The 223,349-nt window shown below is 63.7% G+C and carries 227 protein-coding genes, 1 tRNA gene and 2 pseudogenes (1 of these 230 running past the window's edge); 116 read left to right on the forward strand and 114 right to left on the reverse strand.

The window, feature by feature from the left end; all coding sequences use genetic code 11:
• Positions 1-304 precede the first annotated feature (304 nt).
• The 10 genes from NP945_RS14785 to arsK all read left to right on the forward strand — a co-directional run bounded on the left by NP945_RS14785 (position 305) and on the right by arsK (position 7,256).
• A complete protein-coding gene (locus NP945_RS14785) occupies positions 305-715 on the forward strand; it encodes an MbcA/ParS/Xre antitoxin family protein (RefSeq protein ID WP_256746756.1) in 411 nt (136 codons plus the stop codon).
• Positions 709-1,407 carry an RES family NAD+ phosphorylase gene (locus NP945_RS14790; RefSeq protein ID WP_256746757.1) on the forward strand — a complete coding sequence of 233 codons (699 nt, stop codon included), beginning with the start codon at positions 709-711 and terminating at the stop codon, positions 1,405-1,407. Before NP945_RS14785 ends, NP945_RS14790 begins: the two co-directional genes overlap by 7 nt.
• Positions 1,408-1,472: 65 nt before the next feature.
• Positions 1,473-1,805, forward strand: a complete 333-nt coding sequence (locus tag NP945_RS14795) for a helix-turn-helix transcriptional regulator (RefSeq protein WP_256746758.1) — start codon at positions 1,473-1,475, stop codon at positions 1,803-1,805.
• Positions 1,806-1,821: 16 nt separating this feature from the next.
• Positions 1,822-2,328, forward strand: a complete 507-nt coding sequence (locus NP945_RS14800; protein ID WP_127270862.1) for an arsenate reductase ArsC — start codon at positions 1,822-1,824, stop codon at positions 2,326-2,328.
• A gap of 5 nt (positions 2,329-2,333) precedes the next feature.
• Positions 2,334-3,023: an MIP/aquaporin family protein gene (locus NP945_RS14805; RefSeq protein ID WP_127322436.1), complete on the forward strand. Its 690-nt coding sequence runs from the start codon at positions 2,334-2,336 to the stop codon at positions 3,021-3,023.
• Entirely contained in the window at positions 3,020-3,442 is a 423-nt protein-coding gene (gene arsC / locus NP945_RS14810) for an arsenate reductase (glutaredoxin) (RefSeq protein ID WP_127322435.1), read from the forward strand. Before NP945_RS14805 ends, arsC begins: the two co-directional genes overlap by 4 nt.
• Positions 3,435-4,169 (forward strand): arsenical resistance protein ArsH, encoded by a 735-nt coding sequence (gene arsH, locus NP945_RS14815; protein ID WP_306283172.1) that lies wholly within the window; start codon positions 3,435-3,437, stop codon positions 4,167-4,169. Before arsC ends, arsH begins: the two co-directional genes overlap by 8 nt.
• A 63-nt stretch (positions 4,170-4,232) precedes the next feature.
• On the forward strand, positions 4,233-4,553 hold the full coding sequence (locus NP945_RS14820) for a helix-turn-helix transcriptional regulator (RefSeq protein ID WP_256746760.1): 321 nt from the start codon (positions 4,233-4,235) through the stop codon (positions 4,551-4,553).
• Between the two features lie 44 nt (positions 4,554-4,597).
• Complete coding sequence (locus tag NP945_RS14825; protein WP_256746761.1) at positions 4,598-6,025, forward strand: NAD(P)-binding domain-containing protein; 1,428 nt, start codon at positions 4,598-4,600, stop codon at positions 6,023-6,025.
• Positions 6,018-7,256, forward strand: coding sequence for an arsenite efflux MFS transporter ArsK (gene arsK / locus NP945_RS14830; protein WP_256746762.1), 1,239 nt, complete (start codon positions 6,018-6,020; stop codon positions 7,254-7,256). Before NP945_RS14825 ends, arsK begins: the two co-directional genes overlap by 8 nt.
• Positions 7,257-7,263: 7 nt before the next feature.
• Here arsK and NP945_RS14835 read toward each other — a convergent pair whose 3' ends face one another.
• From NP945_RS14835 to NP945_RS14865, 7 genes are all read right to left on the reverse strand, one after another.
• Entirely contained in the window at positions 7,264-7,992 is a 729-nt protein-coding gene (locus NP945_RS14835) for an amino acid ABC transporter ATP-binding protein (protein ID WP_027160865.1), read from the reverse strand.
• 56 nt (positions 7,993-8,048) lie between these two features.
• Complete coding sequence (locus tag NP945_RS14840; RefSeq protein WP_127272108.1) at positions 8,049-8,723, reverse strand: amino acid ABC transporter permease; 675 nt, start codon at positions 8,721-8,723, stop codon at positions 8,049-8,051.
• Positions 8,720-9,391, reverse strand: a complete 672-nt coding sequence (locus NP945_RS14845; RefSeq protein WP_127271796.1) for an amino acid ABC transporter permease — start codon at positions 9,389-9,391, stop codon at positions 8,720-8,722. Before NP945_RS14845 ends, NP945_RS14840 begins: the two co-directional genes overlap by 4 nt.
• A 142-nt stretch (positions 9,392-9,533) precedes the next feature.
• Complete coding sequence (locus NP945_RS14850; RefSeq protein WP_127326548.1) at positions 9,534-10,322, reverse strand: ABC transporter substrate-binding protein; 789 nt, start codon at positions 10,320-10,322, stop codon at positions 9,534-9,536.
• 111 nt (positions 10,323-10,433) lie between these two features.
• Positions 10,434-11,597: a saccharopine dehydrogenase family protein gene (locus tag NP945_RS14855; RefSeq protein WP_256746763.1), complete on the reverse strand. Its 1,164-nt coding sequence runs from the start codon at positions 11,595-11,597 to the stop codon at positions 10,434-10,436.
• Positions 11,594-12,094 (reverse strand): Lrp/AsnC family transcriptional regulator, encoded by a 501-nt coding sequence (locus NP945_RS14860; RefSeq protein WP_127271168.1) that lies wholly within the window; start codon positions 12,092-12,094, stop codon positions 11,594-11,596. Before NP945_RS14860 ends, NP945_RS14855 begins: the two co-directional genes overlap by 4 nt.
• Before the next feature lie 132 nt (positions 12,095-12,226).
• On the reverse strand, positions 12,227-13,099 hold the full coding sequence (locus tag NP945_RS14865; protein WP_256746764.1) for a LysR substrate-binding domain-containing protein: 873 nt from the start codon (positions 13,097-13,099) through the stop codon (positions 12,227-12,229).
• Between the two features lie 112 nt (positions 13,100-13,211).
• Here NP945_RS14865 and NP945_RS14870 point away from each other — a divergent pair, with 112 nt between their 5' ends.
• The gene (locus NP945_RS14870; protein WP_127269973.1) at positions 13,212-13,421 is read left to right on the forward strand and encodes a hypothetical protein; all 210 of its coding nucleotides are present in this window, start codon (positions 13,212-13,214) and stop codon (positions 13,419-13,421) included.
• A gap of 27 nt (positions 13,422-13,448) precedes the next feature.
• Positions 13,449-14,213, forward strand: coding sequence for a sulfite exporter TauE/SafE family protein (locus NP945_RS14875; protein WP_256746765.1), 765 nt, complete (start codon positions 13,449-13,451; stop codon positions 14,211-14,213).
• Between the two features lie 39 nt (positions 14,214-14,252).
• Here the strand turns inward: NP945_RS14875 and NP945_RS14880 are convergent, their stop codons facing one another.
• From NP945_RS14880 to NP945_RS14890, 3 genes are all read right to left on the reverse strand, one after another.
• On the reverse strand, positions 14,253-14,438 hold the full coding sequence (locus tag NP945_RS14880; RefSeq protein ID WP_245463733.1) for a DUF1778 domain-containing protein: 186 nt from the start codon (positions 14,436-14,438) through the stop codon (positions 14,253-14,255).
• Positions 14,439-14,528: 90 nt separating this feature from the next.
• On the reverse strand, positions 14,529-15,047 hold the full coding sequence (locus NP945_RS14885) for a sugar O-acetyltransferase (RefSeq protein WP_127408821.1): 519 nt from the start codon (positions 15,045-15,047) through the stop codon (positions 14,529-14,531).
• Positions 15,048-15,203: 156 nt separating this feature from the next.
• The gene (locus tag NP945_RS14890; protein ID WP_127267216.1) at positions 15,204-15,653 is read right to left on the reverse strand and encodes a universal stress protein; all 450 of its coding nucleotides are present in this window, start codon (positions 15,651-15,653) and stop codon (positions 15,204-15,206) included.
• A gap of 207 nt (positions 15,654-15,860) precedes the next feature.
• On the opposite strand from NP945_RS14890, the gene NP945_RS14895 reads away from it, so the two are divergent.
• Positions 15,861-16,442, forward strand: a complete 582-nt coding sequence (locus tag NP945_RS14895; protein ID WP_256746766.1) for a histidine phosphatase family protein — start codon at positions 15,861-15,863, stop codon at positions 16,440-16,442.
• 31 nt (positions 16,443-16,473) lie between these two features.
• Here the strand turns inward: NP945_RS14895 and NP945_RS14900 are convergent, their stop codons facing one another.
• From NP945_RS14900 to NP945_RS14915, 4 genes are all read right to left on the reverse strand, one after another.
• Positions 16,474-16,875 carry a VOC family protein gene (locus NP945_RS14900; RefSeq protein ID WP_256746767.1) on the reverse strand — a complete coding sequence of 134 codons (402 nt, stop codon included), beginning with the start codon at positions 16,873-16,875 and terminating at the stop codon, positions 16,474-16,476.
• Positions 16,876-16,993: 118 nt separating this feature from the next.
• A complete protein-coding gene (locus tag NP945_RS14905) occupies positions 16,994-17,779 on the reverse strand; it encodes a pseudouridine synthase (RefSeq protein WP_256746768.1) in 786 nt (261 codons plus the stop codon).
• 133 nt (positions 17,780-17,912) lie between these two features.
• Complete coding sequence (locus NP945_RS14910) at positions 17,913-18,356, reverse strand: cytidine deaminase (RefSeq protein WP_164748890.1); 444 nt, start codon at positions 18,354-18,356, stop codon at positions 17,913-17,915.
• A gap of 82 nt (positions 18,357-18,438) precedes the next feature.
• Positions 18,439-19,818 carry a sodium:solute symporter gene (locus NP945_RS14915; RefSeq protein ID WP_256746769.1) on the reverse strand — a complete coding sequence of 460 codons (1,380 nt, stop codon included), beginning with the start codon at positions 19,816-19,818 and terminating at the stop codon, positions 18,439-18,441.
• A 166-nt stretch (positions 19,819-19,984) separates the two neighbouring features.
• On the opposite strand from NP945_RS14915, the gene NP945_RS14920 reads away from it, so the two are divergent.
• From NP945_RS14920 to NP945_RS14930, 3 genes are all read left to right on the forward strand, one after another.
• A complete protein-coding gene (locus NP945_RS14920; protein WP_256746770.1) occupies positions 19,985-21,193 on the forward strand; it encodes an adenosylhomocysteinase in 1,209 nt (402 codons plus the stop codon).
• Between the two features lie 103 nt (positions 21,194-21,296).
• Positions 21,297-22,082, forward strand: coding sequence for an IclR family transcriptional regulator (locus NP945_RS14925; RefSeq protein WP_127267210.1), 786 nt, complete (start codon positions 21,297-21,299; stop codon positions 22,080-22,082).
• A complete protein-coding gene (locus NP945_RS14930; RefSeq protein ID WP_256746771.1) occupies positions 22,079-22,525 on the forward strand; it encodes an SRPBCC domain-containing protein in 447 nt (148 codons plus the stop codon). The genes NP945_RS14925 and NP945_RS14930 overlap by 4 nt, the downstream gene beginning before the upstream one ends.
• A 38-nt stretch (positions 22,526-22,563) precedes the next feature.
• On the opposite strand, the gene NP945_RS14935 is transcribed toward NP945_RS14930, so the two are convergent.
• Positions 22,564-23,397, reverse strand: a complete 834-nt coding sequence (locus NP945_RS14935) for a helix-turn-helix transcriptional regulator (RefSeq protein ID WP_256746772.1) — start codon at positions 23,395-23,397, stop codon at positions 22,564-22,566.
• Positions 23,398-23,487: 90 nt separating this feature from the next.
• Between NP945_RS14935 and NP945_RS14940 the strand changes: the two genes are divergently transcribed.
• Positions 23,488-24,378, forward strand: a complete 891-nt coding sequence (locus tag NP945_RS14940) for an SDR family oxidoreductase (protein ID WP_256746773.1) — start codon at positions 23,488-23,490, stop codon at positions 24,376-24,378.
• Between the two features lie 80 nt (positions 24,379-24,458).
• Here the strand turns inward: NP945_RS14940 and NP945_RS14945 are convergent, their stop codons facing one another.
• The 3 genes from NP945_RS14945 to NP945_RS14955 are packed head-to-tail and all read right to left on the reverse strand — an operon-like array spanning position 24,459 to position 25,758.
• On the reverse strand, positions 24,459-25,157 hold the full coding sequence (locus NP945_RS14945) for a RibD family protein (RefSeq protein WP_256747042.1): 699 nt from the start codon (positions 25,155-25,157) through the stop codon (positions 24,459-24,461).
• Positions 25,158-25,162: 5 nt separating this feature from the next.
• The gene (locus tag NP945_RS14950) at positions 25,163-25,564 is read right to left on the reverse strand and encodes a type II toxin-antitoxin system HicB family antitoxin (protein WP_127322197.1); all 402 of its coding nucleotides are present in this window, start codon (positions 25,562-25,564) and stop codon (positions 25,163-25,165) included.
• A 5-nt stretch (positions 25,565-25,569) separates the two neighbouring features.
• Positions 25,570-25,758, reverse strand: coding sequence for a type II toxin-antitoxin system HicA family toxin (locus tag NP945_RS14955; RefSeq protein WP_127326556.1), 189 nt, complete (start codon positions 25,756-25,758; stop codon positions 25,570-25,572).
• A gap of 366 nt (positions 25,759-26,124) precedes the next feature.
• On the opposite strand from NP945_RS14955, the gene NP945_RS14960 reads away from it, so the two are divergent.
• The 4 genes from NP945_RS14960 (at position 26,125) to NP945_RS14975 (ending at position 30,051) form a co-directional block, all read left to right on the forward strand.
• Positions 26,125-27,072 carry a substrate-binding domain-containing protein gene (locus NP945_RS14960; RefSeq protein ID WP_013530574.1) on the forward strand — a complete coding sequence of 316 codons (948 nt, stop codon included), beginning with the start codon at positions 26,125-26,127 and terminating at the stop codon, positions 27,070-27,072.
• Between the two features lie 122 nt (positions 27,073-27,194).
• Positions 27,195-28,763, forward strand: coding sequence for a sugar ABC transporter ATP-binding protein (locus tag NP945_RS14965; protein WP_256746774.1), 1,569 nt, complete (start codon positions 27,195-27,197; stop codon positions 28,761-28,763).
• Positions 28,760-29,776, forward strand: a complete 1,017-nt coding sequence (locus NP945_RS14970; RefSeq protein ID WP_027035281.1) for an ABC transporter permease — start codon at positions 28,760-28,762, stop codon at positions 29,774-29,776. The genes NP945_RS14965 and NP945_RS14970 overlap by 4 nt, the downstream gene beginning before the upstream one ends.
• A gap of 110 nt (positions 29,777-29,886) precedes the next feature.
• Positions 29,887-30,051 carry a hypothetical protein gene (locus NP945_RS14975; protein WP_164748889.1) on the forward strand — a complete coding sequence of 55 codons (165 nt, stop codon included), beginning with the start codon at positions 29,887-29,889 and terminating at the stop codon, positions 30,049-30,051.
• Between the two features lie 276 nt (positions 30,052-30,327).
• Here the strand turns inward: NP945_RS14975 and NP945_RS14980 are convergent, their stop codons facing one another.
• Entirely contained in the window at positions 30,328-30,696 is a 369-nt protein-coding gene (locus NP945_RS14980; protein WP_256746775.1) for a hypothetical protein, read from the reverse strand.
• A 188-nt stretch (positions 30,697-30,884) separates the two neighbouring features.
• On the opposite strand from NP945_RS14980, the gene NP945_RS14985 reads away from it, so the two are divergent.
• A complete protein-coding gene (locus NP945_RS14985; RefSeq protein WP_127383501.1) occupies positions 30,885-31,187 on the forward strand; it encodes a hypothetical protein in 303 nt (100 codons plus the stop codon).
• 71 nt (positions 31,188-31,258) lie between these two features.
• Here the strand turns inward: NP945_RS14985 and NP945_RS14990 are convergent, their stop codons facing one another.
• Positions 31,259-31,963: a helix-turn-helix transcriptional regulator gene (locus tag NP945_RS14990; protein WP_127268739.1), complete on the reverse strand. Its 705-nt coding sequence runs from the start codon at positions 31,961-31,963 to the stop codon at positions 31,259-31,261.
• 203 nt (positions 31,964-32,166) lie between these two features.
• Between NP945_RS14990 and NP945_RS14995 the strand changes: the two genes are divergently transcribed.
• Together NP945_RS14995 and NP945_RS15000 are read left to right on the forward strand one after the other, a co-directional pair.
• The gene (locus tag NP945_RS14995; RefSeq protein WP_256746776.1) at positions 32,167-32,433 is read left to right on the forward strand and encodes a hypothetical protein; all 267 of its coding nucleotides are present in this window, start codon (positions 32,167-32,169) and stop codon (positions 32,431-32,433) included.
• A gap of 113 nt (positions 32,434-32,546) precedes the next feature.
• Entirely contained in the window at positions 32,547-33,197 is a 651-nt protein-coding gene (locus tag NP945_RS15000; RefSeq protein WP_256746777.1) for a GcrA cell cycle regulator, read from the forward strand.
• Between the two features lie 249 nt (positions 33,198-33,446).
• Here the strand turns inward: NP945_RS15000 and NP945_RS15005 are convergent, their stop codons facing one another.
• Together NP945_RS15005 and NP945_RS15010 are read right to left on the reverse strand one after the other, a co-directional pair.
• A complete protein-coding gene (locus tag NP945_RS15005; protein ID WP_256747043.1) occupies positions 33,447-33,755 on the reverse strand; it encodes a DUF982 domain-containing protein in 309 nt (102 codons plus the stop codon).
• A gap of 108 nt (positions 33,756-33,863) precedes the next feature.
• Positions 33,864-34,145, reverse strand: a complete 282-nt coding sequence (locus NP945_RS15010; protein WP_256746778.1) for a DUF982 domain-containing protein — start codon at positions 34,143-34,145, stop codon at positions 33,864-33,866.
• A gap of 245 nt (positions 34,146-34,390) precedes the next feature.
• Between NP945_RS15010 and NP945_RS15015 the strand changes: the two genes are divergently transcribed.
• A complete protein-coding gene (locus tag NP945_RS15015; protein ID WP_127268743.1) occupies positions 34,391-34,984 on the forward strand; it encodes a DUF6456 domain-containing protein in 594 nt (197 codons plus the stop codon).
• A gap of 110 nt (positions 34,985-35,094) precedes the next feature.
• Here NP945_RS15015 and NP945_RS15020 read toward each other — a convergent pair whose 3' ends face one another.
• From NP945_RS15020 to NP945_RS15030, 3 genes are all read right to left on the reverse strand, one after another.
• Positions 35,095-37,119, reverse strand: coding sequence for an acyltransferase family protein (locus tag NP945_RS15020; RefSeq protein WP_256746779.1), 2,025 nt, complete (start codon positions 37,117-37,119; stop codon positions 35,095-35,097).
• A 244-nt stretch (positions 37,120-37,363) separates the two neighbouring features.
• On the reverse strand, positions 37,364-37,669 hold the full coding sequence (locus tag NP945_RS15025; RefSeq protein ID WP_256746780.1) for a hypothetical protein: 306 nt from the start codon (positions 37,667-37,669) through the stop codon (positions 37,364-37,366).
• Between the two features lie 165 nt (positions 37,670-37,834).
• Entirely contained in the window at positions 37,835-38,581 is a 747-nt protein-coding gene (locus tag NP945_RS15030; RefSeq protein WP_127270648.1) for a helix-turn-helix transcriptional regulator, read from the reverse strand.
• Between the two features lie 228 nt (positions 38,582-38,809).
• On the opposite strand from NP945_RS15030, the gene NP945_RS15035 reads away from it, so the two are divergent.
• Positions 38,810-39,112 (forward strand): hypothetical protein, encoded by a 303-nt coding sequence (locus NP945_RS15035; protein WP_256746781.1) that lies wholly within the window; start codon positions 38,810-38,812, stop codon positions 39,110-39,112.
• Here the strand turns inward: NP945_RS15035 and NP945_RS15040 are convergent, their stop codons facing one another.
• The gene (locus tag NP945_RS15040) at positions 39,113-39,787 is read right to left on the reverse strand and encodes a Crp/Fnr family transcriptional regulator (RefSeq protein WP_372337970.1); all 675 of its coding nucleotides are present in this window, start codon (positions 39,785-39,787) and stop codon (positions 39,113-39,115) included.
• Between the two features lie 504 nt (positions 39,788-40,291).
• On the opposite strand from NP945_RS15040, the gene NP945_RS15045 reads away from it, so the two are divergent.
• Entirely contained in the window at positions 40,292-40,507 is a 216-nt protein-coding gene (locus NP945_RS15045) for a hypothetical protein (RefSeq protein WP_256746783.1), read from the forward strand.
• A 283-nt stretch (positions 40,508-40,790) separates the two neighbouring features.
• Here the strand turns inward: NP945_RS15045 and NP945_RS15050 are convergent, their stop codons facing one another.
• The 4 genes from NP945_RS15050 to NP945_RS15065 form a co-directional block, all read right to left on the reverse strand.
• A complete protein-coding gene (locus NP945_RS15050) occupies positions 40,791-40,907 on the reverse strand; it encodes a putative RiPP precursor (RefSeq protein WP_372337971.1) in 117 nt (38 codons plus the stop codon).
• Between the two features lie 103 nt (positions 40,908-41,010).
• On the reverse strand, positions 41,011-42,042 hold the full coding sequence (locus tag NP945_RS15055; RefSeq protein ID WP_256746784.1) for a hydroxyacid dehydrogenase: 1,032 nt from the start codon (positions 42,040-42,042) through the stop codon (positions 41,011-41,013).
• Between the two features lie 428 nt (positions 42,043-42,470).
• Complete coding sequence (locus tag NP945_RS15060) at positions 42,471-43,661, reverse strand: NAD(P)/FAD-dependent oxidoreductase (RefSeq protein WP_256746785.1); 1,191 nt, start codon at positions 43,659-43,661, stop codon at positions 42,471-42,473.
• A gap of 118 nt (positions 43,662-43,779) precedes the next feature.
• Positions 43,780-45,291, reverse strand: a complete 1,512-nt coding sequence (locus NP945_RS15065; RefSeq protein WP_256746786.1) for a formyl transferase — start codon at positions 45,289-45,291, stop codon at positions 43,780-43,782.
• 248 nt (positions 45,292-45,539) lie between these two features.
• Here NP945_RS15065 and NP945_RS15070 point away from each other — a divergent pair, with 248 nt between their 5' ends.
• On the forward strand, positions 45,540-47,642 hold the full coding sequence (locus tag NP945_RS15070; protein ID WP_256746787.1) for an exopolysaccharide transport family protein: 2,103 nt from the start codon (positions 45,540-45,542) through the stop codon (positions 47,640-47,642).
• Position 47,643: 1 nt separating this feature from the next.
• Positions 47,644-48,975: a VpsF family polysaccharide biosynthesis protein gene (locus NP945_RS15075; protein WP_127272565.1), complete on the forward strand. Its 1,332-nt coding sequence runs from the start codon at positions 47,644-47,646 to the stop codon at positions 48,973-48,975.
• Here NP945_RS15075 and NP945_RS15080 read toward each other — a convergent pair.
• On the reverse strand, positions 48,938-50,200 hold the full coding sequence (locus NP945_RS15080) for a glycoside hydrolase family 5 protein (protein WP_256746788.1): 1,263 nt from the start codon (positions 50,198-50,200) through the stop codon (positions 48,938-48,940). The genes NP945_RS15075 and NP945_RS15080 overlap by 38 nt on opposite strands.
• On the reverse strand, positions 50,197-51,366 hold the full coding sequence (locus NP945_RS15085; protein ID WP_256746789.1) for a DUF1972 domain-containing protein: 1,170 nt from the start codon (positions 51,364-51,366) through the stop codon (positions 50,197-50,199). Before NP945_RS15085 ends, NP945_RS15080 begins: the two co-directional genes overlap by 4 nt.
• Before the next feature lie 314 nt (positions 51,367-51,680).
• Here NP945_RS15085 and NP945_RS15090 point away from each other — a divergent pair, with 314 nt between their 5' ends.
• The 12 genes from NP945_RS15090 (at position 51,681) to NP945_RS15145 (ending at position 66,167) form a co-directional block, all read left to right on the forward strand.
• Complete coding sequence (locus NP945_RS15090) at positions 51,681-52,850, forward strand: glycosyltransferase (protein ID WP_256746790.1); 1,170 nt, start codon at positions 51,681-51,683, stop codon at positions 52,848-52,850.
• On the forward strand, positions 52,847-54,154 hold the full coding sequence (locus tag NP945_RS15095; RefSeq protein ID WP_127326578.1) for a hypothetical protein: 1,308 nt from the start codon (positions 52,847-52,849) through the stop codon (positions 54,152-54,154). Before NP945_RS15090 ends, NP945_RS15095 begins: the two co-directional genes overlap by 4 nt.
• A 7-nt stretch (positions 54,155-54,161) precedes the next feature.
• Positions 54,162-55,391, forward strand: coding sequence for a GNAT family N-acetyltransferase (locus NP945_RS15100; RefSeq protein WP_127269108.1), 1,230 nt, complete (start codon positions 54,162-54,164; stop codon positions 55,389-55,391).
• A 12-nt stretch (positions 55,392-55,403) separates the two neighbouring features.
• Positions 55,404-56,627, forward strand: a complete 1,224-nt coding sequence (locus tag NP945_RS15105) for a GNAT family N-acetyltransferase (RefSeq protein ID WP_256746791.1) — start codon at positions 55,404-55,406, stop codon at positions 56,625-56,627.
• Between the two features lie 94 nt (positions 56,628-56,721).
• The gene (locus NP945_RS15110; RefSeq protein WP_306283176.1) at positions 56,722-57,903 is read left to right on the forward strand and encodes a glycosyltransferase family 9 protein; all 1,182 of its coding nucleotides are present in this window, start codon (positions 56,722-56,724) and stop codon (positions 57,901-57,903) included.
• A gap of 217 nt (positions 57,904-58,120) precedes the next feature.
• The gene (locus tag NP945_RS15115; RefSeq protein ID WP_127317999.1) at positions 58,121-58,345 is read left to right on the forward strand and encodes a hypothetical protein; all 225 of its coding nucleotides are present in this window, start codon (positions 58,121-58,123) and stop codon (positions 58,343-58,345) included.
• 43 nt (positions 58,346-58,388) lie between these two features.
• Entirely contained in the window at positions 58,389-60,881 is a 2,493-nt protein-coding gene (gene ligD / locus NP945_RS15120; RefSeq protein ID WP_256746792.1) for a DNA ligase D, read from the forward strand.
• A 227-nt stretch (positions 60,882-61,108) separates the two neighbouring features.
• On the forward strand, positions 61,109-62,014 hold the full coding sequence (locus tag NP945_RS15125) for a Ku protein (RefSeq protein WP_024501732.1): 906 nt from the start codon (positions 61,109-61,111) through the stop codon (positions 62,012-62,014).
• Positions 62,011-63,126 carry a tetratricopeptide repeat protein gene (locus tag NP945_RS15130; RefSeq protein ID WP_256746793.1) on the forward strand — a complete coding sequence of 372 codons (1,116 nt, stop codon included), beginning with the start codon at positions 62,011-62,013 and terminating at the stop codon, positions 63,124-63,126. The genes NP945_RS15125 and NP945_RS15130 overlap by 4 nt, the downstream gene beginning before the upstream one ends.
• Before the next feature lie 232 nt (positions 63,127-63,358).
• Complete coding sequence (locus NP945_RS15135) at positions 63,359-64,003, forward strand: alpha/beta fold hydrolase (RefSeq protein ID WP_256746794.1); 645 nt, start codon at positions 63,359-63,361, stop codon at positions 64,001-64,003.
• A gap of 4 nt (positions 64,004-64,007) precedes the next feature.
• Positions 64,008-64,778 carry an exodeoxyribonuclease III gene (locus NP945_RS15140; RefSeq protein WP_128290287.1) on the forward strand — a complete coding sequence of 257 codons (771 nt, stop codon included), beginning with the start codon at positions 64,008-64,010 and terminating at the stop codon, positions 64,776-64,778.
• Between the two features lie 192 nt (positions 64,779-64,970).
• A complete protein-coding gene (locus NP945_RS15145; protein WP_256746795.1) occupies positions 64,971-66,167 on the forward strand; it encodes a hypothetical protein in 1,197 nt (398 codons plus the stop codon).
• A gap of 61 nt (positions 66,168-66,228) precedes the next feature.
• On the opposite strand, the gene NP945_RS15150 is transcribed toward NP945_RS15145, so the two are convergent.
• Both NP945_RS15150 and NP945_RS15155 read right to left on the reverse strand, forming a co-directional pair.
• Positions 66,229-66,327 carry a putative RiPP precursor gene (locus tag NP945_RS15150; RefSeq protein ID WP_127326585.1) on the reverse strand — a complete coding sequence of 33 codons (99 nt, stop codon included), beginning with the start codon at positions 66,325-66,327 and terminating at the stop codon, positions 66,229-66,231.
• A 214-nt stretch (positions 66,328-66,541) separates the two neighbouring features.
• Entirely contained in the window at positions 66,542-66,631 is a 90-nt protein-coding gene (locus NP945_RS15155; RefSeq protein WP_127271493.1) for a putative RiPP precursor, read from the reverse strand.
• A gap of 171 nt (positions 66,632-66,802) precedes the next feature.
• Here NP945_RS15155 and NP945_RS15160 point away from each other — a divergent pair, with 171 nt between their 5' ends.
• Together NP945_RS15160 and NP945_RS15165 are read left to right on the forward strand one after the other, a co-directional pair.
• The gene (locus NP945_RS15160) at positions 66,803-68,419 is read left to right on the forward strand and encodes a WD40 repeat domain-containing protein (protein WP_256746796.1); all 1,617 of its coding nucleotides are present in this window, start codon (positions 66,803-66,805) and stop codon (positions 68,417-68,419) included.
• Positions 68,420-68,461: 42 nt separating this feature from the next.
• The gene (locus tag NP945_RS15165; RefSeq protein ID WP_256746797.1) at positions 68,462-69,013 is read left to right on the forward strand and encodes an isochorismatase family protein; all 552 of its coding nucleotides are present in this window, start codon (positions 68,462-68,464) and stop codon (positions 69,011-69,013) included.
• 304 nt (positions 69,014-69,317) lie between these two features.
• Here NP945_RS15165 and NP945_RS15170 read toward each other — a convergent pair whose 3' ends face one another.
• The 4 genes from NP945_RS15170 to NP945_RS15185 all read right to left on the reverse strand — a co-directional run bounded on the left by NP945_RS15170 (position 69,318) and on the right by NP945_RS15185 (position 71,957).
• On the reverse strand, positions 69,318-69,530 hold the full coding sequence (locus tag NP945_RS15170) for a hypothetical protein (protein WP_127268529.1): 213 nt from the start codon (positions 69,528-69,530) through the stop codon (positions 69,318-69,320).
• Positions 69,531-69,607: 77 nt separating this feature from the next.
• A complete protein-coding gene (locus tag NP945_RS15175) occupies positions 69,608-69,907 on the reverse strand; it encodes a DUF1236 domain-containing protein (RefSeq protein WP_127326587.1) in 300 nt (99 codons plus the stop codon).
• Positions 69,908-71,132: 1,225 nt separating this feature from the next.
• Positions 71,133-71,333, reverse strand: coding sequence for a hypothetical protein (locus tag NP945_RS15180; RefSeq protein WP_256746798.1), 201 nt, complete (start codon positions 71,331-71,333; stop codon positions 71,133-71,135).
• Positions 71,334-71,669: 336 nt separating this feature from the next.
• A complete protein-coding gene (locus tag NP945_RS15185) occupies positions 71,670-71,957 on the reverse strand; it encodes a hypothetical protein (protein ID WP_256746799.1) in 288 nt (95 codons plus the stop codon).
• Positions 71,958-72,273: 316 nt separating this feature from the next.
• Between NP945_RS15185 and NP945_RS15190 the strand changes: the two genes are divergently transcribed.
• Together NP945_RS15190 and NP945_RS15195 are read left to right on the forward strand one after the other, a co-directional pair.
• Complete coding sequence (locus tag NP945_RS15190; RefSeq protein ID WP_236382731.1) at positions 72,274-72,492, forward strand: exopolysaccharide production repressor protein; 219 nt, start codon at positions 72,274-72,276, stop codon at positions 72,490-72,492.
• 577 nt (positions 72,493-73,069) lie between these two features.
• Entirely contained in the window at positions 73,070-73,372 is a 303-nt protein-coding gene (locus NP945_RS15195; protein ID WP_027035237.1) for a DUF1236 domain-containing protein, read from the forward strand.
• Positions 73,373-73,459: 87 nt separating this feature from the next.
• On the opposite strand, the gene yghU is transcribed toward NP945_RS15195, so the two are convergent.
• Positions 73,460-74,326 (reverse strand): glutathione-dependent disulfide-bond oxidoreductase, encoded by an 867-nt coding sequence (gene yghU, locus NP945_RS15200; protein WP_128309775.1) that lies wholly within the window; start codon positions 74,324-74,326, stop codon positions 73,460-73,462.
• 194 nt (positions 74,327-74,520) lie between these two features.
• Here yghU and NP945_RS15205 point away from each other — a divergent pair, with 194 nt between their 5' ends.
• The gene (locus tag NP945_RS15205; RefSeq protein WP_013530631.1) at positions 74,521-75,426 is read left to right on the forward strand and encodes a S1C family serine protease; all 906 of its coding nucleotides are present in this window, start codon (positions 74,521-74,523) and stop codon (positions 75,424-75,426) included.
• A gap of 350 nt (positions 75,427-75,776) precedes the next feature.
• Here the strand turns inward: NP945_RS15205 and NP945_RS15210 are convergent, their stop codons facing one another.
• Positions 75,777-76,391 (reverse strand): hypothetical protein, encoded by a 615-nt coding sequence (locus NP945_RS15210; protein WP_256746800.1) that lies wholly within the window; start codon positions 76,389-76,391, stop codon positions 75,777-75,779.
• A 246-nt stretch (positions 76,392-76,637) separates the two neighbouring features.
• On the opposite strand from NP945_RS15210, the gene NP945_RS15215 reads away from it, so the two are divergent.
• Positions 76,638-77,237 (forward strand): YdeI family protein, encoded by a 600-nt coding sequence (locus NP945_RS15215; protein WP_256746801.1) that lies wholly within the window; start codon positions 76,638-76,640, stop codon positions 77,235-77,237.
• Positions 77,238-77,526: 289 nt separating this feature from the next.
• On the opposite strand, the gene NP945_RS15220 is transcribed toward NP945_RS15215, so the two are convergent.
• Positions 77,527-77,838 carry a hypothetical protein gene (locus NP945_RS15220; protein ID WP_256746802.1) on the reverse strand — a complete coding sequence of 104 codons (312 nt, stop codon included), beginning with the start codon at positions 77,836-77,838 and terminating at the stop codon, positions 77,527-77,529.
• Positions 77,839-78,227: 389 nt separating this feature from the next.
• Between NP945_RS15220 and abc-f the strand changes: the two genes are divergently transcribed.
• Positions 78,228-79,850: a ribosomal protection-like ABC-F family protein gene (gene abc-f / locus NP945_RS15225; protein ID WP_256746803.1), complete on the forward strand. Its 1,623-nt coding sequence runs from the start codon at positions 78,228-78,230 to the stop codon at positions 79,848-79,850.
• Positions 79,851-79,853: 3 nt separating this feature from the next.
• Here abc-f and NP945_RS15230 read toward each other — a convergent pair whose 3' ends face one another.
• Positions 79,854-80,294: a hypothetical protein gene (locus NP945_RS15230; RefSeq protein WP_256746804.1), complete on the reverse strand. Its 441-nt coding sequence runs from the start codon at positions 80,292-80,294 to the stop codon at positions 79,854-79,856.
• A gap of 253 nt (positions 80,295-80,547) precedes the next feature.
• On the opposite strand from NP945_RS15230, the gene NP945_RS15235 reads away from it, so the two are divergent.
• Positions 80,548-80,904 carry a hypothetical protein gene (locus tag NP945_RS15235; RefSeq protein WP_256746805.1) on the forward strand — a complete coding sequence of 119 codons (357 nt, stop codon included), beginning with the start codon at positions 80,548-80,550 and terminating at the stop codon, positions 80,902-80,904.
• Entirely contained in the window at positions 80,829-81,260 is a 432-nt protein-coding gene (locus tag NP945_RS15240) for a hypothetical protein (protein ID WP_256746806.1), read from the forward strand. The genes NP945_RS15235 and NP945_RS15240 overlap by 76 nt, the downstream gene beginning before the upstream one ends.
• A 71-nt stretch (positions 81,261-81,331) precedes the next feature.
• Here NP945_RS15240 and NP945_RS15245 read toward each other — a convergent pair whose 3' ends face one another.
• The 9 genes from NP945_RS15245 to NP945_RS15280 all read right to left on the reverse strand — a co-directional run bounded on the left by NP945_RS15245 (position 81,332) and on the right by NP945_RS15280 (position 91,583).
• Positions 81,332-82,261, reverse strand: a complete 930-nt coding sequence (locus tag NP945_RS15245; protein ID WP_256746807.1) for a hypothetical protein — start codon at positions 82,259-82,261, stop codon at positions 81,332-81,334.
• Positions 82,258-84,066: a hypothetical protein gene (locus NP945_RS15250; RefSeq protein WP_256746808.1), complete on the reverse strand. Its 1,809-nt coding sequence runs from the start codon at positions 84,064-84,066 to the stop codon at positions 82,258-82,260. The genes NP945_RS15245 and NP945_RS15250 overlap by 4 nt, the downstream gene beginning before the upstream one ends.
• Positions 84,063-85,256 carry a metallophosphoesterase gene (locus NP945_RS31995; RefSeq protein WP_372337972.1) on the reverse strand — a complete coding sequence of 398 codons (1,194 nt, stop codon included), beginning with the start codon at positions 85,254-85,256 and terminating at the stop codon, positions 84,063-84,065. The genes NP945_RS15250 and NP945_RS31995 overlap by 4 nt, the downstream gene beginning before the upstream one ends.
• A gap of 12 nt (positions 85,257-85,268) precedes the next feature.
• Positions 85,269-86,114 carry a Dam family site-specific DNA-(adenine-N6)-methyltransferase gene (locus tag NP945_RS15255; protein ID WP_256746809.1) on the reverse strand — a complete coding sequence of 282 codons (846 nt, stop codon included), beginning with the start codon at positions 86,112-86,114 and terminating at the stop codon, positions 85,269-85,271.
• A 450-nt stretch (positions 86,115-86,564) separates the two neighbouring features.
• Positions 86,565-86,810: a MoaD/ThiS family protein gene (locus tag NP945_RS15260; RefSeq protein ID WP_027035223.1), complete on the reverse strand. Its 246-nt coding sequence runs from the start codon at positions 86,808-86,810 to the stop codon at positions 86,565-86,567.
• Positions 86,798-89,068, reverse strand: coding sequence for a xanthine dehydrogenase family protein molybdopterin-binding subunit (locus NP945_RS15265; RefSeq protein ID WP_256746810.1), 2,271 nt, complete (start codon positions 89,066-89,068; stop codon positions 86,798-86,800). Before NP945_RS15265 ends, NP945_RS15260 begins: the two co-directional genes overlap by 13 nt.
• Position 89,069: 1 nt before the next feature.
• Positions 89,070-89,546, reverse strand: coding sequence for a (2Fe-2S)-binding protein (locus NP945_RS15270; protein ID WP_013530647.1), 477 nt, complete (start codon positions 89,544-89,546; stop codon positions 89,070-89,072).
• Positions 89,546-90,406, reverse strand: a complete 861-nt coding sequence (locus NP945_RS15275) for a xanthine dehydrogenase family protein subunit M (protein ID WP_256746811.1) — start codon at positions 90,404-90,406, stop codon at positions 89,546-89,548. Before NP945_RS15275 ends, NP945_RS15270 begins: the two co-directional genes overlap by 1 nt.
• A gap of 283 nt (positions 90,407-90,689) precedes the next feature.
• A complete protein-coding gene (locus NP945_RS15280) occupies positions 90,690-91,583 on the reverse strand; it encodes a LysR family transcriptional regulator (protein ID WP_127326601.1) in 894 nt (297 codons plus the stop codon).
• A gap of 102 nt (positions 91,584-91,685) precedes the next feature.
• Between NP945_RS15280 and NP945_RS15285 the strand changes: the two genes are divergently transcribed.
• Together NP945_RS15285 and NP945_RS15290 are read left to right on the forward strand one after the other, a co-directional pair.
• Positions 91,686-92,444: an SDR family oxidoreductase gene (locus NP945_RS15285; RefSeq protein ID WP_256746812.1), complete on the forward strand. Its 759-nt coding sequence runs from the start codon at positions 91,686-91,688 to the stop codon at positions 92,442-92,444.
• 54 nt (positions 92,445-92,498) lie between these two features.
• Positions 92,499-92,711: a 4-oxalocrotonate tautomerase family protein gene (locus tag NP945_RS15290; protein WP_256746813.1), complete on the forward strand. Its 213-nt coding sequence runs from the start codon at positions 92,499-92,501 to the stop codon at positions 92,709-92,711.
• A 119-nt stretch (positions 92,712-92,830) separates the two neighbouring features.
• On the opposite strand, the pseudogene NP945_RS15295 reads toward NP945_RS15290, so the two are convergent.
• Positions 92,831-93,119: pseudogene (locus NP945_RS15295) on the reverse strand (AMP-binding protein); the annotation flags it as partial.
• A gap of 103 nt (positions 93,120-93,222) precedes the next feature.
• Between NP945_RS15295 and NP945_RS15300 the strand changes: the two are divergent.
• Positions 93,223-94,779 (forward strand): serine hydrolase, encoded by a 1,557-nt coding sequence (locus NP945_RS15300; protein ID WP_256746814.1) that lies wholly within the window; start codon positions 93,223-93,225, stop codon positions 94,777-94,779.
• A 29-nt stretch (positions 94,780-94,808) separates the two neighbouring features.
• Here the strand turns inward: NP945_RS15300 and NP945_RS15305 are convergent, their stop codons facing one another.
• Positions 94,809-95,744 (reverse strand): hypothetical protein, encoded by a 936-nt coding sequence (locus NP945_RS15305; RefSeq protein ID WP_256746815.1) that lies wholly within the window; start codon positions 95,742-95,744, stop codon positions 94,809-94,811.
• A gap of 159 nt (positions 95,745-95,903) precedes the next feature.
• Between NP945_RS15305 and NP945_RS15310 the strand changes: the two genes are divergently transcribed.
• A complete protein-coding gene (locus NP945_RS15310; protein WP_256746816.1) occupies positions 95,904-97,049 on the forward strand; it encodes a KamA family radical SAM protein in 1,146 nt (381 codons plus the stop codon).
• Positions 97,050-97,296: 247 nt separating this feature from the next.
• Here the strand turns inward: NP945_RS15310 and NP945_RS15315 are convergent, their stop codons facing one another.
• Genes NP945_RS15315 through NP945_RS15325 form a run of 3 tightly spaced genes read right to left on the reverse strand, consistent with a single transcriptional unit; the run spans position 97,297 to position 102,610 of the window.
• Positions 97,297-98,007 carry a 4'-phosphopantetheinyl transferase superfamily protein gene (locus tag NP945_RS15315; protein WP_256746817.1) on the reverse strand — a complete coding sequence of 237 codons (711 nt, stop codon included), beginning with the start codon at positions 98,005-98,007 and terminating at the stop codon, positions 97,297-97,299.
• Positions 98,004-98,489 (reverse strand): GNAT family N-acetyltransferase, encoded by a 486-nt coding sequence (locus tag NP945_RS15320; RefSeq protein ID WP_256746818.1) that lies wholly within the window; start codon positions 98,487-98,489, stop codon positions 98,004-98,006. The genes NP945_RS15315 and NP945_RS15320 overlap by 4 nt, the downstream gene beginning before the upstream one ends.
• Entirely contained in the window at positions 98,486-102,610 is a 4,125-nt protein-coding gene (locus NP945_RS15325; RefSeq protein ID WP_256746819.1) for a Pls/PosA family non-ribosomal peptide synthetase, read from the reverse strand. Before NP945_RS15325 ends, NP945_RS15320 begins: the two co-directional genes overlap by 4 nt.
• A 483-nt stretch (positions 102,611-103,093) precedes the next feature.
• Here NP945_RS15325 and NP945_RS15330 point away from each other — a divergent pair, with 483 nt between their 5' ends.
• Entirely contained in the window at positions 103,094-103,711 is a 618-nt protein-coding gene (locus NP945_RS15330; protein WP_256746820.1) for a BA14K family protein, read from the forward strand.
• A gap of 82 nt (positions 103,712-103,793) precedes the next feature.
• Positions 103,794-104,141, forward strand: coding sequence for a DUF2934 domain-containing protein (locus tag NP945_RS15335; RefSeq protein ID WP_256746821.1), 348 nt, complete (start codon positions 103,794-103,796; stop codon positions 104,139-104,141).
• A 398-nt stretch (positions 104,142-104,539) separates the two neighbouring features.
• On the opposite strand, the gene NP945_RS15340 is transcribed toward NP945_RS15335, so the two are convergent.
• Complete coding sequence (locus NP945_RS15340) at positions 104,540-105,487, reverse strand: DMT family transporter (protein WP_256746822.1); 948 nt, start codon at positions 105,485-105,487, stop codon at positions 104,540-104,542.
• 332 nt (positions 105,488-105,819) lie between these two features.
• Entirely contained in the window at positions 105,820-107,880 is a 2,061-nt protein-coding gene (locus NP945_RS15345) for a hypothetical protein (RefSeq protein ID WP_256746823.1), read from the reverse strand.
• Positions 107,881-108,166: 286 nt separating this feature from the next.
• On the opposite strand from NP945_RS15345, the gene minC reads away from it, so the two are divergent.
• The 5 genes from minC to NP945_RS15370 all read left to right on the forward strand — a co-directional run bounded on the left by minC (position 108,167) and on the right by NP945_RS15370 (position 114,285).
• Positions 108,167-108,961, forward strand: a complete 795-nt coding sequence (gene minC, locus NP945_RS15350; RefSeq protein ID WP_256746824.1) for a septum site-determining protein MinC — start codon at positions 108,167-108,169, stop codon at positions 108,959-108,961.
• A 64-nt stretch (positions 108,962-109,025) separates the two neighbouring features.
• The gene (minD, locus tag NP945_RS15355) at positions 109,026-109,841 is read left to right on the forward strand and encodes a septum site-determining protein MinD (RefSeq protein WP_256746825.1); all 816 of its coding nucleotides are present in this window, start codon (positions 109,026-109,028) and stop codon (positions 109,839-109,841) included.
• Positions 109,838-110,110, forward strand: a complete 273-nt coding sequence (minE, locus tag NP945_RS15360) for a cell division topological specificity factor MinE (protein WP_256746826.1) — start codon at positions 109,838-109,840, stop codon at positions 110,108-110,110. The genes minD and minE overlap by 4 nt, the downstream gene beginning before the upstream one ends.
• A 178-nt stretch (positions 110,111-110,288) precedes the next feature.
• Positions 110,289-112,493: a diguanylate cyclase gene (locus tag NP945_RS15365; RefSeq protein ID WP_256746827.1), complete on the forward strand. Its 2,205-nt coding sequence runs from the start codon at positions 110,289-110,291 to the stop codon at positions 112,491-112,493.
• 325 nt (positions 112,494-112,818) lie between these two features.
• Entirely contained in the window at positions 112,819-114,285 is a 1,467-nt protein-coding gene (locus NP945_RS15370; protein ID WP_256746828.1) for a hypothetical protein, read from the forward strand.
• 279 nt (positions 114,286-114,564) lie between these two features.
• Here NP945_RS15370 and NP945_RS15375 read toward each other — a convergent pair whose 3' ends face one another.
• The 6 genes from NP945_RS15375 to NP945_RS15400 form a co-directional block, all read right to left on the reverse strand.
• Positions 114,565-116,349, reverse strand: a complete 1,785-nt coding sequence (locus NP945_RS15375; protein WP_256746829.1) for an ABC transporter ATP-binding protein — start codon at positions 116,347-116,349, stop codon at positions 114,565-114,567.
• A gap of 9 nt (positions 116,350-116,358) precedes the next feature.
• On the reverse strand, positions 116,359-117,393 hold the full coding sequence (locus NP945_RS15380) for a glycosyltransferase family 2 protein (RefSeq protein ID WP_256746830.1): 1,035 nt from the start codon (positions 117,391-117,393) through the stop codon (positions 116,359-116,361).
• Positions 117,394-117,397: 4 nt separating this feature from the next.
• Positions 117,398-118,504: a glycosyltransferase family A protein gene (locus NP945_RS15385; RefSeq protein ID WP_127809804.1), complete on the reverse strand. Its 1,107-nt coding sequence runs from the start codon at positions 118,502-118,504 to the stop codon at positions 117,398-117,400.
• Positions 118,501-119,667, reverse strand: a complete 1,167-nt coding sequence (locus NP945_RS15390; protein ID WP_127271106.1) for an acyltransferase — start codon at positions 119,665-119,667, stop codon at positions 118,501-118,503. Before NP945_RS15390 ends, NP945_RS15385 begins: the two co-directional genes overlap by 4 nt.
• 610 nt (positions 119,668-120,277) lie before the next feature.
• Positions 120,278-121,519 carry an ATP-binding protein gene (locus NP945_RS15395; RefSeq protein ID WP_127327737.1) on the reverse strand — a complete coding sequence of 414 codons (1,242 nt, stop codon included), beginning with the start codon at positions 121,517-121,519 and terminating at the stop codon, positions 120,278-120,280.
• The gene (locus NP945_RS15400) at positions 121,516-122,244 is read right to left on the reverse strand and encodes a response regulator (RefSeq protein ID WP_256746831.1); all 729 of its coding nucleotides are present in this window, start codon (positions 122,242-122,244) and stop codon (positions 121,516-121,518) included. Before NP945_RS15400 ends, NP945_RS15395 begins: the two co-directional genes overlap by 4 nt.
• 211 nt (positions 122,245-122,455) lie before the next feature.
• On the opposite strand from NP945_RS15400, the gene NP945_RS15405 reads away from it, so the two are divergent.
• The 9 genes from NP945_RS15405 (at position 122,456) to NP945_RS15445 (ending at position 134,093) form a co-directional block, all read left to right on the forward strand.
• On the forward strand, positions 122,456-123,115 hold the full coding sequence (locus tag NP945_RS15405) for a hypothetical protein (RefSeq protein ID WP_256746832.1): 660 nt from the start codon (positions 122,456-122,458) through the stop codon (positions 123,113-123,115).
• Positions 123,116-123,270: 155 nt separating this feature from the next.
• Positions 123,271-123,477: a hypothetical protein gene (locus tag NP945_RS15410; RefSeq protein ID WP_127270464.1), complete on the forward strand. Its 207-nt coding sequence runs from the start codon at positions 123,271-123,273 to the stop codon at positions 123,475-123,477.
• A 243-nt stretch (positions 123,478-123,720) separates the two neighbouring features.
• Positions 123,721-124,992, forward strand: coding sequence for an efflux RND transporter periplasmic adaptor subunit (locus NP945_RS15415; protein WP_372337973.1), 1,272 nt, complete (start codon positions 123,721-123,723; stop codon positions 124,990-124,992).
• 4 nt (positions 124,993-124,996) lie between these two features.
• Positions 124,997-128,140 carry an efflux RND transporter permease subunit gene (locus NP945_RS15420; protein ID WP_256746833.1) on the forward strand — a complete coding sequence of 1,048 codons (3,144 nt, stop codon included), beginning with the start codon at positions 124,997-124,999 and terminating at the stop codon, positions 128,138-128,140.
• Positions 128,141-128,151: 11 nt separating this feature from the next.
• A complete protein-coding gene (locus NP945_RS15425; protein WP_256746834.1) occupies positions 128,152-129,642 on the forward strand; it encodes an efflux transporter outer membrane subunit in 1,491 nt (496 codons plus the stop codon).
• A gap of 166 nt (positions 129,643-129,808) precedes the next feature.
• A complete protein-coding gene (locus NP945_RS15430; protein WP_256746835.1) occupies positions 129,809-130,891 on the forward strand; it encodes a sensor histidine kinase in 1,083 nt (360 codons plus the stop codon).
• Between the two features lie 221 nt (positions 130,892-131,112).
• A complete protein-coding gene (locus NP945_RS15435; RefSeq protein WP_256746836.1) occupies positions 131,113-131,994 on the forward strand; it encodes a DMT family transporter in 882 nt (293 codons plus the stop codon).
• A 207-nt stretch (positions 131,995-132,201) separates the two neighbouring features.
• Entirely contained in the window at positions 132,202-133,161 is a 960-nt protein-coding gene (locus tag NP945_RS15440; protein WP_127271117.1) for an AraC family transcriptional regulator, read from the forward strand.
• A gap of 221 nt (positions 133,162-133,382) precedes the next feature.
• Positions 133,383-134,093, forward strand: a complete 711-nt coding sequence (locus tag NP945_RS15445) for an outer membrane protein (RefSeq protein ID WP_256746837.1) — start codon at positions 133,383-133,385, stop codon at positions 134,091-134,093.
• Positions 134,094-134,497: 404 nt separating this feature from the next.
• Here the strand turns inward: NP945_RS15445 and NP945_RS15450 are convergent, their stop codons facing one another.
• The 4 genes from NP945_RS15450 to NP945_RS15465 are packed head-to-tail and all read right to left on the reverse strand — an operon-like array spanning position 134,498 to position 139,152.
• Positions 134,498-135,421, reverse strand: a complete 924-nt coding sequence (locus tag NP945_RS15450; protein WP_256746838.1) for an ABC transporter permease — start codon at positions 135,419-135,421, stop codon at positions 134,498-134,500.
• Positions 135,422-135,435: 14 nt separating this feature from the next.
• Positions 135,436-136,494, reverse strand: coding sequence for an ABC transporter permease (locus NP945_RS15455; RefSeq protein WP_127270302.1), 1,059 nt, complete (start codon positions 136,492-136,494; stop codon positions 135,436-135,438).
• Positions 136,487-138,037 carry an ABC transporter ATP-binding protein gene (locus tag NP945_RS15460; RefSeq protein WP_256746839.1) on the reverse strand — a complete coding sequence of 517 codons (1,551 nt, stop codon included), beginning with the start codon at positions 138,035-138,037 and terminating at the stop codon, positions 136,487-136,489. Before NP945_RS15460 ends, NP945_RS15455 begins: the two co-directional genes overlap by 8 nt.
• The gene (locus NP945_RS15465; RefSeq protein WP_256746840.1) at positions 138,037-139,152 is read right to left on the reverse strand and encodes a BMP family ABC transporter substrate-binding protein; all 1,116 of its coding nucleotides are present in this window, start codon (positions 139,150-139,152) and stop codon (positions 138,037-138,039) included. The genes NP945_RS15460 and NP945_RS15465 overlap by 1 nt, the downstream gene beginning before the upstream one ends.
• A 220-nt stretch (positions 139,153-139,372) precedes the next feature.
• Here NP945_RS15465 and NP945_RS15470 point away from each other — a divergent pair, with 220 nt between their 5' ends.
• Positions 139,373-140,332 (forward strand): LysR family transcriptional regulator, encoded by a 960-nt coding sequence (locus NP945_RS15470; RefSeq protein WP_127268795.1) that lies wholly within the window; start codon positions 139,373-139,375, stop codon positions 140,330-140,332.
• Positions 140,329-141,390, forward strand: coding sequence for an isopenicillin N synthase family oxygenase (locus NP945_RS15475; protein WP_256746841.1), 1,062 nt, complete (start codon positions 140,329-140,331; stop codon positions 141,388-141,390). Before NP945_RS15470 ends, NP945_RS15475 begins: the two co-directional genes overlap by 4 nt.
• A 527-nt stretch (positions 141,391-141,917) precedes the next feature.
• On the opposite strand, the gene NP945_RS15480 is transcribed toward NP945_RS15475, so the two are convergent.
• From NP945_RS15480 to NP945_RS15505, 6 genes are all read right to left on the reverse strand, one after another.
• Positions 141,918-144,215 carry a xanthine dehydrogenase family protein molybdopterin-binding subunit gene (locus NP945_RS15480; protein WP_256746842.1) on the reverse strand — a complete coding sequence of 766 codons (2,298 nt, stop codon included), beginning with the start codon at positions 144,213-144,215 and terminating at the stop codon, positions 141,918-141,920.
• Entirely contained in the window at positions 144,212-145,195 is a 984-nt protein-coding gene (locus NP945_RS15485; protein WP_256746843.1) for a xanthine dehydrogenase family protein subunit M, read from the reverse strand. The genes NP945_RS15480 and NP945_RS15485 overlap by 4 nt, the downstream gene beginning before the upstream one ends.
• Positions 145,192-145,671, reverse strand: a complete 480-nt coding sequence (locus NP945_RS15490) for a (2Fe-2S)-binding protein (protein ID WP_256746844.1) — start codon at positions 145,669-145,671, stop codon at positions 145,192-145,194. The genes NP945_RS15485 and NP945_RS15490 overlap by 4 nt, the downstream gene beginning before the upstream one ends.
• Before the next feature lie 231 nt (positions 145,672-145,902).
• Entirely contained in the window at positions 145,903-148,161 is a 2,259-nt protein-coding gene (locus NP945_RS15495; RefSeq protein WP_256746845.1) for a xanthine dehydrogenase family protein molybdopterin-binding subunit, read from the reverse strand.
• Positions 148,151-149,209: a xanthine dehydrogenase family protein subunit M gene (locus NP945_RS15500; RefSeq protein ID WP_256746846.1), complete on the reverse strand. Its 1,059-nt coding sequence runs from the start codon at positions 149,207-149,209 to the stop codon at positions 148,151-148,153. The genes NP945_RS15495 and NP945_RS15500 overlap by 11 nt, the downstream gene beginning before the upstream one ends.
• The gene (locus NP945_RS15505) at positions 149,206-149,703 is read right to left on the reverse strand and encodes a (2Fe-2S)-binding protein (protein ID WP_127322359.1); all 498 of its coding nucleotides are present in this window, start codon (positions 149,701-149,703) and stop codon (positions 149,206-149,208) included. Before NP945_RS15505 ends, NP945_RS15500 begins: the two co-directional genes overlap by 4 nt.
• Before the next feature lie 290 nt (positions 149,704-149,993).
• On the opposite strand from NP945_RS15505, the gene NP945_RS15510 reads away from it, so the two are divergent.
• Together NP945_RS15510 and NP945_RS15515 are read left to right on the forward strand one after the other, a co-directional pair.
• Positions 149,994-150,614 carry a TetR/AcrR family transcriptional regulator gene (locus NP945_RS15510; protein ID WP_127327753.1) on the forward strand — a complete coding sequence of 207 codons (621 nt, stop codon included), beginning with the start codon at positions 149,994-149,996 and terminating at the stop codon, positions 150,612-150,614.
• 53 nt (positions 150,615-150,667) lie between these two features.
• Positions 150,668-151,666: a bestrophin family protein gene (locus tag NP945_RS15515; RefSeq protein ID WP_256746847.1), complete on the forward strand. Its 999-nt coding sequence runs from the start codon at positions 150,668-150,670 to the stop codon at positions 151,664-151,666.
• A gap of 63 nt (positions 151,667-151,729) precedes the next feature.
• On the opposite strand, the gene NP945_RS15520 is transcribed toward NP945_RS15515, so the two are convergent.
• The 3 genes from NP945_RS15520 to NP945_RS15530 all read right to left on the reverse strand — a co-directional run bounded on the left by NP945_RS15520 (position 151,730) and on the right by NP945_RS15530 (position 153,880).
• The gene (locus NP945_RS15520) at positions 151,730-152,734 is read right to left on the reverse strand and encodes an NAD(P)-dependent alcohol dehydrogenase (RefSeq protein WP_256746848.1); all 1,005 of its coding nucleotides are present in this window, start codon (positions 152,732-152,734) and stop codon (positions 151,730-151,732) included.
• Positions 152,735-152,783: 49 nt separating this feature from the next.
• Complete coding sequence (locus NP945_RS15525) at positions 152,784-153,044, reverse strand: hypothetical protein (RefSeq protein WP_256746849.1); 261 nt, start codon at positions 153,042-153,044, stop codon at positions 152,784-152,786.
• Between the two features lie 83 nt (positions 153,045-153,127).
• Positions 153,128-153,880 (reverse strand): thioredoxin family protein, encoded by a 753-nt coding sequence (locus NP945_RS15530; protein WP_256746850.1) that lies wholly within the window; start codon positions 153,878-153,880, stop codon positions 153,128-153,130.
• Between the two features lie 306 nt (positions 153,881-154,186).
• On the opposite strand from NP945_RS15530, the gene NP945_RS15535 reads away from it, so the two are divergent.
• From NP945_RS15535 to NP945_RS15545, 3 genes are all read left to right on the forward strand, one after another.
• The gene (locus NP945_RS15535; protein WP_256746851.1) at positions 154,187-155,407 is read left to right on the forward strand and encodes a helix-turn-helix domain-containing protein; all 1,221 of its coding nucleotides are present in this window, start codon (positions 154,187-154,189) and stop codon (positions 155,405-155,407) included.
• Between the two features lie 36 nt (positions 155,408-155,443).
• A complete protein-coding gene (locus NP945_RS15540; protein ID WP_256746852.1) occupies positions 155,444-156,076 on the forward strand; it encodes a PQQ-binding-like beta-propeller repeat protein in 633 nt (210 codons plus the stop codon).
• 146 nt (positions 156,077-156,222) lie between these two features.
• Complete coding sequence (locus NP945_RS15545) at positions 156,223-157,071, forward strand: aldo/keto reductase (protein WP_127320450.1); 849 nt, start codon at positions 156,223-156,225, stop codon at positions 157,069-157,071.
• A gap of 73 nt (positions 157,072-157,144) precedes the next feature.
• Here the strand turns inward: NP945_RS15545 and NP945_RS15550 are convergent, their stop codons facing one another.
• Positions 157,145-157,450: a hypothetical protein gene (locus NP945_RS15550; RefSeq protein WP_013530714.1), complete on the reverse strand. Its 306-nt coding sequence runs from the start codon at positions 157,448-157,450 to the stop codon at positions 157,145-157,147.
• Between the two features lie 208 nt (positions 157,451-157,658).
• Here NP945_RS15550 and NP945_RS15555 point away from each other — a divergent pair, with 208 nt between their 5' ends.
• The gene (locus NP945_RS15555; RefSeq protein WP_256746853.1) at positions 157,659-159,161 is read left to right on the forward strand and encodes an ATP-binding protein; all 1,503 of its coding nucleotides are present in this window, start codon (positions 157,659-157,661) and stop codon (positions 159,159-159,161) included.
• 127 nt (positions 159,162-159,288) lie between these two features.
• On the opposite strand, the gene NP945_RS15560 is transcribed toward NP945_RS15555, so the two are convergent.
• Together NP945_RS15560 and NP945_RS15565 are read right to left on the reverse strand one after the other, a co-directional pair.
• Positions 159,289-160,071 carry an SDR family oxidoreductase gene (locus NP945_RS15560; protein ID WP_127399380.1) on the reverse strand — a complete coding sequence of 261 codons (783 nt, stop codon included), beginning with the start codon at positions 160,069-160,071 and terminating at the stop codon, positions 159,289-159,291.
• A 186-nt stretch (positions 160,072-160,257) separates the two neighbouring features.
• Positions 160,258-160,536 carry an usg protein gene (locus NP945_RS15565; RefSeq protein WP_127320453.1) on the reverse strand — a complete coding sequence of 93 codons (279 nt, stop codon included), beginning with the start codon at positions 160,534-160,536 and terminating at the stop codon, positions 160,258-160,260.
• Positions 160,537-160,867: 331 nt separating this feature from the next.
• Here NP945_RS15565 and NP945_RS15570 point away from each other — a divergent pair, with 331 nt between their 5' ends.
• The 11 genes from NP945_RS15570 to NP945_RS15620 all read left to right on the forward strand — a co-directional run bounded on the left by NP945_RS15570 (position 160,868) and on the right by NP945_RS15620 (position 171,993).
• Entirely contained in the window at positions 160,868-161,182 is a 315-nt protein-coding gene (locus tag NP945_RS15570) for a co-chaperone GroES (RefSeq protein WP_256746854.1), read from the forward strand.
• Between the two features lie 56 nt (positions 161,183-161,238).
• Complete coding sequence (groL, locus tag NP945_RS15575; protein WP_127301758.1) at positions 161,239-162,870, forward strand: chaperonin GroEL; 1,632 nt, start codon at positions 161,239-161,241, stop codon at positions 162,868-162,870.
• A 69-nt stretch (positions 162,871-162,939) separates the two neighbouring features.
• The gene (locus NP945_RS15580) at positions 162,940-163,167 is read left to right on the forward strand and encodes a hypothetical protein (protein ID WP_013530720.1); all 228 of its coding nucleotides are present in this window, start codon (positions 162,940-162,942) and stop codon (positions 163,165-163,167) included.
• Between the two features lie 97 nt (positions 163,168-163,264).
• Positions 163,265-163,558 carry a DUF982 domain-containing protein gene (locus NP945_RS15585; protein WP_127270014.1) on the forward strand — a complete coding sequence of 98 codons (294 nt, stop codon included), beginning with the start codon at positions 163,265-163,267 and terminating at the stop codon, positions 163,556-163,558.
• A gap of 334 nt (positions 163,559-163,892) precedes the next feature.
• Positions 163,893-164,777: an AraC family transcriptional regulator gene (locus NP945_RS15590; RefSeq protein WP_127270012.1), complete on the forward strand. Its 885-nt coding sequence runs from the start codon at positions 163,893-163,895 to the stop codon at positions 164,775-164,777.
• Between the two features lie 247 nt (positions 164,778-165,024).
• The gene (locus NP945_RS15595; RefSeq protein WP_127270010.1) at positions 165,025-166,113 is read left to right on the forward strand and encodes a sugar ABC transporter substrate-binding protein; all 1,089 of its coding nucleotides are present in this window, start codon (positions 165,025-165,027) and stop codon (positions 166,111-166,113) included.
• 95 nt (positions 166,114-166,208) lie between these two features.
• Positions 166,209-167,048 carry an ATP-binding cassette domain-containing protein gene (locus NP945_RS15600; RefSeq protein ID WP_127270008.1) on the forward strand — a complete coding sequence of 280 codons (840 nt, stop codon included), beginning with the start codon at positions 166,209-166,211 and terminating at the stop codon, positions 167,046-167,048.
• Positions 167,045-168,304: a sugar ABC transporter permease gene (locus tag NP945_RS15605; RefSeq protein ID WP_127272382.1), complete on the forward strand. Its 1,260-nt coding sequence runs from the start codon at positions 167,045-167,047 to the stop codon at positions 168,302-168,304. Before NP945_RS15600 ends, NP945_RS15605 begins: the two co-directional genes overlap by 4 nt.
• Positions 168,305-168,326: 22 nt before the next feature.
• Positions 168,327-169,055 carry an SDR family oxidoreductase gene (locus NP945_RS15610; protein WP_127272381.1) on the forward strand — a complete coding sequence of 243 codons (729 nt, stop codon included), beginning with the start codon at positions 168,327-168,329 and terminating at the stop codon, positions 169,053-169,055.
• A gap of 174 nt (positions 169,056-169,229) precedes the next feature.
• Positions 169,230-170,831, forward strand: coding sequence for an FGGY-family carbohydrate kinase (locus NP945_RS15615; protein WP_127272380.1), 1,602 nt, complete (start codon positions 169,230-169,232; stop codon positions 170,829-170,831).
• A gap of 133 nt (positions 170,832-170,964) precedes the next feature.
• Positions 170,965-171,993 carry a cupin domain-containing protein gene (locus tag NP945_RS15620; RefSeq protein WP_127270848.1) on the forward strand — a complete coding sequence of 343 codons (1,029 nt, stop codon included), beginning with the start codon at positions 170,965-170,967 and terminating at the stop codon, positions 171,991-171,993.
• An 18-nt stretch (positions 171,994-172,011) separates the two neighbouring features.
• Here the strand turns inward: NP945_RS15620 and dinB are convergent, their stop codons facing one another.
• Positions 172,012-173,259 carry a DNA polymerase IV gene (gene dinB, locus NP945_RS15625; protein ID WP_127372074.1) on the reverse strand — a complete coding sequence of 416 codons (1,248 nt, stop codon included), beginning with the start codon at positions 173,257-173,259 and terminating at the stop codon, positions 172,012-172,014.
• Positions 173,260-173,376: 117 nt separating this feature from the next.
• Positions 173,377-173,793 (reverse strand): helix-turn-helix domain-containing protein, encoded by a 417-nt coding sequence (locus tag NP945_RS15630; RefSeq protein WP_127271661.1) that lies wholly within the window; start codon positions 173,791-173,793, stop codon positions 173,377-173,379.
• Between the two features lie 103 nt (positions 173,794-173,896).
• Here NP945_RS15630 and NP945_RS15635 point away from each other — a divergent pair, with 103 nt between their 5' ends.
• Entirely contained in the window at positions 173,897-174,496 is a 600-nt protein-coding gene (locus NP945_RS15635; RefSeq protein ID WP_256746855.1) for a dihydrofolate reductase family protein, read from the forward strand.
• 24 nt (positions 174,497-174,520) lie between these two features.
• Here the strand turns inward: NP945_RS15635 and NP945_RS15640 are convergent, their stop codons facing one another.
• From NP945_RS15640 to NP945_RS15660, 5 genes and pseudogenes are all read right to left on the reverse strand, one after another.
• Entirely contained in the window at positions 174,521-175,264 is a 744-nt protein-coding gene (locus NP945_RS15640) for a 2OG-Fe(II) oxygenase (RefSeq protein WP_256746856.1), read from the reverse strand.
• On the reverse strand, positions 175,261-175,815 hold the full coding sequence (locus NP945_RS15645) for a methylated-DNA--[protein]-cysteine S-methyltransferase (protein ID WP_127272377.1): 555 nt from the start codon (positions 175,813-175,815) through the stop codon (positions 175,261-175,263). Before NP945_RS15645 ends, NP945_RS15640 begins: the two co-directional genes overlap by 4 nt.
• A gap of 321 nt (positions 175,816-176,136) precedes the next feature.
• Complete coding sequence (locus NP945_RS15650; protein ID WP_256746857.1) at positions 176,137-176,346, reverse strand: hypothetical protein; 210 nt, start codon at positions 176,344-176,346, stop codon at positions 176,137-176,139.
• Positions 176,347-176,364: 18 nt separating this feature from the next.
• Complete coding sequence (gene ada / locus NP945_RS15655; protein WP_256746858.1) at positions 176,365-177,480, reverse strand: bifunctional DNA-binding transcriptional regulator/O6-methylguanine-DNA methyltransferase Ada; 1,116 nt, start codon at positions 177,478-177,480, stop codon at positions 176,365-176,367.
• Between the two features lie 155 nt (positions 177,481-177,635).
• Positions 177,636-178,083 (reverse strand): annotated as a pseudogene (locus tag NP945_RS15660) (ester cyclase).
• 249 nt (positions 178,084-178,332) lie between these two features.
• On the opposite strand from NP945_RS15660, the gene NP945_RS15665 reads away from it, so the two are divergent.
• Positions 178,333-180,450: an EAL domain-containing protein gene (locus NP945_RS15665; RefSeq protein ID WP_256746859.1), complete on the forward strand. Its 2,118-nt coding sequence runs from the start codon at positions 178,333-178,335 to the stop codon at positions 180,448-180,450.
• A 54-nt stretch (positions 180,451-180,504) separates the two neighbouring features.
• Here NP945_RS15665 and NP945_RS15670 read toward each other — a convergent pair whose 3' ends face one another.
• Complete coding sequence (locus NP945_RS15670) at positions 180,505-180,699, reverse strand: hypothetical protein (protein ID WP_164748793.1); 195 nt, start codon at positions 180,697-180,699, stop codon at positions 180,505-180,507.
• Positions 180,700-180,992: 293 nt separating this feature from the next.
• Here NP945_RS15670 and NP945_RS15675 point away from each other — a divergent pair, with 293 nt between their 5' ends.
• Positions 180,993-181,706 (forward strand): 3-keto-5-aminohexanoate cleavage protein, encoded by a 714-nt coding sequence (locus tag NP945_RS15675; protein WP_127269269.1) that lies wholly within the window; start codon positions 180,993-180,995, stop codon positions 181,704-181,706.
• Here the strand turns inward: NP945_RS15675 and NP945_RS15680 are convergent.
• The 3 genes from NP945_RS15680 to NP945_RS15690 are packed head-to-tail and all read right to left on the reverse strand — an operon-like array spanning position 181,703 to position 185,678.
• Positions 181,703-182,884: a serine hydrolase gene (locus NP945_RS15680; RefSeq protein ID WP_256746860.1), complete on the reverse strand. Its 1,182-nt coding sequence runs from the start codon at positions 182,882-182,884 to the stop codon at positions 181,703-181,705. The genes NP945_RS15675 and NP945_RS15680 overlap by 4 nt on opposite strands.
• Before the next feature lie 3 nt (positions 182,885-182,887).
• A complete protein-coding gene (locus tag NP945_RS15685) occupies positions 182,888-184,489 on the reverse strand; it encodes an ABC transporter substrate-binding protein (protein WP_127269268.1) in 1,602 nt (533 codons plus the stop codon).
• 55 nt (positions 184,490-184,544) lie between these two features.
• Positions 184,545-185,678, reverse strand: coding sequence for an FAD-binding oxidoreductase (locus NP945_RS15690; protein WP_256746861.1), 1,134 nt, complete (start codon positions 185,676-185,678; stop codon positions 184,545-184,547).
• A 135-nt stretch (positions 185,679-185,813) separates the two neighbouring features.
• On the opposite strand from NP945_RS15690, the gene NP945_RS15695 reads away from it, so the two are divergent.
• Positions 185,814-186,431 carry a helix-turn-helix domain-containing protein gene (locus NP945_RS15695; protein WP_256746862.1) on the forward strand — a complete coding sequence of 206 codons (618 nt, stop codon included), beginning with the start codon at positions 185,814-185,816 and terminating at the stop codon, positions 186,429-186,431.
• A gap of 126 nt (positions 186,432-186,557) precedes the next feature.
• Here the strand turns inward: NP945_RS15695 and NP945_RS15700 are convergent, their stop codons facing one another.
• A complete protein-coding gene (locus NP945_RS15700; protein ID WP_256746863.1) occupies positions 186,558-187,553 on the reverse strand; it encodes an ornithine cyclodeaminase family protein in 996 nt (331 codons plus the stop codon).
• Between the two features lie 127 nt (positions 187,554-187,680).
• Between NP945_RS15700 and NP945_RS15705 the strand changes: the two genes are divergently transcribed.
• Positions 187,681-188,142, forward strand: a complete 462-nt coding sequence (locus NP945_RS15705) for an Lrp/AsnC ligand binding domain-containing protein (RefSeq protein WP_023813853.1) — start codon at positions 187,681-187,683, stop codon at positions 188,140-188,142.
• Here NP945_RS15705 and NP945_RS15710 read toward each other — a convergent pair.
• Positions 188,139-189,038: a LysR substrate-binding domain-containing protein gene (locus NP945_RS15710; protein WP_127271872.1), complete on the reverse strand. Its 900-nt coding sequence runs from the start codon at positions 189,036-189,038 to the stop codon at positions 188,139-188,141. The genes NP945_RS15705 and NP945_RS15710 overlap by 4 nt on opposite strands.
• Before the next feature lie 127 nt (positions 189,039-189,165).
• Between NP945_RS15710 and NP945_RS15715 the strand changes: the two genes are divergently transcribed.
• On the forward strand, positions 189,166-189,870 hold the full coding sequence (locus NP945_RS15715; protein WP_023813851.1) for an SDR family oxidoreductase: 705 nt from the start codon (positions 189,166-189,168) through the stop codon (positions 189,868-189,870).
• Between the two features lie 47 nt (positions 189,871-189,917).
• Positions 189,918-190,976 (forward strand): Gfo/Idh/MocA family protein, encoded by a 1,059-nt coding sequence (locus tag NP945_RS15720; RefSeq protein ID WP_256746864.1) that lies wholly within the window; start codon positions 189,918-189,920, stop codon positions 190,974-190,976.
• 71 nt (positions 190,977-191,047) lie between these two features.
• On the opposite strand, the gene NP945_RS15725 is transcribed toward NP945_RS15720, so the two are convergent.
• Positions 191,048-191,647 carry a DUF922 domain-containing Zn-dependent protease gene (locus tag NP945_RS15725; RefSeq protein ID WP_127383395.1) on the reverse strand — a complete coding sequence of 200 codons (600 nt, stop codon included), beginning with the start codon at positions 191,645-191,647 and terminating at the stop codon, positions 191,048-191,050.
• A gap of 118 nt (positions 191,648-191,765) precedes the next feature.
• On the opposite strand from NP945_RS15725, the gene NP945_RS15730 reads away from it, so the two are divergent.
• Positions 191,766-192,260, forward strand: a complete 495-nt coding sequence (locus NP945_RS15730; RefSeq protein WP_245466480.1) for a hypothetical protein — start codon at positions 191,766-191,768, stop codon at positions 192,258-192,260.
• A 51-nt stretch (positions 192,261-192,311) separates the two neighbouring features.
• On the opposite strand, the gene NP945_RS15735 is transcribed toward NP945_RS15730, so the two are convergent.
• Positions 192,312-193,736 (reverse strand): PLP-dependent aminotransferase family protein, encoded by a 1,425-nt coding sequence (locus NP945_RS15735; protein ID WP_256746865.1) that lies wholly within the window; start codon positions 193,734-193,736, stop codon positions 192,312-192,314.
• Positions 193,737-193,771: 35 nt separating this feature from the next.
• Here NP945_RS15735 and NP945_RS15740 point away from each other — a divergent pair, with 35 nt between their 5' ends.
• The 3 genes from NP945_RS15740 (at position 193,772) to NP945_RS15750 (ending at position 196,611) form a co-directional block, all read left to right on the forward strand.
• On the forward strand, positions 193,772-194,524 hold the full coding sequence (locus NP945_RS15740; protein ID WP_256746866.1) for a pyridoxamine 5'-phosphate oxidase family protein: 753 nt from the start codon (positions 193,772-193,774) through the stop codon (positions 194,522-194,524).
• 258 nt (positions 194,525-194,782) lie between these two features.
• Positions 194,783-195,235, forward strand: a complete 453-nt coding sequence (locus tag NP945_RS15745; RefSeq protein WP_256746867.1) for a GNAT family N-acetyltransferase — start codon at positions 194,783-194,785, stop codon at positions 195,233-195,235.
• A gap of 176 nt (positions 195,236-195,411) precedes the next feature.
• Positions 195,412-196,611, forward strand: a complete 1,200-nt coding sequence (locus tag NP945_RS15750) for a PLP-dependent aminotransferase family protein (RefSeq protein WP_256747046.1) — start codon at positions 195,412-195,414, stop codon at positions 196,609-196,611.
• On the opposite strand, the gene NP945_RS15755 is transcribed toward NP945_RS15750, so the two are convergent.
• Entirely contained in the window at positions 196,588-196,890 is a 303-nt protein-coding gene (locus NP945_RS15755; protein WP_256746868.1) for a hypothetical protein, read from the reverse strand. The two genes, NP945_RS15750 and NP945_RS15755, sit on opposite strands and share 24 nt — an antisense overlap.
• A 321-nt stretch (positions 196,891-197,211) precedes the next feature.
• On the opposite strand from NP945_RS15755, the gene NP945_RS15760 reads away from it, so the two are divergent.
• The 6 genes from NP945_RS15760 (at position 197,212) to NP945_RS15785 (ending at position 203,064) form a co-directional block, all read left to right on the forward strand.
• A complete protein-coding gene (locus NP945_RS15760) occupies positions 197,212-197,640 on the forward strand; it encodes a VOC family protein (protein WP_128307668.1) in 429 nt (142 codons plus the stop codon).
• Between the two features lie 187 nt (positions 197,641-197,827).
• Positions 197,828-198,343 (forward strand): hypothetical protein, encoded by a 516-nt coding sequence (locus tag NP945_RS15765; RefSeq protein WP_127319408.1) that lies wholly within the window; start codon positions 197,828-197,830, stop codon positions 198,341-198,343.
• 100 nt (positions 198,344-198,443) lie between these two features.
• Positions 198,444-199,061, forward strand: coding sequence for a C39 family peptidase (locus NP945_RS15770; protein WP_256746869.1), 618 nt, complete (start codon positions 198,444-198,446; stop codon positions 199,059-199,061).
• Positions 199,062-199,087: 26 nt separating this feature from the next.
• On the forward strand, positions 199,088-200,155 hold the full coding sequence (locus NP945_RS15775) for a D-alanine--D-alanine ligase family protein (protein ID WP_127268759.1): 1,068 nt from the start codon (positions 199,088-199,090) through the stop codon (positions 200,153-200,155).
• 92 nt (positions 200,156-200,247) lie between these two features.
• Positions 200,248-202,269 (forward strand): AI-2E family transporter, encoded by a 2,022-nt coding sequence (locus NP945_RS15780; protein ID WP_372337975.1) that lies wholly within the window; start codon positions 200,248-200,250, stop codon positions 202,267-202,269.
• A 147-nt stretch (positions 202,270-202,416) separates the two neighbouring features.
• Entirely contained in the window at positions 202,417-203,064 is a 648-nt protein-coding gene (locus NP945_RS15785) for a glutathione S-transferase family protein (RefSeq protein WP_256746871.1), read from the forward strand.
• 101 nt (positions 203,065-203,165) lie between these two features.
• Here the strand turns inward: NP945_RS15785 and NP945_RS15790 are convergent, their stop codons facing one another.
• From NP945_RS15790 to NP945_RS15800, 3 genes are all read right to left on the reverse strand, one after another.
• On the reverse strand, positions 203,166-204,167 hold the full coding sequence (locus NP945_RS15790; RefSeq protein WP_256746872.1) for an aldo/keto reductase: 1,002 nt from the start codon (positions 204,165-204,167) through the stop codon (positions 203,166-203,168).
• Positions 204,168-204,297: 130 nt separating this feature from the next.
• A complete protein-coding gene (locus NP945_RS15795) occupies positions 204,298-204,492 on the reverse strand; it encodes a hypothetical protein (protein ID WP_256746873.1) in 195 nt (64 codons plus the stop codon).
• 418 nt (positions 204,493-204,910) lie between these two features.
• Positions 204,911-205,795, reverse strand: coding sequence for a LysR family transcriptional regulator (locus NP945_RS15800; RefSeq protein ID WP_127331678.1), 885 nt, complete (start codon positions 205,793-205,795; stop codon positions 204,911-204,913).
• A 103-nt stretch (positions 205,796-205,898) separates the two neighbouring features.
• Here NP945_RS15800 and NP945_RS15805 point away from each other — a divergent pair, with 103 nt between their 5' ends.
• Positions 205,899-206,768 carry an NmrA/HSCARG family protein gene (locus NP945_RS15805; protein ID WP_256746874.1) on the forward strand — a complete coding sequence of 290 codons (870 nt, stop codon included), beginning with the start codon at positions 205,899-205,901 and terminating at the stop codon, positions 206,766-206,768.
• Positions 206,769-206,867: 99 nt separating this feature from the next.
• Here the strand turns inward: NP945_RS15805 and NP945_RS15810 are convergent, their stop codons facing one another.
• Entirely contained in the window at positions 206,868-207,185 is a 318-nt protein-coding gene (locus NP945_RS15810) for a hypothetical protein (protein ID WP_127269194.1), read from the reverse strand.
• Between the two features lie 281 nt (positions 207,186-207,466).
• Between NP945_RS15810 and NP945_RS15815 the strand changes: the two genes are divergently transcribed.
• Positions 207,467-207,709, forward strand: a complete 243-nt coding sequence (locus tag NP945_RS15815) for a hypothetical protein (RefSeq protein ID WP_256746875.1) — start codon at positions 207,467-207,469, stop codon at positions 207,707-207,709.
• A gap of 95 nt (positions 207,710-207,804) precedes the next feature.
• On the opposite strand, the gene NP945_RS15820 is transcribed toward NP945_RS15815, so the two are convergent.
• The 5 genes from NP945_RS15820 to NP945_RS15840 all read right to left on the reverse strand — a co-directional run bounded on the left by NP945_RS15820 (position 207,805) and on the right by NP945_RS15840 (position 210,029).
• A complete protein-coding gene (locus tag NP945_RS15820; protein WP_013530768.1) occupies positions 207,805-208,011 on the reverse strand; it encodes a hypothetical protein in 207 nt (68 codons plus the stop codon).
• A 198-nt stretch (positions 208,012-208,209) separates the two neighbouring features.
• Entirely contained in the window at positions 208,210-208,395 is a 186-nt protein-coding gene (locus NP945_RS15825) for a hypothetical protein (RefSeq protein ID WP_256746876.1), read from the reverse strand.
• A gap of 318 nt (positions 208,396-208,713) precedes the next feature.
• Positions 208,714-208,787: transfer RNA gene (locus NP945_RS15830), tRNA-Gln, on the reverse strand.
• An 84-nt stretch (positions 208,788-208,871) separates the two neighbouring features.
• The gene (locus NP945_RS15835; protein ID WP_256746877.1) at positions 208,872-209,165 is read right to left on the reverse strand and encodes a hypothetical protein; all 294 of its coding nucleotides are present in this window, start codon (positions 209,163-209,165) and stop codon (positions 208,872-208,874) included.
• A gap of 381 nt (positions 209,166-209,546) precedes the next feature.
• Positions 209,547-210,029 (reverse strand): pyridoxamine 5'-phosphate oxidase family protein, encoded by a 483-nt coding sequence (locus tag NP945_RS15840; RefSeq protein WP_127269199.1) that lies wholly within the window; start codon positions 210,027-210,029, stop codon positions 209,547-209,549.
• Between the two features lie 186 nt (positions 210,030-210,215).
• On the opposite strand from NP945_RS15840, the gene NP945_RS15845 reads away from it, so the two are divergent.
• Both NP945_RS15845 and NP945_RS15850 read left to right on the forward strand, forming a co-directional pair.
• Positions 210,216-211,271, forward strand: coding sequence for a PAS domain S-box protein (locus NP945_RS15845; RefSeq protein ID WP_256746878.1), 1,056 nt, complete (start codon positions 210,216-210,218; stop codon positions 211,269-211,271).
• A gap of 141 nt (positions 211,272-211,412) precedes the next feature.
• Positions 211,413-211,961, forward strand: coding sequence for an MgtC/SapB family protein (locus tag NP945_RS15850; protein ID WP_127271137.1), 549 nt, complete (start codon positions 211,413-211,415; stop codon positions 211,959-211,961).
• Here NP945_RS15850 and NP945_RS15855 read toward each other — a convergent pair.
• The gene (locus NP945_RS15855) at positions 211,941-212,879 is read right to left on the reverse strand and encodes an alpha/beta fold hydrolase (RefSeq protein ID WP_256746879.1); all 939 of its coding nucleotides are present in this window, start codon (positions 212,877-212,879) and stop codon (positions 211,941-211,943) included. The two genes, NP945_RS15850 and NP945_RS15855, sit on opposite strands and share 21 nt — an antisense overlap.
• A gap of 146 nt (positions 212,880-213,025) precedes the next feature.
• Here NP945_RS15855 and NP945_RS15860 point away from each other — a divergent pair, with 146 nt between their 5' ends.
• Together NP945_RS15860 and NP945_RS15865 are read left to right on the forward strand one after the other, a co-directional pair.
• The gene (locus NP945_RS15860) at positions 213,026-213,331 is read left to right on the forward strand and encodes a hypothetical protein (RefSeq protein WP_256746880.1); all 306 of its coding nucleotides are present in this window, start codon (positions 213,026-213,028) and stop codon (positions 213,329-213,331) included.
• 90 nt (positions 213,332-213,421) lie between these two features.
• Entirely contained in the window at positions 213,422-213,556 is a 135-nt protein-coding gene (locus NP945_RS15865; RefSeq protein WP_256746881.1) for a hypothetical protein, read from the forward strand.
• 85 nt (positions 213,557-213,641) lie between these two features.
• Here NP945_RS15865 and NP945_RS15870 read toward each other — a convergent pair whose 3' ends face one another.
• The 5 genes from NP945_RS15870 to NP945_RS15890 all read right to left on the reverse strand — a co-directional run bounded on the left by NP945_RS15870 (position 213,642) and on the right by NP945_RS15890 (position 215,711).
• Positions 213,642-213,887, reverse strand: coding sequence for a DUF982 domain-containing protein (locus tag NP945_RS15870; protein ID WP_127331690.1), 246 nt, complete (start codon positions 213,885-213,887; stop codon positions 213,642-213,644).
• 14 nt (positions 213,888-213,901) lie between these two features.
• Complete coding sequence (locus tag NP945_RS15875) at positions 213,902-214,138, reverse strand: DUF982 domain-containing protein (RefSeq protein WP_023813818.1); 237 nt, start codon at positions 214,136-214,138, stop codon at positions 213,902-213,904.
• 95 nt (positions 214,139-214,233) lie between these two features.
• Entirely contained in the window at positions 214,234-214,677 is a 444-nt protein-coding gene (locus tag NP945_RS15880; protein WP_127382568.1) for a GFA family protein, read from the reverse strand.
• A gap of 171 nt (positions 214,678-214,848) precedes the next feature.
• On the reverse strand, positions 214,849-215,028 hold the full coding sequence (locus NP945_RS15885) for a DUF3606 domain-containing protein (RefSeq protein ID WP_023813816.1): 180 nt from the start codon (positions 215,026-215,028) through the stop codon (positions 214,849-214,851).
• 491 nt (positions 215,029-215,519) lie between these two features.
• Positions 215,520-215,711, reverse strand: a complete 192-nt coding sequence (locus NP945_RS15890; RefSeq protein ID WP_256746882.1) for a hypothetical protein — start codon at positions 215,709-215,711, stop codon at positions 215,520-215,522.
• 188 nt (positions 215,712-215,899) lie between these two features.
• Here NP945_RS15890 and NP945_RS15895 point away from each other — a divergent pair, with 188 nt between their 5' ends.
• The gene (locus NP945_RS15895; protein ID WP_256746883.1) at positions 215,900-216,328 is read left to right on the forward strand and encodes a DoxX family protein; all 429 of its coding nucleotides are present in this window, start codon (positions 215,900-215,902) and stop codon (positions 216,326-216,328) included.
• 41 nt (positions 216,329-216,369) lie between these two features.
• On the opposite strand, the gene NP945_RS15900 is transcribed toward NP945_RS15895, so the two are convergent.
• Together NP945_RS15900 and NP945_RS15905 are read right to left on the reverse strand one after the other, a co-directional pair.
• On the reverse strand, positions 216,370-216,675 hold the full coding sequence (locus NP945_RS15900; protein ID WP_127398150.1) for a hypothetical protein: 306 nt from the start codon (positions 216,673-216,675) through the stop codon (positions 216,370-216,372).
• 73 nt (positions 216,676-216,748) lie between these two features.
• Positions 216,749-217,018, reverse strand: a complete 270-nt coding sequence (locus NP945_RS15905) for a hypothetical protein (RefSeq protein ID WP_256746884.1) — start codon at positions 217,016-217,018, stop codon at positions 216,749-216,751.
• Positions 217,019-217,233: 215 nt separating this feature from the next.
• Between NP945_RS15905 and NP945_RS15910 the strand changes: the two genes are divergently transcribed.
• Positions 217,234-219,240, forward strand: a complete 2,007-nt coding sequence (locus NP945_RS15910; protein ID WP_256746885.1) for a hypothetical protein — start codon at positions 217,234-217,236, stop codon at positions 219,238-219,240.
• 131 nt (positions 219,241-219,371) lie between these two features.
• On the forward strand, positions 219,372-222,173 hold the full coding sequence (locus NP945_RS15915) for a hypothetical protein (RefSeq protein WP_256746886.1): 2,802 nt from the start codon (positions 219,372-219,374) through the stop codon (positions 222,171-222,173).
• 4 nt (positions 222,174-222,177) lie between these two features.
• On the opposite strand, the gene NP945_RS15920 is transcribed toward NP945_RS15915, so the two are convergent.
• Positions 222,178-222,342, reverse strand: a complete 165-nt coding sequence (locus NP945_RS15920) for a hypothetical protein (RefSeq protein ID WP_256746887.1) — start codon at positions 222,340-222,342, stop codon at positions 222,178-222,180.
• Between the two features lie 195 nt (positions 222,343-222,537).
• Between NP945_RS15920 and NP945_RS15925 the strand changes: the two genes are divergently transcribed.
• Positions 222,538-223,349, forward strand: partial view of an EpsG family protein gene (locus tag NP945_RS15925; RefSeq protein WP_256746888.1) — the 5' portion only. It continues 193 nt past the right edge of the window; the window shows 812 of its 1,005 coding nt (coding positions 1-812); the start codon lies at positions 222,538-222,540; its stop codon lies beyond the right edge, outside the window.

Here is a 223,349-nt window from a genome sequence, read left to right on the forward strand (position 1 = left end):
TCATCCATGATGCCAGTCTCTCGCCAAACCATCGCCGGTCCTCCCGGCGGACAAGAAAACTGTCACCCATGCTATCGGTCCATTCTGTTACCTATCTATCCGGTTCGGACACATCTCCCTTCTCCCCGTCACTATACGGGGAGAAGGTGCCGGCAGGGGATGAGGGGCGGCGCCGACTTTGGCGATTGGTGGCCTTCACAAGATGGAAGCCGTCATTGGCCTGAAAGCGATTGGCCCTGCCTTGCTGATCTCCTTGCCAATTGGCAAATGCATGCTATATATCTGCCAATAGCGAGGCAACAAAATGCAGCTTCAATCCATAGTCACCACGCCGGCCACGTTCGGAGCCGCTATCTCGGATGAAGAAGCGGGCGCTCTGGCGCGCACCACGGTTAATCTGTTCAAGGCCTGGAACCTCACTGACCTGGAGGCCTGCATCCTGCTCGGCGGCATATCGGCGCGCACCTGGGCGCGCTGGAAGGAAGGCGGCGTCGGCAGGGTCGACCGTGACCTGCGCACCCGCATGGCGCATCTGATGGGCATCCACAAGGGCCTGCGCTATCTGTTCACGGACCCGGCGCGCGGCTATGCCTGGATCCGCAAGCCCAATGCCACCTTCGGCGGCCAGTCGGCCCTCGACCTGATGCTGCGCGGCGAAATCTCCGATCTCTCGGCGATGCGCGAATGGCTCGATGCGGAGCGTGGTGCATGGTGAGTGGACTTGCGGTCAGGCGCCCCGTCGACTGGCACCAGACCTTCCGCATCATCCGCTCCATCCATCCGCCCATCGACCTCTTCGAGGACATTGCCGACCCGCGCGACTGGGAGGCGCTAGCCGCCGTCGAGGCGAAGACCAACCCGCGCATAAGGTTCGAGATCGGCGATCTCGGCAAGGTGTCGGCTGCAAGGCGGGTTTCCGGCCCCGGCGCCAGCTTCGTGATGGCGCCCTTCGTGCACTGTTCGACGCTGCGGCCGGGACGCTTCTCGGATGGCAGCTACGGCATCTACTATGCGGGCGACAGCGAGGACGTCGCGCTGGCCGAGACCATCCACCACCACCAGAAGTTCATGGGTGCCACCAACGAGGGGCCGGGCTGGACGGCGGATTTCCGCGTGCTGATCGGCAGCGTCGACCGCGATCTCGATGACGTCAACGCGGTGCCCGGCGTGCTCGACCCGGATGACTATTCCGCCTCGCAGGCGGAAGGGCGGGCGCTGCGGGCAGCAGGCAGCGACGGACTGGTGTGGAACAGCGTGCGCATGCCGGGCGGCGGCTGCATCGGCATCTTCTGGCCCGATGTCATTACCATTCCAGTGCAGGGTCGCCACTACAGCTACCATTGGGACGGCGCCCGCGTGGACTTCGTGCGCCAGCACGATACGGGAAAGGTGCTTGCCGTCACATGATGGCGGCGGACACGCTTTACAGATCGCTGGGAAGCCGATATCCATAAATCCAAGGATTCGGATATATGGATAAGAAAAGCACTTTGAACGCGCTGGCCGCACTTGGCCAGGAGACGCGGCTGGATGTCTTCCGGCTGCTCGTGCGTGCCGGTCCGGAAGGCATTCCGGCGGGCGAGATCGCAACGAGGCTGGACACGGTCCAGAACACCATGTCGGCGCATCTGAAGGTGCTTGCCCATGCCGGGCTGATCCGTCCCGAACGCAACGGAAGGACCGTGCGCTATGTCGCCGACATGACCGGCTTGCGCGACCTGCTGGCCTATCTGATGGAAGATTGCTGCAATGGCACGCCGGAGCTCTGCCGGCCCGTGATCCAGGCGGTAACCTGCAAATGCTAGAAGGGAGGCATGCACCATGAGCGAACCGTACAACGTTCTTTTCCTCTGCACCGGCAATTCGGCGAGGTCGATCATCGCAGAGGCGATTCTCAATCGTATTGGCGCCGGCAAGTTCAAGGCCTATTCGGCCGGGTCGCATCCCAAAGGGGCGGTGCATCCCTACACGCTCCAGCTTCTGAAGAACCTCAATTACGACACGTCCTTTGCCCGTTCGAAGGACTGGGAAGAATTCGCGGTTCCCGGTGCGCCGGAGATGAATTTCGTTTTCACGGTCTGCGACAACGCCGCCAATGAATCGTGCCCTGTCTGGCCAGGACAGCCGATGACCGCACATTGGGGCGTGCCTGATCCGGCTGACGCGGAGGGCACCGATGCCGAAAAACATCTGGCCTTTGCCGAAGCCTATCGCATGCTCAACAACCGGATTTCGATCTTCATCAGCCTGCCGATGAGCATGGTCGACAAGCTTGCCCTGCAGAAGCGGCTGGATGAAATCGGCCGCAACCTGCCGAAGGCCGGCTGAAGCTCGTGGCGAACGACCTGCCACGCCGCATCGTCGCGGAAGCCTTGGGAACCGCGCTGCTCGTCGCGACCGTGGTCGGCTCCGGCATCATGGCCGCCCGGCTGACACACGACGTCGCCGTTTCGCTGCTCGGCAACACGCTGCCGACCGGGGCGATCCTCGTCGTGCTGATCACGATACTGGGACCGATCTCGGGGGCGCACTTCAATCCGGTCGTCACGCTGGTGTTCGCGCTTCGCCGCGAGATCGAGGCGAACGCGGCGCTTGCCTATGTCACCGCCCAGGTCGTGGGCGGCATTGCCGGGACGTTTCTGGCCCATGCCATGTTCGAACTGCCTATCCTGCAGGCCTCAGCGACGGTGCGGACCGGAACCGGGCAATGGCTCGCGGAGGCAGTCGCCGCCTTCGGCCTTGTGTTCACCATCCTGGCAGGCTTGCGCTTCCGCTCCGACGCGATCCCGTGGCTTGTCGGGCTGTACATCACCGCCGCCTACTGGTTCACGGCCTCGACCTCCTTCGCCAACCCGGCTGTCGCGATCGCCCGCGCCTTTTCCGACACGTTTTCTGGCATCCGTCCGGTCGACCTGCCGGGCTTCATAGCCGCCGAATTGCTGGGGGCGCTGCTGGCCATGGCCCTGGCGGGCTGGCTGCTCGCCGAACCGAAATCAACAAGACAGATGAAGGCTGCCGAATGACCGTCACCATCTACCACAACCCCGATTGCGGCACCTCGCGCAACACGCTGGCCATGATCCGCCAGTCCGGCGAAGAGCCGGAGGTGATCGAATATCTGAAGACGCCACCGTCGCGCGAAAGGCTGGTCGAGTTGATTGCCGCGATGGGCATGATGCCGCGCCAATTGCTGCGCGAGAAGGGCACGCCTTACGCGGAACTCGATCTCGGCAATCCCAAGTGGACCGACGATGAAATTCTGGATTTCATGATGGCGCATCCGATCCTGATCAATCGGCCGATCGTGGTGACGCGTCTCGGCGTCGTTCTCGCGCGACCTTCGGAAGCGGTTCTCGACATCCTGCCCAACCCCGATATCGGGCTGTTCGTTAAAGAGGATGGCGAAGTCGTCGTCGACACCAAGGGCAAGCGCATTGCCTGAGCAGAACCAGGTCGCCGATGACACGCTGCCGAACGTCGACGAAGAGCAGTTTCGACCGCTCGATATGCAGGTTCTGCTGGACGCGGCTAGATCCATTCACAAGCCCCGCGTGCTGATGCTCTACGGATCGCTGCGGGAGCGGTCCTATTCCCGCCTCGTCACCGAGGAGGCCGCGCGAATCCTTCGCCGCCTCGGCGCCGAGGTTCGCATCTTCAATCCTTCGGGCCTGCCGCTGCCGGATTCGACGTCCGCCGACCATCCCAAGGTCAGGGAATTGCGCGACCTGTCCATCTGGTCGGAGGCCCAGGTCTGGTGCTCTCCGGAACGGCACGGTTCCATGACGGGGGTGATGAAGGCGCAGATTGACTGGCTGCCGCTGTCGATGGGCGGAGTACGACCGACGCAGGGCAGGACGCTCGCCGTCATGCAGGTCTCCGGCGGCTCCCAGAGTTTCAACGCCGTCAACCAGCTTCGCATCCTTGGCCGCTGGATGCGAATGGTCACCATCCCCAACCAATCGTCGGTCGCCAAGGCTTTCGCCGAGTTCGACGAAGCCGGCCGCATGAAGCCGTCATCGTATTATAACCGGATCGTCGACGTGATGGAGGAGCTGATGAAGTTCACCCTGCTCCTGCGCGACCGCTCCAACTACCTGACGGACCGCTATTCCGAGCGGGTCGAGAGTGCGGAAGAGGTCGCCAAGCGGGTCAACCAACGGTCGATTTGACGCTATTTCGACAATAGTCGAATTATTGTTGACCTTGGTTCATAGGGCGGGTATGTTTTTTCCATGAAACTCGAAAAAGCAGCCGCTCAGCTTGAAGCACTCGGCAATCCGACGCGGCTTCAGCTCTATCGCATCCTGGTGCGCGCCGGTGACGACGGGCTTGCCGTCGGCAGCGTCCAGGGCAAGCTCGACATTCCGTCCTCGACGCTGTCGCATCACCTCAAGCGGCTGGTCGACACCGGTCTGGTGACGCAGGAGAGGCAAGCGACGACGCTGATCTGCCGCGCCAACTATCCCGGCATGAATGCGCTGATCGGTTATCTCGCCGACGAGTGCTGCGCCGACGCCGCCTGCGCGCCCGCCGCCGGCAAAGCACTGGCTTGATTTTTTTGCGCTTATAATTCGAACATACCGGAAGGATGGAACCTATGGACATGATGGCAAACCTTCCCGTCGCGGTGATCGGCGCCGGCCCAGTCGGGCTTGCAGCCGCGGCGCATCTGGTCGAACGCGGCATCACTCCGCTCGTCCTGGAACGCGGCGAAAGCGTGGGTGCCGCGCTGCTCGATTGGGGACATGTGCGGGTGTTTTCGCCATGGAAGTACAACATCGATGCGGCGGCGCGGGCGCTGCTCGACCGCTCCGGCTGGACAGCGCCGGACAGCCAGTGCCTGCCGACCGGCGGCGAGATCGTGCGCGATTATCTGGCGCCGCTTGGCCGGCTTCCGGCGATCGCCGCCAATTTGAAGCTCGGCGCCGAGGTCACCGCGATCACCCGTCAGGGACACGACAAGGTCGCCAATGATGACCGCAAGGACGCGCCCTTCGTCATCCGCTATCGCGATACCGGCGGCGAACACCGCGTTCTCGCGCGCGCGGTCATCGACGCGTCCGGAACATGGTGGCGGCCAAATCCGATCGGCGTCGACGGGCTGCCGGTTGTCGGCGAAGGCGAGGCGTCGGCACGCATCGCCTATGGCATTCCCGACGTGGTCGGCAAGGCGAGAGAAGACTATGCGGGCAAGCGCGTCCTGGTCATCGGTGGCGGGCACTCGGCCATCAACGTCGCTTTGGCGCTGATGGAGTTGCAGGATGCGGCGCCGGGCACCGAGATCTTCTGGGCGCTGCGCCACGCCAGCGTCGACAGGCTGCTCGGCGGCGGGCTGAACGACCAGTTGCCTGAACGCGGCGCGCTTGGGCTGGCGGCCAGGCAGGCGATGACGGATGGCAGGCTGAACATGCTGACGTCTTTCGCCGTCAACGGCATCGAGACACAGGGCGAGGGACTTGTCGTCGACGCCAACCTGGGTGGCAAGCCGTTCAACCTGGCCATCGACCGCATCGTCGTCACCACCGGCTTCAGGCCAGACCTGTCGTTCCTGAGCGAAATCCGCATCGCGCTCGATCACGCCGTCGAAGCGCCGCCGGCACTGGCGCCACTGATCGATCCAAACTACCACTCATGCGGCACGGTTCCGGCGCATGGCATTGCAGAGCTCGCGCACCCCGAACCGGGCTTCACCATCGTCGGCTCGAAATCCTACGGCCGTGCCCCGACCTTCCTGATGGCGACCGGCTACGAGCAAGTCCGCTCGGTGGTGGCCGATATTGCCGGAGACCATGCCGCGGCCCGCGAGGTCCGGCTGGTGCTGCCGGAGACCGGCGTGTGCAGCGCCGTCGGTGTCGTGACGGTATCGGCAAGCGCCGGCTGCTGTGGCGGGCCCGCGCCCGCCGCTGTCGATGCCTGCTGCGTCAGGGATGCGGACGCCAAGGCAACCGGCGCATCGGGTTGCGGCTGCGCAACCGCGCCAGCCACCGAGACGCGAGAGAATATGGCGGCCGGCGCCGATGCCTGAACGATCCGTCCTGCGCAAGGCAATCTGGGCGCTTGGACTGACCCAGATCATCGGCTACGGCACGCTCTATTACAGCTTCTCGATCCTCGCGCCGGCAATGGCTGGGGAGTTCGGGCTCACGGAAGGCTGGATATTCGGCGCGCTGTCGGCCTCGCTCTTTGCCGGCAGCCTGTTCGCGCCGACTGCCGGGCGGTGGGCCGACCGCTTCGGCGCCGGCCGCATCATGACCGTCGGCTCGGTGGCGGCAGCCGTGGCGCTGGCGCTGTGCGCCGTCGCGCCCGACCGCGTGACCTTCGTCCTGGCATTGCTGGCAATGGAGCTGGCCTCCAGCTTCGTCCTCTACAGCGCCGCCTTCGTGGCGATCGTGCAGATCGGGGTTCCCCGGCCGCAACGCAGCATCACCCACCTGACGCTCATCGCCGGGTTCGCCTCGACCCTGTTCTGGCCGCTGACCTCGGCGCTGCATGCGCATCTCACATGGCGCGAGGTCTATCTCTTGTTCGCGGCCCTCAATCTCGGGCTCTGCCTGCCGATCCACGCCTGGCTGATGCGCCTGTCGCGCCGCCACGCCACGGCCGCGAGCCAAGAGCGCGGGCCAGCCCCGGAAGCGGGCGCGCCGCTCGATCCGCGGCGCGCCCGGGCCGCATTCCTGCTCATGCTGGCGGGGTTCGCCACCGAGGGCTTCGTGCTGTCGGCGATCCTCATCCACATGGTGCCGCTGACGGCGGCGCTGGGGCTCGGAACTGCAGGCCTCTTCGTCTCGACCCTGTTCGGGCCGGCACAGGTCGCCAGCCGGCTGATCAACATGCTGTTTGGCGGCCGCCTGCAGCAAACGCACCTTGCCGTCATCGCCGCGTCGCTGCTCACAGCCGGACTGTGCGCGCTGCTGCTGACCATGCCATGGCTGCCCGGCGCCTTCCTGTTCGTGTTGCTGTTCGGCCTCGGCTCCGGCCTCACCAGCATCGTCGGCGGCACCTTGCCGCTCGAACTCTTCGGCCGCGAAGGCTATGGCGCGCGGCTCGGATGGGCGAGCGCTGCCCGCCAGTTCACCTCGGCCTTCGCGCCGTTCGCGCTCGCCTTCATGATGGCGCGGACATCCGTCGCCAATTCGCTGTGGGTGCTGGTGGTCGTCGCCGCGAGCGGCGTCATCGCCTTCCTCGCCATCGTGTTGCTGAGGCGCCGCGGCCGGGTTGCGTTCGCCATTGGCGGCAATCCGGAAGAGGCGGCCTGACCGCGCCTCAATGTCTGAGAATCTTGCTCAGAAAAGCGCGGCTGCGGTCGGTCTTGGGGTGTGAGAAGAACTCGTCCGGCGTGCCGCTTTCGACGATGGCGCCGGCGTCCATGAACACCACGCGCTGGGCGACCTTGCGGGCGAAGCCCATCTCGTGTGTCACCACCATCATGGTCATGCCTTCCTCGGCGACCGCCACCATGACGTCGAGCACTTCGGAAATCATCTCGGGATCGAGGGCCGAGGTCGGCTCGTCGAACAGCATGATCTTGGGTCGCATGCCAAGGCAACGCGCGATCGCCACGCGCTGCTGCTGGCCGCCGGAGAGCTGTGCGGGATAGGCATTGACCTTATCGGCGAGGCCAACCTTGGCCAGCAATTCGCGGCCTGCTTTTTCAGCCTCGGCGCGCGGGATCTTGCGGACGTGGATGGGGGCGAGCGTGACGTTTTCGAGTGCCGTCTTGTGCGGGTAGAGGTTGAACGACTGGAAGACGAAGCCGATCTCGGTGCGCAGCTGCGTCATGTTGGTGGCGGGGTCGCCCAGGCGTTGGCCGTCGACGACGAGGTCGCCGTCCTTGATCGCCTCCAGGCCGTTGACGCAGCGGATCAGCGTGCTCTTGCCCGAGCCGCTCGGGCCGCAGACGACGACCACTTCGCGCGGCTCGACGCTGAGCGTGATATCCTTGAGCACATTGAGCGTGCCGAACCATTTGTTGACGCCGCGAAAGTCGATCATGCCGGTTTTGGCAAGGCCCGTTTTGGTCATGTTTTCTGGACCTCTGGGGTTGGAAGTCACAACTGCACCTCGCCATGCGCCGCGCCCATGCGCTGCTCCAGCCGGCGGGCCAGCATGATCAGCGGATAGCAGACGATGAAATAGCCGACGCCGACGAGGAAGAAGACCAGCAGGCCGTTGGGCACACGCTGCACCACCAGCCAGCCAACCCGGGTGAGGTCGGTGAGCCCGATCGCCGAGACGACGGAAGAATCCTTGATCAGCAGCACATACTGCCCGACCAGCGGCGGCAGCACGATGCGCATCGCCTGTGGGAGGACCACCTGGCGCATGCGCTGCAAGCGCGACAGGCCGGACGCCAGCGCCGCCTCGACCTGACCTGTCGGCACCGAGCGGATGCCGGCAACGACGATCTCGCAGATGAAGCAGGCGGCGAGGTTGGTCAGCGCGATGATGCCGGCGGTGAAGGCATCGAGTTCGATGCCGAACTCAGGCAGGATGAAGAAGATCAGGAAGATCTGCACCAGGAACGGCGTGCCGCGGATCAGGTCGACCCAGGCCCCGATCAAGCCCGAGATCAGCCGGTTGCCGCCGGTCCGCAGGATGCCGAGGCCGAAGCCAAGCAGGGTGCCGAGCACCAGGCTGATCAGTGACAGCATCACGGTCATGCCGAGGCCGCGCAGGGCCAGCGGATAAGAGCCGGCGAGGCTTTGCAGTTGTTGCCAGATCATGTCCGCGCCCCCGCCGTGCCGAGCCAGCGGCTGGAGACGCCAGCCAGTCCTTTCAGTCCGTAATACAGCAGCAGGTAGAAGGCGGCGATGGTGAGGAAACCTTCGGCCGGCATGAAGCGGTCGGAAGCGAGCAATTGGCCGGCGCGCGTCAGTTCGGAAACCGAGATCAGCGACAGAAGGGCGGAATCCTTGACCAGCACGATCGCCTGGCCAAGCAGCGGCGGGATCGTCACCTTGAAGGCCTGCGGCAGGACGACCAGACGCATGCGCTGGACATAGGTCATGCCCGAAGCGACGCTGGCCTCGACCTGGCCACGTGGGATCGACAGGATGCCGGCGCGAATGATTTCAGCGATATAGGCGCCGCTGTTGAGCGACAGCGCGAGAATGCCGACGACCAGCTCAGGCAGGACGAAGCCGAGCCGGGGCAGGCCGAAATAGAGGAAATAGAGCTGCGCCAGCAAGGGTGTGGCGCGTACGGCGTCGATATAGGCCTTGGCCGGCACGCGAAACAGCCAGCCGCGCTGCAGGTTCATGGCGCACAGCACGATGCCGACGATCAGTGCGCCGACAAAGGACAGCGCCGACAGCCAGACGGTCGTGATCAGGCCCTGCCCGAACAGCGGCAGATATTCGACAATGGTGCGGAAACTGAAATTTTCGAGCATCGTTGGGTGAAATCCCCAGAGTGCAGGAAGGGCGAGTAGCGAATAGCGAATAGCGAGTAGAGAATTAGGGAGCAGCAAAGCATGGCCGGAACGGCCATTCCCTATTCGCTACTCCCTATTCGCTACTCGCTAATTCAATTTCTCAGTGATCCTTCTTCCAGGCGTCGGAATTGACCCAGTAGTCGAGGTTCTTCTGCAGGCGTCCGTCGATGGTGACCTGGTTGAGGAACAGGTTCATCCAGACCAGCAGGTCCGGCTCGTCATAGCGGGTGGCGAAGGCAAGCGGCTCCTTCGACAACAGGTCCGGCATGATGGTGAAGCTGCCGGCCGGATAGGCGGTCGACTGGCCCTTGACCGCCGAGACGTCGTTGACGCCGCAATCGGCCTGGCCGTTGTTGACGGCGTCGAGCAGCAGCGGACCGCCGCCCTTGTAGCTCTTGATGTCGGCGTCGGGGAAGGCTTTCTTGGCTTCCTTCTCGCCGGTGGCGCCGAGCAGCACGGCGATCTTGGTGCCCTTGGCCTTGCAGTCCTCAGTGGTCTTGAACTTGCTGTCGGCCTTGGTGAAGACGGTGCTGCCCGTGTACATGTAAGGCGTGGTGAAGGCGACCTTCATGCCGCGCGCGAGCGTCGGTGTCATGTCGGCGACCAGAAGGTCGGCCTTGCCCGACAGCAGTGCCGGGATCAGGCCGTCCCAGTCGAAGTCGAGGAAGGTGATCTTGACGCCCATTTCCTTGGCCATCATTTCGGCGAGTTCCACCGAACTGCCGGTGCGTTCGCCATTGGCGCCGACCAGCGAGAAGGGAGGCCCTTGAGTCTGCACGGCGACGCGCAACTCGCCGCGCTTGGTGATGTCGTCGAGCGTACCGGCACTGGCAGCGGCAGTGAGCCCTGCGAGTGCAAGCCCGGCGATGAAAAGTCTGGCAATCTTCATTTCGGTATTCCTCCTTGTTTTATTGTTCCACGTTGTTTTTCACCCTTTGGGGTGCTTTTTGAGCGGCAGCGCCGTTGCCGACGGCAGCCACCGTTCGAAAATCTTTTCTCCTCAGTCCCGTGCCACCGTCTCGGAAACCGTGATGCCACGCTTGGCCAGTTCGTCGAAGAACCTGATGTCGGGCACGTCCAGCAGCGGGTTCAAAAGGCCCGGTCTGGTGATCTCACGCCGCGCGAGCATCTGCGCCACGATGCTGGCGGGATAGCCGACGCCGAGGCTCATGCCGAACAGGCCCGAAGCCAGGTCCCGCTCGATGATCAGGTCCGACGTCACCGTCTTGGCGCGGCCGTCTTCGAGGCCGTAAAAGACATTGCGCATCACGCACAGGTCCTTCTCGCCGGGACCATATTGCAGTTGCGGGCCGAGCAGACGGCCAAGGAATTCGCGCGGGCTGTTGCCGGTGCCGGGCACCTTGTCTTCGGAGAGGAAACCAAGCTCCTTCAGCGGCGCCCAGAAGGCCGACCATCCCGGCCAGCGCAGCGTGTAGCGGCCGGAGCGGCGCAATCCCTTGGCGGCGTCCAGCATCTCGACATAATGCAGCGCATCGCCATTGGGGAAGGCTTCGAGCTTGCCCAGACCCGCAACCTCGATTTCATGGATGAACGGATTGTCGTGCTGCTGGCCGGCCGGCACCGCGACGCGTTTTCCGTCCTCGATCATCACGCTGTCGCGGTTCTGGCTGACCAGGACCATGTCGAAATTCCAGCTCACCTTGTAGCACAGCGGCTTGGCCATCGCCTTCGGCTCGGGGATGCCGCCGCAATAGGAATCGATCGAGGAAATCGAATCGAACTGCCTGGCGGCGCGCGCGTACAGCACGAGGTCGATGCCGGGGTCGAGCCCGCATTCGGTCATGATCGAGACGCCGGCCTGTTCGGCGGCTGGCGCCAGGTCGGCGATCGACTTGGCGTAATTGGTGGTGACCAGCGGCGTGCGCGTGGCGATCGCGGCCTGCACCGCCTGGCGCATCAGCGGCTGCGGCAACAGGTCGATGACGGCGTCGACATCATCAAGCACAGTGGCCAGCGCCGGGCCGATCGCGCCTTCAGGCACCACGAAGCGCACGCGGGCAAGATCGGTCAGGCCGGCAAGCCGGGCCGGGCCATCCGCTGCGGTATCGACGCAGACGATTTCCTCGACGCCGACGCTGGCGACGAGGTCGGCGATTGCCGCCCGGCCTTGCAGGCCGAGGCCGCCTAGTACCGCGATCTTCATGCCGGCTCCTTGCGGTCGTCCGACCAGCAGCCTTCCGGCAGGCTGACCCATTTGTTGCAGGACGCCATGACGACGAAGGTTTCGCTGCGCACGACTTCGCCGGGCTCGCCGGCGCCGGGGATCAGTTCGCTGGTGACGCGGTAGAGATCGGCGACGTCACCGGCCACCGTCACGTCGACGATGATGTCGAAGCGCCCGGTGACCACCGAAGCCGAGTTGACGAAGGGCAGTTCGGAAATGCGCTGTGCCAGTTCGCGGGCCCGGCCGCGCCCCTGGGCATTGATGCCGACAATGGCCGAGATCAGCTCGGGGCGCTCGGTCAGGTTCAGCAGGCCGACGATCTTGAGCAGGTTGCGGTCGAGCAGGTTGCGCAGCCGCGTGCGCACCGTCGGCACCGAAATCGCCAACATCTCGGCGATGCGGTTGATGCCCGGCTGTGCATCCTGCGACAGCTGTTTGACCAGCCGCCGATCGGTCAGATCGAGATGTTCCCGCAAAGTCCCCGTCTTTCACAAAAGGAAAAAACTTTGGCTATTTTTTTGCCAATGTGTAAACAAGCTACGTCACGGATATTTGAAAAGCAAGGCAATGATTCAGCGCTGCTGGGGATAGGTAGTCGCTGTCAGGGCTCAGACCAGCGCTGCCGCCAACAGTTTTGCCTGTGGCGTCAACTCATCGAAGCGGCGGGCACAGAGGTTGAGCTGGCGTGTTGCCCAGTCGTCGGTCAACCGTAGGCTGCGCAGCGTGCGGGCGGAGCGGCGCGCGGCACTTTCGGGCACGATGGCGATGCCGGCGCCCTGGGCGACCAGCCGGCAGACATTGTCGAGGCCGGGCACGCGGATGCGGAAGTGCAGATGGCCGCCAAGGCGGGCGGCCTGACGGGTGATGTGCTCCTGCAAGGGATGGCCGGCGCTCAGGCCGACAAAGGCTTCGCCGAGCAGGTCGCCGAGGCTGGCCGTATTGCCTTCGAGGTCGGGCCAGTCTCGCGCGGCGATCACCATGAGCCTGTCGATGAAGAACGGCTTCTGCTCCAGATGCGAAAGGCCGGCCCAGGTCCCGGCGATGCCGAGATCGGCGGCACCGCTTGCCACCGCCTCTGCGATCTCGTGGCTGGGGCGCTCGTCGAGGTCGATGTCGATGCCGGGATGCGCGACGAGGAAGGCCGGCAGCATGTCGCGCAGCAGCGCGCTGGTGGCGGCCGTGTTGGCCATCAGCCGCACGCGGGCGCGCAAGCCCGTGGCATAGGCGCCGAGGTCGCCGGCCATCGCCTCGATCTGGTTCTGCACCGCCCGCGCATGGTGCAGCAGCGCCTGCCCGGCGGCCGTCGGCACCACGCCGCGCCGCCGCCGCTCTAAAAGCGGCGCGCCGAGGCTTTCCTCCATGCCCTTGATGCGGGCGCTGGCGGAGGCGAGCGCCAGCCCCGCAAGTTCGGCACCATGGGTGATGCTGCCGCGCTCGGCGACCAGCAGGAACAGCCGGAGATCGGTAAGATCGAAGCGCATCTTTCTTCTCCTGCAGGGTTTCAGCCTTCGGCGCAGACGAAGGCTGACGGCGTAACTTCCACATTGTGGGCGGCCGGCATGTCAGTCAAATCTTTTGCGATGGAGATGCGCGATGAGCGAAAAGGCGACAGGCCGGCATGGACCCGGCATACTTGAAAGCGCGGCGATCGTGCTTGCGATCGCGGTGGCCTCGCTTGCCATGGCGCGAGCGGAGCCCGGCCAGCGCGGTTGCGTGGCGATGGCTGCCCCTGTCCACCATGAAGCAACGCCTGCAAAACCCGCACCCGACGATGATGCGGCGGACATGCTGTTGCATGACTGATCGAAGCGGCACCCCGAAGGAACGACCGTGCTGAGCGTCGGCGTCATCGCCTGGATCGGCGCGGTCTTCCTTGCCGCGGGCTTCGTCAAGGGTGTCGTCGGCATGGGGCTGCCGACCGTGGCGATGGGGCTGCTGGCGGTAACGATGCCGCCGGCGCAGGCGGCTGCCCTGCTCTTGATCCCGTCGCTGGTCACCAATCTTTGGCAGTTGTTCACCGGCCCATCCTTCGGCGGGCTGTGCAAGCGGTTGTGGACGATGATGGCCGGCGTCGTGCTTGGCACCGTCGCCGGGGCCGGCCTGCTCACCGGCACACACTCTGGCGTTGCCTCGGTCGGGCTCGGTGCGGCGCTGGTGCTTTACGCCATTCTCGGCCTGCTCAAGCTTGGCTTCACCACGCCGGCGCGCCACGAGGCGTTGGTATCACCGCTGGTCGGTGTGGCGACCGGGCTGGTCACCGGCGCCACCGGGGTCTTCGTCATCCCGGCCGTGCCCTATCTGCAATCGCTGCGGCTGGGCCGGGAAGACCTCATCCAAGCGCTCGGCCTGTCCTTCACCGTGTCGACGGCGGCTCTTGCCCTTGGGTTGTTCAAGGCAGGCGCGTTCGCATCGCCGACAATGCAACTGGCGGGATCGGTCCTGGCGCTTGCGCCGGCGCTCGCCGGCATGTTCGCCGGCCAGGCGCTGCGCCAGGCGATGAGCGTCGAGACGTTTCGCACGGTGTTCTTCGCCGGGCTGCTGATGCTGGGCGGGTATCTGGTCTTGGAGGCCGCGCTCTGGTCTTCGGCATCCTAAGCGGCCGGTGGGGATTGGCGCGGAGCGTGATCATCAGCGTCATGCAGCGTCCCATGGAGGCTTTGTCGTCATGGTGCGGCGCAATCGGTGGTTCGGATGCTGCGGCGCGTCGAGACGTTCCAGAAAAGCGGCGTAGACATCCGGCTCGACAGTAAAGATGTCGCGGTTGAGCAACGTGTCTTCAGTGGCACGCTGCAACGCTTCAAGCATGAAGTCCTTGCGCATGAATGGGCTCCTTCCCTGCGTTAACAGCATAGCATAGCGACGATGTCACTACGATCTGTCGGTCCGGCCGCCCGATGAAAAGTCGCGCCCTCATTCGGCAATCGACCTGATGACGTTGGCCGGGTTTCCCCCGACAAGCGTGTTCGGGGGAACGTTCCTAGTGACCACGGAACCCGCCGCGACAACCGAGTTTTCGCCCACCGTCACGCCGCCGATGACCGTCGCGCCGGCCGCGATCCAGACATTGCGTTCGATCACGATCGGCTTTGCGGTCGTGAAGGCGCGACGCCGCGACGGTTCGAGGGGATGGCCCGAGGTGATGAGGCTGACATTCGGCCCGATCATGACATCGTCGGCGATGTCGAGCCCGCCAAGATCATAAAAGGTGCAGTTCTGATTGATGAAGACATTGCGCCCGACGCGGATATCGGATCCGCCGGTCGTGTAGAAGGGCGGGATCAGCAGGAAGCTGTCGTCGACCTTCCTGCCAATGAGTTCGCTGAACAGGGTCCGGACTTCAGCCGCGTCGTTGAAGGTCAAGCGGTTGAGGCTTGCGGTGGTCGCCATCGCCCGTTTGACGTCGGCCAGCATGGCGGCCGACTGCGGCATTCCGCTGGGAATTATCCTGGTGCGACCCTCGTCCGCCATTCGTCAATTTTCTCCGGCGCGGTCGAACAATGTTGGCGCACGACAGCCGCGCCGGGATGGTCTCCGGCTGTTATTTGAGCATGATTCCGAAAGTCAGTTCCAGCCCGGGAAAACGCCCTAGCGGACGACCAGCACCGGGATTTCCGTGTAGGACAGCACTTCCGCCGTCTGGCTGCCGAGAAGCAGCTTGCCCAGTCCGCGGCGGCCGTGCGAAGCCATGACGATCAGGTCGCAGCCCAGGGCCTGCGACAGTTCCAGGATGGCTTCGGCGGGCCGCTTGTCCTCGACATGCACGACCTCCGCGGATACGCCGACGGCGTTCGCCGACGCCTTGCACTTGTCGAGCACTTCCTTAGCGTGTCGTCCCGCCTCTTCCTTGTAGGCAGCCAGTTCGTTGCCGGCGGCATAGCCGGCCATGGCACCGCCCAAGGCGAAGATCGGGAATGGTTCCGAGACGGTGACGAAGGTGACAGCAGCGCCGAGGCCCTTGGCCAACGTTAGGCCGTGAGTAACGCCCTTGTCGGCCAGTTCCGATCCGTCCGTGGCGATGAGCAGATGTTTGTACATGACGATCTCGACTTGTTGTGCAAGGGCCCGTGCCCTTGTGGTGGCGGGAGCCTTGTGGAGGCTGGCCTTGATATAGTTGCGGCCTCGGGCCGATCACAGGGCCGGCCCGCCGCCGATCAAGGCCAGGCGACCACGCAGTTTTGTACCAAGCGGATTCCCCTTTGCCGCATCGTCGCTTAAGGTGCTGGCGACACTGAAAGGCATTCCATGAGCAACGCGTATCCCCAAATCCATCTGGTCCGGCATGGTGAGACGGCATGGAGCCTTTCGGGGCAGCATACCGGCCGCACCGACATGCCGTTGACCCCGGTTGGCGAGGCCGCCGCGCGGGGTGTCGCCGATAGGCTCAAGGGGCTGTCTTTTTCGGCCGTATGGTCGAGCCCGTCGCAGCGCGCCTACAACACCAGTGTACTGGCCGGCTTCGACGCGCAGAGCGTCAAGAAGGACGATCTGCAGGAATGGGACTACGGCGCCTATGAGGGGCTGACGACAAAACAGATCCTGGCCGAGCGCCCCGGCTGGAATGTGTTTCGCGATGGTTGTCCGAAGGGCGAGATGGCGGCCGATGTCGGCGTGCGGGCCGACAGGATTATCGCCGGGCTGCGCGAGGCCAATGCCGGCATATTGGTGTTTTCCAGCGCGCATTTCTTGCGCGTGCTGGCGGCGCGCTGGATCGGCCTGCCGCCCGAAGGCGGCGCGCTGCTTGTGTTCGATACGGCCAGCATCAGCGTGCTCGGCTACGAGCATGATTTGAGCGAGCCGGTCATCCGGAAATGGAACCAGAAGTAGGGCGGCTTTGGCCAGCGGCGCCGCTTCCGCCCTACCTGTCGAATTTCTTGATCGCTTCGGCGGTCACCGGCGTGAAGAAATTCACCAGATTGCCATCGGGGTCGCGAAACAGCAGCGAGCGGTTGCCCCAGGGCATGGTGGTCGGCTTCTGCACAGTGATATTCCTGAGGAGGTCCGAGAGCCTGGCGAATTCAGCATCGACGTCGCCGACGCGGAACTCGAGGATGACGGTGTGGTTGTCGGCGGGGCGGGCGATGTCGCCGCCGAACAGCATCAAGGTGCGCGTGCTGCCAATCGCCAGCGTGCAGGCCGGTGTCGCCAGTTCCGCGAAGTCTTCCGTGTAGACCGTCACGGGCATGCCCGTGATCTCGCCGTAGAAGCGCACGAGGCGCTGAACGTCCGAAGTGATGATGCGGACAGAGACGAAATTCATTGCTTTGGCTCCTGATCGTTGAAGCCGTGGCCGGCTCCCATCCGACCTATAGGCTAGGCCTCCTGACAGCTTTCCGTCAGGACGGATTGCTGTGAGCCTGCACCAGCGCACGCGCTGCTTACCCCGTCAGCAGCGCCAGTTCCTCCGGTGTCAAATGCCGTGCCGTGCCCTTGGCGAGGTCGCCGAGCGGCAGGCGGCCGATGGCGATGCGGATGAGGCGCAGGACCTCGACGCCGTGCGCGGTGAGCAGGCGACGGATGTGGCGGTTGCGGCCTTCGTCGAGCACGATCTCCAGCCAGGCGGTGCGGCCGCCGCTGCGCAAAAGTTCGATCGAATTCGTGGTCAGGATCTCGCCGTCGACGCTCACGCCCGCGCGCAAGGTCTTCAACATCGCCGCGTCCGGCACCGTGCCGATCTGCACGTGATAGGTCTTGGGCAAATGCGAAGCCGGGTCCATCAGCCGGTTGGCAAACCGGGTGTCGTTGGTCATCAGCAGCAGGCCTTCGCTGGCCTTGTCGAGGCGGCCGACCGGGGAGACGAAGGGCAGGTCGAGCCCCTCGATGCAGGCATAGACGGTGTCGCGCTGCTGCGGGTCGTCGCGGGTGGTGACCAGCCCGCGCGGCTTGTTGAGCATGAGATAGACCTTGCGCTCGGCAACCACCGGCCTGTCGTCGACGACGATGCGGTCGCGGTCGAGGTCGACGCGCAGGGCTGCATTGCGCACCACCTTGCCGCCGATGCGCACACGGCCTTCGGCGATCAGCACCTCGGCCTGCGTGCGCGAGCACAGGCCGAGCTTCGACAGCGCCCGGTTGAGACTGACGCCCAATAGCTTGCTGGTGTGTAGTTTGCCGGCGGGTGGCTTGCCGTTAGGCGGTTTTCCGGCGGGTGGTCGTGCTGCCATGCTGCGGATCGTCCGTTGTGACAGACAGATGCCACGGGGGGTGACGGCTTCGCAAGCTGGATGCGGCGAGGGCCGGCAACCCGAGGCCAAGCTCGATCCAGGTCCGCCGCGCATTGGAAGCCGATCGGCGGTTTCAGAATTTGCGCGGGTCGATACCTTTGGTGCCCGGTCCGTAGGGGCTCGGATAGATCTCGCCGATGGTCATCAGTTCGATCTCGCCATCGAGGGTGGAGCCGATGATCTTCACGTCGGGATCATCGCAGCAGAATTCCCAGATCACTTGCCGGCATTCCGCGCACGGCACGCCCGAATAGGGGCCGTGGCAGACGATGGCCTCGATCTGCCGCTCGCCCGCCGCAGCCATCTGCATCACCGCGTTGCGCTCGGCATGCACCGATTGCTGCAAGGTGACGATCTCGACATTGCAGGCGGCGAACAGCCGGCCAGATGAGGTGCGCACGGCCGAGCCGACCTTGTGGTTGGAGTAGGGCGTGTAGGCCTTGTCGCGCGCTTGCGCGGCGGCTGTGACAAGTGCCTGGTCGGCACTCGAAAGCTTGTCGAAGCTGGTCTTCTTCATCGGTCTCTCCACATCCATGCCCCATCCCGCACTGATTCAGGATGGAGCGCTATCTCTTTGCTTTCTTGCGACCTTTCCTGGCTCAAGCGTCCTGCCGCTCCGGCCGTGTAACGAGCCCGGCGGCGAACGGGACGACCGAAAGGAAGAAGCCTACCAGCGAGGCTGGAATGCCGCCGGGTTCGCCCATCAGCACGAGGATGGCGGTCGAGCCGGCGCCCAGCACGATGGTCGCCAACATCGACCAGGAGGGAATGCGCCAGCCGAACGTGGCCGATAGCACGGGCAGCAGCAGGCCCGGCACATAGACGGAGAAGCCGAGCATCAGGATGGTGACGATGCCGGGCACGCTGAGCGCCACCACCAGCGCCACCAGGCCGAGCACGAGCAGCAGGATGCGGCTGGTCCACAGCCTTTCCCTGTCGCTGGCGTCGGGGCGCAGCCGCGAGATCACGTCGCGCTGCAGGGTGGTGGCGGTGATCAGCAATGTCGTGCTGGCCGTCGACATCGCCACCGCCAGGAAGGCGGCCACCAGCACGCCGATGATGCCATGCGGCAAAAGCTGCACCATCAGGTCCGGCATGGCGTTGACCGGGTTGGTGCCGGACGGCAGCAGCGCCTTGGCTGCGACGCCGAGGAAGGTGAGGATGACGCCGAACACGGCCATGATGACGAAGCCGTTGATCAGGCCCTTGCGCGCCGTCTCCGGCGAGTTGGCGGAAAAGACGCGCTGGAAGCCGATCGTGTCGATGAAGCCGGCGGGCAACAGCAGGAACCACACGAATAGCGTCGCAGGCGGCACGTTGGCGAACAGATTGTAAAAGCCGGGAATGTCCCTGGTCGCCTCATAAACATGCGAGACGCCCCGTCCGAAGATGACGAACAACGGCGCCACCACGCCGATGACGACCAGGAAGATGACCGCCTGCAGCACGTCGGTCGCCACCACAGCGAGGAAGCCACCCAGCATGGTATAGACGATGACGACGAGGAAGGCGACGATGGCGCCGGTGGTCGGGTCCATCCCCGAAAACAGCGTGAACACCATCGAGATGCCGAACACCTGCGCGGCCGCCCACGCGAGGTAATTCCAGCTGGTGACCAGCGAGGCGGCGACCCGCACCGAACCCGGGTAGTCCTGCGCGACGATGTCGGGCGTCGTCACATGCATGCGCTGGCGCACGATCTTGGCCAGGAAGATGCCCATCAGCAACAGTCCGATCGGGAAGGTGAACCACCACCATGTGCCCGAAATGCCGTAGCGGACCACCATTTCAGGCGTGCCGAACAGGCCGGCAAGCCCGGTCCACGAGGCGAAGGCCGAAATGGTCAGCCACAGCGGCCCCATGCGCCGGCCGGCGACGATGTAGTCTTCCTCGGTCTTGATCGAGCGGGCGAAGAACAGCCCGATTGCGGTGACCGCCACGAGATATACGGCGACAACCGCGATATCCAGATTTCCCATTTTCTACCCCTTCAGGTGCAAAGCCAAATGCCGCGCCACGCCTTGGTGCGGCGCCGTTCTGTCCGTTGCCCCTTTTCGGTGGGGCTTGACGACCCTCTGCAAGATTTGTCACATGCAAAAAACTTTTTTGCAAGTGCTGAATATGAACCATGATCGGAGACTGCGAATGACCCAGGCGAAGGCAAATCTGGCAAACCCGGAACTGGTCGAACGCGGCCGCGCCCGTATCGCCTGGATCCGTTCGCGCATGGCGATGCTCGCCACCCTGCGCTCGGAGTTCCGCGAAACCCAACCCTTCGCCGGCCGGCGCATCGGCGTGTCGCTGCATGTCGAGCCGAAGACTGCGGTGCTGCTCGAGGTGCTCGCCGAAGGCGGGGCCGAGATCGTCGGCACCGGCAATCATGGCTCGACGCAGGACGATGTCGTCGCCTTCCTGCAAAGCCAGGGCATCGGCGTGTTCGGCAGCCGCGCCGACACGCTGGCCGACCATCACGCCAATCTGGCGCGGGTACTGGATGCCAAGCCCGACATGCTGCTCGACAATGGCGCCGACCTTGCCGCCGGCATCATCGAACGCGGCTGGGCGGCCTCCATTCTCGGCGGCACCGAGGAGACGACGTCCGGCGGCTACCGGCTGCGCGGCGAACTGGCCGGCAAGGTGCCGTTTCCGTCGATCGTCATCAACGACAGCCCACTGAAGGCGATCGGCGAGAACAAGCACGCGGTCGGCCAGTCGGTTGTCGAAAGCTTCATGCGCATCACCAATCTGATGATCCCCGGCCGGCGCTTCTGCGTTATCGGCTATGGCTGGTGCGGGCGCGGCATCGCGCAGTACCTGCGGGCGCTGGGCGGTCGCGTGGCGGTCGTCGAGGTCGACGAGATCAAGGCGCTGGAAGCCGCCCTCGACGGCTACCGGGTGGCGCCGCTGGCGGATCTGGCACCATGGGCGCAGGTGTTCATCACCGCCGCGGGACGCGCCGGCGTGCTGCCGGCCAGCGCGATTGCCGCCATGCAAGATGGTGCGGTGCTTGCCAACTCAGGGCATTTTCCGTGGGAGATCGACACCGAGGGCATGCGTGCCATGACGACCGGTAGCACCGATCTCGACGGCACCTTGCAGCGTCTCGACCTTGCCAATGGCCGGCATGTCATCCTGGTCGCCGACGGGCGCATGTTCAACCTTGCCGGCAGCGAACCGAAGGGCAATTCGATCGAATCCATGGACATCGGCTTCATGCTGCAGGCGCTGTCGCTGGAGCGGGTGGTGAAGGGCGCTACCGGCGAAAGACCGGCGCCAGGCGCGCAGCCGGTGCCCGACGACATCAACCGACGCATCGCCAGGCTGATGATGGCTACGATGGGGGCTGCCTTGTAACTATAATAGCTCCTGATTCTATCTCTCTGTTTTGACGCAATTCCTGCCGGAAACCGTTTCACACTTTTCCTGGAATTGCTTGGTCCGGGAAGGATTGTGGGGCATGGCTGGCAAGACTGCGGAAGCGCCGGACTATTCGGTACCGGCCCTGGAAAAGGCGTTCGACGTCATCGAGCTCTTGGCTGAGCAGAAGGACGGGCTGAACCAGGGCCAGATTGCCGAGGCGGTCGGCCGCTCGATCCACCAGATCTACCGCGTGCTGCAGGCGCTGGAACGGCGCGGCTATATCTTTCGCGATCGCCCGGCCGGGCTCTATTTCCTGTCGACCCGCATGTTCGAGCTGGCGCACCGGCATGAGCCGCTGCGCGGCCTCGTCCAGGCAGCGCTGCCGTCGATGCGGCGGCTGTCCGACTCCATCCAGCAGTCCTGCAATCTCGGCGTCCACAATGCCGGAAGGGTACTGATCCTGGCGCAAGTGGAAAGCCCGGCGGCCTTCGGCTTCCGCGTCCGCGTCGGCGCCGAGTTCCCGCTGTTTGCCACCGCCACGGGCCGCACGCTGATGGCGTTCCAGCCGCAGGATAGAGTCAACCAATGGCTGCAAGTCTCTGGTGTTCTTGACGAAAAGGCCGAGGTGGAGCGTGCGCTTGGCCGCATCCGTACCGCCGGCCATGAAGAGGTGGCGGACGGGCTGCAGCCGGGTGTCATCGATCTTGCCTTTCCGGTCATCGGGCCGTTCGGCCACTCCGTCGCCGCGCTGACCGTGCCCTATGTGGCGACCACCTACAGCATGCTCGACCTTGCCACCGTGCGCCACCATGCCGCGCAGGCGGCGCAGGAGATCCGGCTGGTGCTGGCGCCCGAGCCATTAGGCCAAAGCGAGGCCTCGTGACCGCTTCGTTCGCGCCGATAACCAAGACCGTCGTCATCGGTGCCGAGCCGGCCAAGGTCTGGCGGATACTGACGACGCCAGAAATGATCCCGCAATGGATGTCCGACGAGGAGTTGACCGTCAGCCTGCAAGGACAGGCCGGCGGCGCGATCGTGATGCGCGGATTGCTGCACGGAATGCCGTTCGAGAACCATGGCACCATCCGCGCTTTTGAGCCGGGAAGGAGCTTCGCCTACAGCTACTGGAGCACGTTGTCGGCCCCGCGTCTGGCGGACGTGCCCGAAAACCACACGGTGGTCAGCTTCGATCTGGCGCCAGCGGATGAGGGAACGCTGCTGACGCTGACGCTCAGCGATTTTGCCGAACCGGCGATCCGCCCGCATGCCAATCTCTACTGGGGGCCGACCTTGCAGATTCTGAAAGCGGTCTGCGAGCGCGCTTGAGGGCGGGAGTCATTCCCCGCGGACGGGTTATCAGGCCCTTACTCTTTGGGGTGTTGGGCGAGAGCCAGCGCGCGAATACGGTCGGCGACGGCGCTGTCGACCGGGTTGTAGACGGTCAGGCTCAAATCCGGCCGGCCGTCGACCGCGAAGCCCGAATATTCCAGTTCGATATCGCCGAGTTCCGGATGCTTCAGGCGCTTTGTCCCGTCGCCGTGGCTGAGCACGTCGTTTGCCCGCCACAGGGCGGCAAACTCGGGGCTGGCGCTGCAAAGCTCGTCGACGAGTTCGCGCACCTCGGAGACAGCGCCGGCGCGTGCCGCATCGGCACGGAACGAGCCCACCACGAAACGAGCGAGGTTTTGCCAGTCGTGCTGCCTGGCGCGGATATGGGGACTGAGGAACATGAAGCGCAGGATGTTGCGCTCGCCCTCGGGCAGGGCGCTGTAGTCGGTCAGCACGACCCGCGCGGCGCGGTTCCAGGCAACGACATCCCAGGTGGCGGTCCTGACTATGGCGGGGCTGGCATCGAGCGTGTCGATGAGGCGCTGCAGCCGCGGGCTGACGCCCTCGGCACCGGTGTAGCGGACCTCGGGCGGGCGCCCCAACCCGAGCATGAAAAGATGTTCACGCTCCGCCTCGGTCAGCAGCAGCCCCTTGGCGATGCGATTGAGGACATCGGCCGAGGGCGCACCGCCGCGGCCCTGTTCCAGCCATGTGTACCAGGTCGGGCTGATGTTGGCGCGCTGGGCGACCTCTTCCCGGCGCAGTCCCGGCGTGCGTCGGCGGCCCGAAAAGCCGAAGGACGCCGGATCGAGCCGCGTGCGCCGGTCTTTGAGGAACGCTGCCAGCGAGCCGGCGGAACTGGAGGACATCCTGTTAGCCATTATACCATGATAAGATCACTACTTTAATAGAATAATAGACCAGCAATATTACGCAGGCAACTGTGCAGGAGATTTTGTATGCGTATCTTTCTCACCGGCGCGACCGGTTTCATCGGTTCGGCGATCGTTCCCGAACTCATCAAGGCGGGCCACCAGGTGGTCGGCGTGACCCGCTCCGACGCCGGCGCCGAGGCGCTGGTCGCGGCAGGCGCCGAGGTGCATCGGGGCACCCTCGAAGATCCCGAGGGGCTGCGCGACGGCGCGGCCAAGGCGGATGCTGTGATCCACACGGCGTTCGACCACGATTTTTCGCGGTTTGCCGAAAATTGCGAAAAGGACAAGCGCGTCATCGCCGCACTCGGCGCCGCCCTGGCCGGCTCCGACCGGCCGCTGGTGATCACCTCCGGCGTCGGCATGGGCAGCCCTGGGCATGGCGAACTGGCGATTGAGGACGTCTTCAATGCCAGCCACCCCAATCCGCGCATAGCCTCCGAGCTGGCCGGCAATGCGCTTCTGGAAAACGGCATCAATCTGTCGGTGGTGCGGCTGCCGCAGGTCCACAATCCGGTCAAGCAAGGGCTTATCTCGCCGCTCATCGAGATCGCGCGTGAAAGGGGCGTCTCGGCCTATGTCGGCGAGGGCCGCAACCGCTTCTCCGCGGGCCATCTCCTCGATGCGGCGCGGCTTTACCGGCTGGCCGTGGAAAAGCGGCAACCGGGAGCACGCTATCACGCGGTCGGCGAGGAAGGCGTCGAGGTGCGGGCCATCGCCGAGGCGCTTGGCCGGGGCCTGAAATTGCCGGTCGTCTCCATCGCGCCGGAAAGAGCGGCGGAGCATTTCGGCTGGATGGCAATGTTCGCGCCGATGGATCTGCCGGCCTCCAGCGCGCTGACACAGGCACGGCTGGGCTGGCACCCGACCGGCCCGACGCTGATCGCCGATCTCGATGCCATGCAATACGCCGTTTGACCGGCTGAAGCGTCGGCGCAGAAGCGGGCCGCCAATCCGGGATAGCCGGGTTGGCGGTCATTTCCGTTCAGCGAGCAACGTCAAGCAGGGGTGACGGCGTAGCGCAGATGGACGAGCCCATGCGCCAAGGCCTCGCAGCTCATCAGGGACAACTGCATCTTGCCCGCCAGGCCGCTCTCGCCGAACTCGACGAAGGCCTGGTTTGCTGCGCGTCCATCGATCGCGGGCGCGACGAGAAGGCTCAGCTCATCGACGAGCCCGGCCGCAAGGAACGAACCGTTGATGCCGGCGCCGCCCTCAAGCAGCAGCCGGCTTATGCCGAGTTCGCTTCCGAGCACCTCGAGCACAGCCGCGAGATCGATGTCCGCCGCTTCCGACACGATATAGGACACGCCGTCGGCGGCGAGTTCGGCCAAATGGCTGTCGGCGACGTCGCGCCCAAGCAGCACCACGACGTGGTCGCCACCGATGTCGGGTTTGGAAAAGTGAAGCTTGCCCGAGGCATCGAGCGCCACGGCATAACTGCCCGCATCCCTTTGCGCGAAATGATAGGGCCGGTCGACCTTGCCGACATTGGCTGGTGGGTGCGCGGCGGCCTTGCTCATCTCGGCCATGGTGACGCGGCCGACGATCCAGGCGTCAGCCGCGAGATCACTGTGGATATGCTCGTAGAGGCTCGACCACTCCGCCCGGGTCCCGTCCGGACTTGTCGTGTAGCGGCTTGGATGAAGGCTGCCGTCGAGTGATGCGAGCATATGGCAGATGATTTGCGGCTTCATACGCGTCACGCCGCTTCCAGCGCCATCACTTTTTCAGCGGCCTTTGCGAGAAACCCGGATCGGGTATAGCCATGAGCTTCGGCAAAGGCATCGATCCTTTGGAGAATGTCGTCGGAAAGCGTCACGTTGATACGCACTGTTTTCCTGGTCTGGGTCTGGGCCGAGACCAGGATTGCAACACCGTCGCGATTATCGGCGTCCGCCATCACAGCCTCCAAACTGGAGGGTTCAGGAACAGCCCCGCCATCCTCGACCAACCCTTCGATGTGGAGGGCGAGGGCCTCTTCAGCCATGGACCGGGCGTCATCCAGATCCTTGCCGGCGGTAATCACGCCTGGGAAATCAGGGAAAGACACACCGAAGTCGCTGTCGGCATCCTTATGGATAAGTCCGATATACTGCTTCATGGCCGTCACCTCAGTTTCAGTCCAGATTGTTTTTCGATGCTGCGCAGGGTGCCTATTGGAATATCGCGCTTGGGATGAGGGACGGTGACCCGCCCAAGCCTGTCGCGGTGTTTGAATTGCGCATGACTGCCCCTTCGGGCAACTTCAACCCACCCATCAGCTTCCAACAGGCGGATAATGTCGGCGCTTTTCATGTGTATTTATACACATTTAATGGTGGCCTTTCAATAAGGAATATGGAGTCAGTCAACGCCAAATAGGCCGCAGGAGGCGAAGCGCCGTGTCTATTGTGCTGGGAAGCATGCCCACGATCCAAAAATCCGACAATTCCGATAATTTGCCGAACAGCGCTGTTATATCGAGGTTGCACAAATGGTTGACCCTGGGTTAGCATCCCCAGGCAGGCGTCGGTGGGAGGCTCTTTTTACAGCGGCGGCCAGCTGGAGCGGCATGCGTTTTCGGGCGCAGGGAGGATGCTCCAACACTTTGAACCGATGCATGATCCTTCCTGAAACCGATCCCGGTTTTCGGGGTCGTGCGTTTTTGTGGAGGAGGATCCCATGAACAGACGTGAATTCCTGCTGTCGTCCGCGGCTTTCGGCGCCATGATGGTCGCCGCGCCCTCGGTGTTTGCGCAGGACAAGCTCACCATCCTTGGCTCGGTGCCCAGTCTCGGCTTTCCGTTCTTCGTGCACATGCTGAACGAGATCAAGGCGGAAGCCGCCACGCAAGGCGTCAATTTGACCGAAAGCGACGGCCAGAACTCGGCCACCAAGCAGACCGCCGACATCGAGGCGGCCTTGGTGCAGAAGGTCAACGCCATTGTCATCTCGCCGCTCGACGTCAACGCGCTGGCGCCGGCCATCGAGGAAGCGGTCAAGGCCGGCGTTCCGGTGGTGACGATCGACCGCCGCGTCGACGGCGTCGAGGGCATCCTCGCCCATGTCGGCGCCGATAACGTCAAGGGCGGCGAGGCGGAAGCCAACGCCGTGGTGGCGGCGTTCCCCAACGGCGCCAAGCTGTTCCATCTGCAGGGCCAGCCCGGCGCCGGTCCGGCGATCGACCGCAACAAGGGCGTGCACAATGTGCTCGATCCCTTGAAGGACAAGTATCAGATCGTCTTCGAGCAGACCGCCAACTTCGCCCGCGCCGAGGCGCTGTCGGTGACCGAGGCCGGCCTTGCCGCCAACGGCAAGCCGGACGCCATCGTCTGCGCCAATGACGACATGGCGCTGGGCGCCATGGAGGCTTGTGCCGCGCGCAACTTCACCGACGTCAAGATCTACGGCTTCGATGCACTGCCGGAAGCGCTGGTCGCGGTGCGTGACGGCAAGCTTGCGGGCACCGTCGAGCAGTTTCCCGGCGAGCAGTCGCGCACCGCGGTGCGCATCGCGGTGGCCTTTGCCAAGGACAAGACCGAGCCGAAGGAGAAGCTGGTGCTGCTGACGCCGATCGTCATAGGCAAGGACAATCTCGACAAGGCGGAGCGGATTGGCGAGACGAAGTAGGGGTTTGGCGGGGATCGGCCGATTGGCAAAGCCGGCGGGACAGCGCTCCCCTCTGTCCTGCCGGACAGAGGGGGGCGTTCAAGCGCTGACAGGCGACATCAACTGCATGGAAGGAGCCACCCTTGCCGCCAGCCGCTGAAGCCGCATCGTCCGAACCCATCCTGCTTGCCGTCGAAGGCATCACCAAGCATTTCTCGGGCGTCACCGCGCTCAGCGACGTCTCGCTCGATATCCGCCCCGGCGAGATACTCGGCCTGCTCGGCGAAAACGGGGCCGGCAAGTCGACGCTCTTGAAAATCCTCTCGGGCGTCATGCCGCCGTCGGGCGGCCGCATCACTTTCGACGGTGCCGATTATCATCCATCCAGCCCGCAGGATGCCAAGCGGCTCGGCATCGTCACCATCTACCAGGAGCTCAGCCTGATCCCGACGCTGACGGTGGCGGAAAACATCTTTATCGGCCGCGCGCCGACCGGTCCGCTCGGGCTGGTCAGTTGGAGGCGGATGGAGCAGGACTCCCGCACGATCATCGCCCGCGTCGGTCTCTCCATCGATCCGATGACGCCGGTGTCGGCGCTGTCGGTGGCCGAACAGCAACTGGTCGAGATTGCCCGCGCCCTGTCGCTGAAAAGCCGGCTGATCATCATGGACGAACCGACCTCGGCGCTGACCGAGACCGAGGTGCAGCGGTTGCTCTCGATCATGGACCGGCTGCGCAAGGACAAGGTCGCCATCATGTTCGTCACCCACCGGCTGGAGGAAGCCTCCGCCATCTGCGACCGCATGACGGTGCTGCGCGATGGGCGGCTGGCCGGGCATCTCAACCGTGAGGGTGGACCGATCGCCCTGCCCAAAATCATCGAGAAGATGGTTGGCCGCGCGGCGTCCGAGCTCTATGCCCGGCCGGCGCAACGCGCGGTGGCCGGCGATGTCGTGCTGTCGGTGCGCGGCCTGCGCACCGTGCGCGATCCCGAAGCGCCGCACGCCATCGTGCTCGACGGCGTCGACATCGACCTCAAGGCCGGTGAAATCCTCGGCGTTGCCGGGCTTGTCGGGTCGGGCCGCACCGAGCTGGCGCGCGCCATCTTCGGCGCCGACCGTATCGCGGCCGGCACCATCACGCTCGATGGCAAGCCGATCGCCCCGGCATCGCCCGCAGACGCCATTGCGCTCGGCATCGGCCTGCTGCCGGAGGACCGCAAGCACCAGGCGATCTTTGCCGCGCTGGGCATCCTGCCGAATTTCTCCATCGCTTCGCTGGGCAGCTTCAGCAACGGTTTCGGCTTCATGGCCGAGCGGCGCGAGCGCGATGCGCTGTCCGGGTTTCGCAAAATGCTGTCGATCCGCATGGCTTCGGCCGAGCAGGCTATCGAAGGCCTGTCGGGCGGCAACCAGCAGAAGGTGATCCTGGCGCGCTGGCTGGCGCGCGATCCGAAAGTGCTGATCGTCGACGAGCCGACGCGCGGCGTCGATGTCGGCGCCAAGACCGAGGTGCACCAGATCCTGGTGCAGCTTGCGGCGCGCGGCATTGCGGTGATGATGATTTCGTCCGAGCTGCCCGAGGTGCTTGCAGTGTCGGACCGCATCGTCACCATGCGCCGGGGCCGCATCACCGGCCAGATGCCGGGCGTCGAGGCAAACGAGGAAAGACTGATGGAACTGATGGCACTCGACCGCAAGGAGACACTATGAGCGTGGCGGGGGAACAGGATCAGCGCGGCGGCATCAACTTCGCGCGGCTTTTGATGAGCTTCGGGCCGCTGCTGTTCCTGGTGGCGCTGATCATCGTCTTCACCGTGCTGAAGCCGAGCTTCATGGACCCGATCAACCTGTTCAACATCACAAGGCAGATCTCGATCACCGGGCTGATCGCGCTCGGCATGACCTTCGTCATCCTCACCGCCGGCATCGACCTGTCGGTCGGTTCGCTGCTCGCCTTCTGCGGTATGGTCGCCGCCGTGGTCGCCAAGGGTGGCTCCGCCAACACGCTGTCGCTGTCGACGAGCGGCACGCAAGGATTCGGCTGGTTCGCAGCACTCTTGGCCGCCGTCGTTGTGGGCGCTGCTGCCGGCGGGGTGCAAGGGCTTGTCATCACCCGGCTGAAAGTGCCGCCCTTCGTCGTTACGCTGGGCGGGCTGACGGTGTTTCGCGGGCTGACGCTGACCATCTCAAACGGCGGCCCGATCTCGGGCTTCGACGCCTCGATGCGCTGGTTCGGCACCGGGCTGATCGGCCCCGTGCCGGTGCCGGCGCTGATCTTCGCCGCGGCCGCCATCCTGTGCCATATCGTGCTGCGCTACACGCGCTACGGGCGCGCTGTCTACGCCGTCGGCGGCAATGCCGAGGCGGCAAGGCTGTCGGGCCTGCGCGTCGACCGTATTCTGGTCTCGGTTTATGTCATCGTCGGCTTCTTCGCCGGCCTCGCGGCCTTCGTGCTGTCGGCGCGGCTGAATTCCTCGGAAGCGGTCGCCGGTATCGGCTACGAGCTGACGGTCATTTCGGCCGTCGTCATCGGCGGCACCTCGCTGTTCGGCGGCATCGGCTCGGTCGGCGGTACGGTGGTCGGCGCGGCGCTCATCGGCGTGCTGCAGAACGGGCTGCAGTTCAACAACGTCTCGTCCTATACGCAAAGCATCGTCATCGGGCTCATCCTGATCCTGGCGGTGGCGTTCGACCGGTGGCTGAAATCGCGGGTGAGAAGGTGAGGGGGACGGTTGTCCCTTCTCCCACAAGGGGAGAAGGGGAGCCCCCTTTCTTGCAAAACAGCCGTCCTTTGCTAGAAAGGTTTTGGCGGGTGGCATCGTGAGAGAACCTCATGTTTGCCGATATCATCAGACCGATCACCTTAGGTTTTTCGCTGCTGCGGCGGTTCTGGCCGCAACTCATGGCACTCGTGCTGGCCGGCGTGCTGGTCGGCGATCTCCTCATGCAACTGGCGGCGAAGGTGGCGCTGGCCAATCACTTCGCCGGGCGCGGCTGACATAGGCGCGCGCCGGCTGGACCCGCCAGCGCCCGGCATTGATGACGGCATCGGACGGCAATTGCGGCGGGGCGTGGGCGGGCAGGGCGCCGAACGCACCCATCAGGCCGGCGACGAGCAGGGCGGCGGTGGTTCCCGCGCCGGCCGTTATCCAGGTTTGAAATTTTGGGCGGGCAGTCTTGAACATTCCAAACTATGCACGTCGACGATCAGCCACCCCTGCGCAGTCCAGAAAGAAAAAATTGCTGATGGAACCGCAAATGGCTGGGTCCAGCCTCACGCTGCTTCGCGCGCCCATAGAAGATGGCCATGGCGACGAAAATACCGTGCCACCAGCCGTTGTTGCTTGGCCCTGACCAGGTCGGGCAGGCGCCGCTCCTGGCGCCAGCGCGGTATGTTGCGCCAGCAGGCTATGAAGCGGGCGGCGTCCTCAATGGCCTCTTCCGCCGAGAGCGCCGGGCCAATCGCGGCCAGGAACAGCGCCTCCGACGGTTTCAACTCGTCGATCACTGCCTTGCGCCTGACGTGATCCTGACGGGCGTGGGCGATGCCGTTTCGGCGGATGGCTTCGAAGGCTTCAAGCAGGGCCAGGCTGTCGCCGGCGTAACCGCAGGAACGGGCAAAATCGGCGGCAAAAGCGTCCATTATCGCTCCCGGGTCTGATGCAGTGGGCAGGTTCGTGTCCGACTCACATTTTTATATATGTATGAAAGCATAACTCAAATTACACTAGAAGAAAACTTCGGGGAAAGTTTGAAAACTGCGACTCGACTCCCGGCTCAAAACGCAGGAATATGTGAACAAATCAGGAACAAAAAGGATGGGGAGGGGCGATGGCATTACCAGGCAAGGAGCCGACAATCGCGCATGTCGCCTCAATCTCGGTCGAGTGCGCCGATTGCGGCCGCAACAGGTGGTGGCGACCCGATCAGCTGAAGCGGTTCGGGGTGACGGGGAATACGCCGCTGTCCGCTCTGTCGGGCCGCATCGTCTGTTCGGCCTGCCGTGCCGACGGACTGCCGGGGGCGACGGTTACGATCCAGGCGGCGTTTGTCGACGAGCGCCAGCGCGTGCGCAGCGAAGCGCGGATGCTGAATGAGCGCGAGGTGCCGCTGGAGGGATCACGGCGGGCTTGAGTTTTGTCGAAGGAAGGGTGCCAGCGCTGGTTCTTCCTTCTCGCAGGGGGAGAAGGAAGAACGCCCCGTCCTCAATACCCCAGCAATTCCTTCAGCGGAATCACGCGCCAGACATGTTTGATGGCGTAGCGGTTGAAGGTCAGCGTCTTCGGCGGATTGTACTGCTCGACCACCAGCTCGCCCGCCGTGCGCTTGACCAGCTTCTTGATGAAGGCCTTGCCGTTGCGCTCGTTTTCTTCGGGGAAGGTCTCGATCACCACATGGTCGCCCGGTACGGCGTCGCGGCCGCCGCAATAGATCAGGTCGCCGGGCTCATAACGCGGCACCATGGAATCCGAGAGCACGTGCAGGGCGAACACCTTCGGCAGGTTGCGCACCCCCGGCGGGCGCTGGACGTAACCCGCCGGCTCGCCGTTGAAGGTGAAATCGCCATCGTCGCCGCCGACGGCCGCGCCCAGCACCTCGATATCCATCGACCCCGCGGGTAGCGGACCGGTATCGGTGACGATCTCCGCATCGGCGACCGGTCCGGCATCGTCGAGAAACACGACCTGCCCTTGACCTAGCGCCACCGGGTCGACGCGCAGGAAGGCGGCGGTCTTCAGGAGGTTCTCGGTCTTGGGCAGATTGCGGCCGGTTTCCCAATTGCCGACGGCGGCGACATCAGTGTCGTTGTGCTCGGCGATGTGGCGCATGACCAGGCCGCGCTGCTTGCGCGCCTTGCGGATCGCCGCCCCGACCTTGATCGACAGTTCCGTTCTTGCCATGGCGACCATGTGAGTGATGAAAGCGGCTCTCGTCTATGAAAGAATGACTTGCATAGATTTATAAGTTATGCTTATATACGGGTATGCAAAACCTGTCCACCTTTGATGGCGCAATCGCGCCGGCCCCGTGCGCGGTGTGCCCGGCGGCTGTCGCCCCCCTTTCATCCCGGCTGTCCTCCTCCCCGGCCAGGATGAAGCCCGAGGCTCGGTGCTTGACTGCACCAGCCCCGGGTCCGGTCCGCCCGTCTCCGGCGACCGGAACGGCCGGAGCCGCCGCTCCCAGCGGCTCCGGCCCCCAATCCTACGGGCATGGCGCCGGCGCTGTTTTTTCAGCTGGCCGCTCCTGCATCCGCACCGAGGACGGCACCGTCATCCTGTTCGACAGGCCAACGGGCAGGGCGGTTTCCGCCCTGGATAGAAACACGGCCGAGGCGCGGCTTCTGCACCTTGCCGGCGGGAAGTCTACCCAACCCGGCTGAGGCTGGTCGGCTGACAGCCGGCTCTTGAAAAACAACCTGACTGCGACCCGGCCACCGGGTCGAACCTTGACGCTGCCCGACGGCGCGCGGCCGAACTTTGGATGGAGCTGGATATGGCAAGCTATAGCGACGCGGAATTGCACGAGATCGGCCGCTGGCTGAAGGACGGGCTTTCAGCCTCCAGGATTGCAGTCGCGTTCAGCGCGTTGCGCGGCAGCCCGGTGTCGCGCGACGCCATCATCGGCATCGTGCACCGTAACGCCATGCTGGGCGCGATCGGTTTTGCCAATGGCAAGGGGCCGCCGCCGCGAGCCGGACAGGCGGTGGGCAAGCGCGCTGAAAGCAAGCGGGCGACTGGCGCCCCGGGGACTGCGACGCCTGTCGTCGGCAAGATGCATGGCGTGCTTGCCGCCAAGGACATCCCCGCGCGTGAAGTGGCCCGGCCCAGGCGCCATTCGTTCGTGCGCGAGGTAGGCGTTCTGATCGCCGACGGCGTAGCCTATCGCCTGAAGACGCCGGCGTCACCGCGCGCGGCCATTGGCCGGCAGCCGCATGGCGTGGCGATGCGTTTCATCGATTGCCTGTTTTCACGCTGCCGCGCGCCGCTGGATCTGACGGTGGAGGAGGATTCTGAAAACGATGCGCCAGGCAGCCGGCCGGGCGCCGACATGCTGTGCTGCGGCATGCGCACCAGGGCGCTGAAAAGCTATTGCACCTACCATCAGGCGCGCTTCCAGCGCCGCGTATTTGTGGCGACGGGGTGAGGCTTGGTCTCTTCTCCCCGTTCACGGGGAGAAGGTGCCGGCAGGCGGATGAGGGGCAGCGCTGACGAGGCAGGATTGAAAGCTGACATGAAATTCAAGCATCCGATTCAGATGCCATTTGCCGAAGCGCTGGCGCCGCCCCTCATTGCCCTGCCGGGCGTTCGCTGTTCGAAAAGCCAAGCAATTGGCTTTTCGTCCGCAGCGCGGACCACACCTCACCCCCGTGAACGGGGAGAAAGAAGCAAAATCTTATTTCGGCATTTGCCGGCCTTGCTTGGGCGTGCGGTTCTGCATGCTCCTTGCGTCCATCGCCATCGCCGGGTTGCCCTCGTCGACCAATATGCCGGTCACCCGGGCAAAGCCGGTAAACACCTTCATGGCGTCGGCTTCGGAAATCTGCGCGGCAATCGCCGCGCTGCAGGCGTTCAGCGCACTGCGGTAGACATGGCCGCGTCGCTCAAGCGGCCAACGCTGCAGAAAATCGGCGGCTTCGCTAACGCTGTCGATCTCTTCGATCTCATCCTCCACCCGCACTTTGAGCGGCACTCCGGTTTTCATCGTACCCACGGCGTTCACCTTCGCTTTGCGCGCGGCTCCAACTACCGCATCGATAAACGCGCCCCGCTGGCGGCCGGTTGCATCAATTTTTCGGCTGACGCGCGATCCTCATGGGCTAGCCACCGCGTTCAGCCAGTCATGGGCGCGGCTTTTGGGCCTGGCCACCAGTATGTTCTGTTGCTTGGCCGCCCTGGTGAAGGCGTCGAACGCAATGCGCTGGCAGCAGGTACCTTCGACGGCGAGCGTAACCAGCCGCGTCGCCTCGAGATAACCAGGTGCTGTCTTGTCGGGCCATTGGTGGCGCAATGCCTCGGCTGCGCCGGCCACCGAACTGACCAGCATGGTTTTGTTATCGCAAAAGCGCACGGTAACCGGCATGAAGGCTGTCATCGGCGAACCTCCCCTTGGCATGGACGCGACATAACGTCGAAAGCTCGCGCCGGTTCCATCAGCCTGGATGCCGGGCGGCAAGGATGCTGGCGCAGCGGCGAGGAGGCGACGACCTCCGATTCAACGAAGGCCAACCGAACGGCGGCTCTCTCCGCCCTGCCGACCATGTGGGGAGATGCCCAACTGCGCGAAGGATCGCCGCGCTTTGCCGTTCTCCATCATCCCGAGCCAACCAGGAGCCTCCCATGAGCAAAAGGACCAGACCCGTCAAACCGCAGGCGCCGAAATTGCCGAAGGGCGAGGCCGAGCAGGTGCGCATACGCCGCGAGATCGGCCATGATTTCGCGCTCAGGGATGACGCCTTCGGCCGCAAGCGGCTGGCGGCGGGCACGCTGGAGGCTGCTCGTGTCTACGAGGTGTCGAATGACGGCTACGCCGCCACCGGCGGCATCGTGCGGGTGCGCGCCATCGATGCGCTTATCGGCATCACCTCGCTGTCGCGCCAGCAGCGCGAGGCAGGTCTGCGCTACCGCGAGGATTTCCGCTGCAGCCAGCAGGCTGATGTCAAGCCGATGCGCTGGACCGAGCGCGTCGACGGCGGCCGCGATGGCGGCGGCATCGCCGACAGTGTGCTCGACGCCGGCAGGGCCTATGCCGCCGCCACAAGAGCGCTAGGCCATTGGGAGGTGGCCGCCGTGGTGCGACAAGTCTGCTGCGCGGACGGTTCCCTCAAGCGCCTGTCCGAGCAGACCGGCGAGGGCCGGAACGTGGTGACGAAGCTGCTGAAGGTGGGGCTGGATTTGTTGGCAGTGCATTACGGGATGATGATGAGGCGGTGAGGGGTGAAATGGATCCGACCGGCGATGCCTGCCGGATCGGTGATCAAGCCCGTTCCACAGATTCGCAAGATGTGATGAACAATGCGGACCGGGCGCAGATACCCAGGCGCCTAAAACAAGGCCCGCTCCAGCGGCCCCGCCAGTGTCTCGGCAAAGCCCGTCGCCAGATGGTGCCTGTCACGAAACGCCAGCTTGCCTGATATGACGACGTGGCAGGTGGTCGGGCCGCAGAATTGGTTGGTGAGGTCGATGTAGCGGGTGTCGGGCACGCTGGTCACCACGGCGCGCTCGGCGGCGGCGGTGCTATCGTTGGCGGCTTCGGCTCTTGGCGTGTCGCAGTGCGGCGAGGGTGCCTCGCGCCACCACAGGGTGCGCGCCACGCAGGAGCCGGCGAAGCTGGCGTTGATCGGCGTGTCGCGGATAACAGCCGTCTCGACACCGGCCCGGCTGAAGGCCTGCAAGGTCGAGCGCAAGCCGGCCTGCCAGCGCGCTACTTCAGCGGTGCGTTCGGCCGCGGGCAGGTCGCGGATCAGATTGCCGATGGAAAATTCGGAGATCACCACCAGGCGCGGCTTGTGGCGGATGATCTCTGATATGGCCTGCTCGCGCCAGGCGTCGCATTCGGTGTAGTCGCGCTTCAGCACCGTGTTGAAGGTGGAGAGCCGCGAGGCGCGGCACGATGATTTGAGATAGGTGATGATCTTTGTGTCGTTGCGCCTGGCTGCTTCGATCAGCGGCGTCGACCACTGGTCGGCGTGCGAATCGCCGAACAGCACGATGGTGCGGCTGGCATTGGCCGGGCCGAACATGCAGGGTTTCGGCGTCACCGTTTGGAAGTCGGCCAGGCAGTTCTTGTCGACGGCCCGCGCGATGGAAGGTCTTTCGACCGCCTGCTCGATGCCGCGCTGCTCGGGGCCGATATTGCGCGTGGCCAGATGCGCGTTGGCATAGGCGACCGCCACGCCGGTGCCGGTCAGCATCAGCGCGGGAACCAGCACAAGGCCGGGAAAAGCGCGAAGCGGTTTTGCGCCTGGAATGGCCTTGGGAAAGGCGCGGGCGCCCACCGCCATCCAGGCGCCGCGCCGCGCCGGGTCTTCGATCAAATGATAGGTGAGCACCGACAGGGCGAGCGCCAGCACGCCACAGCCAAGCCGCTGCGGCACGGAAAGCTCCGGCGCCAGCATCCCGGCATAGACGATGACCGGCCAATGCCAGAGATAGAGCGAATAGGAGAGCGTGCCGATCCATTGCAAGGGCGGCAGGGACAAAGCGGCGGCCGGGCCAAGGGCTTGCCAGCCGGTCCGCCTATTGGTCTGCGGCCCGCCGACGCCGCTCAGCAGCACCAGCACGGTGCCCGCCACCGGCAGCAACGCGTACCAGCCGGGGAAGGGCAGGTCCTCGCTCAACAGGAGATAGGCGGTCGCGATCAGCGCCAGGCCGAACCAGCCAAGTGCCGCCCGCAGCCAGATGCGATGCTGCAGCAACGCAATGGGGACCAGCGTCGCCAGGCCGCCGGCGGCGAACTCCCAGGCGCGCAGCGGCGAAAAATAGAAGGCCCAGGCCGGCGCCGCGCTGGTCAGCCACTGGCAGGCGGCGAAGGAGGCAAGACCGGCAACGCCGATCACGGCTGCGGCCGTTCGCCGGCCCGGCCGCAGCCAGGCCGCCAGCAGAAGCAGCGCCGGCCAGGCCAGATAGAACTGCTCCTCCACCGACAAAGACCAGAAGTGGATGAAGGGATTGCTGGTGGCGTCGGCGGCGAAATAGTCGAACGACCAGCGCAGCAGCCACAGATTGATGGCATAGGCGGAGGCGAACATGGCGCCGCGCGAATAGAGCGCCTGCTCCTGCGGCGCCAGGATGAAGTAGCCGGCGGCCAGCGTAACCAGGATGACGAATAAAGCTGCCGGCAGAAGCCGCCGCGCGCGCCTGGCATAGAAGCGCCAAAGGTCGAGCCGGCCGGTCTCGCCGATCTCCTGCATGAGATGGGTTGTTATCAGCCAGCCCGAGATGACGAAGAAGATGTCGACGCCGGCAAAGCCGCCGGGGAGCGCGGTGAGGCCGAAATGGTAGGCGACGACACCGCCGACGGCGAGCGCGCGCAATCCTTGTATGTCCGGCCGGAACGATGCTGCCACGACGGCTCCTTCGTGCAAGGCCCAGCCCCTGCGCAACGTCGGCCGGGCAGGCTGATATCGCAATGCAACAAATTTATCGCAGTGCAACATAGAGCAATTTTATCGCGGTGCAACATAGCAGGAAGGGAAATGGGCCGGCGCGCCGGCCGGGCTTGATCGTTGCGTGGCGGGCTTGTCCGTGCGCCCCGCGGCAGACGCAAAACAGCCCCGCGAAGGGGCTGTTTCTCATCGGGCCGCTGGATTGCTACTTGCTGCCGCCGTTCGCTTTCACGCTGCTGCAGAATTCCGGATGGCTGCTGGCCGCAGTGGCGTCCTTCGCCTCATCCTCGCAGGCCTTCATCATCGCGGTCTGGTCGTCCGGCGTAAGGGCCTTCCAGGCCTTCACGAAATCGTCGTCGCTGACCATCGTCTTCCTGCTAGAGTCGGTGTAGAACGGCTGCATCTTGGCCGGATCGTCGAGAGCCGACGTGCCGGTGTCGCTCGCGGCAAGCGCCGTACCGGCAACCATCGAGAGCGTCATCGCGCCGAAACAGATCATCTTGATGTTCATGGCGGTACTCCTCCTGTTGCTTTGGGATCGTCGAAGCAACGATCAGCTGGAAAACGACAGGTTTGGGTGAAAGTTCCGGGGTTTTTTGCGCAAAAATCCCGAAACGAAGAAAAATATAGTCGAAAAACTTGAAACTTTCCCCGATTTTTCCCGTAAGAAGCGAGTTTATCGGGTCTCTCGTGCGAGACTGACCACCAGCCGATCGACGCTGGGGTCGTCGAGACTGACGATATGGGCCATCTGCAGCGCTCGCCTCATGCTGATCCTGGCGACGTCCTGCCGCATGATGACGGATACAAAGGCCGGCCCTGATCCGGTGAGGACGATCGCCCTGCCCACCAGAACCGGTTCGGAGATGGGAGCCCACTGCACGGTCATGATCGAGGGCTCGGTGGTCTGGCGCCGGTTGATGCCGGTGAAATAAATCCAGTTCAGGCGCGAGATCGCCACGCCGTAATGGTTGCCGGGTATTCTCGAGCCACCCCGGCCATCTCCCGACGCCCAGCGCGTCACCCGCCTGAAGGTGACGAGATCGGCTTCGCGCCGCACGAAGGTGACCGAGCGCATCAAAAAGTCGGGTCGGCCGGGCATCGAAAAATAGGTGAAATATGTGCCTCCGGCGATGGCGGGCGACGGCGGCCGCACCATGTTTTCGTACAGGGCCTGGCGCAGCGTTGCGTTGCCGTCGCTCTTGGCTGCCGCGGCGGCCGGCTCACGATACAGCTCATTCTCATCGATCTTGAAATAGTCGCAGATCAGCCTTGCGGTGGCTTTGTTGGGAACCGCCTTGCCTTGCAGATAGCGCTCGAACTGGGTGCGATTGATGCCAAGCTCACGGCACACCGCGCTGACGGAAGCGTGGCGTTGGACCAGCCGCCTGAGATTGGCGGCGAGATTCTCGCGAATTGGCACGACATCTCCCCGACAGACGTACGGACCAGTATTCAAGCGATGGCTTATATACAGTTGCATGCCGTGGCGGCGGCGCGAAGATGGACCTTTGGCCAATAGGCAACGACCCGGTGGCGCGTAGACTGTACGATTCTGACAGTCCGGCTATGCAAGCCGTGTAAATGGGCGTATTTCGATGGCAAGAGCGACCTGAGATCGGCCTCTCGACATCCTGCAATGGAGGGCGGTTTGGATCATACCGGCCTGGTCGAGCTTCTGGACTACACGCAAGCGCAATTGACGAAGATCCGCCAGGCGGTCGCGGCCAGCGATCACGCCGGTGCCATGTTCACCATCGACTGCCTTGTGGGAGCGGCGGCCGAACAGACGAAGTGCAAGCTTGCAAGTCTGGAGCATGCCGGGTTGCCGATAGCCAAGGATGGACCGATCGACGGGGATGGGCCGATTGGCCGGGGCGCATTTAAAGGCGGTGCGGCACCGCCCGGCAAAGCGACATCGGGCAAGCCGGATGCCGGCGGCAACCGCTCCTGATCAGGCCGCGCCGATCTCGCCGATCAGCCTTGTATATTCGGCCTCGGCTTCGCCGTAACTGCCATTGGCGAGTTCCAGCAGTCCGGCGCGGTCGCGAATGACGATCTCGCCCCGACGCGAGCGGATCAACGCGCGGCCTTCGAGCAACTGGAGGGCGACGGTGACGCCTGGCCGCCTGACACCAAGCATGATGGCCAGGAATTCGTGGGTGATGGCGAGATGTTCGCCCGGCACGCGGTCGTCGCACATGAGCAGCCATCGCGCCAGCCGTTCCTCGAGCTTCAACCGCGCGTTGACGAGCGCGGTGCAGCCGGCCTGGGTCTGTAGCGCGTTGACGAAGCGCAGCAGGAACATGCGCAAGGTTGCACTTGCCTCCAATGCTGCCTTGAAAGCGCCGGCTTCAATGCGGATCGCTTCGCCTTCGAGTTGGACGTAACAGGCATGCGGCGCACGGTCGTCGCCCATCACCAGGGAATATCCCGTCATGCCTTCGAAGCCGATGAAGCCCACTTCGGCCTCTTGGCCGCTCGCGGTGCTGGCGACCACCGAACCGATGCCCTGTTCGATGAAGTAGACGGCCTCGATCGGAATATTCGGGGTCACCAGCATCATACGCAGCGGCAAGTCGCAGCGCTGCATGTGCGGCTCGAGCAACGCCAGATCATCCGCAGGCATGCGCCGCAGCAGCTGATTTTGGTATTGATGGTTTTTGGTGAGATCAGACATGGCGTGGCCCAATGCAGGGCAAGAGCCATCCAATCTCCCAGCCGTCCGTGCCCGTAAAAACGTACGGACGATCGCCTATGTATAGGGGCTCTGAACGAAGAAAGATATCAATGCGATATGAAATTCGAAGCACGGCGCCCCCCAACGCCGTTCGCATATGAAAAGATCGGCCTGAATGTTAGTGTCGGAAACGTACCAAGCGCCACTTGGTACAAAACCGACATATTTCATGAGAGCGCCGGATCACGGTGAGGATCGATGAAATCCGCCGGCTAATGACAAAGGCGCCATGTCGCGCCGGGCCCGAGAACCGTTCGAAAAGTGGGGCAGAGCGGCGGGAGAATTGTACGATATTTACTGTGATGAAGGCCGATGTTGACTCTTGCTCAGCCCGATTTCATTTTTTGACCCACAGCGTCAAGGAAGTGGTCGCTGCTCCGAAAGGGGCTTCTTATGTCGAGCCTTCATAAGCGCAATCCTGGTTTCCATCCTTCCCATCTGCAACTGTGCCAGCGCGTCTTCGATCGGGTCTGCCTGGAGCGCAAACTCGATCGCATGTCGGGGGAGTCGGACGTGCAGCTTCTGGCGGCCACGGTGTTTTCGCTGTTCCAGAATGGCTGCCGCAATGAAGGCGAGTTGCTTGAGAGTTTCCGGCGGACGCGCCAATGACCAAAGCCAGGATCACGTCCGCGGCACCGGTAGCCGAAAACGAACCTTACGACGCTGCGATCTTCGCCCGGAAATACGGCATGTCGCGGAAGGCCGCGGAGGTCGTGCTGTCCGCGAACGGACCGTCCAGAACGGCTTGTGACGCTGCCGCCCGCTCTTTTATGGAAGCGGTCGCCCGCAGGGCGAAGAGCAGCCGTGGACACTGAAGCTGCGCCTGGAGCGGCTGCCGTACCGCCCGCCCTGGGTGCGTCCGATGCTAACCTTCATTGGATGCCGCGAGGTGTCAGCCTGCCGGGCCTGTCGGGCCTATTACGCCTGAATTGGCTTGCTGCGCCGTCACGGCGGAGAGTTTCTGCCTTTTGAGCAGCATCGGCTTTTCATAGATCTTCTTCATGTTCATGGCCTCCCTCCGCAAAGTTCGATTGCGGCAGCGTCATCGCCGGCCGCGCCCTTGTCAAGCCGACCTTGTCGAGGGCCGGCCAACCGGGACGAAAACCCACGCCTCAATTCCTGTCGGCCGGCTTGGAACGCATGCGCGAAACCGTCTCGCGCTCGGCGCGCTTGGAGCGCAGCGGCGGCAGGCCGCGGTCGATCAGGTCCATGTCCTCAAGCACCATATCGCCCATGCGCTTGAAGGCGATGTCGAGCGCGCCGGCGCGGTGAGCCGAGCGCAGAAAGCCGGGCAGGGTGCGCACCGGATGGTCCCGCGCCAGCGGTTCTTCGGGGAAAACGTCGCTGGCGGCGACGATGTGGCCGCTCTTCACCGCCGCCATCAGCGCCGGGAAGTCCACCACGCCGGCGCGGCTGAGCAGGATGAAGGCGGCGCCCTTGCGCATGCCGGCAAAGGCCTCGGCACCGAGAAAACCCTGGTTCTCGCTGGTCACCGAGGCAACGACGAAGATGAAGTCGCTGGTCGACAGCACCTCGTCGAGAGAGGCCGGCTCGACGCCATTGTGGATGAGGATCGATGGCGGCAGCCAGGGATCGAAGACTTTGGTGCGGGTGCGGAAGCCCGACAGCAGCCGGTTGAGCGCCCGGCCGAGATCGCCGAAACCGATGATCCCGACATCCGAGCCGGACAGGAGCCGCGCCGTCTGGTTGCCGTCGCCGCCCCACAGTTCCTGTCCCTGGCGGAAGGCGAGGTCGGCATCGACGATGTCGCGGGCGAGGTTGAGCGCCATGGCAAGGCCAAGCTCTGCGACCGGCTCGGCGAACACCAGGCCGGTGGTGACGACATGGATACCGCGCGCGAACAAGGTCTCGTAGGGCATGTTGTTGATGAGGTTGGTCTCGACATTGAAGACGCAGCGCAGCGCCTTCATCCGGTCGAGCATTTCGGGCGATATGGGCGGCTGGCCGATGATGTAGCGCGCCTCGGCCAGCACGTCGGCCGGCAGTTTCGCGACGCCGTCAGCGGTCGTCTCGACAATGCGATAGTGCGCCTTGAGCCGCGCCAGCTGCCGGGCTGTGAAGATCAGCTCGAGCGTGCGTGGTTCCGGGGCACTGATAACCAGCGGCAAGGCGCTGTTGGACATGACTATTCCCTCTGTTCCGATGGCCAAAATACCTTGGATGAAACGATTTACAACATCGCGCGGAGAGCCGAGTAGAGCGGGATTGGCGCTGGGATGAGGTGTCCTGTCGGAGCCGATATGTGCCGGCAATGCAACAGTGAAGAATCGTTTGACTACGATGGCGAGGAGACGACGTAAGAACCAGTAATGACGCAATTGACACGGGGCAGGGAATTGGTTCTGCTGGCGCCGTACCAATTTGGAGGGCACTTTACAGTGAAGAAATACGAGAAACCAACCTTGCAGAAGCGCGACAGGCTTTCGGGCGTCACGGCCCAGACTACCCCATCGGCACCTCCGTCGACGGCAACCTGAGCGGTTGGCGTCTGACGCATTCGCCTTATAAGGCAATCAATATTGGCAATCGATAGGGCGCGACTGGTCGCGCCCTATTGCATATTGGCCATGGGCGCCTGCCGTTTTCCCAGATGCCGGACCTTGCGGCCGATGATCATCAGCCGGCGCGCGGTGTTGTTGCGCAAGCGCCTTGCGCGCCATTCCAGTCCGGTGCCGGCGGTGATCGACTTGGCATAGTAACTCACCCGCATGCCATCCTCATCGGCAGCCACCTTGACCGGGTCGTCATAGAAGGCGTTGATCTTGTCAGCCGCCATGCCTGGTGTTTCGAGCCATCGCGGAATGTGAACCGAATGGAGCTGATCGACGTCGGTCATCACCCGGCCGATGCCGACGCCCGGTGTTGGACACGTGGTACAGAAAGCATCGCCGATGAAGATGACCCCGTCGCGGCGATGGCCTTGCGTGGTGCTCAGGCTGATCTGCCTGACCTCGACAGGACTTGCGACTTCGAAGTTGCCGCATCGCGCCGCTATTTCGGGCATCAGCTCGCAGAGCATCTTTTGCGGTTCCTGGCGAAACGCCCGCGTCCACGGCTCGGCCACTTGCCGGTAGCCGAACATGTTCGCCCGCATCTTGTCGCCGAGGGGAAAGATGCTGATGTAGGCGATACGGTCGGCAGCCCGCCTGCTGTAGCAGGTGACGGACTGATGACCGAAATCACGCGGGGAGATGGCGAGGTCGAATCCCATCGACAGTGAATGCGCCTTCGATTGCTCGATACGCTCGACGCCGACGGCGCGCCGCACCGTCTCGCCGTGGCCGGTTGCCACCACCAGCAGCCGGGCATCGATGACGGCGCCGTCGGCCAGCACAAGCCGCTGCCGGTCCGGTCCAGTCGAGACCTCGGTCACCTTGCCGACCGTCAGCGGTACTTGCGCAGGCAAGGCGTCGCGCAGGCCATTGATCAACGCGCCATAGGAGAATGTGAATTCAGCCTTCTTCTCATGCGCGAAGAACTGGCCGAGGCGGAAGATATGCGTGTCGGTCGTCGAGGTGACGAGGCTCTTGAGTGTCGCATCGAGGCCGAGCTTTTCGAACAGAAGCATCTGATCCATGCCGATCTTCTCGGCCCGGAATTCCTCGTGGTGGACGCGGTGCGGATCAATCAGCGCCACCTTGCGCCCGGCTTGTCCCAACAGCATTGCCAAGGTGGTGCCGGCCATTCCGGCGCCGACGATCGCCACATCGACTTGGGCCGGGCCAGCCTCTGAGATACTCATTTTGCTGCCCTTTCTGGTGGCAACTGCACGTTTCACAATCTCCGGTAGAAAATATCTTCCGGAGCTAAATCAACCGCAAGCAACCGGAGCGCGTGCCTGGTAGTAACCAATGTTTAGGTTAATCGCGGGTCCGCTGCTTCCAGCGCGGTGCGATCGCCGAGCCATCGATGAACTCAAAGCCGCCAGCCTCGTTGAGCGTGTGAAGTTTACGCCCGCTCCATAGCGCACCTGGATTTAAGATGGTTTCAACGACCTGCTCCATGCCGATCAAATCAAGGTGAGAAATGCGTGCGATGCCAAGCGCCGCGCCATAGCTCCTGCGGCAGTCCTGCACCGGGCGCAGCAGGTCGTTGCCGCGCCTGACGATGCGGCCGGCCGGCCGCGCCGAGGCAATGTCGATCAGCACGGGATTTTTGGGATGCGGCGTCCAGGGGCCGCGAAAATTCGGCGCCGACCATAGGTGCAGCGCGTCGGAGAAGGCGCCGCCACCGTCGCGGACGGTGGCGAACAGCCACCAGGCGCCGCCATGCTCGACAAGCGTGGCGTCGCTGGCCACGACACCGGACAGAAGCGTCGCCTCCTTGACCCATCCACCGGGGAAGGCGGTGGCCCGGTAGAGATCGACGGTGCCGTTGGCGCAGCTTTCCGGCACCATCCAGACCTCGCCGTCGCGCTCGAAGACAAAGGGGTAGGAGAGATGGTAGGGCAGCTCCAGCACCGGTTCAGGCCGTCCGAGCGGGCCTGCCGGGCCGAAGGTCACGGCGGAGATGATGGCTTTGCCGAGCCGGTGGATATAGTCCTCGACGAACAGGGTCAGCTGGCCCTGGTAGAGGATGGGAAACGGATCGGCGTAGAAGCGGCTGCCATCGTCCGGCAGCTCTTGCCAACCCGACGCCGGATGGGCACGCAGGTCGAACAGATCGGAGCCCCCGGTTTGCCGCCAGCCGACCTTCCAATGCGGCGCGTTGTAGCAAAGGTGATAGATCTTCTGGACGATCCGCCGCGCCAGCGCCTTGCCGGCTCTGACCCCAAGCTTGCCGGCCGAGGGCATTGGCGGCGGGCTGCCTGCCTGCGCCGGCTCTGGCAGATCGGGAACCGACTTTGCCGCGCCTGACATGGCAGCGACGATCAGGCTTGCTGTGCGCGCCAGCATATCCTGGAAGGACGCCAGCGCGATGCCGCCATATTCTGTGCCCAGACGCCCGGCCGCGATCGCAACGCCGTTCTCCTCGATGCGGGCAAGTGGCGTGCGGCCGGCGAGGATCGAGGCCAGCAAGGCCGCTTCGCCGCTGGCGCCGTCATAGGTGACGCGCCAGACCCGTGTGCTTTCCAGCCTGACATCGCCACAGAGGTCGACGACCAGGTCGGGCGAAGCGGGGGACTGCCGATAGGGCGCGAGCACCGAAAGCGGCACACGCTTGGCCAGCCCATCATGGGCCAGTCCATCATGGGGCAGTCCGTGGATCGCCGTTTCGAGTTGAAACAGGGCCGCGGCGCTGCGCGGAATGCCGCCGCCCGCCGGCCTGACATCGACGGACAGTTCGACGTCGCCGAGCGCGGCAAGGCGCTCCAGCAGCGTGAGATGAAAGGCGCGGACGCAGTCTCCGTCCAGGCGTAGACTTATCTGCATGGTGGAGGCCCGAAAACGCGGTGCCCGGCCTTGCCGGCCAGGCCGGTCCGGTCAAATTGTAACCCCATCTGCATCCGTCTCCGCTCGCCGCGTAGTCAACACCCCGATATGTATATTTTTAAGCAAACCGCGTGCCAAAATTCACGTCACCTCTCAACATAATTAACAATGTTTTAACAGTTGGAGGAATAGCTAGGTTAGCGCCGCAACTGACCTTGCCGGCATATGGAGTATTGTCGGAGGCAGCCATGCAATCATCCCTGCCCATGGTTCCTCAGCAACACTCTCCGGATGCGGCACGCGCGGGATCATACGCAGCTTCGACTGTCGAACTGGGCGACCTGAAGCGCATCCTGGTGCGCCGCCGGTTCTGGATCTTCGGCACTGTCGCACTGCTGACGCTGGTCGCCCTTCTCTACGGTCTTTTCACGCCCGCGCTCTACAGCTCGGCGGCGGAAATCCTCATCGATCCGCAGGACCTGCAGGTGGTCACCAACGACGTCAATCCCAGCCGTATCTCGCCCGATGGCGGCATCACGCAGGTCGAGAGCCAGGTCAGCGTGGTCCAGTCGACAGGCGTGCTGATGCGGGCGATCGCGGCGACAAACCTGACGCAGGATCCGGAATTCAACGGGCAGGGCTTGCTGTCGCGCCTGCTCGGTTCGGCATCGGCCGAAGGCGACAGCTCGGTGCAGACACTCGACGCGCTGCGCCGGCGCCTGGCGGTCAAGCGGGCCGACAAGGTCCTGGTCCTCGACGTCATCGTCACCGCCAAGAGCGCCGACAAGGCCGCCCTCCTGGCCAACGCCATCGCGCAGGCCTACCTGGTCGATCAGGCGAGCGCGCGCGCGAAAATGGCCAGGGACGCCTCCGAGTCGATCACCGCCCGGCTGGACGAGCAGCGCAAACGCGTCCAGCAGGCCGAGAATGCCGTCGAGGCCTATAAGTCCGCCAACAACATGGTGATGGCGGCAGGCAACCTGGTCAGCGACCAGGAACTGACCGAGATCAACACGCAGCTTGCGGCGGCGCAGAGCCGCACCGCGGCGTTGAAGGCGCAGGTCGACCAGATGCGCCGGCAGAGCGGCACGGCGGACGCAACCTCGGAAGCGATGCGCTCGGCGGTGATCTCGAGCCTGCGGGCACAGGAGGCGACGCTGGTCGACCAGGTCTCGCAGCTCGGCACGGAGCTGGGGCCGCGTCATCCTTCGCTGATCGCAGCCCAGCAGCAGCTGCGCGACACGCGCCAGCTGATCGCGCGCGAGCTCGGCCGCATCGCCACCGCCACCGAGACGGACTACGAACGGGCGCTGGCCAACCAGCAGGCGCTGGAAGCCAAGGTCGCCGGCATGAAGAGCAAGTCGCTCGACACCGACCAGGCCTCGGTGCGGCTGCGCGAATTGCAGCGCGATCTCGAGGCGCTGCGTTCCGTCTACTCGAACTATCTCCAGCGCGCCCAGGAGACGCGCGAGCAGATCAATGTCGACAGCACCAATGCGCGCATCATCTCCAATGCCATGCCCGCCTTGAAGAAAAGCTGGCCGCCTTTGCCGCTGCTGTTGCTGGGCGCGATATTCGGCGGCCTCGGGCTCGGCACCGGTCTGGCGCTGATCGCCGAATATTCCTCGCCGACGGTGCTTTCCAGCGCGCAGATGCAGTCGGCCATCGACGCGCCGGTGCTGGGCGTGGTGCCGGCAAATTCAGGCACTGGGTGGCGCTGGTGGCCTTTCGGCGCAAGTTCGGCCGCCGCCTCCAGCCAGAAGACCGACGCCGTTGTCGGCCTTGCGCTGAGGCGCATGTTCAGTTCGGGCCAGCGTCCGGCGGACTGGCCGCTGGTGCCTTCCATCCTGGTGACATCGTCGCCGGGCGAGGGCGCGCAGCGCAGCCGGGTGGCGCGGCTGCTGGCCAATGCCGCGGCGTCCAGGGGCAGCCGGGTGCTGTTCATCGATGCCAATGCCGGCGGCGGCGACCAGAAGGATCCGCAGCCGGGGATCCTCGATGTGCTGCGCGGCGAGTACGCCTTTGAGGCCGTCAGCCATTACGCCGCCGGCAGCAACGTTGCCGTGCTGGGCAGGGGCCGCTCAAAGGCGGTTTTCCAGGAAGCGCATGGCATCTATTTTGCGCAGCAGATGCTGGCCCGGGCCAGCCGGAGCTTCGAACTCGTCGTCATCGACGGCGGCGCGCTGGCCGACAATCTCAATGCCTCGCCGCTGGTCGCCATGGCCGACGAGATCGTACTCGTCGCCACGCTGAACGCCACCCCGATGCGCGACGTCACGACGACCGCGCAGGCGGTTTCCGTCATGGGGCGGTTGCCGACGGCCGCCTTGCTGGTCGACGAGGCCGCCTGATATGGCTGCCAGTTGGAGCGCAAGCGCTTCGAACCATGGTGCTGCCGCACCCCGCGCCGGCACGTCGCTCGATGCGCTGACGCGCTTCGGACTGATCGCGGCGGTAGCGGTGCTGTTCGGCATCTCGGGCGGCATGCTGTGGCTGGTCGGCTACAATTATGATGGCCTGTTCGGCAACCCGGCGACCAAGATCCACCCGTCCACCTATCTCATCGTCCTCTTGTTTGCCTGGCGCTCCTGTGCGTCAGGCAATCCGGTCGGCTATATCGTCCATCTCGCCGACAGGCGGCCGGCCAGCGCGCTGATGGCCGCCATATCGATCGTGCTTTTGTTCGTCGTCATCGCCAGGCAGCGGCCCGGCATGGCTGGCATGATCGATACGTTCGTGGCCGCGGCACTTCTGGTGCTGATGCTCAGCGAGGACGACGAACGGACATTCGCCGGGCTGCAGACCGTCGTTCACGTTGTCATGACGGCGAATGCGCTGCTTGCCCTTTTCGAGTTCGCCACCAAGACGCTTATCTTCCCCTATCGCCTCGACGGCGTGGCGTTTACCACCGATCTGCGCTCGAGCGCGCTGCAGGGACATCCGCTCGCCAATGCCATGGTGACGTCGATCTACGTGCTTGCGCTGCTCTCCGGTGCCAGATCCCTGTCGACGCCTGTGCGGATAGGATTGATCGGCCTGCAATGCGCGGCACTTGTCGCGTTCGGCGGCCGTTCGGCGATGGTGATGACGATTGTGCTGGGCGGTTGCTATCTGCTTTCCAAGGGCATCAGCAAATTGCGCCGGGGACGCGTCAATCTCTTGGGTGCGGCACTCGGCTTCATGCTTGCCGCGCTGCTGCCGGTCGTCATCATCGTGGCGGCATATTATGGCTTTTTCGATGCGCTGCTGGAGCGCTTCGTGTCGGACAGCGGCAGCGCCAATGCCCGCGTCGAGATGTTCGAGCTCTTCAAGCACCTGGAATTACGCGATCTGATCGTGGGGCCGGATGTCGACCTGATTGACAGCCTGCGCCGCATCAACGGTCTCGAACAGGGCATCGAGAACCCGATTATCCGCACCGTCCTCTATCAGGGCGCCTTCTTCACCCTTTTGCTGACGTTCGGCTTCGTGCTGTTCCTGTTCGAGGTGGCGCGCCGCTGCCATCCCGGCATCTGGCTGCCGATGCTGGGCTGGGTCATTCTGATCAACACCTCGGAAAGCGTCGCGTCGAAGACGACGCTGCTGACCAAGTTCGTGGTGCTGGCGCTGGTGCTTTACCGGCCGACGCGGGCAGCGTTCAGGCCCGTCAGTCCGCCGGCATGGTCAGGCCAAGCGCCGCGATGATATCGGGGTCCAGTGCCCGGGTGGTGTCGTCCATCATGCCCATGCCATCGAAGAGATCCCACAGTGCCCAGGCGAAGCCGAGTTCCTCGGCGCTCCGCCTGACATCGGCGATGTAGCGCGCGCGATCCGGATTGGGGGCGGCGACATAGCGGGCGTCGGTGCGCAGCGCGCCGAACTCGCCCATGATGATGCGTTCCGGCGCAAGGCCGTGGCCGTCGGCCCAGTCGCGAACCTGGCGAAGATATTTGTCGACAAACCAGCGGTCGGGCCGGGCGTCGAAATAGACTTTCAGCACACGCTCGGTCTCGGCATAGGCTGCCTGTTTGGCGTCTTCAGGGATTTCGGTGTCCTGCGCCATGCGCGCCCTGACCGATGCCAGCGTCTGTTCCAGCGAGCCGGCGGATGCCGGCCACGGCACATTGTTGAGCGACCGGTAGACGGGCTCGCGCATCCAGGGTGCCCCCTGATGGCTGAACAGATAGGGCTCATAGAAGTGGAAGGTGAACAGGATCGGCTCGAACGGGGACAGCGGTGCCGGATCGAGCGCGGTCAGTCCGCTCACCATCGAGCCGCAGCCGCCGGTGACGACCAGCGGCAGGGTCGCGGCCGATGCTCTTGCCGCCGTCAAAAGTGAAAGCTGGATCTGCGACCAGACGTTCGACGCGCAGGCCTGCGCCGGCTCGTTGACCGGCTCGAGCGCCACCCTGCCGGGCTGGAACCGCGCCAGCCTGCCGGCAAGCTCGCCGACCAGCCCGCGGTAGAGATCGAAGGCGGGTGCGGCGGTGCTGGAGACCATGCGGTCGGGGTTCCAGTAATGGGTGGCTGCATTGGCCTGGATGTTGACGATGATGCCGAGATCGGCGTGGAGGGTGGCCGTGACGGCGGCATCCAGCATGTCCAGCAACCGGCTGCGCGTGGTGGCGTCGGCGGCCAGGAAAGGGCCGGGATCAACAGGCAGACGGATGAAATCGAGCCCGGTCTCGCGCAGCCGACGCAGGTCGTCCGGGGTCGGCACCGGCCGTTGCGACTGGAAGGGCGGCCAGTCATAGTCGGTGCGCGGAGCGGGAAATTCGCGCGTCAGCGAGAACCAGGGCCAGGCGTTGACGCCGCGCCGAAATCGCGGCCCGGCGGCTGCGCGAGCGATTGGTGCGACCGTGAGCGAGCCGAGAGCCGCCGCGGTGGACAGCGCCGTCCGCAGCACCCGCCGGCGCGACCAGCCTGTCATACGGTTCCTGGCGATGCGTGGTCCATCGCGGTGGTCTTGGCGGCGGTCACGCCGAGCAAATGATAGGCCTCATTTTCATAGGCAAGCAGGACATCGTCCCAGCGAAAGGCTTCCTGAGCGCGCGCCCTGGCGGCAACGCCGCAGGCCTTGACCAAGGCGTCATCGTCCAGCGCCTGCTGCATCCGCTTGGCGCAACTGTCCTTGTCGGTGAAGTAGATCGCCGCAGCCCCGGCGGTCCATCTGTTGTAGGGATTGTCGTGGGCGATCACCATGTTGCCGGCCGCCAGCGCCTCGACCAGCGAGGGGTTGGTGCCGCCGACCGTGTGGCCGTGCAGATAGGCGCGGGCGTGGTATCTGAGCGCCTTGACCGTCGCCTGGTCGTAGATGGCGCCCGGCAGGACCACCGAGCCATTCGCCGCCTTGCGGATGGCGGCATGATAGGGGATGTCGTCGGACAGCGTTCCCAGCACCACCAGCTTCATGTCGCGCTTGGCGGAGCAAAAAGCTTCGACGATCGGCAGGATGTTGTTGTCGGGTTCGATGCGCGCGATCGAGACGAGATAGCGCCCGGGCTCGAGGCCGAGCGCCCGGACCGGCGCCTCGGGCGCTGATGTCACCGGATCGGCGCCATAGGCAATGGTGGCGATGGCGCTGCGCGGCCGGCGTGTCGCCAGGTGATCTGCGATGGCGGGATGATCGGCGACCAGCCGATGCGAGGCCCATGCGCCGATCCATTCGTTGAGCCAGAACCAGGTTCGCGCCGCCATTCCCCATTTTGGGCGGCGCCACTCGATGCCGTCCATGTTGGTGAAGATCTTGCGTCGCTTCAGCCTGAGCCAGGTCAGGAAAACCGCGCCATTGTAGCCGAGCACCAGGCAAACGCCCGGTCGCCGGGCGGCGTCGCGGGCGCATTGCCAGTCGAATTCCAGCGTCGCGCGCGGTCCCTTGGAGGCAACCTGGATGTGAATGAGCTCGATGCCGCGCCAGGTTTCGCTGCGCACCCTCTGGTCGATCCGCTCGACTTCATCCTGGCAGTAGACGCCGACCTTCCAACCGCGCCCGACAAGAAACAGCGCCAGTTTTTCGGCAAAGGTTTCAAAGCCGCCATGGGCCGCGGGTATGCCGCGGGTCCCCAGGATCAGAATGGCGGGCGTTTCTGGTTTCATGGCCGGCGGCACTTTCACATATCTCATATATTAGATATTGCTTAATTTATAATGAGCAGATGGCAACTTCCGAGCCACCTCCCGATTTCGGTATCCTGCGAGGGATCATCGCGCGGGGTTGTAAAAAAACGGTGTTGAAGCCGATGGTTGTTTCATTCTCGGTCAACCCTTCTGTGCGTAGCTGTATCGAAACGAAGCAATGCCTGGGGCGTACGGCCGGCAGTCGGGCGTATCGAACCAGGCATGATTCTTGCGGACGGGCTTCTGCCACAATCGCCCAGCGCGATGGTTGTAGCACCCGGCGGGATATAAAGATGCGGATTGCCTGCGTTCATCAGGGTTATGAACTCTATGGTTCTGACCGCAGCTTCGCGGAGAGCGTTGCCGCGTTGCGCGCCGCGTTTCCGTCGGCCGACATCGAAGTGGTTTTGCCGCGTAGCGGGCCGATTGTGCGGATTCTGGAAGCGCATGCCAGCCGGATCGTCTTCGAACCGCTCTGGGTGCTGAGGCGCCAGGCCATTGCGCGCCTTGCGACCGTCGAGATGGCGCGATTGCCGGTTGCCGTGTTCAGGGCGTGGCGGCGCCTCAAGGAATGCGACCTCGTCTATGTCAACACCTCGATCGTGGCCGATTACGCGCTGGCCGCACGCCTTCTTCCCCAAAAGGCCGTCCTGCACATCCACGAAATCCCCGAAGGCGCCATGCGCAGGATACTCGTCGGCCTGATGCGCTGGAGCCATGCCGATCTGATCTTCAACTCGCGCGCGACGCGCGCCGCTTTCGGCGATCCCAAGACCGCGCGCACGCATGTCGTCTACAACGGCGTTGCCGGGCCGGCGGCGGTCGAACCGATGACGTATGATGGCAAGCGCCCATTGCGGGTACTGCTGCTTGGCCGTATCAACCGGATCAAGGGGCAGGAAATCCTGCTGGAGGCGATCGCCGCGATGCCGGCAGAACTCCAGTCGAGGATCGAGGTGCGGCTGGTCGGCGGCGCCTTCGAAAGCACTGAGCGCGAGCATGCGCTTGCCGAACTGGTCGAAACCATGGGGCTTAACGGGCGCGTCAGAGTCCTGCCTTTCATTCCCGACCCTTCGGAGCATTATCGATGGGCCGATATCGTCACCGTGCCGTCGCGGCGTCCGGAATCGCTGGGCCGCGTCGCCATCGAGGCGATGGCATACGGCCGGCCGCCGCTTGTGTCGGCGATAGGCGGGCTGGTGGAAGTGGTCAGCGACGGGGAGACCGGCTGGCATGTTCCGCCCGGCGACGCAGCAGCTCTTGGCGCGAAATTGCAGGAGATCATCCTCGCCCCTGAGGCCTGGCGCGGGTTTGTCGCTGCCGGGCGCGCGCGCTACGAGGCAATCTTCAGCGAGCCGGTCGCGGCCGCGGCGATCACCGCGATCGCCGCCGACAAGCTGAAGACGACCATCGCGCGGCCGGGCAGGGTGCCTGCTGCCCGCGAAGCGGAGACGCGGCCGTGAAGTTAGCGTTTCCGAGCCATCTGGTTCGACGCCTCGTGCTGATGATCGGCGGCGAGGCGATGCAGAGCGGCTTTCATTTTGCCCTCAACATCATGCTGTTGCACATGCTGTCGGCGCAGGGCTACGGCCTCTTCGCCATCGGCATGGTGATGGGCGGTGTCGGCCTGTCTTATATCAGGTCGCTCACCGCCGTTCCCGCCAGCATCTGGATGAGCAAGAGCACCAACAGCGCCGGCGTCGATACCTATGACGTGGCGTTCGGAACGGCGGCGCTGATCGTTGCGTTGCTGATGGCCGTCGGCACGGCAGTCCTGATGCATGTCCTTGGCGATCCAAGCGGAATTGCCGCCGGCTGCTTCGTCGGTGCCTGGTCGTTGCGCAGCCATATGCGCACGGCTTTCTTCGCACGGCGCCAGCAGGTTGTCGTCTCCGTCAGCGATGGCGCTTTTACAGTCGCCGGCTGTGTCCTGACCGGGCTGTCGATCTGGTTGGTCCAAGACCCGCTGCAGACCGTGTTCTATGCACTAGCCGCGGCAAATGTTTTCGGCATTTTCGTCCTGGTCCGGCTGGCTCGGCGCTCGCTTCGCATCAGCTTCCGCATGCCGACCCGGCGACGCTATGTCAGGCTCTGGCCCCAGCTGCGCTGGTCGGCATTCAGCGCCACCACCACCAACATCCAGGGCCAATGTCTGGCGCTGCTGGTCGCCGGCATTGCCGGTCCTGCCGCCTACGCACCGCTGGCGGCGGTTCTGGTGCTGTTTGCCCCGCTGCGCATCATCAGCCTTGCTTTCGTCAACATGACGCAGCCGGATCTCGCCAGGCTGATGCGGAACAATGAAACGGGCCGTGTCTGGACGCAGGCCAAGATCTGGGCACTCGTCATGGGGTTTGGCGGCCTTGCATATGGATGCGCCATCATGTTCGTCCTGCCGATGATAAAATCCCAGGCTCTCCAGGACGCTTCGACCTGGTTCATCGGACTTTTCGTGATCGCGAATTTTGTCCCGATCATGCTCTATATCATGCCCCGCATCGTGCTTGAGATACTCGGCGATTTTCGGATCGTCGCGTTCACCACGACGGGCGGCGCGGTCGTCGGGCTGGCACTGATCGCGGCCCTGCTGGCAATCGCGTCTCCGCCGTGGGCGCTGTTGGGTTCCGCCGTCTCGGAGATGTTCGTGCTCGTGGCATCATGGTATTTCGCGCATCACCGCATGTGGAATATCGAGCATCCCGATGAGGCGCGCGACAGCCGGTTGGGCGCCTGGCGGCGCACGCTGTCGTTCGCCACGGCAAAGCGATAGGAAAAATATGGCAGTCCAGGCGGTGCAAATTGCTGCGGTGACCGGCTCGCCCGATGGCCAGTCCTCCCATCCGGCCGTCGTCGTCTCCAACGATGCATACACGGCGCGGCTCCACACCAGCCTGGAAGCGGTGAGGCCGCTCTGGTTGCGCCTTCAGGCGGACGGTGTGTGCACCGCCCACCAGAATTATGCCTGGGCCGAGGGGATCGTAGCGCGGCTGATGCCTGAAGGTGCGGAACTGCTCATCGTGGAGGTAAACGACGCCGTGACGGGCGTGCCGCGAATGCTGGTGCCGTTGATACGGCGACCGGCTTTCCGCCATCGAGTGATCGAGTGGCTGAGCTGTGGCGTTTGCGACTATTCGGCACCGTTGCTGGCCGATGCGAGCCCGTGGACGACGCAGTCGGCGCAGGCCGCGTGGGCCGCGGTGCGCTCCGTGCTGCCGCCGGCGGACCGTATCCAGATCAGGGGAATTCCGCAATCGATCAGCGGTGTCGCCAATCCGCTGGCCCTGCTGGCGGCCACGCGCGATTCCCTGCATACCAGCTTCGGCCTCGCCATCGACGGCGATCCGGAGACCGTCCTCAAGCGCCTATGCCGGCCATCCTTCGTCAAGGCTTTCAACAAGGACTGGCGTCGCCTCGAACGGCTTGGCGGCGTGGAACTGGTCGAAGCCAACACGCCGGCCCTGGTGGAGGTCATCTTCGCCGGCCTGGTCCGGATGCGGCTCAGCCGCTTTCGCGAACTGGGCCGCTTCGACCTGCTGACGCAGGCGGCGGTTGTCGATTTCTATCGAAACGCTGCTCTCGAGGGCCTGTCGGATGGGTCGGTGCGGCTCTTCGGGTTGCGTGTGGGTGAAGCTCTTATCGCGGTCCAATACCTGCTGATCCATCAAGTCACCGTTCATGCTCTGCTGATCTCAATCGATCAGGGCGCGGTGCCTAATGTCTCGCCTGGACTTCTGATCATGGGCAAGTTGATGAGCTGGGCGCGCGGGCGCGATTTCAATTATTTCGACCTGTCGGTAGGCAACCAGAGTTATAAGGAGCATATGGGTGCCTTGGGTTCGGGTCTGCGCGAGCTTTGCCACGGGATCACGGTGCGAGGCAGCGCCGTGAGCGCAGCCATCGAGATCCGCAACCGGGCCGAGGTGTTCGTGCGCTCCAAACCTCGGCTGCTGAAGAGGCTCCAGGGACTGATGCGGGGTTTGCGGCGCCTGCGCGGGGGATCAGAATGACGGGAGAAGCATGTGGCAAGCTACGCGGCGGGAACGACTCCGATAAAGGATTTGCCCGGTGGGCCGGTTTCCCCGACTGTCGCCAACGTTGATGCAACCGCGCACTTCACGGCTCGGCTGCACACCAGCTTCGACACCGTAAGGCTGCTATGGCTGCTCCTTGAAGCTCACGGCGTCTGCACTGCCCACCAGCATTATGCCTGGGTCGAAGGAATCGCCGCACGGCTGATGCCCAAAGACGCGGATCTGGTCCTCGTCGAGGTGAGTGACGCAGTGACCGGCGCGCCGGCCATGCTGTTGCCGCTGATGCGGCGCCGAGCTCTCGGCCACCACGTGATCGAATGGCTGAGCTGCCGCGTGTGCGACTACGCGGTGCCGCTGCTGGCGGATGGGATAGAGTGGACCAGGCAGAGTGCCGACGCCATGTGGGCGGCGGTCCGTGCCGTGCTGCCACCGGCGGATCGCATCCATATCGCGGGAATTCCGCAGCAGGTCCACGGCGTGGCCAATCCGCTGGCATTGCTTTCGGTGGCGCGCGACTCCATCCAGGTCAGCTCCGGCCTCGTTCTGCATGGTGATCCGGAGACGCTCATCAAGCGGATCTGCAAGCCGTCCTTCGCCAAGGCCTTCCGCAAGCATTGTCGCGGCTTCGAACAGCTTGGTGGCCTCGCTCTGATCGAGGCCGACACGCCTGATCTGGCCGAGGAGCTCCTGGATGCGCTGTTGGAACTGCGGCTCAAGCGTTTTCGTGAGCTCGGGCGTTTCGACCTCCTGACGCAGGCGCCGGTCGTCGATTTCTACCGCGCTGCGGCGCTGCAAGGCCTGTCCAATGGATCGGTGCGGCTCTTCGGACTACGCGTCGGTGAAGCCTGGCTCGCCTCCATCTATGTGCTGGTCAGAAAAGGCACACTTCACGCCCTCCTGCTCGGCATCGACCAGAATGCGGTTGCCAATGTCTCACCCGGCCTGACGACGATGGGCAAGCTGATGATGTGGGGATGCGAGCGGGGCTTCGACTATTTCGACCTGTCGGTCGGCGGCCAGGGCTACAAGCAACATATCGGCGCCTCGAGCTCGGTACTGGCCGAGATCTGCGAACCGGTGACGGTGCGGGGCAGGGCTGCGAACGCAGCCATTTTGCTGCGCAGCCGGGTCGAAGGCATGACGCGGTCGCGTCCCCGGCTGCTCAAGGCCGTCCAGGGCCTGACGCGCCGCTTGCGGCGATTGAAGGACTGAGGACGAGCGTTTGCCGGTCCTGCGATGCAGAGCACCAAGGCCGGCAGGCAAGCTTGTTGACAGGGTCGGTTAACTCTATATCTGAAAGCGCGGCTTGACGTTCAGAAATGAGTGTCACGGGCGGATTTTTTTAAGTTGGCGTTTTCGGCAGATCATCTCGATGAATGCAGGTTTAGGAGATGGGATTCGTTCCATCCTCATTATCCAAACGAAGTACATTGGAGATGTCGTTCTGACATCTGCTTTGGTTCGCAATCTACGTCTTTCTTATCCACAAGCATCGGTGACCATGCTTTGTGCACCGGGTCTCAAGGAGTTCATCGTCGCGCAAGGGATCGCCGATGTTGCCGTTGGCTTTGAATCCCGTGGCAGAGGAAGGACTCTGCGCAAGCGTTTGAGCGACTATCGTGGCGTCATCTCTGATCTGCGGCGTCGAAGATTTGATCTTAGCATCGACCTTACCGATTCAAAAACCTCGCGGATCATGCATCGTTTGATCGGCGCTCCACTTCGCGTCGGCTTCGATCCTTCCGAGCATCCGATGAAGTTCTGGGAAATCCAGCTTGCAAACGTTCTCGCCGCGACCTTCGGACATGGCGGACCGCATTATCTCTACAGGAACCTGTCTCCACTCCGCGCCCTTGGGCTGGATTGTGAGGATCCAACACCCCGGCTGCAGCCGACCAGTACTGCCCAGGAAGAGTGTGCCAGGCTTCTTGCGGAAAACGCTTTGGCGAAGAAGTCGTACGTGGCCGTGCATGCCGGCGCGAGGTTCGAAGGACGTTGTTGGCCGCCGCAACATTTTGCTGCGGTCATCGACGAAGTATACGCCAAAACCGGGCTGCGATCCCTCCTTGTTGGCGGGCCGGATGAAGGGCTTGCCGCGCAAAGGATCCTTGAAGTGGCAGCATCGCCGGTCGCAAGTGTCGTCGGAAAAGCCTCGCTTGAGGTCCTGACGGCATTGTTGGCTGAAGCGTCGATCTTTCTTGGCAATGAGAGCGGCCCGATGCACATCGCGGCCTCTGTCGGAACTCCAGCGGTGGGGCTGTACGGTCTGACGTCGCCAGAGCAATGGGGCCCGTTCGGTGTCCCCAACCGGACGCTCCAGCCGCCCATGCCTTGCCCATGCATCGCTCCAGGTGTGTGTAAAGAAAACAACGCCGGTGGGGTCTACTGCGTCCAGCGGCTCCAGGTTGCCGATGTTGCGGCGGCGACACTCGATCTCATCGGCACGGAAGTTCAAAAATCTGCTCATTCGGGCATGCCGGCCGCGTAGCAGGGCGGCAGCGACGGGCGATTGTTTGACGGCGCGCTTCACGTCTTGATTCAGGCCAAAGCCCAAACATCTTCAAAAGATTGGTAAATTTGACCGGGCCGCATCCTGCGCTGTCCGCGAAATTGACAGGACGGCGCGTCTCCGCCATCCTTGACCCCAGTCGTCAGGCTGCCGGCAGCGGCCGCGTTGTGTGTCTGGGGCGACCGAGGGCAGTGTCATGTTCAGTCCCGTCACAGGTCAGAATTCCAAGCGCGCCGCGGTGCGCAAGGCGCTCGATCGTCACAAGGTCTACATCACCGCGCAGCGTTTTTCGGCAGGCAGCTACCAGGCCCGGGTTCTGGTCGACGGCGAGGCCTATTGGGTCGACGAATTCCGGCTGAGCCAGCTGCAGCAGGGACTGTCGCCGGCGGAGCTCGAGTTGACGCCGGCTGCTGACGATTGAGCGCGACTGGCTTGTTCCTGGCCTCCGTGCTTCGACCTTTGCCATGACCACCCCGCCAAAGCTCCAATCCTACCGCGCGAGGCGTGAATTTTCCAAAACGCCGGAACCGGCAGGCGGCCTCATCACGGACGAAGGCAACCGCTTCGTTGTCCACAAGCACCACGCCACCGCAGACCATTATGATCTGCGCCTGCAGGTCGGTGATGTCTTGAAAAGCTGGGCGGTGCCGCGCGGCCCTTCGCTCAATCCGGCCGACAAAAGACTGGCGGTCGAGACCGAGGATCATCCGCTCGAATACATCGACTTCGAAGGTGTCATTCCCGAAGGCGAGTATGGCGGCGGGCCGATGATCGTCTGGGATACCGGCAGCTGGGCGCCGATGGACGATGTCGAAAAGAGTTTGCGCACCGGCGCCTTCAAGTTCCGGCTGGCCGGCGACAAGCTCAATGGCGGCTGGATGCTGACCCGGCTGAAGCCGAAACCCGGGGAAGACGAAAACAAGAAGAACTGGCTGCTGTTCAAGGAGCGCGACCTCGCCGCCGACACCGCGCTTGACATCCTCACGGCCCGGCCGGAAAGCGTCAAATCCGGATTGCGCATCGAGGAGTTGGCGGCGCCGGCGAAGCCAGCCGCCAAACCCGCGCCCAGACAGGGATCGCTGAAGCCCGGCACGCTGCCGGGTGCGTTCAAGGCCCCCATGCTTGCTCGTATCGAGCCGCAACTGGCGACGCAGGTGCCAAAACCACCGGATGGCGGGGACACAAGGGAAGTCTGGCTGCACGAAATCAAATTCGACGGCTACCGCACCATGGCGCATCTTACTGAGGGCGCGGTCAAGCTGATCACCCGTGGCGGCATCGACTGGACGAAGCGCTATGGCGACCTGCCGCATGCGTTCGCCAAACTGCCGTGCCGCGACGCCATCGTCGACGGCGAGATCGTGGTGCTCGATGCCAAGGGCATCAGCCGCTTCGCGCTGCTGCAGGATGCGCTGGCGCAGGGCGCCGGCAGCAAGCTCCATTTCTACGCCTTCGATCTTCTCCATCTCGACGGCTGGGACCTGACCAAGGCGCCGCTGGTCCGGCGCAAGGCGCTGCTGGCGCAGATGCTGTCGGGCCTCGGTGCCAATTCCGCCATCCAGTTCTCCGACCATGTCGAGGGCTCGGGGCAGGGGCTCTACGACCAGGCGTCGGAACTGGGGCTGGAGGGTGTCGTCTCCAAGCGCGCCACGGCCATCTATCAGAGCGGCCGAAGCAAAAGCTGGACCAAGACCAAGGCGTTGCTGTCGGACGACTTCGTCGTCGCAGGCTTCACCATCTCCGATGCGGCCGAAGGGCTGGCGGCGCTCGGCATGGCAGAGTTTGAGGATGGTGAATTGCATTATCGCGGCAAGGTCGGCACTGGTTTCGATGCCGCCACCGCCGGTGAGCTGCTCGCCAGGCTGGAGCCGCTGCGGGAAGGCGCCACCGCGCCCGAGGGCGTCCCGCGCGAAATCATGCGCGAGATGAACTGGGTGCGCCCGCTGCTGTCGGCGCGCATCCATTACGCCAACCGCACATCGGACAACGCACTGCGCCACGGCGTCTTCCGCGGTTTGAGAGATGTCGGCCTGTCGACGCCGGTCTCGTCCAAACGCAAGCGGCTGATCGCCGAGGCCGACCTTGCCACCATCTGGGTGACCAACCCGACGCGCCGGCTGTTCGGCAAGACCGGCCCGACCAAGCTCGACATCGCCGTCTATTATGCGCTGGTCGGCGATTTCATGCTGCCGCACATCCTCGGCCGGCCGGTGTCGCTGGTGCGCTGCCCGACCGGCCTGCCGAAGGATTGCTTCTTCCAGCGCCACGCCTTCACCGGTATGCCGCCCTCGGTGGTGACATTCGAGGCGACAAATTCGGAGGGCGAGACCAAATCCTATCTCTCGATCGAAGGCGCGAAAGGATATCTGGCGCTGGCGCAGTTCGGCGTCGTCGAGTTCCATACCTGGGGCACCCACCGCACCAGCCTCGACAGACCCGACCAGATCGTCCTCGACCTCGATCCGGGCGAGGGGATTTCATGGCGCGAGGTGGTCGAGGCCGCCGTGCACATCAAGGGCGAATTGGAGCGCCTGGGGCTGGTGCCGTTCGCCAAGACCTCCGGCGGCAGCGGCATCCACATCACCGTGCCGGTGACGGGCAAGCAGAACTGGAAGAAACTGCACCAGGCGACCAGCGCCATCGCCACGCATCTGGCGACAACGGCGCCGGACACCTTCACCACCACCATGGGCAAGGACAACCGCAAGAAGCGCATCTTCATCGATTATCATCGCAATGCGCGCGGCCACACCTCCGCAGCCCCTTATTCCTTGCGCGCCCGCACCAATCTGCCGGCCTCGACGCCGGTGAGCTGGAGCGATCTGGAATCCATCGATGCGCCGCAGGATCTGAACTATTCCTCCCTGCCGGGGCTGCTGGCGACGTCGGGTGATCCGTGGGCGGAGATCGACGAGTTCGCGCGGGATTTGCCGGTGTTCGAGGGAACGAGGAAGTAGTCGCGAGATGAGGGCGCAGTCCCGCCAGCGTCTCAATTCCAAGTCCATCGACGCTTCCGACAATTTGAATTATTCTCTCCGCCACGACCTCAAAGACGTACCGGAAGATTTCGTCAGGGATTTGCCTGTATCGTGTGGGGTCGGTGTAGGATTTCCTCGGCGCCAATCGTCCTTCGGACGAAAAGCGCTGCAGCAAATGTCAGTGCATGGCCGCGTAGGAGTGTTTCATGGCGCCCAGGGCAAGTTGGAAAGGTTACCTCAAACTCAGCCTCGTGAGCTGTCCGGTGCGGCTATATCCCGCCACCAGCGCCAGCGAGCGCATCAGCTTCAACCAGCTGCACAAGAAGACCCATAACCGCATCAACATGAAACCGGTCGACCCCGAATTGGGGCTCGTCGAGCGTGCTGATCTGGTCAAGGGCTACGAATACGAGGACAAGCAGTACATCATCATCGATGATGCCGATCTCGATGCGGTGCGCATCGAATCCAATCACACGATGAACATCGAGGCCTTCGTCGACGAGGACGAGGTCGATGTCATCTATCAGGACGCGCCCTACTACATGGCGCCCGACGGTGCGATGGCGGAAGAGACCTTTGCCGTGCTGCGCGAAGCGATGCGCAAATCCGGCAAGCTGGCGATCGCCCGCCTGGTGCTGTCCAGCCGCGAGCGCGTGGTGACGATCGGCGCGCGCGAGAACGGCATGTTCGTGTGCACCTTGAGGAACCCGAACGAAGTGCGCGGGACGGCTGAATATTTCGGCAACATCCCGGCTGGCAAGCCCGACCCCGAAATGCTGCAGCTCGCCGAAGCGCTGATCAAGCAGAAGGAAACCACCTTCGATCCGAAGAATTATGAGGACCGCTACGAGGCGGCACTCATGACGATGATCCGCGAGAAGCTGAAAGGCCACAAGCCGATCATCGCGGCGGCACCCGAGCGCGGCAATGTCATCAACCTGATGGATGCGCTGAAGGCCAGCCTGTCGCAATCGAAGCCGCCGGCCAAATCGAAAAGCAAGGCCGACGAGGTTGCCAAGCCCGCCGCGAAGAAGGCGGCAGCGGGTGGTGCTGCTGAAAATCCGTTGAAGGCCAATCTGCTGAAGGCGGTCGGCAAGAGCAAGAAATGACGGCACCGACCGGCGCTGTTTTCGGCACGATAGGCGCGCTGGCGGCTTTTCCGCTCAGGCTGGCTGCGCGGGAAGTGGAACGCCGGCACGGCCAGCTGCGGCGCGGTATCACCAGGCGCACCACGCATGTCGTCTTCGGCCGGACACTTCTCGCCAGGGCAGGCCTCGTCAAAAACGGCGATGCCGGGATCGAGCGCAGTGTCGCCGCCGAGCGCGCGGCCGGTCGAACGCTGATCAGCGAGAACGGATTCCTGCGCCTTCTCGGACTGATGAAGACACCGGAGGCGTCTTCGCTGTCGCGGCAATCGCTGATCGATCAGTCGCGGCTATCAGGCTCCGACCTCGATTTTTTGTCGCTGTTCGATGCGTTCGAGCATGACACAGAACCTTATTCCTTCCGCGACCTGATCCTGGCGCGCAAATATGCCGGGCTCATCGCCGGCGGCGCGACATGGGCGGCGATCGCGCGCTCCGTCCACCGCTCCGGCCCGGTGGCGTCGCTGACCGCCAAGTCGCTCAATGTCGGCTCGCAGCATGGGCGCGCCGACGCGATCTATCTCGAAGGCGGCCAGAGCGAACTCGATGGGCAGTTGCTGTTCGATCTCGGAACAGCCGGGCCACAGGGTGACGACACGCTGGAGGAGCTGTTCGCCGAGGCGGAAGCGGCGGAGGAGCAGGGCGACCATGATGGGGCCGCCGCGCTCTACCAGCGTTGCCTGGCCATCGATCCGAGCGATGCGATTGCCGCCTTCAACCGCGCCAACTGCCTGCGCGCCGGCGGCCACGCGGTGGACGCCGCGCATGACTATATCAATGCGATAAAACTCGACCCGGCCTTCGTCGAGGCGTGGTTCAACCTGGCCGGACTGATGAGCGAGCAAGGTCGCGAAGCCTCGGCGCGAAGGCACCTGCAGAATGCGATCACGCTCGACAAGACCTATGCCGATCCGGTGTTCAACCTCGCCCGACTGGAATTCGACGCCGGCAATCTGCCGGAGGCGCGGCGGCTGTGGGTGCGCTATCTCGAACTCGACGCAGATTCGAAATGGGCGCGGGTTGCAGCCAAGGGCGTGCAGTTCGTGGATCTGCAGCTGGCGCGGACGGCGGGGTGAGCATGATTGGCGAAGGCCGCGATGACAGCCAATCTCCCCCCTTGCGGGGGAGATGTCCGGCAGGACAGAGGGGGGCGCTGTCCCGCCAACAGATCGGCCAATTTTGGCGCGTGTTCCCGCACGCAAGCATGACCGAAGGCTGGCATTCCTTCACGCCCCCCTCTGCCCTGCCGGGCATCTCCCCCACGAGGGGGGAGATCAGCAGCGTCGCCGTCGCGCCGGACATCACAGCATGACCCACTTCCTCTTCGACGGTCCCGACACCGCGCCCACCACCATCCTGCTTGCCCATGGTGCGGGCGCGTCGATGGATTCGCCTTCGATGACCGCCACCGCCAAGGCGCTGGCCGCGGCCGGCTTACAGGTCGCGCGCTTTGAATTCCACTACATGGCTGCCCGCCGCTACGGCCACCGCAAACCGCCGCCGCGGGCCGAGACGGTCAACCCGGAATATATCAAGGCGACAGCCGACCTCAGGGCAAAGGGCGTGACGGGACCGCTGATCATCGGCGGCAAGTCGATGGGCGGGCGCGTCGCCTCCATGGTCGCCGACGAGATGTTTGCCAAGGGCGAGATTTCAGGGCTGGTCTGCCTCGGCTATCCCTTCCATCCGCCGGCCAAGCCCGAGCAATTGCGCACCAAACACCTTGCCGATCTGAAGACGCCGACGCTGATCTTCCAGGGCACGCGCGACGAGTTCGGCACCAGGGACGAGGTTGCGACTTATGACCTTTCCGATCGCATCGAGGTGATCTGGCTGGAGGATGGCGACCATGATCTCAAGCCACGCAAGAACATCTCGGGATTTTCGGCGGCCGACCATCTGAAGATGCTGGCCGAGACGGTCAAGGCGTGGTCGGGTCGGATCGCTTCCTGAAGCGATGAAGATCGCCTCCTTCAACATCAACAACATCAACAGCCGGCTTGAAAACCTGCTGGGATGGCTGGCTGTGGCAAAGCCCGATGTCGCCTGCCTGCAGGAGCTGAAGGCGCGCGACATGCAGTTTCCACGCTCGGCATTGGCGGCGGCCGGCTATGGCGCGGTGTGGAAGGGCGAGCCGACGTGGAACGGTGTTGCCATCCTGGCACGGGGCGCCGAGCCAGTGCTGACCCGCGATGCCTTGCCCGGCGATGATGCCGACAGGCAGAGCCGCTATATCGAGGCGGCGGTGAACGGCATCATCGTCGCTTGTCTCTATGCGCCGAACGGCAATCCTCAGCCCGGCCCGAAATTCGCCTACAAGCTCGCCTGGCACGCGCGGCTGGAGGTGCATGCCGAACAGTTGCTCGACACCGGCCTGCCGGTGGTGCTGGCCGGCGACTACAACATCGTGCCCGAGCCGCGCGATATCTACGCCACCCGCTCCTATGACGACAACGCGCTGGTGCAGCCGGAAAGCCGGGCGTCGTTCCAGCGCCTGCTCGACCAGGGTTGGCTTGATGCCCTGCGCAAGAAGCATCCGAAGGAAACGCTTTACACATTCTGGGACTATCGCCGCAACCGCTGGCCGCGCGATGCCGGCCTCCGGCTCGATCACATCCTGCTGTCGAAGAAACTGGCACGCCGCCTGACCTCCGCCGGCATCGACCGCGACGTGCGCGGCGAGGACGGCGCCAGCGACCATGCGCCGGTGTGGGTGGAATTGAAGTAGGCGACTGCTTTCATTGCGTCGCGCTTGAACGGCTCCCTGCAACGCGCTTAAAGTCTTTTGTCTCGATGCATGTTGCTGTCCCAATCCGGGTTCGCTTTTGGCCGACATGCAATAACCTGTCGGCAAAGTACTCCAACCCAGCCGGATCGCCCGTGAACGCAACCCCCCACGAGATTTGTGAATCGAGGCTCCATGCCTGACTTGGGCGCTGTCTCGATATTGGCCGCCTCCATTGTGGTGCTTGCGGCTGCTGTCATGTCCTGGCTGCTGTGGCGGAAGCGCAGCCGCCGCAAGGGACGGCGGCAGACCAATCCGGCTGCCGACTATGCCGTCCGAACCGATTGGAATGCCCGCGGGGGTATGCTCAATTACTCATCCTTCGTCTATTTCGATGTCGATCGCGACGGCAAATACGGCGCCGGAGACCGGCCGATGGCCGGGATCATGGTGCGGCTGTATGACGAAGCGGGCAAGCTCGCCGCATCCGCGCGCACCAACAATGCCGGCTTTGCCAATTTTCCCATGTCGGTGAAAAGCAGAAAGGCCGTGATCCGCAAGCCGGGCAACTGGCGCTTTGTGGTTTCGGTGCCGCCCGGCTGGCAGGCGAAAAGCGAAAATGACATTCAGTCCCGACGCTTCATGCCGCTGCCGGGTTCGCCGGCCGGGATGGTATCGCAGGAGATGCTGCTGCCGGTCGGTCTGGCACCGCCGCGCCGCGTCAGCGGGCGCGTTGCCGGCGATGGATCAGCGACCCTCTCCATGTCGGGGAACGGGCACGTCCTGGAGACGCGGGCACTGGCCCCGGGTGCCGTCTTCAGCTTCGACCTGGCTGAAGAAGCCGACACGGTCAGCGTCAGCGGCGGCGGCTTGGAGCGGCGGCTGACGCTGTCGCCCTACTCGGCGGATCTCGGCCTGCTGTCGCCGCAACGCGCCGGCATCGACACTGATGCCGCCCTCGAAACGATCGATTTCGACGATGTGACGTCGCGCAGCCTCAGGAAAATTCCGGCTGGCCATGCCGGATTGGCGTGGCGCAACCTGAATGCGATGGCCCGCGACTTCACCAAGGATAGCCAGGGCTATGTCAATGGCAATGTTTCCGGCGACCATGTGCTCTACACCAGCAGCGGGCTGCCGGCCGAATTCAGCTGCGAACGGCCGTTCGGCTTTCACTCGGTCATGCTGAGCGCCGCCTGGCTGGCGTCAGAAGGGGAGGTGGCGCTGATCGAAAGCTGGCTTGGCGAGCAGCTGATTGCAAGCGACGAGGTCACGCTGTCGGCGCTGACGCCGCTGCACTACGCCCCAATGCTCAAAGCTGTAACGCGTGTTCGCCTGTCGACAAAGCACTATTGGCAAATGGTCGTGGACGATCTGGTCTTAACGCGCTGAGATTTAGGCATGCCAAAGCGGAGCGAAATTTCGCCCCGCTTCAATCAGGTTATGTTGACGGTCAGCCCGGCACAATAATAATCGAGGCGCCGTTGGCCGCAGTGACCGCCGACAACCGGCCTTTTTTCAAGAACGATGGCTTCACATAGATCTTTTTCATATCAGACTCTCCTAAAATCCCGATCCGATGATGCCAGACTGCGGCCATCTGTCAACCATGCGGCTGAAATCGGTAAAACTGCAATAAATCCAAGGAGGAGCGGCAAGGCGCCCGCCCTCCAATTCTTGTTTACGCCATCCCGGATCGAAGGCCTTCGATGCTTTTTCTGGAATTGCTCCAGCGCCAGGCACGTTTCGGCCAAGAGTGTGCCAGATTATATCGTGGCGCTGGTCGAGCCGTTTGCCGTGACGGCTGAAAGCTTGCCCTTCTTGACGAGAGCCGGCTTCGCGTAAGTCTTCTTCATGGTAATCTCTCCTCATCCCTACGCGAGAATGGCAGATACGCAAGATGTGTCAACCAAGCCGGGCGTCCACACGGGCTCTTGGCGACACGAGCTTGCGGCTGATAGTCTCGACGTCGACATGCGGGGCAACCGTCACATGGTGAGGGCCGCAACAACGCCCGAGGGATTTCAATGAACAAGGGTGCCGACAGATTGCTCGCGCTTGCCCTGGTCGTTGTCGCCGTAGGCTGCCTGGCGCGGATCTATTGGCCGGCAATCGGCGAGGCTTTCCTCTGGCGCGGCTTTTCAGGCCCGCCGATGGATCCAGCCTCGTTACGGCTGGCGGGGTTCCTGGTGGCGGCGTTCGCCTGCCTGCTTGGTGCAGGGCTGTTTTGGGCCGGCCTCTTGCCGGACCGGTCGGGCCAAGCAGCGGGCGCGCCGCTGTTTGGTCGCGCGGCGGAGATGCAGGACGCTGGCAGGCCCGGCCTGCGCAGAGTCTTTCTCGTCCTGCCATTGGTCGTGGTCGCCGCACTGGCCGCCGACCGGTTCGGCCCTTGGCATGAGGGCGGCGACATAGCCAGCGAGCCCGTCGAACCGAAGGCCGACGAACCCAATCCTGGCGAGCCGAAGGCCAACGAACCCAAGGGGCAGGATGTCGCCAGCGCGCCGCCGGCCTCAGAGCCGGCAGCCCCACCGCCTGCACCAGCAGAAGCTGCTTCGCCGCCGGAGGCCGCCAATCCGCCTGCGGCACCGGTCCCACTGACGCCGCCGGCGCTGGTGCAACCGACCCCGCCAACGCTAGTGCCGCCGACCGCGCCCGCGCCTCCGGCGCCGCCGGAGGTCGCGGTCATTTCGCCGCCCATCGTGGCGCCATTGCCGCCGGCTCCGCCGCCGCTACCGACGCAGCCCGAGGGCCACCGCGACTCGGTCGTCTGGCTGGCGGTGGCGCCCGACGGGCACTCGATCATGAGCGCCAGCACCGATCACACGATCAAGCTGTGGGACATCGCCGCCAAGCAGCTGATCCGCACTCTCGGCGTGCACAAGGATATGGCCCGCACGGCGCTGTTCATGCCCGACGGCGTCAGCGCGCTGACGGCCGGCGACGACGGCGAGATCGTGCAGCGCAAACTTTCCGACGGCGCGGTGCTGCATGTCTTCTCCTCGGGCGGCAATGGCGGCGTCAGAAAGCTGGCGATCAGCCCGGACGGCATACATGCCATCAGCGGGCACGACACGGGCAATGTCATCGTCTGGGATCTCAAGAAGGGCGCTGTGCTGCACGCCATGAGCGGGAACGGCTGGTCGGTCAGCGCCGTCGCCGTCTCGCCCGATGGCAGGCAAGCCCTCAGCGGCAGCATAGACGGCACACTGAAACTTTGGGACATTGAAAGCGGCAAGCAATTACGAAGTTGGCACGGGCATGAGCGAGGCACATATGGCGCCGCGTTCACCGCCGACGGGCATCATCTGGTCACCGGCAGTGGCGATTACACGATCAAGCTCTGGGATCTGGACAGCGGCCGCGAAGCGCGCCGCTTTGAAGGCCACGAAGGCACTGTCTACGCATTGGCGCTGTCGGCCGACGGCCAGCGCCTGGTCTCCGGCTCGCTCGACGGCACGGCGCGGCTGTGGGACATGGACACCGGCAACCAAATCGCGATGTTCGATAGCCGGACTGGCCCGATCTACGCGGTGGCCTTCACCGCCGATGGCACGGTGCTGACCGGCGGCAACGACCGCGCCATCAGGGATTGGCCGGCCACCGGCGGCGAGGGCGTCGTGCTGTTTGCCGGCGCGCCGGAATGAGCGAAATCTTGATCACCTTGTCCGCCGTGCTATGTAAAACCCATGTCAGAACCCAGCCTCGCGGACAATGCGCCGCTCATTGTCATCGATCTCCAGACCGGCATGTTCGACGGCGTGCACGAGCCGCCGATCCATGATGCGCCAGGCATTGTCGAGCGCACCAAGGCGGTGATCGATTGGGCGCGGCGCGGCGGGCGCAAGGTCGCTTTTATCAGGCATGACGGACCTGATGGCGATCCGTTGGCACCGGATGAGCCGGGCTGGCCGGTTTGGCCCGCGCTCGGCCAGGCGGCGGACGAGCCGACCTTTGCCAAATCGGTGCGCGATGCATTCAGCAATCCCGCCTTCGGCGACTGGGTGGCCGGGCAAGGTGCGGGTGCTGTCGTGCTCTTGGGCGCACAGACCGATTTTTGCGTGGCCGCGACGGTCAAGGGCGCGATCGCCAGAGGGCTCGGCGTGATCGTGGTGTCCGATGCGCACAGCACGCTGGACAATGCCAGCGAGAGTGCCGAACAGGTCATCACCAGGCACAATGGCGAATTCGCGGAGGCCGGCGTCAATCTGGTGACCACAAAGGCGCTTGTCGGCGGCTGAAGCCCGACCGTCGCCGCAGGCGGCATTATCAGGCAGGCCGGCTTGAGGAGTTCGCGAGGGAAGACAGCGCCAGGCGGCTGCCGTGGTCGACGCGGACGGGGGGGCGCATTGTTGGGATGGCTCGGGCGCCCGCGTCAACCAGGGCGGCTCGTACCGCCGCATTAGCAACATTGCACATCGCAGGTCGCTCGAAACTTCCGCGAAAGCGGAATAGGCCGGAGCAAAAGTGCGGATTCGGCTGAGACTTTCGGCGCGCTGTCCCGGTACGGGGAATCAAAAAGTCTGCTGGTTGTCGGCATGCCCCTCAAGGCGTCCGTCGCTCCTGCACCGGATCGGCGAGGAACGACGCCGCAATCAGGTCGTCGGCATCGATCCGGCCATGACGATCTTCCATGATGGCCGCGACCTTTTGAAAGGTTTTCATTTCGGCATCCGTCACCCGCGCATTGCGCATTCTGGCTTGGAGATCGGCCAGGCGAACGCCCAAAGCAGGGGATCTCACAGCTTTGCTTGTCATCTTCACTCGTCCTGATTGGAACCTGACATGTGCGACCCGCCGCCGTGGCTGGCGGCGGGTTTGGGACCGTTCGAAATTCAGTCGTAGACCTTGATGATCTTGCGGGTGCCCGGATCCACCAGGACCGTGCGGTTGTCGACGACCACGTAGCGGTATTGGACATCGGGGATCTCATGAAGCTCGACCGTTTCCGGCAACGCGCTACCAATATTCAGTTCCACACCGGGAACCTTGACCGAAGCGAGGGGCTGCTTCTTCACATACTCGCGGATGACCGTGTCCTGTTCAGGCTGAATGACAACGTCCTGAGCGGCAACGGCGCCGACTCCGGCCAACAGCAATAGCGCCGCAGCGGCGCCCGTTAGGTGCATTTTCATACTGTTTCTCCTTGCGAGTCAGCATGACAAGATCGTCCAACGCTGACGAGCAACTGAACTTGAGCCAAATGAAAATGTTCCTCCGCTGGGGCTTCGGTCGGATGAGAAGTGCGACTTAAGTCCGGTCCGCGAGCGCATTGGTCTTACCGACGGGAACGGCTCTCTGTTCACGACTGTTTGTCTCCCGGATTCGGAGAAACAGATGGACAAAAGTGTTGGCCAAGCGCGCTGGTTGCTCGCACCGATTTTCGCGACGGCCGTCACCTTTCTGGTGATGGGAATAGTCCTTGGCTGACATGTCGTCGATCGGCGCAGCAACGTCCCTTCCTGCGCTGATAGGATTCGCAAGCCGCTTCGGCGGCTGGCGAATCCTCTATCTTCACCCACGCGCGGGCCTGCTCATTCGGCAAGCGAGCGCTTCGTTCAGCTTATGCAACGTTGGGAGGTTTACTATGGATCGGCGATCCTTCTTGACAGCAATATTTGGCATTGCCGGGGCAGCAGCCCTTGCAGGGGCAATTCGCCCGATCGAAGCAGTGGCCGGTGTTCCAGGCGCCGGAAACGGCATTCTCGATGAAATAGAGGCGTCACAAACAGAGGCCTTCGACGACGGTACACATGCGGAGGTGCAGCCGGTCGACCATCGACGCTGGGATCGGGACTGGGATCGGGACCGGGATCGGGGCTGGCGCCGGCGCCGGCACGGGCGGCGATGGAGACGGGTCTGCCGTAGTTATTGGCGGCATGGTCGCCGTCGCGTCCGGTGCTATCGCAGACGCGGGCCCTCGGTCATCCTTCGGTTTTAGCAGCTAGCCAGCACGTCTTAGCGGCTTGACCAGCGCGATCGGCTCGGCGTCCGCATTTTTCCGGCGGTTGCCGAGCAGAATGCCGTTTGCCGAGGCTGGAGCTCCACATGGCGAGGCGGCGCGAAGGTGAATCCGCGCCAGACAGAAGCGAAGACGTCAAGATGACGGTGCACCGACGCATGCCATCCGTTGGCGAGAAATGGCCCGGCAGCCAGGTGCAAAGGGAGGCACGCCGGGCCAGCCGACTTCTGGCGGTCGCCGGCCATCCTTATATTCTATACGTCTAATATTAATGCAAGCGGCGCCAAAAGCCTCCGGTGGACAATACATCGCCCGAAGCCGTCCGCTCCACTGGACGAAGCCTGGAGGACCCGCGCGGCCGCAATCTCGCCATCGCTCGGCAATTGGTTCGGGCTCGTTCAGTTTGCCGCTTTGCTATCGTGTGTCGATCGAGCGGGCCGCGAAGGCAGGGCACGTTGATCCGCAGGCTGCTCGCTGAAGTAGAGCGAACTGCCGAGAACAAGGAAGACGATGCCCACCGCCATCAATCCAACCATGAGCACGGCGATCGCCGTGCCTGGACCATGGCCTGTCTTGACGATGGTGGATCGGTGGGGCATCGCGCTGTTCTCCGGATATGGCACACCAGGGGTGCCGAACCTTCGCGACAAACGACAAGCGCGGCCCGATGTTCCCTTGGCGGAGCTTCAACCGGTCAGGTCGGGCTTTTGCTTTTTCCTGTAGGACCAAGGTCTTATCTGTTGCGCGCAAAAGTCCAAGGGGCCTTGTTCAGTTCCGATAATGTCCCTTGGATGTTCCGCTATTTTAGGTAAATCTGATATAAAGCCTGGGGGGAAAACTTAGCCAGCCAAGCACATCTTCCCGCGAAACGGGCATGGAAAATGTGGCTTTGGCAAATTCAACAACAGGCAGTCATGTCTCGGGCGACGAATGGCTCACGTCTCGTCGAATGGGCCCTCGCGGTTCTGATCGCGCGTGATCGCGGCTTCTTCCTCATCATCGGGAAGGGCGTCGTCGCTGTCCTGGTACGCGTTATCGTCGTCCTCGTCGGGCAGATCGCCGTCTTTTTCGATACCGTAACGCATGTCGCCGTTTTCCGGCACGGACTCTGGCAGGATCTCGCCGCCCTTGATTGCATCCCAATCCTGCTGCTCGATGGTCGGCCCGTCCGCCTGCGGTGCGTCATCTTCGATATCGGCGCCTGGTTTGTTGCGCGGTGCCATGCTGGACTCCTTTCCTTGAAAACTGGAGGCGAAACTCGGGGTGCCGGTGTTTGTTCCCGTGCTTGAACTGCAGGCGTGCTTCTGGATTGCTGACAGCTGGCAGCCCCCGCCAGCACCCGCCGCCGTTCCCGGATCGCCACGCTTGCCAAGTCGCCGCGCAATGGAGGGCGCAGTGGCGATGGGCTGCTTACTTGCGAAGTTGCTAAAATAATGAAATGTTGTCCGCGGGAAATGGGAATGAGGCAGGGACTGATCGGAACCGCCGCGGTTTCGACGGTTTTGGGAAACCATGTATTTTGGACAGTTTCTCGTAGGAATGTCAGCCACGGCCATCATCGTCGCGGTCTGGACCTATATGGTTACCGGCTCTTTCTGGGAGGCATTTGCCTGGACGATAGCGACGCTGCTTGTCCTGCAGGTCGGCTACTTCGTGCTCATCGTGAGGCTGATCTTCAGGGGCTCGCACGATATCGCGCCGAGCGAGGATCCGGTAGACGCCTTCCCGCCATTGCGTCGCGACGGTGTCCGGCTTTAAGACCGGGTAGCCAGGATCACTCGCGCGTGTGCGCCCGGGCAATTCGGGGAACCTCGCCACCAGCGCGACCACGGTGTTTGGTCACCGAGACAGCGTCCGAGCATATCCCTGCCGGAGATTTCGGCGCAGCGTTATCGTGGGAACATGGCGCATGCGCGACCAGCTTCGCATGGAGCTCAGGCCGTCAGGTGGAACAAGTGATGATGCTTCGCGTTCTCTAGCGGTACCGGTGAGGTTGCCACCTCCATCGGAACTGCCATGGCTCGCTCTGCTCCCGGCGGGGCGAGCCTTTTTCGTGCTCCCATCGTCCAGATAGAGGGACGCGAGGCTGATTTGACGCGGCGACGACAGGTGCTTCGCCAATCCGACTACAGCAGGAATTTTTCGTCCTCTAATGTCCGCACACATTTGTGCAGGTTTTCAAGCATTTCCGCGCTGTCTGCCGCATGTATGATCAGCAACAAATTAATATCCGAGCCGAAAACGTAACATCTTCAATTCTGAAGTTCGATGGAACCGCATGGCAGCGGTGGAGTTTTTATGGAGGGCGGAATTCAATTGTCACTAGGAGACGGTCATGAAACTTTATCTTACAAGCGCGGCGGCCGCAGTCGTCCTGATGGGCGGCATTGGTGCGGCGCTGGCGGAGAGCGTCGTCGTCGTCCAGCCGGAGCAGGAGACGGTCGTTCGCGAATACATCAAGAGGGAACCGCTTGCCTCGGTGAACCTTCTGGGGGTCGAACTCAAGCTCGGCTCCTCGGTGCCGGACACTGTCGAATTGCGTGAGGTGCCCGACGTCAAATATCGCGTCGCCGTGATCAATGACCAGACGGTCCTCGTCGATCCGGAGACCCGCCAGATCGTTGAAGTGCTGCACTAAGGGGGTTCCCGCAGCACTGAACCTTGGGGAAAACCCGCCCCGACGTCGCGTCGGTGGCGGGTTTCCTTTGCCGCGACCCGCTATGGCCTATTCGGCGGCCAGTCTATCCTGTGTCTTGGTCTCGAAATCGCTGGCGTCGTGGCGCTCATGCAATTGCATGGCAGGCTCGCCGAAAGCGCGGTTGACCATGCGGCCGCGCTTGACCGCCGGTCGTGCGTCGATCGCCTTGGCCCAGCGTTGCACATGTGTGTATTCCTGCACGGACAGGAACTCGGCGGAATCATTGTACATGCGACCGAGCGCCAGCCCGCCATACCAGGGCCACACCGCCATATCGGCGATGGAATAGTCCTTGCCGCCGAGATATTCGGTCTCTGCCAGCCGGCGGTCGAGCACATCCATCTGGCGTTTCACCTCCATCGAGAAGCGGTCGATGGCATATTCGAACTTTTCCGGCGCATAGGCATAAAAGTGACCGAAGCCGCCGCCCAGATACGGCGCCGAGCCCATCTGCCAGAACAGCCAGGACAGCACCTCGGCGCGGGCCGGCTGTTCGGTCGGCAGGAATTCGCCGAACTTTTCGGCGAGATAGACCAGGATCGAACCGGATTCGAAGATGCGCACCGGCGTCTTGCCGCTGCGGTCCATCAGGGCCGGGATCTTGGAGTTGGGATTGACCTCGACGAAGCCGCTGCCGAACTGGTCGCCATCGTTGATCCGGATCAGCCAGGCATCGTATTCGGCGCCCTTGTGGCCGCGCGCCAGAAGCTCTTCCAGCATGACGGTGACCTTGACGCCGTTCGGCGTCGCCAGCGAATAGAGCTGCAACGGATGCTTGCCGACGGGCAGTTCCTTGTCATGCGTCGGTCCGGCGATCGGCCGGTTGATGCTGGCAAAGGCTCCGCCGCTCGGCTTGTTCCAGGTCCATACTTTCGGCGGGGTGTAGTCGGTCATTTCGTGGCCTCGTGTCGGGGAAGGATGGCAGGTCGCCATAAACTAGGGCTGCGGATGTGTAAGTTCAACTTGCGTTGAACTATTATCGATGCCCGCAGGGCCAACATCGGCAATTGGGCACTTCCTACCCTTGCGCCTTCTCCGGCGTGGCATACCTATAGAAGATGTCGCCAAAGCCCACCCAGGACAAAAGCATGACCATCAATCCCAATCCGCGCTCGGTCGTTGCCGTGCGGGCCACTGTCCCCGAAGATGCCTTTACAGCCGGGGCGCTCGGCACGCTCAGGGAAGGCAGCGGCGTCGTCATTCGCAATGACGGGCTGGTGTTGACCATCGGCTATCTCATCACCGAAGCGGAAGAGGTCTGGCTGACCAGCCATGACGGCCGCGTCATCCCCGCGCACGCGCTCGCCTATGACCAGGAATCGGGCTTTGGCCTGGTGCAGGCGCTGGCGCCGCTCGGCCTGCCGGCCGTGGCGCTGGGCGATGCCGGCAAGGCCAGGATCGGCGACGCCGTCGTGCTGGCCGACGGCATCGGCCAGTCGGTGCAGGCCAGGATCGTCACCAAGCAGGAATTCGCCGGCTATTGGGAATATCTGCTCGACGAGGCGATCTTCATTGCACCGGCGCACCCCTCCTGGGGCGGTGCCGGGCTGTTCGGCGCTGACGGCTCGCTGCTCGGCATCGGTTCGCTGCGCCTGCAGATGAGCCGCAACGGCGAGGTAGCCGATATCAACATGGTGGTGCCGATCGATCTTTTGCCGCCCATTCTCGACGACCTCCTCACACGCGGCCAGGTGGCCAAGCCGCCGCGCCCGTGGCTCGGCGCCCTGTCGGCCGAAAGCGACGGCAGGGTGGTGGTGATGAGCGTGACCGAGGGCGGCCCGGCGGCCAAGGCCGGCCTGCGCCAGGGCGACATCATCTCCGACATCCGGGACGGCGCGGTCGACGGGCTGGCCGATTTCTATCGCAAACTGTGGGAAAGCGGCTCGGCGGGGGCCGAGATTCCGATGCGAGTGTTGCGCGACGGCCGCGAAACCTGGCTGCGCGTCAAATCGGCCGACCGCGGCAGTTTTCTGAAAAAGCCGCAACTGCAGTAGACGCGTCGATGGCGTCGGCGATGTCATCGGGTTGCCAATTCGCCCGACGGGCAGCCGCTCGGCCATCGCGGCCAGGGCCTCGTCGGGATTGCCCAGCGCCTCACGCGCCCGTTGCAGCCGATCCTCGCCGCGCCCGGCGGTGATCACACTGGCCCAGCCTCACTGCAGCGTCGGGCCAGCGCCAGACCCATGCCGGAGCCGCCGCCGACGATCAGGATTTTCTGATTTGAAATGCTCATTCGCTCTGCCTTTGCTTGGATGGAGAAGGGCAGGGAATTGGCAGTTCGGTACGGCAAGTGAAAACGGAAGAAACCGATAGCGCTATCGGAAGCGCCGATGATGCAGGGCGATCAGTTGCCGCAAGCGGTGAAGGCAGCGCCCGGGTTCCAGTCCTTGAAAGCGATGGCCTGGCCTTCGACGGAGACGGTCTTGTGCTTGGTGCTGCCGTCCGGCTGCTTTTCGCTGCTGGTGCCTTTGCCGGTCAGCACATTGTACTCGCAGGCGCTTTCGGCATTCTCCTTCAAATAGTCATCATGGTCATAGGCGAAGCCGGCAACGATGAAGGCACCGTTGCGCCAGGCGATGGTCAGCGTCATGTCGGTCCGTTCGCTGCCGACCGGCATCGCAGGCAGGTAGAATTTGATCGAACCGTTGGGCAGCATCGTCAGTTCCGGCTCGGTGTCGGAGTTCTCGTAGCCCGGCCGGTCGTAGCCGTTCCATTCCCCGTGGATCTGCTCGTGCACGATCTCGACGGGCTTGAGGTAATTATGCTCCTTGTCCCTGAGGAAGAAGTGGACGTCCATCGGCTGGCCGGGCTCGGTCTCCACCACCATGGCAAGATCGACGGCGCCATCGCCGTTGAAGTCGCCAGTCACAGCCGTGACGATTTTCCGGGTTTCGATCGGCTCCGCAAGGGCGAGGCTCGGCAACAGCAAAGATAGAAAAGCGAGCAGCAGAGATTTCATGGTGGCATATTCCCCCAGACTGACACCTTGCGGTCCTATAGCATGGCGGTGGAATATCGCGCGCCCTCTCTTCTCCCCGACGAAGTCGCGCGGATGCTTTCCTTAGCTTGTGGTGACGCAACTGACGAAAACTGACAGCGATCTGTGCCACATGCCGGGCGATGACGATGGGCGCAATGCGGGCAATACGACAGTGGGAGCAGGAACTATGGTGGCGCGAGCGGCACTGAACAAACAGGCCGGCTAATGGCGCCGGTCAAGGTCGATCCCGACAAGGTGCACGAGTTTCCGGATGCGGGCAGCTTCTACGCGTGGCTCGGCAAGCACCACGCCACGGAAACCGAAGTGTGGATCAAGGTTCACAAGGTGGGGTCGGGACTGAAGTCGATCACGCCGAAGGAAGCCGTCGACGTGGTGCTGTGCTTCGGCTGGATCGACGCGGTGCGCAAGGGGCTGGACGACAAGAGTTTCCTGCAGCGCTACACGCCGCGCAGCCGGAAGAGCATCTGGAGCCTGATCAACATCGACAATGTCGCGCGGCTGGTCGAGGAGGGCCGCATGACCGAGCATGGGCTCAAACAGGTCGAGGCGGCCAAGGCGGACGGGCGCTGGGCGCGCGCCTATGGCAGCGGCAAGCAGATGAAAATCCCCGACGACCTGCAAGCAGCCATAGACGCGGAACCCGCCGCCAAGGCGATGCTTGAAAAACTCAGCGCGCAGAACCGTTTCGCGCTCGCCTTCCGCACCCACAACATGAAGACCGAGGCCGGGCGCAAGAAGAAGATCGAGACGTTCGTAGCAATGCTGAAGCGCGGCGAGACGATCCATCCGCAAGGCAGGAAGTAAGCCGCTCAGGCTCTTTCTACGGCGAGGGGTATGCGTTGCGCATGCGGCCCGCCACCCCATTCCTGGGCAGATTGCGATCGGCACTCAGCGTCGCATGAAGTGCTTCAGTATCTGAATCGCCGAATTGTTATAAGCATCTGTTTTTGTGCAGATTTGACAGGTGTCTGTCGCGCATTTCCTCCGGCATTGCGTAGTCAAGAAAAAGCCGCCCTCGCTTTTGCGAGTGGAGGAAGTCAGGAAGGAGGGGCAATCAACAGCCTTGGCGTGCTTGATGGTTCAAAGGCAGATACTATTGGTTCAAGTCGACCGGCGTCACTCCAAGGAGTTTCAGGGCGTTGGCGTAGGTCCTGATGCCTTGGGCCTGCTTGCGCTCGGCACAAAACCGGTTCGCCTTGTCCTGGAGCGCGGTTGCCTCGGCGATCTCGCCTGCACTGGCACCGGGTTTGGCTTTGGTCTGGATGGCTCCGTCGAGTTGAAGACCGAGCTGGCTGCAATATTCGCTCCGGGTGACCGCTGCTTCCGCCCCCGACTGTGCGACCGCCAGCATGGCGAGCGAAATGCCTGTCAGGGCACCCATCCATCCGGTCGAACGTCGTTGCATGTTTTGGACCATTTCTTCGCGTTGTGCAGCAGCCCGCTTGACCGCCGCGAGGGTGGTTATGACAGGCGATGTTTTCGCGAGCTTTTCCCGGATGTTGTTTCTTGTTTCTGGAGTGTGTCTGGGTGCGGTTTTCCCTTCTCCCCCTGTGGGAGAAGGTGGCCTCGAGAAGCGAGGTCGGATGAGGGGTGTTCCAGGGAACGCCGACGTCTCACTTCGCTGGAACACCCCTCATCCGTCTCGGCGCTGACGCGCCGATCCACCTTCCCCCACAAGGGGGGAAGGCAAGGGCGTTCCGCTGTATGCGGCGCTTGCGCCTCTTTCTTTGCGGCCATCCTTCGCGTAAGGCGCCGGGCAAATCCTTTCACGCAAGCATATAGCCCGGACACCGCATGATCAGACTTGAAAGCATCAGCAAGCAGAACGGCCGTCAGCTTGTCTTCATCGAAGCGTCGGCCTCCCTGCAGAAGGGCGAGAAGGTCGGCCTCGTCGGGCCGAACGGCGCCGGCAAGACGACGCTGTTTCGCATGATCACCGGGCAGGAGCAGCCCGATGAAGGCCAGGTGCAGGTCGATCGCGGCGTCACCATCGGCTATTTCAGCCAGGATGTCGGCGACATGGAAGGCCACAGCGCTGTGGCCGAAGTGATGAACGGCGCCGGGCCGGTCAGCGAAGTCGCGGCCGAGATGGCAGCCCTCGAGGCGGCCATGGCCGATCCCGACCAGGCCGACCGGATGGACGAGATCATCGAAAAATATGGCGAGGCGCAGCACCGCTTCGAAGAGCTCGACGGCTATGCGCTGGATGGCCGCGCCCGCGAAGTGCTCGATGGTCTCGGCTTCAGCCAGGAGATGATGGACGGCGATGTCGGAAAGCTGTCCGGCGGCTGGAAGATGCGCGTGGCGCTGGCCCGCATCCTGCTGATGCGGCCCGACGCCATGCTGCTCGATGAGCCGAGCAACCATCTCGACCTGGAAAGCCTGATCTGGCTGGAATCCTTCCTGAAAAACTATGACGGCGCGCTGCTGATGACCTCGCACGATCGCGAGTTCATGAACCGCATCGTCAACAAGGTGGTCGAGATCGACGCCGGTTCGCTGACCGCCTATTCCGGAAACTACGAATTCTATCAGCAGCAACGGGCGATCGCCGACAAGCAGCAGCAGGCGCAGTTCGAGCGCCAGCAGGCAATGCTGGCCAAGGAGATCGCCTTCATCGAGCGCTTCAAGGCGCGCGCCTCGCATGCCGCACAGGTGCAGAGCCGGGTGAAGAAGCTGGACAAGATCGACCGCGTCGAGCCGCCGAAGCGCCGCCAGACCGTGTCCTTCGATTTCCTGCCGGCGCCGCGCTGCGGCGAAGATGTCGTCACGCTGAAGAACGTCCACAAGGGCTATGGCAGCCGCACCATCTATGAGGGGCTCGACTTCCAGGTCCGCCGCCGCGAGCGCTGGTGCATCATGGGCGTCAACGGCGCCGGCAAGTCGACGCTCTTGAAGCTGGTCGCCGGCGCTTCCGAGCCCGACACCGGCACGGTCGCGCGCGGGCCAAGCGTCAAAATGGGATATTTCGCCCAGCACGCCATGGAGGTGCTGGAAGGCGAGCGCACCGTGTTCCAGACACTGGAGGACGCGTTTCCGCAGGCCGGTCAGGCGCCGCTCAGGGCACTTGCCGGCTGCTTCGGTTTTTCCGGCGACGAGATCGAGAAGAAATGCCGCGTGCTGTCAGGCGGTGAGAAGGCGCGGCTGGTGATGGCGCTGATGCTGTTCGACCCGCCCAACCTTCTGGTGCTGGACGAGCCGACCAACCATCTCGACATCGCCACCAAGGAGATGCTGATCACGGCGCTTTCGCAGTACGAGGGCACCATGCTGTTCGTCTCGCACGACCGGCATTTTCTGGCGGCGCTTTCCAACCGCGTGCTGGAACTGACGCCCGAAGGCATCCACACCTATGGCGGCGGCTATACGGAATATGTCGAGCGCACCGGGCAGGAAGCGCCGGGGTTGAGGAGCTAGCCCTTACCGCAGCGAGATGCTCATGCCGCTGAGATCGGCGTTGACCTGCAGGCCGACCTGCCTGCCCGTCAATTCGAGCCGGGCGCCCTTGTCGTTGGTCATGACGATCACCTGAGCCCCCTTGCCAAGCGCGCCGCCACCGCCCGCCGCACCATAGACCCCGGTCACATCCCGTGCACGTTTGATGTGGCGCACGGTGCCTTTGAAATAGGTCTTGGAAACGCCGAAGGCGAGGCCGCCCGAGACAGCGCCGACCGAGATGGGATAGGTGCGGCCGTGGAAGGTGAACGTTCCTTCCCCTCCGGAGCCACCGACGAAGAAGGCCGCCTTGTAGACGGCGAAGCGGATCGTGCCGCTGTCGGCATGCGCGGCGCTGGCAAAGCCGATGCTCGCGGTTGCGATGGCGGCAACCGCGATGGAACGAAATCCGGATGAAATCTTCATGGTGAGAACTCCTCAATGTCGCCGCTTTGCCGGCCGGGATGTCTGCGTGGGATCAAAGTTACAACTGAACAGTCTCGCCCGTGATTTGGTTCCAGGCCCCGTGATTTGGTTCCAGGGTTCGAATCCGGCCGCGGGAAGGCCGGGGAGAGGGCGAGGGGTTGCGGGGGGTGGGGAGGGCGCCTGACCGCAGCTATCGCCTTGTGCGATGAAGAGGTCTATGCAGGCCCTGTACAAGGCTTAGGAGAGGCTTCGGATGAGAATCGCAATCTGCCTCGCATTGACTGCGGCAGTGGCTGGGTGCGCGACATCGCCGGTCGATTATGAGGCGTCGCTTTCGCAGCAGGACCAGAAATGGGCTTCGCCGGCATGCCAGCAGGCGCGCAGGGCGGCTTCGGATTACCAGGCTCGCGAGAAGGAGCATCCGGGATGGGGTTTCGGCGTCCTGCTTGGTCCATACTCGATGGGCCTCGTCGCGGCCATCAAGGAGCATGAGCAGAAGCAGCGAAAGCTGTTCGCGCGGGAAGTGCACTTGCAATGCTCAAGCCTGCCGCTGCCGAAGGAACTGCAGGGCGATTTGAACCCTGGGGTGCGGCCGACGAAGTATCCATAGCCTTGGCGGAGCCTTCCGGGCAAAAGGCGCCGGGCAGCGAAGCGAGTGATGGAGAGCCGCCGTTGGCGCGCACCAGCCCCGAGGCCGTTGAAGCGCGGCTGCAAAGCATCGGCGACGACCCGAAGCTCCAACGTATCGCGCAGCAGCTGGCCAAGAACGATAGTCTCTCCGTCAAAAGCAACCTGCGCTACGTCGACAGGATCGTCAAAAGCATCGAGAGTGGCTTCAACAAGGTTGATGGCGACATCCTGGTCAAGAACGACCAAGGCCAGTACCAGCTTGGCGATTTCTTGATCTCGTTCAAGGGCCAGGCGATGCTGACCTCCAGGGACACATTCGAAGCGTTCACGGGCTGAGTCCCCTCGCGGCGAGCGTCAGATCGGCGGGGAATCTCCCGGTGCGGATGCATGCTGTCGCCAGCAGTGCTTCAAGTAGGTCGGATAACCGTCATCGTATGCCAGATAATCTGTCCCTGTGCTCGACGGTCAACAACCTTTCCGTGTTCCTTTGAACTGAAAGCCCAAACACCGACCTCGTTGCGTTGTTCAAAAACCACAGTTGACAGCGATAGCCACGAAAAAATCTTTGGTCCAAAAGGAACAGAAACCACCCGAAAATATCCGTCTATCGAATTTAGCAAATACTCAATACGGGCCCGCGTCGCCGTCGGCCTAACAATGTCGTAGTCGAAGCGGTTTACTTCGAAAATATCGGCTATGTGTTCGTTGGCCTTTAGCATGGCCTTGTCGTATCGCGTATCAATACCCTTAGGAGTAAATAGCCAAGCCTTATCGGGCTCAAGGGTTTGGAGTGCTCCCAGCGCAAGTCCTTCTTCCGCACCGAGTCCGAATATTGCGGCCAGAGGCTTCTCTGGCGTTGAGGACCAACCGGCCAAATCGGGAAGTATGGGGCTGGCAAATCGGATCGGTGCTTGCGCGACCGGGCCGACGAATTTCGATGGAGCGTAGGCTACTGTCACTCGCAGTGGGAAAGCGGCTGCAGCCAAATTTATCCCTAGAACTACATTTGCGATCATCTGCCGAGACATTGACGAGATATCAACAAAAATCGTTCTTATTTCCCCAGATGGTGTAGAGTTTTGAATTGCCTCGGAGATGACTGATGGCGTATCAGAAGATAGACCTGCAGCTAATTCAAAGCCCTTCTTCAAGAAAAATGCCTGGTTGTCGTCGTATGATCCCTCAGCCAAAAAACCGAATTGCAACCCTACACCTTTAGCGGTGCGAATTTTGTGCTTGCTAACGACCCATCGACATCGTTGTTCAAAGCCAACTGCGACGATGCAGGTGTCAAAATAGGTCGAAGTGGGACCCTCGTCGCTTTCAGAGGTAATCAACGGTCGTCCCCACCGAACAGATTTCGCTGAGAGTTCGAAATATCCAGACCTCGCATTTCAAGCAGCAACCGCGAAAGGCTCACGCGATCTCCGAGTGTCAATAGGAGTCGAAATCTCGAGGCTAGCGCGTACGACAATCTAAACCTTTGCCCAATCAGCCCTCGGAGTAAGGTATCGCTATTTGAATCGGGTGCGGGAACGTGGACAAATGCACCAGCATTTAGCGCTTTGCCAACAGCACTGACAACAGCGGGTGTGACATTGTCATCGAGGATGAATGTTCCGACGTAGTCTGGCGTGAAAGTGCGCCTCAAAAGTCGTGCTTCAAACGCTCGCCCTATTTGGTCGACGAAGTCGAGAAGACCTTTTCCTTTTTCAAACCCCCCAAGATCTAGTGGTATTACCTGCAAAAGCGAAGTGAGAAGTAGTTCCACGCGGCGAATGGCGAGGCCTTGCAAAGCAGGGGATATGGGCCCTTCGGCATCGCCATCCGCTGCTTGAAGGTATTCCTGTGCCATTGGTCCGACCATGGTCATAATGGCACGAGGGTTACCCTCCGTAATCTCTATGAGCGATGGAAATCCAGTATAGAGTGTAGGCGCTTTTCGTGAACGATTTGCAACCATATGCCCATCTTCGAACTTACGAACATAGTAATCACGCGCGATTACGATTGGCAGAACTTTTCTGATGTCTTGTGCAACGGAATTTTCATTAAATTCGTAGCTGGTATCAAATCCTTTTGTATCAAAATACTCCCTGAAAGATCCGTCTTTTTTATAGAGCGATCTGAATTCTTCAGGAATTTGCCCGCGTGCGCCGCGCTTCGTGCCTCGGCCAAAGCTCTCAGTCGTGGCGGGCACCCGAAGTACGGAGTTCAGCGCTCTAGACCTTATTCCTATTCGGTTCAGCGTTTCCTGAAACAGTCGGGAGCTGAACGCAAAAGCATCCTCCTTATTGGGGTAAGTCAATTGAATCACATGATAATCGTGTAACGGCTGCGGCGACTTGGGATCCCGCTCAAAGCCAGCATCATCCATGTACGGGGCAAGTGCGAGCTTGACGATAATCCTTTCATCGAAGCTGCGTATACCGGATAGCAGAAAAGCCTTAATCCGAGCCGGAGCGATTTCTAGCTCATCGAACAGAAGCGCCCAACGTCTCTGATCTTGCCCTGTAAGTCCATTAAATGCGGAGATCAGTAGGCTTAGTTTTGAAGCGAATGAGTCGATAGAGAACGATCCGATTTCGCCCGTCAAGTTGATTGCATCAAGTGCTGCTTGTAGGCCTAGCTCCAGCCCCAGAACCGTAGGCAGACGCGGCTGGATACCAAAAGCGTCCGCGATAACCTTCACGAATTCTGCTTCTTGCGTTGGCGACAGAAGAGCAGCGAGTGAGCTGGCATATTCGGGACCGGAGCCTCGACCGAGTTCCACGGCTTCGCGCATAGCAAAAACCAGCGCACGAAGAGTGTGGATAACGAACGCGGCTTCGGACTTTTGAGGAAAAAATGCGAAGGTCCCGAATGCCTCAACTTGTCTCCCCCACGCCACGTCTGCGGGTATGAAGGCCGCATTGAACTCCATACGGCGGACGTAGTCTTTCGCGTCGTCGTGCTGCCAACTCACCAATGCTCGGGTGGTGAGCATCTTAAGCAAAGTTGTTTTGCCGCTACCTCTTGGTCCCAACAGGAGCGTGTGGTTTCGAGACAGCAGTCTGACAAAGTGCGGTTCTGGTGGGACGAAGGATCGCGCGACATCAGCCGCCGGCAATGAACGAGCGTTATACTCGAGATCGAAAGTCATGAAGCCCGACCAATCTGTGCGAGACTGCCATCTCTTTCGGTCAACACGTTCAGTCCGCGGCTCGAGAACGCAGCGAGCAGGCCATTCAGATCAACCGGGATTAGGTGCTTAAGAGAGGGCACAACCGCTATGGCATCGCCCCAACTCGCAACAGGAGCGTCACGGGATTCAAGCATTGCCTCAACCTCGTTCACCAAGAGTTCTATGTTTCCGCGGTATCCGTAACCAATGGCATGAGGGAGCCCGATCTGGCCTCGAGATCGCTGCCACCCGATACCAGGCTGCCATGTCCAACTCTTGACTAGCCCTGCTGACGTTAGTCCTGCGGCGGTTGCACCGTTAGGGTCACAAACAAGGTAGTGGACTTGGTTAGGGTTTTTGTTTTGGGCGTCAGCGTTAATCTGGGCACTGAAACTTGCGCAAGCGACCACGACCGGTGCGTTGGCTCCGCCGTGCCCGTAAAATAAGTCAGGGATATGCTTGTGGCCATGAACAATTATCCACGGCCTGCGCGTACCCTCTAACATGTGGATTAGGCGCTCGCCGCCACGGGTCAGGCCGATCAGCGACTCGTCGCTAGGCTCTCCCTTGATTGGGTGGTGATGGCACAGCAGTACATTTACGGCAGTAGCAGGGCACGAGGTGATAGTGGCTTCCAAGCGGCTGAGGGTGATGTCACTAATCCGACCGTGTTCGATTTCTTTTGCGGTCTCGGCTCCTCCGCCGTGGTACGCCGCTGTATTCAGAATGGCGACAGTACAATCCGCATGCGATAGTACCGTGAAATTCTCAGCCCAAAACTCGAGAAATCTAATGCGGTCGCCCACTGGAAGGGTGGGGCTGAGCGCCATCAAGAAGCCTCGGGGGTCAAACTTATTCGCTTGGTACCGCGAGTCCACGTCGTGATTGCCGACCGTAGCGATTAACTGAGCATTCAGACTACTCGCGATGTGCTGTAGACGTTCCCATGCATAACGTAGCGCCACTGGGTCCGATTTGTTCGTTATGTCACCGGGGCACAGTACGTAGTCTGGGCGTAAGCCCTCGTCCCGAATTAGACGTTCCAAGTCTTTCATCGGATCAACCGAGCCAGAACCGCCCGCAACGGTGCTCACATACGAGGGAGCGTTAGGCAGCGAAGGGTCAATTGTGCTGGCGTGAATGTCGCTAATTAACAAAAAAGTCTTCAAGCCAATCGCCCCTCAGGTAACGATATTAGTATATAGTACTTCACTATGTTTCTTACGAGTTCCGCTAAATCCACCTACATTGCGCGTTACGTCAAATCGGTGTTGCTTCCAATCAACGGGAATGTTGGGGATGGCCATGGCTCCGCTATACGTCAACGCTACCAGTGCCCCTCGGTCCGCTGCTTGACTTAATAAGCGGACAAGGTCGTCCAAGTCGCGCATGCCGAAAGATTTTGCGCCATACTCCACAAAGGTGCGCTCGGCTGCGGTGAAGTAAGGAGGGTCGGCATATATGAAGTGGCGGCCGTCGAGGTTTTTTATTGTTCTACGATAGTCTTGATGGAGTAATTTTTTGCCACGAAGCGAATTGGCGCATTCTATGAATAGAGAGAGGGGCGGGGAGGCCCCCATTTCGTCTCCACCAAATGGCACATTGAATAATCCACGTTGGTTTGTTCGCCAGAGGCCGTTAAAACAATTTCTGTTTAGATAAATGAAAAGTGTGGCAGCTTCTTCCCCGTTCGGAGATAGCGAATTAAATCTGTGTCTAGACTCATAGTAATTTTCTTCACTCCGCGGAATCGCGTTAAGGCGCTCGTGGATGCGCCTAGGTGCGCGTCGAACTTGCTTAAGTGCGTTGATCAGATGACCGTTCAAATCCGCTAACGTTCCCTCTACTGGTTTTGTCGCGAAGAAAAGCGCTGCGGAACCTGCGAAGGGTTCAACGTAGTGTCTGGTTGAGTTCGGCACGAAATCCTTAAGGACACGCAGCGTCTGTCGCTTGCTTCCCGCCCACCTCAGAAAGCTTGGACCGTGACCCGATCGTTTTCCACTAGCTGGCTTCGAATGCGGTTCCACTAAAGTCTATTTTTCCCCGTGCGGCGACGCTTTTGCATCTTGGCGCTTAGCATTTTCCGCTCTTGTGTAAAGCTTCTCGTCGCCGTGGACAATTACCGGGAGCTAATGTCGCGTGTATACCTATGCGACGCGCCCACACGCGTGGATTAAGATACGTGGAACAGCGGCGGTGACGGTTGCAGGTGCAATTTCTATCTGCGCGGGAGACCACAGGAAAGGTCCGGCGCTACAAAGCTGACTTTGAAAGGTGAGCAGACAGGGGCAAGCTCATTCCCTTGCCATTATGCGGCATTCGGCGATGTTCAACACCTCGAAACACCCGCTGTGATTCAATATCCGGTTTCAGCTTGGAGGGCCTATATACGGCGCAAAGCAGACCTCTCCCGGTCGGATCCAACAGCGCCTTCGTAGAATTACGGCGAGAGACTTTTCACCCTGTCAGCCGTCCGCTCATCCCCCCGCCAGCCTAGGCAGCAGAAAAATCTCCGCCCCCTCCGGCAGCTTCTTCGACCACGTATCCCGGTAGATCGTCCCGTCGATGGCGACGGCGATGCCTTTGTCGATCCAGGGCTCGAGGCCGGGATACTGTTCAGCCAGCTTCCTGAACAGTTCCCTTATGTCCTTGGCCTCGATCTCGACCTTGCTGTTGCCTCCGGCGGTCGCGGCGAGCGAGCCCCAGAGCGTTACTTCGACCATTCCCGTTCCGCCTCGATCGCCGCCAGGATGCGCGGCGGCGACATCGGGATGTGCGTCATGCGCACGCCCGCGGCGTTCGACACCGCATTGGCGATCGCCGCCAGCGGCGGCACGATCGACGTCTCGCCGACGCCGCGCACCCCGTAGGGATGGTTGGGGTTGGGAATCTCCAGGATCTGCGTGTCGATCATCGGCAGGTCCGAACAGACCGGGATGCGGTAGTCGAGGAAGCCGGCATTCTGCAGCCGCCCGTCCTTGCCGTAGATATACTCCTCGTTGAGCGCCCAGCCGATGCCTTGCGCGGCGCCGCCCTGGTACTGTCCCTCGACATAGGTCGGGTGCACCGCCTTGCCGGCATCCTGCACGACCGTGTAGCGGATGACCCTGGTGGCGCCGGTATCGGGATCGACCTCGATATCGCAGATATGGGTGGCGAAGGAGACGCCGGCACCATCGGCGACGAGCTCGCTGTGGCCGGCGATCGGTCCGCCGGTCTTGCCCGACTCGACCGCGATCTCCTTCAGCGACAGCTTGCCGAGATTGCCGTGCTTCTCGCCTTTGGCGATCGCGTGGCCCATTTCCCAGATCACGTCGTCGACGGCAATGTCCCACATCTGCGCGGCGCGCTCGCGCAGGATCTTGATCGCGTTGCGGGCGGCCGAGATTGTCGCCATGGAGGAGGAGAAGGTGCCGCGGCTGCCGTCCGTCATGTCGTTGTAGCCGAGGCTGGACGTGTCGGCGACGATCGCCTTGACCTGGGAATAGTCGATGCCGAGTTCCTCCGCCGCCACCAGCGATAGCGATGCGCGGGAACCACCGACATCGACCGTGCCGACGGCCAGCGAGACCGAGCCATCCATGCCGATGTTGAGGTCGGTGCAGGTCTGGCCGCCGAAATTGAACCAGAAACCGCAAGCCATGCCACGGCCCTGGTTCTTGCCCAGCGGCGCCTTCATGTGCGGATGGCTCTTCACCGCCTCCAGCGTCGGGCCGATGCCGATCGGTCCGTAGACCGGGCCATAGGAGGATCTCGTACCTTCCTGCGCGGCGTTCCTGATGCGGAAGTCGACCGGGTCCATGCCGATCTTCTTGGCCAGCTCGTCGACGGCACTTTCCACCGCGAAGGCCGCCATCGGCGCCGAGGGCGCGCGATAGGCCGCGGTCTTCGGCCGGTTGACCAGCACTTCGTAGCCGACCGTCTTGACGTTATCGAGCTTGTAGCAGGCAAACGCCGTCATCGCACCGATCTCGGCCCAGGAGCCGGCATACGGGCCGCAGCTGTAGCGCAGCGTCGCTTCGGCGGCGGTGATCGTGCCGTCCTTGCGGGCGCCGATCTTGACGTCGATCGAGGTGGCGCTGGTCGGGCCCGAGGCGCGGAACACCTCGTCGCGGGTCATCACCAGCTTCACCGGCCGTCCGGCCTTGCGCGACAGCGCCAGCGCCACCGGCTCGGCCCAGACATGGGTCTTGCCGCCAAAACCGCCGCCGATCTCCGAGGAGGTGACGCGCAGTTTCGAGGCTTCCATGCCAAGCAGCTGGGCGCAGTGCTGGCGGTAGACGAAATGGCCCTGCGTGCACACCCAGAGGTCGGCGGTGCCGTCGGAACTGAAATTCGCCACGCAGGCATGCGGCTCGATATAGCCCTGGTGCGTCTGCTCGGTCTTGAAGGAACGCTCGACGATGAAGTCGGCCTGCCCAAAGCCCTGATGGACATCGCCATGGCCAAACTGGCTGCGCTTGGTGACGTTGGAGGGTTTTACCGGCTTTTCCTCGAGGCCCTCGGTGAAGATGGCATCATTGATCAAGGGCGCCGTGTGCTTCGCCGCCTCGTCGACATCGGTGACATGCGGCAGCAGTTCGTACTCGACCTCGATGAGCTTCAGCGCCTGCCTGGCCGTGCGGGCGTCGATCGCAGCGACCGCGGCGACCGCGTGGCCGTCATAGAGCGCTTTCGTGCGCGCCATGCAATTGTCGAGGACGTCGTACATGGCGGCATCGCCATCGGTGAGATCGGGCAGGTCGGCCGCGGTGATCACCGCCTTGACGCCGGCGAGCTTTTCCGCCTTGGACGTGTCGATCTTGACGATCCTGGCGTGGGCGTGCGGGCTTCTCAGGACACGCCCGACCAACTGGCCGGCCATGTTGAAGTCGGCGCCGTAGCGGGCGCGGCCCGTCACCTTGTCGATGCCGTCGGGACGGATCGGACGCGTGCCGACGGAGGCGAATTTACGTCCGGAAAAACGTGGATCGAAATTCATCTCAGGCTCCCTTCATCACGATGGCCGCGTCCTGCACGGCGCGCACGATCTTGTCGTAGCCGGTGCAGCGGCAGAGATTCCCGGCAAGGCCGAAGCGGATTTCCTCCTCGGTCGGGTCGGGGTTTTTCGCCAGCAGGTCTTTGGCCGCGATCAAAAAACCCGGCGTGCAGATGCCGCATTGCAGCGCCGCATGCTCGAGGAACTTCTGCTGCAGCGGGTGCAGCGTATCGCCATGGGCCATGCCCTCGATGGTCTCGACGCGGCGGCCTTCAGCCTCGGCGCCGAGCACCAGGCACGAGCACACCAGCCGGTCGTCGAGGATGATCGAGCAGGCGCCGCAGTCGCCGGTGCCGCAGCCTTCCTTGGCGCCCGTCAGCCCCAGCCGATCGCGCAGGACGTCGAGCAGCGTCTCGTCCGGCTGGCAAAGATACTCGACAGCGTCGCCGTTGATTGTCGTTGAAACTGCTATACCAGCCATCATTTGCCTCCTGCACGTGCATAGGCTGATGTGGCGGCCCGCTGGGCCAGCACACCCGCAACTTTTCGTCTGAATTCGATGGTGCCGCGCTTGTCGTCGATGGGACGGCATGCCCCCGCGCAGACCTTGGCGAGCCGCTCCAGCGTCGCCTCGTCCAGCCTGGAGCCGATGAGCACCTCCGCCGCCTCCTCGACCAGAAGCACCGTCGCTGCAACGGCGCCCAGCGCCACGCGGGCCGATTTGACGACACCGTGCTCGTCGAGCGTCAGGTTCACCCCGGCGCTGACCACCGCGATATCCATCTCGGTGCGCGGAATGAAACGCAGATAGGCATCGCCAGACCGCGGCTCGCGCTTGTCGAGCAGGATCGCCTCGATGATCTCGCCTTTGGCCAGCGACGTCTTGCCCGGCGCGGTTGGCACGCTCTGCACGGGGATCGTGCGCCTGCCCGCCGGCCCGACGACCACTGCCTTGGCGCCGGCGGCAACCAGCGCAGGCACGCTGTCGGCGGCCGGCGAGGCGTTGCAGAGATTGCCCACGATGGTGCAGCGTCCCTGCACCTGCTTCGAGCCGATCAGCTTGGCCGCCTCGACGATGCCAGGCCATGCCTTTTTGAGGGCGGTGTTCTCCCCCAGGACGGCGCAGGGAACCGCGGCGCCGATGCTGAAGCCTTCAGCCGTTTCCCGGATCTCGCTCAAGCCATCGATCGCCTTGATGTCGACGATCAGCTCTGGTTCGGCAAAGCCGCCCTTCATCCTGACCAGGAGGTCGCTGCCTCCTGCGAGGATGGCGGCCGTACCAGCCGACCCGGCCAACTGGCCAACGGCATCTTCTATTGAAAGCGGACGTATGTAGCGCATCGTCTCCCCTTGGTCATCGCGATTTCAGCGACCGTTATAAACAGTCTCCTCATAATGGCTATCCGGTTCCTCAACTGCGGCGATTAGGCCAGGCGCCGCAATATCCAGTCCAACAGACGGAAAGTGGCGCGCTGAATGGCAGCAACCGACTTTGGGATGATTTTCGTGAAACTTCGGCTATGGATCAAGTGCGCTCATTCGCCCTTGTCCGCCTTTGGACCGGAACGGCCTCAGCCCGTGAGGCGCTTTCCTGGAAAATGTTCACATTTTTCCTGTAATTGCCCTAGAGATCGGCCTCGGCGAAGATGCGCGAGGCCCAGTCGAGGAAGACGCGCAGGCGTGGCGAGAGCTGACGGTTCTGCGGGTAGAGCGCCGACAGCGGCGTTGGCGATGGCGGATAGTCGGCCAGCACCTCGACGAGCGTCCCATCCGCCAGATCCTTTTCGAAGCGATAGCGCGGCGCCTGGATGAGGCCGAGGCCAAGCCGCGCCAGATCGGCGGCGGTGTCGGAATTGTTGGCGGCGACGCGGCCTGGCAGCCGCACCTCACGGATACTGCCGGCGACGGTGAATTCGAACGGAAGGGTCTCGCCGGTGCGCGACGAAACAAAGCCCACCGCCTGGTGACCGTCGAGCGCATCGGGGGAGACGGGCGTGCCGTGGCGCTCGAGATAGGCAGGGCTGGCGCAGGTGATCTCGCGGATGACAGCCAGCCGCCGCATGATCATGCCGCTGTCGGGCGGCTCGCCGACGCGGATCACACAGTCGACGCCTTCGCGCACGAGATCGACCAGCCGGTCGCTCTGGCCGATCTGCAGATCGATCCTGACATAGCGGGCGAGGAACTCCGGCAGGCGCGGCAACAGGAAGGTGCGGGTGAGCAGCGTGCTGGCGTCGATGCGCAGCAGGCCGAAAGGCTCGGCATTGCGAAAGGCGGCTTCGGCATCCTCGATTTCGGCCAGGATCGACAGGCAGCGCCGATAGTAGGCTTCGCCGTCCTGGGTGGCGTTCACCTGCCGCGTCGTTCGTTCCAGCAGCCGCGCGCCGAGATGCTCTTCCAGCCGCCGGATCGATTCCGTCGCGGTTGAGCGCGGCAGGCCGAGATCGGCCGCGGCAGCGGTGAAGCTGCGCCGCTCCAGAACGCGAACGAAGAGCCGCATCGTGTCCAGTCGATCCATGGCTTTTGTTCGCAGTTTCCGAATAGTGATGTCAATAGGCGGCTGATTATCCGGAAAGCTGCCCGACCTATATCCGTGTCACCAACACACGGAGAGACTTCCATGACATCCAATCAAACAAGTACGGGTGGCCAAACCAGAACCGCGATCGTGACCGGCGCCTCCAAAGGCATCGGCGCCGCCATCGCACAGCGGCTCGCCCGCGATGGCGTTGCTGTCGTCATCAATTATGCACGGGGCCGCGCCGAGGCCGAAGAACTTGTGCGCAGCATCGAAGCCGGCGGCGGCAAGGCGATCGCCGTTCAGGCCGATATCGCCGATCCAAACGGTATCGCTGCACTGTTCGACGCCGGCGAGAAGGCGTTCGGCGGCATCGACATCCTCGTCAACAATGCCGGCGTCATGAAGATTTCGCCGATGGCGCAGACCGACGATGCTTCGTTCGACACGCAGATCGCGATCAATCTCGGCGGGGTGTTCCGCGGCATGCGGGAAGGTGCGCGCCGGCTTCGCGACGGCGGTCGCATCGTCAATTTTTCCAGCAGCGTCGTCGGCCTTTACCAGCCGGGCTACGGCGTCTACGCCGCCACAAAGGCGGGTGTCGAGGCGATGACCCACATTCTGGCCAAGGAGCTTGGCGCGCGCCGCATCACCGTTAACGCAGTAGCGCCCGGACCGATCGATACCGCGCTGTTCACGGACGGCAAGAGCGAGGCGCAGATCGAGGCCATCGGCAAGATGATCCCGCTCGGCCGGCTCGGCCAGCCCGACGACATTGCCGGGCTGGTCTCGTTCCTGGCCGGGCCGGACAGCTTCTGGGTCAACGGACAAATCATCCGCGCCAATGGCGGCGTCGTCTGAGCCGTCGCCGACCGCTCCACGCCGAACCTGAAATTCCACAGAAAGGAAAAGGTCATGCCATTCGCCAACATCAAGTTACCGCAAGCGGCGCTCTCCAGGGCGCAGAAGGAAGACCTCATCCATCGAACGACAGCCATGTTCGTCGACTTTTTCGGCGAGGGTGTGAGCCCCTTCACGATGGTGCTGGTCGAGGAGGTCGCCGACGGCGGCTATGGCCGGGCTGACGAAGTGTTCGTCGTGCCGGAAGTTTTTCGCGCAAAGGAGTAGTGCCGGGCCGTTCCCGGGGGAGCCACGGGTCTCGCCCGTCCTTCGGGACCTCCCAAGTGGGGAGATCGGCAGCGTCACCCCTTCCGCTTCTCCACCTCGGCCTTCCTCAGCAGGAACCGCTAAATCTTGCCGCTGGGTGTCTTCGGCAACTCGCTGACGAACTCGACTTCGCGCGGATAGGCGTGGGCCGAGAGGCGCTTGCGGACATGCTGCGCCAGTTCCTCGGCCAGCGCCTCGCTGCCTCGAAAGGCGGGCGCCAGAACGACGAAGGCCTTGACGATTTCGGTGCGCTGCGGGTCGGGCACACCGACGACGGCTGCCTCGTTGACTGCCGGATGTTCGATCAGCGCGCTTTCGATGTCGATGCGGTAGCCCGGCAGAGGTGATGGCGTCGTCGGCGCGGCCGATCAGGAGATCGACCGTCCGGTTGCGCGAATGGCCCGAGAAGGGCTGGCCTCACCCGTGCGGCCCTGTATCATGGCCTTGTGAATGCTTGGGAGGAGGCTTGTGCATGCGGCTGAATCGGAATCTCTGTCATTGGAGGGTTTGGGTCTTCATCGCCGCAATGGTGCTTTGGCCGCACGCGGCGCCGGCCGATACCCTCACGCCCGAGCGCATCACTGCTGCCCTGTCGAAGCTCGAAGCGCTTGCCGAAGCCGCCGTAGCGGACGGTGCTGTACCCGGTCTCGCCATCGGCGTCGTGCGCGATGACGAGGTGATCTTCCTCAAGGGTTTTGGGCATCGCGAGGCCGGCAAGCCAGAGACCGTCGACGCCGACACGGTGTTCCAGATCGCTTCCCTTTCCAAGCCGGTTTCCGCCACCGTCGTGGCGGCGTTGGTTAGCGACAGGATCGTGTCCTGGGATTCGAAGATCGCCGATCTCGATCCGGCCTTCCGGTTGGCCGATCCTTATCCGGCGAGCCAACTCACCGTCCGTGACCTGTTTTCGCATCGCAGCGGGCTTCCGGGCACCGCCGGAGACGACCTCGAAGGCATTGGCTACGACCGCGTCGAGATACTGCATCGCCTGCGGTTCGTGCCACCATCGTCGAGCTTCCGCGCCGGGTATTCCTACAGCAATTTCGGATTGACAGAGGGTGCCGTGGCAGCCGCGAGGCCGACAGGAAAGCCCTGGGAGGAGGTCGCCGAGGAGAGGCTCTACCGCCCACTTGGCATGGCCTCGACCAGTTCCCGTCATTCAGACTTCGTCAAGCAAAGCAACCGCGCCGCGCTTCACGTCAAGGTCGATGGCGCCTGGGCCGCGAGGATAGAGCGCGATCCGGATGCGCAGGCGCCCGCCGGCGGCGTCAGCTCTACGGCACGTGACCTCTCGCAATGGGTGCGCCTCATCCTCGGCAACGGCGTTTATGCCGGCAAGACACTGATTGCCGCCGATGCGCTAAGCCAGACGCATGTTCCGCTGATAGCGCGCGGCAACAACCCCGTCTCCGGCGGCGCATCGTTCTACGGCCTCGGCTGGAACGTCGAATTCGGCCGACACGGCCTGAGCTGGGGCCACGCCGGCGCCTTCAGCGTCGGGGCGCGTACCCTGGTGACGGTCTTCCCAAAGGAGAAGCTGGGCATCGTCATCGTCGCCAACGCCTTTCCGACTGGCCTGCCGGAGGGATTGTCCGACAGCTTCGCCGATCTCGTCTTCGACGGTAACGTCGAGAAGGACTGGGTCAAGGCGTGGAATGATATCTATGCGGGCCTGTTCGGTCCGGCGGTCGCGGCGGCCAAGGCCGCCTATGCCGCGCCGCCGTCTCCGCCACGGCCAGCCGGGCCGGACAGCGTCTATGCCGGCCGGTACGCCAACGACTTCATCGGCGACGCGATTGTGTCGAAAGCAGGAGACGACCTTGTGCTCAGGGTAGGCCCGGCCGCCGGCCGGTCCTATTCATTGACGCATTTCGACGGTGACCTTTTCCTGACCTTCCCCGACGCGGAGACGCCGGACAGCCCCTCGGGCGTAAGTTTTGTGGTCGGCGCTGACGGCAAGGCGTCGGCCATGACCGTAGGTTTTCTCGACGACAATCATCTCGGCACGCTGCAACGTGTGGGGGACTGACTTCCAAATCGAACGGTGCCGCCGGGAGTTCAGGATGCGGGGCCGTATCGGAGCAGTTTGAAGCAATCGCCGTTGCCCGATTTCGTCTGCGCCAGCAAGGGCTTCGATCTGTCGATCCATTCCTGATGTGACCTCGCATCGGCTTCGATCGCGTCGACCGGTGCAAGACTGACGAAGCTGCGTCCGTGGCTGAGAAGCCAGCATGCGCGGCCAAGAAATCGCCTGCTGCGCTGGCGCAAGAGGTCGGCATCGTAGAAGATGTCGAGCACCTCGTGCTTGATCTTGCGCTCGGTTTCAGGATTGGCGATCGCAACCTCGATCGGCTCGCCGCCGATCGCATCCTGCAGGTCCTTGTAGTCGAGGGTGAGTTGGGTGATGGCATATTTGATCTCGCTCTCGTCGCGCACGATGTCGAACCATAGCGTCGGATCGAGCTCGTTGACGACGAACGACGACTCGAAATCGCGCGACAGGTTGAGGATGTCGAAGTCCCGGATGTCGACGTCGCGCTCAACCAGCAGGATTTCGCGGACCTGCTTGCCAAGCTCCGCTCCCCGCGCGCCGATGGCGGCGTTGGTTCCACCAAGTTCGGGACTAATATAGGCCCCGCCGTCATCCAGCAGCCCGTCGAATTCGCCAAGTGACTCGACGAGGGGAGCGCCACGAGCGATGCGCGCCGCCAGCTTGGCCAGAACCTGCTGAAGATCCGCTTCGCGTCTGCGCTGGTCTTGGTAATTCTGCTGGAAAAAGAAGATGAACAGGGACACGCCGATGCCGATCAGGATCACGCCCAACTGCGAGAAGATGTTGCGGTGGTATTCCAGCAGCTTTTCGCGATGGCGCACGTCGTCGCGCACACTGTGGGCGACGCGCAAATTGACGATCAGCGACAGGATGAGCAGCCCAGTACCGACGAGAATGAGGCCGCCGATGAGCAGGTAACCATGGCCTGTGCTGAAATCCATTCGTTTTCCCTGAAGCCCAGACTGCGCAGAATAGTGCCATTTTGGCTAAATACCTACGGATTTGCAGGCGGTGGATTTGATGGCGGCGACCACCCCGGAAGGTTGACCAGCCTGGCCATCCGGCCGATAGCTCCGCCAGAAACTGTCCTGAGAACCCTGATGACTTCAGACACCAACCTCCACGATGCACCCGCCGCCGGCCCCGACACCGCCTGGCAGGCGGACGTCCGCGCCGGCGTGCGCCACGTGCGCGACCTGGCGTCCCTCCCGCTGTCCCCAGCCGAGCGCGCAGCCGCCCAGGCCGCGGCGGTGAAGCACAAGGTGCGCGCGCCCAAAGCCTATCTCGACCTGATCGACTGGAACGACCCCGCCGATCCGATCCGGGCGCAGGTCATTCCGTCGCCTGAGGAACTGGAGGAGGTGGAAGGCGAGCTCGACGATCCGATCTCCGATCATGACTTCAGCCCGGTGCCGCGATTGACGCACCGTCATGCCGACCGGGTGCTGCTGTTCCCGACCTATCAATGCGCGGTCTATTGCCGGTTCTGCTTCCGCAAGGAATCGCTGACCTCGATCGGTCGTGGCTATACGCACGAGGCGCTGGAGCCGGCGCTGGCCTATATCGCCGAGCATCCCGAAATCCGTGAGGTGATCCTGACCGGCGGCGATCCGCTGTCGCTGCCCGACAAGGCACTGGCCGAAATCTCCGCGCGCATCGAAGCGATCCCCCATGTGCGGCTGCTGCGCATCCATACGCGCGTGCCGGTGGTGCTGCCGTCGCGCATTACATCAGGGCTCGTCGCGGCGCTGCAGGGCCGGCTGATGGTCACTGTCGTCACCCATTTCAATCACGCGCGTGAAATCACCGGCGCTACCGAGGTGGCCTGCCGCACGCTTCGGCGAGCCGGGTTCGTGCTGCTCAACCAGAGCGTTCTGCTCAAGGGCGTCAACGACAGCATCGAGGCGCTGGAGGAGCTCTGCCGCGAGCTGATGTACCGCCTCGGCGTCAAACCCTACTACCTGCACCATGGCGACCTCGCGCGCGGCATGGCGCACCGGCGCACGACGATTGCACAGGGTCAGGCGCTGACTGAAGCGCTGCGGGCGCGGCTGTCGGGCATCTGCAACCCCGTCTATGTGCTCGACCTGCCGGAAGGCGGCGGCAAGGTGCCGATCGGGCCCTGTCATGTCGAGGGCAGGCAGGGGGAGAGCTGGCGGCTGCGCGGGCTCGATGGCGAAGTGCGGGAATATAGGGAGATCGTTGGCGCGCAAGAGGAACAGTCTTCGAAGATTCCAGGCTCGTGACGCCAGGATCCACCCGGATAATCCTACAGCGTCACAGCGACCGTTCATAATGGCCAGCGTCTGCGCCGCCCCTCACCTGCCTGCCGGCATCCTCTCCCCGTATAGTGACGGGGAGAGGATGCTGTCATCGGCGATTTCGCCAATCTCCAGCGTTGCGGGAAGAATGCCGGCGTCGCGGCCAGCCCCTCTCTCCCCGTCACTATACGGGGAGAGATGTCCGGCAGGACAGTGAGGGGCAGCGCCAACGTCAACGATTGCCGCGTTCGGCTAGGAACTCATGACGCCGTAGCGCAGCAGAATAATCGCGCCGACCCCAAACCCCATCTCCATCGATAAACGCCAGCACCACCACGCGCGGGGCAGCGCAGTAAACGAGCCTGGTCTTGCGCCCCGTCTTCGTCGTCGCCTGGCCTGCGTTCAGGTCGACGGTGATGTCCTCATAGCCCAGCACCTCGCGATCGAGCGGATAGACGGCCTTGTAGACGGCTTCCTTGGCGGCAAAGAGGATGCGGCCGGCAAGATGCCGGTCGGCTGCGTCCGTGCGGTCCGCGGGCGTTGTCACGAGCGCCAAAATATCATCCGGGAGAGGCTGCGCAGGCTCGACGTCGATGCCGAGCGAGGCGATATCGCCAATCGGGGCAACCGCCGCCACGGCCATGTCGTCGTCGTGAGCGAGCGAACCGGTTATCCCGTCGGGCCAGACCGGCGCGCCGGTTGGCGTGCGCAGGATGGCGACGTCGCCGACGCCAAGCTCCGCCAGCAGTCCGTGCGCGATCCACCGGGCCGCGCCGCTGGCGCGCCGCATGCCGGGCTGGCGCGCGGGGAGGGAATGCGCTTCCCCGGGCAGCAGATGGGCCTCGTCGCCGTCGCGGATCATGCGACATCCGATCCGGACTCCCGATGGTGCGATGGCGGCGATCGCTTCGGCCAAGGCGATTTCCTCGGGCAGCCGCGTCACGGCTCGTGCGTCCGTGCCGGCAAAGCGAGATCGGCGATCATTTCGCCGTCCTCGTCGAGCCCTTCTTCGACGAAACCGGCGCTGCGATAGAGGTTTCGCGCCGCATCGTTCTCCGGTTCGTAGCAGATCGAGACGTGGCTGATGTGGCCGAGCCCCTGGATTTCGTCCAGCACTTCGCGCAGCGCGGCCTTGCCGTAGCCTTTGCCTTGAGAAGCGCGGTCGATCATGAAGCGGTAGATGCGCGCCTCGTCGTCATCCTCGGGCGCCTCGTACATGAGGAAACCGACGACGCGGGTCCCGGCCATGACGACGCGTGGCCGCGCGTCTGCGTCGGTTTCGGCTTCTTCCAGCGACGCCGCATTGCCGGCGACGAAATCCCTCTGCTTCGGGGCGAGTTCCAGGGCCGTGACCAGGGCACGGTTGGCCTCGGTCACGGCAACGAGACGGATGTCTCCGGTGTTCAAGCCGATGCCCTTCTTCAAGCCGATGCCCGGGCCGATGCCTTGGAGCCATCGTCGGTGATCGGCTCGACGAAGCGGTGCAGCTTGGCCGGGTTGCCACGCCATATGGAGTTGGGCTCCAGCTCTTCGCCCTTCATGACGAAGGAGTCGACATCGACCACCGAGCCTTCGCCCATCACGACGCCGTAGTGGACAAAGGCGGAGGGTCCGAGCGTGCAGCCCTTGCCGATGCGGATGAAGTCGGACTTGAAGGCGCCTTCCTCCAGCGAATGGGCCTGGATGACGCAGCCCTCGTTGAGGGTGGCGTCGTCGCCGATCTCCACCAGCGAGCGTTCGGTGAGGTTGCTGCCGCCGTCATAGACACGACTGCCGATCTTGACGCCCAGCATGCGCAGGATCATGGGCCGGAACGGCGTGCCGGCGAACAGCCGCACGATCGGCGAATCCGCCAGCTTCCAGTGGCGCTCGTGGCGCCAGAACGCGACGTCGTAGATCGTCGTCATCTGCGGCTTCAGCCGGCCGAAACCAAGGCTTGCCCGTTCCACGAAGATGTAGAACGGAATGGTGATCGCCGAGGTCAAAAGCACGGCGACGAACAGCGCGACTTCAGCCCATTCGGTGTAGTAGTTCAGCGCCCGGTCCCAGATCGCCAGCGTGGCGAACAGCATGACCCATTGCGTTGCCACGAACAGCAGGATCGTCACCAGATTGTGGCGGTTCTTGTGCGGGATGCGCCGGCGCCGGTCGTCTTCGTCGACGCCCGCGATGAGTTCCTTGTCGCGGTTCACCATGCGCGGGATTTCAAAGGCAGGGGAACCCAGAAGCCCGACATTCTCGCGCAGCGGCCCGTCGATGGGGATCATCACCTTGGTGCCGAGCAGGACGTTGTCGCCGGTGCGCCCGTCCGGCGGATAGTAGATGTTGTTGCCGAGATAGTTGCGCTCGCCGATCCTCGTCGGCTCGAGCCGGAAGGCGGAGGCGGATTTGTGCATGTTGATCATGAACAGCCCGTCCGACACCATGGTCTCGGTGCCGATCTCGCACAGAAGCGGGTTTTCGTGCTGCTGGTTGGAGCCGAAATTGGAGCCGGTCTGCACCACCTTGTTGAGGTTCCAGCCGATCGCTCTCATGTAGTGCACGATGGCCGAGCTGTCGCCGGCCAGCAGGCCGAGCACGCGCGAGTTGCTCGAGAATTCGGCGACCGTCTGCAGCCAGTAGCGAAAGCCGTAAAGCGTGTAGGTGCGGCCTGGCTTCAGGATCAGGTTTGTCAGGCGCGGCACCAGCGTCGCCGCCAGGAAGGATGCGGCCATGTAGCCGAACAGCGTGACCGTGGTGCCGATCGCGACGACGCCGATCGTTTCCTGGTAGTCGTCGCCGACGTTTTCCCAATAGCTGTGGAACAAGAGCGGCAAGGGAGTGACGATGGCAAACAGCCCGATCAGCTGAACCGCTTCGAAGAGGAAGCGCCTGATGTTGGACGGATCGACATTGCGCACCTTGCAATAGTCGGCCGTGGTCGGCACGGCCGGCGAGCCATGCCAGCGTTCGCCGTCGGGGATGCTTTGGCCGCGATGCAGCGAGGACGAATGGCCGAGCTGGGCGCCGTCGCCGATCCTGGTGTCGATGTCGAGCGTCGAGCCGACGCCGACGAAGGCATCGCGACCGATGGTCAGCGGCCCGGTGTGGATATAGCCGGACTGCGCCCGGAAGCCGAGGATCATGGATTCCTTGCGCAGGATGGTGTTGGCGCCGATCGAGATGAGATCCGTGCAGACGGGTACGGATTTCGATTCGATGACGGCGTTCTTGCCGAGCTTGGTGCCCAGAAGCTGCAGGTAGATGCTGTAGAGCGGGCTGCCGCGGAACAGCACGACGGGCGCGGTGCGGATCAATGTCTTGACCACCCAGAAGCGGAAGTAACGCACGCCCCAGATGGGAAACGCCTCCGCCTTCCAGCGGCCGACCAGCATCCATTTGGCGATGACGGCAAAGCCCGACATGCCGAAGAACACGGCGGCCGAAAGCGCCACGCACCTGATGTAGAGCTGCAGCGGATCGTCGAGCGCGTCATACATCCAGTTGAGGCCGCCATTGATCGCCCACAGGGCGCCATAGCTGTAGAGCGCGTAAAACAGCAGCTGTGCGGCGCCGCAGGTCCAGTAGGCGAAGTTCGAGGCCCGGCGGGTGAGGACGGGCTCGTTGGTGGCCATAGTCATCTCGTCCGCCACGCCCAGGTGAAGCGCCAGACGCGCCACGGTCGGGTGGAGGTAGATGTCGCGCATCGACGCCGTCGCCCATTCCTTCCTGGTGCGCAGGCGCGCGCAGAAATGCGCCATCAGCAGCGAGTTGGCGCCGAGATCGTCGAAGAAATTGTCCTCGACGGACACTTCTTCGAATTTCAGTACGGCGGCCAGCGCGTCGGCCATGAAACGCTCGTCGTCATTGCCGGGCGCGACCATGGCGCGATCGCCCGAAAGCCGCACGCTTGTCGGCTTCGGCAGCTGGCGCAAATCCACCTTGTTGGAGACCGTCATCGGGATCGCCGGCAGCTCCTCGAGATAGGAGGGCACCATGTAGTCGGGCAGCCGCCGCTTCATCGTCGTGGCGAGGTCCGCACGCGAAGTCGCCTTCTGGCCGGCCTTGGGGGCGTAATAGGCGACGAGTTCGACGCGGCCGGGCTCGATCTCCCAGGTGGTGACCGCAGCCTGCGCGATCTCGGGCTGGTCGAGCAGCACCGCCTCGATCTCGCCGAGCTCGATGCGGTAGCCGCGGATCTTCACCTGGGTGTCGATGCGGCCGTTATACTCGATCTCGCTTTGGTCGTTGATGCGGCCAAGGTCGCCGGTCCGGTAGATGCGCTTCGACGGGTTGTTCGGCAGGCCGACGAAATCGGCGATGAATTTCTGTTCGGTCAGGTCAGGCCTGTTGAGATAGCCGACCGCGAGCCCGATGCCGGCAATGCCGATCTCACCCAGTTCGCCGGGCTCGGCAAGCTGCGGCAGCGAAGCGTCGAGGATGACGATCGAGTAGGTCGGCAGCGGCGCGCCGATGGTGACGGGACTGTCCGGCGTCAGCGCGCCCATGGTGGCGGTGACGGTCGCCTCGGTCGGGCCATAGGTGTTGAGGATCTGCCGCCCCGGCTTCGACCAGCGCACCACCAGATTGTGCGGGCAGGCCTCGCCGCCGACCAGCAGCGTGCGCAGGCTGGGCACATCCGACGTCATCGACGACAGCAGCGTCGGGCTGCAGGCGATGCAGGTGATGTCGTGGAGGCGCAGGAAATCGGCGAGTTCCTCGCCCACCAGCGGCATCTGGCCCGGTGCCGGCACCACCGTCGCGCCGGCGACGAACGGCACCCAGATCTCTTCGGAGGAAAAGTCGAAGGCGATGGTCATGCCCTGGTAGACGCGGTCGCCCGGCCGGTAGCCGTAGGAGGCGGCGGCAACGCGGATGAAGTTGACGAAACTCTGGTGCTTGATGACCACGCCCTTGGGCTTGCCCGTGGTGCCCGAGGTGTAGAGGATGTAGCAGGTGTCGTCCGATAAAGCGGCCTTCGCATGCGGCTTCAACGGCGCGTTGGACTGTCTGGAGATTTCGGCAGCAGTGCTGTCGATCAGCAGGTGCGGAACCGGCAGTTGATCGGCCCGAGACGCATAGGCGGCGATGGTGACGATCAGGCTGACGCCGGCGTCTTCGATGATGAGCGCCATCCGCTCCTCGGGGAAGGCGGTCGCCAGCGGCACGAAGGCTGCGCTCGCCTTCATCACGGCGAGCAGCGCGACATAGGTCTCCGCCGAGCGGTCGAGAATGAGGCCGACACGGTCGCCCGGCCGCACGCCGCGCTTGACCAGCAGGCGGGCGAACTGGTTGGCCCGGCTGTCCAGTTCCCGATAGGTCCAGACACGCCCGTCGGAGATCACCGCCGGCAACGCTGCAAACATGTCGGCGAGCTGTTCGAAGACGGTGTCGAGCCGCTCGCCGGGCAGGCCTTGCCGGGCAAAGTCGGCGCCCGTCAGGATTTGCCCGCGCCTGGCTGTCGCGGGGGCCGTTTTTACCAGCGCATCGACACTTGCCAGGCCGCTTTCCAGCCCCGATCGTTCCGCGTCCAGTTCGGCGATATCGACACCGTGATCCATTTCCATGCTTTCCCGTCCAGGCCGGGCATCGCCCGGCACGGCCATTTTTCCAGTTGTTGTGGGATCCTTATGCCACCCGATCTTTTCGGCAGTTTTTCCGAACTGTTGAATATTGTTTCTGAACTGTGTCTGGGCGCTCCTTGTCGTCCCCTGCAGGGGCAGGGCTATCGCATATGGATTTTTGCGAAGAGGACCCCCACCCTAACCCTCCCCACAAGCGGGAGGGAACGCTGCCGCGTGCTTTCAAGTCTTCTTTGGCGCCAGAAGACCGGCGACTAGCCTGGGTCGGCGCCAATGGAAGTCTCCCTCCCCCTTGTGGGGAGGGGTTAGGGGTGGGGGTCCGTGCCGGGCAGACATCTCAGGAATTCCATATGCGATAGCCCTGCATGCGGGCTATCGGCGGGCAGCGCCGGCGCGTACGCTTGGGCGTTTTTCTGGAACCAGCCTTGAGGCCCCGCATTCTATGAGCAGGGACTTAAGGAGCGTGTCGTGAAAGCGGTTTTGGGACTGGTCTGCGGCTTCGTGCTGACCCTTGCGGTCTTCGGCAGCGGACTGGGTTTTGCGGCCTGGCTGCTTGCCGCAAAGCCGCCGCGCCAGGCAACGGCCACCGTCAGCGTGGCGGAGCTGTGGACCAAAAAAGCGCGGCCGGTGAACAAAGCCGGGCAGGGCCTCGAGCGCCTGCCGGCCAAACAGTCCGCGCCGACGGACATCCCCGCCAAACCGCAGGAAACACCGCCCGACCCGACGGTCACCGGCGCCATCGCGCCCAAGGCGACCGAATTGCCGCCTCCGCATCTCGCCTGGTGCGCCAGCCGCTATCGCTCCTACCATCCGGACGACAACAGCTACCGCTCCTACAGCGGGCAGCTGCGCCCCTGCGTCTCGCCCTATCTCCAAGCCGCCGGCCAGGTCGCCCAAGCCGGCCAGCCGGCTGCTGGCGATGGCGGCGAAAACGGCGCGGGCCTGGGCGTCTACGTTGCCGACGGTGGCGGCGAAGCACTTTCGGCCGACCATGTCGATTACTGCTTCAGCCGCTACCGCTCCTACCGCCCGGAAGACAACTCCTACCAGCCCTATTCCGGCGGCCCGAGACGGCAATGCCAGTAGACCCGCGCGCCGCACGATCCGATCGCGCGGATTTTCCGGAGCGTCTGCATTGGCGCGGCGTTCAACCCAAGGAGGACTGACCATGAGCGACGACCGGGACGACAGAATTCGTGAGCGCGCCTACCACATCTGGGAACGGGAAGGCCGCATGCAAGGCGACCCGGAACGGCACTGGCACCAGGCCGAGGCCGAGATCGACCGCGAGTCGGCCCTGCCGCTGACGGCGGATGACGCACTGCCCGAAACCGGCGAGATCGCCAGCACCGACGTGCTGGAGGTCGAGGCGCTGGCGGTGCGCACCGGCATATCGGGCGACGAGGCGCAGGAACTGCTCGACCGCCTGGGCAATGACCGCGCGGCAATCGAGCAGGCCGCCCGCAGCCTCAAGGCCAAAAGGCGGCGAAACCCCGATGAGGGACTGGCGAAATGATCGGAAGCTGAAGAACGGAAATACCGGCTGGATTGCGCGGCGGCCCCGAAAGCCCGCGCCTCTGGCGGAGGACGCGGGCCGATCGGACGGCCGATCTTCGGCAGGCGATGGAGGGCACCACCTGCCGCATCCATTAACAATTAGCTTCAGCTAATGTTCCGTCAAGTTGGATCTGAATTTACTTTCGAATGTCGGCCTCCACCGCTTGCGCCGCTGGCCTTTGGTCGGGAATGCATGTGCCCGGGCAGGCAGCGTGCGTCGATGTCTATAGGAATTTTTTCCTTGAAGGTGAGGGCAGCTATGCTACATTTTTGCCTATGGTGATGATTTGCGCCAGTGACCCGCCGCGAGGCGGGTTTTTGCGTTGGCGCGCCGCACAGCCGCCACCCGCCAGACTTCTACGCCACGCGTGGTTGAGCTGGTTTGACCATTGTGGCGAGCACGATGCCGGCGACGATGAAGGCCGCACCGACCAGATCGTAATCGTGCAAGCCCTCGCCGAGCAGCAGATAGGCGAGGATGGCCACGAACACCGTCTGCAGGTAGAGCAGCATGCTTGCCCGGCTCGCGCCAAGCGTTTGCACGCTCTTGTTGTAAAGATAGTACATCAAGGCGCCGCCGGGGCCTGCCAGATAGGCGAGCGCGAGAAGGCTGTGGAGGTCCATGGCGGAGCGTTCGTCGTTGAACAATTCCCACAGATGGAAAGGCAAGGCGACCAGCGCACCGGCGCCGAGCAGCAGCACGACCATCGGCAGGAGTTCGATGCCGAATTTGGCACGGCGCAAAAGCACGGTGTAGAGGCCCCAGCAGAACGCGCTGCCGACGATCCACAGCTCGCCGGCGTTGACCTTGAGTTGCAGCAGCGCTGCCAAGTTGCCGTGGGCAACGATGAAGATCATCCCGGCAAGCGCAACCAGCGCGCCAAGCGACTTCCACAGCCCGAGCGGCTCGCCAAGCACGAAACGGGCAAGCACCATCGTCATGACAGGCGACAGCGCCATGATGATGCCGGCCGTGGTGGCGTCGGTGTCGTTGAGGCCATGGTAGATCATGCCCTGGCACAGCGTCAGGCCGATCGCCCCCACGGCGACGACCTCCACGGCGCGCGTTCGCAAAAGCCCGATCATCGCTTCGTGATGACGGTGCACGATCGGCAGCAGGATGGCGCAGGCAAGCGTCAGCCGCCAGAAGCAGAGGCCCCAGGGCGGCATTTCAGGCGCCACCCATTTGGCCGCGATATAGACACCGGCCGAAAGCAGCCAGCACAGGACAGCGGCCGGATAGCCGGCCAGGGAGGGGCCGGCCACGGGTTGCGCGGCTTGATGCGCTATCGGCATTGCCTGCATGTCATGCCCCTTCGATGACCTCGGCCAGACGGGGCAACATAACCTGTGTCGCTGGGTCGTGCATCCGTTTTGAAAAGGTGGAGAGGAATGTGCGCCCGGCCGTCCTTGTCTTCGACGGCGTAACTACGTCAGTCCGCCTTGTCACCAAAAGGCATTGCGGAAACGTCCATCCACATCGCGCCCCCACGGCATGGCCATCAGGATCAGCGAGGTCGCGTGTATACATGAACCCATGATCTTCGATCCAGGCGGCCCTTCGCGACAGATATCCAAAGGGCTGAACTGAACGGCGGGCGGACACCTGCCTTCGGTGATTGTGAAGATAGACGTTGTCAGTCAGCCGCCGGCGGACGGATCATCCGCAATTCGTCAAGGAACGCCTCGAGCCAGGTTTCATCCCGGCCGTTTATTTCTTGCTGCCAAGTTGCTATCCACCTTGTACCGCGTTGTGCGATCAAATCGGCATTCGTCACCGCCATCCGGCGTGCCACGGTCTTCGGGACCTGCCCGGCGACTGCGTTGCGCAATCCCCAGTTCGACCAGATTTGCGAGAACGAAACGGTGTTGAAGTAGCCCATGATCGCGACCCAAAAGACGAAGTCGACCATGTCGTCCGTCCAGCCGTGCGCCGCGATCATCGCCGTTACCGTCTGGCCGGCGAAATAATACTCGTGTTCGGGGTCGACGAGGCGGCCGTAGCGTTTAATCGTCGGCAAGGCGGACAGGTCGCGGACACCCAGCGTTCGGACGGCACTGGCGAGCAGACCGATGCCTTCCTCACCCACCGAAAACAGAAAATCATTTGATGCTCCGACCTCGACAAATCGTTCGATCAGTCTGGCCAGCGGCGGCAAGACGGCGGGTGATGCGTCCATGAGGCTGTCGAAGAACGCCGCTTCTTCCAGCGTTTCCTTGCCGACGAAAACGATCTTTACTTCGGAGTCCCTCTCGCGGCGATAGATCGAGGCTGTCATCTTGCCCGTCAGCGCATCGATCGCTTTGATAAGGGCGGCTTCGCCCTCGCCTTCCACGCGGATGACAAGGCGGTTGGCGCCCTTGAGAAACTCATCGGATTTGCGCAGCAGCGTATCGTCGCGGCGTTCCTGGTAGGCTTTCCATCCGTCGTTACTCATCGGAACGCCCACCAGCAAGTGGGGCGAGGCGCTGGGCTTGCCATCGTAAATGAACTCTTCGGTCCCCATGAGCACGCGCGCCTTGCGATCGGGCAGGGCTTCCACTGCATAGACCGTCGGGGCCTGAGGAAGATCCCCATAACCGTGAGCATTGTAGCCACGTCGTTCGGTGAACAGCCGGGGCGAGATGGTGCCATCGATGCCCACGCAACTGACGAAACCGTTCACCTTGAACCAGAATGCCTGCCCGTCAGGCTGCCATCCCAGAAGCTGGTCGCGACCAACCAGCCTGTTTATGCCGCCGTAAACATGCGACTCGACGAATTTGCCCAGTTCGTCATGGCTCGAGAAAAGCGGCGGAAGGTCCGACAGCAACAACGGCGGATCGGTCGGCTCCCTGTTCTGACGCCGCAGCGTATCGGAGATGGCGGCCCACAGGGCGCGGCGGCGGGTCCCATCGCTATCGGTATCGCCTGGCCAGTCAGCCCCAAAGTTCTGAACCTTCACCCAGGCGGCGGTGACGCGACGGACAAATCGCAGCGGAAACGCTTCCCAGATCTGAAACGTGATCCCGTAGAACGGTTCGCCACTTCTCTTTCCGAAAGCCTTCTGAACGATGCTTGTCTGGGGATAGAGCGCAGGCAGTCGCGTATGGTCAAATCTGACCCAGTAACGCCCGTCCGGGCTGCAACTGATAAATCCCAGACCGGTATACAGACCAGGTATGCTTGCCGCCGGGATGGTCGAAACCTCCCTCTCGCCACTCCTGGGATCGAGCAGCATCAACCAATGTTTTCGGCTGTCCGCGCTCCAGTGGTCGTTCCAATTCAACAGCAGCTTGCCGTCTGGCCGCTCGACAATGCCGTTGAAGAAACGGCCGTGCAGGCCATCGTGCTGCGCCACGATTTCGGCCCGCTCCAGGTCGATCATGCGAAGGACGCAAACATCCGGCCCCACCTGCTTTCCGGCTTCAAATCCTGACCTTATCTGTTCGACGAGATAGAGATGCCTGCCGTCCCGGCTTGCCAGGCTGCAATGGGTGGCGCCATGAAGGCCGTTGGGAGGGAATTTGAGGTGGCCGACCTTCCCGCGTTCCAAAGCATCGAAGATGCCCAACTTGCCATCTGATCCGTAGTGCCAGAGATGTCTCCCGACAATTCCCTTGCCGATATTGGCGGGCAGCGCGCGCGTAATCCATTCGCCACCGTCGGGATAGCCGGTGATGAAAAAGCAGCCATTCGAACTTTCAAGCTTAAGCATTTCGTCAAGTTCCATTTGCGCGCGGAGCGGCTAGACATGAAGTATGCCTGCGGTTGACTTAACATCGAAATAACGCTGCTGCTGCGGTCATTGCCCACAAAGGGTCGGCCTCCGGTCGCTCGGCCTTGATCGCGTCAACGACCGCTCATGGCGCTTGGCAGACTTTCGAACTCTCCGGCCAGCGCTGTCAGGAACCGCCCTCCCGGCGCGCTCTCCACCCCTGGCATTAACCATTCGTTAACCATTCTCTCGCTAGCGTTTACCTCTCAGTAAGGATTCGCCAGCCGTGACCTTTGCCGCCCCCCTCGAGGCCAAATCCATTCGTTTTCGTGCCCGCTCTTTCGTCGCTTTCACGCTGACGCCCGAAGCGCCTTTGGACGTGTGGCTCGAGGGGCTGGATCACTGGATCGGCAACTCGCCGGGCTATTTTGCCGGGCGGCCGGTGGTGCTTGATCTCAACACCTTGAAGCCCGATGTCGCCGCGATCGAATCGCTGGTCGACGTGCTTGGCCATCGCGGCATCCGCATCTACGCCATCGAGCTCGACGGCCACACTGCACTCGAGCCCAACCTGCCGCCGGTTCTGGTCGGCGCCAAGGAGGCGACGACGGATGGGTTGCTGCCCCGCAAGGCGCGGGAGGAGAGTTTCGACAAGGCCGAGGGCAGGGCGCCCGAAGCCGGCCCGGACAAGGACAGCGTCGGCAAGGCTGACGCAAGCAAGGCGGGCGATAGCGAGCCGCAGGTTGAAGCTTCGGGCACGCTGATGATCAAGGCGCCGATCCGCTCGGGCCAGGCGATCGTGCATCCGCATGGAGATGTCATCGTGCTGGGTTCGGTCGCGTCCGGCTCGGAGATCATCGCGGCGGGCTCGATCCATGTCTATGGCACGCTGCGCGGGCGCGCTTCGGCGGGTGCGCTGGGCAACAGGGGCGCGCGCATCTTCTGCCGCAAGAACGAGGCGGAGCTTCTGGCGGTCGACGGCTGGTACGTCACCGCCGAGGAGATGGAAGGCGTTTCGCGCGGCAAGCCGGTGCAGGCGTTTCTCGATGGCGACGCCTTGCGGGTTTCGACGCTGAGCTGACATTCGTTTCGATATTGGGGCGGCCGGGCCGCTCGACCAAGAAAACAACAACGGAGGCTTTTCAATGGGCAAGGTAGTGGTGGTCACCTCGGGCAAGGGGGGCGTCGGCAAGACGACCTCGACGGCGGCCCTCGGGGCGGCCGTGGCCAAGACCGGCAAGAGGGTGGCTTTGGTCGACTTTGACGTCGGCCTGCGCAACCTCGACCTGATCATGGGCGCCGAGCGGCGCGTGGTGTTCGACCTCGTCAACGTCATCCAGGGCCAGGCGAAACTCTCGCAGGCGCTGATCCGCGACAAGCGGGTCGAGACGCTGTTCCTGCTGCCGGCCTCGCAGACGCGCGACAAGGATGCGCTGACCGAGGAGGGCGTCGGCGAAGTCATCGACAAGCTGCGCTCGGTGTTCGACTACGTGTTCTGCGACAGCCCGGCCGGCATCGAGCGCGGCGCGCAGCTCGCCATGCGCTTTGCTGACGAGGCGGTCATCGTCACCAACCCGGAAGTGTCGTCGGTGCGCGATTCCGATCGCATCATCGGCCTGCTCGACGCCCGCACCTTGCGGGCCGAGCAGGGCGAGCAGATCGCCAAGCATGTGCTGGTGACGCGCTACGATGCCGCCCGCGCCTCGCGCGGCGAAATGCTGTCCATCGACGACGTCTTGGAAATCCTGTCGGTGCCGCTGCTCGGCATCATTCCGGAAAGCCAGGATGTGCTGCGCGCCTCCAACCTCGGTTCGCCGGTGACACTGTCGGAGCCGCTCAATTCCGCTGCCAAGGCCTATATCGACGCCGCCAGGCGGCTGGAGGGCGAGGAATTGCCCGTCATCGTGCCCTTCGAGCGCAAGGGCTTCCTCGATCGTCTTTTGGGAAGGAGGGCGGCATGAACCTGCTCGACATCTTCAAGCGGCGCTCCAGCGCCCCGGTGGCGCGCGAGCGGCTGCAAGTGCTGCTCGCCTATGAGCGCCGCAACCGCAGCCAGCCCGACCTCGTCTCCATCCTGCGCGAGGAGATCATGGCCGTCATCGCCAAGCATGTGCAGATCGACCAGGATTATCTGCAGGTCTCGATGGACCGCGGCGAGACCATGTCGACGCTGGAAATCGACATCCAGATCCCCAACAAGAGCGCCGTGCCGCTGGCCATGGTGGGGTGACTTAGCAAGACTTGGGTTCCTCGCCCTCATTTCATGGGGGGTGAGGAACCGTGCGTCGTGCGAGGAGCCGCGGCTGGCGTCGTTAGGACGTTGATAAGCATTTGGTAATAAAAGCCGGGAATGAGATGCTGGCTCGATGTGACATGCGCAATGCTGTCGTTCTCGGCGGAGCCATGACATGCGCATCAAGAGCCAGATCATTCTCTCCATGGTGGCGGCCGCGGCCCTGATCGGGCTGGTCGGCGGCGTCGCGATCTTTACGCAGATAGTGGTGACAAAATCGTTGGGGTTGACCGAAGCGACCAATGTCGCGCGGGAATTGGCCGACACCATCGTTTTCAAATCATCCGATGGGGCGCCTTCGCTGCTCGAGCGGCCCGAGGCGCTCAAGCAATTTTTGTTGCACCAGCACCGCCGCCTGCACAGGGATTTCCTGGTCCTTGATAGCAACAAGACCATCCTCGCCCATGCCGCCGACGAAGAGCACCAGGTCGGCGATAAATTCAATCACGACCCCGGCAACGAAATCGGCCAGACCCTGGCGGACGGCATTCCGCGCAGATTTGTCGACCCGGAGGAAGTGAACGCCATGCTGGCCGTTCCGATCGAAAATCCCGAGGGTGCGATCATCGGCGCCGTGCTGCTGGAATATGACCCTGTTCTGCAGGCGGCCGAACAAAGCACCAACAGCCTGCTCTGGCTGGTTGGCCTCAGCGCGGCGGCCGCCGTGCTGGTCGCGGTCGGCTTTGCATGGCAGCTGCTCCGCCGTTTCAGCTCTGGCCTCGGGGACATGATGCGCGGCATGGAAGCGCTGGCGAAAGGCAATGCCATGACGCGCATCAGCCACGCCCGCAACGATGAATTCGGGCAGCTGGCCGATGGCTTCAACACGATGGCGGACCAGCTTGCATCGGCGCGTGCGCATGTCGAGGACATCGTCGAGACGGCTGCCGAAGGCATCGCGGTTCTAGACGGGGACGGCCGCATCGCCAGCGCCAATCCGGCGGCGGCAACGATGATCGGGCGGCGTGCCGACAAGATCGTCGGGCAGCAATGGGATTCGGTGCTGACCATTCGCGATCCCAGAGGCGACGCGTTCGCCGCCGGCGCTTCTCCCATCGAAATGGCGCTAGCCACGGGCCGCCAGCAGCAGGGCGAAGTGCGCCTGGCCAGATCCGACGGCTCGCACCTGCCGGTCATCGCCAGTTGCGGTCCGCTCAGCCGATCCGAAGGCGGCCTCGTCCTTACGCTCAACGACATCAGCGAGCTGCGCCGCGCGGAAGGAGTGGTCAACGAGCGTGCCGATCAGCTGGCACTCCTCAACCGTGAACTGCACGAAAAGTCCGAAACCACGACCCGTCTGGTGAAGCTTGGCGAACTGCTGCAGGCCTGCGTCACCTTCCCGGAAGCATTCTCGGTGGTCGGCACCGCCATGGCCGAGTTTCTCGGTGGCTTGAGCGGAACCGTCCACCTGACCAGCGCGTCGCGCAACCTGGTGGAAGAAATGGCGCATTGGGGCGACGTCCGCTCGAGCGCCACGCAATTCGCGCCGGAAGACTGCTGGGCGCTCAGGCGCGGCCAGGAACATGTCGCCGGCCCCGGCATGCTCACGCCGCGCTGCGCGCATATCACCGAGAACGGCAAGAAGGGCTATGTCTGCATGCCTCTGGCGGCGCAAGGCGAAACGCTGGGCATCCTTCATCTGTGCGAACCGAATGCGGCCGAGAAGCCGCAATGGCTGGCTGAGAGACAGCAGATTCTGCGTGGTGTCGTCGACACGCTGGCGCTCGCCCTGGCCAATCTGCGCCTGCGCGAGACGCTGCGGCAGCAGTCGATCCGCGATCCGAACACCAGTCTGTTCAACCGGCGATATCTCGAGGAGACCAGCAGCCGCGAACTGCGCCGGATGGAACGCTCGGGCCAGCCGCTGGTGGTCATCATGCTCGATGTCGACCATTTCAAGCAGTTCAACGATACGTTCGGCCACGAAGCCGGCGATCTCGTCCTGAAGCAGGTCGCCGCCACCTTGATCGAGCACGCCAGGGATAGCGATGTCGTGTCGCGCTTCGGCGGCGAGGAGTTTGCCCTGGTCATGCCGGGAAGCACGGTCCAGGAAGGTGCCGAGCGGGCGGAAGCGCTGCGCCAGGCAATCAGGAAGCTTCATTTGACGCATCGCGGCCGAACGCTGGGCACCGTTACAGCCTCGTTCGGGGTCGCCGCCTACCCCGAGCATGGCGTGGGCTGGGCCGAATTGACCAATGCCGCGGATCACGCGCTCTACGAAGCCAAGGGTAATGGGCGCGACCGGGTCGCCATCGCGCTGGGCAACGCGTCCGGCGAGCGACCTCCGATCCAGTTGGTACCAGCCCCGAAAAGCAGCTGAGACCGTTTGGGTTAGAGCACTCGGCCCGGCCCTGCGATAGTGATCTTGCGCCTGCCAAGAGATCAGGCGAGTTTCTCCGCTGCCCTCGAGGTCTCGCGCGGCTCTTCTGAGCGGCCACGGTCTTGCCGTCCTTCAGACCTCCACACTGTCAGAGGAATCCGGCTCTTCCCGGCTGCGGCATTGATTGTTCACGCTATTCCAACCCCCCAAATGTCCCAAATTTACCTTTGTGCCGACGGGGCTTCCCCTGCGCAAGCAGCGGATGTAAGGATATATTAGCAATTTGTTAAGTTCGAAGCGAGGTATGCGTAAGGGGAGTTTGGTGATGAACTTCAGAGGCCTGATCAAGCGTGCTGAAGACGTGGATAAAGCGATCCAGGACCTGCAGGTCGATTTGGCGGACGCGCTGGATGCAAGTCTCGATGCCGACGACCTGGTGCCGCCAGAGAGTGACGATGTGCCGGATGCCCCCGCGGCAGCCGATGGCGGGCCAACCCAGGCCGACGCGGCAAATGACGACAATGCGGGGAAGGCCGACGCTGCGGGCGATGCGGACAGTTCCGAAACCGCGCCACGGCTGACCGCCCATACACAGACCCGGCTGGCTGCTTTGAGCGCCTTCGAGGGTCTCTTCCATGACGCCAGGGACTATCTGGAGGAGATCAACGACAAGCTGTCGGAGATCGGCACCTCGCACCATCTGACGCGTGAATTCCTCAACATCCTGCACAGCGACATCCTGCGCGCCAACGAGCTGGAGGTTGCCAATGCCGCCCTGGCCGCCGAACAGAGGGCGCTGTCGGAAAAGCTGCACGATGCGGTAAAAAAACTGCGCGAGCGTGAAGGCGCTTTCGAAGCGCTGCAGCAGCGCGAGACAAGCCTGGTCCAGGACCGGGAGACGCTTCGTGCGGCACTGGCCGCGGTAAGGCTGGAACTGGTGGAGACAGCCAATGCGAGCGCCAAGCGCGAAGCGGAGTTCGGCGACATCGCCAAGCGGCTGACCGCCAGGACGGTCGAGGCCAACAGGCGCTTGCGCGAAAGCAAGATGCTGCGCGAAAAGCACGTCAACCTCTCGATCGAACTCGACAAGGCGCTGAAGCGGGAATCGCAGGCGCGCCACAGGCTCGACGAGCTCTCGACGATCCATGCCAGCGAAGCAGCGCGGCTGGCGGAGCTGCTGGCCGCGCTCGGCAAGAGCGAGAAAGAGGAGATGCGGCTCCAGAAGTCGCTCGAGGCCGCACAGGCGAAGCTGTCGGAAACGAGCGAAGCGGCACGCATGATGGAAGGCGACAAGGAAGCCGAGCTGGCTCGCGGCCAAGCGGAAATGCGCGGGTTGAGCTCGGAGATTCAGAACCTGCAATCGCGGCTGGAGCAAACCTCGACCGAAAACAGCGAAGCCGCAGGCGAGATCGCCAGGCTCAAGAGCGAATTGAACGACGCCCTGGCCGAAAAGAAGATCGCCGATGAAAGATTGTCCGCGCTGAGCCAGGAGAGCGAAGGCGACAAGATGAGTCTTTCCAAGGTGAACGCCAACCTTTCTCAACTGACGCTGCAACAGGCGTCCGAACAGATACAGTTCGACGTGCAGAGGCAGGAGTGCGAGGACCTCAAAGCCGAAATCGCCTCGCTCAATGCCCGGATCAAGGAACTGCTGCCCTACGAGCGGCTCCACAAGGCCACCAATGGCAGGCCGCGCGAGGACGGCGTGGTCGAGATAGCCGGGGCGATGGCGAAGAAAGCACGGACGACGGGCAGGCGGCGCATGCGCAGGAATGTCGGCGCCGCTAGCTGAAGTGTGGCGCTGAAGGGCTTCAGGCGACCCGCTTCAGGTCTTTGTGCATGGGAGGCCGGCACCTCACCCGGAGAGTAAGCCCAATGGGGCACCGGCCAGGCGGATCGACAGGTCCGCCGCACAGACAAGGTAGCGCGCCTCGGTCCCGCACGGCATTGGTGCGATCACGGAAGGTGCCAGCGGCAATTCCCCAAGCTTCTGATTCGAACCTTTGCGACGACCCGCCGGCGGAGGCTTCAAACACGCCCTGGAAACGATCGCGGCCGGCCCGGTGCCTTGTCAGTCGAGTGGCTCGTGCTGATAAAGCTCGTCCATGCTGAGCGAGGCCAGGGCGCCGAAAGGGGCCTGCTTTTTCACGCGGCCGCCGCTCAGGATGACCACGTCGTCGCAGAACGAGATGGTGCTGTGGTGGTGGCTGATGACGATGGTCGTGCGGCGGCCGGCTCTCGACTTCAAGGTCTCGACGATGGCCGCTTCCGACAGACCGTCCACAGCATTGGTGGCTTCGTCCAGGATGAGGAGATCGGGATCGCGGACCAGGGCTCTCGCCAACGCGATCCGCTGCCTCTGTCCCGCCGACAGATTGACGCCCCTGTAGCCGACCAGGGTCTCGTAGCCCTGAGGCAGCCTTTCGATGAACTCATGCGCTTCGGCCAGTCTTGCGGCGACCTCGGCATCACCGGCTGTCGCCGCATCCTGGCCGTAGGTTATGTTGTCGAAAATGCTGCCATCGACCAGCTCCAGCTCCTGGCTGGCCAGGGCGATGTGCCGTCGCCACTGGCTGGCGTCGATCCGGTCGAGCGGCGATCCATCGACGAGGATGCTGCCGGTGTCCGGTTCGACGAAGCGGCACAGGAGATTGACGATCGTCGTCTTGCCGGCGCCCGAGCGGCCGATCAGCGCCGTCGAGCGGCCACCGCGGATTTCGAATGTCGCCGCATGCAGCACCACTTCGCGCCGGTCCGTGCCGGAATAGGTGAATGTCACATCGTCGAACTTGATGCCCTGGCGCAGGCCGTGGAACGGCCCGGCGCCTTGCGGCGGTTGCGGCTTGCCGGCGGGATCCAGCAGCCATGTCACCTCTTCGAGCGATCCGCTCAGGCCCTGCAGCTGGCTCCACGACCCCTGCAGGGCCCGCATATGCGGCTGCAGCCTGTAGAGCAGGATGACGAAGGCGATGATCAGCGGGAAACTCACCTGCGCCAGCCAGGCGCCGATCACCACCGCCAGGAATAGCATGGCGTGGAGAACCTCCGTCAGCGGCGGCAGCGCTCCCTGGCGCACGAGCAGCGCGAAGGAAGCGCGGCGAACCGCATCCGACGCCGTGTCGAATATCGCCTTTTCCCGGTTCTCCTGTCCGAAGATGCGGATCAGCCGTCCGGCATGCACAAGGTGAAGCATCTGCGAGGCGAGATGGCCGTTGCGCGAAGCGACGCTGCGGCTGGGCTCCTTCAGATTGGCCGAGAGGATGGCGTGCGCGATCTGGACGAGCGCCAGTCCGAGCGTGACCAAAAGCGTCATGCGCCACGAAAGCAGCAACAGGAAAGCCAGGAGGATGATGGCGGCCGATGCGCTGACGATGGCCGACAACATGATCTGGATCGCATCGGAGGCCCGCCAGGATTCGTTGGAGATGATGTTGAGCAGGCGTCCGGGGCTTTGCCGCAGGAAGAACGGGTAGCCGACCCGCAACAGCTGCTCCGACAAGGCGCTGCGGATGGAATGGCTTGCCTTGCCGGAGATGAAGGTCGTCAGCAGCGTGTTGGCGAAGGCGAAGACGTTCTTCAGGACGATCGAGCCGAGGATGGCGACCGAAATGACCACAAGCCGGTCGCGCTCGCTCAGGCCCGATCCGACATGCTGGAGGGCAGCGGAGAAGCCGTCCATGCCGGCCGCATCCCCATGTCCCATGATGATGCCCAGCAACGGGATGATCAGGCCAATGCCGAACCCTTCGAGGACGGCGCTGACCAGGCCGAGTACCACCACCGCCGGAAGCAGGCGCAGTTGCCGCTTTCCGAACGCCCGGAACAGCATCGGCAGGCTTGGCGGCAGCATCGGCATTATAGCGTTTCACCTCGCCTGGGCATTGGCTTGCTGATCTTGCCGCACCGGTTCGGTCCGCGGCCGTCTGGCCAGCAGGAGAACCGCGAACCTGGCCGCGCCGAGCAAATTCATGGCGACGATCGGCCAGTGCGGCAGGTTGAGTTCACGATCGAAGGCGGGTCCTCCCGCCAATTCCCTGATAGCCCCTCTTGCGGCCCAGTAGAAATGGCGAAGCAGCCAGGGCGCGTGGCGAACATGCTTCAGGCAGAGCCCGCCATTGCCCAGGCTGTAGTCGCGGTGCAGCTTTTCGATGGCTTTGCGATCCCGCCGGCCGTGATGATGGAATATCGTCATATCAGGCACATACTCGACCGCGATGCCGAGCAGCATCGCGCGCACGAGATAATCGGTATCCTCTGCCGACCGCAATGGTCCGCCGGCGCCGAAGCGTTCGTCGAAATAGCCGATGCGGGCCGCGACGTCGCGGTGCATCGTCATGTTGCAGCCCAGCACGAAACCGCCGGGATGAACATCCGGCGTCAGCCGCTCGCGCGCCCACGACCGCTTGATGGTGAACGGCAAATCCCTGGCATCGCCAAGCTCGACACGGCCGCCCCGGATGAGCCATTGTTCCCCGGACGCATAGTGTCGCTCCAGATCGCGCAAATAGTCGCGATGGAGCGCGCAGTCATCGTCGACGAAGACGAGCACACGGCCGCGCGCGCGCCGCAGCCCGGCGTTGCGGGCAGCCGCCAATCCTGGGCGCGGCTCGCAGACGGGCGTGAACGGAATGTCCGACGCAGCGGCGATGCTGGCCAGGCGTTCGGCCGTGCGGTCGCTCGAACCGTTGTCGACGACCACGAGTTCGGCGGCGAATCCGGCATGTGCGCGGCAAGCGGCTTGCACCGACTTGATGCAGGCATCGAGCACCGCGACGCGGTTGCGGGTGCAGATGATGAAGCTGACTTCCGGCGCCGATCGGTCACGGCCGCGACCGGTCGGGGCAGGGTCAAGCGCCGTCGAACGATCGCGCTGCAGAGCTTGGTGGGCTTTGACGATCATGCCTTTAACTCAACCGATGAGACGCCAGAACCGCCGCGGCGGGCGCGGATTTGAAGAAGTACGCCATGGCATCGGCTTGTCTGGCGGCCGACAGCGAGGCGAGGCTGAGCCAGGGCGCCCAGGCGCCGGGCCGCAGCGCATATTGCTCGCGGCGCCGGATGGCGTTCCATTTCGCGGTCCGCGTCAGCAATTCATGCGTCAGCGCCGGCTGCTTTTCGTCGGCGACGAGCTGGTAGAGGAAATAGAACAGGTTCAGCGCGCCAGCCTCGAAGCTCGGCCGCGTCGCCGCCGGCAGCGAGCGGATTTCCTCCTCCAGCGCGACGATGAAGCTGGCCGCACGGGCGACCGTGTCGTGGCTGACCGCATCGCCGATGTCGCGCAGGTCCCGCGTGGCCTGCGCCAGGCCCTCGCGCTCAAGGTTCTCGGCCACGATGCGCAAATGCGTCCTGCGCATCTCCTTGACGTGCCGGCTGGTCACGCTTGCCTCATGGACGCGGTAGACGACCAGGTTTTCGGGCATCATGGCTGCCGGGTAACGGCCGGCCAGCCGCCTGAAAAGATCGAAATCCTCGGCGTGCCTGTAGATCGGGTCGTAGTGGAGAACGCTGTCGTCGATGACCTTCCTGTTGTAGACGACCGTCGGGTGCATGAAGATCGTGAAGAACATCGCCAATACAGGGATGCGGCCGAATTTGAACACCGGATCGGGCCTGCCGATGGCGATGCGGCCGCGGATCAACATGTCGACGCCGGCGCCGCAGAAGCCCAGTTCGGGCCGCCGCTCGAACAGCGCCACCTGGCGCGACAGACGCCAGGGATAGGCGACGTCGTCGGCATCCATCCGTGCGACCAGTTCGCCCCGGGCGAGCGCCAGCCCTTCGTTGAGCGTCGCGACGAGGCCGCGGTTTTCGCGCGAGACGATCGAAATGCGGCTATCGGCCTTTTGGCATCGCTCGAGTATCTCGAGCGAATTGTCGGTCGAGCCGTCATCGATCGCGATGATCTCCAGGCGACTGTGATCCTGCCGCAGGATGCTTCCCAGCGCGGCGGCGAGATAGGGGCCGGCATTGTAGACCGGCAACAGGACGGAGACGAGCGGCGCGGCGGTCATCGTCTTGCATCCGTGCGCTGGAGTTCGAGCGCCGGTGTGCGGCCATCGGGCGGTCCGACGGCCGCCGTCGCGAGCCAGCCATCATGGCTGCCCTGTGCAGAGCGGGTGCGCGCGACATAGGGGAAGTAGCGCTTCAGGCTGTTGAGCGGCCTCTCGAAAACCACCCAGGAAATCCAGGCCGCGACAATCGTGGCGGCGCCCGCGACCAGGAATCGCCCTGGCCCTTGCTCCGAGACGTTGAGCGGAATCCAGGGCTGCGCCTTGACGGCGAGCGACAGCAATATCGGATGATAGAGATAGACGCCGTAGCTGATGCGGCCGAGGCCAAGCAGCGGCGGCACTTCGGCAAGCCTGCCCAGGATGCCGCCAAGGCCGCGCGAACAGGCTGCCACGATGACCATCAGCGGCACCAGGGGCAGGACTTCCCGCAGCAGCCAGCGGGCCCATTCCAGTGTCGGATCGGCGGGCTCCGGGACTAACCACTCGATGACAAGGAATGCGGCCGCGAAGGCAGGCCAGCCCAGCCGCATCCAGTGCGGCAGGCCGGCGCCCCTAAAATGCCAGCAGGCAAGCAGCGCGCCCGACGCCAGCGCATCCATGGATGCCGGCGGCAGCAGGTCGCGCGTCAGCGTCGGCGTGGCGGTGATCGGCCAATAGAAGCGATAGGCCAGCGACAGTGCGATGACGGCGATGCAGATGGCCTCGAAGCGGCGGCGTGGGGCCAGCAGGACGACCAGCGGCCAGGCAAGATAGAACTGCTCCTCGATGCTCAGGCTCCAGAAATGACCCAGCACCCAAGGGTTCCAGTTATTGTGCAGCGCATACCAGAAGTTCGACAGATAAAGCGCATGCCAGACCAGCGACCCCCTGGACTGATCCAGGTCGACCAGCCAGACGAAACCCAGGACGGCAAAATAGGGCGGGAATATCCGCAACATCCGCCGGATGTAGAAGGAGCGCAGCGCCGGGCCGGTTTCGAATTCGGTGGCCGAGCGCGCCTCCAGGAGCAGGCGCGTGATCAGGAAGCCGCTCAGCACGAAGAACAGCCGCACACCGATATGGCCCCAGAACGAAGGTCCCTCCGCGAAGAAATGGGAATACAACACCATCGTTACGGCGATAGCTCTCAACGCATCAAGTTGGATGTCACGGGCGCTTCCCATCAGCGGCTTCCGCCGGCGTGATATCCGCGATGAGGCCGCCAGCCGGCCGTTTCGAGCGGCAGGCTAAGGCGGACGAGACCCGCCAAGGCACCCGCAAATCTGCGCATTGCGAGCACGGCCGGGCCGGGCTCGAAATCGACGGACGGACAACTCAAGCTGGTCAACCTGGCGGAATCCTCCACGGCGTATGTCCAGTCGCAAACGAGTCCCCCCAGGACATCGTTCGGCTACGGCATTGTGCAGCGCAACACAAAATATCTACCCGGCTGAAATACTTATGTGAGCAAGTGCTAAAAATTGACAAAACCGGCCGGTTCTCGCCATTTCTGGCGAGTTTCCTCAGAATTAAACCTTGGCGTTTAAATTGTGCTGATATTCACGCCCCGGTTGATTGAGGGCAGCTCTTGGCGTGAGAGCCTAGTTCTTTGTGAAGTCGCAAGAAATTTTGGAATCTATAGTTTGGCTATATGGATTAGATCCTGGTTCCGCGGAGAAATTAGTTGGAGCCATTGGCTTTGCGCAGTGCAGCATGGTCGCCGTTTTTTCGTCGGTTGCCGCACGCACCGTCCGTCACTCGGCTGAGCGAGCATCTGCCGTGGGCCGCCATCCGTCACACCGCGTCGAACACCACCGTCTGTTCCAGCCCGCCGCCCCGGCGGTTTTCCAGCGTTACCGTGCCCCCGTAGCGCTCGATGATCTCCTTGGCGATGGCGAGGCCAAGACCGGCTCCGGGGACGGATTGCAGGCGGCCGGGGTTGACGCGGAAGAAGGGCTCGAACGCCTTGTTCAGGAGTTCCGTGGGTATGCCCGGGCCATGGTCAGATATGGTCAGCACGGCGCGATTGTCGGCTGCGGCCAGGTCGATGCGGCACGCCTTGCCATGGGTGGCGGCGTTGACGATCAGGTTGCGCAAGGCGCGGCGCAGGCCAAGCGCGCCGGCCCGCACGCAAACCTTGTCCAGGTGCCCGATCGAGACGGCATGGCCGAGCGATGCCATCTCGGCTTCGATATCGCGCACCGTCTTTGCCAGGTCGACCGCTTCGACGGCGTCCTGGTTCACCTCTTCGCGCACCAGGCGGATGGCGCTGTCGGCGATGCGGTCGAGTTCGTCGAGGTCGTGAAGCCATTTGTCGCGTTCGTCGTCGAGGAATTCGGCGCGCAGCCGCATGCGCGTCATCGGCGTTCGCAGATCATGGCCGGCGGCGGCGACCAGCCGCATGCGGCTTTCCATCGCGGTCCGCAGCCGCGACGAGAGTTGGTTCAGCGCATGCGCGGTGGCCTTGACCTCGGCCGAGCCCACTTCCGGCACCGCCGCCAGCACGCCGTCCGATCCGATCTTGGAGACGGCGGCCTCCAGCATCTCGAGCGGGCGGATCAGCACCGAGGTGAAATAGACCGACACCGCCGTGGCGCCGGCGACGATCAGCGAGATCCAGCCGGCCAAGACCAGCCATTCGCGCCTTGGCGGCTTAAGATGCGGCATCTCCATGATCGCCCAGCGGTTGTCAGGCAGGTGCATCGATGCGATCTGGCCGGGTTCGTCCGCCTTCTCGTTGACGACCGCCGGAAAGTCGAGGCCACGGCGGTGCAGGATGTCATTGAGCATCGCCGTTTCCGCACGAGCCATCTTGCCGCCCGCCGGATGGTCGGCGAATTGCACCCGCAGGACGTCGGGGACCGGCCCCGGCAAAAGCCGCACCACCAGTTCCATCTGTTGGGCAATCCAGGGCACGGTCAGTTCCGGCGGCGGTCCGCCGCCGCGCACGCTGATGACGGCGGCCGTCGCCAGGCCGACGACGCCGACGATCGAGGCGACCAGCAGCAGGATGAGACGGCGGCGCAGCGAATTCACGTCTGGCTCTCCACGGTCTCGACGCGCGCGGTGAGCTGGTAGCCGCCATTGCGCACGGTCTTGAACAGCGGCCCGTCGCCGGTGTCGGAAAATTTCCGGCGCAACCGGCTCACCAGCACATCGACCGAACGCTCGAGCGGGTCGCGCTCGCGGCCTTGCGTCAGGTCGAGAAGCTGGTCGCGCGATAAAAGCCGGCCGGGGCGGTCGAGAAACACCTGCAAGAGGTCGAACTCGGCGCCCGTAAGGTCGACGGCCACGCCTTGTGCATCCGTCACCTTGCGGGTGTCCGGCTCCAGCCTGTAGCCGGCGAAGCGGTAGGTACGCGCGCGCGGGGAGGCGGGCGCCTCCTCGGGCGCCGAGCGCCTGAGCACGGCACGGATGCGGGCAATGAGCTCACGCGGGTTGAACGGCTTGCCGAGATAGTCGTCGGCGCCGAGTTCCAGGCCGATGATGCGGTCGACATCTTCTTTCAGCGCGGTCAGCAGGATGATCGGGGTGTGCGGCTTGCGGTCGCGCAAGCCGCGGCAGATATCGAGCCCCGAGCCGTCCGGCAGCATCACGTCGAGCACGATCAGGTCGAATTGGCCCGCACCAAGCCGTTGCTCGCATTCGCGCCGGTCCGCCGCCGCCGTGACGCGAAAGCCCTGGCTGTCGAGATAGCGCTGGAGAAGCGTCCTGATCTCGCGGTCGTCGTCAACGACGAGGATATGGGGTTGTGACTGCATCAATCGTGCCCTTGCCTTGGCCACGACTATAGGAGGAGCCGCGCCCGAGCGGCATGGAAAATTGCAACCGAACGTTTCCGGGGGCCCGAGGGAAACATTCGGAAACAAATTGCCCTTTTGCGGAAACCTTCGGCAACACGCCGACGCGAAGCGGACAAAGACGCTTCCTATCCTCTGAACTGTCCGAAGCATGAGAGAAAGGAACATCTTTATGCGAAGCAGACTTCTTGCGCTCGGCCTGTTTTCCGTCGCCGCAATTCACCCCGCGCTGGCAGCGCAGCCAGATCCCGGCGCCGGACCAGGCGAGCCGCCACCTGTCGTGGCCATGCAGGACGGCCCAGATCACGGCCCGATGGCTGGACCCGGCCCGCATGAACCGATGCGGCTTGGTTCGCAGGGTTTCGGCCCACAGGGCTTTGGCCCCCGCCGCATGGGTCCGCCGCCGGAGTTCATGCTGGCCGCCCGGCTCGCCGCGCTGGAGACCCGCGTCGGCATCCGCACCGAACAACTCGACGCCTGGCGCGACTACACCAGCGCGCTGCAGGCGGTGCTTTCGCCGCCTCGACCCAACCACGGGCGGCCCGGTAGTGCTGAAGCGAAGGGTCCCGACGGCAAGCCTGATCCTTTCGCGTTCCAGGAAAAGCTGGCCGACGATGTCACCGCCCGCGCGGTTTCGGCCGGTAAACTGAAGGACGCGATCGCGGAACTGCGTGCCAAGCTGACGCCCGAACAACTCGAACTCCTCGCTTCGGCGGAACGCCCCCATGGATCACCCCCCGGTCCCTGGGGCGGGCCGCCGAACGATGCAGCCGGCCCCAGAGGCCTGCCCAACGATGGCAGGCAGCTCTCGCCCCAGCCCGGGAACGACTGACAACTCTGACCGACTGCACCGGCCGGCCCGGTACCCAACCCGTTCTCGGGCCGGCCGGTTCTCCGGGGGATGGCGGGCGTATCTCCGCCATCCCTCGTTTCAATCACGTCCAGTTCGAATGACGCCAATTCGAACCATGCAATGGAAGCACGACAATGTGGGAAGCCATGATCATGCTGCGGCTGCTCGCGTCCGCCAGCCCGAGGCTCTCGTTCGGTCCTGCCGGGCGCGATATGCCGCTGGCGCTCCCGGTCGACACGCTGAAGGGCGCGATCCGCCTGCGCTTCGCCGCCTGGCGGCTGTCGCTTCCGCTCTCGCAGCCGCTCGACAACCATGGACATCATGACCGCAAGATCGCGTGAACTCCGGCAAGGCGCTTGGCATGTCCTCGCTGATCGGCATAATGATGTTGGTGGGCATCGAGGCCAGCTACTCGACTTTCGAGCAGCTCCGGCCGCCGAGAAGGAGCGCGACATGAGCCGCTTCCAAGCATTGCTCGTCGCCGCCCGCCGGCGGGTGCGGCCAATCATCATATGGATCGGCATGCCCCTCGACCAAGTGGTCCATTGCCAGCGCGTACGCAACTCCAGGGAAAGATCCAGGCCATGATTTCCAAGCCTAGCCAGCCTCGTTTTTCGGCACGCCATCTGGCGCCCTGGGCCGCGATGTTCGCCGCTACCTTTCTGCTGGCGTCCTGCTCGCAGGAGGGCAGCGCCCCCACCGGCATGGGCGCGCCCGGCAAACCGGAAGTCGGCGTCGTCACCTTGCATCCGCAATCGGTGGCGATAACCGCCGAACTGTCGGGGCGCACGGCGGCTTCGCTGGTTGCCGAGGTGCGCCCGCAAGTGAACGGCATCATCCAGCAGCGCCTGTTCAAGGAGGGCAGCGAAGTTGCTGCGGGACAGCCGCTCTACCTGATCGATCCGGCAAGCTACAAGGCAGCCTATGACAGCGCGGTCGCCGCCCAGCAGAAGGCGCAAGCGGCGGTGCCAACTGCGCAGGCCAAGTTCGACCGTTATGCAGGGCTTTTGAAACAGAACGTTGTTTCCAAACAGGATTATGACGATGCCGCCGCCACGCTGGCGCAGGCGCAAGCCGATGTCGCCTCGGCCAAGGCCAGCGCCGAGACGGCGCGCATCAGTCTCGACCGCACCTCGATCACGGCGCCGATCGCCGGCCGCATCGACAAGTCCACGCTGACGCCCGGCGCGTTGGTGACCGCCAATCAGGACACTGTGCTGACCACCATCCGTGCCCTCGATCCGATCAATGTCGACGTCACGCAATCGAGCACCAACCTGCTCAATCTGCGCCAGGCGATCTCGGAAGGGCGGCTGAAGTTCAGCGGCCCCAATGTCAGCGTCAAGCTGAAGCTCGAGAACGGCACCATCTACACGCAGACCGGCAAGCTGGAATTCGCCGGCGCCAATGTCGACCAGACCACCGGCACCTTCGCGCTCAGGGCCGAATTCCCCAATCCCGATCGCTTGCTGCTGCCCGGCATGTATGTGCGGGCGCTGGTCGAGGAGGGCGTTGCCCAGAACAGTTTCCTGGTGCCGCAGCGCGCCGTCAGCCGCAACACCAAGGGTGAGGCCACGGCCATGGTCATCAATGCGCAGGGCAAGGTCGAGACGCGGGTGCTCGCGGTGCGCAACAGCGTCGGCAACAACTGGCTGGTGGATTCGGGTGTCGGCGACGGTGATCGTGTCATTGTCGAGGGCATGCAGCTGGTGCGCCCCGGCGGCGATGCGACGGGCGTTGAGGTGACGATCGACGAGACGACCGGCGAGGTCAAGGATCGCGGGCAGGGCACGTCCGCCGCACCGGCCGCGTCCAACGCTGCCAAACCGGCGCCTGCCGCCGCGACCGGGAACTGAGGCGATGTCCGTATTCTTCATCAACCGGCCGATCTTCGCCTGGGTGATCGCCATCGTGATCATGCTGGGCGGGCTTCTGGCGCTCACCTCACTGCCGATCTCGCAATATCCGCAGATCGCGCCGACGACAGTCAACATCAGCGCCACCTATCCGGGCGCCGACGCGCAGACGGTCGAGAACTCGGTGACCAAGGTCATCGAGCAAGGCATGACCGGCATCGACAATCTGGACTACATGACGGCGACGTCGACCTCGACCGGTTCGGCCTCGATCACGCTGACCTTCACCACCGCAGCCGATCCCGACACCGCCCAGGTGCAGACGCAAAACAAGCTTCAGCTGGTGCAGTCGCAGCTGCCGCAGGTGGTGCAGAGCAATGGCATCACCGTCTCCAAATCCTCGACCGGCTTCCTTATGGTCATCGGCTTCGTCTCGACCGACGGCAAGATGAACTCGACCGATCTCGCCGACTATGTCGACGCCACCGTCAACGACACGCTGAAGCGCGTCGAAGGCGTTGGCTCGACGCAGCTGTTCGGCTCCGGCTATGCCATGCGCATCTGGCTCGATCCGGACCAGCTCGCCAAGTATGCCCTGATGCCGAGCGATGTGGCGACCGCCATCGAGGCGCAGAACACGCAGGTTTCTGCCGGCCAGCTCGGCGGCCTGCCGGCGCGCAAGGGCCAGCAGCTCAATGCCACGGTGACGGCCAAGAGCCGGCTGCAGACCGCCGAACAGTTCCGCAACATCATCCTGAAGAGCCAAACCGATGGCTCGCTGGTTCGCCTCAACGATGTCGCCACCGTCGAACTCGGCGCCGAAAGCTACACGACGCAGGCCAACTACAACGGCAAGCCCGCGGCCGGCGTGGCCGTCAATTTGGCGACCGGCGCCAACGCCATCAACACCGCCGAAGCGGTGCGTTCGACGATCGCCCGGCTGAGCTCAACCTTCCCGCAAGGCGTCGAGGTCGTCTATCCCTACGACACTTCGCCTTTCGTGCGGCTGTCGATAGAGGAAGTGGTCAAGACGCTGGCCGAGGCGATCGTGCTGGTGTTCCTGGTGATGTTCATCTTCCTGCAGAATCTGCGGGCCACCATCATCCCGACGATCGCCGTGCCGGTGGTGCTGCTCGGCACGTTCGGCGTGCTGTCGCTGTTCGGCTATTCCGTCAACACGCTGACCATGTTCGCCATGGTGCTGGCCATCGGTCTGCTCGTCGACGACGCCATCGTCGTCGTCGAGAATGTCGAGCGCGTGATGCAGGAGGAAGGCCTGCCGCCGAAGGAGGCGACGCGCAAGTCGATGCACGAAATCACCGGAGCGCTGATCGGCATCGCCACCGTGCTTTCGGCCGTGTTCGTGCCGATGGCTTTCTTCGGCGGCTCGACCGGCATCATCTACCGGCAATTCTCGGTGACCATCGTCTCGGCGATGGTGTTGTCCGTGCTGGTCGCCCTTGTGCTGACGCCCGCACTTTGCGCCACGATCCTGCGACCGCCCAAGGACCATGCGACGCAAACGGGCCCGTTCGGCTGGTTCAACCGGGTCTTCGATCGCGGCACGCTTGCCTATCGCGACGGCTCGCACGGCATTATCAACCGGTCCTGGCGCTTCCTCGCCGTCTTCCTGGCCATCGTCGTTGCCGTGGGCTGGATGTTTGCCCGGCTGCCAAGTTCGTTCCTGCCGGAAGAAGACCAAGGCATCCTGATCACCAGCGTGTCGCTGCCGGTCGGCGCGACGCAGGATCGCACGGAGCGGGTGCTGGCAGAGGTGACCGACCATTATCTCAATCAGGAGAAGGACGTCGTCGACGGGGTGTTCACCGCTTCCGGCTTCGGCTTCGGCGGCGCAGGGCAGAATGTCGGCATTGCTTTCGTGCGGCTGAAGGACTTCGACCTGCGGAAATCGCCGGCTTCTGCCGCGCAGGCAATCGCCGGCCGGGCGATGGGCGCGTTTTCGAAGATCAGGGATGCGCAGGTCTTCGCGCTTGCGCCTCCCGCCATCCAGGGCTTCGGCAACACCAACGGCTTCGATTTCTACCTGCAGGACGTCAACGGTGCGGGCCATGACGCGCTGATCCAGACGCGCAACCAGCTTCTGAACCTGGCCGGGCAGAACAAGCTGCTCGCCAACACGAGGCCCAACGGGCAGGAAGACCAGCCGCAATTCTCGGTCGACATCGATCAGGAAAAAGCCAGCGCGCTGGGCGTCAGCCTGGCCGACATCAACAACACGCTTTCGACCGCCTGGGGCAGCGATTACGTCAACGACTTCATCGATCGCGGGCGGGTGAAACCGGTTTATCTGCAGTCGGACCCGAACTTCCGCATGCAGCCGGAAGATCTGGACAAATGGCAGGTCCGCAACGCCAGCGGGGCGATGGTGCCGTTCTCGGCCTTTGCTTCCAGCCATTGGACATTCGGTTCGCCCAGGCTCGAACGCTACAATGGATCGGCGGCGGTCGAGATCCAGGGCGCGGCGGCCACGGGCATCAGCTCGGGTGCCGCCATGGACGAGATCGACAAGCTGGTGGCGCAGCTGCCGGCCGGCTATTCGCACGAATGGACCGGCCTGTCGCACCAGGAACGGCTTTCGGGCAACCAGGCGCTGTCGCTCTACGCGATTTCGGCGCTGGTCGTGTTCCTGTGCCTGGCCGCACTCTACGAGAGCTGGTCGATCCCGTTCGCGGTCATGCTGTCGGTGCCGATCGGCATCTTCGGCGCACTGCTGGCGGCAAGCCTGTTCGGCCAGTCCAACGACGTCTATTTCAAGGTCGGCCTGCTGACCACGATCGGTCTCGCGGCCAAGAATGCCATCCTCATCGTCGAGTTCGCCATCGAGCGGCAGACCGCCGGGATGGGGCTCGTCGAGGCGACACTTGAGGCAGCACGACAGCGGCTGCGGCCGATCCTGATGACGTCGCTGGCCTTCATCCTCGGCGTGTTGCCGCTGGCGATTGCCAGCGGTGCGGGCTCGGGTGCGCAGAACTCCGTCGGCATCGGCGTGATGGGCGGGATGATCGCAGCGACGGTGATCGGTGTGTTCCTGGTGCCGCTACTGTTCGTCACGGTGCGACGCATCTTCAAGGGCAGGGCGGCCAAACCAGATACGGGCGAGACGCCGGTGACGGCCAACCAGCAATAGGAAAACTTCACATGACAGGTTTGGAACGTGGCTCGGTGGCCGCGAGGCGGCTTCTTGCGCCTATGATTACCGCTGTGCTGCTCGCGGGATGCGTCGTCGGTCCGGATTATCAGACGCCCATATTGGCGATGCCTGCAAGCTGGAGCGGCCAGAAGCCGACAAAGCCTGCCCAGCCGGCGCAACTTTCGAAATGGTGGCAGCGGCTGCGCGATCCCGAGTTGAACACGCTTGTCGAGGAAGCGGTTGCCGGCAATCTCGATGTCGCCACCGCCAAGGCAAAAATCCGCGAGGCGCGCGCCAGCTACCGCCAGAGTGCCGGCACGTTGCTGCCGTCGGTCGACGGCTCCGGCTCGGCCACCCGCAACAAGTCGGCCGAGACCACATCAGGTTCTGACGCCACCTACAGCGAGTATCAGGCCGGCTTTGACGCCAGCTGGGAACTCGACCTGTTCGGCGCCAACCGCAGGGGTGTCGAGGCCGCGCGCTACGGGCTGGACGCCTCGCAGGAGGAACTGCGCTCGACGCTTCTCACCCTGGTCGGCGATGTCGCTTCCTATTATACCCAGGCGCGTGGCTACCAGGCCCGCATCGCGCTCGCCCGGCGCTCGGCCGCGTCACAAAGGCAGACCGCCGAACTTACCCGCACCATGGCGCAGGCGGGCACGGCGACCGCCGCCGATGTCGCCAAGGCGATGGGGCAGGCCGCGAGCACCGAAGCCGCGGTGCCGACGCTGGAGGCAAGCTATGCCCAGGCCGTGCATCGTCTCGCCGTGCTGGCCGGCCGGCCGCCTGCCTCGCTCAGCGAGCGGCTGAAGCGGGTCGCCCCGATCCCTGCACCACGCCTGCCGATGCCCACCGGAATTCCCGCCGACCTCTTGCTTTCGCGACCCGATTTGCGCATGGCGGAACGCCAATATGCGCAATACACCGCCAAGATCGGCCAGGCAGAGGCCGCCCGCTATCCCTCGGTCAGCCTGACGGGAGACATCAGCACGGCGGCGCTGAAGCTTGGCGATCTCGGCAAGAATTCGTCGATCGGCTGGTCGTTCGGGCCGACGCTCAGCGTGCCGGTGTTCAATGCCGGTCAATTGCAGGCGGCCGTCGAGGTCGCCAAGGCGCAGCGCGATCAATATTTCATCGCATACCGGTCTTCGGTGCTGACGGCGCTCGAGGATGTCGAGAACGCGCTGGTGCTGTTGTCGCAGGAGCGCATCCGGATCGCCAAGCTCGCCTCTTCGGCGAAATCCTATGGCGATGCGGCGCGGCTCGAAGGCACGCTCTACAAGGCCGGCGAGACAAGCCTGCTCGATGTGCTCGACGCCCAGCGCTCGCTCTACTCGGCCGAGGACTCGCTGCTGCAAAGCCGCGTCCTGCTGGCGACCAACTACATCGCCCTCAACAAGGCGCTCGGTGGCGGCTGGGATGGCACGGTGGACAGTGCCAAGCCTGAGATCGTCGACGTCAAGACCGCGCCGAGGCTGGCGTCGAAGCCGGCCTCGTGAGCGGTTCCCAGAGCTCGGTCAAGTATTCCGAGGCGGCTACGCAGATTTCGAGATTGTGCGAACACACCGCTCGTGAGGGCGTGTGAAATGCCGCCTCGTGCTTTGGCGATGGCGGGGTGATCGCATCGCTGTTATTGATGGTGACCACACAGCACAGGCGCCGCAGATGACATCCGATACACAGAAGGCCGAAGCGGTCGGGCAGTTGCTCGAAACGCCGGACCTTGCCAGCGCGCTCGAAAGCGAACAGTTCAAGAAATTCCTCGACCAGGTACCGATCGCCATTGCCGTTTCGGACCTGGGTTCGAAGGAGCGTGTCGTCTATGCCAATCCGGAATTCGAGAAACTGTCCGGCCTCAAGGCGGCGACGCTCGCCCGGCAACACTGGGCGGCGCTTTCCGGCACCGGCCTGCACAAGCAGAAGGACCGGCCGCTGTTTGAGGCCGTGGTCGAGGACACCGATTTCATCGGCACGTTCCGGCTGGAGCGGACAGACGGCCAGCCGGCGATCGTCGACGTCTATTCCAACGTCATCGAGGACGACAATGGCAAGGCCTGCTTCCGGCTGGTGGCGCTGGTCGACGTCTCGGCCCATGGCGAAACGGAGGATCCGCGATCGATCGATGAGCGCATCCGCGAAAAGGACACGCTGCTGCGCGAATTGCAGCACCGGGTGAAGAACAATCTGCAGATGATCACCGCACTGATCCGGATGGAGACGCGCAACGCGGCCGAACCGGATCAGAAGCGTTTCGAGAGGCTGGCAGGTCGCGTCGATGCGCTGGCAATCCTCTACCAGACGCTGTCGGGGGACGATGAAAAGGATGAGGTCGATCTTGGTGTCTATCTCAGCCAGATCGCGTCGGCGGTGATGAACTCGCATGCGGTCGAGGGCATCCGCCTCGACATGAAGGTCGACACCTATCCGGTGTCGATCAATGTCGCCATGCCGACCGGGCTGGTGGTGAACGAACTTTTGACCAATGCGCTCAAGCATGCCTTCCAGGGGCGAGACGGCGGCACGATCACGCTGCACAGCATCGTCGACGGCGATGGCTGCCGCATCGTGATCGCCGATGACGGCATCGGTCTGCCGGACGGCGAGACCTGGCCCAAGAGCGGCAAACTCGGCGCGCTGATCGCCCGCTCGCTGACCGAGAATGCCAAGGCGGAGTTCGACGTGAAGTCGAGCGCTGGCGAGGGCACTAAAGTCACCATCCTCTTCAAGCGCTCGGCTGCCACCGCCTGAAGCGTATCGTTGTCGTTGCGCTCTCGCACCTACAGGATCATCTCCAGCTATTCCTTGTGCACTGCGGCAATGAACGCTTCGCGGGCTGGGAGGCTCATGGCGTGCCTACAGTCCGTGCCCCAGCAGCCAGTCCGCCGCTGCCTCACGACAGGCCGGCCGGTTCGCCCTATCTCCATGCCGCCGGTCGGGTTTGGACCCGGCGGCATGGAGATAGGGATCACGTGACATCGACGCCGATTGCCCGTCGCGAAGCGGCGCCCTTGCCGGTCGCGGCACTGATGGGCGCCATGGTGTCGATCCAGATCGGCGCCACCTTTGCCAAGGGCCTGTTCCCGCAGATCGGCGCGCAAGGCACGACGACGCTGCGGCTGGTCATCGGTGCGCTGATGCTGATCGCGGTGCTGCGGCCCTGGCAGATGCGGCCCTCGCGTGCCACTTTGCCGTGGCTGGTCGCCTATGGGGTGACGCTTTGCGCGCTCAACCTCCTGTTCTACGCAGCGCTCGCCAGGATTCCGCTCGGCATCGCGGTGGCGCTGGAGTTTACCGGCCCGCTTCTGGTGGCGACCTTGAGCTCGCGGCGCGCCAGCGACTTTGCCTGGATCGCGCTGGCGGTGGCCGGCATCCTGCTGTTGTCGCCCTTCGTTCATTCCCTCGCGCCGCTTGATCCGATCGGGGTGATGCTGGCGCTGGCTGCCGGTGGCTTCTGGGCGCTTTATATCGTGCTTGCCCAGAAGGCCGGCGCGGAGCTTGGCACCCGCACCACTGCCTACGGCATGGCCATCGCCGCTGTGCTCGTGCTGCCCTTCGGTGTCGCCCAGGCGGGATCCGCGCTGCTGTCGCCGTCGATCCTGGTCAGCGCGCTGCTGGTCGGGCTGTTTTCCAGCGCGTTGCCATTCTTCCTGGAGATGGTGGCGCTGACCCGCATGCCGGCGCGCATCTACGGCACGCTGACCTGCCTGGAGCCGGGGCTGGGTGCGCTGGCCGGCTTCCTGTTCCTGCATGAAAGCCTGACCGCAACACAGTTGGCCGGGATCGCAGCCGTCGTTGTCGCCGCCTTCGGCACGGCGCTGACATCACGGCCGCCGGTGCCGTCGCCGGAGTAGGGTGGCGCGATTCGTCGGCACTGGGTATTTTCGAGTAATCCGAAATTCAACCAGCCCAATCCACGAAATTAAGCCAATCCTTGTCCAGGACGGCACTGGAATTGTCACCTGGCGCACAAGTATTTCCGGCTCTGGACAGACCGTGATCTGGTCCCATACGGTGCGTGTCGAAATGAAGACGCGATTGTAGAAAAGGCCGGTTGCCCCTTGCAAAAGAACGTCTTCTCATCGGCGGATCTGCCGCCGCATCTGGATCATCGCGCACGCTTCGCGCTCTGGCAGGACATCCATGTCGCCGAGATATGGTCGGTCGAATACACGATTTCGGAGAGACTGTCGTTCGAAGCCGCGATCGAAGCCACCGCTGTCGGCTCGCTGGTGCTTGGGCAGATGGCCGGGACGATCCGTCATGCCAGCCGCAAGGCGGGCAATATCGCCGCCGACGGTCGCGACGGCTATCTGCTGCTGGTGAACAATGGCGATACGGTGCTCAGCGGCACGCAGATTGGCCGCGATTATCACGTCGGCAAAGGCGAGGCCGCACTGGTCTCGGCTTCGGAAGCGTTGCAGATGACCGGCGGCGACAGCAATGTCTGGGCCAATGTGGTGCTCCCTCGTGCCGTGCTGGAAAATGCCTTCGCTCATATCGAGGATCGGCTGGCGTTGACCGTTGGAGCCGACAATGAGGCGCTCGGCATGCTCAAGCGCTATTGCAGCTTCCTGGAAGCAGGCCCGGCGCTGGTCTCGCCCGACCTCATCGGCCACGCCACCGAAACGATCGTCGACCTGATCGGCCTTGCGACCGGCGCCAAGGGCGAAGCGGCCGAACTGGCGGGCCTGCGCGGCCTGCGCGCGGCAAGGCTGCAGGCCATACTGCAGAAGATGCGGGATAATTTCGCCGATCCCGCCATTTCGGCGCAGGGCGTTGCCGGGCAATTGCGGCTCTCCGTTCGCTATGTCCATGACCTGCTGCAGGAAACCGGGGTGAGCTTTGCCGAGCGCATTCTCGAACTGCGCTTGCAAAGGGCGCATCGCATGCTCCGCGACAGGCACAATGACCGCATGCGGATCAGCGAGATCGCGCTGCTCAGCGGCTTCTCCGACGTCTCCTATTTCAACCGCTGCTTCCGCCGCCGATTCGGCTCGACACCGGGCAGTGCCAGGTAGTTTCGTCGCCGCTAACCCCGCCGGATACACGACACGCCAATCGACTGAGGCCGAATGGCCACACCAGCCGGGAAAGCGCTGCTATGCTTTCCCCGACAATTCGGGTGCGGCCCAGCCCAAGACGCGGCGGGCGGACAATGCAACACCGGATTTCTCGACAACAGCTGGATCTCCGCAGCTCATTTGTGCGGTGGGGAAGCAACATGGGGCAGCAGACAACAATGAAAACTCTTCTTCTCGCAACGGCCTTCATTCTCGCGCCGCTCGGTGTGGCGTGCGGGGCTGATATCAATGAGGTTTCGCCTGTTGCATCCGGCTACGACTGGTCCGGACTCTATGCCGGCGTCGACATCGGCTACGCGGCCGGAAAATCCAATCTGTTCATCGCCGGCGGCGGACTGGGCGGGGCCACCGATCTCAATGTCTCCACCGATCCGAACGGATTTATCGGCGGTGTCCATATCGGCGCCAATTACCAGATGGAGAACAGCTTCGTGATCGGCGCCGAGGCCGACATCATGTACAGCAATATAGATGGGCTGACGGCCCTCGACGCCGGCGGCGGCGGTGTCACCACGTTGCTCAAGAGCGAACTCAAATGGTCGGGGTCGGCGCGGCTGCGCGCCGGCTATGCTTTCGATCGGACCTTGCCCTACATCACTGCCGGCGTCGCCGCGGCCAAGTATGAACTGATTGCGGTCAGCGCCGGTGGCCCTGCCGCCGAAGTAACGCTCCACAGCGACAGCCATGTCGGCTGGACCGTTGGAGCCGGCATCGAACACGCCTTTACCGACAAGTGGATCGCTCGAGCCGAATATCGCTACTCCGACTTCGGCAGCCAGGACCTCTCGGTGGCCGCCGGCCTGCCCACGGAAACCCATGTCGACCTCCAGACGCAGGATATCCGGGTCGGGCTCAGCTACAAGTTCTGATCCGCTGAAGCTGCTGATCTCCCCCTTGAGGGACCCTTGAGGGGGGTGAGGAGTGGTCCGCGCAGCGGACGGAAAGCCAATCGCTTGGCTTTCCGAACGACGAACGCCTGGAGCGAAAGCGAAGGGCCGGGTCCGGCAGGCCAGAGGGGGCGGTCCGGCTGGGCTCGGCCTGCTGTTGCGGATGACGTTGGCGCTTTACGCGCGGCGACCCCTCTGTCGTCTCCGTGGCGCTTTGTTCTTGATCTCACGGTTAGTGGCACGCGAATAGGCGTCGAGCGGAGCCGCAGGGTCAGCGCCGGGCGAGGGGGGACGGCACAGACATCGGCGATCCTTGCTGCTTGTCCATGAAATCCGCGAAGTCCAGAAGGATGCGGGCGGCGGGGCTCATGAACCGGGCAAGTTCCTTATTGTTTGTCTTGTCGTAGATAGACCCTGCCGAGGAAGGCCGGCTCGCCGGAGCGCCGGCCGCCCAATGAGCCTGCCACCAGCACGACAAGCGTCAGCAAGTACGGCAAAGTCATCATGAGATAGACAGGAACGTCGGCGCCTATGGCTTGTAGTCTAGGCACAAGCGCATCCGCGCTTCCGAAAAGAAGCGCACCCCAGAGAGCTCGAGCCGCGTTCCAGCGCGAAAAGATGACGAGCGCAACGGCAATCCAGCCGCGCGACGCGACCATTCCCTCCACCCAGACATGACTTGTGGCGACTGAGAGATAGGCTCCGGCGAGACCACAAAACAGCCCGGACGCCAGGACAGCCCCGAACTGAACCAGTTGCACGTCGATACCCGCGACATCCGCGGCGGCCGGGTTTTCCCCGACGGACCTCAACCTGAGGCCATGTCGGCTTTTGGAAAGCCACCACCAGAGCGCGCCGACCAGGGTCGGCAGCGCCAGCGTAACCGGGTCCTGCACCGCGAAAATGCGGCCGAATGCCGAACCGCGGTCTATCCCGAAGAGGTCGCCAAGTGTGGAAATGCCAGAAAAGGTCTTCTGCACGTAGGGTCGCCCCACGACCCCGGTGATGCCCAGTCCGATTGCGACGACGGCTAGGCCGGCGAGCGTATGATTGGCGCGCAAGGCGACTATCGATATTCCAAACAGCAGAGCGAGAGCCATCGCGGCCGCTGAGCCGGCGGCAAGACCAACCCAAGGATCGGCTCCGGAAAGCACCGTCATCGCGCCGGTCATGGCACTGACCGCCATGAGCCCTTCCGCTCCAAGATTGAGAACGCCGGCTCTTTCGCAGATAATGAGGCCGAGGCTCGCCAGCAGCAACGGTGCCGCATAGCTCGGAATGATGGCAATCCAGCCGATCAGAAAATCCATGCAACTGCCCCTTCCTAGTTCTTGGGCCGTTTGAGCGAATAGGAGCTGAAGAACTGCGCCATCAAAATCGACATCAGTACCGCGCCTTGCATCAGCACGATCATCGCTTCGGAGATCGAGTAGAAAACCTTCAGGACATTCCCGGCGGTGAACACCGCGCCGAGCGCGAAAGAGATCACGACCACCCACAATGGCTTCGCGCGGGCCAGGTAGGCGATCACGATCGCGCTGAAGAGATAGCCGTTGCCGACGGACTGGTTGAGGCGGTGCTCCGTCCCCGCCACGATCATCATGCCGGCAACGCCTGAGAGAGCGCCGGAGAGCAGCACGAGCCCCACGGCTATGCTGAGCACCGGCAGGCCCGTGGCGAGCGCGGCCTTGGCGTTGAAACCTACAGCATCCGCGTAGAAGCCGACCCGGCTGTGTTCCATGACGAACCAGATGGACAATGCGATAACGGCGACCAGGAAGATTCCGGCATGCAACTGCCCCCATCCCAGAACGGGAAACCAGCTCGCCTCGGGAAAGGTGGCGGTCACGGGAAAGCTGTTGGAAGGGTCTCTCCAGACCCCGAACAGAAGATGCTGCACGAGCAGAAACGCGACGCTTCCCAGCAGCAGGGTCGAAATAACCTCGTTAACGCCCCACTTGAGTTTCAGAAACAGCGGAATCGCAATCCAGGCGGCTCCCGCAAGCGCTGCCAGAACGAACATCGTCGGCAACCTCAGCACTTCAGGCCCGCTGCCGTTCAGCGCCACCCAGGTTGACGCGATCGCGCCGAGCCATAGCTGGCCCTCCACGCCGATGTTCCAAAACCGCACGCGCATGGCAACGCCGGAGGCGAGGCCGACTAGCACCAACGGTAAAGCGGCCGTCGCCGTCTGGGAGAGGCCGTCCGAGGTCAGAAAAGTTGCAATCAGGAACTCATCCACAAGAGCGCTTGCCGGCACGCCCGCATGCACGAGCAGCACCGCCGAAACCGTCAGCCCGACCAACAGTCCGCCAACATAACTGAGACTGGTCAACAAGAAGCCGGGATTTTGCCTGCGAACAAGGAAAGCTGTGTCAAGCATGGCCTGCTAAAAGGCCTCCTATCCACTCAGGCGTGACGTCGCCGGTCTGACGGCAGCCGGCGATCCTTCCTCTGTTCATGACGGCCACCCGATGGGACAGGGACATGACCTCCTGGAGATCCTCGCTGATCAGAAGGCAGGCCGCGCCGGCTTCCACAGCTCCGCGGATCGCCGATCGGACGAACTCGGCCGCTTTCATGTCCAGCCCGCGAGAAGGGGAATGCGCTATGAGAACCTTCAGGCCGTGATCGAGCTCCCGCGCGAGCAACACTTTCTGCGCGTTTCCTCCCGAGAGCAAAGAGGCCGGCCGTTCCGGCGTCGCGCCGCGGATATCGAACGCATCGATGGCCTCGGCGGCCTTCTCGCGCATCGCCCGCCGGCTCAGGAGAAACGGACCGCCGAAGCTACCGCTGGCGACGGTCGTGAGCGCGAGATTGTCGGCAATGGAAAGCTCCCGGATCAACCCGCTGTCAAAGCGGTCGGAGGGGATGACGCGCAAGCCGGCCTCGCGGCGCTGGTCTGGCTTGGCGGTGGATATGTCCTGGCCATCCAGTACGATCGCGCCGGCACCGGCACGGTCGAGTCCGAGAAGGCAGGCAACGAGTTCCTCCTGCCCGTTTCCACCGACGCCGGCGATGCCAAGGATTTCGCCGACATGCAGCTCGAACCCGAGATCGTTCAGGCTTTGCCCGTGAGCGGTCGCCCGTGCGGAAAGCCTTTCCACGCTCAGACACACATCGCCCGGCCGAGATGACGGCCGGCCCGCAACCGTCAAGGCATCGCCGACCATCAGCCGCGCCACCTCCGCTTCGGTGACGTTCGCAACCCGCGCACCGTCAAGCACGGTCTCGCCGTGCCGCATGATCGTTACCCGGTCGCAGAAAGCGGCAACCTCCCGGAACTTGTGCGTGATCAGAACCACGGCGTGACCTTGCCTCGACAATCGCTGGGCAAAAGAGAGAAGCGTGCGCGCTTCCTCGTCGGTCAGCACCGCCGTCGGTTCGTCCATGACCAGAATTCGGGCGCCCAGAAGCATGACCTTGATGATCTCGGCGCGCTGGCGTTCGGCGATCGAAAGGTTCGCTACCAGCTTGTGCGGATCGACGGGCAGGCCGATCTCGCTCGACTTGGCGGAAACGATCGCCGCCGCATCGCTCAGCGTTTTCACAGCAGCCTTGCGACCGAAGCCGAGGAGAACATTTTCGGCAACCGTAAAACTCTCGACCAGCCGGAAATGCTGATGGACCATGCCGAGACCGGCGGCGGCGGCTTCCAGCGGGCTGCGCAAACTGATCGCTTCGCCGTCGATCGATTGGTCGCCCCCGTCAGCTACATAGACGCCGGCCGCCACGTTCATCAAAGTGGACTTGCCTGCACCGTTCTCACCGACGATGGCATGCACCTCCCCCCATTCGAGACAGAAGGACGCATCGCGGAGCGCGGCTTTGCCGTCAAACGACTTGCCTATGCCGCGCATCAACAGAGCCGCCGGCGTGCCCGGCGGTTGTCGCATGTCTCCTGCCTGCGGAAGCGCCGTCGTCATTACTTCGCCGGCATGGTGCCGATGACACCGTCGACGAAATAGTCCATCGACCAGAGCGCCGCATCGTCGACCTTCCCGCCGGCGTCGACAACGATGGTGCCGTCTTGCTTTTTCAGAGGGCCCTGGAACGGATCAAGCTTGCCGGTGATGATCTCCCGCTTTGCTGCCTCGACCTTTGCCTTGGTCTCCTCGGAAACCGAGGGGCCAAAAGGAGCGAGATCGACCACGCCGGTTTCAAGGCCTTCGAAGGCGCCGTATTCCTCGGGTTTCCAGTTGCCGTCGATGATCTCCTTGATCGTCGGCACAAGATATTTCTCCCAGCGGAAGATGACCGAGGTCTGGATCGTTCGCGGCGCGGCATGCGACATGTCGAGCTGAAAGCCTATCGAAGGAACGCCTGCCTTTTCGGCGGCGTCGAGCGCCGAGGTCGCGCTCAGATTCGTGGCGAGCACGTCGGCCTTCTGGTCGAGAATGGCCTGGGCGATCTGCCCTTCCTTCACCGGGTCCCACCAGGAGTTGGCGAAGACCGCGACCGTTTCGATCGTAGGATCGACCGAATGGGCCCCGAGTGCAAAACTGTTGATATCCCAGTTCACCACGCCGACCGGAAAGCCGGCGAGGATGCCGATCTTCTTCGTCTTCGTCGCCTGTCCTGCCGCGATGCCTGCAAGGTACCAACCCTGGTAAGTGCGGGCATAGAAGCTTTCCATGTTGGCCCCATTCTCCGTGCCCGAAGCACTGAGAAACGCCACATTCGGATAGGCTTTGGCCGCTTCGGCCATTGGGGCGCTGTAGCCATAGGTGGTGCCGATTATGATGTTGAAGCCGCGCTTGACGTAGAGATCGATCGCCGCGCGCAGCTTCGTGGCCTCTTCCGGTATGTTCTCCGTCACCGAGACAGGCACCTGTAGCTGTTCCTCCACGGCCTTGCGGCCGGCCTCGAGGGCTTCGTTCCATCCGCCGTCTTGCGCTGAACTTGCATAGATGAACGCGACCTTGGGCGACCCTTCCAGAGTAAAGGCATATGCGCCGGACGCAGCACAGGATGCGAAAACCGTGGCCGCCGCCGCGAACAGGCGAACTGAGCCGGACGGCATCGTGTTGCGCTCTTTCATTTCGTGGTTCCCCTTGTTTTCTTTGTTTTTCTCAGCCGGAAGCATGCCGCGCCCATGCAGCTTCCCTGCACGGTGACGATTGCCGCCGGAGCGTCTTTTTTGATTTGGCAAAAGCGAATTGGCTCTTGTGCAGTGCATAACAGCCGATTACGTTCGTTCATGCAACAAAAATAATCATGCTCATTTTTTGGGCATTTTGCACAGAAATGTGAACGATCAAATGAACACCGATGCTCTGGCATCATTTGTAAAAATCGCGGAACTGCGGTCATTGTCCGCCGCGGCGAAGTTGTACGGCCTGCCCAAATCCACGCTCAGTCTTCGGCTCAAGCAGCTTGAAGACGATCTGAAGGTCGCTCTGTTCGAGCGCTCCGGCCGTGTCCTGTTGCTCACGGAGGCAGGGCAAACCCTGCTCGGGCACGCGCGGCAGATACTGCAAAGCTGCGATACGGCGCGGGCCGCCGTGACGGAACTGAGCGACGACGTGACCGGAACCTTGCGGATCGGCGCCACGGGGGAGTTCGGCACGGCCTACTACACGCAGATGCTCATGGCGTTCAGAAAGCTCTACCCCAAGGTGGAAATTGAACTCACCTTCTTTTCGCCGCACGTTCTCTACGCGCCGGAGAGCCTCGATATGCTCGACGCCGTGATTTCATGGGACGAAGGTATCGAAGGCGGCGAAACGCTCTCCACCGCAAAATTCGCACTCTTTGCCAGCAAGAGTTATGTCGAGCGTGCCGGGATGCCACGAAAACCCGCCGATTTGGCGGAACACCAGGGCATTGTCTATCGCACCTCGGCGGGCCTGCAGCACTGGCGGCTACAGAAAGGTACCGCGCAGGAAAGTATCTTGCCGCGCAGCAACCTGATCGCCAACGAATACTGGACTATCAAGTACTTCGCCGTTGCGGGCGAGGGCATTGCCTATCTACCGCACTTCTTCACCACGATCGAGTGTGAACGCGGCCACCTCATTCCGTTGCTCGACACATGGGAGTCCGCGGAAAAGCGGGTCAGCATCCGCATATCGCGCCCGCACGCTCCGTCGCGTAAGATGACCGCGTTCATGGATGTCTGCGGCCGCTACTTCTCGCCCGGCTTCGTTTTCACGGGGCCGCGCTACTACGTCGAAACAATTTTCGATGCAAGCCAGCAAGAAAAGGGAACAGAAAAATGAAGGTCCTTGAAACCGGCAACGGCGCGCGTGCAATGAAAGGGGGAGGGCTCGACCCGCAGCGTGTCAGCTTCGACAAGATCCCGATCATTGATCTCGAGCCCATGTTCACAGGCGACGAGGCGGCCAAGCGAAAGCTCGCCCAGGAACTGCGCGAGGCCTGCACGGAAGTCGGCTTCCTCTATATCAAGAACCATCACGTTCCGAAGGATGTCATCGATGCCACGTTTGAGGTGGCGGAGGTGTATTTCGCCGAATCCGACGACGTGAAGATGGAGAATCACGTTTCCAATTCAAAGAATAATCGCGGTTATGCGGCAATATTGGAAGAGAATACGGATCCGACCGCGCGCGGAGACCTGCACGAATCCTATGATATTGCGTTGGATGTGCCAGCCGACGATCCGGACGTGAAGGCCGGCAAAGTACTCTACGGTCCCAACCAGTGGCCAGCGGGCAGGCCGGAGTTCCGAACGGCACTGGAAGCCTACCATGCCGAGATGCTGACGCTGAGTGGCCACCTGCTCCATGCCTTTGCTCTGGCTCTGGGGTTGGAGGAGACATATTTCGACCTGCTGGTCGGCAAGCCGCTCGCAACTTTGCGGGTGCTCCACTATCCACCGCAGTTTGGCGAGATCGATGACCGACAGATCGGCATTGGGGCGCATTCGGACTATGAGTGCTTCACGATCCTGGCCCAGAAGGATGGTATTTCAGCCTTGCAGGTACTGAATGCAACAGGCGAGTGGATTGCGGCCGATCCCGTCCCCGGCTGCTTCGTCGTCAATGTGGGAGATCAGATGGCGCGTTGGACCAATGACCTTTTCGCCTCGACCGTCCACCGCGCGGTGAACCGTTCCGGCAAAGAACGCTATTCGATCCCGTTCTTCTTCGGTCCAAACTATGATGCCGTGATCGAGGTGCTTCCCAGTTGCGTTGATGAGGATCATCCTGCGAAGTACCCCCCGATCACGTCGGGCGAATACATCAACGGCCGCTTCAAGGCGACATTTGCGCACTATGCCGCGCAAAGCGAGGCCGGCGCCGAAACCGCGGCTTAAGCGGATAATCCCGTCATGCGCGGCCGCTCCTGTGGCCGCGCATCGCGTACCCGCCGTCCGTTGACCGAGATCAATATGATAGCACCCGCGATGGGTAGCGTCGGGTTAGCTGGTTAGCCATGGAGTCACCAGAAGAACCCATTTCGGTTTGACGGTGGATGTGGCTAATTTTTCGGCTTTGAGGGCTTCGTGGAGCGCGGTCTTGCCGATTTGGGCTTTGAGCAGCAACGGAGCAGAAAACCTGCATAAGGAAGTCACGGCTCGTCGTGCGGGTCAGCGGTTTTCGGATCGCGTGGCGGGCCTCGATTTCGGCTATGGCCGCGGCAAGGCACAGCCAGTCGGCGATGCTGAGGGGGTAATGTTTTCAGGGGGCATTTTACCGGTGCCAAAATGGATGTCGCTCATGGTCTTACCCTTGATGGTTGCGCGAGTGCTGAAGGTGAAAGTGTGGAGGGAGCACCACCGCCCGAAGCTGCGGCCTGGCCTCCCCACAAGGGGACCCTCAAGGGGGAGATCGGCCACCGCCCTTAAATCAGCTTCTCCAGCGTGATCGGCAAATCCCGCACGCGTTTTCCCGTCGCATGGAACACCGCGTTGGCAATCGCCGGCGCCACGCCGACAATGGCCAGTTCGCCAACGCCCTTGCCGCCGAGCACCGAGGAATGCAGGTCGGGGATGCCGACCGAGATCACCTCGATGTCGGGGATGTCGGCATTGGTCGGCACGAGATAGTCGGCGAGGTTGTCATTGACGATGCGGCCGTGGCGGCGGTCGACGATGCCTTCTTCCAATAGCGCCTGGCCGATGCCCATGATGATGCCGCCCTTCCATTGGCTTTCGGCAAGTTTCGGGTTGTAGAGCCGCCCCGAATCCAGCGCCGACACCACACGCGATACACGCACCGTGCCGAAGTCCTCGTCGACGCGCACCTCGATGAAATGCGCGCACCAGGAGTGGCGGGAATAGTCGCCCTCGGTGTGCGGCAGCGCCATGGCGATGGTGGTGTAGTTCTTGTAGCGCTCCTCTGGCGTCGAGTTTTCCGGCATGGTGTCGCCGGTGGCTTCGATGTGGTCGCGGCCGACGCTTTTGAGCAGTTCGGCGATCGAGACATCGGGGCCGTCGTCACGCGGCGAAGTGATACGGCCATTGGCGACGACCAGCGTGTTGGCCTGCAGCGTGTGGAAGGGCGAGCGCGGATCGCTGATGGCAAGGCCCACCAACAGGTCGAGCGCCGATGTCGCCGCCTTGTAGACGGCGCCAGTCATGACGCCGGCCAGCCGCGAGCCGCCGGTGACGCCGGCGCGCGGAAAGCGGGAGTCGCCGAGTTTCACCACCACGTCGTCAGCTCGCACGCCGACCGTTTCGGCGGCGGTCTGCGCCAGGATGGTGTAGGTTCCTTGACCCATGTCGATCGACGAGCTTTCGACCTCGACCGAGCCGTCGGCCAGGATACGCACCATCGCCTCGCCATAGGCGCGCCGGACCGGATAGGTGCCGGCCGCGACGCCCCAGCCGATCAATTGGGTGCCGTCGCGCATCGAGCGCGGTTCGGGCGAGCGCCTGGCCCAGCCGAAGCGCTCCGCACCTGCGGCAAAAGCCTCGCGCAACTGCCGGGTAGACCAAGCCTTTTTGGCATGCGGATCCTGCTCGGCATAGTTCCGGAGCCGGATTTCCAGCGGATCGATGCCGACCTCGTAAGCGAGCTCGTCGATGGCGCTTTCGATGCCGAAGGCCGAGGGGTTTTCGCCCGGTGCGCGCATGGCGCCCGGCACCACCGAATTGACCCGCACGACATTCTGCTTCGAGGAGAAATTCGGCGTCGCATACATGATCGAGGTGACCGATCCCAGCGGCTCGACCCACATGCCGTCGATGGAGGTCTCATTGACGCCGCGATGCACGATCGACTGGATCTTTCCGTCAGCGTCGGCGCCGATCGTCACCGTCTGCCGCGTCGCGGCGCGACCACCGTAACCGGTGAAGGTCTGGGGCCGCGTCATCACCAGCCGCACCGGCCGGCCGAGCATTCTGGCCGCACATGCGGCCACCGCGCCATGGCTGAGCGCCAGTGCCTTGGAGCCGAAGCCGCCGCCAATATAGGGCGAGACCAGCCGCACGTTCTCGAACGGCACGTCGAACCATTCGGCATAGGTGCGCGCCATGCCATCCAGCCACTGGCTTGGCTCCCACACGGTGAGCTTGTCGCCCTCCCAGCGGGCGATCAGGCCATGCGGCTCCATCGGCGCCTGGTATTCGCGCGGCGTGTTATAGGCGGCGCAGATGCGGACCGGTGCCGAGGCGAACGCACCTTGCGCATCGCCCCATTCCTTGGTCATGGCGTCGATCGGGATGCCGTCGCCGGCCTTGGCGTCGCTGAGGTCGACGATGGTAGACGTCTCGTCATAGCTGACCTTGACCAGGGCCGCCGCCGCCACCGCCTGTTCGAAGGTTTCCGCAACGATCGCCGCGACATACTGACCCGAGAAGGTGATGTCGCGCGCGAGCGGGCAATAGGGCTTGTCGGGCGGCGGCGTGCCGAACCAGTCCGCCGCGGTCCTCAGGCTGATGATGGTGTCCGGCGTCAGCACCTGCAGCATGCCGGGAGCGGCCTCGGCTGCCTTGGTGTCGATCGCGAGCACCTTGCCCGATGCAATCGTGCTCCCGACCAGCACGGCGTAGGCGAGGCCTTCGAGCTGCTGCTCGACGGCGTATTTCGCCGCGCCGGTGATTTTGGCCGGGCCGTCGACGCGCGACAGCCGGCCGCCGACGGCTTCGGCAAAAGCGCCGTCGGATGCATCCCCATGCCTGATGTTGTGAACGGTCATGCCGTCTCTCCCAATTTGAGGATGGCGCGGGCGACGACGCGCGGCACCAGTTCGATCTTGTAGTGGTTGGCGCCATGGTCGACGGCGCCTTCGACTGCGAGCAGGCTGGCGGCGCGCACGGTGTCCGGCTCCAGCACCTTGCCTATCAAGGCCGCCTCGACGGCCCGCGCACGCCACGGCTTGGTCGCGACGCCGCCAAGCGCCACGCGCAAATCGCGGATCGTTCGGCCGTCAGCCTCGAACTCAATGCCGACAGCGGCACTGGCGGCGGCAAACTCATAGGATTGCCGGTCGCGGATTTTCAGGTAGGTCGAACGCCGGGCAGAGGACGAGCCGGGGATCTCGATGGCGGTGATCATCTCGCCCGGTTCGATCGCGTGTTCCCTGTCCGGCGTGGTGCCGGGCAGCAGGAAAAAGTCGTCGACCGGGATCTGGCGCTCGCCGAGATGAACTGTTGCGTCGAAGGCGACCAGCGCCACGGCGAGGTCGCCTGGATACATGGCGATGCAGGCGTCGCTGGCGCCGAGCACGGCGTGGCCCCTGGTGACGCCGCCTATGGCCGAACAGCCACTGCCGGGTTCCCGCTTGTTGCAAGCGGAGAAATTCCCGGGATCACGGAAATAGGGGCAGCGCGTGCGCTGCATCAGATTGCCGCCGATGGTCGCCATGTTGCGGATCTGCGCGGAAGCCGCCTGCCACAGGGCTTCCGACACCGCAGGAAAGCGGCTCTTGATGTCGGCATGGTCGGCGACGTGGCTCATCCTGGCCAGCGCGCCGATGGTGGCGCCGCGTTCGTTCACCTCGATGCTGTCCAACCCCTTGAGATGAGCGATGTCGACCAGCGTCTCGGGCTCGGCGACGCCGCATTTGGCGAGATCGACCAGCGTGGTGCCGCCGGCCAAGAGCATGGCGCCGGGCAGGGCGGCCGCCTGGCGTGCCGCATCGACCGAGCTGGAGCGAAAATAGGAAAAGTCCCTCATGACTGGACCTCCAAGGCGGCTTGGCGAATGGCGGCGACGATGTGCGGATAGGCGCCGCAGCGGCAGAGATTGCCGGCCATGTATTCGCGGATCTCGCCGTCGGAGCCGGCATGGCCCTCACGGATGCAGGCGACCGCCGACATGATCTGGCCCGGCGTGCAATAGCCGCACTGGAAGGCGTCCTGTTCGAGGAAGGCAGCCTGCACGGGATGCATTTCGCCCTCCCGTGCAAGCCCCTCTATGGTGGTGACGGTGCGGCCTTCGGCTTGGGCGGCCAGCGTCAGGCAGGCCAGCACGCGCTCGCCGTCGATATGCACGGTGCAGGCGCCACACTGGCCGTGGTCGCAGCCCTTCTTGGTGCCGGTCAGGCCGAGCCGGTCGCGCAAGGCGTCGAGCAGCGTCACACGCGGCTCGATGTCGAGCCCGTGAAGGTCGCCGTTGATGTCGAGATGGACCGGGATCGTTGTTTTCGTCATGGGCATCTGGCTCCAGTTGCTTGACGCGAAGTCGTTGATCTGATGTTGGGCCGGCGAGGAGCTAGCGCCCGCTGTCCGGCCCTTCGCTGTCGCTCCGGACCGTTCGGGCGTTCGGCCCTTTAAAAAGGCCCACTGGACCTTTTGATCCGCCCGAAGGCGGACCGGGCCTTCACCGTTCGTCGCACGGGAAAGCCAAGCAATTGGCTTCCCGTCCGCTAGGCGGACCACTCCTCACCCCAGCAGGTCCTCGATGCGGATCGGAAAGCGCCGGGGTCGCACCCCGGTCGCATGCCAGACCGCATTGGCGACGGCGCCGGCCGTGCCGGTGATGCCGATTTCGCCGACACCCTTGATGCCAAGCGCGTTGACGTGAGGGTCGTCCTCGTGGACCAGCAGCGCCTCGACCGACGGAACGTCGGCATTCACCGGGACATGATATTCGGCGAGGTTGGCATTCTGGATCCGGCCCGAGCGCCGGTCGGTGATGGCTTCCTCATGCAGTGCGAACGAGACGCCCCAGATCATGCCGCCATAATACTGGCTGCGCACCAGCCTGGGATTGATAACCCGGCCGGCGGCGAACGCGCCGACCAGCCTTGTGACGCGGATCTGGCCGAAATCCGGATCGACCTTCACCTCGGCGAACACGGCGCCATGCGCGTGCTTGGCATAGGTCTCCTGGGACGCCGGGTCGGGGGCACCTTTGCCATGGCCCTCGATCTCGGTCAGGCCTGCACGTGTGAGGATCTCGGCATAGCTTTCACCGCGGCTTTCATCGTCGCGCCGATAGAGGCGGCCACCGCGCGCCAGCACGCCTTCATTGCCGGCGCCGTAGAGCGGTGAGTGCTCGTCACCGGTGGCGAGATCGGCGAGCCTGGCGATGACGGCGGCACCCGCATTGTGGATCGCCATGCCGGCCGTCGCCGTGTGGCCGGAGCCGCCGGCAATGCCTGCATTGGGCAGACCGGAACTGCCGGCCCTGAAATCGACCTGGTCGATATCCAGTCCCAGTCCGTCGGCGGCGATCTGGGCGAAGGCGGTCCAGGCGCCTTGCCCCATGTCCTGCGCGCCGGTCTCCATCAGGCCGCTGCCATCGCTTCTCAGCACGGCGCGGGCCTCGGCCTGGAACATCAGGGCCGGAAACGTCGCCGTGCCCATGCCCCAGCCGGTCAGGAAACCGTCCGCGTCGCGCATCAGCCGCGGCTGAAGCGGGCGGCTTGCCCAGCCGAACGTCTCGGCCGCTTGCCTGTAGCATTCGCGCAGCGCCTTGGAGGAAAACGGCTTGCCGGTCATCGGCTCGACCTCGGCATAGTTCCGCAGCCGGAATTCCAGCGGGTCCATGCCACAGGCGTGAGCCGCCTCGTCGATGGCGCTCTCCAGCGCGATCGAGCCGGTCGCTTCGCCGGGCGCCCGCATGAACAGCGGCGTACCGGTGTCCAACCGCACCGCATCGTGCGAGGTGGCGATGGCCGGGCTGGCATAGAGCGTGTGCGAGGCGTCCGCGGCCGGTTCGAAGAAATCGTCGAACGTGCTCGACGCAGTCTTGGCGTGATGGTCGAGTGCCGTCAGCCGCCCTTCGCCATCCATGCCCATGCGCAGCGTCTGGCGCGTCGGTGCACGGTGGCCGACCGGGCCGTACATCTGCTCACGCCGCAGCACCAGCTTGACCGGACGGCCGACGAGGCGCGCCGCCAGAATGCCGAGCACCTGCGGCCCGGAGATCATGCCTTTCGAGCCAAAGCCGCCACCCAGGAACGGGCTGCGGATGTGGACGTTTTCCGGCGCGATGCCGAACAGGCCGGCGATGCGGCCCTGCGCCATGGCAAGGCCCTGGCTCGGCGTGTCGATCGACAGTGTGTCGCCATCCCAGGCGACGACGATCGCATGCGGCTCCATGGCGTTGTGGTACTGGGCCGGCGTCTCGTAGGTGGCTTCGATCCGCGTCTTTGCGGATTTGAGGCCGGCCTCGACATCGCCCTTGTGCTGCACGGCCGGACCGCCGACACCGACACCACGCGGCACGAAGCTTTCAGCGCCGTCGAGGCCAACGCGCGCCGGCAGCACTTCGTAGCGCGGCGACAGCAGCGCCGCCCCCTCGGTCGCCGCCTCCAGCGTTTCGGCGATCACCACGGCGATGCTCTGGTTGGGGTAGCGGACCTGATCGTTCTGCAGCAGGTCGAGCCGGAACATGAAGGGGTGGTCCTTGGCGTCCGGGTCAGCGGCGAGCGCCGGCCGGTTCTTGGGCGTCATCACCTCGACCACGCCCTGGTGCGCCTTTGCCGCCTCGACATCCAGAGCGGCAACGCGGCCGCGTGCGATGCTGCTGACCGCCAGCACGGCGTAGAGCATGCCGGGCGGGTGGTTGTCGGCGGCATAGCGCGCGGCTCCGGTGACTTTCAGAAAGCCGTCGCGGCGGGTCAGCGGCTGGCCGATGCTGGAGCCCTGCCGGGCATGGGCGGGTTGCTGGTTGAGGCTGAGTTCAAGCGTCATGGCGCGCTCCGGGAATGTTCGAGAACGGGGAGGCAGGAAGGGCTGGCAGACGCTCGGGCGTTCCCGAAAGCGCAGATATCAGCGCCCTGACCACGATGCGGCGGGCAAGCTCGATCTTGAAGGCATTGTCGCCGGAGGGGCTGGCATCGGCCAAGGCAGCGTCCGCGGCGCTCGCCAAGGTCGCCTCGCTGGCGTCCGCGCCAAGCAGGACGGCTTCCGCCGTTCGGGCTCGCCACGGCTTGGCCGCGACGCCGCCCAGTGCCAGCCTTGCGGCGCGGATCTTGCCGCCATCGACGACGAGCGCTGCCGCGGCCGATACGACGGCAAAAGCATAAGAGGTGCGTTCGCGGACTTTCAGGTAACGGGCATTGGCGGAGAAGGAGGCCGCCTCCGCCGGCAGGCGCACCGCCACGATCAGGTCGCCGGGCTCCAGCGCATTCTCCCGCTGCGGCGTTTCGCCGGGAAGCCGGTGGAATTCCTCCAGCGTCACATGGCGCCGACCCTTCTTGCCCTCGATCTCGACCACGGCGTCGAGCGCCACCAGCGGCACGCAGAAGTCCGACGGGTGGGTGGCGATGCAGGCGTCGCTCCAGCCTAGCACGGCGTGCAGGCGGTTCTCGCCGCCCAGCGCATCGCAGCCGGCGCCTGGCTCGCGCCTGTTGCAGGCGCTGGCGGTGTCGTAGAAATAGCTGCAGCGCGTGCGCTGCAACAGATTTCCGCCGACGGTGGCGGCGTTGCGAAGCTGCGCCGAAGCACCCGACAGCAGCGCCTCGGCCACCGCCGGATAGGATTTCGCGAACGCCGGATCGTAGGCAAGGTCGGCATTACGGACCAGCGCGCCGATGCGCAGGCCACCATCGTCCAGCCGTTCGATGCGGTTGAGCTCCGGCAGCCGGGAAATGTCGACGATGCGCTCGGGACTGGTGATGCCGCCTTTCATCAGGTCGAGCAGATTGGTGCCGCCGGCGAGATAGGCCGAACCCGGCTCGGCTGCCGCGGCGATGGCGTCGGGGATGGTGGCGGGCCTGATGTAGTCGAAATCTCTCATGCCGCGGTCCTCCGGTCGGCTTTGACAAGCTGTTGCTGGGCTTCCAGGACCGCCTCGACGATGCCGCCATAGGCCGCGCAGCGGCATATGTTGCCGCTCAGCCCCTCACGGATGCGTTCGGGATCGTCGCCGGCCTGTGCCTCGGCGATCAGGCCGAGCGTGCTCATGATCTGGCCGGGTGTGCAGAACCCGCACTGGAAGCCGTCATGGGCGATGAAGGCGGCCTGCACCGGATGCAGTTCCTCGCCGTGGGCGACGCCTTCGATGGTCAAGACTTGGGCGCCGTCATGGCTGACCGCCAGCGCCAGGCATGAGTTGATGCGCTTGCCGTCGACCAGCACCGTGCAGGCGCCGCACTGGCCGCGGTCGCAGCCCTTCTTGGTGCCGGTGAGATCGAGCCGCTCGCGCAGCAGGTCGAGCAGGGTTACGCGTGGATCGACCTCCAGTTCGTGTCGGTGGCCGTTGATGGTGAGGGTGATGGGAAGGCTGGTCATGGGCGTCTGGCTCCAGTTGCTTGACGCGGATGGGATTGAACTGGTGCCTTGCCGCGGAAGGGCAAGGTAACCGTTCGGTCAGGTCTTGACGGCGAAAGCGGAGATGGCAGCGGATCTCCCGCGAGACAGGCGGGCAGGGGAGATGTCGGCTTGCGTGTTCGAAAGACGTGACATACCGGTTCCCCTGATTATATGATAAAGGTGCTCCACTAAAACGGAGGCGCCTCCGTTTAATACGTGGTGGCTGAACCGGCCGGGTTCAAGCCCCCTGACACGATGTGGAGAAAAAATTGGCCAGCGAGCCGTCCGCCATTGCTGAACAGAAGGCCGAGGCCGTAGACGCAAAGCCGTTGCGCGCCGATGCGCGGCGCAACCGCGACCGGCTGGTCGAGGTGGCGGTGTCGGTCTTTGCCGAGCGCGGCATCGATGGCTCGCTGGAGGAGATCGCGCGCCGCGCCGGCGTCGGCATCGGCACGCTCTACCGGCATTTCCCGACGCGCGAGCATCTGGTCGAGGTGGTCTATCGCCGCGAGGTGGAGGCGCTGTGCGCGGCCGCCGGCGAGCTTGCCCAGAAACATCCGTCCGATGTCGCGCTGGAACAGTGGATGCAGCGCTTCGTCGACTACATCGCCACCAAGCGCGGCCTGGCGACCAGCCTGCGCATTGTGCTCACCACCAATTCGACGCTGTTTTCCGACACGTTCGGCCGGGTGTCGCAAGCCTTGCGGCAGCTGGTCGAGGCGGCGGTGGCCGACGGCACCATCCGCGGCGACGTCGACGCTTCCGATGTGCTGCACGCGCTGGGCGGCATCTATTCAGCGCCCGACACCCCCGAATGGCGCGACCGCTCGCGCCGGCTGGTCAAGCTGTTGATGGACGGGTTGCGGTTCGGGGCTGCAAAGGCACAATGAGGTGACGAGATTCCGCCCGTGCAAAACCACACCTGTCGATTTGAGGGGACCCGATGTATGTAGGCCGTTCCTACAAAATAGTGGATTTCGCGCTCTGGTCGCGGCGCAGCGTCATCTACATGGTGGTGGTGAGCGGACTGGCCGTGGCGGCCTACCGTCTTCCAGGCATCGCCGGGTTTTCGGTGCCATGGTCGGTGGTGCTGGTGCTTGGCACCACCGTGTCACTCGTTGCCGGGTTCAAGAATTCGCAGGTGTTCACCCGCAGCAGCGACGCGCTGCAGGCTTTTACGCAAATTACGGCCAGCAGCCGGTTGTGGTCCAATTTCTGCAGGGATTTCCTCGACGCGCCGACGGCCAGACAGCTCATCTATCGCCACATCGCCTGGATGACGGCATTGCGTTTTTCCCTGCGCCGGCCGATGCCATGGGAATCCATGGCGCGGGCCGCCAATATCGAATACCGGCGGCGCTACCGCATCCATGAGGATGCGAGCTCGATCGCCGACGAATTGCGTCCGCTGCTCGCCGAACAGGCCGAGGACGTCCTGAAATCGCCCCAGCCGGCGATCGCCCTGCTCGAACGGCAATCTGACCAGGTCAATGCGCTGTTCAAGGACACAAAGCTCCCTCCTCAGATCTATGGCGAACTGACCAAGCTGATCCGCGACTTCCATGACCAGCAGGCGCGCTGCGATCGCATCAAGAACAATCCCTATCCTCGGCAATACGCCATCGTCAGTTCGATGTTCGTGATGATCTTCTGCACGCTGTTGCCGTTCGGGGTCGTTCCCGTCTTTGCCGATATGGGCAAATTGGGTGGGGCGCTCGGGTCGATCGCGATCTGGTTGACGATCCCGTTCAGCACGCTGCTGGGCTGGGCCTACATGTCCCTCGACCAGGTCGGCGAAAGCAGCGCCAACCCGTTCGAGGGCAACGCCAACGACGTCCCGATCTCGCAGATATGCCGCGACATCGAGATCGAGTTGCGCAGCGGGCTCGGCGAGGCCGATCTTCCCAAGCCCCTGATGCCGGTCAACGACATCGCGACCTAGGCAGGATCAAGACGAAGGCGCGGACCCGAAGGTCCCCTTCATCGTGCTGCTGGCGGAGGCCGCTCAAACGTCGAGGCAGACCTTGCCGAAATGCTTTTGGGTTTCGTAATGCGCGAAGGCGGTGGCGATGTCCTGCAGCGGAAAATGGCGGTCTATGACGGGCTTCATCCTGATAGTCTCTATCGCCCGGATCATATCCTCCTGGTCGGCCCGGCTGCCGATGGAGATGCCGCTGATGCGGATCTGGTTGGAAAACAGGGCGGGGATAGACACTTCCGCCGCAAAGCCGGTCAGGACGCCGACCAGCGCGATGTGACCGCCCGTGCGGCAGGCGGTAATCGACTGCGCCAGGGTGGCGGGTCCGCCGACCTCGATCACGTGATCGACACCGCGTCCGCCCGTCAGATCCCTGGCCTTGCGACCCCAGTCCGGGACGGACTTGTAGTTGATGACGGCGTCGGCTCCGAGGCGCTTGAGCCGCTCCAGCTTCTGCTCGTCGGATGAGGTGGCGATGACCCGGGCGCCGGCGGCTTTGGCGAATTGCAGCGCGAACAGCGATACGCTGCCCGAACCGAGGACCAGCACCGCGTCGCCCGGCTTCACCTTGCCGCACACAACCAGGCCGCGCCAGGCAGTAACGCCCGTGCAGGTGAGCGACGCCGCCTCGACATGCGTATAGCCTGCCGGTGCCTTGGTGAAAGCGTGCGCCGGCATGCAGACATACTCGCTGGCGAAGCCGTCGAAACTGTCTCCCGGAACATCGCGCCGGGTGCAGGGCGTCATGTCACCGCCCAGCCACCAGGGATAGAAGACGCTGACGACGCTGTCTCCGGGCTTGAGTGCATCGACACCGTCGCCGAGGGCAATCACTTCGCCGGCGCCGTCGGAGAGCGGAACGCGGCCGTCGGCGAGAGGCATCTTGCCTTGCACGGCAAAGTCGTCGCGCATGTTCAACGCGCAGGCCCGGATCCTGACCAGAACCTCGCCCGGCCCTGGCTGGGGCGGATCTTCCTCGACCAGGTCGAGATTGCCCAAGCCGCCCGGCGCTCTCAGCCTGACCAGTCTCATTGTCTTCTCCGATGTGCGGGGTGTCTGGAATTGGAATGGCGCGCTGCGCCTAGCGGGCCTGCCGGCCTGAGATCACCCGCAACCAGGGCGCCAGATGAAAGGCGCTCATCAGCAGATACATCGCGGCCATGCCCGTGAGGGGCGAGGCGTCGGTGCCCATGCACTGCATGGCCGCATCGCCGCTGAAGATGCAGGTGAGCAGCGCCATCACGGCGAAGGTCGGTGCCGCGGCAAGGCAAAGCCAGTCGGCCAGCCCGAGGGTTGCGGCTTCCGGGATCGTGCTGCCGGCACCGATATGGATATCGCTCATCGCCTTAATCCTTGATGATCATGCCAGCCACGACAGGTTCCTCTCTCCACGGAGTGGGGAGAGGAACCCAGACTGAACAACCGTTACTGCTCGCCCTTGTCGCGGAATGCAGCCTCGCCGGCAGCAGACACTTCTTCCCATTTCTTGTCGGCCCCGGCGTCGTAATTGTCGTGCCAGTTCCACCAGGAATAGAGCGGGGTCTGCGGATAGCCTTCGGGCGAATCCTCCCAGATTTCCTGGCGGCCGAGCGGCGTCGCGTCGAGATAGCTCCAGACGGTGCCCATCGCCTCGTCGCCGCGGCTGTTGATGAGATAGGTGCGGAAGATGCGGTCGCCGTCACGGATGAAGACGTTGTGGCCGTGCCATTCGTCGACGCCGAAGTCCTTGTCGAAACTGTCAGTGATTGTGTACCAGGGCATCTGCCAGCCCATCCGCTGCTTCAGCCGCGCAATGTCGGCTTGCGGGGCACGCGAAGCGTAGGCAAGCGTGGTGTTGCGGGCGTTGAGATGGGCGAGGTGGCCGACCTGGTCGGCGCCCAGCGAACAGCCGCGGCAGGCATGATCGGGCCAGCCATGCACGCCGGGCTCGAAAAAGGCGCGGTAGACGATCAGCTGGCGGCGGCCTTCGAACAGATCGAGCAGGCTCGCTCTGCCGTTCGCCCCCTCGAACACATAGGCCTTGTCGACTTCCATCCACGGCATGCGCCGGCGCTCGGCGGCCAATGCGTCCTTGGCCCGCAGCGTTGCCTTTTCCTTCACCAGCATTTGTTCGCGGGCGGCTTCCCAGTCCTGCCTCGAAACGATCGGCGGGGTCTTCATTGCGATGTGCTTGGTCATTGGTCGTCTCCTTTGCCAGTCTGTTGTCGCTTGCTGTCAGCCAGAATAGGGCGGTGAAGCGCGGGGATGGGAGTTACAAGTGTGACGGGATTTGCAGGAGCCGGCCCGCCGCAGCAGGGGTGGCGCATCCTCACGGTGCCTTCGGCCGCGTCATGGAGAGGAGTGTCGGTTGGCATTGTCGGTTCTCCCTTGGCGTGCCGCACGTTGCCGATAGAGTTGGCCGATGCGGCTTGCCGGTTCATGGTACGGATTTAAGTTAGGGCGGCGACGCACAAGGGTGGGAGTTACAAGTGTGACGGGATTTGAATGGATTCGCTGATCACCGCCGCGGCGCTGGCGCTGGCCGGAGGCGATCCGCTCGGCGCGCTGGATCGCGTCGCCCTGCGCGGGGATCCGCCGGCGCTGGCGCTGCGCGGCATCGCCATGGCGCAACTTGGCGATCTTGATCGCGCCAAGGCGCTGCTGCGGCGGGCCGCGCGTGGCTTCGGCCCGAAAGAGGCGGTTGCGCGTGCGAGATGCGTCGTTGCCGAGGCCGAGATCGCGCTGGTCTCACGCGATCTCGGCTGGCCGGCCAAGGCTTTGGATGCGGCGCGGGCGACGCTGGAAAAGCATGGCGACCGGCTGAACGCAGCGCATGCCGGCCACCTCAAGGTGCGCCGCCTGCTATTGATCGGCCGTCTCGACGAGGCCGAAGACGTGCTGGGCGGGCTCGATCCGATGCCGCTTCTGCCGGCCTCGCGCGCCGCCCACGAGCTGGCCGTCGCCGGCATCGCGATGCGGCGCCTCAAGACGAAGCGGGCGCGCAGGGCGTTGGAGTGGGCACGCCACGCCGCCCGCCAGGCCGGCATTGCGGGGCTCATCGCTGAAGTCGATCGCGCATTCCTGGCGCTGGACACACCGGCGGCGCGGCTGATCGCGGCTGGCGAGCAGCGCTCGTTGCTGCTTGACGACGTCGAGGCGTTGCAAGCGTCGCCGGCATTGCTGGTCGATAGCTTTCGCTATGTCGTGCGCCAACAGGAGAAAACGGTCTCGCTGGCAACGCGCCCGGTGCTGTTTGCGCTGGCCCGTACGCTCGCCGAAGCGTGGCCAGGCGATGTGTCGAGGGCGAGGCTGATCGCTGAAGCCTTCGGCGGCAGGCACGCCGATGAATCGCACCGGGCGCGGCTGCGGGTCGAGATCGGCCGGCTGCGCACCGAATTGCGCGGCCTGGCCGACATCGGCGCGACCAGCCAGGGCTTCGCGCTGGCGCCGCGCCAGGCACGCGAGGTGCTGGTGCTGGCGCGGCCGATCGAGGAGCGGCACGCGGCGGTGCTGGCCTTCCTTGCCGATGGTGAATCCTGGGCGAGTTCGGCTTTGGCGCTGGCGCTTGGCACCGGCCAACGCAGCGTACAGCGGGCGCTGGAGCAGCTTGGCGAGACCGGCAAGGTGCAGTTTTTCGGTCACGGCCGGGCGCGCCGCTGGATGACGCCTCCAGTGGTTGGATTCACGACCACCTTGTTACTCCCGGCCCCGCTGCCGAACGGTTAGGAAGGGACATCGGATCATCTCAATGAGGACAAGGACATGAAACAGTCAACGGCCGAAATCCTGCGCGAATACGGACCCTTTGCCGATGTGGAGAGGGTGCATGGGGTGAGTTTTGACGGCAACAATGTCTGGTTCGCCTCGGGCGAGAAGCTGAACGCCTTCGACCCGGAAAACGGCCAAGCGCTGCGCTCGATCGACGTCGCGGCGCATGCCGGCACCGCCTGGGACGGCCAGCACTTCTTCCAGCTTGCCGACGACCTGATACAGAAGATCGACCCTGATACCGGCCAGGTGCTGGCGACCATTCCGGCGCCGGGCGGCGGCGGCGATTCCGGGCTGACCTGGGCCGAAGGGACGCTCTGGGTGGGGCAATATCGCGAACGCAAGATCCACCAGATCGACCCGGAGACAGGGGCGATCCTGCGCACCATCGAATCCAACCGTTTCGTCACCGGGGTGACATGGGTCGAGGGCGAGCTGTGGCACGCCACCTGGGAAGGCGACCAGAGCGACCTGCGCCGCGTCGACCCGCGATCAGGCAAGGTTCTCGAGAAGCTCGACATGCCGGCCGGCATGGGCGTGTCGGGGCTGGAATCCGATGGCGGCGACCGCCTCTATTGCGGCAGCACATCCGCCGGGGTGGTGAGGGCGGTGCGCCGGCCGCGGTGAGGATGCGGCCGACGCCGAAAGTCACACTTGCAGGCGCACTTCACACGGCAATTTGTCCGCTGTCGGCTGGTCGTCGCATCCTGTCGGACCTAGATAGGCTGTGCACCGGGCAGACCGCCCGGACCCGATTTGCAAAGGATCCCCCCATGCCTGAACAGCCCATCATGCCCGAACAGATTGCATTGAACGACGGCTCCGCCATTCCCCAGCTCGGCCTTGGCGTGTGGCAGGTCGACCAGGATATTACCGCCGAGGTGGTGGGTTGGGGCATCGAGGCCGGCTATCGTCTGATCGACACCGCCGAAGGCTACCAGAACGAGGAAGGGGTCGGAGAGGCGATCCGCAGCGCCGGCGTGTCGCGGGCTGAGCTGTTCATCACCTCGAAACTGCGCAACGGCGCACACCAGCGCGATGCGGCGCTACGCGCCTTCGATGACACCATGGCCAAGCTCGGCATTGAGCAGATCGACCTGTTCCTGATCCACTGGCCTGTGCCCAGCCAGGACAAATATGTCGAGGCCTGGAAGACGCTGGTCGAACTCCGGCAGGCCGGCCGCATCAAGTCGATCGGCGTTTCGAACTTCAACCAGGACCATCTGGAGCGGATCATCGCGGAAACCGGCGTGACGCCCGTCGTCAACCAGATCGAGTTGCATCCCCAGTTCCAGCAGCGCGGTGTCAGGGACTTTCACGCCAAGCACGACATCCGTATCGAAAGCTGGAGCCCGTTGGGCAGCGGCCGGCTGCTCGGTGATCCGACCATTTCAGGCATCGCCAAAAAACATGGCAAGTCCGTCGCCCAGGCGATCATCCGCTGGCATCTCCAAGAGGGGCTGATCGTCATTCCAAAGTCGATCCGCAGGGATCGCATCGCCGCCAATTTCGATGTCTTCGATTTTGAACTGGATGCCCAGGACCTGCAGACGATCCGCGGCATGGATTCGCCCGAAGGCCGCAACGGGCCCAACCCCGCCACGGCCGCGTTCCTGTTCTGAGGACTGCCGACCGCGAAGCTGCCAATCTCCCGCACGAGGGGGAGATTGGCCAATCTCCGGCCTCTCCGCGCGCTTAAATCCCGGACCCATCCAGCTGCTGGGCGTCTTCGCCTTCCCAGGGCGCTGGCATGGACGCGCGGCTGAGGTTGGCCGTCGGCAACGGCATCCAGCACTTCAGTTCCGGGTCGGCATATTCGATGACGCGCCCGGGCGAGGAGTCCGACGCGCGCCAGCCTTCCGAGGCGAACTGGTCGGCACGCGACCAATAAGCAAGGTCTACTTCCGCCGGTCCCTGTTCGGACGGACGCACCGTGACCAGGATGCGGCTGCCATCCTTCGGCGCCGTCGACATGTGGCGCCACCGTTCGGGCTCGTCCATCGCATTCCTCCTCGCACTCGTAGCGTTGGGTGGAGTGTCGCCTCGTGGTCCGAAGGGGTCAACCCAAAGTTTGCGCCAGGCATCGGCTGATGACCCCTCCAGGCGGTGCCTGCACAGTTGTGCGCAACACGCCGCAGGCGGTCATGCACGCTCGACGGGCTGTGACCCAGTTGATAAGCCCGTCTGCGAAAGGAGCGCCTGAGTCGAGATGACCGTTGCGATCGAGATGGGACAGACGACCGCGGGCGCCCCGGCGAAGCTGGATCTTGAGGAACTGCTCGCGACCCGCCTTTTGGTGCAGGGCAATTCAGGCTCCGGCAAGTCGCATCTGCTGCGGCGCCTGCTGGAGCAGAGCGCGCCCTGGGTGCAGCAGACCATCATCGATCCCGAGGGCGACTTCGTCTCGCTGGGCGACCGTTACGGCCATCTGGTGATCGATGCCGAGCAGCATACCGAGCGCGGCCTGCAGGCGGCCGGCGAGCGGGCGCGCATGCATCGCGTCTCCACCGTGCTCAATCTCGAGGGGCTCGACGCCGAGAACCAGATGCGGCGTGCCGCCGCCTTCCTCGGCGGGCTGTTCGAGGTCGCCCGTGATCACTGGTACCCAATGCTGGTGGTGGTGGACGAGGCGCAGCTGTTCGCGCCGGCGGTGGCCGGAGAGGTGTCGGACGAAGCGCGAAAGCTCTCGCTCGGCGCCATGACCAATTTGATGTGTCGTGGCCGCAAGCGCGGGCTGGCCGGCATCATTGCCACCCAGCGGCTGGCCAAGCTCGCCAAGAACGTCGCCGCCGAGGCGTCCAATTTTCTCATGGGCCGCACCTTCCTCGATATCGACATGGCGCGTGCCGCCGATCTTCTGGGCATGGAGCGACGCCAGGCGGAAGCGTTCCGCGATCTGGAACGCGGGCAGTTCATGGCGCTCGGCCCGGCCCTGTCGCGCCGTCCGCTGGGGCTGCGCATCGGCCCGACCGACACCAGCCCGCGCAACGGCACGCCGCGGCTCATGGCAATGCCGGAATCCGCGCTGGAAGACGCACGCGCGATCATCCTGGCGGCGCCGCCACCCGAGGCGGTGCGCACGCCGCGCCGCCCGGCGTCGCCGGACCTGCTCGACCAGCTGATGGCGGCCAAATCGGCGGCACTGGAAATGCGCCCCGAGCCGGCGGAGCCGCAAATCAGCGCCGAGGATCTGGCCGAGCGTCGTGAGCGCGTCGACCGTGTGCTGCGCGCCATCCTGGCGCAGCCCGATGCGGGTTTTCGCGTGATCGGGGTGCTCTATCAGGAATTCGTGGTCCGCTGCCGCATAGAAGGCCTCGCGTCGGTCGTGCCGGACCTGCCGGAGTTCCGCCGCATGCTGACGCGCGCCCGTGCCGGCCTTGGTTCCGAGACGACGCAGGATGACGCGTGGCGGGACGTTTCCGTCCGCGCGTCGCTGCTGCCCGACGACATGCAGGGCGTGTTCATGATGATCGCCCGTGCGGCGAAAGAGGGCTGGCCCTGCCCGAGCGACGCCGCGATCGCCCGTGCCTACGGCTCGCACTCGCTGCGCCGCGCCCGGCGCCTCTTGACCTATATCGAGGAGCAGGGCCTCATCGTCTGCCAACTCGACGGGACAGGCCGGCGCACCGTGACGCTGGTCGAATTGGCCTGGGCCACCGCACCGGGAGATCCGAATGCCGAGGAGGTGGAGCAGGGGAGCCTGGCGCTGTGAGGCGGCGCGGGTGCTTTGAGCGAATGGGGCGATAGGCTTTTTCAGTCACCCTCATCGCGACCAACTTCTGGCGGCAACGGTGCCGACGCGAAATGCGTCATGCAGGGCGCATGCGTTTCGATGGCGCTCACCGGTTCGCCCCGATCACCCACTGTTCCTGGTCGACGAGCGTGCCGGTCATCGGCCCGGCAGCATCCGAAAGCAGGAAGACGGCGAGGTTGGCGATGTCGCTCGTCGAGAACAGGCGGCCGAAGGGTTGCGAGGCGTTGGCGGCATCGAGCCAGCCCGGCCCGTTGCCCAGCGTGTCGGCCTGCATGACACGTTCGGCCGGCGTGTCGGTCCAGCCGACATTGATGCCGTTGACGCGGATGCGATCGAAGCGATGGGCATTGGCGGCGTTTTTGGTCAGCGTGGCCAGCGCGCCCTTGCTGGCGGAATAGACGGCGAGTTCCGGCGAGCCGCAATGGGCGTTGATCGACAGGATGTTGACGATGGCGCCGCCCTGGCCACGCTTCTTCATGTCGGCGATGGCCGCCTGCATGAGGAAGAAGGGTGCCCGCGCGTTGACCGCGAACAGCGAGGCCCAGCCGTCGAGATCGGCGTCGAGGAACGAGGCCCGGTCGGTCAGCCCTGCGGCGTTGACCAGCGCATCGATGCGGCCGAAGCGCTCGATGCAGGCTTGCGCCAAAAGGGCAGGGGCCGCCGGGTCGGCGAGGTCCGCGGCGACGAAGACCGTCGGCGTGCCGAGCCGCGAAAGCTCTTCCGCCACGGCATCGCCGCGGGTCTTCTCGCGCCCGGTGACGAGCAGGCCGCCGGCGCCGCAGCGCGCCAGCGTCTCGGCGATGGCGCGGCCGATGCCTTGCGTCGAGCCGGTGACCAGCGCCACCTTGCCGTTGAGCTGAAGCTCCATTCCTCTTCCCCGCCTCGCATCTGGTTTCAGGCTAGCGCGGCAGGATCGTTTTACAACATGGAAATTGGAAATCCTGGAGCGGAGGTTGTTGGCGCTGCGTGGGGCCGGCAAGAGCCTGCTCCAACCTCGTCGCTCCCAACGTTGCCGCTCCGGGGCGAAGCAGGAGCGGAGTCCGTCCCAAAGACCCTAGTGGACCGTGATGATGCCCTCGACGGCCCGCCATTCCGAAGGCCGGATGAGCCGGTGATGAGCAACGCGGACCGAGTGCAGCGGACCGTCGAGTTCGCGCTCCCAATATTGGAGAAAGCCCTTGAGTTCGGGAAAGGCCGGAGCGAGATCATAGTCCTGCCAGACATAGAGCTGAAGCAGGCTCGGATGATCGGGCAGGTGATAGTGGATTTCGGCCGTCGTCAGGCCATAACCTTCCATTTGCAGGCGGAATTCGCTGCTGACCGTATCGGCCATGTCTTTCTCCTTATCTCTCCGTTCAGGCCTCCAGCCCGCGACGTCCGTATTGAACTCGCCCGATGCCACGCCGGGACGATCGGTTCCTCTTCAAACAACGTCGCGAGAAGCTCGGGGGTTCCGAAAATAGCCGGGCCATAACAGTGCGTTGGCGCCCTTTCTGGTCGAATGTAAATTTTTTTTCGCCGGTCTCTTGAAACCGAAAAACGGCAAAACTAGCTCGATATGCGCCGCGATGCCTGACGAAGGGTCGGGGCGTTCCGCACCGGTCCGATATTGCCGGTTCGGTGCGGAGGAACCTCAAAACCTGTTTGTCCACGAGGAGAACGACATGGCGTTCCGTCCATTGCATGACCGTATTCTGGTCCGCCGCCTTGAAGCCGAGGAGAAGACCTCCGGCGGCATCATCATCCCCGATACCGCAAAAGAAAAACCGCAGGAAGGTGAAGTGCTCGCCGTCGGTCCCGGCGCGCGCGACGACAGCGGCAAGCTTGTCGAACTCGATGTCAAGGTCGGCGACCGCATCCTGTTCGGCAAATGGTCCGGCACCGAAATCAAACTCGACGGCGAGGACCTGCTCATCATGAAGGAAGGCGACGTGATGGGTGTCATCGATAAGATCGCCGAAGTGAAGAAGGCCGCCTGACGGCTTCTTCGTATCCATCCAGTCAACGAATGCTGCCTAGATAAAGGAGTGATCCAATGGCTGCCAAAGAAGTGAAATTCCATACCGAAGCGCGCGAGAAGATGCTGCGCGGCGTCGATATCCTTGCCAATGCGGTAAAGGTGACGCTCGGTCCCAAGGGGCGCAATGTCGTCATCGACAAGTCGTTCGGCGCTCCGCGCATCACCAAGGACGGCGTCACCGTCGCCAAGGAAATCGAGCTTGAAGACAAGTTCGAGAATATGGGCGCCCAGATGGTGCGCGAAGTGGCCTCCAAGACCAACGACCTTGCCGGCGACGGCACCACGACCGCAACGGTGCTTGCACAGGCGATCGTCAGGGAAGGGGCCAAGGCGGTTGCCTCGGGCATGAACCCGATGGATTTGAAGCGCGGCATCGACAAGGCGGTCGATGCGGTGGTGGCCGAGTTGAAGACCAATGCCCGCAAGGTCACCCGAAACGACGAGATCGCGCAGGTAGGCACCATCTCCGCCAATGGCGATGCCGAGATCGGCCGTTTCCTCGCCGAGGCGATGGAGAAGGTCGGCAATGAGGGCGTCATCACGGTGGAGGAGGCCAAGACCGCCGAGACCGAACTGGAAGTCGTGGAAGGCATGCAGTTCGACCGCGGCTATCTCTCGCCCTATTTCATCACCAACCAGGACAAGATGCGCGTCGAACTCGACGAGCCTTATGTGCTGATCCACGAGAAGAAGCTCTCCAATCTGCAAGCGATGCTGCCCGTGCTTGAAGCCGTGGTGCAGTCGGGCAAGCCGCTCTTGATCATCGCCGAGGATGTGGAAGGCGAGGCGCTGGCGACGCTGGTCGTCAACAAGCTGCGCGGCGGCCTCAAGGTCGCGGCCGTCAAGGCGCCGGGCTTCGGCGACCGCCGCAAGGCCATGCTGGAAGACATCGCCATTCTCACCGGCGGCACCGCGATCTCGGAAGATCTCGGCATCAAGCTGGAAAATGTGACGCTGCAGATGCTGGGCCGCGCCAAGAAAGTGGTGATCGAGAAGGAAAACACCACCATCGTCGACGGTGTCGGCCGCAAGGAAGAGATCCAGGGCCGTGTCGCGCAGATCAAGGCGCAGATCGAGGAGACCACCTCCGACTACGACCGCGAGAAGTTGCAGGAGCGGCTGGCCAAACTCGCCGGCGGCGTTGCGGTGATCCGGGTCGGCGGCTCGACCGAGGTCGAGGTCAAGGAGCGTAAGGACCGCGTCGACGATGCGCTGCATGCGACCCGCGCGGCCGTCGAGGAGGGCGTGCTGCCTGGCGGCGGTGTCGCGCTGCTGCGGGCAGCCAAGGCGCTCGATGCCGTGCAGACCGACAATGCGGACCAGAAGACTGGCGTCGATATCGTGCGCCGTGCCATCGAAACGCCGGTCCGGCAGATCGCCGAGAATGCCGGCGCCGAAGGCTCGATCATCGTCGGCAAGCTGCGCGAGAAAAGCGAATTCGGCTGGGGCTGGAACGCCCAGACCAACGAATTCGGCGATCTCTACGGCCAGGGCGTCATCGACCCGGCCAAGGTGGTGCGCACCGCTCTCCAGGACGCGGCATCGGTCGCCGGCCTGCTGGTGACCACGGAGGCGATGGTGGCCGAGAAGCCGAAGAAGGAAGCCGCCGCCCCGGCAATGCCCGCCGGCGCCGGTATGGACTTCTGAGGTCACGGCCAATCCGCCCGCTTCCCTGGCGGGGAGCGGGCGTCATCCGAAGAGAAAGTGGAGGTAAAGATGGATGCAATGGCTGGCCTCGGATCCGTACCGGCTCCTACGCACCAGGCGAAGGAATTCCTGGCCTATGAAACAGAATGCAGGAACGTGCTGAAGCCGCTGCTGGCAGGGCTGCTCGACATGGCTGAAGCTGCCGGCTGGAACCGGCGAACCGCGGCGTCGGCACTGATGTTCCTCGCCGCGCAGCAAGTGTCGGCAACATCCGAGGTATCCGCCGGCAGCGGCTGAACGGAAATCGGCCAGTCCATTCACCTATCCGCGGCGGGCCGCGCTCCCGGTGCTCGGCCCGCTACAGGCCCTGAACAATCGAGAGGAGGCACAAGCCATGAATCACGGGCAATTTGAGGAACCGGTCACACTTCTGGTCGGAATGGGCTTTCCGAGGAAGATCGACAGCGTGATGGAAGCTTACGCACTGCTGCAGGACTGGCCGAGCGCCGGCCGCAACGGCGCCCATGCCGTCGCACTCAACGCTTGCAAGGCGGGCATCGTCGGCGAGATCGATCCGGAGACGGTGCGGGCCACGCTGGTCAGCTTCGCGCGCCGCCACGACATATTGGTGCCGGAGATGGTTACGCCGCTCGCGACGGCGGCCGGTGGTGCGCTGCGCACGAGGTGAACTGACGATGCGGCGCTGCACAGCGCCTGAAGACCATGGTCTTGCGATAAGCCAGGCGAACACGGAGACGCCGGAATTCCTTTCCGGGCGGGCGGCATTGTCGTTGGTCATTGAGCGAACGCGTCAGCAAGACTGACCTGTTCTGCCCGAATAGCGCTTCTGAGCGCCGCCTCCCGGTTAAAAAAGTATCATCCTTTGTCTTGAATCGTGGTGGCGCCTGTTGTCATGAGCCGGTACCTTGGCTCTTGAAATGCAGAGCCGAAACCAATTCGGCCGGTTTAGGGAATTGGGCCGAACGCGGCAAATATCCGTGCCGGCCCGGGAGGAAACGGACATGGAACCGGACCTGGAAGTTGTCCAGATACGACGCGGTGAGTCCTTCAAGGCGTGGTCGCACGGCTACCCCTTCCATACGGTGCGCTGGCACTTCCATCCCGAATATGAACTGCATCAGGTGATCTTCACCAACGGCCGCTATTTCGTCGGCGACTTCATCGGCGAGTTCGAGCCGGGCAATCTGGTGCTGACCGGGCCGAACCTGCCGCACAATTGGGTCAGCGATATCGCCAGGGACAGTTCGATCCCGCTGCGCGGCCGCATCATTCAGTTTTCCGAAAGTTTCATCGGCGATGCCATGCATGTGCTGCCGGAGTTGGCGGGGCTCACGGCTCTGCTCGAGGCGTCACGTCGCGGCGTGCTGTTTTCCAGCCGCACCAGCAAGGCGCTGGCGCCGCTGATGGAAGAGATGATGCAGGCACAAGGTGTGCGCCGCATCGAGCTGTTCATGATGATCGCCGGCCTGCTCAGCCGCGCCCAGGAATTCCAGCTTTTGGCCAGCGCCAGCTACCGGCCCGATCCCTCCGGCTACATGACCGCCGGCATGAATAAGGCGCTCGCCTATATCAGGGAAAACCTGACGCAGCTGTTCGACGAGGCGGACCTCGCCGCCATCGCCGGCCAATCGACCGGCGCTTTCTCACGCTCGTTTCGCCGTCACACCGGCATGTCGCTGGTGCAGTATGTGAAGCGGCTGCGCATCAACCTTGCCTGCCAGATCCTGATGAGCGACGAGCAGGCCTCGATCACCGACATCTGCTACGAGGTCGGCTTCAACAATCTGTCCAATTTCAACCGGCAGTTCCTGGCGGAGAAGGGCATGCCGCCCTCGCGCTTCAGGCGCCTGCTGGCCGACAACATCAACGCGGGAAAAGCCGCTTAACGGAGGAGCCAGGGAGGAACCAAGGGAGGATTTTTTCTTTTGCATGACGACGTGAGCCGCGTGGAGCGGTTCGCGATGGAGAACGCTTGTCTCGAATTCCTCCGTCGGCGGAGGTTGTCGGCGCGGCTCGAAAGGCCGGCGCCGGGTCCCGGTTCCCAATGCAGTTTGGGCGAGGGCGGATAGGTATCTTCAGACCAAAGCAGTCAACGACCTTCTTACAACCATATCCAGAAACGGAGAAGACCGAATGACCAAACTTTCATCTTCATTGAAGTCCGCTGGCAAGTCCGCCGGTGTGGCAGCCCTTGCGCTGTCGCTGCTGGCCGGCACCGCCGCGATCGCCAGGGCCGCCGAAGTCACCGATGCGACCGTCGCCTTCCTGATGCCCGACCAGGCCTCGACCCGCTACGAGCAGCATGATTATCCCGGCTTCGCCGCCGAGATGAAGAAGCTGTGCCCGGGCTGCAAGGTGCTCTACCAGAATGCCGATGCCGACGCCTCGCGCCAGCAGCAGCAGTTCAACTCGGTGATCTCGCAGGGCGCCAAGGCGATCGTGCTCGACCCGGTCGACTCGACCGCCGCCGCCTCGCTGGTCAAGCTGGCGCAGAGCCAGGGCATCAAGGTCATCGCCTACGACCGGCCGATCCCGACCGCGCCGGCCGATTTCTATGTGTCGTTCAACAATGAAGGCATCGGCAAGGCCATCGCCGACTCGCTGGTCGAGCACCTGAAGGCGCTGAAGGTCGATCCGGCCAGCGGCGGTGTGCTGCAGATCAACGGCTCGCCGACCGACGCGGCGGCCGGCCTGATCAAGAAGGGCATCCATGCCGGCCTCGACAATAGCGGCTACAAGATCCTGGCCGAATACGACACGCCGGAATGGGCGCCGCCGAAGGCGCAGCAATGGGCCGGCGGCCAGATCACCCGCTTCGGGCCGAAAATCCTCGGCGTGGTTGCCGCCAATGACGGCACCGGTGGCGGCGCCATCGCCGCCTTCAAGGCGGCCGGCGTCGATCCGGTGCCGCCGGTGACCGGCAATGACGCGACGATCGCGGCCTTGCAGCTGATCATCGCCGGCGACCAGTACAACACCATCTCCAAGCCGAGCGAGATCGTGGCGGCGGCGGCCGCCAACATCGCCATCAAGCTGCTTTCGGGCGAGACGCCGAAGGCCGAGATGACGCTGTACGACACGCCCTCGCAGCTGTTCACGCCAGCCGTGGTGACGCAGGAAAACCTGAAGGCCGAGATCATCGACAAGAAGATCAACACCGCGGCCGAACTCTGCGTCGATCGTTACGCGGAAGGCTGCAAGAAGCTGGGCATCGGGAACTGACCGCGACCCTTGCCCGCTCCGCTGCCTGGCCACCGCGCGGTGGCCAGGCAGCGCTCATCCGACATTTTTGAACCGGTTTTGAAAGGCTTCCTGGCATGATCGATACCCCGGACGAACCGGTTCCGGCAGGCGAGCTGGTGCTCAGCCTGCGCGGCGTTTCGAAGAATTTCGGCGCCGTTTCGGCGCTCACCGACATCGATCTCGATGTCCATGCCGGCGAGGTGGTGGCGCTGGTCGGCGACAATGGCGCCGGCAAGTCGACCCTGGTCAAGATCCTGGCCGGCGTGCATCAGCCGAGCTCAGGCACGATAAGTTTTCGCGGCAAGCAGGTGACGCTTGCAGATCCAAGTGCGGCGCTGACGCTCGGCATAGCCACCGTGTTCCAGGACCTGGCGCTGTGCGAGAACCTCGACATCGTCGCCAACATCTTTCTCGGTCGTGAGCTCAACCCGCTGCGGCTGGACGAGGTGGCGATGGAAGTGCGCGCCTGGACGCTGCTCAACGAGCTATCGGCGCGCATCCCAAGCGTGCGCGAAGTGGTCGCTTCGCTGTCGGGCGGCCAGCGCCAGACGGTGGCGATCGCCCGCTCGCTGCTGCTCGAACCCAAGCTCATCCTGCTCGACGAGCCGACGGCGGCACTTGGCGTGGCGCAGACGGCGGAAGTCCTCAACCTGATCGAGCGGGTGCGCGACCGCGGTCTCGGCGTCGTCATCATCAGCCACAATATGGAAGACGTGCGCGCCGTCGCCGACCGCATCGTCGTGCTGCGGCTTGGCCGCAACAATGGCATCTTCTCGCCCGACGCCTCGAACCAGGAACTGGTCAGCGCCATCACCGGCGCGTCGAACAATTCGGTGTCGCGGCGCGCCGAGCGGCGCCAAACCCAGCAGACTCAAATGGCGCGACAGGATCAAACGCAGGAGCCACGCCCATGAGCCGCGACGTGCAACAGACGGCCCCCGTGCCGCCGCAGCTCGACCGCGCCGACGTGCGCGTCAAGCATGAGGCGGGGATCGGCGGCGCCATCCGCAGGTTCTTCGACCGGGTCCGCTCGGGCGATCTCGGCTCGCTGCCGGTGATCGTCGGGCTGGTCATCATCTGGACGGTGTTTGCCAGCATCAACCCGATCTTCCTATCATCAAGCAATCTGGTCAATCTGCTGTTCGATTGCTCCACCGTGGGCGTCATCGCGCTCGGCATCGTCTGCGTCTTGATGGTCGGCGAAATCGACCTGTCTGTCGGTTCGATCAGCGGCTTTGCCTCGGCGATGGTCGGCACGCTGTGGGTCAACCAGGGCTGGCCGGTGGCGCTCGCCATTCTGGCCGCTGTCGCCGTCGGCGGCTTTATCGGCGCACTCTACGCGCTGCTGTTCAACCGGCTGGGCATGCCGAGCTTCGTCTCGACGCTGGCCGGTCTGCTGGCGGTGCTTGGCCTGCAGCTCTACATTCTCGGCTCGACCGGCTCGATCAATCTGCCCTACGGCTCGAACCTGGTGAATTTCGGCCAGCTGCTGATGATGCCGAAATTTGTTTCGTTCGCCCTGGCGGCCGTGCCCGGCATCGTCATGCTGGTCACCGGCCTGCGCACCGTTACGCGCCGCCGCGCCGCCAATCTGTCGGCGCCGTCGACCGGCGGCCTGGTTATACGGGCGGTGGTGATCACGGTCATTCTCGAACTCATCGTCTTCTATCTCAACCAGGCGCGCGGCATTCCGTGGATGTTCGGCCTGTTCGTCGGCCTGGTCATATCGATGCATTACGCGCTGACGCGGACCAAATGGGGCCGCTCGATGTCGGCGGTCGGCGGTAACCGCGAGGCGGCAAGGCGCGCCGGCATCAATGTGCGGCTGATCTATTCGAGCGCCTTCGTGCTGTGCTCGATGCTGGCCGCTTTCGGCGGCGTGCTGTCGGCGGCCCGCCTGGCCTCGGCCAGCCAGCAGGCCGGCACCGGCGACGTCAACCTCAACGCCATCGCGGCAGCCGTCATCGGCGGCACCAGCCTGTTCGGCGGTCGCGGCAGTGCGTATTCGGCGCTGCTCGGCATCATCGTCATCCAGTCGATCGCCAGCGGCCTGACGCTGCTCGATCTGTCCTCGTCGCTTCGGTACATGATCACCGGCGCCGTGCTTGCCATCGCGGTCATCGTCGACTCGCTGGCACGCCGCTCGCGTGTCTCCCATGGCCGGGCCTGAACCCATCAACAGGAAGCAAGACATGAGCGAAGAACTGTCCGGAAAAGTTGCCGCCGTCACCGGCGCGGCATCAGGCATCGGCCTCGAATGCGCCAGGCATATGCTGGCGGCCGGCGCCACCGTGGTGCTGGTCGACCGCGCCGAGGCGACGCTGAACAAACTGTGCGCCGAACTCGGCCCCAAGGCGATCCCGCTGGTCATCGACCTGATGCAGCCGGCCAGCGTCGCCACCATGATGCCGCAGATTCTGGAGAAGGTCGGCCAACTCGACATCTTCCATGCCAATGCCGGCGCCTATGTCGGCGGCGAGGTGGCGACCGGCGATCCCGACGCCTGGGACCGGATGCTCAACCTCAACATCAATGCCTGCTTCCGTTCGATCCAGGCGGTGCTGCCGCACATGATCGAGCGCAAGACGGGCGACGTCATCGTCACCAGTTCGATTGCCGGACTGGTTCCTGTGGTCTGGGAGCCGATCTACACGGCCTCCAAGCACGCCGTGCAGGCCTTCGTCCACACGGTGCGCCGGCAGGTCGCCAAGCACGGCCTGCGCGTCGGTGCGGTGGCGCCCGGCCCGGTGGTGACGGCGCTGGTCGACGACTGGCCGAAGGCCAAGCTCGAGGAAGAACTCGCCGCCGGCGGCCTGATGCAGCCGCGCGAGGTGGCCGAAGCGGTGATGTTCATGCTGACCCGCCCGCGCAACGTGACGATCCGCGATCTGGTGATTTTGCCGCAGAGCAATGATTTGTGAGTGGGTGAGGAATAGGGAATAGGCAGTAGGCAGTAGGCAGTAGGCAGTAGGGGGAAGATAAAGGCACGACCTTGCTGTCGAAAACGCTTCTTGCTCCCTATCCCAACTCGCTAATCTCCTACTGCCTACTGCCTACTGCCTACTGCCTACTGCCCTGAACCGAAGGTTTCCCCCATGCCTAATTTCCTCGGCATCGACGTCGGCACCGGCAGCGCGCGGGCCGGGGTGTTCGACCACACTGGAAACATGCTCGCCTCTGCCAAGCGCGATATCGAGGCCTGGCGCGAGGCCGGCGACATTGTCGAGCAGTCGAGCAACGACATCTGGCGGGCGGTGTGCGCGGCCACGCGGGAAGCGGTCGCTCAATCGGGCGTGGCACCCGAGGCGATCGCCGGCATCGGGTTCGACGCCACTTGTTCGCTGGTGGTGCTGGGCGAGGGCGGCGTGCCGCTGCCGGTGAGCAGATCCGGCAATTCGGAACGCAACATCATCGTCTGGATGGATCATCGCGCGGTCGAGCAGACGCGCCGCATCAACCGTAGCGGCGAGGCGGTGCTGAACTATGTCGGCGGCGTCATCTCGCCGGAGATGGAAACGCCGAAACTCCTTTGGCTGGCCGAAAACCTGCCCGACACGTTCAACGCCGCCTGGCAGTTCATGGACCTCCCCGATTTCCTCACCTGGCGGGCGACCGGCAGCCTTGCCCGCTCGGTCTGCACGGTGACTTGCAAATGGACCTATCTGGCGCATGAAAGCCGCTGGGACGAGGCCTATTTCCGCACCATCGGACTAGGGAGCCTGGCCGACGAGGGGTTCGCGCGCATCGGCACGCAGATCGTGCCGGCGGGTGGCGCACTTGGCGGCGGGTTGACCGCGCAGGCGGCTGCGGACCTTGGCCTCGTCCCCGGCACCGCGGTAGCGGCCGGTCTGATCGATGCGCATGCCGGTGGCGTCGGTACGGTCGGTGCGCGCGGCGCGTTCGGCAGCGTTCTGTCGCGCATGGCCTATGTTTTCGGCACCTCGGCCTGCACCATGTCGTCGACCGCGGCGCCGGCCTTCGTCGACGGCGTCTGGGGTCCGTATTTCTCGGCCATGGTGCCGGGCCTGTGGCTGAACGAGGGCGGCCAGTCGGCAGCCGGTGCTGCTATCGACCATCTGGTGCGCATGCATCCCGCGGCTGCCGAAGCGACCGCCAAGGCGCAAGCCGAGGGGCTCAGCCTCAGCGCCTGGCTGTCGTTGCAGGCGCAAAGCCGCAATGGGGCCGCGGCAACGCCGGCGCTGGTCGGCGGCATCCATGTGGTGCCGGAGTTTCTCGGCAACCGCGCACCTTTCGCCGACCCGGACGCGCGCGCGCTGATCGCCGGGCTCGATCTCGACACCAGCCTCGACAGCCTGGTCGGGCTCTATGTCGCCGGGGTCTGCGGGCTGGGCTATGGCGCGCGCCAGATCGTGCGGGCCGAGCATGACAAGGGCATTGCCGTCGACACCATCGTGGTCAGCGGCGGCGCCGGCCAAAGCCCGCTGGTGCGCCAGCTGCTTGCCGATACCACAGGCATGGTGGTGGTGGCGTCGACCTCGCCGGAACCGGTGCTGCTCGGCTCGGCTATGCTGGGCGCGGTCGCCGCCGGTGCCTACAGGGATCTGACGGGGGCGATGGCCGGCATGTCGGAACTCGGCGAGGTCTATCATCCCGACGCTACGCTGGGCGGCTGGCATGCAAAACGCTTCGCGGCGTTCGAGCTGCTGCAGCAGGCGGGCAAGGCGATCAGGGGCTGAGAAACTGTTTCGAAAGGCCAGCGACTCCTGCCCGGCTCTGTCAGGAGTGTGGCGAACACCGCTTGGCGATGATGCCGGAAGCTGGCAGCTTTGTTCCGTCGCGACGAGGTAGGCGGCAGGAGCAGGAGGCCTGATGGCAGACGACAAATCGCCAGTGCCATTCGCATCGGACAGCGTGCCATGGACGGAATGGTCCGATGTGCCGCGCTTTGCCGTGCGCTACCGGCATCTGTCGCTGGCCGCCCTAGGCGAGAATTACCATGTCGGCGTGGCGATCGAGGAACTGCCGCCGGGCAAGCAGACCTCACCGGCGCACTACCACATTTTCGAGGAAGAGCATGTCTTCATCCTCGAAGGGGCGCTGACCGCTTATGTCGGCGACGCCGCCTACGCCATGAAGGCCGGCGACTACATCTGCTTTCCGGCTGGTGCTGCGGCGGGGCATTGCCTCATCAACACCGGCGACGCGCCGTGCCGCTATGTCATCGTCGGCGAGCGCAACCCGAATGACGTGGTCGTCTACACCGCCTCCAACAAGGTGCTGGTGCGCGCGCTGGGTAGCCGTGCGCTCTTCGATCTCGCTGCAACTCGAACCTACTGGGACGGCGAGAACACCGGCCTTGCCGCCGGCGATCCGCTGCCGTCGGGTGTGATGTCCGGTATCACCAAACCCCCAGCCGTGCCGATCCCGCCTGTCGCCAGCGATGCCGTCGAATGGAAGGTCGAGGGCGAAGGCCCGCGGTTCGGCGGCCGGTCCAGGCATCTGACCTATGCGGCTTTGGGACTACCAGACTATCATGTCGGCATGCTGATCGAGGCGCCGGCCCCCGGCATGCGCCTGGCGCCCAGGCACTACCACATGCTCGAAGAGGAGCACGCGCTGATTCTGGAAGGGCAGGTGACGCTGCTGCTTGGCGAGGAGCGTCACGAGATGAAGGCCGGCGATTATGTCTGCTTTCCCGCCGGCCTGGCGGTCGGGCATTCCTTCCTCAACAGCGGTACGGAACCGTGCCGCTATCTGATGATCGGCGAGAAAAATCCCAACGAGGTCTGCGTCTATCCCGATTCCAACAAGATGGCGGTCGACGCCTTGCGCCGGCGCGACGGCATTTTCGACATGGGAGCGGTGAGGCGGTACTGGGACGGCGAGGAGACGGAATAGCGCCCGGCGGTCCCGGGTTCACAGTTCCTTCTCCGCCAGCTCCCTGAATTCGTCGGGAACCGAGCGCGCGGCCTCCAGTGCCACCGTGCCGTAGCCGACCGCCTGTTTGCCGAAGCGTTCGCGGATCTTGTCGATGGCGCGGTCGGCGTCGAAGCGTGCCAGGCCTTTTCGGGTGCCGGGCCGGCGTTTCTCGTCGGCGAGGCCGAGCGGCAGTTCGAGCTGCAGCTCGAAGCTTTCCTCAAGATGCGACACCGAGATCGCCAGCAGCGAGATCGTTCTTTCGTGGGGGTTGTCGGCGAGGACGCCGCGCACCAGATCGCCGGCGATCTCGGCCAGCATCGCGGTCGCCGAGATCGGCTGGTCAAGCGTGATCGAGCGCGTGACGGCGCTGAGATCGGCAAAGCGCACGCGTACCGTCACCGTGCGGCCGGGCCGCGCCTTGGCGCGCAGCCGGCTGGCGACACGGTCGGCCAGATGCAGCAGAGTGGGCACGATGATCCGCGCTACGGCGGGTTTTTGGCCCAGCGCCGATTGGGCGCCGGCCGAATGCGCGCGGCTATGCGTTTCGAGCTTTCGCGGGTCGCGGTTCCATGACAAGGCGGCGAGCTTTTCGCCGGCGGCGGGACCGAGCAGCCGCGTTAGCGCGCCGCTGTGCGTCCTGGCCAGCTGGCCGATGGTCTCGACGCCGATTTCCGCCAGCCTCGCCCTGATCGCCGGGCCGACGCCCCACATCAGCCCGACCGGCAGGTCGTGCAGGAAAGCGAGCTCGCTGCCGGGGTCGACCACCACCAGCCCGTCGGGTTTTGCCACCTGGGAGGCGATCTTGGCCAGATGCTTGGTGCGCGCCACGCCGATCGAGATCGGCAGGCCGAGTTCGGCCCGCACGCGGCGGCGGATGGTCGTTGCGATCTCCTGCGGCGAGCCGAACAGATGCGTGCAGCCGGCGACGTCGGCAAACGCCTCGTCGATGGAGATGCGCTCGACCACCGGGGTAAAATCGTCGAGCACCTTGATCGCCGCGTCGCCCAGCCGCTGGTAGTGGCTGAAATTGCCGCCGACGAAGATCAGCTGCGGGCACAGCTCACGCGCCTTGCGCCCCGGCATGCCGCCGCGCACGCCGAAGGCGCGGGCCTCATAGGAAGCGGCGAGCACGACGCCGCCGCCCACCGCGATCGGCTTGCCGCGCAGCGACGGATCGAGCAACTGCTCGACCGAGGCGTAGAAAGCGTCGAGATCGGCATGCAGGATGGTGGCTGTCGTTTCCATCCCGACCGCACATCACAGTTGCTGATAGAATTGGAACAAATAAAGAACAAGCACGGGTCGTTGTCAAGCGAGGGGCGATTTGTGCAGCAACAGCCAAGCCAGTTCGAGCGCAATCACCTAGACAATATGCTCCGCCCGCAGCGCCGCCTTCATCCGTTCCAGTTCCGCCTCGCCACCCGCCGCCAGTTCTTCGGCAATCCGCGCCAGCCTATCGTCGGCCTTGCGGTGCTTGCTGCCCCAGGCGCCGAGCGTCGCCAGCACCGGCAAGAGGTCGATACCTGCCTCGGTCAGCCGGTAGACCGTTCTCAAGCCATGCGTCGGGTCGTCGCTTCTGGTGAGGATGCCTTCCTCCTGAAGCGTCTGCAGTCGCTCGGCCAGCGTGCGCGAGGAGATGCCTTCGTCGGATTGCAGGAATTCGCGAAAGTGCCTTTTGCCGGCGAAAGCCATGTCGCGGATGATGAGCAGCGTCCAACGGTCGCCGATCAGTTCGAGCGACAGGTTGATCGGGCAGTCGGATTTTTCGCGCGTCGACATCTATGGTTCCGTTTTTAAATCACTTTACTATTGACATCGTTTTGGCCTTGCGTCAACGGTTCCAAATGTAAACTATTTTGCGATGGCCGTGAGGAGAATGACGGTGAAAAAGCTGGTCCTGCAGATGCAGATATCGGTCGACGGCTTTGTCGGCGCCAACGAGGACCATTCCTGGCAGCTCTGGGAGTGGGGTGACGAGAGCGCCTGGGACGATGCGCTGAAGCAGGACTTCAACGCTGTCTTCGCAGGCGTCGATACCATCCTGCTCAGCCGCAAAATGGCACAGGAGGGCTACCTCACCCATTGGGGCACTGCGGCGAAGAAGTTTCCGCACGATCCGTTCTACGCCTTTGCGCAGCGCATCGTCGACGCCCGCAAGGTGGTGCTCAGCAACAAGCTCAAGCAATCGGCCTGGGGGCCGGCTTGGGAGCGCACCAGTGTGGCCAGCGGCGACCTGCCGCGCGAGGTCAACGCGCTGAAGACGGGCGAGGGTGGCGACATTGCCGTGTTCGGCGGCGCCGGTTTCGCGTCAGCGCTGATCGCGGCCGGGCTGGTCGACGAGTTCCAGCTGTTCGTCAACCCGGCGGTGCTGGGGGCGGGCCGCCGGGTTTTTGATCAGGGCGGTTTTAGGAACCTGCGGCTGCTCGGCTCGAAGGCCTATGCCTGCGGCATGGTGGTCAGCCGTTATGCACCGGCGGGGTGAGGGGAACCTCCATCTTCTCTCTGCTCACTTCGCATCGTGGAAAATAATCCCTACCGTGTGGCGCATGCCTGAGCGCAGCCGGCTGACGCCGTGGCGCAGATTGACGCGGTAGTTGCCTTTGGTGCCCTGCACCGGCCGGTTGTGGACGGCGAACACAACGGCGTCGCCCTGCCGCAGCGGCACCACTTCGACTCGGCTCTGCATGCGCGGGCGCTGCTCGGTCAGCGCGAACTCGCCGCCTGTGAAATCCCGGCCCGGTTCGGAGAGCAGGATCGCCACCTGCAGCGGAAAGGCGAGATCGCCATAGAGATCCTGGTGCAGGCAGTTGAAGTCGCCAGGCACATATTGCAGCAGCAGCGGCGTCGGCCGTGTCTGGCCGGCGGCATGGCACTGCTCGAGAAACGCGGCATGCGTCGTGGGATAGCGCATGGCCTGCCCCATGCGCTCGTTCCACCGATTGGCGACCTCGGCCAGCCTGGGATAGAGCGCGCTGCGCAGGCCACCCAGGAGGTCGGGCAAGGGATAGCGGAAATAGCGGTACTCGCCCTTGCCGAAGCCGTGCCTGGCCATATGGATGTGGCTGCGGAAATGCTTCTCCTCGGGATAGAGGTCGGCGATCTGTCGGCACTCTTCGGGCGACAGCAGCTTTTCAATCACCGCGCAGCCGAAGCCGTCCAGTTCGGCGGCAAGGGCGGGCCAGTCGTAATCAGCAACACGTGTCTGAGCAGCTTCAACCGCCGATGCGGCAATTTTGGCATGGGCATTCATATCGTAGCCTCCTTGTAGAGCAGGGCGCGCTTGCGCTCGACGCCCCAGCGGTAGCCCGACAGCGTGCCGGCGGCGCGGACAACACGGTGACAGGGAATGCCCAGCGCGATTGCATTGGCCGCACAGGCCGTCGCCACGGCGCGGGCGCCGTTCGGCTGGCCGATATGCCGGGCGAGCGCGGTGTAGGTGATGGTGCCGCCGCACGGGATGCCTCGGAGCGCCTCCCACACGCGCTGCTGGAATGGCGTGCCGTGGCGCAGGTCGAGCGGCAGGTCGAAGCCGACGCCGGGCATTTCGATGAAGCGCGCGATTGCCGCGAGATCGTCGCGCAGTGCGGCCTCGTCCTTGGCCAGTATCTTGCCTGGGAAGCGGTTGGCGAGATCCTGCTCCAGTGTGTCGGCATCCGAGCCGATCAGGATGGCGCAGACGCCGATATCGCTGCGCGCCGCCAGGATTTTGCCGATGGGGGATTCGCCGATGGCATAGGCGATGGTGCCGAGGGCGGCGACGTTGCAGGCGGCCATCGGCATAGTGGTTTGTATAAGGTTCATTGCCTTCACTCCTTTGTTTGTGGCTGAACCCTAGCCACGGTGTCGGCCGTGTCTCACTCCGGTGCTTGCTTTCAAATTCAAATCTGCCTGAAAGGCGCAAAGGTAGGTGCTCTATGGCGCCCTCCTCTGTCCTACCGGACATCTCCCCCACGGGTGGGGAGATTGGCTGTCACCACCGCCTTCGCCAATCTCCAACGTTGCAGGACGAGAGCCGGCGCCGGAACTGCCAATCTCCCTCCTTGTGGGGGAGATGTCCGGCAGGACAGAGGGGCGCGCCATAGAGTGCTGATTTTGAACCGCCCGCACTTCAGCCAAGCATGCTCATGCCACACGCGTGACCGACACTTCGCCGAGCACGAATACCTCACCGCTCAGCAGCCGCAGCTCGATGTCGCCGGTTGCGGTGTGGTTCCACTCAGCCTTACCCTCATCGACAAGTCCGCCGATGGCAGCCATGACTTGGGATTTCGCCTTTTCGGCGCGTTTGCCGGCGGCGGTCCCATCGGTGACGTTGTCATGAGATCTTGCCATCGCGCGCATGCTTGGCCGTCATCTCCGCGCGGATCGGTAGGCGCTGTCAGATTCGCCGGCCTCACGCTCCAGCAGCGCGCGTTTGCGCTCCGCGCCCCAGGCATAGCCGGACAGGGCGCCATCCCTGCGGATCACGCGATGGCAGGGAATGGCGACGGCAGGGTTGTTGGCCGCGCAGGCGGCGGCGATGGCGCGGGTTGCCTTCGGCGCGCCGATGCGCTGCGCGATCTCGGCATAGGAAACCGTGCGGCCGACGGGGATGTCTTGTAAAGCCTGCCAGACACGCTGCTGGAAGGCGGTGCCGCGCACGTCGAGCGGCAAATCGAGACCGAGCGCAGGAGCCTCGACGAAACCGACGACGCGGGCGACCAGCGCCTCATAATCGCGGTCGCCGCCGATCAGCCGTGCTCTGGGGAAACGGTCCTGCAGATCGCGCACCAGCGCGTCGGGATCGTCGCCGAGCAGGATCGAGGCGACGCCCTTTTGACTGGACGCGACCAGGATGGTGCCGAGCGAGGTCTCGCCGACGGCGAAGCGGATCTCTTCATCGGCGCCGCCGGCGCGATAGCGCGTCGGCGTCATGCCGAGCATGCCAGTGGATTTCTCGTAAAAACGTCCGCTTGAGTTGAAACCGGCATCGTAAATCGCCGTCGTCACGCTGGCGCCGTCTTCCAGGCCCTGGCGGACCCTGGCGGCGCGGTGCGCGGCGGCATAGTCCTTCGGCGTCAGCCCGGTGGCCGCCTTGAAGATACGATGGAAATAACCGGCGCTGCGGCCGGCAGCATCAGCCAGTTCAGCCAGCGATGGTTCTTCCTCGCTCTGCTCGATCCTGCGGCAGGCAGCGGCGACCATCGCCGCGTTGCCGGCCTCGAGCGACGGGCCATCCGGGTCGCAGCGCCGGCACGGGCGAAAGCCGGTGGCCCTGGCCTGATCGAGCGTATCGTGCAATTGCACATTTTTCGGATTGGCGCGCCGAGACGGGCAGGAAGGCCGGCAATAGACGCCGGTTGTTGCCACCGAATACCAGAATGCGCCGTCGGCCGACTTGTCGCGCGCGACGATTCGTGCCCAGCGCGGATCGTCGGCGACTTGCAGCGGCGCGGATTTCAGATTTTTCGCCAGGGTAATGAACATGGCCGGCATTGAAGCCGCAGGAAGCCGGTCTCGCCACCCGTTTCCTGACGTTCTCGCAACTCTGATCGAGGCCTATGAGGACAAGCACTATCCGATCGAAGCCGCCGATCCCGTTGAAGGTGGGCCATCGCCTGGACGGCGATAGCCCTTTCGAATCAGGCGACCTTGATCAGACCGAGCTGGGTGAGGGCGGCGACGCCGTCATCGAGGCCGATCTCCTCGACGATCCTGCCGTCGACCACCTTCAGCACCGTGGTGCCGGTGAAACGCATCGTGCGGCCGGTGGCGGCCGGCAGCGAGCCGGCGAGGAAATCGCCGAAGGCCGGGCCGGTATGCGTGCCGCCGCCCTCCCACTGGCCGACGACATAGTCGCCCTCGGCAATCAGGTCGGCCGTGGCCCAGAAGTTGAGGTCCGGGAAGGGCGCGGAAGCCGCTCATGAAGGCCTTGATGTCGTCGCGGCCGCGGCGCGGCTCGTGCAGCGAGTATTTCAGCAGCATGTCGGGTGCCGCGATGTCGTCGACGACGGACAGGTCGCAGCTTTCACCCCAGAAGTCGGTGAACCATCTGACGACGACGGCCTTGTTGTCTTCTTGTCTGGTCATTGGAAGATCCTCTTGTCTCTGCAATGTGATCATCGGCGCCGCCGATGATCCGGGATCACCGGATTGGCCGATGACCTGGAGCCATGACTAGGAACATCCGGCCGATGCGAAACTCCGGTTCTTGCCGGCCAATCGAAGAGCAGAGGCGGCAGGTGAGGAGCCAACAAAGCAGCCCGCCATCGCCGTGGTAACTGTTTCTTCTCTGGTTTTGCCGCAGATTGCCCTGCGGTGGAGCAGGCGAAGCAGACGATGGCGCGTCAGGGCAAGAAAAGTCGCAATGGAACGTTCTGGGCCAAGGCCCTGGAGCGCGCCCATCTTGGTGTCTGGGACTGGGATCTTGTAACCGGCGACTGCTTCTATTCCGCGACCTGGGCGCGGATGCTGGGCTACGATGAGAGCGAACTTGCCAACACCAGCGACCTGTGGCTGCAACTGACCCATCCCGACGACCGCGAGCGGGCGCTGGCCAGCGGCGACCGCCACATTGCCGGCCTGACCGACGCCATCGAGACCGAATTGCGGCTGAAGCACAAGCAGGGACACTGGGTGTGGGTGCTCGATCGCGGCGGCGCCGTCGAGCGCGACGCGATGGGAAAGCCGCTCAGGCTGATGGGTGTGCAGACCGACATCTCCAAGCAGAAGGCGGCCGAAGCCGAACTCGAGCAGGTCAATGTGCGCTTCCGCCTGGCGCTTGCCGCCAGCGGTACCGGCATCTGGCACCACGACCTCGCCACCGGCAAAAGCTATTGGGACGAACGCACCAGGGAGATTTTCGGGCTTGTCTCCGACACCGCCGAAGTCGAGCGCGACCACTGGTTCGGCTATCTGCATCCGGACGATAAGGAGGCCGCGTCGCGCGCGCATCTGGTGCCGCTCGAAACGGACAAGGTCACCGCCGTGCAATACCGCATCGTCCGGCGCGACGGAGAGGTCCGGCACATAGAATCCCTGCTGCGTTTCATCGCCGACCCGCAAATCCCGGACCGCCGGCTGGCGGGGCAGATCCTGGGCACGGTGCGCGACATCACCGAAGACAAGCAGCGCGAGCAGGAGCTTGCCTATGCGGCCCGCCATGACGCGCTCACCGGTCTCTTGAACCGCGCCGCGTTCGACCGGCTGCTGGCCGATCACATCGCGGCCCCGCAGTTGCTGCCGCTTTCCGTGTTCTACGTCGATCTCGACTACTTCAAGGCGCTCAACGATTTTGCCGGCCACGCGGCCGGCGACCTGGCACTGAAAAGCGTCGCCCTAGGCATTCTGGGCTGCCTTCCCCCGACGGCGCATGCCGCGCGCCTGGGCGGTGACGAGTTCGCGCTGCTGATGCCCAATTGCAATACGGCGCAGGCCGGGCGGCTGGCCGACGCGGTACTTGCCGCGGTTCGCGATGCCGAACTAGGATCGACGGCCACGTCGCGCAAGCTGGCGGCCTCGATCGGCATCGCTTTCGTCGATGACGCCAACACGACGGTGGCCGACGCGCTGGCCTGCGCCGACGACGCCTGCTACGCGGCCAAGGCCGCCGGGCGGAACCGATTTGCCGTCTTCTCCACCGATACGGCATCGGGTTCTGGCGGCCTCAACGCGGCGCGCGTCGTCGCCGATACGGTCGATGCCATGGAAGACGGAAGGCTGAAGCTGTTTGGCCAGGAAATCCATCTTCTGGGCCGTCCCTGGCTGGAAAGCCGCCATGTCGAAGTGTTGGCCAGGCTCGCCGCCCGCAACGGCCGGCTGGTGCCACCCGGCGAGTTCATTCCGGTGGCCGAGCGGTTCGGCATCGCGTCGCGGCTCGACCGCTGGATCATCCGCACCGCGCTGTCGCGGCATGGTGCCGCCTTGCGTTCGGGGGTGTTGACGCTTGGCTTCAATCTGTCGGCGCAGACGCTGAGCGACCCGCAGCTTTGGGACTTCGTGGACAACGTCATAGAAGAAACCGGGGCGCCGCATTCGGGCATCGGCTTCGAGATCACCGAAACCGCCGCCGTCACCAATTTCGACGCCGCCGAACAGTTTGTGCGCAAGGCGCGCGAGCGGCGCTGCCGGGTCAGCCTCGATGATTTCGGCGCCGGTATGAGCTCGTTCGAATATCTCCGGCGGTTCCCCGTCGACACGATCAAGATCGACGGTTCCTTCATCGAACACATCACGCAAAGCCGTTTCGACCGCGAGATCGTGCTGGCCATCACCAGCATCGCCCGCAGCCTCGGCTGTGACGTGGTCGGCGAGAAGATCGAACAGCAGGACACGCTGGCCATGTTGAGCGACATGGGCGTCGCCTTCGGCCAGGGATTTTTGCTGCACCGGCCAGAGCCGCTGGAACGAATTGTCGCGCGTGCGACCAAGGGAGCGACGGCCCGCAAGGCATCGTGATCCGGGTGCGGCGAGTTTCAGGCCAGGCCGAACTGACCTGAAACTCGCCGCATTCTATCCGGTTCGCCGCGCCGTCGATTGCGGAAACTCCAGCACTCCAGCCTCGGGTCGCCTGTGCTGCGCTTCCGTCACCGCTTCGATCAACAGATCGAGCGCTTCACAGGCCGCGCGACTCGTCTCGTCGTTGCCTTGCAGATAATGATAGGCTCGTTCGAGGTGGATGCGGGCGGCTGAAAAATCGCTGGTCAATGGTCCCTCCATGATCCCGCCCTAGAAGACCTTGCCGGAGACGAGGGAACGCCGGGTAAATATCCACAAGCGGCTTTTATTCAAATGCCGCCGAATGTTGCGGGGAGGCGCGCGGCGTTGATGCTGCCAATCTCCCCCCGTGGGGGAGATGTCCGGCAGGATAAAGGGGGGCACTGTCCTGCCGACCTGAACAATCAGATTTTCGATCTGTTTCGCAGCCTGCACGCCTGATGAGATTGGCGGCTTCACCGCCGCGTGATTAGACTGTCAACTTCCTGCGCAAGGTGAGACCGATGATCGTCCAGGCCTGCATCAACGGCGCGCGCGTGCGCGATTTCCACCCGAAGCTGCCGCTGACTGCCGAGGCAATGGCCAGCGATGCGGCAGCCTGCGTCGCCGCTGGAGCGGCCGAACTGCACATCCATCCGCGCGGCACTGACGGGCGCGAAAGCCTGGCAGCCGTCGACGCCACCGTGCTGGCGGTGCGCCGGACCTGCCCGGGAACACTGGTCGGCGTGTCGACCGGCGCCTGGATCGAGAACGACGTCGAGCGGACCCGCACGGCGATCGCCGGCTGGCGAGACCTGCCCGACTATGCTTCGGTCAACCTGTCCGAACCGGATGCGCCCGCCGTGATGGAACTGCTGCGCCAGCGTGGTGTCGGCATCGAGGCGGGGCTTGCCGTCGTCGCCGATGCCGAGCGCTTCGTAGCGCTTCCCGGCCACGACCAGGTGCTGCGCATTCTGATCGAGATCGACATCCCGGACCTGTCCGCTGCACTCGACGAAGCGCATGGCATCGTCGCCGTGCTCGAGCGCGCCGGGGTACGGCGGCCGATCCTGCTGCATGGCGTCGATGCAACTGTCTGGCCCTTCGTCAAGGTTGCGCATCGCAAGCGCTGGTCGACACGGGTCGGTCTGGAAGACGGCAATACGCTCGCCGATGGAACTGTGGCGAAGGACAACGCGGCGATCATCGCTGCCGCCGTGGCGATCTTTCGCGGCTAGTTTTCCAGAATGATCCTGATCGCCTTATCGACCACCGGATGGAGGCCACTGGCCTGGAAGGACAGCCGGTTGCCGGAGCCGACATTGCTGGTCATGGCGATGGTCAGGCCGGACAGCGGGTCGTGCAGCATCACGGCGACGTAGCCGGGGATGCTGCCCTGGTGGCCGTAGAAGGCGCGATCGGCGTAGGCGCTCTGGAACATGCCGGCGCCGGTCTCGCGCATGCGTGTGCCAGGGAAACTTGCCGGCACGCGGTGTTCGAACATCTCGGCGAAGAACGGCGGCGACAGCAGCTTTCCGGAAAAGAGACCACGCATGAAGCTCACCATATCGGACGGCGTCGACACCATGTCGCCGCAGCCATAAGCGGCGCCGAACGGGAAGGAATCGGAGGAATCCTGCAAGTCGTCGGAGTAGGGCAGCACGCCATCCATGCGCCACATCTCGCCGCCCGAGGCGATGTCGGTGGGCGCATTCGCTGGCGGCGGGGGGCGGTGGTAGTAACCACGCACCATCGACTTTTCCGGAAAGGTTTCGGTGGCCGGCGACCAGGTGTTTGTCAGGCCGAGCGGGTGCAGCACCGCGCTTCTGACATAACCGCCCAGCGACTGGCCGGAGACAGCCTCGATCACCATGCCGGCCAGAACATAGCCGGTGTTGTTGTAGACGGCGGGCCCGCCCGGCGCCTTCTGCTTGTCGGAAACGAAGGCTATGTCGACCAGCTGTTGCGGCGTCCATTGCCGGCTCGGATCCATCGGAATGTAATATTCGAACTCGGGCAGGCCACTGCGGTGGTTGATCAGCTGGCGCACCGAAATGTCTTCTGCTCCCGGGAGGTCGGGAAACCAGGAGGCGATCGGCGCGCCGAGGTCGAGCTTGCCGTCCTGAGCGAGCTTGACCAATGCGGCGGCGACGAAGGTTTTGGTGCAACTGCCGATCTTGAACAGGCGGTCGGGCGAGACGGCAATGCCATGCTCCCGGTCGGCGAGGCCGGCAGTGAGGGCGGTTGGTGCGGCGCCTGTGGAGTAGGCGAGCGAGGCGCCTACCGCGCCATCGGTGAGATAGGTTTTGAGGAGAGCGTTGAGGTCTTCACGCATGGATTCTGCTTTCGCCGCCAAATTGCTGGTTTCATAGGTGTCGGTGCGTCCCCGGGCCGAGCCCGAGGGCAGGGTCGCCAAGCTTCACTCCGCCATATCGACGGCGGCAAAGTTCTGCCGGCCGAAGGGGTCGAGCACGTAGTTGAGCACGCTCTTGCGGATCGGGATCGCCACCACCGAATGGGCGATCGGCGCCACCGGCACCTCGACCTTCAGGATCGCTTGCGCCCTGGCGTAGATGTCGGCGCGCTGTTTCGGATCGGCGGCGACGCGGCCGTCCTGCAGCAGTTTCTCGAAGGCCGGATCGCACCAGCGCGAGCGGTTGGAGCCGCCCTTCACGCCGTCGCAGGACAGCAGGTAGCTCAGCATGTTGTCGGGGTCGCCATTGTCGCTGCTGCCGCCGAGCAGGTAGGCGTCCTGTTCGCCCGCCGCGGTGCGCTTGAGATATTCGCCCCATTCAAAGCTGACGATCTCGGCCTTGACGCCGACTTTCGCCCAGTCGGCCTGGATCATCTCGGCCATGCGCTTGGCATTGGGATTGTAGGGCCGCGATACCGGCATCGCCCACAGGCTGATTTTCAGGTCGCTCTCGTGGCCGGCTTCCTTCAGCAGCGCCTTCGCGCCATCCGGGTCATAGTCGATGCCGGCGTCGGTGACGGCCCCGATCTGCGCCGGCGGCACGACGCTGCCGGCGACCGTGCCGGCGCCGGCATAGACGGCGTCGACGATCGCCTTGCGGTCGACGGCCTTGGCCAGCGCCATGCGCACGCGCACATCGCCGAGCGGCTGGTGTTCGACATTGAAGCCGAGGATGCCGATGTTCTGACCCTTGAGGTCGAGCACGGTGATGTCGGGATCGGTGCGCAAATCGGCGACGGCGCTTGGCGGGGGCGGGGCGGCGACCTGGCACTCATTGGCCTTGAGACGCTCGACGCGCGTGGTCGGTTCGGGCGTAACGGCGAACACCAGAGTGTCGATCTTCGGCGGGCCGCGCCAATAATCCTTGTTGGCGGCGTAGCGGATCTGGCTGTCGGGGACATAGGCCTGCAGCACGAACGGGCCGGTGCCGACGGGCTCGCTATCGATCAGTTCCGGCGTGCCGGCGGTGACCATCTTTTCGGTCTGCTCCAACGACAGGATAGAGAGATAGTCGAGCGCAATGCCGGGCAGGAAGGTGACGTTGGCCGCCGTCAGCGTGAAGCGCACGGTGTGGTCGTCGACCTTGTCGATCTTGTCGATCAGCGAGCCCATGCCCAGTGCGTTGAAGTACTCGTAAGCGCCGCCGCCGAACTTGTGGTAGGGATTGCTGGCGTCGCGCTGGCGGTTGAAGGTGTACAGCACGTCGTCGGCATTGAACTCGCGCGACGGTGTAAAGTGGTCGTTCGACTGGAATTTCACGCCGTGGCGTAGGTGGAACGTGTAGATCTTGCCGTCGGCTGAGACCTCCCAGCTTTCGGCCAGCGCCGGCCCGACCTCGGTGGTGCCAGGCTTGAACTCGACCAGCCGGTTGAAGATCGTCTTGGCGGCGGCATCCATGGTGGAGTCCGCCGTGCCGATCGCCGGGTTGAAGGTTTCGGGATTGGCTTCCGAGCAATAGACCAGGGTTTTGGCGTAGGCCTGTCCGCCAAGAAGGACGGACGAGGCCAGCAAGGACGAGCTAAGGACTGCGCGCAGAACGGATTTCATCGCAAACGCTCCTGATGACACTTTACGGGTTGAGGGAAGGGCAGGCCGGTGAAGTTCATGGCGTCGCCGCCGGGGTGATGAAACGGTCGGGCGCAAGCGCGGCGGAGGTGATACCGCGTGCCGTGAGATCGTCCGGCAGCGGCTGGCCGCGCAGCAGCGCCGCACCCAGCCGCGCCAGCGTCAGCGACACCTGGAAGCCGTAGCCGCCCTGGCCGCCGAGCCAGAAGAAGCCGGGCAGGCGCGGGTCGAAACCGATGACCGGCGTGCGGTCGGGCGAAAAGGTGCGCAGGCCCGCCCATGGCGTCGACGGACGGCCGATGCGCAGCGACGTCGCCTGTTCGATGCGGTCGACGGCGATGGCGACGTCGATGTCTTCCGGATAGGCGTCGCAGGGTTCGGAATCGGTCTCGTCGGCCAGCGAGCCGATCAGCCTGCCGGCATCGGGCTTGAAGTAGAATTGTTCATGCAAATCGACCACCAGCGGCCAGGCGCTGATGTCGGTGCCGGCGGGCGGATCGAAAAGGAAGGCGGTGCGGCGCTTCGGCCGGAAGCCGAGACCGGAGAGACCGGCCAGCCCGGCGACGACATCGACCCAGGCGCCAGCGGCGTCGACGACGATGTCGGCCTGGTAGGCGCCGGCATTGGTGGTGACGCTGAAGCCATTTGCGACGCGGGAAATCTCCAGCACTTCCTCGCCGGTGCGGATCACGCCGCCGCCGGCCTTGAGCGCGGAGGCTGAAGCTGCAAGCATCTTTCCCGTGTCGACATCGAGCGCGCCGGGTTCATGCACGCCGCCGCAGGTGGTTGCCGTGGCGATGACCGGCACCAGCGCGGTGACTTCTGCTGCTGACAGGCGCCGTACGCTCGGCACCAGCGCCTGCATCTCGGCCGCCATGCGGTCGACGGCTGCACTGTCTTCGACACCGCCGACGTGCAGCGCGCCGCGCCGGTGGGCGGCGAAGCCGCCATCGATGATCGCCTGCCGGCTGGCCAGCGACAGCGCCCGCACCAGCGCATTGCCATAGGTTTCGGAAAACAGCGCCGCGGAGCGGCCGCTAGCGTGGTAGCCGAGATGCGGCTCGCGCTCGAGCACGGTGATCTCGGCCCAGGATTGCACGGCCGCCGCCAGCGAAAGGCCGGCAATGCCGCCGCCGATGACGACGATTTTTTGGAGAGACTTGGACTGCATGTCCTAGGGGTAGAAATAATTTTGTATCCAGTCAATATTTAGCGTATAAGAAAATTGTTAGCGTTGTTGATGGCGGCAGGGAGTTGGACTACCTAGGGTGAAGAAGCGGCTCAGTGGCCGCGCCAGGAGCTGACGATGTCGGAGCAACCGAACCTCGGTGATTGTCTGCGCGGCTTGAGGAAGACGCATGGCTGGACCTTGCAGGAGGTCAGCACGCTGACCGGCGTCGCGGTGTCGACGCTGTCCAAGGTCGAGAACGACCAGATGTCATTGAGTTACGACAAGCTGCTGCAGATCTGCGAGGGGCTGGGCATCCATGTCACCGAGCTGCTGAGCGGCGACCGCAAGCAGCCGTCTGCGCGCACCCGCCGCTCGGTGACCTCTCAGTCCAACACGCTGCGCCAGCTGACCCGCAATTACGATTACCGCTATCTGGCCACCGATCTGGTGCGCAAGCGCATGGTGCCGATCCACGCCTATGCACGCGCCCGCACGCCGCAGGAATTCGGCCCGCTGACCAGGCATGCCGGCGAGGAATTTTTGATCGTGCTCAAGGGCGAGATCGAACTGCACACCGACCAGTACGCGCCGGTGCGGCTGAAACAGGGCGACAGCGTCTATATCGATTCCACTATGGGTCACGCCTACCTGTCGGTGGGCGAGGGCGACGCCGAGATGCTGTGCGTCTGCTCCGGCGACGAGCCTGACATGGAGGGCGCGCTGCTGAGCGTGCTGGAGACGGTGGAGGGGTAGGGGCTGGTCCCAACCCTCCACGTTGGTGCCGCCCCTCATCTGGCTGCCGCCATCTTCTCCCCGTAAACGGGGAGAAGGACGATCCTATCGACGGGCGGCGCTGGCTCCAACAATTGAGCGGCTCCGCTACAGCGCAACTACACGTCCCATTCCCCGCCGAACCGCCTCGCGGTAGGCGAGGTCGGCGGCCACCATGTCTTCCATGGCGACGCCCATGGCCTTGTAGACGGTGACCTGATCGGCGCTGACCCGTCCCGGCCGCCGCCCGAGCAGCATGTCGCCGAGCTCGATTCCGGCTTTCGGATCAATGCCCGCCAGTTCGCAAGAGCCGACCGGCGTCGGGGCAAAGGCGTCCCTGGTCTCGACGAACAGGCTGGCCCGGCCAATAAGCTCGACCGGCAACTCGCCACCGGGCGGTGCGACGCCAATCGACGAGACATGGGTGCCCGGCCGCACCCATTCGGCCGAGATCACCGGCGCATAGGAATGCGTTGCCAGGCAGACGACGTCGGACGAACGCACCGCGGCCTCTATATCGGCGACGGCAACGACGCCGGGATGTTGCGCGGCAAGCGCCTGCGCATCGGCGAATTCCTTCGAGACGACGCGGATCTCGGTGAAGTCGCGCACCAGCGGCAGAAGATGCAGATGCTGGCCGGCCTGCACACCGGCGCCGACCACCGTCGCGACCTTGGCGCCGCGGCGGGCGAGTTCACGCACCGAAAGCACGGCCGAGCCGGAGGTGCGCACGGCGGTGATGTAGGTGCCGTCCATGACGCAGACCGGCATGCCCGTCTGCGGGTCGAACAGATGGATGGTGGCGAGGTGGCTGGGGATGCCTTTGGCGACGTTGCCCTCGAAGACGTTGACGATCTTCACCGTCAGATGCATGCCCGCTATCCATGCCGACATCGCCAGCGAATAGCCGGCCTGCGGAACATCGAGCTGCGGCCGTGCCGGATTGACCACCTTGCCGCCGGACAAGGCCTTGAAGCCGCCAGCGAGCACGTCGAGAAGCTGGCGCAGGTCGATGCAGGTTTTCACCTCGGCCTCGCTCAGGATGAGTACGGGCATGTCACCCTTGGCCTGGGCGCTGCGGGAGATCGATATCGCTGATGTCATGGGATCCGCTTTCGTTGTCGGTTGCACGACAACGGTATTGCGGTCTGGGAGCGTGATGAAATATACTGCTTTTGCTATTTTGGCGTGATTATCACGTTTCTTCTGGTCAAAAAGTGTGAATCCTGAAATGGACGATCTCGACCGTATCGACCGCTCGCTGCTGCGTTTGTTGCAGGAGGACGGCCGCCGCACGACGCTCGATCTGGCGCGCCGGGTCGGTCTGTCGCCGACGGGGGCGACGCAGCGCGTCAAGCGGCTGTTCGCCGAAGGCTTCATTCGCGCCGTGCGCGCGGTGCTCGATCCTGCTCGGATCGGGCAGGCGCAGCTCGTCTTCATCGAGGTGCGGCTCGACCACACGGCGCCGCATGTGTTCGACCGCTTCGCCGAGGCGGTTCTGCGGGCGCCCGAGATCATCGAATGCCACATGGTGGTCGGCGGCTTCGACTATCTGGTCAAGGCGCGCATCGCCGACATGGCGATGTTCCAGGATTTCCTGCAGCGCGTCATCCTGCCGCTGCCCGGGGTGCGGGAGACACACACCTACGCTTCGATCGCCAATGTGAAGCCCGACGCCTTGCTGCCGATCTAGAGCGGCGGCCTTTCTCCCGCATCCAGCAACCATTGCCGCACGGCTTGCGTCGGCTCGGGGTGGCGCTGTTTTCTCGGCATCACGACATAAAAATCCTGCGTGCCGCGCATTTCGCCGCTGACGGGCTGAACCAGGCGGCCCGTGGCGAGATCAGCGGCTACGAGGAAGCGGCTGGCCAGCGCAATGCCCTGGCCGGCGACGGCCGCGTCGATGGCCAGGCCCGTCTGGTTGAAGCGCATCCGTTTCAATTCGGTCGTCATCTTCAGGCCGACCGCTTTCTCCATGAATTCCGGCCACAGATTGTGGGCATCGTGCAGCAGCACATGGTGCTGGATTTCGGAGGCTGCGATTTCAGCAACACCTTCCGGCAGCAAGGCCGGGCTGCAGACGGCGACGATCTGCTGGGGAAACAGCAGGTCGACGATCAGCCCAGCGCCGAAGGGCGGGCGGCCTTGCCTGACCGCGATGTCGACGCCATCGGCTTGAAAGCTCGATAGGCTCTCGCTGGCCAGCACGCGCAAATCGACCAGCGGGTTGTGCGCGACGAAGTCGTGCAATCTCGGGATCAGCCATTTGGTAGCGAAGCTCGGCGTCACGCTGATCGTCAGCCGCGCCGGCTCGGGACGAAGCAGCAGCGTCGCCTCCGAGATCAGGTCGAAGGCGCGGCGGATATTGGGGACATAGGCGCGGCCCTCATCGGTCAGCGCCAGGCCGCGCGGCAGCCGCTCGAACAGCTTTGTGCCGAGATCGGCTTCCAGCCCGCGAATGTGCTGGGCGACCGCCCCTTGCGTGACATTGAGCTCTTCGGCGGCGATGCGGAAGTTGAGATGACGCGCCGAGGCTTCGAAGGCGCGCAGCGCATTCAACGGCGGCAGGCTGAGGAAGGCTTCGGGCATGCAGGAGTTTTTCTACAGGTTGATTTCAGGCATTCTGGTTCGAACCAGCGGGGAAAACCAGCTATATCAACGCTCAGCTCCCGAAAACACCGCTTGCGGTGCCCGCAAACCCTGAGAGGAAAATCCGATGAGTGTAGAAAAAGTAGCTGTGGTGGTGGCCGGCGGCAGCGGCATGGGTGCGGCGGCGGCCAAGCGGCTGGCGGCGGACGGCTTCAAGGTCGCCATTCTTTCGTCGTCCGGAAAGGGCGAGGCGCTGGCTGGGGAATTGGGCGGGCTGGGCGTCACCGGCTCCAACCAATCCAATGAAGATCTGCAGCGTCTCGTCGACCTGACGCTCGAACGTTTTGGCCGCATCGACGTGCTGGTCAACAGCGGCGGCCACGGGCCGCGTGCGCCGATCCTCGAAATCACCGACGAGCAATGGCACACCGGCATGGATGTCTATCTGCTGAACGTCATCCGTCCGGTGCGCATCGTGGCGCCGCAGATGGTCAAGCAGAAGGGTGGGGCCATCATCAACATCTCGACGGCCTGGGTGGTCGAGCCGAGCCCGATGTTCCCGACGTCCGCGGTGTTCCGTGCCGGGCTTGCCGCCTACACCAAGATCTTCGCCAACACCTACGCCGCCGACAATGTGCGCATGAACAACGTGCTGCCCGGCTGGATCGACAGCCTGCCGGCCACAGAAGAACGCCGCGACAGTGTGCCGATGCAGCGCTACGGCACCTCGGAAGAAATCGCCGCGACCATCGCCTTCCTGGCGTCCGAAGGCGCCGGCTACATCACCGGCCAGAACATCCGGGTCGACGGCGGCATCATACGCGCTATTTGAGGGCGTCGGCCGGGGGGATCCCGGCATCTCACCCCAAGGAGCAAAGAATGCGGCTTTTGATACTCGGCACCGGCTGGATGGCGCAGGAACATGCGCGGCGCTTCACCGCCATCGACGGCGTCGACATCGTCGGCGCGGTCGATGTCGATCCGGCACGGGTCGGCGAGTTCGCCGACAGTTTTGACATTCCCAACCGCTTTACCGCGCTGGATGAGGCGCTGACATGGGGTGAGTTCGACGCGGTGGCCAATGTCACGCCGGACCGCATCCACCACCCGACCACCATGGCGCTGGTCGCCGCCGGCAAGCCGGTGCTGTGCGAGAAGCCGCTGGCCGAAAACTATGGCAAGGCGACCGAGATGGCCGACGCCGCCGAGGCCGCCGGCATCGTCAACATGGTGAACCTCACCTATCGCAATGTGGCGGCGCTGCAGAAGGCCCGCCAGATGGTGCAGGCGGGTGAGATCGGCACCGTCAGGCATGTCGAGGCGTCCTACCTGCAAAGCTGGCTGGTGTCGAAATTCTGGGGCGACTGGCGCACCGATCCGAAATGGCTGTGGCGCCTGTCACGCGGCCACGGCTCCAACGGCGTGCTTGGCGATGTCGGCATCCACATCCTCGATTTCGCCAGCTATGGCGCAGCCGTCGACATCGACCATGTCTTCTGCCGGCTGCGCGCCTTCGACAAGGCGCCCGGCAACCGCATCGGCGACTACGGGCTAGACGCCAATGACAGCTTCGCCATGACGCTGGATTTTTCCAACGGCGCCTTCGGCGTGGTGCATGCCAGCCGCTGGGCGACTGGCCATCTCAACGAGCTGCGCCTGCGCATCTATGGCGAGAAGGGCGGCATCGAAGTGGTGCACAATCTGGATGGTTCGACGCTCAAGGCTTGCATCGGCGAAAACGTCGAGAACGCCATATGGGAAGAGCTCGACGCCGGCACGGTGCCGACCAACTACCAGCGTTTCACTGACGCGGTGCGATCCGGCGTGCAGGCCGAACCGTCCTTCCGCCATGCCGCCGAATTGCAGAAGGTGCTGGATCTGGCCGTCGTCTCGGACGAGAGGCGGGCGGAGCTGAGGGCGAGCGCTGAAACGCGGTGAGCTGGGCGAAGCGGCCGGCGCCAGCGGTCGAAGATAGCACTGCCGCAAACTTCGGATTGGAGGCTGCGCAGTCAGGGGCCGGTCACGAGCGAAAAAACCAGTTTCTGCAAATTGCCGCCATTGCCGAATTCGACGCGGTCGAAATCGCGGCTTGCCAGCACCCGCGCCTTCGAGATTGCGTCGAGCCGCTTGACCACCTCGGCCCTTGTCTTGCTGCATTTGGGATCGTCGGCGACGGTCAGGCCGTTCGTCGCGGCTTGGATGTCGTGGACCATCTGGACCATGCTGGCGCCATGCACCTTCTCATGGGCGGCGACGCCGGCGATGAAAGTTTCCCAGTTCTTCTGGACGGCGGGCGGCAGGGAGCCGGAGGGTTTTGGCAAGGTGTAGGTGACGATCAGCTTCGGCCGCCCGGCCGTCAGCACGCAGTCCTTGCCACTGGGCTTGTAGTCCCTTAACCCCCAGGTCAGCTTGAAATTGGTGTAGGCGATGGCGCGGGCAATGCCGAGCTTTGGCCCTTTCTCGCCGATCGAGCGGTAGAGTTCGGCGCCGGACCGGCCCGAGATCGCGTAGGGCTCTATTTTCTCGACCGGCTTCCACTCGGCACGAGCGGTGAGCGGCGAGGCAAGCAGGGCGGCAAAGGACAGACACAGGCGAACGCAGGCTCTCAATCCAACTCTCCACGAAACAGGACCGGCTGCCGCAACGGGCAATGCCATCGGATCGCTTTTTCCTATATGCTGCCGACGGGCGCTGCAAATGCCCTGGAGGCAGTCAATTGGGGGAGTCATGAGAGTTGCACATCTCATCGTCGCTGGTGCCTTGGCCGTCGTGCAGGCCGCGCAGCCGGCGTTTGCCGCGTCGTGCGGTGGCTGGAGCGCCAAGATGGAGGAAGACGAGGGTGGCAGCGTGCTGACGGCTTCGGTCTGCGGCGGGCCGAAAGGCGATGCGCATATGATGCTCACCTGTTTCGACACGCCGGTGCTGAGCTACGATCTCGGTGCCGCCGGCCAGCAGCTGGAACCTGGCATCAGCGGTTCGTTCGCGTTCAAGGCCGACGGCAAGACGGTAACGAAGACACTGCAGCTGGAGGCCATGTACAACTACTTCGTGGTCAATCTGGCGAAAGCCGATCCGCTGCTCGACCTGCTGCGCGGCAAAGGCGATGTGTCGGTCAGTTCAGCCAAATATGGCGAGATCAGCTTTCCGCTGAAGGGCTCCAGCGCGGCCATCGGCAAGGTGCTGGCGCAGTGCGGCAAGGCCGGGCCAGCGGATGGGGATTGACGGGGCTCTACAGTTCGATGCCGGCGCACCAATGAGGCGGTTCTCGTTGGCTCACCGGGCTTGCTGCCGAACCACCCCACCCAGTCGCACCGTCGCGGCCATCAACTCCTCGTCCGAAAACCCCGAAAAACCCAGCACCAGACCTTGCCGGGGCGCCCCGCCGATGAACATTGAGGACAAGGCCCTGGCGCCGACACCCGCCGCCTTCGCCGCCTCGACGATCGCGGTGTCCGGCCCGGCGTCCTTCAGCGTCGCCATCAAATGCAACCCCTGTTCGGGCACGGTTACTTCGAGGGCATCGCCGCAATGCGCCTCGAGGCCGGCGACCAGGACGTCGCGCGCGGCCTGGACGCGGCGGCGCACGCGCCGGAGATGCGCGGCGAAATGGCCTTCGTTCAACAGGTCGGTCAGCGCGCCTTCGGCCAGCGTCGAGGGGAAGCGGTCGGAGCGCGCCCTGACCGCCATCACGGCATCGAGCAGCGCTTCGGGCACCACGACATAGCCGATGCGCAGGCCGGGGAAGAGGATTTTCGAGAAGGTGCCGAGATAGGCGACACGGTCTGAACCGTCCATGCCCTGCAGCGAGGTCAGCGGCGGGCCGGCATAGCGGAACTCGCTGTCGTAGTCGTCCTCGATGATCCAGGCATCGTTGCGCCGAGCCCAGTCGAGCAAAGCGAGACGGCGGCGCATCGTCATCGTCACGCCGAGCGGATATTGATGCGAGGGCGTGACATAGGCCGCGCGCGCCTTGGAGCACAGGCTTTCGCCGATCTCGGGATCGAGCCCTTCCGCGTCGACCGGTACCCCAAAAACCCTGGCGCCGCTGCCGGCCAGCACGGCCTGCGCCATGGGATAGCAGGGGTTTTCGATCCAGACGGCATCGCCGGGGCTGAGCGCGGCGCGCACCAGGAGATCCAGCCCCTGCTGGGTGCCCGAAGTCAGCACGATCTGGCCGGCGTCGCAGCGCACGCCTCGTGCGGTCCGGAGATAGGTGGCAATTGCCGTGCGCAGCGGCAGGCCGCCACGCGGATCGCCATAGCGAAAATGCTCCGGTCCGGGGCGGGCGAGGTGGCGCGACAGAAGGATGCGAAACATATCAAGCGTGCGCGGATCGGACACCGCAACGCCAAGGCCGCAAGGCAGCGAGGTGGCCGCGTCGATCTCCGGCGGGCGCGCCTTGACCAGTGTTGTCGGCAGATGCGGCACGTCAGGCGCGACGAAGGTGCCGGCGCCGACTTTGGCAACCGCAAACCCCTCCGAGATCAGGATTTCGAAACAGGTTACTGCGGCCGAACGCGACAGGCCGAAGCGCTGTGCGAGATCCCGGGTGGTCGGCAGTTTCGCCCCGGCGGCCAACGCGCCGGTCTCGATCAGCCGCCTGAGCGCCGCATAAAGCTCGCGGCTGCGCGGGCCGTCGCCCGGGAGGACCGGGATCAGCGCCGACCAATCCGGCAAATTGGTCTGTTTTTTCTTCATCGGATTGGTTCTTTTATCGACCAATGTCATGGCGCATGGTTGGCAGACAGCAACCAAGGATGCAAGCCGTGAACGACACGCCAGCCAGCTTTCCGACCACCAGCCGCAACCGCGTCAAGCGCCTTCACGAGCGCGGCAGCTACGACCATGCTGCGGTCTTCGCGGTGCTGGATGCCGGGCTGCTGTGCCATGTCGCCTATACGTTCGACGGCCAGCCCTATTGCACGCCGACCATCCACTGGCGCGAGGACGACATGCTCTACTGGCACGGCTCGTCGGCCAGCCGCATGCTGCGCAATCTGCGCGGCGGCACGCCGGCGTGTCTGACGGTGTCGCATCTCGACGGGCTGGTGCTGGCGCGCTCGGGCTTCAACCATTCCGCCAATTACCGCTCGGCGATGTGTTTCGGCACGGCGCGGATCATCGATGAGCCTGATGAGAAACTGAAGGCGCTGGCCGGCGTCGTCGACCGCTTCTACCCCGGCCGGAGCGAGACCCTGCGGCCGATCTCGGTGCAGGAGGCCAAGGCGACGACGGTGATCGGCATGCGCATCGAGGAGGCATCGGCCAAAGTGCGCGCCAAGGGCGTCGGCGACGACGAGGAGGATTACGGGCATCCGGTGTGGGCCGGCGTCATCCCGGTGCGGATGGTGGTCGGCGCCGCCGAGCCGTGTCCGAGGCTGCTGCCCGGTGTGGAGCGGCCGCAGAATCTGGCTAGATATGCCGAGGGTGAAAGGCTGGATCGGGCGCTGACGCAGGCGCAACTGACGTATGAGGGCGAGCTGTAGCCAGCAAAGTTAGCGCTGCCCCTCATTGTCCTGCCGGACATTTCTCACCGTATAGTGACGGGGAGAAAGGGGCCGGCCGCCACGTTGGCGCTTTTTCTGCGACGCTGGCGATTTGGCGAAATCATCTGACACAGCGTCCTTCTCCCCGTCACTATACGGGGAGAAGATGCCGGCAGGCAGATGAGGGGCGGCACCAGCGCCCGGTGGAGAGCATATTCAAATCTTGCGGCCACCAGTGCCTCGCGATATCTCGACACCATGATCACCTTCCGCCGTGCGCAGGCCTCCGACCTGCCTGATATCGTCGCGATGCTGGCCGACGATCCGCTTGGCGCCGGCCGCGAGGACGCTGCCTTGCCGCTGGCGCAAGGCTATGTCGACGCTTTCAACGCCATCGACGCCGATCCCAATCAACTGCTGGCGGTGGCTGTCGAGGGCGGCGAGGTGATCGGCACCTTGCAGATTTCTTTCCTTGCCGGGCTCTCGCACAAGGGCGCGTGGCGCGGGCAGATCGAGGCGGTTCGGGTTGCCGGCCACCGGCGCTCGGACGGCATCGGCAGGCAGATGATCGTATGGGCAATCGACGCGTGCCGGGCGCGCGGCTGCAGCCTCGTCCAACTGACCACCGACAAGGGGCGGGCGGACGCGCACCGTTTCTACGAAAGCCTCGGCTTCACCGGCAGCCATCTCGGCTACAAGAAGAGCCTTTAGGCGGACGGAAACCGCTGCACATTTTTTGTGGAACTGCTCGCGGCGTTCGAGCAGTGCGCCAGCGCTGGCGCATTCGGGAAATCGTTCAGGCACACTTCAATTCGCGGCCAAGAGGGGATATAGGTCAGCCAAGTTGACCTATATTGCAGCGTCTGGGGAGGCGTGTCGTGACCCTTATGAATCTGTTGGCTTCGCGCTCGTCGCGCATGAAAGCGTCCGAAATCCGCGAGCTCCTGAAGCTGCTCGACCAGCCGGACATCATCTCGTTCGCCGGTGGTATTCCCGATCCGGCGCTGTTCCCGGCCGAGGCGATCCGTGACGCCTATGCTTCGGTGCTGGGCGGCTCGGAGGCGGGTGCGGCGCTGCAGTACCAGGTCTCGGAAGGCTACCTGCCGTTGCGGCGCTGGCTCGCCGGGCAGATGGGCAAGCTCGGCGTCGCCTGTGACGAGGCCAATATCTTCATCACTTCCGGCTCCCAGCAGGCGCTGGACTATCTCGGCAAACTGTTCCTGTCGCCGGGCGATACCGCGCTGGTGACGTGGCCGACTTATCTCGGCGCGCTGCAGGCTTTCAACGCCTATGAGCCTCGCTACGACCGGCTGACCCCGGCCGGCGGCAACATGACGCCCGATGCCTATCGCGCGGCAGCGGCAGCAAATGGCGGCAAGGCCAAATTCGCCTATCTGGTGCCGGATTTCGCCAACCCGACCGGCAACACGCTGAACCGTGAGCAGCGCGAGGCGGTGCTCGGCCTTGCCGGCGAACTCGACATCGCCGTCATCGAGGATGCCGCCTATCGCGCGCTGCGCTATGACGGCGACGGCGTGCCGCCGATCCTGGCGCTCGACTGCATCAGGTCCGGCGGCATCGACAAGGCGCGCACGCTCTATTGCGGCTCGTTCTCGAAGATACTGTCGCCGGGCATGCGCATCGGCTGGGTTTGCGCCCCGCGCCACATCGTCGAGAAACTGGTGCTGATGAAGCAGGCCTCGGACCTGCACAGCCCGTCGATCAACCAGGTGGTGATGCATCGTGTCGCCGAAGCCGTCTTCGACGGCCAGGTGGAAAAACTTATCGGCGCCTATCGCGAGCGCCGCGACGGGCTGCTCTCGGCACTGGAATCCAATATGCCGGAAGGCGTGACCTGGAGCCGCCCGGAAGGCGGCATGTTCGTCTGGGTAACGTTGCCGGAAGGGGCCGACGCCACCGAGCTTCTGGCGCGGTCGGTGAAAGAAGCGCGGGTGGCCTTCGTGCCGGGCAGCGCCTTTTATGCCGACGGCACCGGGCGCAACACGCTGCGGCTGTCCTTCACGCTCGCCGACCGGCGCGCGGTGAGCGAAGGCATTCCAAGGCTAGCCGCCATCCTGAAGGGATAGGCCGGCGCCGGAGGCCGGCTTTTCCTCCGCCATCACAGTGACCATCCGCTCAAGCTTTGAAAGCCTGGTGCGAGCGAGTTTGCGGACCGGCTTTTCGAAACCTTCTTCGCCGCTTTCGACGACGAAGACCAACGTCATGAAATCGAGCATGAACTCATCTATGGCTGCCGCGACCTCGCGCGACCTGCCCTTGAACCGGCGCAGCAGAACGGTTGCTTCCTCGATATCCTCGACACCGGCGCTGTCGACCAGCGCTTCGAGCCTCTGAAAACTATCCAATAGCAATTCCTCCCACCGGGGCACCCAACCCGGTTGTGAGCGGAAAGTTCCAAACTGTGAGTGCTCTCGCGAAGAAATCGCCTCCACCGCTTCCGCGGTTTCGACGGGCCATCGGCAATTTTTTGTTTGGGTGGAACCTCCGCGGCCAACAAAGGTTCTTACCAGGTCTGATCCCCCCTCAGACCCCTGAAGGCTAGACATCCTTTCCAAAGGCCCGCCGGATCCCCTCCCGGCGGGCTTTTTGTTTGCTGGATAGAACAGTATCCGCATTGACGACGCCCTGTCCGAACCTAAATTCGAACCTCACGAGGAGGCATCTTTATGGAAACCCAGGAATTGCATCGCGGCCGGCTCATCGACCACATCCAACTGGTGGTCAGGGATCTCGCGGCCAGCCGGCGTTTCTACGAGGCGGTTCTGCAGGCGATCGATGTTCCGATCGGTGGGAGCGGCGACGATTTTTTCTGGGCCGACGAGCTGTTTGTCTCCACTGCCGACAGCCGGGCCGCCCAGGGAAAACTCACCGGTCGCCATCACCTGGCTTTCCAGGCAAGGGACCACGCCATGGTCGACGCCTTCTACAAGGCCGGACTGGCGGCTGGCGGCACGGACAATGGCGCGCCGGGCGAACGGCCCTATCATCCTGGCTATTACGCCGCCTTCCTGCTCGATCCCGACGGCAACAACATCGAGGCCGTCCATCATGGTCCGCATAGTCGCAGCGCAGCTTCGGTGAAGATCACCTTCTAAGCTGCCGATATTCAGCCGGCCGTGATCGCGGGCGCATGGGCGATGCTGGAGAGAGGCTGCCTTGCGTTGCCAGATTGATGGCCACGATGCTAACCGTGCAAATGGCGGGCGGGAATCGGCATCGAAGCAACGTGCGCTGCAAAATCCTCAATAGAATTCCCCTTACCCCCTTGGAGATACATTTTTTATGCAAAACCCAACAAGGGCGATCTGTGCCGCCACGCTTTTATTTGCGATCGGGGCCGTGGGCCTCACAAGTATATCACCTTTTGCTTATGTTTCATCGGCGCAGGCGCAGGAGGAATATCTTCCGACCCAGAAGGATTTTGTCGGCAAATGGAAACTCAACGGCGGAGCCATCCGGCCGCCGCGCGATATGAAGGATGCGCCGACACCGGAACAGGAAGCGGCCGCCAATGAATTCCAGCAGACGGTGACCGCGTTTTACGGCGCGTTCGACTATCTGGAGATCACGGCGGACGGCCGCTACAATTTTCATCAGCCGGGTGATCCGACGTCGGGGCCTTGCGTCTGGTGCGGAACCTGGTCCTTCAGCAACAGTTCGGCGTGGCTCAAGCTCGAGACGGCGCCCCGGCTGGATATCTACGCCAAGGACGGCGACATGCAGATGACCTACACTGTCGAACCCGACGAAAAATCGAAATATGCATGGCTGGTTTTCGGTTGGACGAAGGCCGAGTAGGCGGCGGCGCGCGGCTCGCCACACCTAAACGGGCCTAAGCGGCTTTTCATCCATCTCGTATCCTCGTATACGAGATGGAGCCAACCGCCGAGGAGCCCGTATGAGTCCACTGCCTGAAACCGTGCCGTTTTTCAGCCAGTGGGAGACGCCAGATATGACGCTGGACGTGCTCGCCGACGGCGCGGATGTTGCCCTCAGGCGCGATCCGCTGTGGCGGGGATCGGGCGCGGAAACACTCGATGAATATGCGGTCTGGGCGGCCAATATCTGCGGCATGGCGTGCCTGAAGATGATCCTGGCAAGCCGCGGCGAGATCGTGCCGACGATCGAGCTTGCCAGGCGCTGCACCTTATATGGCGGCTATGTCGTCAACGGGGGATCGATCAAGGGGCTGATCTACGCGCCCTTCGTCAGCTTCGTGAAAGAGGTTTTTGGACTCCGGGCCGAGGTGGTGACCAATGTCGCGACGGCCGAGATTCCGGCGATCATGCAGCGGACGCGCTTCTTCATCGCGTCGGTCAGCAGTTCGATCCGCTGGCCCGAGCGCGAGCCGCCCTCGAAGGGCGGCCATCTGGTGCTGGTCACCGCGGCGTCCGACGAGGGTTTCCGCTTCCACAACCCGTCCGGCCATGACCCCGCCACACAGGCAGACGCAGTGTTGGCGCCGGCCGATTTCGACCGCTTCTTCGCCAATCGCGGCATTGCCGTCGCCATGTGATTTTTTTTGACAGTCGAGGGATTTCGATGACCGGTAAGACAAGAGTGGCCATCCTCTATGGCGGGCGTTCGGCCGAGCATGACGTGTCGCGCCTTTCGGCCGCCAATGTGCTGAAGGCGATCGACCGGACGCGCTACGACATCGTGCCGATCGCCATTACCAAAAGCGGCAGATGGCTGCTGCAACAACTTGATGACGCGGCAGGGGCGCCGGCATCCGAAGATGGTGCCGAGGTCGCGCTGCTGCCCGGCGGCAAGGGCCGGCTGGTCGCCGTCTCGCGGGATGGTACGCAGCCTGACCTGCCCCCCATCGACGTCGTGTTCCCGGTGCTGCACGGGCCGTTCGGCGAGGACGGCTCGGTGCAGGGCTATGCCGAGGTCGCCGATGTAGCCTATGTCGGCTGCGGCATCCTCGCGTCGGCCGCGGCCATGGACAAGGATGTCGCCAAGCGGCTGATGCGCGAGGCGGGATTGGCGGTTGCCCGCTCCGTCACCGTGCATCGAAACGGCAAGCATTCCTTCCAGGAGATTGCCGGGATGCTCGGCCTGCCGTTCTTCGCCAAGCCGGCGCGCCAGGGCTCGTCCTTCGGGGTCAGCAAGGTGAATGACAGGGATGGCTTCGAGCAGGCCATCGACACGGCTTTCCGCTACGACGGCAAAGTGTTGATCGAGGAATTCGTCGAGGGCCGCGAGATCGAGTTCTCGGTGCTGGAGCGCGCCGACGGGTCGCTGACGGTGTCGCTGCCCGGCGAGATCATTCCGGCCGGCAAGCACGGCTTCTACACCTATGAGGCCAAATATCTCGATGCCGACGGCGCGCTGGTCAAGGTGCCCGCTGATGTCCCGGCCACTGTGGCCGACAAAGCGAGGGAGATGGCCCGGCAGGCTTTTCAGGCGCTCGGCTGCGAAGCCATGGCGCGCGTCGATTTCTTCCTGCGCGCCGATGGCAGCCTGCTCGTCAACGAGGTCAACACCATTCCCGGATTCACCGACATCTCGATGTACGCCAAGGCGTTGGCCGCCTCAGGCATCGGCTACAGCCAGACCATCGACGTGCTGATCGAGCATGCGCTGGCCAGGCATGCGGCGCGCTGATCCGATCGGTCGAGAGCGGCCGATGCGGCCCGGATCATTGCCTGTGAGCGAGGCGTATTTCATCGTTGGCTAAAGTTGCACGTCCGCTCTATATGCCCGATCATGGCATTTGGCAGGGGAGGCATCACGTGGCCAATCGTCGAAACGGCACGGCGTCTCCGGCTGACGGGCTAGGGGACGCACTTTCAGCAGCCGCGCCCCATCCGCGAACCTCTTTGCCCAATGTGGCGGCCATCGTCACGACGGTGGCCGCACTGTATTTCGGGCGCGAGGTTTTCCTGCCGATCGCGATCGCGCTGCTGCTGACCTTCGCACTGGCGCCGCTTGTCTCAGCTCTTAAAAAAATCGGCATTCCCCGGATTGCCGCCGTCATTGCCAGCGTGCTCGGCGCTTTCGCGGCGCTTGGCCTGTTCTCCTTCATCGTCGCCACGCAGGTCAGCGAACTGGCGCAGAACATCCCGGTCTACCAGACCAACATCCTGACCAAGATCCGCTCGCTCAAGGAAACCGGGGTCGGGGGCGGGATCCTTGCCAGACTGAGCAAGGTGGTCGAACGGGTCGGCCAGGAGATCGACAGGCAGGACCCCTCGCTGCCGGCTGCCACCCCGGAAAAGCCGCCGCGCGAGCCGGTGCCGGTCGAGATCGTCGCGCGCGAAAGGCCGCTCCAGGTCCTGCAGAATATCGTCGGGCCGCTGATCAGCCCGCTTGGGTCGGCCGGACTGATCATCGTCGTCGTCATCTTCATGCTGCTCGAGCGGGAGGATCTGCGCGACCGCTTCATCCGGCTTGTCGGCTACGGCGACCTCCACCGCACCACCGAGGCGCTTCAGGATGCCGCCAAGCGGGTGGGCCGCTATCTCTTGATGCAATTGGTCGTCAACATCGTCTACGCCGTGCCGATCGCGATCGGGCTCTGGGCCCTCGGTATTCCCAATGCGCTGCTGTGGGGGCTGCTGGCGCTGGCGCTGCGTTTCGTTCCCTATATCGGCCCGATCATCGGCATGCTTTTGCCGCTGTTCCTGGCGCTGGCCGTTGCGCCGGGCTGGTCGCTCGTGCTGTGGACCGCCGCCCTGTTCGTAGTGATGGAGCTGATCACCGGCAATATCATCGAACCCTGGCTCTACGGTTCGCGGACAGGACTGTCGCCGCTGGCGATCATCGTCGCGGCGATTTTCTGGACGTGGCTCTGGGGGCCGCTCGGGCTGATCCTGTCGACACCGCTCACCGTCTGCCTGGTGGTGCTGGGCAGGCACGTGCCGCAGTTTGAATTCCTCGACGTGCTGTTCGGCAACGAGCCCGTGCTCGAACCCCATGCGCGCCTGTACCAGCGGCTTCTGGCCGGCGATCCGGAAGAAGCCACCGACCATGCCGAGGAGATGCTGGAGGAGAAATATCTGGTCGAATTCTACGACAAGGTTGCCATTCCGGCGCTTTTGCTGGGCGAACAAGACCGTGTGCGCGGCGTCATGGGCGATTTGCAAAGGCGGCAGGTGGCGGCCAGTGCCCTGGTGCTGGTGGCCAATCTCGACGACAGCGCGCAGGAGGAGGCAGGCGAGGAGGAGGCGCCGCCCGTGGCCGCAGAGGCGAGCGACGATGGCGATCCCAGCGGGGAAGACGAGACCGACCTGCCCGATGGAACGGATATGTCCGTGCTTTGCGCCGGTGGGCGTGGCGAGCTCGACGACGCCGCCGCCGCGATGCTGGCGCAGGTGCTGGAGGTCCAGGGCGCGACGGTATCGAAAGCCGGCTTTGCGGATATGGAGCCCGCCAGCATTCGCCGCCTTGAGCTCGAAACCGTCGACACTGTCGTGGTCGGATTCCTGAACCGGGATTCCGTCAAGCACGCCCGTTTTCTGGTTCGCCGGCTGAAGCGTGCCAAGGCCGCACTTCGGGTGGGAATCGTGTTCTGGTCGGAGGCCGGCAGCGAGGACAAGGAGACGGCCGACAAACTGGCCCGTGACTTGAACGCGGATTTCGTGGCGCATGGCATGGTCGACGCCGTGCTGGGCGCGCTGTCAAACGAGCCGCCGGTCGCTCTCAAGCTCGTCGCCAAACGGCGCATGCGGCGACAGCGGGCCGCGTCCAAGAAGGTTACGGCGGCAGCGGCGGATTAGGCCCTGCCTTTGCCTTTTTCGGCAATGTCGGGGTCGACAAGCCAGGCACGAATTGCGGAAAATAGTTCACACCGATGTCGATTTCCGGGAGGCCCATTCGTCTTCACGATAGGGAGCCGAAGAATTCGCCCAATCAGGAACGATGCGATGACAATCACCATCACGGCATTTGAGCGATCGCCCGATCGCGGCAAGGGACTGGCGCGCGATACGCGCGTTCGCTGGGCGCTCGAAGAGGTAGGGCTGCCTTATGAGGTTCGGTTTGTTTCCTTCGCGCAGATGAAGGCGCCGGACCATCTGGCCCTCCATCCCTTCGGCCAGATCCCCACCTACGAGGAGGGTTCTCTCTCACTGTTCGAGACCGGCTCGATCATCCTTCACCTTGCCGAGCAGCACGCGGGCCTGCTGCCCGGCGATCGCGATGCCCGCGCGCGTGCGATCACGTGGATGTTTGCCGCACTTAACACAGTCGAGCCGCCGATCCTCGAATTAACGACGGCAAAGATATTCGAAGCTGACAAGCCCTGGAGCGAGGAGCGTTTGCCATTGGTGAAGGATCGTGTTCGCGCCTGTCTCGACAGGCTCTCGGCTCGTCTGGACGCCGCCGAGTGGCTCGACGATGCATTCAGCGCGGGCGATCTGTTGATGGTATCGGTGCTGCTGCGACTAAGAATGTCGGGCATTTTGGACGAATATCAAAACCTTGCTGCATATGTAGCGCGCGGTGAAGCTCGGCCTGCTTACATCAGGGCTTTCGCTGCGCAATTTGCGATCAACGCTCCACCGACCAGCTGAAACATTGGCTGATAAAGCCGAGCCGACAGCCGATTTGACATCAGCTGCCGCCGAAGGGTTGAGCGAGAGCATTGCCCTCAGAGCGAGACGGGCGGCGCCCCCTACCGGTCGACCATCGCCATGCCCCGCTCGGTGTAGCGCGGGCCGGAGACTTTTCCCGGCGCAAGCGCTTCGTCGAGCGCGGCCATCTCGGCGGCATCGAGTTTGATTGTGGCGGCGGCGACGTTCTCTCCCAAGTATTTTGTGCGCTTGGTGCCGGGGATCGGCACGATGTCGATGCCAAAGCCGTCGCCCTTCGCCAGCAGCCATGCCAGCGCGACCTGGCCGGGCTTGACACCGCGGGCAGCGGCGATGTCGCGCACCTTGGCGGCTGCCTCGACATTGGCGTCGTAGTTTTCGCCCTGGTAGCGCGGGTCGTTGCGGCGATAATCGCCGTCGGGATAGTCTTCCGCGCGCTTGACCTGGCCGGTGAGAAAACCTCGACCGAGCGGCGAGAACGGCACCAGGCCGATGCCGAGTTCGCCAAGCAGCGGGATGATCTCCGGCTCCAGATTGCGCTCCCACAGCGAATACTCGCTCTGCACCGCCGACACCGGGTGCGCGGTATGCGCCCGGCGGATGTTGGCCGCGCCGGCCTCCGACAGGCCGAAGAAGCGCACCTTGCCTTGCGCGACGAGTTTGCCGACGGCGCCCGCGACATCCTCCATCGGCACCGCCGGGTCGACGCGGTGCTGGTAGAGCAGGTCGATACGGTCGGTTCCGAGGCGGCCGAGGGAGGCTTCCACGACCTCGCGAATGTGCTCGGGCCGGCTATCGGTGCCGACCTGCTTGCCGTTTTCGATGCGGAAGCCGAATTTGGTGGCGATCGTCACCTGGCCGCGCTTGCCCTTCAACGCCCGGCCGAGCAATGCCTCGTTGGTATACGGGCCATAGACCTCGGCGGTGTCGAGGAAGGTGCAGCCGAGTTCGATGGCGCGGTGCAGCGTGGCGATGGATTCGGCCTCGTCGGCCGGCCCGTAGGACTGGCTCATGCCCATGCAGCCGAGGCCGATGGCCGAGACCTGCAGCCCCTGGCTGCCGAGCTTGCGTGTTTTCAGGGTCATGGCAGGCGTTCTCCGGGAAGGGTCCAGGAATTATAGCAGCCGATCGCTCAATTCCCACAGGGTGTTCGGCCGCATGCCGATGGCTTGAAGACGACGCGGCCGCCCCATGGCTGCTCACCATGCGGCGGCGCTATTCTTCGACGGCCAGGATCACTCCGGCAATCGCGGCGCCGACAAAAGCGCCCACGGATGCGCCGACAAGGGGATCGGCCATGATATGGTTGCCGACCACTTCGCCGACACCGCCTCCAACCAATGTGCCGGCAATTATACCGATGAAAAGGCGGAGAAGTGGATCCGTAGTCAGGCGATTCAGCATCATCATGGCCTTTGCAGCTCGCTCACATGTTGGAGGCGACATCGCGGGTGGACGGAGGCTTGGGCCTATGAGCGGCACGCTGGTTTGACGCCTGCGGCGCAACGCTGGGCGTGGCTTTGGCATTCCCAGCGGTGTTGGACGCTTGCGCCTTGCGGCGCCTGAGCCAGTTGGATGACAGTTCGGCAAGGAGACTGCGCAGAGCCTTCACCACGTCCTCCTGAGTGCGGCGAGGCCAAAACCTCTATGCACCCAGTTTGTTCCACACCGAAAACAATCGTTCGCGAAACGGCGCCTGCCGGTGCGATCGGCCTGTTTGCCGGGTTCTGTCGACGAGTGGATCGGAGGTTGCGGCATGTTCTGCCAAGCAGGCTGGCAGGTGACGTGACGCTGCCCAGGCTCCCAGTGCGCTGAAAGCGGCCGGGCATCACCTGCCGATATAGGCGGCCAGTTCGTCCGGCGTCCCGTTCGGGAAGGCCTGTTTCAGAAAGTCCAGGAAAGCCGACACGCGCGGGCTGAGCAGCCGCCGAGACGGGTAGAGCGTCCACAGAGCGATCTCAGGGCCGTCAATGTCTCCCCAATTCACCAGTGTGCCGTCAGCCAAATCGTGGGCCACCAACGAAATGGGAAGACGTGCTGCCCCGACCCCCGCTCGCACCGCATCGCGCACCATAATGAGCGTTCCCAAAGCGAGGACCGGCTCGATTTTTATCGCCGACCGGCCAGCCTCTGTCTTCACGTGCCATATTTGCCGTTCGCCTGTCCCGCGCGCAACGCCAGGGGCCGGACCACCGGTGCGAGGAAGTTGAGGGCTCGCCACGACGACCAGCCGGTCGCGGAGAAACGCCCGTCCGACCAAGCTTTCGTCGGGATCCGGGTTGACCCGGATCACCAGGTCGTAGCCTTCCTCGATCATGTCCACAGCCCGGTCCTCCGTCGTGACCTCCAGCCTCACCTCCGGAAATTTGAGGGTAAATCCCGCGGCGATCCTCCCCATCGCGGTCTGAGAAAAAAGCAGGGGCGCGCTGATACGCAATCTGCCCTTGGGCTTCCGACCGCCCGAGGCGATCTCCGCAGCCGTCTCGTCCAGTTCGGCAAGCAATACCCCCGTCCGCTCGAAGAGCGCCCGTCCTTCTTCGGTCAGCTTCAGGTTGCGCGCGCCCCGTTCAAACAGGCGCAGGTCAAGGCTGCCCTCCAAGTCTCCAACCCGCCGCGACAAGGTTGCCTTGGGCCGGCCGGTGGCCCTTGCCGCTTTGCCGAAACCGCCATGGCGGGCAACGAGGTTGAAATCGGTGAGGGCCAGAAGATCCATGAGTGTTCCACCAGTGAGACGGCGCGTCTAAAATTTCGGCCTGTTTGACTGTTTGTGAGCCACACATATTGGGCCTGTCAAGCAACCCAACAGGAGAAATTCCATGACCATCCTCGTTACCGGCGCCACAGGCAATGTTGGCCGCCAAGTCGTCGAACACCTCGTCAAGCGCGGCGCCAACGTCCGTGCTCTCGTCCGCGATCCGTCGAAAGCCAGCTTTCCGGCAGGCGTATCGGTCGCGCAAGGCGATTTTCTCGATGTCGATTCACTGCGCAAAGCCATGTCCGGCGTTTCCACCCTGTTCCTCTTGAACGCCGTGGTGCCGGACGAATTCACCCAGGCTTTGGTCGCGCTGAACGTCGCCCGATCGGCGGGCATCGAGCGGATCGTCTATCTCTCGGTGATCCATGCGGACGTCTATGTGAACGTGCCGCATTTCGCCGGCAAATTCGGCGTCGAGCGAATGATCGAGCAGATGGGCTTCCAGGCCACGATCCTGCGCCCGGCCTATTTCATCCAGAACGACCTGATGATCGAAGACGTCATCACCGGCTACGGCACCTACACAATGCCGGTCGGCGCCAAGGGGCTCGCCATGGTCGATGTGCGTGATATCGCCGAGATCGCCGCTCTCGAGTTGCTGCGTCGCGAACGGTCCGCGGAGCCGCTTGCGCTGGAGCGGATCAACCTCGTCGGTCCGCAGACACTGACCGGGACGGATATCGCCGCCATCTGGTCCGACGTGCTTGCCCGCCCGATCAGCTACGGCGGCGACAACACCGAAGGTTTCGAGCAGAACCTCAAGCAGTTCCTGCCTGCCTGGATGGCGTACGATATGCGCTTGATGGGCGAACGGTTCCTGACCGACGGAATGCTGCCCGAGGCCGGCGACGTCGAGCGCCTGACCACGCTTCTGGGCCGCCCGCTGCGCCCCTATCGCGACTTCGCCTCACAAATCGCCGGCTCCGCCTGACGGAACGGCTTCGGTCCAAGGTACGGAAACAGCAGGGCGGCCCTTTGAGGAGGCCGCCTTGACTGGCACGGGACAAATGCGCGTTCAGCCGGAATTGCCTTACTGCAGGGTGGCCTCACCAGGTCTGTCGAGTTGGGCGTTGACGCGCTCACCATCGTCGCCACCGAGGCCATCCACGAACAGACCAGCTACGCCGTCGAAATTGGTGAGCCCGTCGAATTCAATTGCCGCGCCAATCAGCTGGGCTGCCTGGAAGACAAGGTATTCGACGTCCTCGAGGGCGACGTTCTCGGCCAGATTCCTGACCCTTACATGCTCCGCCACCGCCGTGATGCTGACGATGCCGGTCTTCCTGAAGGCGACCTGGACTGCTGAACGGACGTCATCGCGCAGTCGCGCCGAGTAATCATACCGCATCGAAACCTCCCAAAGGGAATGGTTTTCTGTTCAGGTTGCACAATGCGGCAGGGGCTTGGGCTTGGCAAGTCACTAATTAAATAATACCCAAACAAATCAAATAGTTAGCATAGTTGTGCAACTGTGTGTGTTACGCCGAATACGCATCAGGCTCTTCATGAGCATGACAAGCGGTTCACCCATCGCGAGGTCTTGACGCGCTAGGAGCGGTTTCCTAACTATGAGTTGAGTAAGTTGAATACTCATTCTACGTATTCATGGTGCGGAGCGAGGGAAGCGCGATGACTGAACTGGAACGCCCGGAACGGTTGCAGATCATGCTAACGTCAGACGAGCTGGCGGCGCTGGAAAACTGGCGCTTCGACAAGCGCATGCCGAGCCGTTCGGCCGCCGTCAGGGAATTGCTGCGGCGTGGTCTTGCCTCGGATGGCTTCCTGACGGCGGAGCAAGGGACGAAGTCGCAAGACTTCGGCATCCTGCCAATCGCCGGCGGCAACGGCATTTCCGACGGCGGCAAGGAGTAGGGCGGTTCACCGCGCCTGAGCCGCCTGGTCCCGCAGGCCGGTCGGCAGTTGCCGCGACGCGGCGCCGGCTGGCGTACCGGGACGAGACTCTCGGTTCAGAGGATGTTGGTCGTCACTTCGACGACGATCGCGGCACCTTCCAGGCTGCCATTGGTGACGTGCACGACGCGCGATACCCGCAGATCCTGCGTGGTTCCGTCGATCGACAGCGCAACGCTTTCGCCGATCCGGGGAACCGCCTGGAAAACGGCGTCCGTGGCCTCCGGCCGGTTGTCGATCGATATGCGGCAGTTGACGGTCATGAGATGTCTCCTGTGTCGGCCCGGTGGTCAACGCAGGGTCCGCGAAATGGTTTCAGGAGCGGGACGCAACTTAACGGCGCCCGGATCCGTAAAGCAGTAATTGCTCCATCGTTCATCGTAACGGAGCAACAGGGCTCGCTGGGGAGGGCGTTGGGGCTGCCCCGGCGAGCTTGATCCGATTTGCCCAGGGGCGCTGCGTCACCGAGGTATGGAGACGAGTTCCGGAGCCCGCAATTCCCCGGCCATCCTTGCCGCCTGGAAGATTGTCATCAAAACCAGGATGGGCTCACCCTCGGTCGGGTTGATGGTCAGGACGACGCGGCCGAGCTCGTCGCTCATGCCGCAAGACCAGTCCTTCACGGCTATCACCTTTCGGACGGCCATATGCCTTCTCCTGCACGGGAGGTTCTCTGCGGGCTACGCCGTCTGGAGTTGGTCGACAGAACCTTCGCCTGACATTGCAACCAGCCGAAATGCGGCAAATGCGGCCAATATTATGAAAACCGCCGTGATGTTCAGGGACATCGTCGATGCAAGGACGCCCCCGTCAAAGCAACTCAGTTCCATGGCGCTGCACCCCTTGAAGCCACTGACGGTCCGGATGATGATCCTGCTTGGGGCGAAATACAAGCGTTCGCTAATACGCTGATGCCGGCTGGCCAGCCCTGCGCGCAGCTTTTGAACAGCCGAACGCTTGGTTGCTGGTTCCCGCTCAAGGGCTCGAACCTCGATTCACGCCTTCAAAGGGCGCTGTCCTACCATTAGACGAAGCGGGAAAATGCACGTTGCGCCCCACCCCTAGCCGGTTCGCGCGCCGGGATCAACGCACGGGGGCGGCAAAGCCGATTGGAAGCGCGGTGTCAGTCCGGAAAGTTGGTGACAGGTTCCTCGCAGCGGTAGACCGGGCAGCTGCCGTCGCGGGTCGGGACATAGGCCGACATCGGCACCTCCGGCCAGTCGCATTCGTTGCCGAACTGCCTGACATAGCGGTCATAGGTGTTGGGTCCGGTGGTCAGCACCACGGCATGATGGCTTTGGAGCAGTTGCCGGAGTTGGTCGCAACTCATCGTGCGGGTGTCGGGCCTGGCTTCGGCAAGGCCGGTCGCGGCCAGCAGGATCGCTGCCGTCATCAAGGCAATTCGGTGCATCGGCATGGCTATTCCCTCGAATGGAAGTATCGGCCGAAACTCGCATCCCGGCGGGTGGTTCCGCAACCGCCGGCTGGCCGTCTGTGGCGGCGCAACCAAATGGTTCGTCGCGCATTGCTGGGGATGGATGGGAGGAAGCCCTACGAGACCCCGCAATGGCGGCCCGGAAACGGGGATCGCGAGGCCATGTGCTGTTCTTTCTGCGGCGGGCGCGACCACAGCTATGAGGACTGTCCGCAAAGGGATACTGACGCCGATCCAGTGCCGAATGCCCCTGACCCTCCCAAGCCAGACTGATCCGCACCGGTATGCCGCCAGCAATATGTCAAATGCGACCCGCCGGCATTCGTACATCTGACTGATGTCGTGATTTTCAACGCCGTCCGGCTACATCCTGACCTTACCGGTGTCACCGATTTCCGGGCGGCTGTCGCTGACCGTTGCGGCCAGCATCTTCACATAGCTGACCACGGTGCCGGGGCTGTCCCAATACTGGGCGTCTTTCGGCGTCACCTTAAGCACGCGGATCGAAGGATCATCGGCACTGTCCCACCAGGCCTTGGCCGGGGTCGACCACAACTCCCTGATCTTGGCGCGGTCGTTCGAAACCGCCGCCAGACCGCTGACGGAAACATATTTCTGGCCGCCTGAATCGGCGAAGGCGAGACCGACATTGGGCTCGGCTTCGATCTCGTCATCCTTGTGACTGTCGACATCGGTGAGGAAGTAGACGGCGTTTTCGTCGCGCACCACATGCGCCGCCATCGGTCGCGAGCGGATGTCATCGCCTTCGCGAGTGGCGAGCATACAGAAGCCGATCCTGTCCATCAGTTTCCAGACCCGGTCGAGATCGCTGTTGCCGTCGCTCATTGTGTGCCTCCTTATTGAGCCGTCCATGGGGGTGTCGGGTGCAACTCGCGCAGGCGCGCAAGGTTCCGGACATGAACTGCCCGGACTGTTCCTGGGAGGAATGTTGGAGGCGATTGCAACCAAAACGCACCGCGGCGCATTGGTGGCCATGCGCGCGATCCGCGCATGAGGGAGAAGGGGTCGACAGTGACAGATTTGGCGGGCCGTGATGCCTTGATCGCCATCACCGCCGATGCGCGGCTGGCGGCGATTGTCGATTCGTCCTTCGACGCTATCGTCAGCAAGGATCTGAACAGCATCATCACCAGTTGGAACGCGGCGGCGCAACGCATGTTCGGCTACACCGCCGAAGAGGCCGTCGGCCGCTCCGTGCTCATGCTCATCCCCGATCATCTCAAGGATGAAGAGACCGACATCATCAGCCGGGTTCGCAGGGGCGAGCTGCTGGCCAGCTACGAGACGATCCGCCGGCGCAAGGATGGCGGCCTCATCGCCGTGTCGCTGACCATTTCGCCGATCAGGAACGCGTCCGGCGAGATCATCGGCGCCTCGAAGATCGCCCGCGACATCACCGCCAGCAAGGAGAGCGAGCGCCGGATCAGGCTTTTGCTCCGCGAGGTGAACCATCGCGTCAAGAACCAGTTCGCGGTGATCCTCTCGATGATCAGGGAGACCAGCAAACGCTCGACCGATCCGCGTGAATTCGAGGAGTTGATCCGCTCCCGCATCATGGCGCTGTCGCGGTCGCACGATCTGCTGGTGAACTCGGAATGGGCCGGCGCCAGCCTCTTCGACCTCGCCCAGGAGCAGCTCAAGCCGTTCGGTCACGAGGCGCGGGTATCGCTGTCGGGACCGCTTTTGACCCTGCAGCCGAATGCCGTGCAAAATCTCGGCATGGCATTTCATGAGCTCGGCACCAACTCATCAAAATATGGCGCGCTGGCGAGCGAGGCCGGGCGGCTGGAGATCACCTGGCGGATCGTTGAAGGCGTTTCTGACAAGCGGGAAATCCATCTGCTGTGGGACGAGACGATGCCGGTGCGCGAGGGAGAGCGGTGGGACGAAAGCACGCGCAAGGGTTTCGGCACCGTCGTCCTGCAACGGGTCGCGCCGCAATCGCTGAACGGCTTGGCGGTGCTGGATCGCAGCCCGGGCCATCTCAAATGGTCCCTGACGGCGCCGCTGGCTTCGATCATCGTTCCGCAGCTCGGCGCCGACGTGCCCGAAACCGAAACGTCCTGAGGCCTTGAGGATTGGCTCCATCAACCTCCCTTTGGCAGATGCGTATTCAAAAGCGGCCGCATCCTTGCCGCACCTGGCCGTGGATTCAGGAACCGCGACCCGGTGGCCGCGTTGTGGCGTCAAGCTTTTGGAGGGGACATCATGGAACAGCTCGTCGAGGAATTCGGCCATTCCACCTACACCTCGTTTCCGGTCATCGCGGCGCGGCTGTTGCTGGCCACCCTCTATGGCGCGGTCATCGGTTTCGAACGCGAATGGCGCAATCGCCCGGCCGGACTTCGCACGCATATTCTCGTCTGCGTCGCCGCCGCCACCTTCGGCATCCTGACGGTCGAGATCGTGCACGCGCCGATGTTCGCGGGGGAATCGGTCAAGGTCGATCCGATCCGGGTGGTCGAGGCGGTGACCGCCGGCGTCGCTTTCCTCGCCGCCGGCTCGATCATGTTTTCGCGCGGCGAGGTGCATGGGCTGACGACCGGCGCCGGCATGTGGCTGGCGGGCGCGATCGGCGTCGCCTGCGGACTGGGTCTTTGGCAAGTGGCCGGGTTCGGCACGCTGATCGTGCTGATAGTTGCCGGCTTTCTGCGCCGGTTCGAACGCGGGCCCGGCCTTGCCGCCGGTGATGAAGGCAGTCAGGCAAAGGCGGAGAAGGAGGGGGCCTCGGCCCGATCAAAGGGAGGGCGAAGGTAATCCCGTTCGCCGAGAGATGCCGTGACTGGTTTCACCGAAGAAGCCGGCCAGCAGATCGGCCGTCCGCGCCGGATTCTCCTCGGGAAAGAAGTGTCCGCCTGGCATCGCCTGGCCGCGCACATCGTCGGCCCAGCCGCGCCACAGCGCCAGCGGCCCGCCTTCGCCGGCATACCATTGCGCCAACGCGCCCTGACCGCTCCATAGCGCCAGCAGCGGGCAGCGAATGCGCCGGCCGGCTGCCTTGTCGGCATGGTCGTGCTCGCGATCGAGCGTGGCTGCCGCCCGATATTCCTCGCAGATGGCATGGGCGTGGGCAGGCGCGCGCAAGGCCTCGACATAGGCCTGACGCACTTCGGCTGGAAACGCCGATGACGACGAGCCCCAGCCGTTGAGCGCATTGTCGACGATCGCCTCGGCGGCGCCGGACAGGATCTTTTCCGGCAACGGCTCGGGCTGCGCCAGCAGCGACCATGGCCAATAACCCAGCGCCAGCCTGGCGTCGGCCCGGTCCCAGGCATCGGCGGTCGGCACGATGTCGAGAACGGCGAGCTTGTCGATGCTGCCCCGATGATCGAGCGCCATGCGGTAGGCGACACGCCCTCCGCGATCATGGCCGGCGACCATGAAGCTGCTGAAACCCAGCTTCTCCATCAGCCTCATCATATCGGCGGCCATGGTGCGCTTGGCATAGGGGGCGTGGTCGGGAGTGGATGCCGGACACGAACTGCGGCCATAGCCGCGCAGGTCGGCGCAGACGACGCTGAACCGGCTGGCCAGAGCGGGGGCGATGTCGCGCCACATCAGATGCGTTTGCGGAAAGCCGTGCAGCAACAGCAGCGGTGGCCCGCCGCCGGCGCGCAGGCAGAATATGCCGGCATCGCCGGTGTCGATTTCCGCGCCTTGAAAACCTTCGAACATGATCGCCTCCGGCACGCGCAACGGCCGGCAAACGGGTTTGGTTGCAATGCCGCGCGGCGAGGCGGCCAACCTTTTTCATCGACAGGCGTTGTCCCTTTGAAAGGAAGGTCGCCGCGGGCGACCGTGAAAGAAAGAAGGAGGCAGTGATGAGAATTCTCGCCATCATGCCAATCGGCCTCATGCTGGCGCTGGCAGTGCCGGCCGCGGCCCAGCAGCAGAACGACAGCCAGGCACAGGCCGACAAATGCAGGGCTCAGACCGAGCAAGGGGCAAAACAGCAGCCTGGACAGCAGGCCGATGACGGCAATTTGACCGCGAAGCTCAACGATTGCGGCGGCGTGCTGAAACCGCCCCCGACGGGCGACCAGGGCATGGCGGCGCCGGCGCCGAACGAAGGCAAGACGCCGGTGATCAAGCCGGGTGAAGTGCCGCCCCAGCCGCCGAAGCAATAACCTCCGCTCGCTGGTATTATCGCGCAAGCTAATGGAACCTCGTTATCTCAGGAGCGTTTCTCTCACGACTTGGAATTCGGAGAGATTATCGTGAGAGATATTGCGACCACAGCCACGTTGCTTGCCTCGATTGCCATCGTGATTGCCTTGATTTTGCTGGCGCCGAAGAGTTTTGGCTTTGAAACTTCACACCCGATCGTACAGGGCGAGCTTCCGCCGGAATAATCGATCGACTATTGCGGGTGATCAGGACGATTTGCGTGAAGCAGGCGAGGCACGATGTCCCGCCTGCTTCTTTTCATTGAAACCGCTATCGCACCAAGACGCCGGAGTGGCTGCAGAGCGCCGCGAACGCTTCCTGTGCCTCGGCAGCACCTGCATTGTTATCCAGGGCTGCTTCGACCTTCTCGCGCGCCGCCTGGTAGAACGGGCCGCGTTTGGCCTGCGGCCAGTCGATCAGGATTTCGCTGGCATCCTTGAGCGTGGCGACGTCGCGGATCGTGTCCGACCCATGCGGCTTGATCCGCATCGGTGTGGGCAAAATGAGCTCGGACATGTCCTGTTTTCCAACTACTGGAGGAGTTTTGCTTCGCGCGCGGCGTCGATCATCGCCCGCATCGCTTTTTCCGCCGGCGTCCAGCCATCCAGCGCATCGCGGCAACTGCGCAACGCCGCCCGGTAGCGCCGTCCCTGGCCAGCCGGCCAGTCGCCGAGGCATTCCAGCCCTTCCCAGGCGCTGCGGATGATGCGCTCGCGCTCAGGCGCGAATTTCAGCCTGATGGGGCGGGGAAACATCTTGTCGTTCAACGGTCGTCTCCATGATTGCCGCAAGTGTCGCTGGCGACATGCGTGAGAGGCGATCGGTAACGTCGCCGGCAGGACAGGGTTCCCTTGCCAGGAGATCAAATCTCGGCGTCGATGTCCGACAGCGATCTCGGCGTCGGCGCTTCGGCGTTGTGCTGCGCTGGGCGGTCATGCTCGAACTGTTCGGTGCCGGGCAGAGCGTGCAGCCAGGTCTCGCGCCTGGAGGTCCACAATTCATATTCGGGCACGAGATCGGTCGGCGCGATGTCGAGGCTGCCGATCGCCACCTCGGCCTCGTTGTCGTCGACCCAGGCGACGCGGCCGCCGCATGTCGGGCAAAAGCTGCGCGTGCCATAGGAGCTGACGAGGCCGGTGGTCTCGAAGGCCTCGCGCGGCCAGATGGCAAAGGCCGAATAGACCGAACCGCCGGCCTTGCGGCAATCCTTGCAGTGGCACAGGCCAACGCGCAGCGGCGGGCCGTGAACCTCGAACTGCACGCCGCCGCACAGGCAGCTGCCGGTCCTGCGTATGGTGTCGGACATGGCGACCTCCCTCAATGCGTGGCGCTGCCGGCCGGGTGGGACAGATGCTCGTCTGCCGTTTCGTTGGCCAGGATGAGAAACCGGGAAAAAGACATCCTGTTCACCGTACCATCAGGCCCGATTGACGCGGCCCGCAGCATCTTCAACGCCGCCCAGGCGAAATGGTTTCGGCTAGCCGCGGGCCGCCATATGGGCGTCGAGCTTCTTGCGCGAGGGGCCGTAGCGCTTGATGATGGTCTGTGCCTCGCTTGGCGGGATGCCGTATTTGCGGGCAAAGGCGGCAACCTCGTAGGGCTCTTCACTCGAGACCTGCTTGCGGTCCTGTTTCGTCTTCGACTTGTCGTCAGCCATCTCAGGCCTCGCTTTCTGTTGTCGGGGACGCGCAGCCTTCGGCGCCCGCGATCAACACGACATAACACAGATTGGCGCCGCCGGTTCCACCAGACGACACGGCCTGGGCTGCGATAGGCGTGTATCAGGCCGAGGGCCGCATGGTATCGGCGGCGGCAGCGTGGTCGCCGTCACATTCGGAGCATGCCGCGCTGAGGCCGGGGCAGCCGCGCCGGTGCGTGCCGGCGGGGCAGCAATGGCCGTTGGAACTCGTCCAGCGGGGGCATTCGAAGACCTGACCAGCGCCGCCGCAGCCGCTGCACTCCAGCGGTGCCGACCGCTCGCCATGAGATGTCGCCCCAAACCTGACGCTCGTGCGCAAATTTCAGCCCACCCAAAATCCCTGCACCGACACACCGGTGCATTAGCCCCGACTAACGATATCACGTCCGTGATTACCAACAAGTTTCAACATCGCTATGCGCCGGAAAGCCGTTCGGGCCGGCGTGTCGTCAGGCCGGCTTCAGCCGCATCGCGGCGAGATACATGAGCGCCGAGGCGGCCTGCCCGCGGTCCCAGCCGGCGGCCTCGACCTTGCGGAGCAGGGCGTCGAGATGCGGAACCAGCATATCCCTGCATTCCTGTTCGTAGACGGTGCTCGTCGCCGGATGCCGCGGTGAGCCGATGGTCAATGCCTTGGCCATGTCCGATTCCCCCTTGGAGCGAGCAATAATATGCCGTCAGCCGGCAAACCGAAAATCGCTCTTGCCGTACGGGTGTGACGCTTCGAAACCCCTCTGCGATCCTGTCGAGAAAAATTGGCCTGGCGTGTCGGAGCTGGCGCCCGCCGCGCGTCCTAGGAGCGAGCAACCTGCGAAGCTGGAGAACGAGCATGTCGTCGCAAATCATTCAATCGCCGTGGCAGACCGCGGCCCTTGTCGTCGCCCGGCTGATCTTCGCCGGCGTCTTCCTGATGGCCGTGACCTTCAAATTCATGGGCATGGCGGCCACTGCCGGCTATATCGCCGCTGCCGGCTTTCCGTTTCCGCTGTTCCTGGCCTGGTGCGCGGCGATCCTGGAAGTTGCGCTGGTGCTGTGCTTCCTGACCGGCGCCTTCTTCTCGCAGGCAGCCCTGGTCGCCGCCGCCTATGTGCTGTTCCTCGCTTTTGCCTTCCATGGACCCAGCCACTGGGCCGGCAACCAGGCCGAGTTCGGCTTCTTCGTCGACCATTTTTCGTTCCTGGCCGGACTGCTGTTTGCGGCCGTGCATGGACCGGGCAAGGTGCTTTCGCTCAATTCGGGATGGCCGGGCAGGGCTTGAGGCGAGGACAGCGGGCCACCGCGGACGCACGCCGGCCCCGCTCACAGCTGGTCGTTGTAGGGTTCCTTTATCTTGCCGACCATGCGGGCCAGCTTCGAAAAGGACGGCATGTCCGCCTCCGGCTGGCACTGGTTGGCGAGTTCCAGCAGCCGGATCGGAAAGTTGACGGCGTCGCGGCTGGACGCGGACATGCCTTCGGATCGCTCCTGGTTGGTTTCGCCGGCCTCGGTCTTGCGCAGGGCCAGGTCGATTTCCTCCGCCGTCAGCACCCCCTTTTGAACCAGGAGGCGGTTGATCGAGGCGACGGCCATCAACAGGCCTTCGAGTTGCAGGTTGGCGACATTCATGGCGATTGCTCCCGTGGCTGGGGTTGAAACGCGCGAGCGGCATTTCCGCTCCAGAAAGGCTGCGGGCGAACGCCTATTCCTGCGTCAGCCGTTCGCCATATTCGCGCCACAGCGCCTTGGCCTCCAGGTTGCCGAGGCTGCTGATCGAAACATCCCCACAGCTGATGGCGACGGCGCCGATGTCGTATTGGGGGTAGGCGTTGGCGACGAAACGGATGGCTTCGCCCAGCGAACGCACGCGGATGACTGGATCGGCCTGACCCTGGCCGGTGCTGCGCACCCCGGAAACCGTGGCCGGTGCATGCCGCATCCTGAACACGGATGCCATGGCTGGTCTGTCCATCGTCCTCTCCCACAAGGCCGTACGACGGGAATCATTCCATGAGCTTCGACGAATGATTTCACACCTGCCGGCTTATGACCAGCCACCGGCAAAAGCAGGGTTTTATGCGCTTTGCCAGCGTCGCTCCGAGTGGGAGTTCCGACCGGTCTAGGAATTTTTTCTCAAAAAACGGTTGACGGGGTGAGTGCAGCTTTGCCTTCCAGACGCTGAACCCTGTGATCGGCACCGATGACATTGTGCTGTCGTTTTACCAGTCCGACGACACCGTCGGCGATATCCAGGCAGCCGCGCAAGGCATCATCGACCAGGCCCAGGCGGCGGCGGATGTGGCGACGGGCGCCATGACAACCGTGCTCGATCCGCAATTCGCGACCAAGGCGACGGCGGAGGCGTACTCACCGGCGATCGCGCCGGATTATATCAGGACTGCCGGCTATTCGCAGGTCGGCGACGGCCAAGCCCTCTACAGGAAGAATGGCACCATTTCGGCGGGCGGGGGCGGTCTGGCGATCACGTTGCAAGGTGGAGCAAGAGCCGGCTTCGACATCGTCAACGCACCGAGGTCGAAGGAGATCAACATTCGCGCGGCGGGCGCCGACACGGCAGCCGGTAACAACAGGACCGCGTTTGTCAACGCCATTGCTGCCGCCGGGCAGGGCAGGCTGATCATCCCGGCTGGCACATTCTCGCTGGCCGGCAATATCGACATTCCGCAGGGGTTGACGGTCGAGTTTGACGACAAGGCGCTTCTACAGCGCACCGAGGACGCCACGCACCTTTTCAACCTGAAGGGCGACAACCGTATCATCGCGCCGAAGGTCAATGGCGCCTGGAATCATGTCGCGGCTGCGAACGGCTTTGGCGTCTTCAACATCAGCGGCATCTCCGGCGTCACGATCGAGCATGGCACGCTCACCGGTACGCAAGGCGACCACTACCGCATTGCCGATTCCAGCTGGGTCTACATCGACGACGCCAAGGGCGATACGGCGCGCAACATCGTCACCATCAACGACGAGGTTTCCGGCACAAGTCACGTGTTTGTCCGCCGCGCTCGCGTGAGTGCCTATTTGAACGGTTTCGATGCAGAGAGCGACGACGACTGGCCGGTGAGCGATATCGAGGTGGATATCGACTGGACGCAGCTTGGCGGCGTTCAGCTTGGCGCGGCCGTCGCCTTCACCCGCAGCGCTGCGCCCGCCGGATCGGTGTTGAAGTACAAACGCCTTCGCATCAGTGCCAAATCCAGGGATGGCCTTTATGGCCTGGTGCTGCGAGGGGCCAAGGATATCGAGGTGCGCAGCCTGGTGACGGAAGGCGTGCAGCAAGGCATTCGCGCCGGCACCGGCCATCATATCGAAGATCTTCGCCTGCTGTCGTTCGACATCCAGGCGACGCATCAGGGGATCTATATCGAAACCCCGGCCGGGCAACAGATCTCGCGTGGCGTCAGGATTGGTGCCGGCCGCATCTTTGGGTTTACCCAGGCCAATGCCTACGGCGTCTTCAGCGCGGCGGATGAAACCATTGTGTCGGCCGACACGCTTGTCGACATGGGCGGCGCGGCGGCGTCCATTGGCGTTCGATTGAACGGCGACATGTCGCAAACCCATGCAGGCATCGCGGATGCGCGATCGTCCTATGTCGCCCTGTCGACATTATCGGGCGAACGGCAGAAGGCGACGGGTGGCCTTTTCAAGGCGACGACCGGCAGCGTCGTCAACGATGTGAAAATCAGCGGATCCTCGCCAAACGTCGAGGTGCGGGGCAACATCTACTCCGGTACGGCGACGGGCAAGCCAACCGATGACGGATCGCACATGGCGCTGATTGAAGGAAACCGGGGCGGCGATCTTTTCAAGGGCTATAAGTCGACGCCGGACGCAACGCCCGTTCTTATGATCTTCGAAGCCGGAAACAGCTTTGTTCCGATCAGGCCAGGGCAAGGCGTGAAGTTCACCGCCGATGTCGCTGCCCGCCGCACGGATGGTTCGTCGTCGACCAGCGCCGGCTATGTGTTCGCCGGCGTGATCCGCAACACGGGCGGAACCCTGGCGGTCGAAGGTGCGATCACCAAAACGGTGATCGGCGAATATGCGACCGACGCCGCTTCACTCGACGCCTCCGTCGCCGTGGGGGCTTCCGGAATTGAGGTGACCGTTATCGGCGTCGCGGCAAAGACCTATGGCTGGAACGCCGTTGTGCGGCTTCAGGAGGTTTGATGCTGCATGGAAGCTGGACGCTGCCAATGCCATCACAATCGCAGTTGATATCTGCCGGCTGATCCAAAGGCCTGCCTCCTCTATCTCAAGACCAAAATCTCTTTTCAGCCTCGCTTCGCGGGGCTTTTTTCATGGAGCACGCCAGCATGGCCCGATCTTCAGCCGCCGCCGTTCGCCTTCTGACCGGCGAGCGCGAACCTGTTCGCCTGGCGACGACCGCCAGCATTGCGCTTTCCGGCCTTCATACCATCGACGGGGTGGCGACGGAGGTGGGCGACCGCGTGCTGGTCAAGGACCAGGCCGACCTGACGCAAAACGGTATCTATACGGTAAGCGAAGGCCGATGGTTCCGCGCCGCCGATGCCCGCACCAGGCGCACCATGCAGAAGGGAACGACGGTGCATGTCCAGCAGGGCAACGCGAACTCCAGCAAGGTCTACGCTTTTCAGACCGATAACCCGGTGATCGGGACTGACAATATCGTGATCAGCTTCTACCTCTCCGACGACGCCGTCGGCGATCTTCAGGAGGCGGCACAGGAAATTCTCGATCTCGTAACGGGCGCTATGACGACCGTCATGGATCCTCAGTTCGCTACCAAAGCGACGGCTGAAGCATTCTCGCCGGATGTCGCGCCCGACTACATCCGCACGGCATTCTACGACGGCAACCAGGTGGCAGGCAGCGGCGGCGTCTATCGCAAAAATGGCACGACGACCGGCGACCTCGTGATCACCTTGCACGATGGCGTGACGGTCGTCGGATACACGCTCTCTGACACGCCGACGGCTTCGCAGAAGGGTGCCCGGAAAAACAACTCGACTGATGATGCCGCAGCCGTGCAGACCGCGCACAATCTGGGTTCGGGCGGCGTAGAGTTTCCGTCCGGCATCTACAAGATGGTGCCCGGCTCGGTCTCGCCATTCACGCTCGGCAACACCACTGCCAATGTCTATCGCGCGGTGGCACTGACCGCCGACAATGTTACCTTCAGCGGACATGAAGCAGTGCTGCATGGCGTGAGCCGGGCAAGTGTTGTCGCTACCGACATTCAACCGGTCTTCTCGACCGACAAAAATATGACAGTCGGCGCACGCAAGAATATCGCGTTCGACGGCGTCACCTTCGATTCCAACAATGACGGCGACGCGACGAACAGCAACCAGCGTTTCCTTTACGCCGTGGGCGTTGATGGTCTGCGGTTTATCAACACCAAGGCCGAGTCGAGTGGCGGCCGTCGCGGCTATTATACCCACATTCAGAACAGCAAGAACGTGCAGGTGAACGGCCATCGTCACCAGAAAATGACAGGCGGATTCAATGTCCGCTATGTCGACAGCTTCGTGATGACCAACTTCATTTTCGAGGACTTCTCGGAGGCGATCGATCTCGACGGCACAAGCCAGCTTGTCGTGATCCGAGGCGGGGTCTTTAAATCGGTCGCGCGCGTTAACCAGTGCATAGATATCAACGACCAGATCGATGCGTCGATCGGCGATTTCTCGGTCCACAACACCGGCAACATCGCGACCATCAACTACAAGACGACGACGCCAGATACTTTTGCAGAGTACGTGGCCGGTACTGCTGTCAGAAATTTTCAGGTCAGCAAGCGCATTATTTTGTCCAACATCAGCGGCTCGGCCATCGGCTCGACCACGGCCCCTGCCTTCTACATCGGGTGGGATTGGGCGGCTGGCGGCCATGCAGGCACGGGTCCGGTGCAGGACATCACGCTACAGAACATCACGCTTGATGATCATGGGTATTTCTGGATCCGCGAAGCCGTCAACCTGAAGCTCAAGGACATAACGTCCTATCGTGCGATCTGCGGTTTCAACCACGCCTTTACTTGCTTTTCAAGCGTAGCCAACGCCGATCAGATAGGATGGTCAGACCTTGATATCGACATCGATGGAATGCGCATCGAGGCTTCCGATAAAGGTGGCATCAGTATTCAATCCCCATCGATCGTAAAAGTGCGTCGCCTTATCACTCGGGGCAACAACACTTCAGGATCAACCCAGGCTGACCTTGTCATCACCGCGCTACACCAGCGAGCGGGTTGCGCTACCGTCGATGAGTGCGACATTGAGGGCAGCGTGAACCTCAATGGGGACAGCACCGCAATTGCCTCGTGGGCTGCCGACACGATCTACAAGCGCAACGCCATGGTGACGAACGGGGGAAATTTCTACCGTGCGACCACCGAGGGCCGTTCGGCAAGCAGCGGGGGACCAACCGGGACGGCACTGTCCGTGACTGACGATGGCAGCGCATCCATTGCCGCGTGGGCTGCCTTTACACCTTATGCGGTTGATGCTGTGCGGAGGAATGGGAGTGCCTACTTTATCTGCATGACTGCCGGCACCTCTGCGGCGTCGGGTGGCCCGAGCGGAACCGACCAGCGGATTGCCGACGGCACGGCTGTCTGGCGTACCATTGAGGGGCTGGTAAGGTGGGAATATCTCCTCCACCCCTACTCCATCCGGTGGGGCAAAAACAACCGCGTCAGGGGCACCGTCACTTTTCAAGGGGATGCGCAGAAGCACACGTTCGGCGAGAGCATCACGGCGATCGCGGGCGACTACTCGGCGACCGGCACCGTGAACAAGTGCGTGTTCGTCGCGCGGCGTCGGTGCCTTGTCGCCCGGGCCAGCTATCAGGTGCTCGCCGACGTTGCCGCAAGCGGCTCCAACTACCGGAACCTCATCCTGCGGCGGTATCGGGCGGGCTCATCTGCGAACGCTGCGACAATCGACACGACCGCAACCGGGTTCACTGCCTTTGTGTCGCGAGATGCCGGGGTCACTGCGAGCCCGGCCGGCGCATATCTGGAGCCTGGGGACGTGTTGATCCTCAACTCCAACTCTGCCGGGTCCGGGGTCGCTCTGTCCGGGCTTGGCGTGACGGTCGACTATATCGAGTATTGATCGGCTACCGAAGCGCGCTGAACAGCAGGACGATCCACAGGTAGACGAAATAGGTTGCGGTCGGGCCAAGCACGATGATCGCCAACCATACCTTCTCGTTGGTCATGATCTGAAGCTCAGCTTCTTCATCGAATGGGGCGTCTTTGTCCTTGGCGCCTCTTTCGATCATGGTCCATCCTCGCCAGCAGCACGAGCGCAGACCCATATCAAGGAGCGGCTAGCCAAGCAAAGAACGTCAATAACGCGTATCGACGCGGCGCCGGGGCTGTTGCCGGTTTTTGGGCAGCCGGCCGCCGTGGGCATTGATTAAATTGCAAGAGTTGAGCAATGGTTGCAGCCATCGTTATACGAGAGAGTCCTTCGAATGCGGCCCGTTCGCCAGAATTGGTTCCCGGCACTGGCCTGCCTAGTGCCAGTGATGCTATTTGCGGTTTCGAGGACTGACTATGCCAATTACGTGGCATACACAGCCGATGGCGACATCGTCAGCTATTCGCGTGGTTTCTCCTATGCGACGCGAACTGGCTTTGTCCTCTATATGACATCTGTAGCGCACGAGCGCGTGTTCCTAGCAATGCACTGGCTGTATGCAAACCTGGGATTTTCGCTCTCCGACAGTATGCTGGCAAACAGCATGATGATGATCGCAGCCTATTTCTTCTATGCCTCCCGGCAGTGCAACAATGTGCTTCTTGGCGCACTAGCTACCGTGGCCTTCATCATGCTGCCATGGTTTGAACAGCTCGGGCAAAACACGCTAAGGCAAGGGTTTTCGCTGATATTCATTCTCACCTTTTTTCGCGCGGTGAATTATCAGCAAAAACGTTGGGCCGTCCTCTTCGCGGCGCTCGCTATAGGTAGCCATTACAGCGCCGCATTGTTCGTGAGCGTGTACATCCTCACCGACTTCTTGCCGAGGTCCGGCAAGCTGTTTGTCGCGGTCGTTGTCCTGACGTTCGTCGGCTATGTCACCGATTACATCACTGTTCTATCTGGGATGATCGTCACCCCGATCCTCTTATGGACTGGGCTTTACACCCAGTACTCAACCGACGCGTTCTTGACTTATCAGGTGGGCTACAAGGCGCTGTTCTTCTACTACTCACTGTTTCAGTGCGTCGTGAGCGTCCTGCTGCTTCACAAGGCCGAGAAGCAATCGGATGCGCGCTTGGCTAA

The sequence above is a fragment of the Mesorhizobium sp. LMG17149 genome, from assembly GCF_024518695.1.
Taxonomy (GTDB): Bacteria; Pseudomonadota; Alphaproteobacteria; order Rhizobiales; family Rhizobiaceae; genus Mesorhizobium.

Bases quoted from the DNA above. Each gene is read 5' to 3' on its own strand.
- NP945_RS15340 (WP_256746822.1), bottom strand. From the start codon at position 105,487: ATGCAGGCAATGCCGATAGCGCATCAAGCCGCGCAACCCGTGGCCGGC.
- NP945_RS15410 (WP_127270464.1), top strand. From the start codon at position 123,271: ATGTGGGAAGCCATGATCATGCTGCGGCTGCTCGCGTCCGCCAGCCCG.
- NP945_RS15525 (WP_256746849.1), bottom strand. From the start codon at position 153,044: ATGAGCGATATCCATATCGGTGCCGGCAGCACGATCCCGGAAGCCGCA.
- ada (WP_256746858.1), bottom strand. From the start codon at position 177,480: ATGTTCATTACCCTGGCGAAAAATCTGAAATCCGCGCCGCTGCAAGTC.
- minE (WP_256746826.1), top strand. From the start codon at position 109,838: ATGAACCTGCTCGACATCTTCAAGCGGCGCTCCAGCGCCCCGGTGGCG.
- NP945_RS14840 (WP_127272108.1), bottom strand. From the start codon at position 8,723: ATGATCTGGCAACAACTGCAAAGCCTCGCCGGCTCTTATCCGCTGGCC.
- NP945_RS15750 (WP_256747046.1), top strand. From the start codon at position 195,412: ATGAATCTGTTGGCTTCGCGCTCGTCGCGCATGAAAGCGTCCGAAATC.
- NP945_RS15760 (WP_128307668.1), top strand. From the start codon at position 197,212: ATGGAAACCCAGGAATTGCATCGCGGCCGGCTCATCGACCACATCCAA.
- NP945_RS15220 (WP_256746802.1), bottom strand. From the start codon at position 77,838: ATGCAACGACGTTCGACCGGATGGATGGGTGCCCTGACAGGCATTTCG.
- NP945_RS15300 (WP_256746814.1), top strand. From the start codon at position 93,223: ATGCGGCTGAATCGGAATCTCTGTCATTGGAGGGTTTGGGTCTTCATC.
- NP945_RS14800 (WP_127270862.1), top strand. From the start codon at position 1,822: ATGAGCGAACCGTACAACGTTCTTTTCCTCTGCACCGGCAATTCGGCG.
- NP945_RS15880 (WP_127382568.1), bottom strand. From the start codon at position 214,677: ATGTCCGACACCATACGCAGGACCGGCAGCTGCCTGTGCGGCGGCGTG.
- NP945_RS15305 (WP_256746815.1), bottom strand. From the start codon at position 95,744: ATGGATTTCAGCACAGGCCATGGTTACCTGCTCATCGGCGGCCTCATT.
- NP945_RS15705 (WP_023813853.1), top strand. From the start codon at position 187,681: ATGGACGATCTCGACCGTATCGACCGCTCGCTGCTGCGTTTGTTGCAG.
- NP945_RS15310 (WP_256746816.1), top strand. From the start codon at position 95,904: ATGACTTCAGACACCAACCTCCACGATGCACCCGCCGCCGGCCCCGAC.
- NP945_RS15920 (WP_256746887.1), bottom strand. From the start codon at position 222,342: ATGATCGAAAGAGGCGCCAAGGACAAAGACGCCCCATTCGATGAAGAA.
- NP945_RS15285 (WP_256746812.1), top strand. From the start codon at position 91,686: ATGACATCCAATCAAACAAGTACGGGTGGCCAAACCAGAACCGCGATC.
- NP945_RS15855 (WP_256746879.1), bottom strand. From the start codon at position 212,879: ATGTTCGAAGGTTTTCAAGGCGCGGAAATCGACACCGGCGATGCCGGC.
- NP945_RS15490 (WP_256746844.1), bottom strand. From the start codon at position 145,671: ATGACGAAAACAACGATCCCGGTCCATCTCGACATCAACGGCGACCTT.
- NP945_RS15015 (WP_127268743.1), top strand. From the start codon at position 34,391: ATGAGCAAAAGGACCAGACCCGTCAAACCGCAGGCGCCGAAATTGCCG.
- NP945_RS15445 (WP_256746837.1), top strand. From the start codon at position 133,383: ATGAAAACTCTTCTTCTCGCAACGGCCTTCATTCTCGCGCCGCTCGGT.
- NP945_RS15270 (WP_013530647.1), bottom strand. From the start codon at position 89,546: ATGGCTGGTATAGCAGTTTCAACGACAATCAACGGCGACGCTGTCGAG.
- abc-f (WP_256746803.1), top strand. From the start codon at position 78,228: ATGATCAGACTTGAAAGCATCAGCAAGCAGAACGGCCGTCAGCTTGTC.
- NP945_RS15090 (WP_256746790.1), top strand. From the start codon at position 51,681: ATGCGGATTGCCTGCGTTCATCAGGGTTATGAACTCTATGGTTCTGAC.
- NP945_RS14960 (WP_013530574.1), top strand. From the start codon at position 26,125: ATGAACAGACGTGAATTCCTGCTGTCGTCCGCGGCTTTCGGCGCCATG.
- NP945_RS15825 (WP_256746876.1), bottom strand. From the start codon at position 208,395: ATGGCCGTCCGAAAGGTGATAGCCGTGAAGGACTGGTCTTGCGGCATG.
- NP945_RS15385 (WP_127809804.1), bottom strand. From the start codon at position 118,504: ATGACCGCCGCGCCGCTCGTCTCCGTCCTGTTGCCGGTCTACAATGCC.
- NP945_RS15695 (WP_256746862.1), top strand. From the start codon at position 185,814: ATGTCGGAGCAACCGAACCTCGGTGATTGTCTGCGCGGCTTGAGGAAG.
- NP945_RS14905 (WP_256746768.1), bottom strand. From the start codon at position 17,779: ATGGCAGCACGACCACCCGCCGGAAAACCGCCTAACGGCAAGCCACCC.
- NP945_RS15820 (WP_013530768.1), bottom strand. From the start codon at position 208,011: ATGACCGTCAACTGCCGCATATCGATCGACAACCGGCCGGAGGCCACG.
- NP945_RS15485 (WP_256746843.1), bottom strand. From the start codon at position 145,195: ATGAGGGACTTTTCCTATTTTCGCTCCAGCTCGGTCGATGCGGCACGC.
- NP945_RS15905 (WP_256746884.1), bottom strand. From the start codon at position 217,018: ATGGACAGACCAGCCATGGCATCCGTGTTCAGGATGCGGCATGCACCG.
- NP945_RS15065 (WP_256746786.1), bottom strand. From the start codon at position 45,291: ATGCAGATAAGTCTACGCCTGGACGGAGACTGCGTCCGCGCCTTTCAT.
- NP945_RS15815 (WP_256746875.1), top strand. From the start codon at position 207,467: ATGACTGAACTGGAACGCCCGGAACGGTTGCAGATCATGCTAACGTCA.
- NP945_RS15040 (WP_372337970.1), bottom strand. From the start codon at position 39,787: ATGCCTGCGGATGATCTGGCGTTGCTCGAGCCGCACATGCAGCGCTGC.
- NP945_RS15010 (WP_256746778.1), bottom strand. From the start codon at position 34,145: ATGACAGCCTTCATGCCGGTTACCGTGCGCTTTTGCGATAACAAAACC.
- NP945_RS15380 (WP_256746830.1), bottom strand. From the start codon at position 117,393: ATGATCGTCAAAGCCCACCAAGCTCTGCAGCGCGATCGTTCGACGGCG.
- NP945_RS14825 (WP_256746761.1), top strand. From the start codon at position 4,598: ATGGACATGATGGCAAACCTTCCCGTCGCGGTGATCGGCGCCGGCCCA.
- NP945_RS15610 (WP_127272381.1), top strand. From the start codon at position 168,327: ATGAGCGAAGAACTGTCCGGAAAAGTTGCCGCCGTCACCGGCGCGGCA.
- NP945_RS14880 (WP_245463733.1), bottom strand. From the start codon at position 14,438: ATGCGCAAGGACTTCATGCTTGAAGCGTTGCAGCGTGCCACTGAAGAC.
- NP945_RS15145 (WP_256746795.1), top strand. From the start codon at position 64,971: ATGCCTGACTTGGGCGCTGTCTCGATATTGGCCGCCTCCATTGTGGTG.
- NP945_RS15280 (WP_127326601.1), bottom strand. From the start codon at position 91,583: ATGGATCGACTGGACACGATGCGGCTCTTCGTTCGCGTTCTGGAGCGG.
- NP945_RS15135 (WP_256746794.1), top strand. From the start codon at position 63,359: ATGACCCACTTCCTCTTCGACGGTCCCGACACCGCGCCCACCACCATC.
- NP945_RS15365 (WP_256746827.1), top strand. From the start codon at position 110,289: ATGCGCATCAAGAGCCAGATCATTCTCTCCATGGTGGCGGCCGCGGCC.
- NP945_RS15130 (WP_256746793.1), top strand. From the start codon at position 62,011: ATGACGGCACCGACCGGCGCTGTTTTCGGCACGATAGGCGCGCTGGCG.
- NP945_RS14790 (WP_256746757.1), top strand. From the start codon at position 709: ATGGTGAGTGGACTTGCGGTCAGGCGCCCCGTCGACTGGCACCAGACC.
- NP945_RS15735 (WP_256746865.1), bottom strand. From the start codon at position 193,736: ATGAAGAAAAAACAGACCAATTTGCCGGATTGGTCGGCGCTGATCCCG.
- NP945_RS14980 (WP_256746775.1), bottom strand. From the start codon at position 30,696: ATGGACGCTTTTGCCGCCGATTTTGCCCGTTCCTGCGGTTACGCCGGC.
- NP945_RS15720 (WP_256746864.1), top strand. From the start codon at position 189,918: ATGCGGCTTTTGATACTCGGCACCGGCTGGATGGCGCAGGAACATGCG.
- NP945_RS15560 (WP_127399380.1), bottom strand. From the start codon at position 160,071: ATGGAGCTTCAGCTCAACGGCAAGGTGGCGCTGGTCACCGGCTCGACG.
- NP945_RS15675 (WP_127269269.1), top strand. From the start codon at position 180,993: ATGATCGTCCAGGCCTGCATCAACGGCGCGCGCGTGCGCGATTTCCAC.
- NP945_RS15535 (WP_256746851.1), top strand. From the start codon at position 154,187: ATGGATTCGCTGATCACCGCCGCGGCGCTGGCGCTGGCCGGAGGCGAT.
- NP945_RS15870 (WP_127331690.1), bottom strand. From the start codon at position 213,887: ATGTCCGAGCTCATTTTGCCCACACCGATGCGGATCAAGCCGCATGGG.
- NP945_RS15700 (WP_256746863.1), bottom strand. From the start codon at position 187,553: ATGACATCAGCGATATCGATCTCCCGCAGCGCCCAGGCCAAGGGTGAC.
- NP945_RS15840 (WP_127269199.1), bottom strand. From the start codon at position 210,029: ATGAGCGACGGCAACAGCGATCTCGACCGGGTCTGGAAACTGATGGAC.
- NP945_RS14900 (WP_256746767.1), bottom strand. From the start codon at position 16,875: ATGAATTTCGTCTCTGTCCGCATCATCACTTCGGACGTTCAGCGCCTC.
- dinB (WP_127372074.1), bottom strand. From the start codon at position 173,259: ATGGAAACGACAGCCACCATCCTGCATGCCGATCTCGACGCTTTCTAC.
- NP945_RS15025 (WP_256746780.1), bottom strand. From the start codon at position 37,669: ATGAACATCAAGATGATCTGTTTCGGCGCGATGACGCTCTCGATGGTT.
- arsK (WP_256746762.1), top strand. From the start codon at position 6,018: ATGCCTGAACGATCCGTCCTGCGCAAGGCAATCTGGGCGCTTGGACTG.
- NP945_RS14940 (WP_256746773.1), top strand. From the start codon at position 23,488: ATGCGTATCTTTCTCACCGGCGCGACCGGTTTCATCGGTTCGGCGATC.
- NP945_RS15190 (WP_236382731.1), top strand. From the start codon at position 72,274: ATGTCAGCCACGGCCATCATCGTCGCGGTCTGGACCTATATGGTTACC.
- NP945_RS15050 (WP_372337971.1), bottom strand. From the start codon at position 40,907: ATGAACATGAAGAAGATCTATGAAAAGCCGATGCTGCTCAAAAGGCAG.
- NP945_RS15515 (WP_256746847.1), top strand. From the start codon at position 150,668: ATGTATGTAGGCCGTTCCTACAAAATAGTGGATTTCGCGCTCTGGTCG.
- NP945_RS15085 (WP_256746789.1), bottom strand. From the start codon at position 51,366: ATGAAACCAGAAACGCCCGCCATTCTGATCCTGGGGACCCGCGGCATA.
- NP945_RS15900 (WP_127398150.1), bottom strand. From the start codon at position 216,675: ATGAATGTCGCCAACCTGCAACTCGAAGGCCTGTTGATGGCCGTCGCC.
- NP945_RS14935 (WP_256746772.1), bottom strand. From the start codon at position 23,397: ATGTCCTCCAGTTCCGCCGGCTCGCTGGCAGCGTTCCTCAAAGACCGG.
- NP945_RS15685 (WP_127269268.1), bottom strand. From the start codon at position 184,489: ATGAAATCCGTTCTGCGCGCAGTCCTTAGCTCGTCCTTGCTGGCCTCG.
- NP945_RS15890 (WP_256746882.1), bottom strand. From the start codon at position 215,711: ATGGCCAAGGCATTGACCATCGGCTCACCGCGGCATCCGGCGACGAGC.
- yghU (WP_128309775.1), bottom strand. From the start codon at position 74,326: ATGACCGACTACACCCCGCCGAAAGTATGGACCTGGAACAAGCCGAGC.
- NP945_RS15345 (WP_256746823.1), bottom strand. From the start codon at position 107,880: ATGCTTAAGCTTGAAAGTTCGAATGGCTGCTTTTTCATCACCGGCTAT.
- NP945_RS15250 (WP_256746808.1), bottom strand. From the start codon at position 84,066: ATGACTTTCGATCTCGAGTATAACGCTCGTTCATTGCCGGCGGCTGAT.
- NP945_RS15290 (WP_256746813.1), top strand. From the start codon at position 92,499: ATGCCATTCGCCAACATCAAGTTACCGCAAGCGGCGCTCTCCAGGGCG.
- NP945_RS14835 (WP_027160865.1), bottom strand. From the start codon at position 7,992: ATGATCGACTTTCGCGGCGTCAACAAATGGTTCGGCACGCTCAATGTG.
- NP945_RS15620 (WP_127270848.1), top strand. From the start codon at position 170,965: ATGGCAGACGACAAATCGCCAGTGCCATTCGCATCGGACAGCGTGCCA.
- NP945_RS15850 (WP_127271137.1), top strand. From the start codon at position 211,413: ATGGAACAGCTCGTCGAGGAATTCGGCCATTCCACCTACACCTCGTTT.
- NP945_RS15495 (WP_256746845.1), bottom strand. From the start codon at position 148,161: ATGACGCTTGAACTCAGCCTCAACCAGCAACCCGCCCATGCCCGGCAG.
- NP945_RS15545 (WP_127320450.1), top strand. From the start codon at position 156,223: ATGCCTGAACAGCCCATCATGCCCGAACAGATTGCATTGAACGACGGC.
- NP945_RS14785 (WP_256746756.1), top strand. From the start codon at position 305: ATGCAGCTTCAATCCATAGTCACCACGCCGGCCACGTTCGGAGCCGCT.
- NP945_RS15465 (WP_256746840.1), bottom strand. From the start codon at position 139,152: ATGAAAGAGCGCAACACGATGCCGTCCGGCTCAGTTCGCCTGTTCGCG.
- NP945_RS14950 (WP_127322197.1), bottom strand. From the start codon at position 25,564: ATGAAGCAGTATATCGGACTTATCCATAAGGATGCCGACAGCGACTTC.
- NP945_RS15605 (WP_127272382.1), top strand. From the start codon at position 167,045: ATGAGCCGCGACGTGCAACAGACGGCCCCCGTGCCGCCGCAGCTCGAC.
- NP945_RS15795 (WP_256746873.1), bottom strand. From the start codon at position 204,492: ATGATGATGCTGAATCGCCTGACTACGGATCCACTTCTCCGCCTTTTC.
- NP945_RS15450 (WP_256746838.1), bottom strand. From the start codon at position 135,421: ATGGATTTTCTGATCGGCTGGATTGCCATCATTCCGAGCTATGCGGCA.
- NP945_RS14885 (WP_127408821.1), bottom strand. From the start codon at position 15,047: ATGCCGCAGTCGGCCGCCATGCTGGCCGACGTCAAACGGGCGATGGCG.
- NP945_RS15595 (WP_127270010.1), top strand. From the start codon at position 165,025: ATGACCAAACTTTCATCTTCATTGAAGTCCGCTGGCAAGTCCGCCGGT.
- NP945_RS15265 (WP_256746810.1), bottom strand. From the start codon at position 89,068: ATGAATTTCGATCCACGTTTTTCCGGACGTAAATTCGCCTCCGTCGGC.
- NP945_RS15180 (WP_256746798.1), bottom strand. From the start codon at position 71,333: ATGCCCCACCGATCCACCATCGTCAAGACAGGCCATGGTCCAGGCACG.
- NP945_RS15835 (WP_256746877.1), bottom strand. From the start codon at position 209,165: ATGCCGATGCACCGAATTGCCTTGATGACGGCAGCGATCCTGCTGGCC.
- NP945_RS15140 (WP_128290287.1), top strand. From the start codon at position 64,008: ATGAAGATCGCCTCCTTCAACATCAACAACATCAACAGCCGGCTTGAA.
- NP945_RS15390 (WP_127271106.1), bottom strand. From the start codon at position 119,667: ATGGGAAGCGCCCGTGACATCCAACTTGATGCGTTGAGAGCTATCGCC.
- NP945_RS15690 (WP_256746861.1), bottom strand. From the start codon at position 185,678: ATGCAGTCCAAGTCTCTCCAAAAAATCGTCGTCATCGGCGGCGGCATT.
- NP945_RS15640 (WP_256746856.1), bottom strand. From the start codon at position 175,264: ATGAATGCCCATGCCAAAATTGCCGCATCGGCGGTTGAAGCTGCTCAG.
- NP945_RS15325 (WP_256746819.1), bottom strand. From the start codon at position 102,610: ATGGAAATGGATCACGGTGTCGATATCGCCGAACTGGACGCGGAACGA.
- NP945_RS15455 (WP_127270302.1), bottom strand. From the start codon at position 136,494: ATGCTTGACACAGCTTTCCTTGTTCGCAGGCAAAATCCCGGCTTCTTG.
- NP945_RS15210 (WP_256746800.1), bottom strand. From the start codon at position 76,391: ATGAAATCTCTGCTGCTCGCTTTTCTATCTTTGCTGTTGCCGAGCCTC.
- NP945_RS15045 (WP_256746783.1), top strand. From the start codon at position 40,292: ATGTCGAGCCTTCATAAGCGCAATCCTGGTTTCCATCCTTCCCATCTG.
- NP945_RS15860 (WP_256746880.1), top strand. From the start codon at position 213,026: ATGAGAATTCTCGCCATCATGCCAATCGGCCTCATGCTGGCGCTGGCA.
- NP945_RS15075 (WP_127272565.1), top strand. From the start codon at position 47,644: ATGGCTGCCAGTTGGAGCGCAAGCGCTTCGAACCATGGTGCTGCCGCA.
- NP945_RS14890 (WP_127267216.1), bottom strand. From the start codon at position 15,653: ATGTACAAACATCTGCTCATCGCCACGGACGGATCGGAACTGGCCGAC.
- NP945_RS14915 (WP_256746769.1), bottom strand. From the start codon at position 19,818: ATGGGAAATCTGGATATCGCGGTTGTCGCCGTATATCTCGTGGCGGTC.
- NP945_RS15055 (WP_256746784.1), bottom strand. From the start codon at position 42,042: ATGTCCAACAGCGCCTTGCCGCTGGTTATCAGTGCCCCGGAACCACGC.
- NP945_RS14850 (WP_127326548.1), bottom strand. From the start codon at position 10,322: ATGAAGATTGCCAGACTTTTCATCGCCGGGCTTGCACTCGCAGGGCTC.
- NP945_RS15665 (WP_256746859.1), top strand. From the start codon at position 178,333: ATGGCGCGTCAGGGCAAGAAAAGTCGCAATGGAACGTTCTGGGCCAAG.
- NP945_RS15555 (WP_256746853.1), top strand. From the start codon at position 157,659: ATGACCGTTGCGATCGAGATGGGACAGACGACCGCGGGCGCCCCGGCG.
- NP945_RS14920 (WP_256746770.1), top strand. From the start codon at position 19,985: ATGACCCAGGCGAAGGCAAATCTGGCAAACCCGGAACTGGTCGAACGC.
- NP945_RS15530 (WP_256746850.1), bottom strand. From the start codon at position 153,880: ATGACCAAGCACATCGCAATGAAGACCCCGCCGATCGTTTCGAGGCAG.
- NP945_RS15335 (WP_256746821.1), top strand. From the start codon at position 103,794: ATGAGCGACGACCGGGACGACAGAATTCGTGAGCGCGCCTACCACATC.
- NP945_RS15425 (WP_256746834.1), top strand. From the start codon at position 128,152: ATGACAGGTTTGGAACGTGGCTCGGTGGCCGCGAGGCGGCTTCTTGCG.
- NP945_RS15550 (WP_013530714.1), bottom strand. From the start codon at position 157,450: ATGGACGAGCCCGAACGGTGGCGCCACATGTCGACGGCGCCGAAGGAT.
- NP945_RS14970 (WP_027035281.1), top strand. From the start codon at position 28,760: ATGAGCGTGGCGGGGGAACAGGATCAGCGCGGCGGCATCAACTTCGCG.
- NP945_RS15400 (WP_256746831.1), bottom strand. From the start codon at position 122,244: ATGCAGTCACAACCCCATATCCTCGTCGTTGACGACGACCGCGAGATC.
- ligD (WP_256746792.1), top strand. From the start codon at position 58,389: ATGACCACCCCGCCAAAGCTCCAATCCTACCGCGCGAGGCGTGAATTT.
- NP945_RS15565 (WP_127320453.1), bottom strand. From the start codon at position 160,536: ATGGCCGATACGGTCAGCAGCGAATTCCGCCTGCAAATGGAAGGTTAT.
- NP945_RS14895 (WP_256746766.1), top strand. From the start codon at position 15,861: ATGAGCAACGCGTATCCCCAAATCCATCTGGTCCGGCATGGTGAGACG.
- NP945_RS14820 (WP_256746760.1), top strand. From the start codon at position 4,233: ATGAAACTCGAAAAAGCAGCCGCTCAGCTTGAAGCACTCGGCAATCCG.
- NP945_RS15740 (WP_256746866.1), top strand. From the start codon at position 193,772: ATGGTTGGCAGACAGCAACCAAGGATGCAAGCCGTGAACGACACGCCA.
- NP945_RS15915 (WP_256746886.1), top strand. From the start codon at position 219,372: ATGGAGCACGCCAGCATGGCCCGATCTTCAGCCGCCGCCGTTCGCCTT.
- NP945_RS15370 (WP_256746828.1), top strand. From the start codon at position 112,819: ATGAACTTCAGAGGCCTGATCAAGCGTGCTGAAGACGTGGATAAAGCG.
- NP945_RS14925 (WP_127267210.1), top strand. From the start codon at position 21,297: ATGGCTGGCAAGACTGCGGAAGCGCCGGACTATTCGGTACCGGCCCTG.
- NP945_RS15260 (WP_027035223.1), bottom strand. From the start codon at position 86,810: ATGGTCGAAGTAACGCTCTGGGGCTCGCTCGCCGCGACCGCCGGAGGC.
- NP945_RS14945 (WP_256747042.1), bottom strand. From the start codon at position 25,157: ATGAAGCCGCAAATCATCTGCCATATGCTCGCATCACTCGACGGCAGC.
- NP945_RS15205 (WP_013530631.1), top strand. From the start codon at position 74,521: ATGACCATCAATCCCAATCCGCGCTCGGTCGTTGCCGTGCGGGCCACT.
- NP945_RS14845 (WP_127271796.1), bottom strand. From the start codon at position 9,391: ATGCTCGAAAATTTCAGTTTCCGCACCATTGTCGAATATCTGCCGCTG.
- NP945_RS15420 (WP_256746833.1), top strand. From the start codon at position 124,997: ATGTCCGTATTCTTCATCAACCGGCCGATCTTCGCCTGGGTGATCGCC.
- NP945_RS15160 (WP_256746796.1), top strand. From the start codon at position 66,803: ATGAACAAGGGTGCCGACAGATTGCTCGCGCTTGCCCTGGTCGTTGTC.
- NP945_RS15125 (WP_024501732.1), top strand. From the start codon at position 61,109: ATGGCGCCCAGGGCAAGTTGGAAAGGTTACCTCAAACTCAGCCTCGTG.
- NP945_RS15790 (WP_256746872.1), bottom strand. From the start codon at position 204,167: ATGACCCTGAAAACACGCAAGCTCGGCAGCCAGGGGCTGCAGGTCTCG.
- NP945_RS15240 (WP_256746806.1), top strand. From the start codon at position 80,829: ATGCTCAAGCCTGCCGCTGCCGAAGGAACTGCAGGGCGATTTGAACCC.
- NP945_RS15615 (WP_127272380.1), top strand. From the start codon at position 169,230: ATGCCTAATTTCCTCGGCATCGACGTCGGCACCGGCAGCGCGCGGGCC.
- NP945_RS15275 (WP_256746811.1), bottom strand. From the start codon at position 90,406: ATGCGCTACATACGTCCGCTTTCAATAGAAGATGCCGTTGGCCAGTTG.
- NP945_RS15470 (WP_127268795.1), top strand. From the start codon at position 139,373: ATGAACACCGATGCTCTGGCATCATTTGTAAAAATCGCGGAACTGCGG.
- NP945_RS15585 (WP_127270014.1), top strand. From the start codon at position 163,265: ATGAATCACGGGCAATTTGAGGAACCGGTCACACTTCTGGTCGGAATG.
- NP945_RS14910 (WP_164748890.1), bottom strand. From the start codon at position 18,356: ATGAAGAAGACCAGCTTCGACAAGCTTTCGAGTGCCGACCAGGCACTT.
- NP945_RS15215 (WP_256746801.1), top strand. From the start codon at position 76,638: ATGGCGCCGGTCAAGGTCGATCCCGACAAGGTGCACGAGTTTCCGGAT.
- arsC (WP_127322435.1), top strand. From the start codon at position 3,020: ATGACCGTCACCATCTACCACAACCCCGATTGCGGCACCTCGCGCAAC.
- NP945_RS15230 (WP_256746804.1), bottom strand. From the start codon at position 80,294: ATGAAGATTTCATCCGGATTTCGTTCCATCGCGGTTGCCGCCATCGCA.
- NP945_RS15765 (WP_127319408.1), top strand. From the start codon at position 197,828: ATGCAAAACCCAACAAGGGCGATCTGTGCCGCCACGCTTTTATTTGCG.
- NP945_RS15570 (WP_256746854.1), top strand. From the start codon at position 160,868: ATGGCGTTCCGTCCATTGCATGACCGTATTCTGGTCCGCCGCCTTGAA.
- NP945_RS15540 (WP_256746852.1), top strand. From the start codon at position 155,444: ATGAAACAGTCAACGGCCGAAATCCTGCGCGAATACGGACCCTTTGCC.
- NP945_RS15170 (WP_127268529.1), bottom strand. From the start codon at position 69,530: ATGACAAGCAAAGCTGTGAGATCCCCTGCTTTGGGCGTTCGCCTGGCC.
- NP945_RS14985 (WP_127383501.1), top strand. From the start codon at position 30,885: ATGGCATTACCAGGCAAGGAGCCGACAATCGCGCATGTCGCCTCAATC.
- NP945_RS15800 (WP_127331678.1), bottom strand. From the start codon at position 205,795: ATGGATCTTCTGGCCCTCACCGATTTCAACCTCGTTGCCCGCCATGGC.
- NP945_RS15195 (WP_027035237.1), top strand. From the start codon at position 73,070: ATGAAACTTTATCTTACAAGCGCGGCGGCCGCAGTCGTCCTGATGGGC.
- NP945_RS15895 (WP_256746883.1), top strand. From the start codon at position 215,900: ATGTCGTCGCAAATCATTCAATCGCCGTGGCAGACCGCGGCCCTTGTC.
- NP945_RS15000 (WP_256746777.1), top strand. From the start codon at position 32,547: ATGGCAAGCTATAGCGACGCGGAATTGCACGAGATCGGCCGCTGGCTG.
- NP945_RS15775 (WP_127268759.1), top strand. From the start codon at position 199,088: ATGACCGGTAAGACAAGAGTGGCCATCCTCTATGGCGGGCGTTCGGCC.
- NP945_RS15115 (WP_127317999.1), top strand. From the start codon at position 58,121: ATGTTCAGTCCCGTCACAGGTCAGAATTCCAAGCGCGCCGCGGTGCGC.
- NP945_RS15885 (WP_023813816.1), bottom strand. From the start codon at position 215,028: ATGGCTGACGACAAGTCGAAGACGAAACAGGACCGCAAGCAGGTCTCG.
- NP945_RS15810 (WP_127269194.1), bottom strand. From the start codon at position 207,185: ATGCGGTATGATTACTCGGCGCGACTGCGCGATGACGTCCGTTCAGCA.
- NP945_RS15100 (WP_127269108.1), top strand. From the start codon at position 54,162: ATGGCAGTCCAGGCGGTGCAAATTGCTGCGGTGACCGGCTCGCCCGAT.
- NP945_RS14870 (WP_127269973.1), top strand. From the start codon at position 13,212: ATGAGCGAAAAGGCGACAGGCCGGCATGGACCCGGCATACTTGAAAGC.
- NP945_RS15165 (WP_256746797.1), top strand. From the start codon at position 68,462: ATGTCAGAACCCAGCCTCGCGGACAATGCGCCGCTCATTGTCATCGAT.
- NP945_RS15730 (WP_245466480.1), top strand. From the start codon at position 191,766: ATGAGAGTTGCACATCTCATCGTCGCTGGTGCCTTGGCCGTCGTGCAG.
- NP945_RS15805 (WP_256746874.1), top strand. From the start codon at position 205,899: ATGACCATCCTCGTTACCGGCGCCACAGGCAATGTTGGCCGCCAAGTC.
- NP945_RS14865 (WP_256746764.1), bottom strand. From the start codon at position 13,099: ATGCGCTTCGATCTTACCGATCTCCGGCTGTTCCTGCTGGTCGCCGAG.
- NP945_RS15430 (WP_256746835.1), top strand. From the start codon at position 129,809: ATGACATCCGATACACAGAAGGCCGAAGCGGTCGGGCAGTTGCTCGAA.
- NP945_RS14990 (WP_127268739.1), bottom strand. From the start codon at position 31,963: ATGGTCGCCATGGCAAGAACGGAACTGTCGATCAAGGTCGGGGCGGCG.
- NP945_RS15780 (WP_372337975.1), top strand. From the start codon at position 200,248: ATGCCCGATCATGGCATTTGGCAGGGGAGGCATCACGTGGCCAATCGT.
- NP945_RS14955 (WP_127326556.1), bottom strand. From the start codon at position 25,758: ATGAAAAGCGCCGACATTATCCGCCTGTTGGAAGCTGATGGGTGGGTT.
- NP945_RS15475 (WP_256746841.1), top strand. From the start codon at position 140,329: ATGAAGGTCCTTGAAACCGGCAACGGCGCGCGTGCAATGAAAGGGGGA.
- NP945_RS15070 (WP_256746787.1), top strand. From the start codon at position 45,540: ATGCAATCATCCCTGCCCATGGTTCCTCAGCAACACTCTCCGGATGCG.
- NP945_RS15005 (WP_256747043.1), bottom strand. From the start codon at position 33,755: ATGAAAACCGGAGTGCCGCTCAAAGTGCGGGTGGAGGATGAGATCGAA.
- NP945_RS15060 (WP_256746785.1), bottom strand. From the start codon at position 43,661: ATGAGTATCTCAGAGGCTGGCCCGGCCCAAGTCGATGTGGCGATCGTC.
- NP945_RS15480 (WP_256746842.1), bottom strand. From the start codon at position 144,215: ATGACCGTTCACAACATCAGGCATGGGGATGCATCCGACGGCGCTTTT.
- NP945_RS15505 (WP_127322359.1), bottom strand. From the start codon at position 149,703: ATGACCAGCCTTCCCATCACCCTCACCATCAACGGCCACCGACACGAA.
- NP945_RS15770 (WP_256746869.1), top strand. From the start codon at position 198,444: ATGAGTCCACTGCCTGAAACCGTGCCGTTTTTCAGCCAGTGGGAGACG.
- NP945_RS14855 (WP_256746763.1), bottom strand. From the start codon at position 11,597: ATGAAGATCGCGGTACTAGGCGGCCTCGGCCTGCAAGGCCGGGCGGCA.
- NP945_RS15715 (WP_023813851.1), top strand. From the start codon at position 189,166: ATGAGTGTAGAAAAAGTAGCTGTGGTGGTGGCCGGCGGCAGCGGCATG.
- NP945_RS15710 (WP_127271872.1), bottom strand. From the start codon at position 189,038: ATGCCCGAAGCCTTCCTCAGCCTGCCGCCGTTGAATGCGCTGCGCGCC.
- NP945_RS15150 (WP_127326585.1), bottom strand. From the start codon at position 66,327: ATGAAAAAGATCTATGTGAAGCCATCGTTCTTGAAAAAAGGCCGGTTG.
- NP945_RS15235 (WP_256746805.1), top strand. From the start codon at position 80,548: ATGAGAATCGCAATCTGCCTCGCATTGACTGCGGCAGTGGCTGGGTGC.
- NP945_RS14975 (WP_164748889.1), top strand. From the start codon at position 29,887: ATGTTTGCCGATATCATCAGACCGATCACCTTAGGTTTTTCGCTGCTG.
- NP945_RS15630 (WP_127271661.1), bottom strand. From the start codon at position 173,793: ATGTCGACGCGCGAAAAATCCGACTGCCCGATCAACCTGTCGCTCGAA.
- NP945_RS15645 (WP_127272377.1), bottom strand. From the start codon at position 175,815: ATGAACCTTATACAAACCACTATGCCGATGGCCGCCTGCAACGTCGCC.
- NP945_RS15415 (WP_372337973.1), top strand. From the start codon at position 123,721: ATGATTTCCAAGCCTAGCCAGCCTCGTTTTTCGGCACGCCATCTGGCG.
- NP945_RS15785 (WP_256746871.1), top strand. From the start codon at position 202,417: ATGACAATCACCATCACGGCATTTGAGCGATCGCCCGATCGCGGCAAG.
- NP945_RS15600 (WP_127270008.1), top strand. From the start codon at position 166,209: ATGATCGATACCCCGGACGAACCGGTTCCGGCAGGCGAGCTGGTGCTC.
- minD (WP_256746825.1), top strand. From the start codon at position 109,026: ATGGGCAAGGTAGTGGTGGTCACCTCGGGCAAGGGGGGCGTCGGCAAG.
- NP945_RS15650 (WP_256746857.1), bottom strand. From the start codon at position 176,346: ATGGCAAGATCTCATGACAACGTCACCGATGGGACCGCCGCCGGCAAA.
- NP945_RS14795 (WP_256746758.1), top strand. From the start codon at position 1,473: ATGGATAAGAAAAGCACTTTGAACGCGCTGGCCGCACTTGGCCAGGAG.
- NP945_RS15460 (WP_256746839.1), bottom strand. From the start codon at position 138,037: ATGACGACGGCGCTTCCGCAGGCAGGAGACATGCGACAACCGCCGGGC.
- NP945_RS15080 (WP_256746788.1), bottom strand. From the start codon at position 50,200: ATGACAGGCTGGTCGCGCCGGCGGGTGCTGCGGACGGCGCTGTCCACC.
- NP945_RS15155 (WP_127271493.1), bottom strand. From the start codon at position 66,631: ATGAAGAAGACTTACGCGAAGCCGGCTCTCGTCAAGAAGGGCAAGCTT.
- NP945_RS15590 (WP_127270012.1), top strand. From the start codon at position 163,893: ATGGAACCGGACCTGGAAGTTGTCCAGATACGACGCGGTGAGTCCTTC.
- groL (WP_127301758.1), top strand. From the start codon at position 161,239: ATGGCTGCCAAAGAAGTGAAATTCCATACCGAAGCGCGCGAGAAGATG.
- NP945_RS15405 (WP_256746832.1), top strand. From the start codon at position 122,456: ATGCGAAGCAGACTTCTTGCGCTCGGCCTGTTTTCCGTCGCCGCAATT.
- NP945_RS15500 (WP_256746846.1), bottom strand. From the start codon at position 149,209: ATGAGAGATTTCGACTACATCAGGCCCGCCACCATCCCCGACGCCATC.
- NP945_RS15745 (WP_256746867.1), top strand. From the start codon at position 194,783: ATGATCACCTTCCGCCGTGCGCAGGCCTCCGACCTGCCTGATATCGTC.
- NP945_RS15520 (WP_256746848.1), bottom strand. From the start codon at position 152,734: ATGAGACTGGTCAGGCTGAGAGCGCCGGGCGGCTTGGGCAATCTCGAC.
- NP945_RS15580 (WP_013530720.1), top strand. From the start codon at position 162,940: ATGGATGCAATGGCTGGCCTCGGATCCGTACCGGCTCCTACGCACCAG.
- NP945_RS15175 (WP_127326587.1), bottom strand. From the start codon at position 69,907: ATGAAAATGCACCTAACGGGCGCCGCTGCGGCGCTATTGCTGTTGGCC.
- NP945_RS15185 (WP_256746799.1), bottom strand. From the start codon at position 71,957: ATGGCACCGCGCAACAAACCAGGCGCCGATATCGAAGATGACGCACCG.
- NP945_RS15375 (WP_256746829.1), bottom strand. From the start codon at position 116,349: ATGCCGATGCTGCCGCCAAGCCTGCCGATGCTGTTCCGGGCGTTCGGA.